Source organism: Paenibacillus sp. FSL M7-0420, assembly GCF_038002345.1.
Lineage (GTDB): Bacteria > Bacillota > Bacilli > Paenibacillales > Paenibacillaceae > Paenibacillus_AQ.
In genome coordinates, this window is the sequence record NZ_JBBOCJ010000001.1 from 3,228,994 (window position 1) to 3,459,679 (window position 230,686).

The following is a 230,686-nucleotide window of genomic DNA, read 5'->3' on the forward strand; positions in this document are numbered from 1 at the left end:
GTCAATCTCACCGAGCTGCCCTCGCTGCTGCAGGGGTATTTCGGCAAGCTTGCTGAATCGCAGAACGTGGAGTTTAACGTGACCCTGAACCCTGAGGTTCCGGATCTGTTCTTCACCGATGAGATGCGCCTGCATCAGATTCTGCGGAATCTGCTGTCCAATGCCTTCAAATTCACTGAGCAGGGCTCTGTGACCGTGGAGATTACCAAGCTGGCGGCATATTCAGATCAGAGTTACATAACAGCAGGGCCGGTGCTGGCCTTTGCTGTCCAGGATACCGGAATCGGCATCTCCGAAGAGAACCGTGAGCTGATCTTCGAGGCCTTCCGCCAGGTGGACGGAACGACTGCCCGCAAATTCGGGGGAACCGGTCTGGGCTTGTCCATCTCCCAGCAATTGGCTCAGCTACTGGGCGGGCATATCAGCCTGGAGAGCGAAGAAGGGAAGGGCAGTACATTCACCTTGTATCTCCCATGCCGTGAACTGGACAGTGAAGAAGAACCGTTCCATCCGGCGGAGCTGGCACAGACTGCAGCCGGGTCGGAGCACTCCAGAACCGTTCATGATACAGGACAGCCAGGTAATAGCCGGGACTCCCTGTTCGAGAAAGAATACGCCATGTTGCAAGGCAGGACTGTGCTGATTGTGGATGATGATATGCGTAATATTTATGCCTTGCAGAAGGGTCTGGAGCCTTATGGAATGATCATCATGACCGCTCAGACGGGTTATGAATGTCTTCAAGTGGTTAGAGAGCAGCCGGAGGTGGATATCGTACTCCTGGATATTATGATGCCGGTTCTGGACGGTTATGACACGCTATCTATTATCCGTGAGGAGATGCATCTCACCGACCTCCCGATCATTGCAATCTCTGCCAAGACGATGAAGGAAGACCGTGAGCGTTGCCTGGCCGCCGGAGCCACTGATTTCATCAGCAAGCCGGTATTGATGCAGGACGTCATTACACGAATGTGCCGGTGGATGGCCGAGTGTGGTTAGAAATTGATTTTGCAGACTAAATAGCCTTAGAAGAGACCGTTTATTGGCTTTTCTAAGGCTATTTTAACCGAAGTTATTTATGAATATTTTTCTTCACGAGATAGGTAAACTAATAAGGCAATACTAAAGAAGGCAAGCAGTGCAAGAGAAGGAAGTGATATGAAGCCGAAAATATTTAAGTACTCCTCATTACACGCAGACTTCCCAATAATGCATTGTGACGGTATACTGCTCAACTTTTGCTTTGCTATATGATAGATTGAGATGATTACACCTGTCGATGATACAGCTATACTAAAGATTCTATACTGATGAGGTTTATATTTATAGTTAAGTCCGAGTGAAAACATTACTGATATCATCAGTACAATCTGAATCCAGCATAAGATACCAGGCTTAAACCCCATTACAGTTATAAAGTAAATAATGCTGATTACACTGATTATAGAGATCGTTTTGGCTAGATAATAACCTTCTGTTTTGATTAGCTTCATTTTCGGTTGTTCCTTTCATACAATGAGTTAGCCAATGAAAGCTATTTAGTTCAAATGTGCGATTTTTTCACTGAGATCATCTGCTTTTACTATAGTACCATTGACTATAAATGAAGGGGTTCCATATACTCCATTGGCAGCAGAGATTTTAAAATCTTCTTTAACACTTAAAAGATAAGTATGATTTTCTAAATCCGCTTCAAATTTCTTCTGATCAATTACGCTTAGATTTTCTCTTACGAACTTTTTTAAAAATTTTTCAGTAGCCCACACGGTTTTTTCCTTTCCTTGATGGATATATAATTTTTCTTTGAAATTCCAGAATTTACTGGGTTCTAGTTGGAAAATTGTCTCTGCAGCCATTGCGGCCTCAATAGAATCAGGACCTAAAAAAGGGAAGTTTATTACAAAAAATTGCACCTTGCCTGTATCAATAAACTCTTGTTTAAACTTTGGAAAGCTTTCAGCATCCCATTTTTTGCAAGAAGGACATTTGTAATCAACGAATTCTATGACCTTCACTGAAGCGTTGGGATCACCCATTGAAGGCTGCTTATCGAGTTTGAAATCTCCTGGGCTTAATGTGATTTGTCCCAATGCGTCCATTAAGGATGGAATTTTTTCAAGTTCACTTCTTTGTGAGCTTTTTGCGGCTCCCATAACAGAAAATGAGACAGCTAACATAACAATAACAGTAACTAGCAACGTATTTTTTTTCAAATAAAATCCTCCTATTAATATATTTGCAATATTTTATGTTTCATCCTGTCTAATAGCTGTAATGAGGAAGCAATTTCTTCATATATAACTGGGTTGTCATTTATACAATTTTCATTAGACGTGAGGAAATCTGTAATTTTGTTGAATTCAGCCATATGAAAACTATACAGTCCCATCATATTCTTTAGGTGTTCATTTCTTGAATGAATCAGGCTATTATTAATCCCATCGATAAGTTCCTCTGCACTAATTCGTATTGTTTTCATTCTCGTAAGTACGATCATGAGATACAAAGCCATTTCCAGATACATAAGATCAACTTGGGGAAAAAATGTGGTTGATTCCTTAATTAAAGTGATGATCTTTTTTAAATTAATGATATCAGCGCGTTTGCAGTAGAGCTGGCCCAGTAATATAAGAGATCTTGAAGTGAAGTTATTATCTGTTAGTGATACTCTTAAAAGTTCTTGTTCTGCTTCATATTCATCCGGTGCTTGTTGATATTTGAGAAGTGCTCTAGCGTGATAATAATGCCATTTAAGATTATCCGGTTCTTCATTCAGCATTAATTTAATCAGATTCATGTTTCGTTCAGTTTTTCTCTTATTGAGATAAACGTCCTGCTCATAACCGTCATGAAAAATTGTGAGAGAAAGACCAATATCAAAAATAATATCGAAATGGTTTGATTTAAGTTCTTCATGTACTCTGCCAATGTAGTGAAAATCAAAATTCTTATTCAAAATTCTTTGCGTATGAGTATATCGGTTGCCGTTTAGATCAAGAATGGATGGACTGAGACAATAGCATTGGTCCTCTATCATTTCTGTCAACCTAAGAATATTCTTTAGATTATTCAGACTCTCCGGTGGCATGTACTCATCAGCATCGAGAAAAAATACCCATGTATACGTCGCTAGATTTAAAGCGTAGTTGCGAATATCTGAAAAATCGTTAGTCCATTCTTTATTATAGATACGGATATCCTTAAAATTGGAGCTAATTATTTCCAAGGTCTTATCCGTTGATCCTGTATCAATTACTAAAATCTCGTTAGCATGATTGTAGATGCTATGAATACATCTTTGAATACATCGCTCTTCATTCTTCGTTAGTACACAAAAAGTAAGCTGGGGGGAAGGATTATTTTTAAAAGACGAAGGAAAGTCGCGAATGGATTCTGTCTTTTCATTGTTTTGCGGCTTGGGATTAATATATGTAATACACTCAATTGAATCTGCCATATCTTTGTCTAAGGAGAGAGGCTTTTCCTTATAAATATAGTGAAAAAAATCATCTAGCAGCATACTGTGCTCCTTTCATTCTACTAATTAAGATTTAATAAATTTCTAAGTTCTGTTTCAGATTGAACGCCTTCTTTTTTGGCAATTTCTTCACCATTTTCGTAGATTACTATTGTAGGTGTTAATGAGATATTTTGTTCTTTCAAAAAGGACAGATCTCTATTTTGGTTTATATCAAGATTAAGAGCATAGATTACATTTAAATTGTTTTTAAGCACTTTGTTAACTATGGGTTTGAAGGTTTGACAGGCTCGGCAGGAAGTAGCATAGATATAGATTGAGAAATTTTCATTTTCACTAATTTTCTTTTGATATTCTGAGAGTGTGATATTTGTATACAACGGTTTATCAGCTCCAATAGAGTGGAATATATTCAGTAATAAAAAAAATATTGCTGCTACTGAAACTGTTAAGAGAATAAACTTTTTGATCACACTAGAACCTCCTCACGGTTCTTTATTAACTCATTTTGATCAAGGTCAAAGATTTTATCAATATAAGGGATATCCTCAGGTTTATGAGTAATATATAATCTTGTAAGCTGTATATTTTGTAGATTATTATAGATTATACGGCACTTCTCCACATCAACATTACTCATAATTTCATCACAAATTAAAACTTCAGGTTTATTAAGAAGAGCACGTGCCAATGAGAGCCTTTGCTTTTGTCCTAATGAAAAATTGCTCCCGCTCTCTAATACAGTATAGCCAAGTTGCCCAGGCATCAGCTGAATTTCTTCCCAGATACAGGCAGTTTCACAAGCGATTATAAGCTCTTTTTCCGTAAAATCGGTACCCATACATAAATTCTCCTGTAAGCTTCCAGCAAAAAAGAAAGGGTTTTGTGACAGATAAATGATTTTCTGACGGACAGAATATATATCTAGTGTATTGATATCCGTTTGGTTTATCATTAATTTGCCTTCGTTTGAATCCAGAATGCGAACCAACAGTTTGGCCAATGTAGTTTTACCCGAACCACTCTGTCCAACAATTGCGATACAATCATTACGTGATATCACGAGAGACAAATTCTCCAGGACCTTTCTGTTGGTATAGGAGTAGGAAAGCTTATCAAAAATAATTGAATCAATTCTGTAGATGATTCCAGGGACGCTGTTTTTAGGGGTGGGATAATCCAAATATTCGTAATATCGGTTAATGGCAACATAAGATTTAATTATGTCAGGCTGAGCATTTACCAATCGTTCTACCGAAAGAATGAAGTAGCTGGCCAGTGCCGTAAAAGTCATTAATTGTCCAATGCTGGACTGATCATTAATAATCTGTTTGATGCCGGCCCATAACACAATCAAGCTAAAAAGTGATTGGATAGTTCGAGTGAGTGAAATGTTGATATTGGAAAGCAGGCTAAATAGAAAATTCCGCTTAAGAACTCCCTTAAATTTATTAATTAGATTCCGATGAACATAAGATTGTTTATTAAGCCCATGAATGGATTCCATGCCTTCAAGTACCTGGATCATATGACTGGTCAAATAAGACTGATCTTCTATACTTTTTTTGCTTGATTTATGCAATTGATTAAAGAACAAGCTGTTGATGCACAGATATATTAGTACTGGCGAGAGCGATATTATAAACAGCTGCTGATTTTCCTTAAACAAGATAAAAGAGGTTATACAGATAGTCATAAAGTCAATGACACTAAGTATTAAAGTGTTGCTGATCAAATTTCTAACATTAGAAATATCGTAAAAACGTGCCAAAGTATCTCCATTTTCTCTGCTATAAAAAAAATTCAAGGGAAAGTTTAGTATTTTTGTTAAAAACTGATTAGCTAAACGATCATCAATTTTTCTACTAAGCATGGAGATGAACATTCCTCTTAAAAATTCAAACAAACCCTTAGCGAGAATAATTAAAAAGAAAGTTCCTATGATCTGGTTCAATAAATCTTCATTTTTTTCAGGAACAACAAAATCAAATGCCGCCCGGTAAATATAGGAAAATACTACAGCAGATATAGCAGCAGCTAAAGCAAAAAAAGCAGAGAGAAGAAGGTATTTTAGGTTATGCTTGCAAATCCGATATATTTTATGACTCGCACTATTTTTTTTCTTTTGCATGGGTAAGATTAATGAATTGTTTGATAAAGGATTTGCCAGGATTATTACTCCAGTAAAGGTAGAAAAAAAATCATCGAAGCGCAATAGACATAGTTTTTCCTTTTGCGGGTCACTAACGATCAATTTATCGTTCTTTAGACCATAAAGAACGATATAGTGTTCAAGACCGGCAACGAATGTATGCGCAATGCACGGGTATACAACTTTTCGAAGTGAGTCTAAATTCAGTTGTTTTAATCGGACTAGTTTTGCCTCAAATCCGAGGTTTTGTAATGAAAGGATCATATTGCTTGACCTTGTTCCCGTTGTATCTGTTTTCAGTAAATCTCTAAGATATTGATAATTAAGATATTTATCATAGAAATTTAATAGGCTCATAATACATGCTGCGCCGCAATCTGAGGAGTCATGTTGTTTTGTATGAATATAAATATTTTTAAGCATCCTATGTTTCCCCCTAGAGATAAAGGCCCCGAAAGGGGCCTTTTATAACCAATACTTAAGAACAGCCTTGATAAAAGAGTACGCAAGGACTTGTACAACCTTGTGGGTAAATGAGGCACATAGACCATAAGTAAGCGCATTCCGCAGCGCTAAAGCCAGCACCATTTAAATCAAATTCTTCTGCATTAAGCTCTTCAAAAATATCTGAAATCGAGGTTTTATTCATTTTCTTTTCTCCTTTAGTATATTTTTTCCATGGAATATTGTCATAATAGTCCAACCCTACATAATGCGCAATATTTTTAATTAAAAGTAATATTAAGTAATATAAATGAATTTAATGTAACTATATAACTGTAAAGTAATCACATGGAGTATAAGAAAGTGTTTATAACGGTTATAAATATTGAGGTTTTTAGAGTGTGTAAATAATTTATATTGGTTTAGAATAATCTTGAAATATAGATTTTCGGGGCAGAACTTGACTTTTTCAAAAACCCATTGACGGGAATACAAGGTATGCTTTATGATGGGTTCATAAATGATCATTTATATGCAGTGGCGTGTTACCTTAACAGGGCATGAGCCAAGATTCGTACTCAATACTTTGAGTCCAGTCTTGGCTCTTTTTTGTGCAAAAAATCAGGCAATGGGCGGAAAGGAGGGGGAACTTGGCGAGGGACACTGAACAATTTCAGGTGCTGCGGGTGATTGGGAATAATGTCGTAATGGTAGAGGGCGGCAAGAAGAGCAAGGAATATGTAATTATCGGCAAGGGCATCGGGTTTGCGCTTAAGGATACGGGTGTTATTGATTCGGATGATCCCCGGATTGAGAAGCTGTTTCGGCTGGAGGACCGGGAGGAATGGAGTCAGTATCAGATTCTGCTGGAGGACATTGATCCCAAGGTCATGAGGATTACGGATGAGATTATCTCTGATATCGCCCGTGAGTTTCCCGGCAAGCTAAACGACAAGATCTATTTGGCGCTCCCCAGCCATATCCAATTCACCATTTTCCGCTTGCGCAGCGGGATGGACATTGTGAATCCATTCCTGGAGGAGACCCGGATGACATTCCCCAAGGAATTTGAGATCGCTTCCAAGGCGGCCGGGAAGATCAGCGAAGGCTTTGAAGTGCAGATTCCTGAGGACGAGGTCGGTTTCCTTACTTACCACGTCTATTCTGCAGTCAGCAATGTGCCGGTGGGCCAGCTTGTGAAGGCCTCCAACATTGTCAGTGAACTGATGGAGATGATCCGCAGTGAACGCAAGATCCGCTTTGAGCAGGGCAGTATGAATCATGTCCGGCTGATGGTTCACTTGAGATTCTCGATTGAACGGATTCTGCAGGGTTCGCTCATCGACAATCCTTTTGTGAAGCATATCAAGAAGGAATACAAGGATGAATACAAGCTCGCGCACAGGATGGGCAAAGTCATGCAGGGCAAGCTCAGTGTAGACGTACCCGAAGAAGAAATCTGCTTTCTGGCTATGCATCTGCACCGGCTGTTCCAGACGATAGAGAAGAATAAATAGCAGCAGCAAGGAGTGACTTTTATGTTTTCGAGATGGAAAGCTAAAAAAGAAGAGAAACCTACTGAGGCGGTAATCCGCCTGGAGATATACGCTCCGGTCAGCGGACAGTCCGTACCATTAACGGAAGTGCCGGACGAGACCTTTGCTGGCGGGCATATGGGCCAAGGTATTGCCATAGAACCTATAGAGGGACGTTTAACGGCCCCGTTTGACGGAAAAATTGCGCATGTGGTTAAAACGAATCACGCTCTAATCCTGGAGCATGCCTCTGGTCTGCAACTGCTGATGCACATCGGAATTGATACGGTCAGCTTACGGGGCGAAGGCTTCATCAGCCATATTGCCACCGGAGATGAAGTGCAGGCAGGGCAGACGCTGATCGAATTTGATCTGGAGGCAATCCGCGCTGCGGGTTATCGTATGATCACTCCGGTAATTGTAACGGGCAACGGGGAGGACACCCCGGAAGTGGATTGCCATTACGGCCAGGTTACGGCAGGAACAAGCAGTGTTCTTACAACAGCAGTAGCTTCACAGCCTTAGAACATACATGTACTTAAAATGAAACCAGGGGGATGATTTCATTATGTTGGCTTTTCTACAGAAGTTAGGGAAATCTCTGATGCTTCCAGTCGCAACTTTACCGGCTGCAGCTCTACTGCAGGGACTCGGCCTTCTCGATTACGAAAAGGATTTACATCTGGGTAGCACTATCGGCGGATTCTTGAACCAGTATGTCGCTCCATTCTTAAACGCAGGTTCGGGTGCGATTTTCGGCAACTTGGCACTGATCTTTGCCGTGGGGGTTGCAATAGGATTTGCCGGTGATGCTGTAGCTGCTTTATCGGCGCTTATTGCGTATATGGTTCTTACAAAAGTATTGTTGATCGTACCGGGAACCTTCAGTTTCATAGGCGACGATGTAGTGCTGGATATGGGCGTACTTGGGGGGATCTTTGCCGGTGCATGGGCCGCTTTCCTGTACAAAAAGTATCACAATATCAAATTGCCAGATTGGCTCGGCTTCTTCGCAGGCAAACGGTTTGTTCCTATTGTTACTGCAGCCTCGACAATGGTATTGGCAGTCTTCATTGGTATGGTCTGGAGCCCGATACAAGATGTTATCAGTGATTTCGGTAACTGGGTAGTAGGCTTGGGTGCCATTGGTGCCTTCGTATTCGGTACGGCGAACCGTCTGCTCGTTCCGATCGGCCTCCATCATGTTATCAATACCATTGCGTGGTTCCAGTTAGGTGACTTTACCAATGCAGCCGGCGAGGTAGTCCATGGTGACGTTTGGCGTTTCCTGGCCGGAGATAAAAGTGCAGGGATGTTCACCACCGGTTTCTTCCCGATTATGATGTTCGCTTTGCCTGGTGCGGCGCTTGCTTTCATTCATACCGCAAAACTGGAGAAGAAAAAGCTGGTAGCCTCCATCTTTATTGGATCTGCAATTGCCTCTATACTTACAGGGATTACCGAACCGCTGGAATTCTCATTTATGTTTTTGGCACCGCTACTGTACCTTGTCCATGCGTTATTGACCGGTGTGTCAATGGCTCTGATGTACATCCTGGATGTACGGCTCGGATTCAGCTTCTCTGCAGGTCTGATTGACTATCTGACTAACCTTAAGATTTCAACGAACGCATGGGTACTGTTTCCGGTAGGGTTGGCATTCTTCCTACTATATTATGTTTTATTCCGCTTTGTTATCATCAAGTTCAACCTCAAAACCCCTGGCCGCGAGGATGACAGCGAGGATGAGGTCATTGAACTGTCCAAAGGCGGGGCGACTGTGTCTGATTCTTCCAGAGCCGCCAAGATTCTGGAGAACATCGGCGGTCCTGCGAACATCCGCAGCATCGATGCCTGTATTACCCGCTTGCGTCTTAACGTAAATGATGACAAAGCGGTTAAGGACTCCGCGCTCAAGCAACTGGGTGCTTCCGGTGTCATGCGGCTTGGGCAGGGTGCCGTACAGATTGTGTTCGGACCGCAGTCCGAACAGCTGAAGGATGATATTAAGAAGCTGATGTAGCTTGAAGCTGGTCAGCACAGAAGAATAGCTTTTCCTGGCAGGCATCCTTCAGGGGATGTCTGTTTTTTTATGCGCAGACTATTGCAATATATACAATACCGAGTATAATACTTGGTATAAAGGAAAAAGGAGTCGGTACCTTTGTCAATAGATGATTATCTGGATTTGCTGAATTACGCCAAGGCAATTAACGATGAACAGTGGCAGGCTGATCTCCTGGAGCAATTGAATAACTATGAAATGCTTGCCGAAGAAAAAAAACAAGTGGATAGTGTGAGAGCGCTGTGGTCGCGGTTCGACGATATTAACTTATTGCTGATGCAATTATTCGATAAGCTGAGAGAGCAAGAGGATACAACGGATAGCGGTCTGTGGAGAGAACAGATGTGGGAGCTGAAGATGGAGCGGATTCACGTGGCTAAGCAGCTTCAAGCGCGGTATATCAAGATTAGATAGAGGATAGAGAAGAATTAATCGGAGATATGATTAGGTAGATATAGAGGTAATATAGTTTAACTAAAAAATGGCATGCAGTTAGTCTGCTCAGCCATGACATGCACAATAAAGGTGAATTTCGCAGATTCACTCTCAAGGGCTTGCCGTCGTAAACCTGGACTTACTTGGACATTTCCATTCCATTACGCATCATGGTCATACACATGGTCATCATTTCGTCGCACTGCTGCATTTGAGTCATCATCTTGTCCATATCCATGTTCATCATGCCCATTTCGGTCATGGTTTCCATGCACATCTTCATGTTCTTCATCTTCGACATCATGTCTTCCATACACATGTTCATCATCAATTCCATACATTTCTGTTCCATCATTAGCTCCACCTTTCAATTTATAATAGTTTACACCTAATAAACTACTATATTTTATTGGCAAGATCAACCTTTTAATGGATATACACCAGATATCAGTCCTACCGCGTGCGGGAGGGCTTTTTCTGTGCGTCAAAAAATCATTTTTTGACTGGTTCTGTTTAAACGCGGGACTGACGGGTTATAAATCTAAAAATCCGTTTGTTTTGCGAAAGGATGGGGTATAGGTGAGAAAAAGGCGAATGTCCGGACCTGTGATCCGGCGGTTATGGACGGCTGTCATCTGGCTGGGAGTAGCCGTAGCGCTGAGTGTATCAGCGGGCCAAGCGCAAGCTTCGCCAGCTGCGGGCAAAACGATAGAGGTCAATCTGGATGACAAACCATTAACTTTTGAGAAAGCTCCCTTGCTGGATAAAGGGACAACGCTGGTTCCGTTCCGTCCGCTGTTCGAGGCGATGGGTCTCACAGTAGGCTGGAATCCCGCGCAGCAGACAGTAACCGGTACGAAGGAAGGCCTGACCATAGTAATGAAGATAGGCAGTAAGACGGCTACCGTCAATGGCACCAGTGTTCAACTACTGCAAGCGCCAACAATTATAGACAGCTACACGATGGTCCCGCTCCGCTTCGTCGGGGAGTCCACTCAGGCACTGGTCGCATGGAACCCGTATAAGCCGCAGATTCTCGTCTATACCGATCCGTATCTGGCCGCCAATGGTCTGACCAAAGCAACGGCGAAGGCGGCGGTTGACAAGCAAATTGCCGAATTCAAAAAAGTATACGATGAGCAGATCGCCAGCCAGCCGCAACCGACCAAGCCGCCGGCACCAGGGACTGTGCCGAATGCTCCGGCCGGAGACGGCTCCTACAAGCCAGCCGCTTCGGACCAGGTGAATCTGAGCAATCTGCAGGGAACGTACTACGGCTTCAGCCCGGACTACGACGGGTATGAATGCGGCGGGATGTGCTGGAATATCCTCACCTTCCTGCCCGGTAATAAAGTGGTTGTTGATGCTCCAAAGCAAGGCGGACCGGAGACGATCAACTGCTCGCGTGACGGCTGCCAGACTTACACCATACAGAGTGGTAAGCTGAAGCTAAGTAACGGAGATACTTATGATATTGCGGTCAAATCCGGCAAGCTGCATATTGACGATGTTGAGCTTAGCCGGGTCAAGACGGTCAAGAACGGGCTGACCCTAAGCGGCACTTATGTTCACCGCGGCTTCCAGGGGCTGGCTGGGATCTCAGCCGGATCGACCTCCTGGACACGGACGCTGGTGCTGAACAGCAATGGAACCTTCACCAGCGATAACCTGATGCTGGGTACCGTCCAGGGCGGAGCACCCACAACAGGCGGGGCCGGCGGTTCAGACACCGGTTCATACAAGATAAGCGGGAATACCATCGTATTCGCTTTTGGTAACGGTAAGGTATCCAGTTCCCTATTCTTCCAGCATGATGACGGCAGCATCCAGGTTGGGGACGAGAATTACAGCAAGCAATAGTCAGGAATGGAATAGCAAGACGCAAACGGTCCCCGGGATTTTACCGGAGGACCGTTTTTTTGTGACAGATAAGCATTTATATGTTTTGGTGTCCCCGCAAAGTACCTGAGTCATCACCTACGCTAAAGCCCCACTTTGTGGGGTTATTTGGCGGATGTAGATGCATTAGGGCAGCGCCCGGAGTGGATGTATGCGGGTCAACCGGCCTGCCGTATAATTAGAAGATCAGAATTGCTGGAGAGAAATCTTGAGGCAAGATGATACAAATTAGCCCTAGCCTTCGTCTTACTTATAGCTGCAGCGGATAAGGAGGATTACCCTAATGAATATTCCGGAATCAGACCCATACAAATTAATCTTTTATGAGCATTACCCGAGTGTGCGTCGCAAGCTGGCGGCACTTGTGAGGGACGAGAGTGCTGCCGATGATCTGGCGCAGGAGGTTTTTATCAGACTCTACCGAAATCCGCCGGATGATCCGGCGGCGCTGGGGGCGTGGCTGCATAGAGTGCTTACGCGGATCGGATATGATTATCTGAACCAGCGGGTGAGAGAGCGGCGTCTGATCAACAAGCAGGAGCTGTTATATGATGCGGGGGCTTCTGCTCCTACAGGGGAAGAAGTAGTCCTCAGCAAGATGGATCAGGAAGATGTGCGGAGCTGGCTGGAGGATCTTCCTCAGCGGGACCGGCAGGCCCTGCTGCTTAAGTATTCGGGCTACAGCTACGCGGAGATCGCCGGGGAGCTGGGAGTGAAGCCGCCGGTAGTCGGAACCCTGTTAAGCCGGGCGACAGCCAAACTGAAACACCATGCGGTGAAATCCATTCCGCAAGAATAATGAGATCCGGGAGGAAAGAAACCATGAATAGAGCAAACGGGCAGATACAGCCACAGAACACAGATGCAGCCTGGGCGAAATTACAGGAGAAGCTGGAAGACGAGCCGGTCAATCCGGTGTGGGCTACATGGGGCAAGCAAGAGAGCACTCTAGAGGAACAGACTGCCAACGCTGATAGGTCAGATAGAACAGAACCGGCAGCAGATGAAGTGCTTCCGGCAGCTAAGGCGGAACATCTTGCAGCAGCGGAGTCCGTACAGAAGACAGGGCGGAAGACGAGCCGGCCTATGAGCCGCAGCCGCAAGTGGGCCGCAGCGGCAGCAGGCGTAGCGATTTTCGCAGCTGTTCTGGCCACTCCGGTAGGGAATACGGCCATGGCCGCCCTGCTGAACCAGTTCAAGATGCAGGAGGCAACCGTCGTCGAAGAAAGCGATCTGCGGGATATGTTCTATCAGGCGTCGGAAGACGGGAACTTCAGCCAAACGATGAATTCCTTCGGAGACATCTCATCCGTTAACGGGAGCATCAGCGGTGAAATTCCGGTTGGCAAAATTCAAGGTTTGCTGGGATATGAGCCTTTGAAGGGTGCGAACATTGCTGCTGCAAAGACAGCAGATGTATCACCAAGCCGGGATATTACTCTAACCCTGAAGGTGGATGAAGTGAATAAGGCACTGAAACGCCTGGGCTCGGACAATCTGCTGCCTACGTCTGTAGATGGCAAGCCGATTACGCTTCATATCCCCGAGCAAGTGTATTATGATCTGGGCACCGGTCAGCACTGGGGATCCTTATCACAGATGAATACACCTGTCGTTACCGTAGATCCTTCTGTGGATCTGGACGAAGCGATTGATGCGGTCGTGAACTTCCCGCTGATTCCAGATAATCTGAGAAGCAGCCTGCAGAAGAGCCGGATCTTGTCCGGTGATCTGCCGATGCCGCTGATCAAGGGCAGTCATGATGAACAGATTACGGTGGCCGGTACGCAGGTCATTCTTACTGAAATGAAGTTCAGTAACAGCAACAGCTACATGGCTGTCTGGGTGCAGAAGGGGCAGGTTCTGCAGCTTAGCGGCGGAGACCTCTATCCTGACCGCGAGCAGTTCCTCCAGAAAGTACAGGAGTTGATCACACAATGAGCAGTATCCCTGCGATTGATGCGAACGCCTTGACCAAAGCTTATCCGAATGGACGCGGCTGCCGGGATGTTACTTTGACTGTGGGGAAAGGGGAAGCCTTCGGCTTCCTCGGCCCCAACGGTGCCGGCAAGAGTACCTTTGTCAAAATGCTGGTCGGACTCATCTCGCCAACTGGCGGTCAGGCTTCCATTCTGGGCCATCCGCTCGGCTCTATCGAAGCCAAAATGAAGATTGGCTATCTGCCGGAGCTGTACCGCTACCAGGATTGGCTGACCGGTGAAGAGGTGGTCAGGCTTCATGCCAAGCTGTGCCGGATTCCGAAATCCGTCATGGATCAGAGAATTCCCCAGCTCCTGCAGGAGGTAGGCATCGGGCTGCGCGGAAGGGACCGGGTCAAGCATTATTCCAAGGGAATGCAGCAGCGGCTGGGTCTTGCGTGTGCGCTGGTGAATGATCCGGAGATTCTGTTCCTGGATGAACCCTCCTCAGCCCTTGATCCCATCGGGAGAATGGAAGTGCGGAAGATTCTGCAGCGGCTGAAGGAACGGGGAATTACTATTTTTCTCAACTCTCATTTACTTGAGGATGTTGAAGTGCTGTGCGACCGGATGGCTCTGCTGAGTAACGGAGCGGTCCTGCGGCACGGCAAAGTAGCGGAGATGCTGAACAAACGGACAAGCTGGCATTTCAAAGTAGGCGGATACACGCCTTTTTTGCTGTCCTGGCTTAATGAGCATACAGGGTTATCCATCCGGCAATCCGTGCCTGCGGCTGGGAAATCAGGCTATGACCCGGCTCAGGAGGAGGACTCAGATTCAAGCATCGTTTGGCTTGCGGCGGAGCTGGATCATGAGGAGCAGGCGGGCTGGCTGAACGGGCTGATGGTCCAGCAGGGGATGACGCTGTATCAGGTGATCCGCCAGACGGAGCGGCTGGAGGACTGGTTCATGGATGCGGTAGCCGGGCTAAGTCATAGGGGGGAGAAGGAATGAGAACCATAGTTGCAATGACCTGGAAGGAAATGCTTCGTAAAAAAGTGATGCTGCTAACCCTCCTGCTTACCCTGGTGTTCCTGATTGCCTTCTGGTTTGTGGCCGATACCGTAGGAACGAACGATCAAGGGACCGGAACGCTGGGAAATGGCAGCGGGTTGTTCATGCAGTACATGAACGGCGCTTTTATTCTGAGTCTGGGCTTCTTCTTCGGCGCGTTCGTTATTGCCTTTCTGGCGATTTTCAGTTCTTTCTCGGTGATTGCTGGTGAAGCGGAGCAGGGGGTCATGCAGGCTCTGTTACCCCGGCCGCTGCCGCGCTGGAAATGGTATTTTGGCCGCTGGCTGGGCTTCGTTACACTGGGAACGATCTATGCACTCATTCTGTTCACCGCAATCCTGCTGATTACAAATGCCCACGCGAATGTTCCCAGAGAAGCGGCCGTGCTGGCGAGGTCATTCCTCCTGTTTGCCTCTGTAGTTCCCTTGTTAATCTCCGTATCCATGCTGGGTTCGGGACTATTCTCGGCGCTTGGCAACGGTGTGTTCATGACGATGCTCTACGGGGCAGGATTTCTCGGCGGGATGGTGGATAAGCTTAGCGGATCGCTGAGTCTGGAGGAGGACGGACTGAAGGTGCTGAATAATCTGACCGGAATGATCTCGATGATTATGCCGGCAGATACCTTGCAGCGCCGAATGACTGTCGAGCTGTTCAGCTTGAAGGATATGAATGGTATGGTATCGATGGATAACGGGGCGCTTAGTCTGATGAATTTCAATTCATTTCCGTCTAATACCTTTGTCGCATACGCTGTAATCTACACTGTGGTTATCTTTGGGCTGGGGCTTTTGCGCTTTCAGCGTAAGGATCTGTAGGAATCGACCATGCTTACTATAAAATCAAACAAAGCAGCGCCCCGAAGGTTCCTGTTCAGGAGCTTCAAGGGCGCTGCTTCGCGTGCCGTGCGGGAATCATTTGGTCACGCCAATCTCGATCCAATCCGTAGACCAGTTACCGATCTCTCCAAGAATGGGAGCCAGTGCCGTACCTTTATCGGTTAACGAATACTCAATTCGTACGGGCATCTCAGGGTATACAGAACGCTGTATGATCCCTTCAGCCTCCATTTCCTTCAATCGGTCAGACAAGACCTTGCCGCTAAGATTGGACAAGCAATGCTCAATTTCCCCGAACCGCCGCGGACCATCCATCAGGACGAACACGATCAGGGCTACCCACCGCTTGCTAAGCACATCTACCGCTTTCTCGAACCGGGGGCACATTTCAAAATCATTCATAAGGATCACCTCAGCATTCATTATATCATAAACTTACAATAAGTAATTATAAATATTTAAATATATATTATAACTTGACGAAGTTATATTACAATGATAAACTAACTTACAAATAGTTACTACGTCAAAAGTTCAATATTAAAAATTAAATTAATACAATCAAAGAAGCGTATGCTATATGCTATCAAACTTTTAGGACGGTGCTCTTATGATCAACCCAGATATCCTATCTATACTACAGAACAAAATCAACCGGATTCCTATGGAAAACTCCACGAATATATTGGTCGGACCTATTACCCTGCCTGTCAATCTGGACGGGGAGACGATCACCTTCAAATGGTACAGCTGGCTGAATGTGACGGACGAAGAGCTTCAGCGCGCTGAAGGCAAGGAGGCTACCGAGCTGCTCATCAGCCGGTTGTCATCGATGAAGCTTGCGGATGGACAGCAGTCCAGTGTCCTGGTCTACGGAGATTTCGAGCATTCGGAGGAAGCGCTGATCCGGATGCACAGCATTTGCCATACCGGGGATATCTTCGGCAGCAAGCGCTGCGATTGCGGCTTCCAGCTGCACCAGTCGATGAAGATGATTGCGCAGCATGGTGCCGGGGCCCTCTTTTATCTGGCGAATCATGAAGGAAGAGGCATTGGCTTGTTCAGCAAAGCAATGGCATATCTTCTTCAGGAAGAAGGGTATGATACCGTAGAGGCCAATCTGGAGCTTGGGTTCGCCGATGATTCCAGAGATTACACAGATGCGATTAGTGTGCTTCAGCATTTGCGCAGCCATCCGGTGACTCTGATCACCAACAATCCGAAGAAGCTGGAAGCTCTCCGGGCAGCCGGAATGAACACAGTGAAGCGGGTGCCGCTATGGGGCGATGTATCGGTCTTCAATGAGAAGTACCTGCGGACCAAGGTGGCCCGTTCCGGACATCTGGAGGCTGTGCCGGGTGCGGAGTTTTTTGAGGGAAGAGTGGCTAAATAAGCAGGGCGGGCGTAGGTGGAAGGAAAGGGACGAGGAAATAGGTAGTACTTTTGTATTCATTCTATTATAATGGGGTACTGAACCCAATTCTTAGCTTAGTGAGGTAACCTATGAATGCTATTCAAGTGCAGGACTTGCGCAAGACCTTCAAAGTCCAAAAAAACCGCGAGGGCCTCAAAGGGGCCTTCGCTGATTTGTTTAAGCGGCAATATACCGAAGTAACGGCAGTGAAGGACATCTCGTTCAGCATTCCCGAAGGTGAGATCTGCGGATATATCGGGGAGAACGGGGCCGGGAAGTCCACAACGATCAAGATGCTTACCGGAATTCTTGTCCCTACCGCCGGCAGTCTGACTGTCGGCGGTTTCGTGCCGTACGAGGAGCGCGAGAAGTTCGTGCAGAATATCGGCGTTGTCTTCGGCCAGCGGAGCCAGCTCTGGTGGGATATCGGCGTGATTGAATCCTTCCAGCTGCTGCGCAAGGTGTACCAGGTGCCAGAGCAGGCGTTCAAAAAACGGCTGGATGAGCTGGTGGAACGCCTGGAGCTTCAGGATCTGCTGAACCGTCCGGTCCGTAAGCTGAGTCTGGGCCAGCGGATGCGCTGCGAGCTGGTGGCGGCACTGCTGCACAATCCGTCCATTCTGTTCCTGGATGAACCGACGATCGGGCTGGATATTGTCGTGAAGTCGGAGATCCGCGAATTCCTGAAGGATATGAACCGGGAGCATGGCACAACCATCCTGCTGACCACGCATGATCTGCAGGATATCGAAGCGCTCTGTTCGCGGGTCATTATGCTCGATGACGGGCGGATTATCTATGACGGAGGTCTGGATGACCTGAAGCAGCGCTGGGGAACCGGGCGTGAAGTGCAGTTCCAGTTCGGAACGGCCACGAAGCTGCAGCAGCTGATCGGCTGGACGGAAGGCATGCCGGTTACCTGGACCGCAGAGAATGAGCTGGCGGCCAAGGTCTGGATTCCGCTGGAGCTGAATGTATCGGATGTGCTGGGACGGGTCGTCGGACAGGCCGATATTACAGACATCAAAATCATCGAAACAAACACGGATGACATCGTCCGCAGTATTTATCAGTCAGGCTCGGCAGAGAAGCCGGAGGAGCGGATCGCCGCTCTCAGCGATGAGAAAGAGGTTATCCATGTCTGAGAAGCTGGCAACCGCAGTTCCCTCCTCCGGCGGTTCCCAGGGCGGTTCCGGGGAGAATGGGCGGAGGCTGCTGCTTGGCGCTTATTTTGATTTTATCCGTATCCGGTTCCTGACGATGCTTGCTTACCGGGTGAATTATTATTCGGGGATTCTGATCTACACACTCAATATCGGGGTGAACTATTTCACCTGGAGAGCGATCTATGGCGATGGTGAGTCGCTCGGCGGCTTTACCGGGGCGCAGATGACCACGTATGTGGCGGTGTCCTGGATGGCGCGGGCCTTCTATTTCAACAATCTGGACCGGGAGATCTCCACCGACATCCGTGACGGGAGCATCGCAATCCAGTTCATCCGTCCTTATAATTATGTGCTGGTCAAAATGATGCAGGGCCTCGGCGAAGGCCTGTTCCGCTTCATGATGCTGATGATCCCGGGCATGGTGATTGCCATTCTGCTGTTTCCGGTGCAGCTCCCTACGGAGCCTTCGGCTTGGGCCGGGTTCCTGGTCATGCTGTTCTTCAGCTTCCTGATCAGCTCGCAGATTAATATTATCACAGGCCTGTCTGCCTTCTTCGTGGAGAACAATGAGGGGATGATGCGCATGAAGCGTGTGGTCGTGGATCTGTTCTCGGGGCTGATTGTGCCGATTACCTTATTCCCGGACTGGTTATCCTCCGTGCTTAAGGTACTTCCCTTCCAAGCGATTACCTATCTGCCGGGTTCTGTATTTACAGGCCGCGTACAGGGGGTAGGCATCTGGAATGTGCTGGGTATCCAGGTCATCTGGTTCCTGATTCTGCTCATTCCGATTGTCTGGCTAAATCACGCAGCGCGCCAGCGGCTGTTCGTGCAGGGGGGTTAAGCTGAGCTATGTACTACCTGGGCTTATTGATTGAATATCTGAAGAATTATATGAAAACACGGTTAACCTACCGCGCGGATTTCTGGGTGGAGGTCATTTCCGACCTGCTGTTCCAGGCGACGAACTTTATCTTCATCCTGGTCATCTTCATGCATACCGACAGCCTGGGCGGCTGGAATCAGAACGAAGTGGTGTTCGTCTACGGCTTCTTCATGGTGCCGTTCGGCGTATTCAGCTGCTTCGTCAATATGTGGGGCTTCAGTGAACGGTATATTGTCAAAGGCGAAATGGACCGCATTTTGACCCGTCCGGCGCATAACCTGTTCCAGATCTTCCTGGAGAACGTGGACCCGCCGTCCCTGTTCGGCTCCTTCATCGGACTTATTGTCATGGCGATCAGCGGCAGCAATCTGGGCTTGCCGTTTGAATGGTGGACCCTGCCGATGCTGATCCTTCTGACCCTCAGCGCCGTAGCCATTTATACGGGGATCTATACGACATTGACATCGCTGTCGTTCTATTCGGATGCTCCGACAGGCATTCTGCCGCTGATGTATAACATCCAGACGTACGGACGTTATCCGGTAACGATCTACAACCGGGCAATTCAGGTACTGCTTACCTGGATTATCCCGTTTGCTTTTGTCGGGATCTATCCGGCAGCCTTATTCCTGCACCGCGATGAGATGCGGACGATGGCGCTGCTGACCCCGCTGGTCGGCGCGGTCTTCCTCAGCATCGGTCTGATGGCCTGGAGCTTCGGCGTCAAGCGGTACAAAGGCGCCGGTTCTTAAGACGCTTAAATGAAATAGTTATACAGTGAGGGTTGTCCCGCAGCGTGAGTATTGGCTGTCGGGGCAGCCCTCTTTGTCAATAAAATAACAGCAACCGCTATCCGCAGGATGTTCGCTTTCAAGTGAAACGTACTATCCATATGCTCGGAAAATGCTACTTATCTAAAAGTTGAAAGCGCATAATAAGAGAAGAGAGGTACAGCATTCTAATGGGGAAAGAAGGATGGGGCAGGATGGAGAAATATATAGTTGGCATTGATCTGGGCGGAACCAATATTAAGGCAGGTCTGTTCGATGAGGATTTCACGGCGGTAGAGGAAATTTCACTACCCACAGAAGCGCAGGAGGGGCCCGCACATGTGCTGGAGCGGATCAGGCTTGCTGTTGCGCAGCTATGTGCAGGAAGCGGGATTTACGAGTCACAGATTGCCTGTATGGGCATGGGAATCCCCGGCCTGCTCGACCCGGAGGAGGGACTGTCGGTCTTCTCACCGAATTTTCCCGGCTGGGAGCAGGTCCATGTGGTCAATGAAATGAAGCCTTACTACGGCTTCGAGGTCTACATAGATAATGATGTGCGGGTTAATCTTTACGGGGAATGGCACCATGGTGCCGGACAAGGATACAAGCATCTGATTCTGCTCACACTCGGCACCGGTCTCGGCTCCGGGATGGTTCATGACGGCAATGTGCTGTATGGGACAACCTTCAGCGCTGGTGAAATCGGACATATGAATATGTACCGGCAGGGACGTCCCTGCCGGTGCGGAAGCTCTGGGTGCCTGGGGCGGTATGTGTCTGCGGTGGGGATGGTGAATACCTTCAAGGAGAAGCTGGAGGCAGGAAGGGTCAGCCTGATTCAGACCTGGACCGGGCAGACCCGCAAGCAGATCACGGCGCAGATGATCTCGGAGGCTTATGATCTCGGAGACCCCTTGGCCATTGAGGTCATGCATGAGACGGGGGAGCTGCTGGGATTCGGGCTGGCGAATGTGATTAATCTGCTGAACCCGGAGCTGGTTATTATCGGGGGCGGCATGTCCGCAGCAGGAGACCGTCTCCTGAATAGTGTCCGCGATACTGTAAATGCCCATGCGCTGAAGCTGTCCGCAAGCCGGTGCCGGATTGTTCAGGCTGAACTGGGCAGCCGTGCAGGTACGCTGGGTGCTGCTGTATATGCTTATCAGAAAAAGAAGCATACACAACCAGCTCATTCTAATTGAGCGGAAATTCGCGATCTACTGGCCGCACCCGCCTGATGCAAAACTATTGATTTCCAATAATTCACCATATGTCCATATAAAAGCTCGGAATCGACATGAATCGTCAAATTAACCCAATGAATACAGTGACTTGCAGGAGATATACTGATAACAACGCAGGTTACTGGAATATATATCCTTCTCTTCTATAGAAGCAGCATGGATGATCCGGTTCTTCAACAACTGCGAATTATAATCACGGGCAAATTGAATGAACCGTTAGCAGGTTGCTGAAGGTATTCATGCGTTCGATAAGGAGCCGTTCATGTTATGAATCTCGTCATTGGGGGAAATGGCAGTCTGGGCCATTCCATCACACAAGAATTACTGTCACGGGGAAGACTGGTGAAGGCTACCTACCACCGTTCCAGTCAGGCTTTACGCAGGCTGAAGGGCCCGCTGTTGACCCTGGCGGCAGTAGATGTAAGGAATGAGAAGGTGCTTGCTGAAGCACTGAATGGGGTGACAAACGTCTATTTCTGTCTTAATGTGCCGTATCAGGATTGGTACTCTGTCATGCCAGAGGCACTGGAGCGGGTAACCCGCCAGCTTAAGACTGGCCAGACCCTGGTATTTCCGGGCAATATCTACGGTTACGGCAAGCTCCAATATCTTCCGGCGGATGAACGCCATCCGAAGGAGGCACGAACCCGCAAGGGGAAGCTGCGGAATCAACTGGAGGAGCTGATTAAGACGGAGGCTGAACGGCGGGGCTTCCGTTACGTGATTCCGCGATATCCGAATTGTTACGGTCCGAATGTCACGAACCGATTATTCGGACCGATCTTCAGCGGAGCCCTCCAAGCCAGAACGATTAAGTGGCCGGTGAAGCTGGACGTTCCGCATGATCTGGTCTATATCCGCGATGCGGCCAGAGCGGCCGTGCTGCTGGCGGAGAGCGGTGAGCAGGGGGAGTGGCATGTGTCCGGCTCCGGAGCGATTGAGGGGCGGCAATTTCTGATGAATATCCACCATGCGGCTGGCAGTCCGGGAAAGTGCTGTGCGGTGCCTGGCTGGGCAGTCGGATTAGCCGGTGTGTTCAATAAGGAAGCAAGCGAATTCCATGAGCTTCTATACGAATTCGAGTATCCGCTTCTGCTGAATGATCATAAATTCATGATGCGGTTCCCCGAATACAATCCGACATCGTATAAAAAGGCCATTAGGGAAACCATAGAATGGTTCCGTGAAGAGCTGGGTTAGCGGAGTAAGCCAAGGGAAATGAGCAGCAGTGCTTTTTAATGACAAGCTTGCAGAATTGTACGCCGTCCCGGGTAGCATGATATGCTATAGGCAGTAATACACGGGAGGTAATATGATGACACGTGACATACAACATATGCCTTATGGCTATGAACCGCCAGCCAGTGAGCGCAAGGGAACGCTCATTTTCTATGATTCGTTCGAGCATATATCGGATATGGAGCTGCTCAAGGCGGCGGAGACGGCAGTGGAGCGCAAGTTCACGAAGCTGGTGCTCTACCCGCTGCATGAAGAAACCGTCCGGCGGATGACGAAGGAGCCGGTGAAGGCTTGGTATAAGCGGGATGACCGGCTGCATGCGTGGAAAAAAGAGCAGGGACAGTCCTTCATCACCGTAGAGAGTCTCGAGGGTAAGCGAAAGAAGTACACTCCGCTGGATTCGGCGCTGCGTCATATCAGCGACATTTACCCCGCGCCGTATTTTCTCTATCTGACTCCAGATATGGCGAATCTGTTCGCCTCCTTCTCCTCCTTCGAGGAGTGGATTGTCAAGCTGCGTCTGCTGCTCTCCGAAGCGCCGGCTGAGGTCCATCCACGACTGGAGAAGTTCCGTCACCGCTGGGATGTGGCAGGCAGGGAACGCTGAACGGGTTACACCTTAGTCCGCCTCATTCCGGCAGGCGCAGGCCAGCCAAGCCTTGACAGTAGTGTTCTACTGCTGCAAGGACTGGCTGGCCTGTTCTGTGACAAGGGGTAGAGGGATGCAGCAGGAAGGGAATCCCGGATTATTTGTGAAGCCCGGCTTGCTTGCGTCTGTAAGTGTACATTCTCCACTGATAATGAATGAAGCAGCCGATGCAGAAGCCGAGTATGGCAACCGTTGCTGCGATTCCGACCATCATGGTGAAGATATATCCGGCGATCGTCCATCCGGCCAGAAAGCTGACCAGTCCGCCTGCCAGACAGAAGACGGCAATCTTCTGGTTGAATTGCTGCTGCTCCGGGTCTTCAAGCACATAGGCGGAGCGCGGCTTCGTCAGCAGCGGGCTGCATAGCCTGATGACGGGATTATATCCGAAGATTAGACCTGATAATCCGGCCGCAAGCGGGAGAGCGAGAATCCAGTGGAGACCTGTGAGCAAGGCCAGTAATACAGAGATGACAATGAAGGCCTGATTGAGCTTCACTAGCGGGCGGGGAATTCCCTGCATTGCAGGCTTTTGACTCATTGTAATCACACCTTTCATATTGGAATAATTAATTTTAATTCGATTATAGCGGCAGAACAGATGGGTGGCAATCCTTAAGTCTTATGACTCAACAGTGAATATTAAAATTTAAAATTATTATCCATTGACAGGAGGCGTTTTTTTGTGGTTTTATTATGTAGACCAATTGTTATAATGGTTGGATCGTCAAGATAAGGAAGTGTAGAGCTTGTCGAACAAGCCTAATGCACGCGAAGCCATTGTGGATACGGCTTCCAGGTTGTTTTTTACACAGGGGTACCATGCTACCGGACTGAATCAGATCATTAAAGACAGCGAATCGCCCAAGGGTTCCTTGTATTATTATTTTCCCCACGGCAAAGAGGAGCTGGCCCTGACCTGCATTAACCGGACTAGTGAAGAGGTAGCCCGTTTATTGCGCCATTATATGGAGAGTGAAGCGGTGCCGGCTCAGGCTGTGCAGAATTTCATCATGTCTATGGCAAATGAGGCGGAGAAATCCTCTTTTGAAGGACTGGTTCCGTTCAGCTTCTGGGTAGCCGTGGAGACCTCCTGTGTCAGCCATGAGCTGCGCACTGCTTGCCAGTGTGTCTTCAGGGATTGGCAGGATATTATTGCGAAGCGTCTGATCCGGGAGGGGGTACAGGAGGAATCGGCAGAGTGCAAAGCTTCGGTGGTGGTCTCCTTGTTCGAGGGGGCGCTGCTGCAGGCGTTGACCTGCAGAAATATTCAACCGCTGGAAGCAGCAGCAGAGTGCATTCCGGCAATACTGGCTTAACCGTAATACGCAAGACCATAGAGAGATATACACAGATACCAGGAGGATACGAGAGTGAATGCAACTATGACTGACAAGGGTTCAAGTAAGCCCCGGCAATTCAAGACTTTACCCATTCTGATCTCCCTGCTGATTGCCGGCTTCATCGGCATGTTCAGTGAGACCGCCCTAAATGTAGCTTTAAGTGATCTTATGAATGTTCTGCAAATTACACCATCGACGGCGCAGTGGCTGACTACCGCCTATCTGCTGACGCTGGGTATTCTGGTTCCGATCTCAGGGATGCTTCTGCAGTGGTTCACCACAAGACAGTTGTTCGTCGCTGCCCTATGCTTCTCTATTCTGGGCACGTTCCTTGCGGCGATGTCGCCGAATTTCGAGTTTCTGCTCACTGCGAGAGTGGTGCAGGCGATGGGAACCGCGCTGCTTCTGCCGCTGATGTTCAATACGATTCTAATCATCATTCCCGCTGAGAAAAGAGGGGCGGCGATGGGACTTATCGGCTTGGTAATCATGGTAGCTCCGGCAATTGGACCTACGATTGCCGGTCTGCTGATTGAGAGCCTGAGCTGGCACTGGATCTTCTGGCTGTCCCTGCCGTTCCTGGTAATGGCTCTAATTAGCGGAATCCTCTTCATGCAGAACGTCACGGAAGTGACGAAGCCTAAGATTGATGTCCTGTCCATTATTCTGTCCTCCTTCGGCTTCGGCGGTATTGTCTACGGCTTCAGCAGCGCCGGTGAAGCGGAAGGCTGGGGAAGTCCGAAGGTTATTATCGCCATCGTGATCGGTGCGATTGCCCTTATTCTGTTCTGTATCCGCCAGTTGACGATGAAGCAGCCGATGATTGATCTGCGCGCCTTCAAGTTCCCGATGTTCGTGGTAGGGGTACTGATGGTCTTCATCTGTATGATGGTCATTCTCTCCTCGATGCTGATTCTTCCGATGTATCTGCAGCAGGGACAAGGGTATTCAGCCTTCAAGGCAGGATTACTGCTGCTGCCGGGCGGAATCATCAACGGGCTGATGTCGCCGGTCATGGGACGTCTGTTCGACAAATACGGTCCGAAATGGCTGGTTATCCCCGGACTGGTGCTCGTCGCTGTCTCCTTGTGGTTCTTCTCGGGGATTACAGCTACTTCAACCGTAGTCTTCGTGATCGTGCTTCATAGTGTGCTTATGATCGGAATCTCCATGATTATGATGCCTGCCCAGACGAATGGTATCAATCAGCTTCCGCTGGAATACTACCCGCATGGTACTGCCATTATGAATACACTTCAGCAGGTGGCGGGTGCGATTGGTACAGCACTGGCGGTAAGCATCATGACCTCCGGCTCCAAAAGCTACATGCAGACCGTCACTAACCCGGCTGATCCGCTGAACATCGGCGCTGCCTTCACTCATGGGGTGCAGAATGCCTTCATCTTCGGGATGGTCATGGCTATTATAGGTCTGGTGATTGCGTTCTTCCTTAAGCGTGTCATCGTTTCGCACAAGACTCAGGCTTCTATGCATTAATTAATCTGCTATTGACTAAGAACCTCTCCTTGCTAAAATGGGCAGCCATTTGGCGGGAGAGGTTTATTTGTGTTTGCTAATGTATGGAGGCGGATGTGAGGCGGCTGGACTTCGTTTGGTTAATACTGTATATTAAGCATAGATTAACGATGTATAGGTGAAACAAACAGGAGGAAATGCCGATGAAGGTCAGCAAAGAAATGCTGAAGGGGAGCACGGGGACGATGATCCTCACTCTGCTGCTGGACAGGCCGCTGTACGGGTACGAGCTGATTAAAGAGCTGGAGCAGCGCTCGCAGGGAGTTTTTGCCCTGAAGGAGGGTACGCTCTACCCGATTCTCCATGCGATGGAGAGCGAACGCTGGGTGGAAGCGTATTGGATGGAGGTAGACGGACGCAGACGCAAGTATTACCGGCTATTGGATGAAGGCAAGCACAAGCTTCAGGAGAAGAAGGCGGAATGGGCGCTGTTCAAGGGTGCCATGGATACCGTTCTGGGGGAGGGCAGCGGCTGATGGAGCAGAGTAAGAAGGAACTGGAGCGTTATCTGGATACAGTATGCGCAGAGGTTAGAGCCAAAGGGATGCACAGTGAAATCCGGGACGAGCTTAGCGGACACTTCACAGACCTGGTGTCGGAGCGGCTGGAGCTTGGTGCTTCCGAAGAAGAGGCGCAGCGGTATGCGATCGCGCAAATGGGAGACCCGCAGGCCATCGGCCGGAATCTGCACCAGATTCACAAGCCCAGGATTCCTTGGTCACTGCTGGCGGGTGTTATTCTGTTGTCGGCGGTAAGTCTGCTGGGGATGGGATCTATTGAAGCAGGAGGTTACTTGGAACGCTATCACTTGGTGCCTATGCAGCGCCAACTGATATTTATTATTCTCGGGGTGTGCCTTATGACAGGATTATACTTTATTAACTTTAAGAGGATGCAAAAAGCATCAGGGAGTATATATATCGCTGCGCTAATGACTGTCGCAGTCAGCATTTTGCTGGTTCCTGATATGAACAGTGGGACCAGGCGCTATGTTGGGGTTGCGGGATTTTATTTTGACCTTATTGGTTATAGTCCTTATGTGTTTATCATTGCGCTGGCAGGGATATGGACCCGTCCAGGTTTCCTGCGAAGCTATAACGTTCGGATCAGAGAGTTATTGAAGCTCTTGCTCCTGCTGTTGCCTGCGGTAATTTATGCTTCAGTTTCTTCCTTTCCAGAGTTAATCTTATATTTGGTTGTTTCTCTGATCATGTATATCTGGATCTCCCGGCGCTGGGTGACAGGCATATTAATTTCCGCTGTATCCTTATTTTCAGGAGGAATCTATGTTTGGAATGATCACATTCTTCGGGAACGGCTGATTGGAGCAATTAATTTTAATTTAAGACCGGACACAACTGGTTATATGAATCGTGAAATTATAGATGCTATCCAATCAGCAGGCTGGAGAGGACAGGGGTTTGGCTATTTGGGAGATGCCCTTCCTTATCCTTATACGGATTTGTTTCCGGCGTATCTCATTCAATGCTTCGGTTGGACGGGTGGTCTTCTGCTCCTTGCTTTAACCTGCTGGTTTGTTCTCAAAATGATCTCCTATGCCCGCGCGGTAAGCGATACCTATGGGCGGATGCTGATTATTGGCATGGCACTGATGATCTCCATCCGTTTAGTGTACGGCCTCTCCATTCTCAGCGGTAGAATGCCGCTTACATCCATACCGTTTCCTTTCCTAAGCTACGGGCAGCATGTCCTAATTGAATTCGCCGCTGTCGGATTGCTAATGGGGGTATACCGGCGGAAGGATATGCTCCCTGCGGCACAAGTTCCGTCTGGACTATAGACGGCCTCTGCGGCTACAAGTATACTGGAAGGGTAAAATATGGGATACTGCGAGAGGAGGGGATTGACAAGTGAAGAAGCTGCACATGGCAGGCAGAAGGCTGGCTCTCATCTCATGTGCGCTGATCTTGGGCGGAACGATGCTGCTTGCACCCAAAGCCGGAGCAAGATTTACGGCAATACCACAGATTCAGAATACCTCAGCAGTTCCGGCACAGAGTCCAGTTGTAAAGAAAAACAATCTCCCCGGCGGTTTTGTCTATCTGGATGAGGTTATTCCCTCGGCGCAATATGAGATCCGTTACTATAGCGAGAATAATTTTACCGGCACCAGGGTGGACGGATATAAGGCACCGCTGGCGATCTTCTCGCGGACTGCCGCTGCTGCGCTGAAGAAGGTTAGCGAAGATCTGGAACAGAAGGGTTATATCCTGAGAATCTATGACGCTTACCGTCCGCAGCAAGCCGTTAATCACTTCGTGCGCTGGTCACAAGATGCCGGTGATCTGAAGATGAAGGCGCAGTATTATCCGAAGCTGGACAAGCGGAATCTGTTCAAGCTGGGCTTCATCGCCAAGAAATCCGGGCATTCCCGGGGCAGCACGATCGACCTGACGCTGGCTCAGAAGAGTACAGGCAAGCTGGTGGATATGGGCAGTCCTTATGATTTTTTCGGCGAAATCTCTTACTATAATACGAATCTCATCAGCAGCACCCAACATGCGAACCGGAAGATTCTGAAGGATGCGATGACGAAGCAGGGCTTCAAGCCGTACGCCAAGGAATGGTGGCATTTCACACTGATCAAGGAGCCTTACCCGAAGCAATATTTCAACTTCAAAGTCGAGTAGGGCTGTTCCAAAGCTGTATAGAACGGTTAATGAATAATGCAAGGTTAATCTCTGAAGCATGCGTGCATAATATTCGAATATAGGAAAGGTGGGATCGATTTGATCAAAAGAATCGCAGCCGTATTCCTTAGTGTAATGTTATTTGCAGCAGGAGCAGGTGTATTGACCAGTGATAACGTGAGTGCCGCCGGAAGCTTGAGGATTATCGTGAACGGTCAGGAATTGCAGACAGGTGAAGCATCGGCCTATACCAACGGACCGGATGTCATGATTCCACTGCGTGAGACGGCACAAGCCCTCAAATATAAGGTCACCTTCAGTGGGGCTACCGGAACGTTCCTGCTGGAACGGTTCCAGGAGAGCGTTCAGTTCAGATTATCCGGTAAGGAGCTTGTGCTGGACGGCAAGAACAAAGTACCGTTTACAGGCGGCTTTGAGTTAAAACAAAAAAGAGCGTACGCGCCGCTATCTTTTTTTGCAGCGATCGGGTTAGTTACCTCTTATAATCCGGAAACAGCTCAGGTTGACGTATACACACCGGAGGTAATGGCAACTGCCATAGCAGGTCTGCTGGCAACCGGTAACTATCCGGCGCTGAAGGAGCGGTATTACGCCAAGGAAGCAGAACCCGCTGCTCTTCCGGTTCTCCAGCAGAGCTGGGATGGGATTAACTCGCTGGCGGGCAGTTACCACGGAGTGAAATCGACCACCAGCACACAGCAGGATGGAGTAATCACGATTGTGAGCGTATTGTCCTTCACCAAAGCGGAGGCTGTACTGACTCTGGAATTTGGCGCTTCAGGCAAGCTCACCAACCTAACTCTAATGCCGGTCCAGGCAGCCAGCGAAGTATTGGCCAGCCCGGGCCAATCCTAAATTCGCATAAGACATAACTTCACTCCCGAGGGAGAATTCCACGGCTTAAGTATAGCTGTAGGAATTCTCCCTTTAACTTTCTGTTGACAGAATGCCGGAAAGAGAGTAATTTTAAATTCGAATTAAACAATGTTTAAATCGTTGATTAGATCAATGATTAAGATTCTGTGACAGAGGAGGGCGACAAGCTGCATTATGGTTAAATTGGGCAACAAAGCTGATTCTTCAGATAAAGATACGAAGCAACTTATCCTCGATGCCACGGTTGCGCTGATCCGTGAGGACGGATTCCACTGCATTACCCTGCGCAGTATCGCGGCGAGAGCTGAGACTAATCTGGCCCTGGTGAACTACCACTATGGCTCCAAGGAGAAGCTGTTCGGCGATGCTGTGAAGCAGCTTATGGCTACCTTTGACGATGCTTTCAAGGTGCTGGAGGATACATCTTTACCGCCAAAAGAGCGCTTGAAGCTGTTCTTCACGCGGTACATTGCCAATCTCAGCCGATATCCCGGTATGGCCCGGCAGATGCTTGACCAACGGCATCATATTATGGGCTCGCATGATGAATATGCGAAATATTCCAAGCTGATGCGGATTGAACGGATTCTGGATGCTCTCGGGGAGATTACCGGCGAACCGGACCGCGATAAGCTCATGATGATGAACATGCAGATCTACGGGGCGATTGTCTTCCCGGTCATTATGGTCAGCAGTTTGCCGAAGGAACGGGAGGATCTCCAGCAGATCTTCAAGCTGGCCCCGCTGGAGGAGCAGATTGACGGATTGTTTGAGCAGTATTTTCACAAGTATAACTAATTATGAATAGAGAAAAGAGTGGACAAGAGAATGTCAAAACCTATGAATCCAAATAGCACCGCCGCCGCAGAGGCGCCGTTCTCGCTGAGAGCTATACTTCCATCGTTGCTGGCGATTATTGTCGGCATGATCATGGTTATTCTGGACAGCACCGCAGTCAATGTGGCCGTTCCGAATCTGGTGCAATATTTCGATACGGACCTGAAGACTGTTCAATGGGCGATTACCGGCTACACGCTTGCGCTCGCTGCTGTAATTCCACTGGCAGGCTATATGACCGACCGGTTCGGGTCCAAGCAGGTATTCCTAACGACCATCGCCATGTTCGTGCTTGGCTCTGTGTTATGCTCTGTAGCTCAGACTTCGGGACAGCTTGTCTTGTTCCGCGTCATTCAAGGTCTTGGCGGCGGCATGGTCGCTCCGATCGGGATGGCGATGGTCTTCAGACTCGCTCCGGCAGAGCGCAGAGGCTCGATCATGGGGATGCTCGGTATTCCAATGCTGCTGGCTCCGGCCCTTGGCCCGATCCTCGCAGGCTATCTGGTGGAGTATGTGAGCTGGCACTGGATTTTCCTGATTAACCTGCCTATCGGTATCGTGGGTATTATTCTTGGTCTTAAATACTTGCCGGTGACCGAGAAAAAGGGAAGAGCCCACCTCGATATCCTCGGAATCCTTCTGGCCCCGATTGCATTCTCCATGCTGGCCTATGGCGTTAATCAAGGCGGCGGCGAGAGCTGGACCTCCACCGGAGCGCTTGTCGGATTATCGGTCGGCGGCGTTGCACTGGTGCTGTTTGTCATTGTAGAACTGCTGCAGAAGCACCCGTTGCTGGAGCTGCGCGTCTTCCGTTCCTCGGACTTCACGCGCGGGATTATTCTGTCCTGGGTCACACAGGCCGCGTTGTTCGGCTCCATGCTGTTCGTTCCGCTGTACCTCCAGCAGATCCGCAATTACACGCCGCTGGAGACCGGGCTGATCCTGCTCCCGCAGGCGCTGGCTTCCGGGATAGGGATGCCGCTGGGCGGCCGATTGTTCGACCGGATCGGTGCGCGTCCGCTAGTATTCGTAGGTCTCAGTATTATATCGACTGCCCTGTTCCTGCTCTCCGGAGTTACAGTAGACACCAGTCTTCCTGTTATTATGCTGTCTCTGGTTATGATGGGCCTTGGCATGGGGCTGTCGATGATGCCACTCAATACCCATGTCCTGAACTCTGCGCCGCGTGAATGGGTGAACCGGGTTACCCCGCTTACCGCCGCTGCCCAGCAGGTAGTGGTGTCGTTCGCTGTTGCCGGCATGACCGGGTACCTGACCAGCCAGATTGCGGTGCATATGGGTGCGATGACGGCCGGAAGCAATCCGCTTGCCGCTGCCGTACAGGGCTTCGGGGATGTCTTCTTCCTCTCGGGCTGCATCGCCGTGGCCGGAGTGGTCCTCAGTCTGATCCTGCGCCGTCCGAAGACAGCAGGCGCTGCACCTTCTCCTGAAGAACAGCAGACAGATGCCGCGATGATGATGGGGCATTAATCGGTTGTAGCTGTTATAGGCGACACACAAAGAACGTCCCTGACTGCCGGTTGGCAGGGGGCGTTTTTTGTTGTTCCCGATGAATGATGCGGGGCGGATGTAGGGGAAAACTGAATGCATGGGCGGGGGAGCGGCGCGTGAGCCGAATGTAATCGAAAAACCGATTACAATTGGACCGGGAGCGGCGCGTAGACCGAATGTAATCGAAAAACCGATTACATTTAGACTGGGGGCGGCGCGTGAGCCGAATGTAATCGGAAAACCGATTACAATTAGACCGGGAGCGGCGCGTGAGCCAAATGTAATCGAAAAACCGATTACAATTGGACCGGGAGCGGCGCGTGAGGGTACGTGAGAGTAGCTTTAGCCAGAAGGGAGGAGCGGATGAGCGTCTAAGGCAATTGTCCCGCATCCACTCGATCTGTCAGAAGAAGCTATAAATGCGCCCGCCGCTTCTTCAGCATCCTTGCCGGAGGAACCATATGCAGCTTGCCCAGCAGCTCGGAGGCCAGAATGCCCAGCAGGACAAGGGCGGCACCGGTGTAGCCCTGGAGCGAAAGCTGTTCGTGTACGAACAAGTAGCCGAAGAAGGCAGCGAATACCGGCTCAAGGGCGAAGATCAGACCGGTGCGGGTCGGTGAGGTGTACTTCTGGGCCACAGGCTGCAGGATGAACCCGCAGGCGCTGCAAAAGATCCCCAGAGCCAGAATCGCGATCCAGCCCGGAAGGGTGGACGGGAGCGAAGGCGTCTCGAAGATAGCCGATAGAATCAGGGCATAGCCCCCGGCGAAGCCGAGCTGCAGAATGCCGATATTCAGCGAATCGCAGGTCTTGACCGCCCGGCCCGTCACTAGAATCTGCACCGCATAGAAAACAGCGGACAGAATGCAGAGGAGATCGCCAGGCCGGATCTGAAGCGAGCCGTTCAGCGTAAGCAGCCCGATGCCGCTGATGGCGAGAACAGCTCCGAAGATCTGCGGGGGTGCGACTTTTTTTCGAAATACCAGAACCTCCAGCATCGGAACGAACACAACAGTCAGAGCAACCAGAAATCCGGCATTAGAGGTGGTGGTCGTCTTCAGCCCGAAGGTGATGCAGGTGAATACGCCAAGCAGCAGGAAGCCGAGCAAGGCTCCGTATTTCAAGGTTCTGGCATCGACACTGCGCAGCCGTCTGCGGAACAGCAGCCCCGCCAGGATGAACGCAAGCCCGAAGCGCAGTGCGATCAGATTGAATTCTCCCATTGTACCCAGTCCCAGCTTCATGAACAGGTAGGAGGAGCCCCAGAATAAGGTTACTACAATGAGCATCAGCTCGGCCTTTAGCGGCTTCATTCTTTCATCATCCTTCTTTATTTCAAGTGAGTATAGTATAATACGCTCGAATACATAAGGTAACTGAATGTTTATCATAAGATACATGAGTAATTCTCATGCTAAGCGAGGAGACTGGAGATGAGCCTGATCAAGTATGAAGTGTTCCTGAAAGTGGTGGAGCTGGGCAGCCTGACGCGGGCCGCAGAGGTGCTGGGGTTCACCCAATCCGGCATCAGCCACACGCTGAGCAGCCTGGAGCATGAATTCGGCTTCCCGCTGCTCGTGCGCAGCCGTTCGGGGGTGAAGCTCACGGTGAATGGGGAGCAGGTGATGCAGCCCATCCGGGAGATCCTCAACTGGAATGAGCAGCTCAAGCAGCAGGTGGCGGATATTCACGGTCTGGAGACAGGGACAATTACGATAGGTACCTTCACGAGTGTCTCTGTCCATTGGCTGCCGGATATGATCAAGCAGTTCCGTGAGGAATATCCTTACATTGAGTTCAAGCTGATGGAGGGCGGATATCTGGAGATTGAGCAGTGGATTGAGGCTGGGGTGGTTGATTGCGGCTTCCTCTCATTGCCGACAAGGGAGCGGTTCGAAGTCATTCCGCTTAAGCAGGACCGGATGCTGGCGATTCTCCCGCTGGACCATCCGCTGAGCAAGGCCCCTCATATGCCGCTTGCCCAGATCGCCTATGAGGACTTCATTATTCCGAAGCCCGGCTCGGATTATGATGTGCAGCGTGTGCTGGAGAAGGCCGGAATTAAGCCGAACATCAAGTTCTCGGCCGGGGACGATTACGCCATTATTGCCATGGTGGAAAAAGGCCTGGGCATCAGCATCCTCCCGGAGCTGGTCACCGGGTTCCAGCATGAGCGTGTAGCTATGCTTGAGCTGGAGGAGCGGAGCTTCCGTTCCCTTGGCATCGCGGTCAACTCCATGAAATATGCTTCACCTGCCACGCGGCGGTTCTTGCAGCATGTGCAGCACTGGTCGTCTAGCCAAGGAGCCGTTTAACTTGGTAAAAAGCGTAAAAAAGGCATGTTTTCTAAAATATAAGAAATTATATGTTTCACACGATAACTTATCCTTCTATTTCTCGCTGAAACGGTACCGTCCTTTAAAAGGACGGCAAAGCCGTTTCCACTTGTTTTGAAAACATGCCTTTTTACCAATGGTCATCCGCGCATCACCCGCTTAATTTGCGCCCTTCATTGTCGAGAAACAACAGCTCGTAGTATTTTTTGGGCCGCCCCTTACTGTTGTCTCTTTTTTCAAATACTGTTTGTACTTGTTTGCTTTCTTCAATTTTGTTAAGGATTCGGTTTGCACCTTTGACGGTCATGGACAGGCACTCTGCAACATCCTCAGAGGATAATTTATTGGTTCGCATGATTTCTGCGTAGGACATGATTTTCTGCAAATTGATGTTGTTGATTCCGATGGTTTTGGCTAACGCGAGGATGTCCGGGTCCCCCTGTTCGGAGAACTGGATGACATTCATGCTCCGCATGGGGCCGGCAACCTTCTGATTCTCGTCTATAAAAAAGCTGCTGCTGCCTGTATAGGCTTCCGCCTGTCTGTGAGCCTTGGTGGCGTTGACGTTCGCTTGAAAATATTCATGCCCCGAGCCCCAGCCGATCTTTACCTTGCCCTGTATACGCTCCTCCAGATACTCCAGCAGGGAACAGTTATGAGCGTTAGAGGTGATTCTCATGAAATTGCCGAAGGTGGTGTACAGTCTGACATAGCCATCTGAGATTTGGGCCGTGTCTGCCAGATTCACGCTGCGCAGAAACCTGCCGACAAGGACTTTCAGCTCTTGAAGCTGCTCTTCAGATGCCGGCTCAGCCAATTGAACCGATAAACATGCTACCACTGCCCGCTGGTTCTTAAGCTTGAGGATGGTAATCTCGTTGATGATCTCGCTGATGGTCTCTTTAACGCTCTCCAAAGTGGGCCGGATTAAGATATATTTGACGCCGTGCTTTTGGAGTTCCGGAACAAAGTGGCCGAAGGCCGTGATGGACAGATCTATTTTCTTGTCTTCCCACAGACTGATATGGTTCTCCAGCATGGTCTCCACCCGTTCGGACAGATCTCCGCTATCAACGGGCTTTCCCTCATGAGTCAGGTATTGCTGGAATTCGCTGAAGGATTCGATGATATATGCATAATCCACATAGATCCGGGAGATATCAAGTCCAGGTTCTGTAACCAGCAGCCGGAAAAGCTCCCTGTACAGCAGGTTCTCATCATCCTGCAAAATGTGAACAGGGACTTTATCATCCAGGCATTCCTTATTGATGGATTCGTAAAGCATCCTGCCGCTGATCACAAATCCATCCACCGCATCTAAGTTTTTAAGATAGATGTCAGTTGTTTCCTGGAAACTGCTGATGGTAAGAAAACGGAACTGGCATAAGGGCCGCATTTCTTCTTCAATGGTGCGGAAATAATCCATATGGGTCTCAGGCGTGATAATACCCAGTTTGATTGTCATAATAGATTCCTTTCATAAAACAGTTCAATCAAAAGAGTTATATCACAATAAAAGTGATATTACAATGTTCCGACAGCCCCTGAAATAATGTTCTTAAAATGTCTTAATATCTCTTGACAGCGAATGAAAATGCCAGTACGATAAAAGTGTTCTTAAAAAGTCCTAAAATATAAAGGAGGAATGCCCGCGCTGTTCTTACGTTCATTTAATTTATGCTTTGGGAGATGTTCATTTGTGATTGAAAAAGCTGGAGACTTAATGAGTATGGCCCAGCAGTTGCAGGACAAAATGGTCACGTACAGGCATCATCTTCATGCGATTCCGGAGCTTGATCTAAGTTTGCCCAGGACAACGGCCTACGTGAAAGAGGCGCTGGAGTCTATGGGACTTAAGCCCGCTCCCGTAGGGGAATCTGGTCTAACCGTTACCATTGGCGGACAGCAAGGCGGGAAGGTGGTGCTGATCCGTGCGGATATGGACGCTTTGCCCATTTCAGAGGAAACAGAGCTTGCTTACGCGTCGTTGAACGGGAACATGCACGCCTGCGGCCATGATATGCATACCTCCATGCTGCTGGGAGCCGCAGAGATCCTGAAGGCGGGCGAAGCGCAGCTTCGCGGGACGGTCAAGCTTATGTTTCAGCCTGGTGAAGAGACGCTGCATGGGGCCAAAATGATGCTTGAAAGCGGGATTCTCGACAATCCCAAGGTGGACGCCGCCATGATGCTTCACGTATTGACCGGAATGCCGCTGCCTCTCGGACAATTTGTAGTACCTGAGGAAGGCGGAGCGATTTCAGCTTCCTCGGATTGGTTCGAAATCATCATCCGGGGGAGGGGCTCACATGGCGCTATGCCCGAGGCCGCAGTGGACCCCTTAAATGTAGCGGCTCATCTTCATCTGGCGCTGCAGGGTATTCTTAGCCGGGAAGTTTCACCTATTGATAATGCAGTGCTTACCATTGGGGTGATGGAAGGCGGAACTACGAACAACGTGATTCCCGATACGGCCAGATTGAAAGGAAGCGTGCGCACATTTGACGCAGCATTGCGGGAGAAAGTGGAAGCCCGCATCCGCGCAATTACCGCAGGTATTGGAGAAACTTTTCAGGCAAAAATGGAAGTGATCTATACGCGGGGTTGTCCTGAGGTGAAAACGGATGGCGGACTTAATGAGCAAATGAGGGCTTCGATTGCAAATACCTTTGGCGACGGCTCCTATATCGGTATAACTGAGCTGGTACCCGGCGGGAAATTAATGGGCTCGGAAGACTTCGCCTTTGTCTCACAGGCGGTGCCAAGTACCACAGTGTTTCTTAACGCAGGCAATATCGAAGATGGGTATAGTTACCCTGTACACCATCCAAAGACGATGTTCGCGGATGAGGTGCTTCATAGAGGGGCTGCGGCTTATGCAGCTTTTGCCAGAGACTGGCTTGAAAGTAACAGATAAGCTCTAAACCAAACTTAGGAGGAATTACAATGACAGAGAGACGTATGATTGGACCGACCAAATTTGAAGAGTACTCGGAGAAATACAAGGAATTCCTGTTAATGACCCGCCGTGACGGAATCCTTGAAGTGCGTCTTCACACCGACGGAGGATCGTACACGCACAATTGGGAAGCTCATACCGCCTGGTCTCATGCCTGGTCAGATATTGGCCGTGACCCTGAGAACGAAGTTATGATTATTACGGGAACCGGGGATAAATGGCTGATTGGCGACCCTGAGGTCTGGAATACGAAATTCATGGATTGGCCGAAGCAAAAGAAGCTCGAACAGTATCATGAATCGCTGAGACTGCTTGAAAATCTGATTTTCTGCATTGACATTCCGACGATCGGGGCGGTTAACGGGCCAGGAACGCACTGTGAACTCGCAACGCTCTGTGATATTACCATTTGTACGGAAGACGCGGACTTTTTCGATCCGCATTATCTGGGAGGCACGCCTCCGGGAGATGGAATGCTGCTCACACTGCAGAGCATGATCGGGTTCAAAAAAGCAGCCTACTACGCCTACACCGGCAAGAATATCAATGGTCAGACCGCATTGGACCTGGGTATCGTCAGTGAAGTGCTGCCCCGCGAAAAGCTTCTTCCGCGCGCTTGGGAGCTCGCGGAGATGATCATGCAGGCACCGCGTTCAACGAGACATCTGTCTCACTCCATCATCTCCCGGCCATGGAAGCAGGCTCTGGTCGCCGATCAGGGATTCCAGCTGGCCCACCAGATGTACGACATGGCCATTGATGAAGAAGGAGCGCTGGAGCGGCTGAAGAAAATGCAGGGACGCCTGATGGGCAATGATGTTCAATAGAAAGATGACGGGACCTACCCGGCTCGAAGAGTATTCTGAGAAGTACAAGGACTTATTCCTCATGACCCGCCGCGGCGGCATCCTCGAAGTACGTATGCACACTGACGGGGGACCTTTACATTTCGACTGGCCGGTCCAAGCGGCATATGGTCAGGTATGGTCAGATATTGGCCGTGATCCTGAGAATGAGGTCATGATCCTTACAGGGACAGGAGAGCTGTGGCAGACAGGCAATCCTGAAGTCTGGACCACTAAATTCATGGATTGGCCGAACCGCCGGAAGCTGGAGATGTATCATGAATCGCTCCGAATGATTGAAAATATGGTTCATTGCCTGGATATCCCCACGATTGGGGCGATCAATGGCACAGGCGCGCACTGGCAATTGGGAACGCTTTGTGATATTACCCTTTGTGCTGAGGACACCGTGTTCTTCGATGCCCATTATCTGGGCGGTGTTCCGCCTGGAGACGGAATCGTCCTGGCACTTCAAAGGATATTGGGAACCAAGAAAGCGGCATACTATGCATACACGGGGATGAACATTACTGCAGAGGAGGCACTAGACCTCGGTCTGGTCAGTGAGGTATTGCCTCGTGAACAGCTCTTTCCACGGGCGTGGGAGCTGGCAGAGATGATTATGCAGGCCCCCCGCTCTACGAGGCATCTTACGCATTCGATTGTGGCGCATCCGTGGAAACAAGCTTTGGCAGAGAATCAGGGGCTTCAGCTTACTCACCAATTGGTTGATATGGCGATTGATGAAGAGGGAATTCACGAGCGGCTGATGAAGCTTAAGGATCGTTTTCAGAGGAAAGACAACTGAGAAGGGATAAGGGTGCTATGAGATCGTTGACTGAGCTATTTAAGATTGGCAGCGGACCGTCGAGCTCCCACACCATGGGGCCGGAGAAGGCGGCCGGAATCTTCAAAGCAGAAAATGAAGACGCAGACCAGTTCAAGGCACTGATCTATGGTTCCCTTGCCAAAACAGGTAAAGGCCATATGACGGACAAGGCTATTATCCGGGCACTCTATCCCGTCCGGACGGAGGTTCAATTTGTTCCACAGCCTGACTTTGATCTGCCTCATCCCAATACCATGGACTTGTTTGCTTACCAAGACGGTCAGCAAACAGCCTCCATGCGTGTTGCCAGTATCGGCGGCGGGGAGATCGTGATTGATGGGCGGGAGGAGACGCGGGGACCTGATGTCTACCCGGAGAACAGCTTTGCCGAGATCAGTGCCTATTGTAAAGCGAATCATATTCAGCTAAGCGATTACGTCGAGCAGCGTGAAGGCATACAGATCTGGGATTTCCTCCAAGGCATCTGGGAAGCGATGAAGCGTTCGATCGACGAGGGGCTATCCGTCACAGGTATTCTGGAAGGCGGGCTTAATGTCGAACGCAAGGCGAAATATCTGTATCATCAGGGGACTGTGGATGAGAGCCCGGAGACGCGTGAGAACCGGATCGTCAGCGCGTACGCTTTTGCCGTCAACGAACAGAATGCGGCTGCCGGTACAGTCGTAACGGCTCCAACCTGCGGGGCCTGCGGTGTTGTACCCGCCTCGCTCCGTTATATGCAGGAGAAGCTGCAGGTCCCGGACGAACAGATTCTCCGGGCGCTGGCGGTCGGCGGGCTCATCGGTAATCTGGTCAAGCAGAACGCCTCGATCAGCGGCGCTCAGTGCGGCTGCCAGGCGGAGGTGGGCACGGCTTGCTCTATGGCTGCGGCTGCACTCGCCGAACTGTCGGGTATGGAGATCGACCAGATTGAGTATGCGGCGGAGGTGGCCATGGAGCACCACTTGGGGTTAACCTGTGATCCGATTAACGGACTGGTTCAGATCCCTTGTATTGAGCGGAATGCTGTGGGTGCGATGCGGGCGATCAATGCGCTGAGTCTGGCGAAGTTCTTGTCCGGTTCCCGTAAAATATCCTTTGATCTGGTTGTACAGACCATGTATGAGACAGGCCTGGACATGAACAGCAGGTACCGCGAAACTTCAGAGGGCGGGCTCGCTAAGTTCTACAACATGGGCAGTTAAATGAAAATGATATCGCTATAGATGAGGAACGTCCCTGGCTGCCGGTTGGCAGAGGGGGCGTTTTTAATTGTGGTTATGTAAGCCAGATCTGGCCGCCCGCCAAGAAGGGATTTGACTTAAGCGCGGCCTGAATGAGAAAATGTATGCGTGTACATCGAGTAGTCTATTCAGTGAGGAGGCACCAAATGAAACAGCTACGCATTGGAATGATAGGTTATAAATTCATGGGCAAGGCCCACAGCAACGCTTACCGCAGTCTGCCGATGTTCTTCCCCAAGGCAGTTAAGCCGCAAATGTCGGTCATCTGCGGACGCAATGAGGAAGCGGTTACAGAGGCTGCAGCACAGCTTGGCTGGTCGGAGAGTGTGACCGACTGGAAAGAGCTGATTGCCCGCAGCGATATTGATCTGGTCGATATTAATGCGCCAAGTAATGCCCATAAAGAGATTGCACTTGCGGCTGCGGCCGCAGGCAAGCATATCTTCTGCGAGAAGCCGCTGGCGCTGAATCTGGAGGATTCCCGCGAGATGCTGGAGGCTGCTGAAAAGGCGGGAATTGCGCATATGATTGGCTTCAACTACCGTTTCTCCCCGGCGGTGCGGCTGGCGAAGCGTCTGATTGATAGCGGCCGCCTGGGCACCATCTATCATTTCCGCGCATGGTTCCTGCAGGACTGGATTCTCGATCCGGAATTTCCGCTGGTCTGGCGGCTCCAGAAGGAGGTTGCCGGATCGGGATCGCATGGTGATCTGGGGGCGCATCTGATTGACCTGGCCCATTTCCTCGTAGGGGATGTGGAGGAGGTTATCGGGATGAGCGAGACCTTCGTCAAGGAGCGGCCACTGGCTACGGAGATGACTGGTCTGAGTGCCAAGGCAGGCAAGGATGCGCCGCGCGGTCCGGTAACCGTAGACGATGCAACGCTGTTCCTGGCCCGCTTCAGCAGCGGTGCGCTGGGCAGCTTCGAGGCGACACGCTTCGCAGCTGGACACCGCTCGACCAATTCCTTCGAGATCAATGGCAGCCTGGGCAGTGTGAAGTTCGACTTTGAACGGATGAACGAGCTGGAAGTCTACCTGACCTCGGACGACGAGGATGTGCAGGGCTTCCGCCGCGTACTTGCCACCGATCCGGCGCATGACTATGCAGACGCCTGGTGGCCGCCGGGCCACACCATCGGATTCGAGCATACCTTCATTCATGAGATGCTGGAGCTGTCGAATGCCATTGAGGAAGGCCGTCAGCCGGAGCCGAACTTCAACGACGGCGTGAAATGCCAGGCGGTGCTTGAAGCGGTCGAGCGTTCGATTGAGCAGCGGCGCTGGGTTCCGATATCAGAGATGTAAGGGAAGACAGGGAAACACCGCCGGCCGCTTGATGGCCTGCGGTGTTTTTTGGGCTGTGGCCCGGACAGGCCGGGAAGGCGTATGAGCCAAATGTATGCGGAAAACCGAATACATTTACTACGGTGGGAGGCGCGTGGACCAAATGTAGTCGAAAAACAGGCATGACAAGACAGAGGCCTTGTCACCCCCAGGAATGAAAATAAGTGGGTGGCATCCGTCGCAACCATTCTAAATGAGGCTGTAGTCGTCAACACTACATATACAAATCAAAGGGCGGAAACGGTTACTGGGATACACCCCGTGCGAAAAACTGTTCTATTGCGCTTTTCGAGCATCGCCTATTGTAGCCCCCAAAAGTACGTGTATTAAATTACACTCACTCGAGCGCATGATTTGTAAGCTGACGATGGAGGATGATTGGAATGGATGCTGTACGTATGTGTTGCGCCGGTCTAGACGTGCACCAGGAAACCGTTGTGGCCTGCGTGTTGAAAGGACCGATCGAACAGAAACCACAATGTCACCTGAAAACCTTTGGGACGACAACCCGAGAATTGCTAGGCCTGCAAGATTGGCTGAATGAACACGGCTGTCGGGAAGTGGTGATGGAGAGTACCGGCGTGTTTTGGAAACCGGTATGGAATATCTTAGAGGGCAGTTGTGATCTGGTCTTGGCCAACGCCCAGCGGGTAAAGAATATGCCGGGTCGAAAAAGTGACATGCAAGATGCGCGCTGGTTAGCGCAATTGCACCGTTGCGGGCTCATTGAAGGCAGTATGGTGCCAGAACAGGACATCCGGGATTTGCGAGACTTGACCCGTTACCGGAGTAAGATGGTGCAGGCGGTGACGGCGGAGAAAAACCGTATTCACAAAATCCTGCAGGATGCTAACATCAAGCTGACCACCTTTATGTCCGATCTATATGGGGTTTCGGGCCGGGGCCTGCTCCAGAAGATCATGGACGGCGAGGTCGTAGACGAAATGGCCGTTAAAAGCCTGGTCAAAACCCGTTTAAAAAAGAAAGTTCCGCAGTTGCTAGACGCGCTCAATGGCAAGTTGCGCCGTCATCATCGGGAGATGATTCGAGACCATTGGGACCACTTGGTCTATTTGGAGAAAAGGATCACGGAGCTGGAAGCGCGAATCGAGGCGAAGGCAGAACCGTACCTGGAGGTGATTGAACAAATTGACTCCATTCCAGGAATTGAGCGGACGTCTGCCGTGACCATCTTTGCCGAAGTGGGGCCGCATGTCGCGGAAATGTTCCCGAGTGATGCGCAGTTTGCTTCATGGGCGGGGGTGTGTCCAGGGAACAACGAAAGCGCGGGAAAGCGAAGAAAGTCAAAAACGATGCAAGGGAACAAGCATCTGAAAGGGGCCTTGTGTCAGGCGGCTTGGGCGAACTCTCGGTCCTCGAACCGGATCGGCCAATTCTTTCGACGAATACGTAAGAGACGAGGCGATAAAAAAGCAAACGTCGCCACCGCGCATTTGCTGATTCGAATCCTCCATGCCCTGATGCGGGAGAAGAGGTCCTACCAAGAAATAGACGTCTCACTAGGCGATGAGACGTCCAAGAAAAACCGGTTGGATCGGTACGTGCAATATATCCAGCAGTTAGGATATAGCGTGCAACTAAATCCTACCCCATAGTCTCCCCTTTTTCAAAAAAAACGAAACGTTTTTTTAGGGCGGTGGGTCTTTTTTTGTCAAAATCCAGTCTGCGGTGCATTGTCCGGTACTTTTATTTTCGTATTAAACCGACCACATTTGGACTGTACACGCCACATAGGCTGGATGGTCAGCAGTAGCGCTCCATTCTTTCACCCTTGTTTCCGTGCCTGGGAAGGGGTTAGACCCTTGTATTGCTTGTACAGCTTGGTGAAGTAATTCGGATTGTCACAGCCGACCCGGCCTGAGATCTCGGTAATGCTAAGGTCTGTTTCCAGCAACAGCCGCTGCGCCTCATCCATTCTGCAGAAATTCACATAATCGATGAACGTCCGCCCGGTCAGCCTTTTGAAGGTTTTGCAGAAATGAAAAGGGTTCAGATTCACAAACCTGGCGGCAGCCTCAATCGACATCTTCTGATCTGTGTGGTTCTCCAGGTGTTCCAGCAGCGGCTTGAAGCGTTCGCGGTGGATGCCGCCCCGTTCCCCCTGCTCCCGCTCGCTGCGCTGACGGGCCGGGAAGGCCCGGGACATCAGGGTGAAGAACAGGTGCAGCTGATTCTTCACCACGAGCTGGAAAGCCGGCTGCTTCGCCTCCACTTCGGCAATCACCCGCTCCAGCAAATGATAATACGCGGCGCATTCAGGCTGCTGGGCCGCAGGCATAACCGGGAATTGATTCAGATTATTGAGGTATGGGGCTACGAATTGCTCATGCTGGGAATCTTGGTTCCGGTCCTTGAACAGCGAGGCATGGAACACAATTGAGACATACGACAGGTCACCGCTGCACAGGCTATAGCCGACATGAAGCCCGCCGGACGGCACCATAAGGACATCCCCCGGACCGGCCTCATAAGGCTTGCTATCCACATGGAAAATAGCTTGGCCTTCGCGCATAATAATGATCTCGAAATGCTCATGCCAGTGCAGAAACAGGATGTTCTGTTCAGGCGACACCTCCCGGCAGGTGTTGAAGAACAGACGGAACGGATACGTTTTCTCTTCCAGCCTTGGATATTCCTTGAGTTCCTTCGGATAGTTCATGCTTGGTTCAACTCCCGCAAGATTCAGCTAGTTTAGCACAAGATAAGTAGAGATTTTGCCCAAAATGAGCGATATACTAGGAATGTTGCATTAACTATAAACCAATATTGGAGTGGCATACAAGATGCAGGATACATTAAGAATCGGAACACTGGTTGGAGGCGGGGATGCGCTCAGAGTCATTCCGCAGATTATTGGACATGGATTCGAATCCTTCAGCTTAACCTTCTGGCAGACTACAGGGACTACTGATTTGGCAGAAACAGCGGCACAGGTGCGTGAACTGGCTGAGGAGCATGATTTCACAATTTCTTCAGTCGGCATATTCGGGAATCCGCTTACAGGGACAGGCGATAATTCAGATACGGTAGCCAGCTGGGAACGGCTGATTGACCATGCCCATTTGTTCGGTACCGATCTGGTCTCCGGCTTCACCGGACGTCTGCCCGGCGTATCTATAGATGAGTCGATTCCGAAGTTCGCTGAGGTGTTCGGTGAGCTGTCGAAGCGGGCGGCGGAGCGCGGAGTCAAGATCGCTTTTGAGAATTGCTCGATGGATGGGAATTGGCGGGCAGGGGACTGGAATATTGCGCATAACCCAACAGCCTGGGAGAAAATGTTCAACGCGGTCAATGCCGATAATCTCGGCCTGGAATGGGAGCCCTGCCACCAGATGGTGCAGCTGATTGACCCGATCCCGCAGCTGCGCAAATGGACGGACAAGATCTTCCATGTCCACGGCAAGGACGCAACCATCGCCTGGGATATTATCAAGGAATACGGAATCCACGGGCCAAAGCCTTATGTGTGGCACCGGACGCCGGGCTTCGGGGATACGAACTGGACCGATGTGATCTCGATTCTTCGTCAGGCCGGGTATAAGGGAACGATCGATATTGAAGGCTGGCATGACCCTGTCTATCGTGATGATCTGGAGATGACCGGTCAGGTCCATGCACTGAATTATCTCAAAACCTGCCGGGGCGGCAGCTTCATCCCGAACCCGGTATAACAGGAGGAACGAGCTATGACAGCAGGACATCGTGTGGTTGTGGCGGGCTGCGGGGCTATGGCTAATGAATGGATCACCTATGCACTGAAGCATGCTGATGGAATAGAGATTGTAGCACTCGTGGATATCCGGCGGGAGTCCGCTCAGGCCATGGCAGAAAGGCACGGGCTTACTTGCCCGGTATTTACTGAAGTGGAGCAGGCAATTGCGGATACAGCAGCTAATCTGGTATTTGATGTGACGGTACCGGCCAGCCATTACAGTATTGCCAGCAGCGCGCTTGAGGCCGGATGTCATGTATTCGCGGAAAAGCCGCTGGCGGAGACGATGGAGCAGTGCAATTCGATCGTCAGCATCGCTGAACGTACCGGCAGGAGCCATGCGGTGATGCAGAACCGCCGGTATGATCCGCGCATCCGTTCTTTGCGGGAGCTGATCACTTCAGGGGTTATAGGGCGGACAGGCTCTATCAGCGCGAACTTCTTCCTGGCTCCGCATTTCGGCGGCTTCCGGGATGCGATGGACAGCCCGCTGCTGCTGGATATGGCAATCCATACCTTCGATCAGGCCCGCTATATCAGCGGCGCTAATCCGGTAAGTGTGTACTGCCAGGAGTTCAATCCGCCGGGATCGTGGTATGCAGGGAATGCGGCGGCGGTCTGTATTTTTGAAATGTCGGACGGCTCCGTGTTCTGCTATCAAGGCTCCTGGTGTGCGGAAGGCGTGCCTACGTCCTGGGAAGCTTCTTGGCGGGTTCAAGGTGAAAAGGGCGCTGCTATCTGGGATGGCCAGGTTCTGCCTTATGCCGAGGTGATTAGTGCCGGGAGTGAACACTCCGGCCAGTTCCTCCATGAATTCGAGCGGATCGAAGCGCCGGAGGTACAGATGGAGGAGACCTTCCATCAGGGCTGTCTCGATGAAATGTTCCGTTCGCTTGCCGAAGGCCGTCCGGCCGAGACGGATTGCCGCGATAACCGCTACAGCATGGCCATGGTGCTGGGCGCTCTGGAGAGTGCGCGGACTGGCCGCAAGCTTAGTATTGCCGAATTCATAGAGGGCGCTAAGCTGGCAGGGAGTAAGGCGTAGGAGATTTTAGCAGGGGAAGCAAAATGGAATGCAAAAAGGCATGGGGAAAGCCCCATGCCTTTTCTTTTACCGCCGTCTTCTCAATTCTGGTTATTTATCTGTCCCCAGTAACAAGTTCACAACCGTATCTAGCTGCTGCTCCAAAGAATAAGGGTCCTCCATGACAAATTCATCATGATAATTATCCCCGTATAAGAAGACTTTTCCATTCTTCACGGCAGGTACACTTTTCCATATATCACTTTCCATTGCCTGGTTTGTAATCTCAGCATCGCCATTATAGACAAAGATATAATCACCTAAGTATTCAGGAAGCACCTCAAGCGAGATTGATTCGAACCCCTCTTTCATATGTAAGGCACTTTCTGTTGGAGGCAGCTGCAGCATTTCGTAGATAGTGGAGGAACCATAATTTCCGCCCGTTGCCGCTAACACATAAACCGTTTTTTCGGCAAACTGTACGATGGATACCGTCTCGCCTTCTTTAATGACGTTAGAGACCTTTAACCTTGCTTCAACAACCTTCTGTTCGTATTCCGCAATCCATTCCTCTGCCTGCTGTTCTTTTCCGAATATTGAGGCTACTCTTCTGAATTTATCAAGCGGTCCGGCCGTTGACAGCTCTTCCCAATAAGGCAGAAAAACAGTGGTGCCGATCTTCTCATATTGGTCAACATAATCTTCGATGGAACCGATAATGAGGTCTGGCTCCAGCATGGTCAATTTCTCCAGATTCATCGGGAATTCTCCCAGATCTTCGATTCTTTCGAGTGTTTCTTGTGGAATCTCCGCCTTGTCCATCCAGCCTTCGTCGAGCATAAACGTTCTTGCCCCGACGGGGACAATGCCCAGTTTCAATAAATGGCCCATATATTGGTCTGCCGCCACTTTTACCGGCTCTGCGGGTACTTCAATATCTCCTCTTGGCGTGGATACGATCCGTGTCTTCGGACTTTCTTCAGAGGCAGCCGGAGTTGCTTGATTTACGTTAGTGTTCCCGCTGCTTGAATCCTTTGCTGCTGTGTTCGTCCCGTTGGAGCAAGCACTGAGCAGCAGGGAGCCGCACAGCAGGATAGCAGCCATGGCCACAGATCTCGTTGGTTTAAACATATGTATTTCCCCTTTGTCCGTATTATGATAATGATTATCATTATTAATATACAGATCCGCACTATATTCAGAAATAGAGGATGTGGGGAAGTTTAATGGACTTTCAGCAACTTTGTGCTGCTCCAGCTCTCTATTTCTATGATGAGCAGGGGCTACACCTTTTCGTTTTTTATAAATCCTGCTGAAATAATACACGTCTTGATACCCGATGCTGGCTGCAATCTCCCCGACAGAAGCATTAGTTGTCATTAGAAGCTCTGATGCAAGGTCAAGCCGGTAGCGGATTAAGTAATCAATCGGACTGATGCCTGTATGCTCCTTAAATAAGGATGACAAGTGATAAGCACTGAAATTGAATACTTCGGCAAGTGAATCTAAGGTAATAGGTTCCGCATAATACTCCTGGATATAAGTGATTACCTGGACTGCAACAGAGGTTGTTCTGACCTCGGTCTTATGCTCTTGCAGGCGCAATTCCTTTAACGTCAGATGAACGAACTGGTAAAAAAGTGCTTTTACCTGAAGTCGCTCTTCCGGCTTGTCCCATTTCTGATGCATCTGCTGAATTCTGTTATACAGTAAAAGCGGTGCCTCAGGGCTAAAGCAATACTGCGATTGAAAAGGATTCGCTTCATGGAGCAAGGCTTTGTAGTAAATGATGTAGTAAATAAATTTATCGTTAACCGAAACGATGCTTAGGGCCGCCCCTTTGCCGCTATGTAAAAGTTGAAAGCCTGTGCAAGCAAATTCAGCCTGGTCTACCTGAACTTGTGCGCTTCCTTGTACCGACAGTAAGAATATATTGGCGGGTATTATGAACGCAGGAAGAGCTTTGCCTTGTGCTAACTCCATCTGCCGGATATCCACCAGCCTAATTGCAGCCTGATCCCAAAGTAATAATTGATTGCTGTTGTGCATGATGCGTTATTCCCCTCCGTTATCTGTCTGCTTCTCATTTTAAATGATAACCATTATCAATGACAGTCTGAATAATAATCGTGAAATTGAAAGTCACATAAATCCATATTATCCTCACATGGATGCATTCCAGATCTGTGCAATGAAGACTAGAGTAAATAACAGATAGTGGATGTAACGAACAAGGGGTGATCTTAATGGATGAGCGGTTAAGAGTTGTGATTGGGAGCGGCGGAAGTCGGCATAACCAGGGTTGGCTGCATACGGAGGAGTCGGAGCTTAATCTTTTGAATGAAGAGGAGTGGGCCAACAGGTTCAAGAAAAGCTGAGGGTTTATCTACCGTTCCAGGCGCTTCGACCACCGCAATACAGAGGGAAGGTTAGGCTTTGTCTCGCTGATAGTGGATGCCGTTAAGGTGTGAAAATAACATCCGCCGCCAGCAAAAAGGCTGATCTCCCCAGCACAATGCGCTGCATCGAGATCAGCCTGTACTCCAATCGGCCAGCCCGGGCTAGAAGCCCCGGTACTGCGGTTCTTCCTTTTCCAGCTCGGTTACGCGTCCTTCCACCTGCGTGACAATCTGCTGGGTCTGCTCGGCCGCTTGGGTGAACAGGGTCTTGGCTTCCTCGTTTTGAGTCTCCATGGCGAATTGCTCCAGGCTGGCCTGGGCGCTTTTTAGCGATGCTACGCACGTCTTGACTTGTGAGGCGACAGTCATCGGTATACCCTCCTCCATATCATAGAAATGGATCATCATCCACGGATTCTAGTATCTGCATTCCCGCAGCTCATATTCTGGAAAATCACTCCAGCCTCACGAGAGCATAATCAGCTGACACGAATTTTTTTGGTTAATTCACCCCTGGTTTGACAAATACTGAAGCAGAATGTCTGACGACACAGAGCATGAAATATCACATTACAGGGGGTTATTCGAATGCCTGAAGCGCTGGAAGTTGTCCTGCGGACCTTATTCGCTGTGGTCGTAATGTTTTTTCTTACCAAGATACTCGGCAAACGGCAGGTTTCGCAGCTGTCTTTTTTTGAATACATTACGGGAATTACGGTGGGGAGCTTGGCGGCGTATATCTCGCTGGATACGGATAAGACCTGGCATCTGGGCCTGATTGCCTTAGGCGTCTGGGTTGCCTGTTCGCTGGGCATCGAATATCTGCAAATTAAGAGCAAGAAGGCCCGGGATTTCATTGACTTCAAATCGACGGTGCTGATTAAGGACGGCAAGATTCTGGAGAATAATATGAAAAAAGAGCGTCTGAGCGTCGACGAGCTGCTGGAGGAATTGCGCAAAAAGGATGTCTTCAAGGTGGCCGATGTGGAATTTGCGATTATGGAATCGGATGGTGCGATTAACGTGCTTTTGACCAAGGAGAATCAGCCCTTCACCCCGAAGGATCTGGGGATAAAGGTTGCACCGGAGAAGGAGACGCTCGCTGTGATTATGGATGGTGAGATTCTGGACGAGCCTCTGGATACGCTGAATCTGTCCCGGAAGTGGCTGCAGACCGAGCTGGAAAAGCTGAATCTGACCGTGAAGGAGGTTTTCCTCGGGCAGGTAGACTCTTACGGTGAGCTTACCGTGGATCTCTACGCTGACAATGTCAAGGTGCCGCAGCCGCAGGATAAACCTCAGCTGTATGCGCTGCTGAAGAAATGTGAAGCCGATCTGGAACTGTTCGGCCTGTCCACCAAGAACAAAGCAGCGAAGCAAATGTACGAAAATTGTTCAGAGCAATTGCAGGCGCTGCTGCAGAAGCTGAAGCCTTTTATCCAGAACTGACAGCATGGGCAGTTTCACAAGCAGGAGCCGGTGATCCGGCTTCTTTGTGGCATGTCCGGGCATAAATCCAGGAACGAACTGGAATACTAAGGCAGATTCCCCATTACCGGAAGGAGGCAACCAGATTGCCTGAACAGGATATGCTGGAGCTAATCAAGGAGCAGCTGACAGACTGCAGCGATGCGGTCTACCAGTCTATTAATGTCTACGGGCATTCCTGTATGCTGATCTATATTCCTTCCATCGTGGATACACTTAGCCTGCAGGAATTTGTCGCCACGCCCCTGAAGGCAGAAGCCAATGCGGAGCCGCACTGGCCGGATTTCATGGAGCGTCTGGATCACGGTTCTGCATTCGCGATTCCTTATATCAAGGCCTATCATCCCGGCCGGGTAGTGGAGCTGATCGTCAGCGGGAATCCCGTACTCAGCATCGCAGGCTTGCCGTATGTGTATTATTTTGAGATTGCCCACTATCAGAAAAGGGCGGTGTCCGAATCACAGAACGAGCTGGTGGTCATCGGGCCGCAGGAAGCTTTTATTGAGGATATTCAGACGAATCTGTCGCTGCTGCGCCACAAGATCAAGCATGCGGATCTGAAGACCAAGCATTTCGCTATCGGCAAATATACCAAGACCGATGTATATCTGGTCTATCTCGAAGGGCTCTGCAAGCCGGAAATCCTGGCGGAAATGGAACAGAAGCTGGGCAGTCTCGATGTAGACGGGATTCTGGGCATCAGCTATCTGGCGGAGCATATGTCCCGGGGGCAATTCTCCCCTTTTCCGCTCTATCAATATACGGAACGCCCTGACTCTGTCGCCGCCTCGCTCATGGAAGGCAGAGTCGGCATTCTGCAGGACGGCACACCGTCCGCTCTGTTGGCGCCGGTTACTTTTTTTGCGCTGCTGCAATCCTCCGAGGATTATTACCAGAGCTTTTATGCAGGCAGCTGGATCCGGCTGGTCCGCCTCTTTTTCTCGCTGATCTCAATGATACTGCCGTCATTATATGTCGCCATTACAACCTTTCACTCACAGATCATTCCCTCTGATCTGCTGATAACGATAGCTGCGGCCCGCGAGAATATCCCGTTCACTGCCCTGACGGAGGCGCTGATTATGGAGCTTACGTTCGAAGCTCTGCGTGAAGCCGGGACCCGTATTCCGAAGCCAGTGGGTCAGACCGTCTCCATTATCGGAGGTATCGTTATCGGACAGGCGGCGGTCCAGGCGGGAATTGTCTCGGCACCGATGGTCATTGTAGTATCCATTACGGGGATCGCTTCTTACATCATTCCGCATCTGGAGCTTGGACTGACCTTCAGGCTGCTGCGCTTTGTGCTGCTCATTCTGGGCGGAACCCTGGGACTGATCGGCGTCTTTATTGCGGTATTTATGATCTATGGGCATTTGGCCCATCTCCGGTCCTTCGGCTCACCCTACCTGCAGCCGCTGGCGCCGCTTGTTTTGGAAGACTGGAGAGATACCCTGTTTCGCGTCCCCTCCCAGTATATGAATAAGCGGAGCAGCTCTTTTACCGACAGCAAAAATAAAAGGAGGCAGAAGCCATGAGAGCCGTCAAGCTTGGCATGGCACTGCTGCTGCTCTTCAATCTGACCGGCTGCTGGTCCAAAACGGAGCTTGATAAATTGACCTTTATCTATGGAATATTCATTGACAAAGGGAAGGAGCCGGGTACCGTTGAAGTCACAATCAGTTCGCCGCTGCCGAACCGGCTGATGTCAGGGGCCCAGGGAGGGAGCGGCGCGTCTGACGGCAAGGCTTATTCGATGATCACCAAGACAGCACAGACTATACCGGAAGCAGTAATCCTGATTCAGAAGGATCTGTCCCGAAAGATTGAGATTTCCCATATCAAGATTGTGGTCGTGGGGAAGGAGTACGCAAGGGAAGGCATTGGGGAAATGCTTGAATGGTTCAAAAGGCAACCGGAGATCCCCCTGGGAACCTTCATCATGGCTGCACCCGGCAAAGCCAGCGAGATTCCCAAATTGTCTCCGATCTTCGAACAGTTACCGGATCAGGTACTCAGCAACATTGCCCAAGAAAACCTCCTGTTCAGCACTACGATCAGAGACTGCATGCTCTCGGAGGCCTCGCATATGGGGTATGCCATGGATTATTTATCTTTTGGACTAAAGAGCGACAACACTGAGAAGAAGGAGGAGTACTGGGTTGGGGTCGGCGGTGTAATGCTGTTCCAGGAGATGAAGATGAGAGGTCTGATGAATGTCAGTGAGGGCAGAGCCTTGGCCTGGGCTGCGGGGAATCTCGCCGGACACATCGCGTTTCCGGTATATTCGATAGACTGGGATGATGACGGCACAGGAGCTGCAAATGCCATCTTCCTCAGGAACACCGCAGCTTCCTCAGTAAGCATGACCCCCGAAGGTCCGTTGTTTCATGTGAAAATAAAAGGACATGCCAGCATCACCTACTTCAAGGATTCGGAGCACCGCGATGCGAACAAGCTCAGCTCCCTGCTTCTGAGCAAGCTTGAACAGAAGGTGGCCGGAGAAATCACAGCCGCCCTAGACCGTATTCGGCAGGAGGGTGTGGATGTGCTGCAATTGGGTATGCTGGTGGAATGGAATGATCCGGCAGAGTGGAGAAAGCTGCGTGAGCGCTGGAAAGACTACTATACCTCGGAAGCCCGGATTAAGGTGACAGCGAAATTCGTTATCGAGGATTTCGGTTCAGAAAAATAAGGGGAAGAAAAACAGTATGCAGACAACGAAATGGCAAATCACCAGGTTCTCTATCGTATATCTGGGCTCCCAGAGCACTATGTTTCTGGTTCCCGGCCTCATTGAATCCTCCGGCTATCAGGGGTGGATCGGAATTCTGGCCGGCTATGCCCTGGCGCTGATTCCGCTGTTCTTCACCGTTCAGATCGGGAAGCTGAAGGCCGGGGCAGGCTGGGTGGTTAGCGGCGAGGAAATTACGGGGAAATGGGTGCACCGGATGATAGTTCTCCTCCTCTTATGCTGGTGTGTCTACTATGCTTCGTATGATATCGAGAATTTTGTCCTGTTCTTCGGATCTAACTATCTGCGCGGAACACCGCCGTTGCTTATCCAGCTTCTTATAGGACTGGTCATTATGTACACGGCTCATCTCGGAGTCACCTCTATAGTGTATATGTCTGACGGCATATCGCTTATTTTCGTAGCTTCGACGATGCTGAGCATCTATCTGTTCATCCAGCATGCCAATTACGCCATTCTCCCGGCTTTTCTCCATTACCATGATCCGTTTATCGCGTTCAAGGACTCGTTAACCGTCATGTCCTGGCTGGGGGAATGGGTGGTGTTCCTGTTTGTTGCCCCGGAGCTCAAAATCAGCAAGAGCACCATGAAAAAGCTGGCCCTTGCAGGCATGTGCGTGATGCTGACGATTCTGCTGGGCTGGGTGATGACCTTGCTGAATTTCGGAGCCTATCTGGGCAAAGAGCTGGCGTTCCCCTATCTGCAGCTCGTCCGCAGCTCGTCCAACAACGAGCTTCTGGGCAATTCGGATCCCCTGCTGATCGGCATCTGGTCCGCTTCTATGTTCATTCACAGTTCATTTCTGATCTATGTAGCGAGTAAATGTGCTGCCTATCTTACCGGCCAGAGAGCGAAGAAGCTGCTGATTCCCGGCCTGACAGTCTGCTCTGTGACGATTGCCTATCTCTATTCCAGAAATCTGGCCCGGTATGATCACGACTATTACTCCTTCAATACGGCCCTTGTGTGGCTGATTGTAGAGTTTATTCCGATGTACTATTTCTTTGTGTTAATGCTCCGGAAGAAGCGGCAGCCGCAGGCATAAGCCAGGGCTGCAATTTCCGCTATTATATTATGTAGGCGCTTTCTGGTATGATTAGTTTATATGTACATACCTTTTTCTGGAATAGGATGGTGTTATTATTCATGAATCTTCAAGAAGCAACCGCTCTAATTGAAGCGATCCGAAGTAATCTGGCACAAGTTATTGTCGGCAAAGAGAGCGGCGTGAACCTGCTGCTGACCGCCTTGCTGGCGAATGGCCATGTGCTGCTGGAGGATGTTCCCGGCACCGGAAAGACACTGCTCGCCAAAACACTGGCCCGCTCCCTGGACTGCACGTTCAAGCGGATTCAGTTCACGCCCGACCTGCTGCCGTCCGACTTAAGCGGTATCAATTACTATAATCAGAAGACCGGCGAATTTCAATTCCGCCCCGGTCCGGTGTTTGCCAGCATTCTGCTTGCGGATGAGATCAACCGGGCTACGCCGCGCACCCAGTCCAGCCTGCTGGAGTGTATGGAGGAGCGGCAGATTACGATTGACGGCGTGACGCATGAGCTGGAGCGGCCGTTCCTGGTCATTGCTACCCAGAATCCGGTGGACAGCCAGGGGACCTTTCCGCTGCCGGAAGCGCAGCTGGACCGGTTCCTCATGCGGATTACCAGCGGGTATCCGACATTTGAGGAAGGGGTACATATCCTCCAGAGATTCCGCCAGAATAACCCGCTGGAGGATACCGCTGCGGTGGCTACGGCCCGGCAGATTCAGGACATTCAACGTCTGGCTGCGGAGGTTACTGTCAGTGACGAGCTGCTCGCTTATATGATGCGCGTGGTTGAGGCTACCCGTACCTCTCCGGCGGTCCGGCTGGGAGCAAGCCCCAGGGCAGCTTTCGCCTTGCTGCGCGCTTCGCAGGGATACGCACTGATCCAGGGCAGAAGCTACTGTATCCCGGATGATATCAAAGAGGTTGCGGTTCCTGTGCTGGCGCACCGGCTGATTCTTCAGCGCGGCCCCGGAGTCCGTGAAGGCCAGTCGGCAGAGGTAGTGCTTCAGGTACTGCGTGAAATTGAGGTGCCGGCTGAACCTGCTGTCCTGTCCAGAGGCGGAAGGGTGGAGTGATCCATGTCGCTGCCGTGGTTCATTGCAAGCACCTTCATCCTGCTGGTCCTGATCTCGCTGGTCTATGACCGGAATGCGCTGAAGAAGGTCAGCTATACCCGTTACTTCTCTGCCAAAGCGGTGTACGCCGGTGAGCAGGTAGAGATGGTTGAGGAAATCATGAACAAGAAGCTGCTGCCGCTGCCGTGGCTGCGGCTGGAATCCAGCATAGCTAAGGGGCTTGAATTCGGTAACCAGGAGAATCTGGGCATCAGCAGCGGAGAGATTTCCCAGAATCATGTCAGCCTGTTCTTCCTGAGGTCTTTCCGCCAGATCAAACGGCGGCATCATATCACTTGCAGGGAGCGGGGGCTGTTCGTCCTGGAGACGGCAACCATGACTACCGGCGATCTGTTCGGACTGAGCCGCAGCGCCAAGACCTTCCCGCTTCATCTGGAGCTGCTGGTCTACCCCGGATTGCTGCGTTTCCATGACCTTCCGTTGCCGGTTCACAGCTGGCTTGGAGAGCTGCCGGTCAAGCGCTGGATTGTCGAAGATCCGTTCCTGACCGCCGGTACAAGAGAATACAGCGCCGGGGATTCTCTGGCGAGCATTAACTGGAAGGCGACAGCCCGTACGGGAAGTATGCAGGTGCATCAAAAGGATTACACCGCCGATTCCCGGCTGGTCATCTGCCTGAACGTGGAGACGAGCGAGTCCATGTGGAGAACGGTTACCGATGTGCAGCGAATAGAGCTGGGAATCCGCTATGCGGCAACTGTAGCCGAGTATGCGATCAGCCACGGTATTGAGGTCCGGCTGCTCAGCAATGGAAGACTGGAGGGGAGCGGGGCGAGAGATTCGGTGGACACCTGGTCCATTGTTCATACCGAGGAGTTCCTTGGCCTGCTGGCCAGACTGAATCTGGACCGGACCGTGCCGATGAGCAGGCTGATGGAGATTGAAGCGGACAAGGGTGAGGCAGATAAGGATTATCTGATCATTACCTGTCACCGGGGGGCAGAGCTGCAGCTGGCAGCTTCAGGCTTAAGCTTCCTCGGAAACGGTGTAGAGTGGCTGGATATTCCTTCTGAAGGGGGCGGTGAGCTATGACTTCCCGAATCCCGGATGCCTTCAAAGAAAATTACGCCATATGGATGGCAGCCTTCATCGAATGGCTGCTGCTGCTCCCGGTATGGCTGGTGCTCCAGACTTATTTCCAGCCGGAGGCCGAGGCGCTGCGCTGGATCTATCTGCTGCCGGTACTGGCCGCAGCCGGTGTGCTGCTGCGGGAGAAGTGCAACCGCCGCTGGAAGCAGCTGCTCGCGGCGCTGGTTCTCGGAGCTATATCAGCGGCGTTAACCGGTACGCTGACACTTATGGGTCTTCCGCTGGCAGCCGGAGCGGCAGTGTCTGCCTTCCTTGGCATGACAGCAGCCACACGGGTGAACCGGCTGTGGCTGTATATCAGCGGGATCATGCTGTATTTTGTCGCTTCGATTGCCTTCTCGCGCATCCCCGGTCTCCAGCCGAGTGCACCGGTGCTCACCTGGAGCGGCAGCTTGTGCCTGATCCTGGCACTGCTCGCTACGAACAGCACCCACCTGCGTTATAGCTCCTTGAACGGAGGTGCAGGAAATCTGCCTCAAGGACTGCGGCGGCATAACCGGATGTTCGTAATCGGCTTCATTATCCTGGCAGCACTGCTTGCAGCGGGGGGCGGTAGGGCGGTTGGGATGCTGCTGTGGAATATGACACGGGCATTCTTTGCCTGGCTCAGCCGGTTATCCTCCGGTTCCGAGGAGGCACCGCCAGCAGAAGCTCTGCCTGAGGCCATCCCTCCCATGCCGGCAGCGGAGCCGGGGGAGCCTGGCTTGTTGTCGATGATTTTAAATATAGGCTTCTATATTCTTGGTGCGGCAGCCATTCTTGCCCTGATGTATTTTATTCTGCGTTGGTTGTACAGAAATACAGGAGGTATCCTGCGCAGAGCGATGGACAGGCTGCTGTCCCTGCTGCGCAGAGACACACCTGCGGCTGCGGGGTATCAGGATGAGGAGACCAGCCTGTTCAACTGGGAGCAGACGGTCCAGGATTTCCGGCAATACGTGCGTTCCAAGCTGACACCAGCCAGCCGCCGGGACCGCTGGGAGGGGATGGACGGCAGCCGCGAGCGCATCCGCTGGCTCTACCGGCACTGGCTGCGGGCCAGACATGCGGAAGGGTATGAGGTGAAGCCCTACCTGACCCCGCAGGAGACAGCCGCCGATGTAGCCGCCTGGTCGCAAGGCCAGAAGCGCTCAAGCAAACACTCTGGCGGAGATGCCTCTGCCAATGACCGGCTGCTCGGCCTGTATAACAAGGCCCGCTATACGGAGGAGGAGCTGATTGAACTTACTGCCGCTGAGGCGGCAGCGCTTAAGGAGCAGTTGAAGCTGTAGCAGCTTCATTACGTTCAGCGAATATTGGGAAGGAGCAGCAGCTGTGACTACTTATCTGCGCGCTAATTCCGTAGCCTGAATGTGATCGTACAGCGTATCCAGTGGACAGGGTCAGAACAGCAGACGCAGCAGCATCAGTGTCACAATACCGGTCAATACGGTAGCCAGCAGGCTGCGGGTCTTGACGGCTACCCAGAAGGTGGGGAGGGCGGCGATTAGCTCCACATTGGTGGACAGGGCTGCGAACCTGCCGCCGGTTACGAGCAGCTCTTGGGCAACCAGTGCAGCCATGACAGCAATCGGCACATAGCTTAGCCAGCGCATGCCCCATTCCGGGATAGCGATCCGGCTCAGCAGCATCAGCGGAAGGACACGCGGAATGAAGGTGACGAGGGCGGCTCCGAGAATGATTACAGCAATATCGAGTCTTATTTCCATTGTTCCATCACGACTCCAATCGTTGAGGCTACCAGCGCAGCAGCTATGACGCCCATGCTGGGCGACCACAGCACAGAGACGAGTACGGCAACAACAACAGCCGCTAAGCCGACAGTGATATCCAGTCTATACTTGCGCCGTCCCATAATGGTCAGGACCAGCAGCCCGATGAACATAGCCGGCAAGGCGAAATCCAGTCCCCACTTCTCGGGGCTGGATATCCATTGGCCGAGAATAGCGCCGGCGATATTGGCCAGGAACCAGTTCAGATAAGCGGTAATATTCAGGCCGTGCATCCATCTCTCGCTGATCTGCTTCCTTGCGGCGCTCTTCTGAATGGCTACGCCGAAGGTCTCATCTGTGAGCAGTGAGCCGATCAGCAGGTTGCGCAGCGGGGTCAGGTGGCGGAAGTAAGGCGACAATGCTGCGCTTAACAGCAGATGCCGCAGGTTAACCAGCAGAATCGTAATGACAATACCGGAGGCGCTGCTCCCGGCGGCAATCATGCCAGCGGCAATGAACTGGGCCGAACCGGCGTACAGGATGATGGAGATCATGGCGATTTCGGCAAGGGTCAGCCCCGCTGTTTTCTCCACAACGCCTGCGGCGAACCCGATGCTTAAGTATCCGAGCAGAGTGGGGAGGCAGTCCTTGACCCCTTGCCAGAACGTTTCGCTGCACTCCGGCACACTTGGGCTATCTGTAACCAGGCTGCCGCCGGATAGCGGCTCCTGATGGATGGATTCTGGCTTCATAGGCATGCTCCTTCTGGGTCATGGAATAACGGCTGGTATCAGACCTTAACGAGCCAGCGCCCCATTTCCGCAGCAGTCCTTCGGATGCTGTAGGCGCTGGAACGCTAGCAACTGCATTTAGTACAATGGAATGCTGTAAAAAAGGCTTCGAAATAGAATCTATTGTATTCTGTACAATGGAATGTTGAAAAAAGGCCGTTTTTCACTTAAAACACAACATTCTACGGTATGAAATACAATAGAATCTCATTTTACGGTCAGCAATGCGGTTTCTATTGCAGGAAATACAATATGCTACTTGAATGTAAGAGTAGAAGTCGGCAACGGGCGCCGTATCAGCCTAAGTTCGCGCCCCGATTAGAGTGCATAAGTAGGCTTAATTGCAATCTGTACAACTAAATCGCCCTATATGCCGCTGAATCTCTATTTAGAATACAGTTAGAAGAGGAAAGCCTTCCGTGTCACTGTTTTTAGTTGCACAGAATACACTTATCTCTAAAGGGTACGCTATGAACAGAAATACATTGTATTAATATCTAATAATTCATAGCGAATTGCAAGGGAATATTAGCTGTAACTGTAAAAAGGGTTCCGCCGTCCGCAGAGCGATCTGCGGCAGCGGAACCCTTTTGGATTCATGGTTATTTCAAGACCAGTACGCCAAATCCTTCCATCGTATAGCTGCCCGACAGGGTCTGGCCGCTTAAGAGATCCGTCTTGGCTGTCTTAAGCACAATCTGTGCCGGTTCTTCGCTGTAGTTGAGCAGGAAGGCGACACCGGAAGAGGCGTCTTCCCCCGTGGCACGAATCTGAAGTTCAACCTCTGGCGGCAGCTCCGCCCAATCGGCGGCTGGCGAGACCAGTCCCAGGCTGCCAAGCATCTGCAGCACAGCAGGCTCATTGAACACGGCGCCGTAATACCATACTTCGCCTTTGCCCCGGGTGTTGCGGGTTACCGCCGGCTTGCCGGCATAGTAGTCGGTCGCATAGGTTGCCATGACCTCCACACTGTCCTCTTCCACATGCAGGATATCATTGAAGGCATCTGCACCGGTCAGCGCCTCAGGTTCATGATTCCAGCGGATGGAGGTAGGCTTGCGTGTTCCTTTGACCAGCGTGAATTCTTCCACGGTTACCCCGCACATCTCCTGTGCCGCTCCGGGAAAAGGCCGCATGTAGCATTGTCCGGTAATATCCTTGTAGCCTGTGCGGCAGCCGAAGACCAGCTTTCCGCCTTGTTGCACATACTGGTCCAGCAGGGCCGCCGTATCATCGGTCATAATCGCCGGATGCGGGTAGACCAGCACTTCATAACGGGCAAGCTCTGCAAGGGTTGTATGGCTGCGCAGGTACAGAACGTCATTCGGAATATGCTTCCGCTGCAGAGCCTTGAACCATTCCTTGTTGCTCTGCCACATGAACGGGCCATGCCAGACATCATATTCCCCGTCCCACTCATTGTCATAATCACGCACGATAGCAACGCTCGCCTGAGTCCGGCTGCCGATGAACTGCTGCCCGATGCTTGCCAGCTCGCGGCCGATCTGCTCCGCTTCTCTTACCCGCCGGTTAGGCTGGTTATGGTAGTCGTTCAAGCCATGCCAATAGATCTCATTGCCCATGGTGGCGGTCCGCCAGCGGAAATAGAGCAGCATATCAGCGCCGTGGGCGACCGACTGGTAGGTCCACAGCCGCATCTGTCCCGGCTTCGGTGAAGGCATGTCCAGCCGGTTGACCCAGCCCCCCGGACCGGATTGCTGCTCCATGACACAGAAATTGCTGCTGACCGAACGTACTGCTGACAGGGACAGTCCCCAGCCGCGGTCAAGCATCGGGTTCACCTCAGACGGATCGAAACCGATGGTGGAGAACTGCGGATACGAGTCATAGCTGAAGAAATCCAGCAGCTCGTCATTCAGCTCATGGCTGTCCAGATGTCCGAACAGCCCGTTCGTGGTAACCCACTGGTTAGGGGCCAATTCCCGAAGGATATCTGCCTGGATTTTGGCGAAATGGATGGTGTTATCAGAGATGAAGCGCTTCTCATCCAGAGCCTGGTGCGGATTCGGCTGATTCGGTGAAGGAGTAGGCCGGGTGAGGCAGACCTGTGACCAGCTCGTATAGGTCTGATTCCAGAACACCGTGCCCCAAGCCTGATTAAGCTTGTCCAAGGTGACATACTTCTCCTGCAGCCAGAGGCGGAAGGCCTGATGATCACTCTCCGAGTAGAATACATTGATCTCACAGTTCAGCTCGTTGTCAATCTGCCAGCCGACAACACCCGGATGATTGCCGTAATGTTCAGCAAGCTTCGTTACAATCCGGGCACAGAGCTCACGGTATTTGGGACTGCTGTAGTTGTAATGGCGGCGCATGCCGTGCTGTAGCGTCACACCTTCATAAGTAACATTCAAGGCCTCAGGATACTTCTCTGTAAGCCAGGCAGGCGGAGTAGCCGTAGGCGTTCCCAGAATAACCTTCAGCCCGTAGCTGTGTGCCATGTCGACCGCACGGTCAAACAGATCGTATTGAAACACGCCTTCCTCCGGTTCAAAAATGGACCAGGCGAACTCAGCCAGACGAACAATGGTGAATCCGGTTTCAACCATACGCCGGTAATCGTCAGCCCACATGGATTCAGGCCAGTGCTCGGGATAATAGCAGACGCCCAGTTCAAATCGTTCTGCTGCAACAGGTTTCTTCATCTTAACCTCCAAGTGTAAAAATATGCTTTAATTAAGCTACCAATCTATTGTATTATCAGCAGTGTATCCACTTATATAACAGAATATTGCTATAATATCATTATATTGCGTGCTTGATTCAGCGCAGGGCAGGAGGAGATTCACATGAGAAAACACTGGGTTCTGCCGCAGCCTGCTTATGCCCACTATGTATGTTATCCGGAGATGCTGGGGCATTACAGCGACTTCCCGGAGCATGCAGAGCGCAGAAGCGAGGGGTTCCTGAACAGCTATAATCTCCACATGGTTTTCGGGGGAGAAGGGTATGTATTTCAGGGAGGGGAGCGGATATCCATGAGGCGGGGCAGCGGCTTTCTTTTTCCCAGAGGGGCTTATCAGCAGTACGGTTCTGATCCCGGCGCCGCCTGGGATGTGCGCTGGATGCACTTCGCCACGGCGATGCCTCTGCCTATGCTGGAGGAGGCGGATCAGTCACGCGGCTACTTCTTCACCTTCGATCCCGGTACCGGTTATGAAGCGCTCTTCGAGGAAATGTACCGGCTCAGTGCAGGCTATGAGACCCGGAGTGAACCGCGCCTCTCCACACTGCTCTATGAGATTCTGGTTACGCTGATGCAGAACTCCGAGCCGCTCCACGGCTCCGTTCCGCTGGAGATCCGGCATTCCATCCGGCTTACCGCCGACAGGATCTATAGTGAATGTGAGCGGCCCTGGACGCTGGAGTCTATGGCCAGACTTGCCGGTTATAGCAGCTACCATTTTCTCCGCCTGTTCCGCAGCATTATGGGCAAGACGCCGAACCGTTATTTGAGCGATTGCCGGATGGCCCGGGCGAAGCTGCTGCTGGCTTCAACCAAGCTGTCCGTTGCGCAAATTGCGCTGCAGAGCGGCTTTCAACAATCCAGCTATTTCATCAAGGTGTTCAGACAGCTCGAAGGGATGCCGCCGAACCAATACAGACGTTCCTTCAACTCGTAGAATCAAGCCTTTTTAGGACCAAGTATTAAGAAAGTTTGTTACATTTATGGCAGAGTTCACGCCGCGATAGCCTTGGTTAGGTGACAGAAAGTTACAAATGGATACAAAGGGTTACAAAGTGGATACAAATTCCACGCGCCAAGCAACTATACTATTGCTAGTAAATACATCTGGAGGGAAATAAATGAGAAAGTATAGAGTTACATATGCTGCATTGCTGGTGAGTTCACTTGTTGCCGGCCAGGTGGCTGGCAGTATCAGTGCGCCTGCTGCACATGCAGCCCCGGCGGCGAAGGCCCCCGCAGTATCCGCTCCGGCGGCATTCAAGTTCAATTCCGTTCCCATGGGTGCCGGAGTGACCGCAGTACTGGAGAATATCAACATATGGAGCCAGTCCAGCGGAAACATATTGTCATACACACTTAAATATACGAATTCCGGCAATTCAAGCGCGAGTCTGATGCATTATTTCTCACGTGTGGTCACTCCGGGAGGATCAGTGCTTCCGGGTAATCCCTTAGGTGCGGACGCCCTGAAGAAGAAGGTCGGCGCCAAAGAAAGCCTTAGCGTGACCTATTATGTAAATGTGGGACAAACCTCCTCCTTGCAGGGGATCAAAATCTCGATGCTGGTCTGGGATGCCAAGACGAAGGGGTATCTGAAGCAGACGGGATCTTTTGGAGTGCCCGCTAATTATTCAACTACGGCTGCAGTTGGAACAAGCCTAAGTACAGTCATGAACGACATTCCCGTCGCGGCCAGTGCAGACTCCCTCCAGCTCTACAAATACAGCGGCAAGGTCTATGCCAAAGTAGGGGTCAGTCTGACCAACAAGGGCAATAAAGTCCTCAGTGATCCGGGCTATTCGGCGTATCTGGTATCTGCGAGCGGCACCTCCTTCGAGCTGGCGCTGAGCGGTACCCAGGCGGATTACAAGATTCAGCCGCAGGAGAAACGGAGCATATATTATATTACGGAAATCCCGGCCTATCTCAAAACAGATAATATGAAGCTGCAATTCACGCAGAGGGACGAGACCACGAAGCTGGAGCTGGCTAAATCTTCTTATAAGCTGCCCGCAGCAAGCTCGCCTAATCTGGTAGTGGGCAGCGGGGTAGTCAAAAAGATTGTAGTCAATAACAACACGGTAGACACGCTGCTCCGCAATGCCAATGTGTACGCACAGGATGCAGATGCGGTATGGACGTTCCAGATGCAGCTTAAGAATACCGGCAACAAGGCGGTAACCCTGCCAAGCTACGACCTGGCGGTCAAATCGGTGAAGGGCAAGGTTTTTCCGGTGAATGCCAAAGGTGTAAGCGGAGTAACCCTCAAGCCGCTAGAGACCAAAATTGTACCGCTTACGGTTCGCGTACCGCTTGAAGTCGATCAATCCGGATTGCAGCTTATGATGATCGAATCCGTAGGCGCAGAGAGCTCAAGTATGCCTGAACCGAGCGGAACCGGCGAGACAACCGGAAATACCGGGAATACCGGAACGCCGTCCACTTCGCCTCCTGCAACACCGACTGCCAAAATGGTTTTCCCGGTAGCCTATTTCGTCATTCCTTATGCCCTGCGTACGGAGGTAACGACCGGCCAGGAGTATATGACCACGAATTCATACGGTTCGTTCTCGTACAGTATAGAGTCTCTGCAGCGTTATCCTTGGAGAGATGATGATATCGTAGCTGCCAGACTGAGAATCACCAATACCCAGAACGTGTCTCTTACGCTGCCTGAGCTGAAGGGAACCATTAAGCTGGATAAAGAAAACCTGCCCGTGACTACAGAGCTGTATATGGACAATAAGGATTCTTCTGTCCTTGCGCCAGGGAAGTCGGCGGATCTGTATGTACTCGGCAAAATCGCCTATACCTCAGAGTTTCAGAATATGCGGATTGCCCTGAACGGCACACAGAATTCAGAGACCGTTCCGTTCCTGGATGTCAGCGTCAACAACTCGATTAACAGTATTCCGACCATCGAGAAGGGCAAGAGCTACACCATTAGCGGCAAAGGCAAAACGGCCAGTGTACAGGAGAACCGGACAACGATCTATCAAGGGGAGAGCCACAATCTGGTGTACACAGAGCTCTATCTGAGCAGTGAGGAGAAAAGACAGAGCAAAATGGCCCGTCTCCAGGCTTACTATAAGACCAAGGACGGCCAGTATTTCGAAGCGGGCACCAGCCAGTCGGAGAACAGCGCGTCTCCGGATGCCAAGCAGCTCGTGGTCCTGTGGGCCAAGGTGCCTAAGGCTACGGACCTCGCGGATGTCTCACTCTACCTCGGTTCCGGTATCAAAGAGGGTAAGCTGATCGAGGCCAAGGAAGAAGCCACCGGATTCGTCAATGTGGCAGCACTTCAGCTGAATCCGCAGGCTAACGTACCGAAGAATACGCTGGAATCAACGGCATTATATCCTTATACGATTTCTGTTATCACCTCTGAAGGCAAGCGGATGAAGTCTTCGGATACCCTGGACATTACTATGAACTACAGCCTGAGGAAGGATAATCTATATGATGCAGGCGTTCTTGAGCATAAGCTGATTCTGCAGATTACCGATCCGTTCGGCATCGCTACCGAGAAGGTCCTTACACTGGGCACAGACCTGATTGAAGGGACGAACAACCAGTATTCCTTCTCCCTCAGCAGACCTGTGTATAAGACGATGGACGGCGGCGCTTATAAGTTAGCCTTCTATGATGAGTTCCAGGGCGAACGGCTAATGCTGGGCAGCCAAGCCTTTGGGGTCACTAATGTGGTTCCGAACAAGACAGAGGAATAATCTTCATCCGCTCAACTAAACCATTCTTATATTTAAAAAAAGGAGCAGCTTCCATGTTGCGTGTTGAAGATATTACGCATTCGTACAAAAGCGGTAATGAATGGACCTCCGTTCTTCATAAAATCAATTTTGCCGTCAAAAAAGGAGAAATGGTTGCCCTGCTGGGCAGTTCAGGTTCCGGGAAGTCCACGCTTCTCAACCTGATGGCCGGCTTGATGAAGCCCACGGAAGGTCATATCTACATTGCTGATCAGGACATTGTGAAGATGGGCGAGAATAAGCTGGCCGAGTTCCGCCGCAAGAATATCGGATTTATCTTTCAGGCCTATGAGCTGATTACCAGCCTGACGGTCCGCGAGAACGTGGAGCTGCCGCTGGTCTTCCAGTCAGTCTCTCCCAGGGCCCGCAAGGCCAAGGCGCTGGCGCTGCTGGAGCAGGTGGGAATTCCCGACAAGGCGGATCTCTTCCCCTCGCAGCTCTCCGGAGGCCAGCAGCAGCGGGTCAGTATCGCCCGGTCGCTGATCACAGAGCCGTCGGTCATCTTCGCCGATGAACCGACGGGGAATCTGGATTCCAAGACCGAGGAGGAGATTATCAGCATTCTGCTGAACCTGAACCGGACGATGAAGACGACTTTTATTGTCGTTACTCATGAATACAAGGTGGCTGAACAAATGCAGCGGATTTTCACGCTGAAGGACGGCTTCCTGGTCACTGAATCGCAGACAAAACCGCAAGCAGAGACAGAACCGCAGATAGAACCCCCGATAGAACCGCAGCTTGAGCTGCAAAAAGAAGTACAGGTTGAAGAGCAAATCGCTGAGGAAGCTGAACCGCAGACCATGGTAGAGGTTGAAGAACAATTAGCTGCAGGAGCTGAACAGGAAGCTGTAGAGCCAGTACCGCAGACAGCAGGAGCGGATGAAGATCCGCCAGCTGAGGAACCTGAACACCAGACCGCTGAGGAAGCTGATCCTGCAGAGGGAGGGAAGCCGTGAAGATCAGAGACATTTCACGGATGGCCTGGGAACAGGTCAAACGGCGCAAGGTGGTTACAGGTCTATGTATGACCGGGATATCCATCGGCTGCGCAGCAATTATCGTGGCTTTGAGCGTAGGCCAATCTGCACAGGTCTATGTAACGGACCAAGTTAATGCCAACTTCAAAATGGATGAGATTACAGTCTCGCCCGGCGGAGGACTTCCAACGAACGGGAAGAGCGGAGGCGGGGGCGGCGGATCGGGTGAGGTGAATGAGAACCTCGACCCCGGCAAGCTGACCGATCAGAAGCTGAAGATCATCCAGGGGCTGAATCATGTGAAGGCGGCTTCGCCTTTTCATCAAGCAGGATATCTGCAGATGGTAACCATAGACAACAAGATCTCCGATGTTCAGGTCGTTGTCGCCGATTTACAGAAGCTGACGGCGTACGACCACAAGTTCAAGCAGGGAGGGGCGAATGGCCAGCTCGGATCCATTGTGCTCAATCACGGGGCTACACTGGGCCTGATTGACCTGGAGACCCGGCAGAAGCTGTTCGATCAGATGAGTGCGGATCCGTTCAACCAGGAGCTGTACCAGCAATATGACAAAATGGCCACTGTGCCTACTGAATTGTACCGCAAGCAGGTTCAGATTCAGGCGCAGGACTACAGCTCTACATCCCCGGTGTTCAAGCTTAGCTCACCCCTGCAGATCTCCGGAATTCTGGCGCTTCCCAAGGGGATGGATGAACTGCGGTCATCCTATGAGAAGATTATGTATGTGTCTCCCGAGACCGCACAGCAGCTCTCCAAGGAGCTTGCGTTCGATAATTCCACCACCAGTGTGCTAACTCTCCCGCCGGAGGGCAGCTACAACTCGATTACGGTCAAGGTGGACGATGTGGCGAACATCAAGCCGGTGGAGCAGATGATTCAGAAGCTGTCCCTGAACGCTCAAGACAATCTGTTCCAGCAGGAGATGCTGAAGGAGCAATTTGATATGATCAAAATGGCGGCTCTCGGCATCGGGGTATTCATCCTGATCATCGCTTCCATCTCCATCATAGTGGCCATGACCATGTCCACCCATCAGCGGCGTCGCCAGATCGGGATTATGAAGGTCCTGGGGGCTAACATGGGGCAGATCCGTAACATGTTCATTACCGAAGCTGCGCTTCTGGGGCTGCTCGGGGGCATGCTGGGTGTTGCATTCTCCTATCTCATTGTGATGGGGCTCAACAAGCTGGTAGGCAGTGCAGGGGACGGGATGAATTTCTTCATTCCGGCGATGAATCTGCCGGTCGGCATCTCCTTTGCCATTATGACGGGTGTACTGTCGGGGATCTATCCGGCGATCAGTGCCTCCAGAACCGATGCATTAACCGCTATTAAACGAGACTAACCCTAAGCTAGAAAGGAAGCCGAAACGATGAAGAGGACTCTAAAGAAGAGCCTGAAATGGATCATAATCTTAGGTATCATCGGAACTGCCGGTTATTTCGGATATACCAAATTCTTCAAGGCTGATGAGACCGCTGATCTGCCGCCTGAACCGATGCAGGTGATCAGCTTCCCGGTAACGGAAGAGACGTTAACCAGCTCCGTACAGATCAAAGGCAGATCGCAATACCAGAAGGAGACGCTGGTCTATGCCCCCTTTGCCTCCAAGGTTACGTCCTGGAAGGTGGAGAACGGGGCCCAGGTGAAGAAGGGCCAGGTGCTCTTCACTCTGGATCAGAGCACACTCCGAAATGAGATTGCCACGGCGGAGGCAGCCGCCCGCAAGGCGAAGCTGGAGGGGGAGCTGAATGCTTTTGTCGCGCAGCAGGAGGATGATTCCTCGGCCCCGGCGGGTACGGAAGCGGAACGGCTGAAGGCCCTGGCTGCCCTGGAGACCGCTCGTCTGAGCGATGAGCTGAACCAGGTGAACGCCGAGATTCAAGCCAAAGAGCTTACGGAGAAGAAGGCGAAGCTGGGCACTGCGGTATACCATGCTCCGGAGAACGGCATCTTCCTCTTCGACAGCAGTACGGAACGGCCGCAGACCGTCACCGACAATCAGTACATCGGCAAGATTGTGGACACGAACAAAGTAGAGTTCATAGCACAGGTCGGGGAGCAGGATATCTTCCGCATCAAAAAGGGCATGAAGGTGAAGGTGAAGATGACCGCCGTAAAAGATCTGGTCCTGGACGGGGAGGTAACCGGAGTGGCCAAATTCGCCACAACGACCACCGGACAGAACACAGCCGGCCAGCTTCCGCAATTCGAGGTGGTGATCTCCATGCAGCCGGACGAGCATTTGATGGGCGGCCTTAGCCTGAGCGGAGACGTCGAGACCTCGCGCAAAGAGAAGGCTGTTGTCGTATCCAATATCGCAGTTATCCGTGAAGGGGATCTGGCCTTCGTGATGGTGGACAAAGGAAACGGCCAATACGAACGCAAAGAGATCAAGACCGGAATGGAGACGACCGATAAAACAGAGGTGCTCTCGGGACTTAAGGCAGGAGACACCGTAGTTCTGCAATAGATAGCAGTAGTTAGCAGTAGTTGACAGCAGTTGAAAGCCCCAGACCCGGGTAATAACCGGATTTGGGGCTTTTCTGCGGATTGTAGCCTGAGTGGAGGGCGGCAGATGGATTTTGTCCACTTGTTGCTGAACGATTGGACCATTATTTCTTCTGCATAAACGGTTTACGCCAAGTCTGGATGTCGCTGTTCAGGCCAGTAAGATCAGGCAAGGGCACTGCTTCGTCCGTTAATTGATACTTGGCTTTCAATGCCAGAATACGGTAGACACTCTCGTCAATCCGTGCTTCGGAGATGCTGCCGTTCTTGACGCTGTCCAGCAATGCGGCGCGTACGGCTTGTTCGTTCTTGTATTCATGGGCGACCAGCAGGATATCGCTCCCGGCCAAGACGGATTCTACTGCCGCAGCTGGAAGGCTATAATTCTTAATGATTGCGCCCATGGTCATGTCATCCGTAATGACTACCCCTTCGTATCCCATCAATCCGCGGAGCTGCTGGCCGATAATCACATGGGACAGGGAGGCGGGCTTGTCCGGGTCGAGCTTCGGATATAGAATATGGGCCACCATTACAGCATCGGCCTTCTCCCGGATCGCTGCCTGGAATGGGAGCCATTCCAGTTCTGCCAGTTGGGCCTCTGTCTTGTTGATGACCGGCAGCTCCAGATGTGAGTCTACTGAGGTATCGCCATGGCCCGGATAATGCTTGACCACGGGAATGACGCCTTCACGCTCGAGCCCCTGCATCTCGGCAATACCGAGCCGGGTGACCAGCTCTGCGCTGCTGCCGAAGGAACGGTTACCAATCACCGGATTATCCGGGTTGCTGTTGATGTCCAGCACCGGCGCGAAGTCCATATTGAAGCCGGAGGATTTCACCGCCCGGGCAAGCAGTTCGCCCATTGTTCCGGCAGCAGCGGCATCATCTCCGCTGCCGACAGCAGCATTCGATGGGAAGGTGGCGTAGTCATCAGGCAGACGGCTAACCTTGCCGCCTTCCTGATCGACACTCATGAACAGCGGTGCGGGATTCCCTGCATTGCTCTGCTTCAGGGCGTTGGTCAGCTGCACCAGCTCCTTAAGGCTGCCGACATTATTAGAATACAGAATGATTCCGCCGACCTTATCTTCGGCAATCATCTTGCGTGCTTCAGCACCTGCCGCCTTGCCTTGGATGCCGACCAGCAGCATCTGCCCGATCTTCTCCTCCAGAGTCATTCCGGCGAGCTTCCGGGAGACCGGGTCAGGAGTGGCTGAAGCCTCTGATGACGGTGTCACTGGGGCTTCGGTTGCCACAGGCACTGGCGTCTGTGCGGCAGCCGGAGAGGCTGACACCGCTGCCGGAGGAGAGCCTTCGCTTGCCTGTTGTGCGGCATTCCCATTCCCCTCACAGCCGCTTGCCAGCAGCAGGCAGGCGGAGGCGGCAAGCAGGAGGAGAGCGCGGCGGGGTGGAGTATTGTTTATTTTTTGACGGCTGAACCATTTCATAGGGGGAATCTTCCTTTCGATTGCGGTTTGGCGGATAGGGATGATAGAATGAACAAGACATTACATATGACCTGCTTCAAGCATAATCAATACTATAGGATGAGGTGACCTGTCAATGAAAGAGCAATTAATGAACACGCTTAATGAACAAATGAATTTCGAATTCTATTCTGCTCATGTCTATCTTGCGATGGCTGCGTATTGTTCCGGTGAGAGCCTGGACGGATTCGCCAACTTCTTTCTGGTGCAGGCTGAAGAAGAACGGTTCCATGCCATGAAGATCTACAAATTCCTGAATGACCGGGACTACCGGGCCACCCTTGCGGCGATGCCTGAACCGAACAATGAGTATAGCTCCATGCTGGATGCGTTCGAGCATGCCTTCGCCCATGAGCAGCAGAATACGAAGAAATTCTATCATCTGGCGGATTTGGCCCTGGATGAACGGGAGCACGCGACCATCTATTTCCTGAAATGGTTCATTGACGAGCAGGTGGAAGAAGAGGCACTCTTCAGCAACATTATCGCCAAGCTCAAACGGATCGAAACCGACAGCAATGCCTTCTATATGCTGGATGCAGAATTTGCAGGACGTTCATTTACACCGCCAGCGGAGTAGAGGACAGCTAGAGTAACCAATCATACGCAAGCTTAGCGGCATTCTCCTGAAGAGGGGAAGCCGCTTGTTTGTGTGCGCCGACCTTGGGTCTCCATATACTTAGACTACGTTTTGCGAGAAAAGTTACACGGCCTGTCAGCAGCAGATAGGCTGCAATGTTGAACAAGGGCAAAGAATGTAGGGAGCCGCAACTTACTTCCGGGTTGCCAACTCTATTTAGCGGGGTTAACTCTTACGCTGTCCGGCAACACTGTTTCTCTAGACCCACCCGTAAGTCAGCGTGTAGTATGGAACAATACTAATCTTTGGAGGTCCTTTTTCTTGGAAAATTACAGCGATATCAAACAAAGTGAAAAAGGAGCATGGCTAAGTCTTTTAGCATACATACTCTTATCTGCCGTCAAATTATTCATAGGAACGGTGTCAGGCTCTCAGGCACTCCTGGCTGACGGGCTGAATAACAGCACCGACATTATTGCTTCCCTGGCCATTCTGACCGGACTTCGGATTTCCCGCAGACCCCCGGATTCGAACCATGGCTATGGTCATTTCAGAGCAGAGACAGTTGCCGCACTGGTTGCCTCTTTTATCATGATTGCTGTAGGCTTCCAAGTGCTCTATCAGGGTGTGAACAAATTCATTCAGCCAGCGCTGGAGACCCCTGATCTGATTGCCGCATGGACGGCAGCTGCCTGTGCTGTGGTTATGATCGCAGTCTACCGTTACAACATCAGGCTTGCCCGTAACCTGAACAGCAATGCCATGCATGCAGTGGCGCAGGATAACCGTTCGGATGCACTGGTCAGTATGGGGGCCTTCGTCGGGATTATCGGCTCACAGTTCGGCATTCCCTGGCTAGATCCGCTCACAGCCACGATTGTCGGATTGCTGATCTGCAAGACGGCCTGGGATATTTTCCGCAAAGCTACACATGACCTCACCGACGGCTTCGATGCCGGTAAGCTTGAGCTGATGAAGCAGACGGTCGCGGAGATTGATGGCGTGGAGTCGATTAAGGATATCAAGGCCCGTATTCACGGCAATAATGTATTGGTGGATACCACAGTGCTGGTGGATTCCAATCTGAATGTGGTGCAGAGTCACGATATTACGGAGGAGATCGAAGATCAGCTTAAGGACCGTCATCAGGTCTCTACCGTACTTGTCCATATCGAACCGATGTGATCAACAGGTGTACAACAAGAATAGATTACATGAATTGCCTCGCTCTCGGTGGGGCATTTTTTTGTGTTAGATAAGGCGCACTAAAGAAATTAATGAAAAGCAAAAAGAAGCGGAGGGGAAATTTGGAACTGTAGGAGCGATAGCGATGCTTTGTCACCGGATTTCTACCACGAATAGTGGTTTAAATCAAGAAACCTGGGGACAACAGCGGCCGGAAGTCCAAATGTTCACCGCAGCGACGACCAAGCTTCGAGTTCAAACCTTGAGTACGTCTTATATAGATTGGGGAAAAACATTCTTCGCCCTGGACCGGACTTGCCTGCATTCCATTAACATGTATATAATATCAATATGTTATTAACAAACGAATCTATTCACCGATTCAAGACAAGGAGAATATCCATGCCAAATCAACCGGTCAAAGGTTCTAACGGCTTAAGCGAGGAGCAATTCCTGCAGAATTATAATGCGGGCAGCTACGAACGTCCGTCTGTCACCGTCGATATGCTGATTTTCACCGTGATGGAACAGGAGCAGAATAACTACCGCAAGCTGGCGGATAAGTCCTTGCAGCTCTTGCTGATTCAGCGCGGGGAGCATCCTTTTCTGGGACAATGGGCCTTGCCGGGAGGGTTCGTGGGGATCAGTGAGAGCGTAGAAGAAGCTGCCCGCCGGGAGCTGTACAGCGAGACTAATATCGATAATATCTACATGGAGCAGCTGTATACCTGGGGCGATGTGGACCGTGATCCGCGGATGCGGGTAATCAGCTGCTCCTACATGGCGCTCGTGGACCGCAAGGCTCTGGACGTACAGGCAGGGGATGATGCAGCCGCAGCTGCCTGGTTCGACGTTTCGTACCACATTCTGGAGACCCGCCGCGAGGTGCTGGAGCAGGACGTCCGCCAGGAGACACTGGTGGAGATTATACTGGAGAGTGAGCAGGAGAAGCTAAGCGGGGTGGTCAAGCTTACCGAGACGATTCAAGGGCATGTCCGGCAGGTCAGCCGTGAGATCGTGCGCAGCACAGGGTTTTCTTTTGACCATCTGCTCATGGTGCAGTATGCCATCGAACGTCTGCGCGGCAAGGCGGAATATACCGATATTATCTTCAATCTCATGCCGCCGTTGTTCACCTTGTCCGAGCTGCAGCGTGTGTATGAGATTATCCTCGGCAAAGAGCTGCTCGCCGCCGCCTTCCGCCGCAAAATCGCAGAGCGGGTCATTGAGACGGATCAGAGCACCCGGGATGCCGGACACCGTCCCTCGAAGCTGTACCGGTATAACCGGGAATGGAATTTATTTTGAGAACGCCCTTCTGTCCGGAAACTCCTCCTTGGCCTTGTGATGTTCTTAATAGAACTTTCATAGGGAAAAGCAGACAATTAGTTATATTTTGACTATTTGATTTATGGCAAAGGACAGGGTGAGCCTATGATTAGCTGGAAGGATTCGTATGATATCGGAGTAGAAAAGATTGATTGTCAGCACAGACAGCTGCTGGTGAAGCTGAATGATTTTTTTGAAGCCTGCAGCAACCAGCAGGGCAAAGAAAAAATCGAAGAAACGCTGAAGTTCCTCAAGGACTATACCGTGGAGCATTTCGGCAGTGAAGAGCAGCTGATGAAGGATATCAGCTTCCCGGAGCTGTCGGAACACCAGAAGACGCACGCTGAGTTCGTGCAGACGGTGCTGGAACTGGAGGAGACGATCAAGACCAAGGGCGTATCCGTGTTATCCACAATCAAGCTGAACCGGACGCTGACAGACTGGCTGATCAATCATATTCACAAATGCGACAAGCTAATCGGTGAATGCATCGCGGCCAAGGGCAACCGGGCGGTCTAACTGAATGATCGGGAACAAGGAGATGCTGTAAGGCATTTCTTTTTTTATATTAGCTGCTTGGATATGAATCCTATTGTGTGTTGATAGTATCATAGTATTCAGTTTGTTTAAGGGGGAGGATCATCATGGATTGCCTGGGGTGCAGAATTGCGAACGGGCTTGAGCCTGACCTGAATATCGTCTATGAGAATGAATATATCACCTGTGTACTCGATATCGATCCCTTCAATGAAGGCCATACCCTGATTCTGCCGAAAAAGCACTATTGGGACGTCGATGAGATGGATGCGAAGACTGCAGATACTGTCATGGAGGCTTCACAGAAGCTCTCCGCGCTGCTCAAATATCTGTACCAGCCGGACGGGATCAGAATCATTGCCGACGGCGGTAAATTCAATGATCTGACCCACTATCATATGCATGTGCTTCCCCGGTATGAGGGGGACGGGCTACTGTGGGGAGAACCGCTGCACCCGGACGGAGCCGGGGAACGGCTGGGCGAGACGAGACGGAGAATGGTAGAAGCGTTAGTAGAGAGAGAACCTATGCTGAAAAAAGCGATGGACACACTAGAGTTTCTAAGTCAGGACGCGGCAGCGCGAATGGCTTATGATGCCCGCATGAAGGCGCTGAGCGATGAGCATTCCAGTATTGAAAGTGCTGAAGAAAAGGGTAGAGCGGAGTCAAGCAGAGAAATAGCTATCAGGCTTCTGGATCGCGGCATAGACCTGCAAACCATTTCCGAAGCCACCGGCTTATCGGTTGAAGACATTAAGGGACTGAGACAATAAGCAAAAGCGAAGGGTCTAATTCAGCTGGTTGCACACAGTTACACACTACTAACTACGTATCACTAATTTAAGCATTCCATGGACGGCAGCCGCAGGGCTGTCTTTCTTTTTTTGTCCAAGGGGAACTCAGGTTTATCACAGGTTGGCAGCACAGTTTATACCTGGTGAATACTTTGTGTTATGATTTGAAGTAGATAGGATAGAAACTTACTTTAAGGGAGTGGAATGAAGTGAAAAACATGCGGATGCTGGCCGGGGCTGCGGTCATGGTGCTGGTGCTTGGACTGGTGAATGTCTACATTGGATGGCATCTGTCCGTATTGCTCCAGGCATGGCTGCCGGGGATGAATACTGCTGCGTACTGGACTATCTTTCTTGTCATTTCCTTCTCTTACATGATTGGCCGGGTGCCGCTGCCGCAGGCGCTGAGACCGGTAGGCAGGTTGTTCAAAGTGATCGGCTCTTATTATCTGGCCTGTATGGAGTTCGCCGTGATCATGCTGCCGCTGACCGATCTGTTCTATGGTGTGCTGGCGCTCGCAGGCGCGAATCTCTCCGCATTCGTAACGGAAGCAGGGACTACACTGCTGGTATTGCTCGCAATCTTCCTGATCTGGGGATCACGCAATGCCTGGAGTACTGTGGTGCGGACCCACCGGCTTAAGGTGGACAAATCCATCGGAACCAGCGTTCCGCTGACGGTAGCTGTAGCCTCCGACCTGCATCTGGGCAACATTGTCGGCAACCGCCATCTGCGCAGAATGGTCAGGGAGATGAACGCGATGAACCCGGATATCATTCTGCTGGCCGGGGATGTGCTGGATGACAGTATTGAACCTTTTCTCCGCAATGGGATGGAGCAGCAGCTGAAGCAGCTGAAGGCACGTTATGGGGTCTACGCCGTGCTGGGGAATCACGAATACTATGGCGGATCGATTGCGCAGTATACGCAGGTTATGCGGAGTGTTGGGATTCAGGTGTTACAGGATGAAGTGGTGGAGACTTCAGGAGTTTACGTGGTCGGGCGCAAAGACAAGACGGCTGAAGCTATGGAGGCCGGTGGACGGCTCAGCGTGGAGGCTCTGCTGGAGGGTCTTGACCGCAGCAAGCCGATTCTAATGATGGATCATCAGCCGACAGGCTTCGGGATCGCTTCGCAGGCTGGAGTGGATGTGCTGCTGTCGGGACATACCCACCGGGGGCAAATTGCACCGAATCACTGGATTACCCGGCGCCTGTTCGAACTGGATTGGGGCTATCTGCTCAAAAACAAGCTGCATGTCATCGTCTCGTCCGGCTATGGAACCTGGGGACCGCCGATCCGGCTGGCCAGCCGCTCGGAGCTGATTAAGCTGGAACTTGTGCTGGATGGCAGCATGAGCTATGGTGAAGACAAGGTGTCAGCTGCGGCTAAGCCTGTTCTAATTTAACGGAACCCGTCATCCGGCTGTATCGAACCCTCTACCTTCCTTAGGAAGGATAGGGGGTTTTTGTTTGGCAACGGGGGGAGTGGATTCATTTCCTTTGACAATCCTGACGGAATCAGCTAATCTATCTATAGAAATAGTTAAGCTATTAACTAAATGGAGTTGACTACTGCCAATGGATGATTTAAAAAGTTATGTGCTTGAGCTGCCGCTTGAAAATGAGGTTTTCTTCGCCTTGGTGGGAGCGACAGCCGGCACTGTGGCCGTCTCCGAGAAATACTGGCAGGCGCAGGGGCTGAACGGGGCAAGAATCCGCGTACTGGTTGAGATTGCGAAGGATGGAGGGTCGATCCTGCCTTCGCTGCTTGCTGAGCGAATCGCGGTAACCAAAGCCAATATCAGCCTGCTGCTGACTCCGCTGGAGAAGGACGGCTATATTACGCGGGCGGCTCATGCACAGGATGGCCGTAAGACAGTTATTTCGCTGACTGAAGCAGGTAAGCGTCTGCTACTGGAACAGCTGCCGGGGAACCGGAAAGCAGTTGCGGCGGTAATGAACCGGCTGGATGAGCCAGAGCTACACCTGTTGCTGGAGCTGCTGAACAAGCTGAGCAGAGGATAGAGGGTCTGGAATGTTCCGCTTGCCGGGAGGCTGCCCGCAGACAGAGATTATATATAGCGGCTGGAATATGACGGCGGGGATGTGAAGAGATCTTATTTCAATAAGGAAAGGATGTTATCGCCTATGACGACAATAATGATTACGGGAGCCAACGGGCAATTGGGAAGTCTGATTCTGGAGAATCTGCGCAGCCGCATCCCTGTAGGGCAGATTGTTGCCGGGGTCCGTAAGGTGGAGCAAGCTGCTCTATTCCGGGAGCAGAGAATTGAAGCCCGCAAGGTGGATTACGACTTGCTGGAATCCCTGGAGGAAGCGTTCCACGGGATTTCCCGGCTGCTGCTGATTTCCAGTTCGCATACGGATGATGATGTACGTCTCGCCCAGCATAAGCGGGTGATTGATGCAGCGAAGCAAAGCGGGGTCCGGCATCTGCTTTATACGGGTTTTGCTTTTCCGCAGCAGAGTGCTGATCGGAGTAAGCCCGGCAATGTGCACACAATGACGGAGCAGGCGATTATAGAGTCCGGGCTGGAATATACCTTTTTACGCAATGCCCTTTATATTGATTTCGTAGGGGTGCTGGGGCTGAAGGAAGCGCTCTCCAGCGGAGAGCTGGTGACGGCGCCGGGCGGATGGAAGTTCAACTCGGTTGGCCGCCGGGACCTTGCTTTGGCTGCTGCTGCTGCACTTGTCGAAGAGGGCGCAGGCAACCGGATCTATGAATTGACCGCTACGCACACCTGGGATTTCGCAGATCTGGCCGAAGTTCTGACAGAGGTTGCCGGTAAGCCGGTGGTGCACCGTCAGGATGAGGGAATTCAGCACTGGATCTATGCTTTTATGAGCCAGCTGGATACGGCTTCCACCTCCGGCGACCTGGAGCAGCTTATGGGCAGACCGGTCACCCCGCTGAGGGACAGCATTCTGCCTTTTATAGTATGATGACATGATCAGGCAAGCCGGAGGGAGCGTATGTAATTTGAAAAAGATACTGGTAGCCGACGACGATGTTCATATCCGCACGCTGCTGCGGCATGTTCTTACCAGAGAAGGATATCAAGCGATAGAAGCCGGAGACGGGCTGGAAGCGGCGGCACGCATGAAGGAGCAGACAGTCGATCTGGCGGTGGTGGATGTGATGATGCCGCATATGGACGGATTGGAGCTGTGTGCATACATAAGGGAGAACTATGATATTCCCGTCATTCTGCTGACGGCCCGTCAGCAGCTCAGCGATAAGGAGCAGGGGTATCTGCACGGGACGGATGATTATGTGACCAAGCCTTTTGAACCGGAGGAGCTGATCTTTCGCATCAAGGCCTTGTTCCGCCGTTATTCCATCGCCTCAGATGATCGGATTCGCCTGAATTCGCTGGTGATCGACCGTAAGAATTACGAGATCAGTGACGGGACGGAGGTGCTGCTGCTGCCGGTGAAGGAGTTCGAGCTGCTGGCCCAGCTGGCCCAATATCCGGGACGCCTGTTCACGCGTGGTGAGCTGATTGAGCTGGTCTGGGGAGCGGACTACGAAGGGGATGAGCGCACGGTGGATGTGCATATCAAGCGCCTGCGTCAGCGGTTCAGCGAATACCAGAATGATTTTATCATCCGCACGGTCCGGGGAATTGGCTACAAAGTGGAAATGGTGAACTCATGAGGTCGCTCTATGTACGAATGAGTATTATCTTCTGCTCGGTGATTATGATCAGCAGTGTGCTGGGATTTCTGGTCTCCAACCTGTATTACCAGTCCCAAATCAAGCCGAAGAATGACGCCAAGCTGACCCGGATGGCCATAGGTTTGCAGCAATTCATCGAGGACCACCCGGATGCGGTGGAAGAGTATCTCCTGAGCACAGCTTCTTTGGGGTATAAGATGTATCTGGTCAATGCCGAAGGAGAGGAACGCTTCTACGGCCTGCCTTTCCGCAAAAATGACCTCAAGGACGAGGCGCTGCGCAAGGTGCTGGACGGGGAGATCTACCATGGGGTGGGGAATTTCCCCGGCCAGCTGTTCGTGACAGGGTTCTTCGATAACCAGCTCAGCAATTCCATTGGCGTGCCGGTCCATATTAACGGGGATACCTATGCCTTGTTCATGCGTCCGGATGCTCAGGTGCAGTTCGGGGAGCTGCGGATCTTTTTCGGCGTGCTGATCGTGGTTATTATTCTGCTGAGTCTGGGGTTTGTGCTGATCAGCGCATTGCATGTGGTGAAACCGATCACCCGGCTGACCGAGGCCACGCTCCTAATCTCCAAGGGCCGCTACGACATTAAGCTGTACACCGCACGCCGCGACGAGATCGGCCAACTGGCTTCCCACTTCATGACGATGAGCCGCGAGCTGGAACGTACGAACCGGGCAAGACAGGAGTTTGTCGCCAATGTCTCGCATGAGATTGAGTCGCCGCTAACCTCTATTCAGGGCTTCGCCCATGCGTTACAGGATGGCACCCTGCCTGAAGCCCAGCGCCAAGAGTATCTGTCAATTATCGGCGATGAGAGCCGGCGGTTATCTATGCTCAGCATGCAGCTGCTCACCTTGTCCTCGCTGGATTATGACGAGCATGCCCTGCAGAAAAGAAGCTTTGATCTGCGCGCCCAGCTGCGCCAGGTGATTCAGATTATGGAATGGCATCTTACGGAGAAGGAGCTGGCGGTGCGGCTGCATGCCGGAGACATCACGCTTACGGGCGATTCCAATCTGCTCTATCAGGTATGGATGAATCTGGTGACGAATGCGGTCAAATACACCCCGGCGGGCGGGACCCTCAGTATCGCAGCCCATGTGGAGGGCCAGCAATGTATTGTAACAGTGACCGACAACGGGGCGGGCATTCCGGCGGAGCAGCTGCCGATGATCTTCGACCGGTTCTACAAGGTGGACCAGTCGCGCTCCCGTGAGCCAGGCAGCAGCGGGCTGGGGCTGGCCATCGCCCAAAAGATCGTTCAGGCGCATAACGGAACCATCGAGGTAACCAGCACAGTAGGGGAAGGAACTACGTTCACTGTCACTCTGCCCTGCCACCCTGCCGCTATATAGGTTGAACTAATATTTAGAGTTAAAGGAAAAGTGGCGGAGGGGAATTATGGAACTGTAGGAGCGGAAGCGACCGCCTATGTATTTGAATTTCTACCGCGAAGAGCGGTTCAATTAGGAAATTCAAATTGGGCAGCGGCCGGAAGTCCAAAACTTCTCTGGAGTCACGGCATTCCCAAAACATAATACCGTTTAGTTCAATCTATATAGTGTAATTCTTTATTCATACTCCGTTCATCTTCACTCTCTAAACTGTGGATATACAGATTAGAAGGAGTGGTTATATGTTCTTGGCAATTCGGGAGATGAGGCACTCCAAAGCACGCTACAGTCTCATTATGGTGATTATGCTGCTGGTCTCGTTCCTGGTGCTGTTCGTCACCGGCCTGGCTAGAGGTCTTGCTTATGCCAATATTTCGGCGCTGAAAAATATGCCCGCCAATTACTTCGCCGTGCAGAGCGATGCGGATCATACCTTCAGGCGTTCACAGTTAACGGATACGGAGCTTGCGGCTGCCCGGTCAGTAGCCGGAGAGGCGAACGCGACTCCGCTGGGGGTACAGACCAGTACAATTACAGCTGCCGGTGCGGATGTTAAGGCGGATATTACTTTTTTTGCCGTAGATATGACGGGCATGCTAGCTCCTGAAGTAACGGAAGGCGCCGGATTCACCAATGAGGTTCAAGGCAGCGCGGTTGCAGACTCCAAGCTGGAACAGTCCGGTGTTACCATTGGCAGTACGATCCGTGATCAGGCTTCCGGCATGAGCTGGACGGTTACCGGCTTCGTGAAGGACAGCTCCTACAGCCATACTCCGGTGGTCTATATCAATCAGCTGGACTGGCAGTCGATGAAGCAAGTAACGGTTCAGGGAGGCGGCGGTTCAGGCAATGCCAATGCCCCATACAATGTTATGGCGCTGGATGTAACGGCGGCTCAAGCTGCGCAGATTGCGGATCAGCAGCAGTCCATAGAGGTAATTACACAAAAGCAGGCGATCGCCAGTGTTCCCGGTTATTCCGCCGAGCAGAATTCGCTGCTGATGATGATTGTGTTCCTGTTCGTGATTGCTGCGGTAGTTCTTGCTGTATTCTTCTATGTCATTACGATCCAGAAGACCAGCCAATTCGGTATCCTGAAGGCGATGGGGACCAAGATGTCCTATCTGGCCTGGAGTGTAGTCGGTCAAGTAATGCTGCTGTCTGTCGCCAGTCTGGTGCTGGGCATTCTGCTTACGCTGGGGATGAATATGGGCCTGCCCGATTCGATGCCGTTTGAGCTGGACGGACAGACGATGGCGATGACCAGTCTGCTGTTCATAGGGATGTCCCTGCTGGGCTCGTTAATTTCGGTAGCAAGAGTAGCTAAGGTGGATGCCTTGGAAGCGATAGGGAGGACTGGAGCATGAGTGCGAAATTAGTGATGAAGCAGGTAACCAAGACTTACGGGGATGGGGACGGGGCGATGACCGTACTGAACCATCTGGACCTTACGGTGAACGAAGGCGAATTCATAGCAGTACTGGGGCCATCCGGCTCCGGGAAAAGCACGTTTCTCTCCGCAGCCGGTGCGCTGCTTACGCCCACCAGCGGAGAGATCCTCCTCGACGGCGAACCGCTGCGTGACAAGGACAAGAGGGCACTGACGGAGCTAAGGCTGAAAAAAATCGGCTTCATGTTCCAAAGTGCGCAGCTGCTGCCGTTCCTGAAGGTAGAGGAGCAGTTGCTTTATGTAGCGAAGCTGGCTAAGCTCAGCCCGAAGGAAGCGAAGGTGCGTGCTGCCTATCTGCTGAAGCGTCTGGAGATCTGGGAGCGCCGCAATCATTATCCCGAACAGCTGTCCGGGGGCGAGAAGCAGCGGGTGGCGATTGCCCGGGCATGGATGAACAAGCCGGCCATTCTGTTCGCAGACGAGCCTACAGCCAGCCTGGATTACAGCCGTGGCCGGGAAGTGGTACGGATGATAGCCGACGAGGTGCGGAGCGAAGGCAAGGCTGCTGTAATGGTTACTCATGACGAACGGATGCTGGACTGGTGCGACCGGGTGCTGCATCTGGAGGACGGCGTGCTGGTTGAAGCTTAGGGGGAGAGATGACCCTGGCACTCTAAGCCCCACAAGCCTAGCTTATTCACCTTCGCGGTACTAATTGTATTCGTTCCCGCATACATTCGGTCTATATGCCTGCTTGCGAGCACAATGTATGCTGTTTTCCACATACATTTGCTCCATGCCTGCTTGTGCACCGAATGTAAACTGTTTTCCACATACATTCTCCATATGCCGATGGCGTAAAGTAAGTTGTGTACCACAATTTGGAGCCTAGCCAGGCAACAAAAAAGTAGGGTATCCTCGGGTTTACCACAACACCAAGAAGGAGCCCTACTCGATGACTATTGTACCCGAACATATGCTAAATAATCTATTTGAAAAACTTGTTAAAGACTTCATGAAAGAGAATATGGAATCGCTCCTGCGTGCCGAAATCCAAGGGTTTATGGCGAGTGAAGAAGCCGGTGCCAGCAATAGCCGTAACGGATACTATACACGGGATCTGCACACGAGATACGGCCATATTGAGGATCTTCAGGTTCCCCGGGACCGCCAGGGTCTCTTTCAAACTCAGATGTTTGAACCGTACCAGCGGCGGGAGGGCTGGCTGGAGGAGGCGGTGATCCAGATGTATAAATCCGGCATGGGTACCCGGGACGTGGCCCGATTTATTGAAAGCATGTTCGGCAGCCATTACTCGCCCACCACCATCAGTAACATCACCGCTACGGTGCTGGAGGACATTCACCAGTGGCAGAAACGTCCGCTGAGCAAGCGCTACTCTGTGATTTACCTGGATGGGCTGTACGTGAAGCTGAAACGGGGCACGGTCCGGGGTGAAGTCGTCTATTTTGCCATGGGAATCGACGAAGAAGGTCAGCGTCAAATCCTGGGGTTCTACGTGGGGGGTCAAGAGAGCTCGAATGGCTGGCGGGAGGTGCTCAAAGATCTGTACGCACGCGGGGCCCAGGAAGTGCTGCTGGGTGTATTTGATGGACTGCCGGGGCTAGATGCGGCCTTTAAAGAAACCTACCCGCAGGCGGATGTGCAGCATTGTGTGGTGCACAAAGTACGAGCCACGTTACCCAAAATCCGGGTGGAGCACAAAACCGATGTAATTAAAGCCCTGAAGACCGTGTATGATGCACCGGATGAGGTCGTGGCCCGGGCGAACTTTGACACGGTGAAAGCGAAGTGGAATGCGTTATACCCGAAGGAAATGCGGTCTTGGGAGGAGCAGCTTTCTACGTTACTGACGTTCTACAAGTACCCGGAACCGATGCGTAAAGCGATTTACACGTCCAATCCCATTGAGCGAATGAACAAGGAAATCCGCAAACGTCTGAAGCCGATGAACAGTCTGACCAACATGGATGCGGCAGAAAAAATCGTGTATCTGGAGATGTTAGGCTACAACGAAAGGTTTGGGCAGCGAGTGACCCCTGGCTTTGGGGTGGACACGGTGAAAAAGAAGCTCAGCCAGCTCTATGAAGCCCGCTACCCTTCGTTGCCGACAGCCGAAGAAGAGTAACTAAGGAATCCAGTTTCTGGGGGGCGGGGTTCCCCCTCCCCCCAGAAACACTACACCCCCAACCCGTAACCCCGGGGAGGTACTTCTACTCATTTACACAAACTGCTTGACGCTACCCATATGCCTGCTTGTGCACCGAATGTATGCTGTTTTTCACATACATTTGCTCCATATGCCTGCTTGTGCACCGAATGTATGCTGTTTTCCGCATACATTCGGTCTATATGCCTGCTTGCGAGCATAATGTATGCTGTTTTCCACATATATTCGTCCTTGTGGCTTCGCAGTTGAACAAAAACCTGAACCTTGGTCATACCCCTGTCAAGTAGACAGATGAAAAAAGCTAAGCAGCCAGCGCGTGTCGATACTCAATCGGCGCGCGCTGTTTCAGTTTCGCCTGAAAACGTTGGTAATTGTAAAAGTAGATATACTCCTCAACGGCTTGATGAATCTCTGCTTCTGACTTACACTGGTGAAGGTACAACTTTTCTGTCTTCAGATGCGAAAAGAAGGATTCGATGCAGGCGTTATCCAGGCAGGTTGCTTTGCGAGAGTGGCTGCCCTTGACGCTGAATGCCTCTAATCGTGTGTTGTACGCCTGAGACGTGTACTGAAAGCCTTGGTCCGAATGGAGCACGGCCTCAGACACGTCTCTTTTCCGTGTCCACTGTTCAACCGTATCCAAGACGAGGTTTACGTCGTTTCGCTCCGAGATCTGCCAAGCTACAATTTCATTGTTGAAGAGGTCCTGAATCGCAGACAGATAATAAAAACGGGTGCCGTCTGAGATATACGTAATGTCCGTTACTAGCTTCTGCTGAGGTGCTGTCGCATGAAACTTACGCTTTAATCGGTTCGGGTAGACCACGGAAGGAGTAGAGCCCGCACGACGCCTTTTCTTGCGAATGACAGACTGGATCGATAGCTCTTTCATGAGCCGCCATACCTTCTTGTGGTTGACGAGGTAGCCTGCCTCCCGCAGGGCTGCCTGCATTCGAGGGTACCCGAAATAGGGATGAACCAGGTGAATCGCCACCATATGCTCTTTCATGGCGTGCTCTTGCTCATGGGCATCCATTCGTCGAACCTCTGCACCTCGCCACTTGTAGTAATTTGCCCGCGATACCTCTGCAATGGCTAATAGGCGGGTGATGCCATGTTGGTCACGTAGTTCTTCAATTACGGCGTATTTGTCATGCAGTCCAAGCTTCCCTCCCTTTACAGATTTGGATACCGCTTTTTTAAGTAGTCCACCTGTGCCTTTAAGTAATCTCGTTCTTCTTCTATACTGGCAAATGTAGAACGTGGACGTCCTTTTAAAGGGCTTGTTGCCCCTTTTGGTGTATGGAGTGGCTCCCCATTCCGATATTTCTTTACCCATACTTTAAGCTGGGTACAGTTCACAATCCCCAACCTGTCGGAGACGACCTTATAGCTCTCCCCTCCTGTAAAATAGGCTTGAATAGCCTCTTTCTTGAATGCCTCCGTGTACGATTGAAACACTTGTCCCTTTTTGGCCATACCAAAATCCCCTCCCAGTTCACTCATTTCCTCATGTTAACACATGAGGTTTTTTCGAGTGTCTACTTAAAGGGGATAATACCACCTCGTTTTCTGAGGTTCAGGTTTTTGTTATTCAAGCTTCAGGCCTACACGCCCGAATAGGCCATGAAGCCGCCATCTACCGGCACGGTGATGCCGGTAATGAAGCCTGACATTTGTTCGTCTGCCAGCCAGAGCAAGGTGCCGAGCAGATCCTCCGGTGTGCCGAAGCGGCGCATCGGGGTCTGGGAGATGATTTTGAGCGAACGTTCGGTCAGTTCACCGTTCGGGTCCTTCAGCAGCTGTTCATTCTGTGCGGTGACGAAGAAGCCGGGGGCGATGGCATTTACCCGTATGCCGGATTCAGCAAGATGCACCGCAAGCCACTGGGTGAAGTTGTTGATGCCTGCCTTGGCCGCGCTGTAAGCCGGTACCTTGGTAAGTGGCGATGCGGCGCTCATGGAGGAGATGTTGATCACCGCTGATCCGGGGCGTCCGAGCATCTGCTTGGCGAAGATTTGAGTTGGAATTAATGTTCCGGTCAGATTGAGGTCAAGGACCGTGCGGAAGCCGCTCACGGAGAGATCGAAGAAGGAGACGACATCGGGATTCTCCAGGTCTCCCGGTTCTAAGGTCTCCTTGGTGGTAATCGCCGAAGGCTGATTGCCACCGGCCCCATTGATTAACAAGTCGCACGGACCCCACTGCTTGGAGATCTCATCCGCTGCCTGCCGGACACTCCCGGCATCCATAACATCGCAGGCCAGGGCCAGGGATTGGCCGCCGCCGGAAGTGATCTGTGCAGCCAGAGCCGCCCCCTTCGCCTCCGTACGGTTCAGGATAGCTACCTTCATGCCTTGACGGGCCAGCTCCAGCGCCATAGCGCTGCAGAGGGCTCCGGCTCCTCCGGTAATTACAGCGGTCTTGCCTGCCAGTGCAGGCTGTAATGCCAACTCGGACATAGTGATCCAACCCTTCTTGGTGAAAGTATGATCTTGCGTCAGGTTATATCAGTCTGCGGATCTTTGCTTATAATATTGCGGATATTTCTCGATCAGCATCTCCTGGTCGGCAATCGTCAGGGCCATATGCTCCTGCATAATCTGATCCCCATGCTGAATATTATGCTGCTCAATGGCTTTATATAGACCATAATGCTGCCGGTACAGATGCTCCCAGTTGTGATCCGCCGTGAGCTTGAGCATCCGGCTGCGGTTCAGGTGAACCTTGATCTGCTGGATGACCTCCCAAGTATTCTTTTTATTGCAGCCCATGAAAATCACATGATGGAACTCTTCATCCAGCATGAACATTTCTTTATAGTCCTGATCCTCGATGCAGAGCTTCTGCTTGTCCAGATTAGCCTTCAGATCGATAAGATTCCTGGCCTGGAAGGTGCTGCACGCTTCGCGGATGACCGCCCGCTCCAGATGCTCGCGCATGAAGCGGGCTTCTTCCACGAGCTCGGAATCAATCAGGGAGACCACCGTTCCCCGCTGGGGGTATACGGCAAGCAGGCCCTCCTGGGCCAGACGGACAAAGGCTTCCCGGACCGGAGTGCGGCTGACGTTGAACTTCAGCGAAATCTCCTTCTCCGAAATCCCGGTTCCGGGCGGCAGCTCCAGCAGCAGAATCTGATTCTTCAGTGAACGGTACACGATGTCCCTTGTGGAGAGTGCTTGTGTACCGATAGTGTATTCCATCGTGTAACCCTCCTGTTATCGATTAATGTAAGCACTACCATACTACCATACAAGTATGGTAGTATGGTAGTGCGAATGGGCATAAGCTCCTGCTGTCCGCTTAAGGACGGTATCCGTGGCCCACCAATATCACAGACGAGAGGCTGGAGAACAATATGAGTACCTCATCTTTTATTCATGACGACTGGCTGCTGTTAAGTCCAAGTGCACAGAGATTGTATCACGATTATGCCGCCGCAATGCCGATTTACGATTTCCACAGTCATCTGAATCCGCAGGAGATCAGCAGTAACCGCAGGTTCCGCAATATCACTGATCTGGCCTTATCCGGGGATCATTACAAGTGGCGGGCGCTCCGCTGGCTGGGCGTTGACGAACAGCTAATTACCGGGAATGCGCCGGACAAGGACAAATTCATGGTCTGGGCGCGATCCCTGCCTGAGATGGTGGGCAATCCGCTCTACCACTGGACCCACCTGGAGTTGAAGCGCTACTTCGGGATCGACGAGCTGCTCTCCGGGGAGACTGCGGACAGTGTGTGGGAACGCTGCAATGAGCAGCTTCAGGGAGATGAACTGACTACGCAGGGAATTCTCAAAAAGCTCAATGTCAATGTAGTCTGCACAACCGATGATCCTATTGATTCACTGGAGCATCACATCCAGATTAAGAAGGATCATGCGCTTGAGACGGTGGTTGCTCCGACCTTCAGACCGGACCGGGTGCTGAATATCCGTGATGAAGGGTTCACCGGATACGTGAGCCTGCTTGGTGAGGCGAGCGGTCTTGAAATCCACGATTACTCCGGGTTCCTCGAGGCTGTGACAGCGCGGATTGATTATTTCCATCAGCATGGCTGCCGGCTGTCGGATCAGGCCTTCGGCGAGCTGCCGCATGCCCAGTCTACAGAGCATGAAGCGGCCTACATCTTTGCCCGGGCCTTCAAAGGGGAGGAGATCAGCCCGCAGGAGGAACAGAAATTCCAGAGCCATACGCTGATCAAATTAGGCCGGCTCTATCATGAGCGGGGCTGGAGCATGCAGCTGCATATCGGAGCGCTGCGCAACAACAACGCACGGATGTTTAGTAGAATCGGCAAGGACAGCGGCTTCGATTCAATTCTGGATTTCAATATGGCCCGCAGTCTCAACGCGCTGCTGAATGAGCTGGATGCCAGCGGACAGCTGCCGAAGACTATCGTCTACACACTGAACCCTTCGCAATATGAGATGATCGCCACCACGATCGGCAACTTCCAGGGGGACGGCATCAAGGGCAAGGTGCAGATGGGCTCCGGCTGGTGGTTCCATGATCAGAAGGAGGGCATGCTGCAGCAGTTGAAGGCGCTCTCCAGCATCGGGCTGATCAGTCCTTTTGTCGGCATGCTGACCGACTCCAGAAGCTTCCTGTCCTTCACGCGTCATGAATACTTCCGGCGCATTCTCTGTAACCTGTTCGGCACGTGGATGGAAGAGGGGGACCTGCCGCGAGATTATGCCTTGATCGGCCGGACAATTGAGAATATATGCTACAACAATGCGGATGCGTATTTCGGGATCAAGTAGAGCGCAGGAGCGCGGCATACCATCCATCGATTGACACAGCGTTAAAAAATCAGCAGGTCTCTTAGAGAGGCGTGCTGATTTTTTAATTGCTAAGGAATTATGTCTTTCAAGGCACAACAGCAGCATGAAAATGAGCAGCGTGCCTAAAAACACAACGTCGTCTGTCCATTTGATTAACATATTTTTACATAAAGCGAACGCAATTGGACTCGGAGCGCCGCGTAGGCCGAATGTAATCGAAAAACCGATTACAATTGGACTGTGGGCTCCACGTAAGCCGAATGTAATCGAAAAACCGATTACAATTGGACTGGCAGCGCCGCGTAGGCCGAATGTAATCGAAAAACCGATTACAATTGGACTCTGGGCGCCGTGTAGGCCGAATGTAATCGAAAAACCGATTACAATTGGACTCTGGGCTCCGCGTAAGCCAAATGTAATCGAAAAACCGATCACAATTGGATTGGGAGCGCCGCGTAGGCCGAATGTAATCGAAAAACCGATTACAATTGGACTCGGAGCGCCGCGTAGGCCGAATGTAATCGAAAAACCGATTACGATTGGACTCGGAGCGCCGCGTAGGCCGAATGTAATCGAAAAACCGATCACAATTGGCCGCTACTGCGGAATACGGACCAAATGTATGTGAAAAACAGCATACATTGTGTTCGCGCGAAGGTAAGCTTATTCACTCGCAGGATGACTACTTTCTGATACTTCCGGTGCATTCTACCGCGTACTGCTCCGGTAAGCAGACGGGGATACGCCGGTGGACTTCTTGAACACCTTGGAGAAGTGGGCCAGCTCCATGCCGACCTGCTCGGCGATACTGGAGATGCTGAAATCGGTGTAGGAGAGCTGCCTCTTCGCGAGCTCCATCCGTTTCAGCTGGACGTACTGCATCGGCGGAACGCCGATGAATTTCTTGAAGTAGGGAATGAAATAGTTCGGGTGCAGATGGACCCGCTCTGCCAGCTCCTCGACCGTCAGCGGCCGCATTAACCGTTGATCGATGTAGCCCAGCACATTCGCCAGCTTGCCCTGGTCGCTCGTATGCGTCAGATCGTCAAGGAAATTGCTGTAGCCTCCCGATTCCAGACAGAGGGACAGCAGCGTAAGCAGCGCGGCCTGCGTCCGAAGGGTAGCGAGGAAGCCGGTATCCTGGAACCATTCAATCATCTCCGCGAACATCGTCCGGGTGGCCTCCGGATCAGGCACATCACAGATATACAGCTTATTCGCCGAATGAAACAGCGGCCATTCCCCAATCTGCGCATCGAAGTGGCAATAGTAGCGTGTATAAGGATCATCACGTGAAGTATCCGTGGTCTGGGTAGAGCCTGCGGGCATAATCATCAGCTGTCCGGGTCTCGGATAGTACGCCACTCCGTTGATAATCACCTTGCCTTCGCCGGAATCAATATAATACAGCCGGTTGAAGGCAGGGGTCTCATTCGTCCGGTTCCATCCCGGATATCTGCTGGTTAATTGGGCATGGGTAACGGTAACCGTCAGGTTGTGCAGCAGGCGTCCGGTCAAATTACCATTGCCTTTCGCAGTCATATTCATATCAGGGCTCCTTCAAATAAGGCTATAAAGCTATTATAACGCTTCCATTTATCCAATACATCTTATTATTATACAAATATACCTTAATTACAGTCATGGCCTCCACCGGCAAATAGGGTTATCCTCATAACATAAACTGTTTCAGGAAGGGAATGGGAGATGGATAAGGTACGTTATGGAATTATTGGCGTAGGGGGTATGGGGCGGACCCATGCACAGAGTCTGCTGAGTGATATTAAGGGGGCCGAGCTAACGGCCGTATGCGACATCAGCCCTGAGCGGCTGGAATGGGCAGAGGAGCATTTGCCGGATCATGTACAGCGCTTTCTGTCGCCGGAGGAGCTGTTCAAGTCCGGGATCATTGATGCGGTGATGATTGCCACCCCGCATTATGATCATCCGCCGCTGGCGATTGAAGCGCTGGGCTACGGGCTGCATGTTCTGATCGAGAAGCCTGCCGGTGTCTATACGAAGGCAGTACAGGAGATGAATGACGCCGCAGCGAAGTCTGACCGCAAATTCGGCATTATGTATAACCAGCGGACGAATCCGCTCTATCAGAAGCTGAGAGAATTGATTCAGTCCGGGGAGCTGGGAGAGATCCGGCGCACGAACTGGATTATCACCAATTGGTACCGCTCTCAGAGCTACTACGATTCCGGCGGCTGGCGGGCGACCTGGGGCGGGGAAGGCGGCGGAGTGCTGCTGAACCAGGACCCGCACCAGCTTGATCTCTGGCAGTGGACTACCGGAATGATGCCTAAGCGGGTACGCGCTTTTTGCCAGTTCGGGAAGTACCGGAATATTGAGGTTGAGGATGATGTGACCGCTTATGTGGAGTATGAGAATGGCGCAACCGGGCTGTTCATCACGACTACAGGGGAAGCGCCGGGGACGAACCGGTTCGAGATTACAGGAGACAACGGTAAAATCGTCGTCGAAGACGGCACGCTGACCTTCTTCCGCCTTCGCACCCCGGAGCCGAAGTTTAATGCGGAATATACCGGAGGGTTCGGAGCACCGGAGTGCTGGAAATGCGAGATTCCGGTGGAAGCCGGAAATGGAGAACAGCATAAGGGGATTCTGCGCAACTTCACCAATGCCATTCTGCAGGATGAGCCGCTGCTGGCTCCGGGGGAAGAGGGCATTCACGGTCTGACCCTGTCCAATGCCATGTATCTGTCCGCATGGACCGACAACTGGGTGGACCTGCCGATCGACAGCGAGCTGTTCTATGAGAAGCTGATGGAGCAGGTGGAGAATTCGACTTTTCAGAAAGCGCCGGTCAGCCAGAAAGCCCTGGATGTATCGGGCACCCACTAGACGAACCTTACTCTCTTACGCAACTCAAACTTATCTAGGAGTGGATGAATACAATGAACCGTTCAACGATTGCCGCCCAAATGTATACCCTGCGTGAATATACCCGGACGCCGGAGGACTTGAGAGAGAGCCTGCGGAAGGTGAGCAGCATGGGGTACCAGGCTGTGCAAATCTCCGGGATCGGTCCCATGGACCCTAAGCTGGTGAAGGAATATGCGGATGAATTTAATCTGAAAATATGTGCGACACACGTTCCCTGGGACCGGCTGGTGAATGATCTGGATGCGCTCGCTGCCGAGCATAAGCTGTGGGACTGCAAATACATCGGCCTTGGCTCGCTGCCTGCGGAATATCAGACTAGCCAGGAGGGCTACCGCACCTTCGCCAAGCTGGCTTCCGGCATTGCACGGACACTTAAGGAAGAGTATGGCCTGCAATTCGTTTATCATAATCATGATTTTGAATTTGAACGTTTTGACGGTCTGACGGGTATGGATGTGCTGCTGCAGGACAGTGATCCGGAGGTCTTCGGGTTCGAGCTGGATCTGTACTGGGTTCAGGCGGGGGGCGGAGATCCTGTAGAGTGGATTCACAAGGTGGAAGGCAGAATGCAGGCTGTGCATTTCAAGGATATGACTATTCTGAACCGTAAGGCTGTGTTTGCCGAGATCGGCGAAGGCAATATGAACTATGGAGCGATTATTGATGCCTGCCGCAAGACGGGGGTGGAATGGCATATCGTGGAGCAGGATGTGTGCCAGCGTGATCCGTTCGAGAGCCTGGAGATCAGCCTCCGGTATCTGCATTCCAGATTGGAGGTGCAAGCATGAGCCGCAAGGATGGAATGATGTATGCTCCGGTACATGAGGCGAAGCCTGTGGTGGGGCCGGGTGAATTCGTAATCGCTGCGCTGGCACTGGATCATGGACATATTTACGGGATGTGCAACGGGCTGGTGGAGGCGGGAGCCGAGCTGAAGTGGGTATACGATCCTGACCCCGAGAAGGTAAAAGCATTCCTGAACAAGTATCCCGGCGTCAGAGCCGCGCGTTCTGCTGAAGAGATTCTTGAAGATCCTGAGGTCCAGCTCGTTGCAGCGGCGGCCGTTCCTTCGGAGCGCGGTCCGCTCGGTCTGCGGGTGATGGCACATGGGAAGGATTATTTCACGGACAAATCTCCGTTCACTTCTCTGGACCAGCTCGCGGCAGCACGCCTTCAGGTGGAGCAGACGGGGCGGAAATACATGACATACTACAGTGAGAGACTGCATGTAGAGAGCGCTGTCTATGCCGGTCAGCTGGTGCAGCAGGGGGCGATTGGCCGTGTGCTTCAGGTCATGGGACTGGGTCCGCACCGGTTAAATGCACCCAGCCGGCCGGAATGGTTCTTCCAGCGTGACAAATACGGCGGCATTCTCTGTGACATCGGCAGTCACCAGATTGAACAGTTCCTCTTCTATGCAGGCTGCCGCGATGCCAAGGTACTGCATAGTAAGGTCGCCAACTATAACAATCCTGCATACCCGGAGCTGGAGGATTACGGGGATGCTACGCTGGTTGGGGACAACGGGGCTACGCAGTATTTTCGCGTGGACTGGTTCACACCGTCAGGACTCGGAACCTGGGGCGACGGACGGACGATTATTCTCGGCACGGAAGGCTATATCGAACTGCGCAAATACAGCGATATCGGCCGCTCCAGCACACCGGACCATGTCTACTGGGTGGACGGTGAGGGAGAGCATTATGAGCATGTGGCCGGGAAGATCGGCTTCCCGTTCTTCGGTGAGCTGATTCTGGACTGCCTGGAACGGACGGAGAAGGCGATGACCCAGGAGCATGCATTCAAGGCGGCTGAGCTGTGTCTGGAGGCGCAGCGGCAAGCGGTGAATCTGACACCCGATACGCTCAAATAGTTGCAGGACAGCTATCAGAAGATCGGAAGGTGGATAAGATGAATATCAACGGAGCAGCGATTATCGGCTGCGGGGCGATTGCCCCGCTGCATGCCAGAGCTATTGCTTCGATCGAGAATGTGCGGCTGGTAGCCGTGGTGGACAGTGACCCTGTTCAGGCGGCGCAGTCCGCTCAGGATTACGAATGTGAAGGCCTGACGGATTACAGGGAGCTGCTGGAGCGTGCAGATATCGGCATCGTCCATCTCTGCACGCCGCATCATCTGCACGCCGGAATGGCAGTGGAACTGCTGAAGGCAGGCAAGCATGTGTTAACCGAGAAGCCCATGGCGCTGGATGTGCCTTCGGCCCGCTTGATGCAGGAGGCGGCGGAGCAGGCTCCGGGACAGCTGGGTGTAGTATTCCAGAACCGCTATAATGAACCTTCGGTGCGCATCAGGGAGGTGATCGATTCCGGCAGCCTGGGTAACCTCCTCTGCATGAAGGGCTTGGTAACATGGACCCGGACTGAGGAGTACTACACGAACAGTCCATGGAGAGGCCACTGGGCTACGGAAGGCGGAGGGGTATTGATCAATCAGGCTATCCATACCCTGGATCTGCTGCAATGGTTCGGCGGTGACATCGCTTCCGTGAAAGGCAGTGTAAGCACCGATGTGCTGAACAATGTTATTGAGGTCGAGGACAGTGCACATGCGTGTATCGACTTCAAAAACAAGGCGCGCGGGCTCTTCTACGGAACCAATGCATATCAGGCCAATTCACCGGTGGAGCTGGAGCTGGTCTTCGAGCAAGGGACCCTGCAGCAGCGCCGGGACAGCCTGTATCTGTGGAAGGATGGTCAGGAGACGCTGCTCTGTGAGCCGCAGAGCATCAGCAGCGGCGGGAAATCCTACTGGGGCACCGGGCATTCACGGTTAATTCATGACTTCTACGCCCACATCCGTGAAGGCCGCAGGTTCTGGATTGACGGTGCTGAGGGCATCAAAGCGCTCACGCTGATTGCAGAGATCTACAAGTCCTCGGGGAGCCGGAATCTGGTCCCTCAGGTCTAGCGTACATCATCCGGCTGATGCCGGAATAGGCTGTCTCTTATGCAGAGCTCTGCTTAAGGGATGGCCTCATTTGTGTTATCCGTTACAGCTTAATAGCAAGCCAGCAGGCTTCAATGGTCTGCTGAATCTGCTGCTCATTCAGCGGATATTTTCCGTCCAAGTAGCCTTTGATGACAGCAATTAATATCCCGTAGATCAGCTGATAGCACAGACAAACATTCATTTCCCGGATGATTCCCTGCCGCTGTCCTTCTTCAATGATGGAGAATATCTCTAAGGTTGAGGGAGCCGGCGTGTTCCGCAAGTCCTCGGAAATATAGGGCGAGGAGCAATAGTTCTCTGTGAAATCAACCTCTTTGGGGTATTGAAGCGAATAGTTAGCCGTATTCTTCAGAAGGCTCTTCACACGCTCATAGATGGTTAAGCCGGGGTCATAGCCGTTCATGACGAACTCATTTTTATGTATGCGGACTTTATGGTACAACTCATTGACCAGCTGCTCCTTGTTCTCGAAATAATGGTAGAATGTGCTGGAGCCTACATTGGCCCTCTTGAATATTTTGGCGAAAGTAACAGATTGTAAGCCTTCTTCAGTAATTAAATCAAGGGTTGCCTGAAGAATATCATCTCGTTTACCCATCATTACACCTCACTAGCGGAAAAATCATTCTATAAAATAGTACATCCCCTGCAAGGAAATGTCAATTATCAGAATGTCTATTCCGCTGCAAAGTGGAAAAAAGATAGAATTTGTGGTGAAATAGACAATAAAAGAACTATATTTTTGTCTAAATTAGGAAAAATGGAATTTTCGTTCTGAATTTATTTGAAGTTTGATTTTCTTCCTTTTAGAATATCAATAGAATAAATATTCTATTTCTTAAGCATATAAATGGATTGCTAATACAAGCAATCCAATTGACTTTTAGACCATTAGGCTTTATCTTAGTACAGGGTTTACCTAGAGTCAGCAGAAGAGAGACAGGGAGTGGGAGTATGGCTATGGAACAGGCAATGTTTGCCGGAGGCTGCTTCTGGTGCATGGTTACGCCGTTCGAAGAGCTTCCCGGAATTCACGGGATTGTATCGGGATACGCCGGAGGAACGGTAGAGAACCCTACTTATGAGCAGGTGAAGACCGGTACAACCGGTCACTACGAGGTGGTTCAGATCACTTATGACCCTGAATTATTCCCTTACGAGCAGCTGCTTGCGCTATTCTGGCCGCAGATTGACCCGACGGATGACGGCGGACAGTTTCAGGACCGGGGTACGCAGTACCGCACGGCGGTATTCTATTATACGGAAGAGCAGCGGCTGGCTGCACTGGCTTCCCGGGAGCAGGTGGCGGTCAGCGGCAGATTCGAGCTTCCGGTGGTGACGGAGATTCTGCCTGCGCCGGTATTCTATCCGGCAGAAGACTATCATCAGGACTATCATAAGAAGAATCCGAAGCATTATAAAGAGGACCGTGAGCAATCCGGACGGGATACCTTTATTTCGCAGCACTGGGAATAGTGAATACGAGATGGAAGCCTACAAAAGCCTTTAATGACCAGGCGTCTGGGAATTAAGGGCTTTTTGCTATTTTTGCAGCACCGTGCGGGTTAAGCTATAGATAATTATGCCTAAAACCAAAATATGGGAACCTGAATCCGAAATTCCGTGCCTACTCAATTGCCGATTGTGCAACTATAATCATATTTGTAAACGGATACAAGCATTGGTAATTCTGGTTCTGATGCAGGCGGGAATAGGGGGGAGGTAGCAGGGTACGGGTACAGAGGATAGAATAAGCGGCTTGGCGAAATACAGAATGCTCTACAGCTCCTGCAGTTGAAGGGAAGTACTGCAATGCCAATATAATTCAGGAGGAATCTAAGAATGTCCAAAAAATGGTTAATGACGATGCTTGCGTTCGTGCTTCTGCTCTCTTGCCTGCCTTTGTTCAATTCCAAAGCAGCCGCAGCTGATTATACCCAAGGTGTAGATCTGTCGGGAACCTCAGCTACCATCTGGTTCAAATCTACAGTCAGTACCAGCTGGACCGATGTGCATTACAAGGTGAACTCGGGAACCCAGCTAAACTACCGAATGACTTATAACAACAGTAAATCGCGTTATGAGCAGGTGGTTACAGGCGTCGCCAGCGGCACAGCACTCTCGTACTTCTTCACCTACAACAATGGGACTCCGGCTTATGATACCGGCTGGTTCAACTACACTGCGGGAACCGCGCCCACTGCAGCGCCGACTACTCCGCCTTCCGGGTCTTCCGGTTCCATCTATTCTATCGCTGCCTCTTCTATTCCGACACCGCCGGGAGGCTCCGTGTCTGTCAAAGTCATGAACGGAACGGGAGGCGCTTACCCTGATAACCAGGTCTATTGGGGCGTCATCGGTATCAATCCGGCTAACGGAAAATGGAGTTATCTGGATCTTAGCGGCAATCTCATTCCGATCTCGAATGCGCTGAATAATGCTTCCGGCCATCTGACCAAGAACGGGGTCAACTATGCCAATATTTATCATACGGTTAGCCAGACCAGCTGGGTGACGCTGCCCAAAATCACCTCCGGCCGCATGTTCCTAAGTGTTGGCACGCCGTTGTATATTAAGACCTATGATGACGGCTTTGCCGGACCGGATATTGATAATCCGACCGATCCTAACCGTAATCTCTATTTCGACTTCGTTGAATTCACGGTGGATGCTACAGGCTACCATGGCAATACGACCCGTGTCGATGCATTCGGCTTCCCGGTCCAGCACCGGCTGGTAGGCTTGTCCGGCGGCTATGACAAGACGGTAGGCGAGCTGGAATCAGAGACGCGCGCTGGAATCTTCAGCAAATACCAGAATGAAGTGCCGTCCGCCTTCAAATCGCTGGGTACCGATCAGGCGCCTTACCGGATCATCGCTCCTGTCCATGGTTCGTTCAAAGCCGGCGGGGCCAACGGCAATTATTTCGCAGGCTATGTCAGCTATAGCACCCAGGATATTCTCCGTAACGATGGCTCGCTTATCGATGCTGCCACCGGCGCTGCGATTAACCGCCATGTCTACACCACTAGTAACTGGAACAATGTAGCTAACTATTACAATGCGGCTCCCGCCAACTTTTATGCAAAATTCTGGCATGACCACAGCATCAGCGGGCTGGCTTACGGCTTCCCGTATGACGATGTCAACGGCCAGGCGTCTTACCTGGAAGTCGGTGACCCCAAAGGCCTGATTATCCGCGTGGGCTGGTAAGCACGTAAGCCACAGGTAAAGGAAAACTACGATTTTACAATAGAGGCGCCCCGTAAGCCAGATAATGGCTGAATGGGTGCCTTCTTGTGTGTGCAGTGATTATCGGCGCGGAGAAGCCTGTGGAAAATAAACAGGAAGCAAGGTATGATGGATAGCAATTACACACGAAGGGAGCATCCGGAAGAGATGAAGGACAGCTTGAAGCACATCTTATTTGATCTGGACGGCACACTAACCGATCCCAAGGAAGGTATTACCAAAAGCGTGGAGTATGCGCTCAACCAATTCAGCATTGAGGTGGAGCATCCTGACTTGCTGATTCCGTACATAGGTCCGCCGCTATATGATTCTTTTATCGAAATTCAGGGCTTTACGGCGGAGGCAGCGGCACAGGCTGTAGAGTTCTACCGGGAGCGTTACCGGACGTTGGGGATGTTCGAGAACCATGTGATTCCAGGCATTCCAGACCTGCTGGAGAGCTTGAGGAGTAAGGGATTCGAGCTGTATGTGGCGACCTCCAAGCCTATTGTGTTCGCTGAGCAGATCCTCCGGCATTACGAACTGGACGGGTTCTTCAAGTATGCGGCCGGCAGCAACCTGGATGGCACAAGATCGAAGAAGCGCGAGGTCATTCAGCATGTGCTGGAGGAGAATAATCTTCTTGCTTCGCATTCGCTGATGATCGGGGACCGGGAGCATGACATCATCGGGGCCAAAGCCTGCGGTGTAGCCTCTGTGGGCGTGTTATTCGGCTATGGTTCAGAGGAGGAGTTATCGGCGGCCGGTGCGGATTATATTGCGCATACGGTGGAAGAAGTAGAGGATATTATTCAGCGGTTGCAGCGGAATGAGCTCGGTGGGTAAGGCCCACGGGCTGAGGGATTAAGGGAGTTAAAGTTAAAGGAATTAAGCGGTCAAGCGGGAAGCGGATTTTAAGTTTTTTTCTGCGAAGTATTGACTTCTGGCGAAGACCGTGCGTATTATGTAACCAGCAACACCATAACCAAGGCAATGACCAGAGACAGGATATCCCGTGAGGACTGACCAGAGAGAGAAGTGCAAGGTGAGAGCTTCTTACAGAGACCAGCCGGATGTTACCCCTCTATAGCCGTGACACTGAACCCTCCTGCTGTTAGCGAGGCTGTAAATGTCACCGCCCCATCCCCGTTAACGGATGCCATGAGGATTGTACTGATCACGTTTCCGCCGAACAGCCGGGGGTGAAGTGACGTATAGTCGAATTAGGGTGGAACCACGAGCTTAGACGCACTCGTCCCTTTCCGGGATGAGATGCGTTTTTTTGTGTTCACATATACGATTATACACTGAAGAAATGGAGGCCATAATCATGGAGATTCAAGTGCAGCTGCCGGATGGAGCAAATAGGAGGTATTCGCGTAACACCACAATTGCGCAGATTGCGGAGTCGATTAGCGTAAGTCTAAGGAAGAATGCAGTAGCTGGCAAAATCGATGGCAGACTCGTTGACCTTGATTGTCCGGTTGAAGGGGACAGCCTCGTGGAGATCGTGTCAGCGGACAGCAGCGACGGGCTGATGATTCACAGACACAGCACAGCCCATGTGATGGCCCAGGCGATCAAACGGATCTATGGAGAACGGAACGTGAAGCTGGGCATTGGTCCAGTGATCGAGGACGGCTTCTATTACGATATAGATATTGAACAACCCCTGTCCAGCGAGGATCTTGCTGCGATTGAGCGGGAGATGGGGAAGATCATCAAGGAGAACCTGCCGATCCGGCGCCGGGTGGTCAGCCGGGCGGAAGCGGTGCAGTACTTTGAACAGTCGGAAGAGCCGCTGAAGCTGGAACTGATCCGGGATCTGCCGGAGGACGCGGTCATCAGCCTGTATGAGCAAGGCGAATTCACGGACCTGTGCCGGGGGCCGCATCTGCCCTCCACTGGCCGGATTAAGGCGTTCAAGCTGCTAAGTGTAGCAGGTGCCTACTGGCGCGGAGATGCTGACAATCAGGTGCTCCAACGGATATATGGCACAGCCTTCCTGAGCGCTGCGGCACTTGAAGAGCATCTGCATCTGCTGGAGGAAGCGAAGAAACGGGATCACCGCAAGCTGGGCAAGGAGCTGGGCTTGTTCATGTTCTCCGAGGAAGCGCCGGGCATGCCGTTCTACCTGGCCAAAGGGATGCTGATACGCACAGCGCTGGAGGATTTCTCCCGCAGGCTGCAGCGCGCGGACGGGTATGAGGAGGTCCGCTCGCCGCTGATGATGAACTGCCGTCTGTGGGAGCAATCCGGACACTGGGATCATTACAAGGACGAGATGTATTTCACTAAGGTGGATGAGACAGATTTTGCGCTGAAGCCGATGAACTGTCCCGGACATATGCTGATCTACAAGAACAGCCTCCGTTCCTACCGGGATCTGCCGATCCGCATTGCGGAATACGGCCAGGTTCACCGCCATGAATCCTCCGGCGCGCTGAACGGGATGATGCGGGTCCGGACTTTTTGCCAGGATGATGCCCATTTGTTCGTGCTGCCGGAGCAGATTGAATCCGAGATCTCGCGGGTGCTGGAGCTGATCGATCAGTTCTATTCTATCTTCGGATTCGAGTACAAGGTCGAGCTGTCTACACGCCCGGAGGACTATATGGGGTCCGAAGAGCTCTGGGATCAGGCGGAGGAGTCGCTTGCGCGGGTGCTGAAGAATAACGGAATCGAGTACCGGGTGAATGAAGGAGATGGCGCTTTTTACGGGCCGAAGATCGATTTCCATGTCCTCGATGCCCTGAAGCGGAGCTGGCAATGCGGTACGATTCAACTGGATTTCCAGATGCCTGAGAAGTTCGACCTGACTTACATTGGCGAAGATAACAACAAGCATCGTCCGGTTGTCATTCATCGTGCCGTGTTCGGCTCCATTGACCGGTTCATGGGTATTCTTACAGAGCACTATAGCGGGGCGTTCCCGCTGTGGCTGTCTCCGGTGCAGGTCAAGCTGCTGCCAGTCTCTGTGGTTCATGATGAGTATGCCGAGCAGGTCAGAAGACAGCTGGCGGCAGCCGGACTGCGGGTGGAGGTGGATTCCCGGAATGAGAAGCTGGGCTACAGAATCCGTGAAGCGCAGCTGGAGAAAATCCCTTATATGCTGGTGCTGGGAGATCAGGAGCAGAATGACGGAACAATCTCGGTACGAAGCCGTGCGGAGAACGCACTGTCCACGCTGAGGGCGCAGGAATTCATTCAGCAATTGACTGCCAGGATTGACAGATGGGAATAAATCGCTTCATATATAACAGGTGAAAAGCTAACAGGTAAAAAGATATAGGGGGAAATCAGTTGACAGCAATAGAAACAGGGCAGCTTGCAGGTAGCGTAATCCGGCTTGTGCCTTTGACGGCAGAGCATAAGCCTGAGCTTAAGAAGCTGCTGCACAATCCGCTGATCTGGGAGTACACCTGGAGACGGATCAGCTCAGAGGAACAGGCAGGACAACTGGTGGATACGGCTCTGGCGAATCAGGCGGCAGGCAAGGATATGCCTTATGTGATGGTGGAGCAGGCATCCGGCCGGATCGTAGGGACTACGCGGTTGATGCATCTGGACGGTACGCATCGCAATGCAGAGACCGGCTGCACCTGGATCTCACCGGACTATTGGAGAACTGCGGTGAATACGGAGTCGAAGCTGCTTTTGCTGCAACATGCCTTCGAGGTGCTGGGGCTGATCCGGGTGGACTTCTCCATTGTCAGTCACAACCTGCGCTCCCAGCGGGCCATTGAGCGGATTGGAGCGGTCCGGGAGGGCGTCCTGCGCAAGCATCGTATTACCGCTGACGGGGCTGTTATGGACAATGTGCTGTACAGCATTATCGATGAGGAATGGCCTGCGGTGAAGAAGAATCTGCAATATCTGGTGAATGAGAAATATAAATAGCGGTTGATATGGTGTGTTGTAAAGTAGTGCTTTAACATAGAGGGGTCCCTGCGCGGGCTCCTCTATTTATTTTGCAAATAGCCATATCTATGAAACATTGATATAATAGAATGACATGAGAATAGAAACATACATTCCCATTATCTCGGGGTTCTGAGCATGAACAAACCGTCTATATTTGTATGTTCCGGCCCAACCTTCACCCTGCGGTGCGGATTTGGGTTTATGTTATGTTGTAGGGAAATTATGAAGTGATGGCGAGGTTGGCTAGAGGATGAACTGGAATGATTTCGGAGAACGGAACAAGCGGCTGAATCCCTTATGGAGTCTGGGCGCAGGCATGAATCTGGGTGAGCTGCAGCCGTATAAGGAAATGATTGCGCTTAGTGTGCTGCTGCAGGTCTATTATCTGGAGCTGGAATCGAATGAACAGCGGGCCAGGGAGGATCTGGTGGATCTGGCCTGGAGCTCGCTGGAGCGATTCGGCATAGAGAAGCTCGGCAGCCCGGAATCGGTCGAGCGGCTGGTGGACGGACTGCTGTGGAGCGGCAGCGGCGGAGATTTCGAGGCCCATTATTATGATGACCATACCCGGCAGATCGGGGTCCAGAAATACAAGTATTTCACTGTGGACGAGGATGCTACGCGTATCAGCTGGGAGGAGAACGGGACGACCATTTACCGGCTCTCCGAGTATGCGATGGAGCTGATCTTCATGAGCCACGAGATTATCGATGAGTTCCAGGTCAGCATCAAGCTGCTGGAGATTCAGATGCATATCAAGCATGGACGGGTTACCCGGGCGATGCAGGATGTGAATGAGCTGATCTCCCGCGTGCGCAAAATGACCCAGCAGCAGCAGGAATACCGTAATGCCCTGCGCCGTAATCCGAAGCATATCTTCAGCGAATACGGCACTCAGCGGCACGAGCGGCTGGAGGAGATCCATCAGCAGTTTGACGAGGAACGCAAGCATTTCGATAATATCCACCGCTCGCTGGCCCGGCTGGCCAATGATGAGAAGGATGTCATTGATTTCAATGAACTGCGTCAGCTCTCCGAGCGGGTGGAGCTGTCCCGGCGGGTGCATGACGAGCTGGCCGAGGTCGTGCTGAGCATCTTCGAAGCGGAGACGAATCTGCGGCTGAACTTCCCGGAATTATTCTGGGGAGCAGCGGGCTTTAACTTCCGCACCCATGTGTGGGAGGAATGGGTGAAGCCCGAAGGTCTGCGGGACGGGGATAGCCTGGAGACGCTGATCAGCGGGCTGTTCTCGCCCAGCCAGGATTTCATCTATCCGCTGGCCTGGGCCTGGGAAGAGCAGGAGGTTGGCTTCCTGCCGGAGGATACGCCGGATGTGACGGAGGAAGCCGGGGAAGAAGAGGACATCCATTATGTGCCCAGAGATATTCCCTGGACCGAGGTATGTGAACTGTGGCTGCCCGTCATTGCCGGAGTGGCTGCGCAGGGCAGCTTCACCTTCACTGCGGAGGCATTCACGGAGCAGGAGCAGCGGCGCTGGGCGGATTGTCCGGATGCCGTGGATTTGTGGGTGCAATTTTTCCATACCGTAATTACTGTCGAGGAGCAGGAAGCGGAAGGCCATGGCGTCGCGGACGAGTGCCAGAAGCTGCTTCAGCGGCTGATGCTGGACCACCCGGAGCTTGCGGTGTTGCGCGGCTTAAGGCTGCGGACTACCATCTCTTCGCAGCAGCAGGGCAGCATCCGTATCCCTGGTCTTGAGATCAGCCCTTATACCATTACTATAGTAGAGAAGTGAGATGATTCGGATATGAGTTATTCCTTAGAGCAAGTTCAGCAGGCTTCCCGGCTGTTCTTCGACCTGCTTCGGCGCAAGGTGATTCCGCTGGATGATCCCGCTGCCGCCGAATGTCTGCAGGATACCGCCGCCTATGATGCCCTGCAATATGTAGCCAAAGAAGCCGGCTGCCGGATTATGAATTCCGGTCACCGCCTGCACCTGCTCGTGAGTCCGATCGGCTCCGGGTTCGCCAGCAACTTCACTCAGCTGCGTAATAAATATTCACGGATTGAGCGTAAGACGCATCTACATATCATTAACGTTATTATCCTTGTCTTCCTGGCGGAGATGGATCAGGATGAGCAGCACTTCAAGCCGGGACAGGACAGCATGTCTTACATACAACTGTCGGATCAGGTATCCGAGTTGTTCCAAGGCTGGATTGGCATGGATGAAGACGGCAGCTTCAGCAAGCAGTGGCGGCTGGATATCCAGGCGATGCACAGAGTGTGGACCAGCCTCTATATGCAGACCCGCAGCCAGGAGGAGGGCGATTCGCTGACCCGCGGTGCAGGCTCCCGGATTGGCCTCATTCACGAAGGAATGAAGCTGCTGGAGGAGGAGCATCTGGTGTTCATTTCCGAGCATGAGAAGCGGATCTTCCCCCGGGAAGAGCTGTACGAGCGGATGCGTTATCTCTACCATGATGTGGACCGGTACAAAGAGCTGAAGGCTCTGATTGGCCGCACACTGAGCGAACAGGAGGGTGAAGCCTATGCCGCGCATTGAGCGAATCCGCATCGCCGGACTGAAATACGAGAAGATGCTGAAGAAATATGAGGATATGATCCTCGATCTGTGTAATGAAGAAGGCCCGGCCAATACCCTGATTACGCTGATGAACGGCGGGGGGAAGGGCGTGCTGCTGCAGTCGATTTTCCAGTTGCTGATGCCTAGAGCCGCCTGGGGTAAGGATAATGAGAACCAGGTCGAGGCCTTCTTCCATAATCACAAAAAACAGCTGAAGCCCTACACCTTCCACGTGGCCATCGAATGGCGGCTCGACGATAAGGAGCGGACGGAGTATGTCACCACCGGGATCGCGATGACAGCCCAGCATTCCATGGACCAGCTTGAGATCAAAGTGGATTATCTGCTATACGCGCTGCTGAAATATGAGGAGACGGCTGAGCTTACACTCTCCACCCTGCCTTTGTACGATCATGAGCTGAATACGCCCGCGAGCTTCGAAGCGATTCAGCAGTTTGTGCGGGAACGGCGGGGTGAGATTAATGTCTACGGCAGCAGCAGCTCCGATCTGAAGAAATACTATGCCTACCTGGCTGACCATGATATCCATATTGATGAATGGCGCAATATGCGCAGAATCAACGGGGAAGAGGGCGGCATCAAGGGCTATTTCCAGAAAAATGACGCTTTCACCAATCATAATCTCTTCGAGCGGCTGATTATTCCAGAGATCGGTTCCAGTCTGGGAGGGAGCCTGCGCGAGGATGAAGGCTCGCTTCAGCGGATGTTCGTGGACACCGCTACGGTTGCACAGCGGCTGCCGATGCTGGAGCAGCGGGAGCGCGCTTTTGCCGAGTTCACCTCTCTTGCGGCTCCTCTGTATGAAGCGGTGAAGCTCGGAACGGAGGCGGACCTCAGCTTCCGGGAGACAGAGAGGCTGGGAGCGCAGCTCTATACCGTTATTCATGATGAACTGAAGCAAGCGGAAGACAAGCGCCGCATAACGGGGGATGAGCTGGCCGGACATTATCTGGAAGCGAAGACGCTCAGATTCGAGAGCGATAATCTGAAGTACCTGCGGCTGAAGGAAGACCATGACGGCAAGCAGGAGCACTTCAGAGTGGTCTCTGATAATCAGACACGGGCCAAGCAACGTCTGGAAGAATCCAAGCAGCGGGAGAAGTCGCTGGAGGTCGCCCATTATCTGGCCCGGCGCAAGCTGCAGCTCCGCCAGATGGAGCAGTGGCAGAAGGAGATTGAAGCCATCGAAGGGTCGCTTGCGATTAAGGAGCGCCAAGAGGTGATTCAAAGCGCCAAGCAGGAGCTGCGGGCACAGTGGGAGCAGGTCTACCGGCTATGGCAGGCGAAGAGCCTGTTCTACAGCGGACAGCAGCATTCCCATGCAGCGGAAGAACAGATTCTGCGCAAGGGGAGGGAGGAATTGCTGCTGGAGCTTGGCAGACTGGACGGGAAGCTCCAGGAATTAACAGCCATGATCCGTCAGTATACAGAGGATCTGGGTGTGTTCGCTTCCCGCCACGGACAGGAAGCCGCCCACTCACCGGCAGCCGCCCTACAGCGGACGCTGATTGCGGCCAGGGGGCTGACTGAGCAGATTGAGGCTTTGAACGAACAGCGTAAGACCGCTGAAGACCAGAAGCTGCTCCTGCATACGCAGCATACCCGGCTGACTGAGAAGCTGCTGGGGGCCGAGGCTCAGGCTGAGGAGCTGACCGGACGCATCGAAGCGCAGATGAACAAGGAATCACAGCTCTGGTCACAGCTCGTAGTGCTGCTGGAGATGTATGACGAGCATCAGCGCTTAGGCGCGACAGCTCTATTCGAAGCGAAGCCTCTAATCCAGGAGCGGTTCATTCGCAGTCTGGAGGATACCGAGCAGCAGACGAAGCGGCTGCGGCGGGATTATTATCAGCAGCTGCTGGATGTTGAGCTACAGCAGGAAGCCTACTGGCTGCCTAACCATGATATTGTAACGGTGAAGGATACGCTGGATGCCCTCAAGATTAGTTCTATGACTGGCACCATGTATCTGAACGATCAGCCTTATCTGGTCCGCGAGGAGGAGCTGGAACGCCATCCGCTGCTTCCTTACGGCCTGATTGTCACGAAGCGTGAAGCGGCTAAGCTGCAGCCGGAGCTGCTTAAGGAGCTTCTGCTTAAGGCTCCGGTCCCGGTCTTCGTGCGTGAGGAGATGGCGGAGGGCGGTAGAGACGCCTTCCTGCTGCTGGCCCATCAAGGGCCGCAAATGGTCTTGCAGCCGGATCATTTTCAGGAGTGGAAGCGGGGGATGGCCTCCAGACTCCGTGAGCAGGAGGAGGAGCTTCAGGCGGAGGAAGCGTATCTTGCCAAGCTGAGAAGCGCCCGGCAGGAATATGAACGCCTGCATCAAGGCGAGCATACCGCAAGTCTGCGGAGCAGACAGAAGAGTGCGGAGACCCTGCTGCAGCAGCTTCGCAGCCAGCTGAATGAAATGAACGCAGAACAGGTACGCTATGAGGAGGTTCTGGCTGGAATTTCCAGAGACCTGTCAGCCTGTGAAGCGGAGAAGTCCGAGCAGGAGACCCGGGCGGCGGCACTGCGGGAGTGGAGTGAGCGGAGCCGGAAGTACGAGCAGAGCTATACAGACAAGCAAAAATCTGTGGAGCAGAAGAATAATCTCAGCAAAGAGATTACGGTTAAGGACCAGCAGCTCGCCCGGCTGAAGGCGGAGATGGACAGCCTCGCCTTGCAACGTGAGAAATGGATCGGGGATGCACGTTATTCCGTATTCCCGCGGCTGCAGAATTGGTTCCCGGACATAGAGTTCCCCGGAGAAGCTGCGGGTGCGAAGGTTCAGGATGTGAATGCTGAGGCGGATCAAGCAGCTGCCGATGAAGTGCTGAATGAGACGGTGCAGGACAAGCTGCTGCAGGTGCTCAGTACGGTCGAGAGTCTTCAGCAGTCGCTAAGCCAGAACGAGCTGGAGATCCGCACCAGAACAGCCCAGATCAAGGCGGCCAGAGAACAGCTGGCTGAGCTGGAAGCTGCGGTGCAGCAGGTAGATGCCGGATGGCCGTCTGCCCCTGAGCCGCAGGAGTCACCGGATATGATTCAGTCCGCCAGAGTCCGCCAGAAGAGTGACACGATGATCTTGGACGAGGACTATCAGCAGCTCCGTGATTCCTTTATCCGCTGTCAGACCGAGCTTGACAGCCTGCGCAAGGAGCTGGGCAAGTCCGAGAAGGCGATCAAGGAGAAGCATGAGCGGACGGTAGAGCTGTGGCATGAGCCTCTGGAACAGAAGGAGGAAGAGATCAGTCTGCGGGTCCGGGAGAATGAGCATCTGCTGAATACCAGTAAGCAGATGCTGGCTTCCATGGATCAATGGCTGCTCGTTCTCGGCAATCAGAGCCGGATCATGGATACTCATGTCGAGCACCGTGTGCCTCTTCGGGAGGTGCCGGAAGAATTGCAGCTGAGTGTACGGGAGAGCTGCGAGACGCTGGTGGAGGACTGGCTGCAGCGCAGCAAGGAGAGCCGCAGCCAGCGGGCAGATATCTCCCGCAAGGTGAAGGAAGAGAAGACTGACCTAAGCGGCAAGGTAGCCAAGTCCGGCTGGAATGCAGAGCTTGAGACTAAGATTCAGGAACGCCTGAACAATGTTCACTGGGATGATTTCGCTATCGCCTTACAGGTGCTGGATTCGATGCTTCAGAGCTCACGCGATCAGATGGAGAGCATCCGCAGCGATAAAGAGGATATGGAGCTGTCCCGCAAGCTGTGGGTAGGCCGTGCAGCCAAGCGTGTGGTGCAGATCGTTGATATTCTGAAGCGGATGGAACGCCGGATGATCATTCACAATGAGAACGGCCATGCCTTCCCGCTGGTTAAGCTGAATTACAAGAATATTAACGTTCCACGGACGACCGATGACATCGAACCGCTGGTCAGCGAGTACTTCAACCGCTGCATCAGCAGCCTGCTTGAGCGGTTCCCGAAGATGGAGCAGGTTCCGGCTTCAGCTGTCAGAGAGCTGATTAACGATGGACGCATGGTGTACGCGGCGCTGCAGAACCGCTTCCCGGTGTTGCAGGTGTATAAGCCGGTGACGGAGAATTACTTCCTGTATGCCGCTCCCGAGGACTATCATTATTCCGATTGGGAGGTTATCAACCGCGGCGCGCTGGATGAGGCGGTAGGCAGCGGCGGACAACGCCAGTCTGTTCAATTGCTGGTGGCGATGATGATCATGACCCACAAGCGTGTTAACCGGGAAAATAAAGGCTGGACGGTCTTCCTGTACGATAACCCGTTCGGTGAGATGGTCTCGAATAACGTGCTTGACCCGGTCTTCGAGATTTCGAAGGCGCTGAAGTTCCAGTGGCTGATCGTCACGCCGCCGGAGCTGGTCAAGAATGATGTCAGCATCCGCTTCGGCGTGTACTGGCAGCTGTATTTTGGCGGAGATAAAGGGGATGCCCTGGATTCGACCCTGATCAAAGGCGGCCGCAAGCTGATCCCGGCTTCATTATTCTAGAAATAGAAGCATCACTGGGTAACCCTACAAATCATAGAGACAGGTGGTAGTGTGATTATGATGAATCTAAAGTCAACAACGAAATTAGCTAACGGTGTAGAAATGCCATGGTTCGGGCTGGGCGTATTCAAGGTACAAGAGGGCCAGGAGGTTATTGATTCGGTCAAAGCAGCCATCAAGGCCGGTTATAGAAGTATTGATACCGCATCCGTATATGGAAATGAAGAAGGGGTCGGACAGGCTATCCGTGAATCGGGAGTGGCACGTGAGGAGCTGTTCATCACCACCAAGGTATGGAATACAGAGCAGGGCTATGATTCTACGCTGGCTGCATTTGACCAGAGCTTAAGCAAGCTGGGACTGGATTATGCCGATCTGTATCTGGTACACTGGCCGATCCGGGCCAAATACAAAGATACCTGGCGTGCCCTTGAGAAGCTGTATGCAGACGGTAAAGTCCGGGCCATCGGGGTATCCAACTTCCAGATCGATCATCTGGAGGATCTGCTGGCAGACGCCACCGTGAAGCCGATGGTCAACCAGGTGGAGCTGCATCCGCTGCTTAACCAGCAAGAGCTCCGCGAATATTGCAAGGCGCAGGGCATTCAGATTGAAGCCTGGGCCCCGCTGGCCCAAGGTCATCTGCTGGACAATGAGGTACTTGCTGATATTGCAGCCCGACACCACAAAACACTGCCGCAGGTGATCCTGCGCTGGGATCTGCAGAACGGAATCGTGACGATTCCGAAGTCGGTCAAGGCGGAGCGGATTATTGCGAATGCCGATATTTTTGACTTCGAGCTGTCAGAAGAGGAGATCAGCCGGATCAACGGCCTGAACCGCGATCAGCGCTTCGGCTCTCACCCGGACCGGTTTAATAACGAGTAAGCCCGGCAGACTCTTTTGAATAATTACTAGATTCGGACATACACATAAGAGAGATGGAACTATACGTCCATCCCGTGCGTAACCGATATAGTAATAGAAGAGATTTGAGAAGCCGGAGGGGATTTCATGAAGCGTGCAAGAATACTGCAAACAGTGCTGACCGGTATGCTGATCATTATGCTGCTGCCGTTCATTCCGGGGAAGGCGGAGGCGGCAGTACCGGCTCATTCGGAAGCCTTCTATGTGAATGACTACGCGAACGTGATTGATGAGAAGACCGAGAATTACATGGTCAACTATGGGGTGAAGCTCTATCAGGAGACCGGGGCGCAGGTAGTGCTGGTTACGGTGAATTCGACGAACGGCGTATCTATGGAGAAATATGCGACCTCGCTGTTCAATTCATGGGGAGTCGGCTCTGCGGACAAGAATAACGGACTTCTGCTGCTGCTCTCCATTAAGGACGATGATTACTGGGCCGTTCCCGGCAAGGGACTGGAGACTGAGCTGAACAGTGGTGTGATCTCGAAGATTCTCTCGGCATCGCTGGAGCCGGACTTCGCTGCCAAAAAGTATAGCGCCGGTGCCCATAAAACCTATGGCTCCTTGATTCAGAAGCTCGGCGGAAGCTACTCGGAAACGCTAGGCACCCGAAGCTATGTGTCGGACAATGCCGGAATCTTCCCGCAAGTTACCAAGGATTATCTGAATCAGTCGAGTAACCGTTACGCGGCTACCACCGGGAGCGGAATCTATGTGGTAACTGTTAAGAATACTGGCGGCAAGAGCCTGCAGGATTACACCTATGCGAAGTTCGCCGGTGTTGCTGCCGGACCCAGAGATGTGATGCTGGTACTGGATATCGGCGGAGATAACTATCATGTGCTACAGGGCAAGTCGATCGATAGAGTGCTGACGAATGAGCGGATCAGCGGGATTCTGAATACGGTGCTGGAGCCTAAATTCGCGGCAAAAGATTACGCTGGCGGCGTGGTGGGGACGGCGAATGCCTTCTACAGCTTTTTCCTGGCCCGGGCAGATGCTGCTTCGGGACAAGCCGCAGGCAGCTCCACATCCGCAGCAGCCTCTACTGTCAGCAAAGCCCCTGTGACAGCGAAGGAACCTGTGAAGCTGGTGCCTGTCTCCAGATCGAAGGGGATGATGATTCTCGGGATTTTCCTGGTTCTTGTCGCGCTAATCAGTCTCGCGGCTGCCGCGCGCAACCGTTATGTTGCCCGTTACGGGATACGGATAAATCCGCATAACCCGCGCAATATCCGGCGTTATGGCGCTTGGACCGGCCAGCCCGGTTATGGCTACAGCCAGAGAAGAAGATACCGGCGGCCGCACCATCACTCTTCCTCGGGGAGCAGCTCATCCAGCTCCAGCAGTTTCTGGGGCAGTAACTCGGGGGGCGGAGGTTCTTCGAGCGGTGGCGGAGCGGGGCGGTATTCCTCGCGTGACGATGACGATGATGACCGGAATCGTGGCGGTGGCGGATACTCGGGCGGCGGTGGAGCCGGCCGTTATTCCTCCAACGATGACGACGATGATAGCAACTCTGGCGGAGGCGGCAGTGCTAGCAGCGGTGGCGGTGTAGGCAGACACGGTTAATCCGGGTCGCTCAGCCGCTAAGCTGTGCTAGAGTTAGCGTGAAGCCGTGCAGGAATGCACGGCTTTTTTTCAAAAGCACAGTCCAGCTGGAAAGGAATGATTGACTTTATGAGTACATCTATCACGGTCCGCCGGATGAAGTCCGAGGATATTACATGGATACATGAAGGGCTGGCCCCGCATGATGTCAGCAAACCGGTAGCGTATATTGAACAGTGTTGGAAGGAGAACGAAGGGGAGAAGCGGCTTACGCTGGTAGCCCTTCGTGGGAAAGAGTTTGCAGGCTGGGGACATATCGTGTATACGTCACACTATCCTTATTTTGCAGAGAATCATATTCCAGAGATTCAGAATCTTGATGTGATTTCTACCCTGCGGAAATCCGGTATTGGCAGTGTGCTGATGGACGCTCTCGAAGCAGAAGCATTCGCCAGATTTGACACGGTTGGCATTGGTTTCGGATTGTATGACAGCTATGGTACGGCCCAAAGGCTGTACATCAAGCGGGGCTATGTCCCGGATGGCCGGGGACTCATGTATGACAACCTGCCCGCTGTTCCAGGAAGTCAGGTGCGGGTGGATGATGATCTGACATTATATTTGACAAAATCAAGGTAGAGCACGAATTGCCATTGTTACAGCGGCAGTCAGGGACGTTAATGTCCGGGCTGCCGCTGTTAGTTTTTTTTAGATTTCAGCATCATAGCGTACCATAAATTCAGGAACTAATTCAGGATTTGTCATAAGCGCCACCGATTCATTCTCTAATTCCTCTGCCAGCTCATCGTCGGTCATGGATACAAAGAAGGTAATGTCCTCTTTGGTTTGATTATATTTTGTGAATACATCGTCCTTGGTTTCATTAACAACCTTGGCAATGATGTTGACCATTTCATCTTTATATTGGTATACATTATCCTCAGCATATAAAAAACGGCTGATATGATTAAAATGCGAATGCTCACCATATTGAAATTCGGAAATTCCCCATTTGTAATAAAGCTCTGTTTCAGCATCATCACATAAGCCTTCACTTGTCATATCGGCAATATGTCTGGCAAGGGATTGCTCTGTATTGACCGCAAGGAACAGAGTGACAAAGTCGCTATCTGTACCGACTGCGCAGACATATACCTTCTCTTGTGCTACTTCCGCCAATATAGCTTCAAGGTCAGCCACAAACCCCTCGCGAATCCGTTGTTCAAATTCAGTTAGAAAAGCGTTCATTATAACCCTCCTTATATTATGATTTAGTATAACTTCACTTATAGAATAGTGGCGTTACGTATAGGAATGCAAGCAGCTGCCTTTATCTCCGGTTTGCCTCTGTCAGCGCATTCTCCCTGATTGTATTCAACTCCTCCACACTGAACAATCCGGCCCGGTACAGATTAACGAACTCGTCCGACACACTCTGGTCAAAAATAATCATATCATCCGTATTCACCGTGACTGTGACGCCATAATCATAGAGCTTGCGGATGGGATGTGACCCATAATCAGGCACCCGGGAGAGTAGAACATTGCTGGTGGGGCAGATATTCAGTTGGATGTGATGGTCGGCCAGCCAGTTCATGATCTCTGGAGAACCTGCGGCTGCGATGCCATGCTGAACCTGATCGAGCTCCAGTTCCTCTACCGCTTTTTTTACCAGATCAGATGTACCAAATTCCCCTACATGCGCTTTGAGAATCAGCCCTTTCGCCTTCGCTATGCGGAACGCCTGCTTAAACCCCGGAACAGCAGACTCATCGCCAAAAATATCGAGTGATCTAAAGTAGTTATACTCCAGATATTGTTCGAGCCTCTCAATGGTTTCTTGGATTGGTGTATGAGTAAGAAAGGCAAGCTCCGGCACAAAATGAATCTCCGGCGCAACCCGCTGATGGATGCCCTGAATGGTATGGATCAGTGTTGCTATAGAGCCGTCAAACCACTCTTCTTCTCCCATCGTCACACTCATATGCAGCAATTGAACACCGTCGGTCTTCGCTTGGACAAAAGCGGCCTCAATCCGCTTCTCATACCCGATTCGTCCAGGCAGCAAAGGCTTGATATAGCGGGTATTCCAGCAGTTCATCTCCCCAAGATTCTTAAATGTTGGACATTCCGGTATAGCCGTATCGCACCAAGCTGTGATGTAACGTTTGTTGCCACCCCGGGTGATATGGTTGTGCAGATCGCCTTTGGGTATTTGCCGCATCAACTCCCGATTGTTCTGCTCCAAGGCTGTGATGAATTGCTGTTTCATGCCGCTGTCCTCCTATGTTTTAATTGGGCCGGCCTGCGCTTATATGAACTAGTTTACAGTTTCTGGACAGAGTTAAACAAACTGAAACTTTTAAATCAGAGATTTCGTCTATCATGGAAGTTGTGAGTTTATAGACTTAACCATTATCAGTATGTTAGGGAGGATTTCAGAAGTGAGCTCTTTACCACAACGTTCTACTGTCCGCAAGAAGAAGACACCGGCGCGCAAGCGCAAGAAAAGAGGTTTCTTCCGCACACTCTTCAGGGTGTTCATGGTCTGTTTCATTCTGGTTATAGCAGCCGGAGGCTGGCTCTATTTCGCACCGTCGGCCCAGAATACACGCTTCCTGATCGCAGATACGCTGATTACAACTCAACACCGGCACTGGGCCAAATATATTATCGGCGAAGAGGAACTGAAGCACCGCGTCAGTGATTATACCAAGCGCTTCGAGGAGATGGGCGACGAGGTTGATACCCATGAGATCAAGCCTGAGCCTGTAAAGGAAGCCGAACATACACCGCTCGTCCAGATTGAAGAAGTCACGGGCAGCGGCTATAGCGGCTATGTCATGATTGTGAACGATCCCAAGAAGGTGCGCCTGGGTGTGCCGGGCAAAATCGGCTCCGGGGAGAAGGTATCCAGCATGGTGGCACGGACAGGGGCTATCGCCGGGGTGAACGGCGGCGGCTTCGCCGATCCGAACTGGAAGGGCAATGGCTTCAAGCCGATCGGCCTGGTGATCTCGCAAGGGAAGCTGTTCTACAATGGACTGGGCGGCAAGAAATCCACTCAGATTGTCGGCATCGATAAAGAAGGCAAAATGGTCGCCGGAAACTATACCTTGGATCAGCTCAGCAAGATGGGGGTGCAGGAGGCGGTTTCTTTTCAGCCACGGATTATTGTGAACGGTAAAGGCCAGATTAAGAATGCCGCCGAAGGCTGGGGCATCGCGCCAAGAACAGCAATGGGCCAACGGGCGGACGGTGCGCTCCTCTTCGTAGTGATTGACGGACGGCAGCCGGGCTACAGCATCGGGGCGAACCTGTATGATGTGCAGCAGATTATGCTGAAGCATGGGGCGGTCATTGCGGCCAATCTGGACGGGGGATCTTCGACGGTGCTGGTGAAGGACAACGAGATTGTCAACAAGCCCTCTTCGCAGTATGGGGAGCGTTACTTGCCGACGGCATTCCTGGTATTCGATGACCCCGAGAACGCGAAGATCAAGAATATCTGGGAAGGGCTGGACCCGGCCAAGATCGACGCAGGCAAGAAGCGCACTCAGTAGCATCCACAGGTTCCCTGCTTCATAATCTATAGTAGATCAGACGCGGCAGGTGTGCTAGGATAACAAGTAAATTCTTATTTTGCTGAACCTGCCAGGTGAAGTCCTTGATCGGAGGGGGAAAAGGTTTGACTTTGCAGCAGCTCCGCTACGCGATTGAGATTGCGAACAGCGGCTCTATGAATGAAGCGGCCAAACGGCTATTTGTGTCGCAGCCCAGCCTCTCGAATGCTATCAAGGAACTGGAGAACGAGCTGGGCATCACGATTTTTGAACGGAATAACCGGGGAATCAGCATCTCGGCGGAAGGCATGGAATTCCTGGGCTATGCCCGGCAGATTATTGAGCAGACCGAATTCATGGAGAACCGCTATACCGGCAAGAAGCGCAGCCCGATCTATTTCTCGGTATCTACACAGCATTATGCGTTTGTTACGGATGCTTTTGTGAAGCTGATGAAGGAGAGCAAGGTGCAGGAATACAATTTCAGCCTGAGAGAGACGCAGACCTATGAGATCATCGAGGATGTGCGTACCCTGCGCAGCGACATCGGGATTCTGTATATCAATGAGAGCAATTACAAGATTATGAACAAGCTGTTCAGTGACGGGAACCTGAAGTTCACTCCGCTGTTCAATACGAATCCGCATGTCTATGTGCGGGCAGGGCATGTATTGGCTGGTAAAGAGTGGATCACGGCGGAGGACATTCATCCGTATCCTTATATTACTTTTGAGCAGGGGGATAATAATTCGCTGCATTTCTCGGAGGAGATGCTTAGCTTCACACAGATTGAGAAGAATATTAAGGTGACCGACCGGGCCACGCTGACTCATTTGCTGCTTGGCAGTGATTCGTATACCGTAGGGACTGGGATTATGGCCTCTAAGCTGGATGATGCGGGGCTGATTACGATTCCTTTTGACAGCAAGGAAGTGTTCTCTGTAGGCTGGATCGCCCACAAGGACCGCAAACCGAGTGAGATTATGTCTACATATATCGATATTCTGAATGATCTGGTGTCGGGTAATGCTTTCGAGCTTGAATCTTTCTTACTATAAGAGCAGGAGGGACGTATGAGCAGTCCAGTGATCGGATCGACAAGAAACACACCGCCCTTCCGCTACGACATTGTCGGGAGCTTCCTGCGTACAGAGGAGATCAAGAATGCACGCAGCCTGCATATGGAAGGTGAACTAACCGCAGGACAGTTGGTGGAGATTGAGAATATAGAGATTGGCAAGCTGCTTCAACAGGAGAAGGCGCTTGGACTGAAGGCTGTGACCGATGGCGAATTCCGCCGCTCCTGGTGGCATCTGGACTTCTTCCTGGGGATTGAGGGTACTGGAAAGATCACTCTTGGCGGTACTCCCGGCACTTCCAAGGAGCAGACTAACCGGGCGGAGAGCTTCAGGATAACCGGTAAAATCGCCTTCGGAGACCATCCTATGGTCGAGGAATTCCGCACGTTGCAGCAGATGGCCGGAGAGACGCTGGCCAAAATGACGATTCCTTCACCCTCTTTGTTCCATTTCGTGCAGGAGTATAACGGAAACGAGATTTATTCCGATACTGAAACGCTGTATGGAGATATCATTCAGGTGTACCGGACGGCAATTCAGGCCTTCTATGATGCGGGTTGCCGCTACCTGCAGCTGGACGATACCACCTGGGGCACGCTGTGCAGCGGCAGACATCGTGCTCATCTGCGCAGCAGGGGCGTTGACCCGGATCAGCTTGCTCAAGACTACGTCCGGCTGATCAACGAGAGCATTGCCGGCCGCCCGGCGGACATGACTATTGCCCTGCATGTATGCCGGGGCAATCTCCGCTCCACCTGGTTCGCCGCCGGAGGGTACGGGCCGGTCGCCGAGGAGCTGTTCTCGAATACGAACGTGGACGCGTTCTTCCTCGAATACGACAATGAACGCTCCGGCGACTTCGAGCCGCTGCGCTTCATCCGGGACCAATTCGTTGTACTGGGACTGGTGACTACGAAGCATGGCGGCCTGGAGAGTAAGGAGCAGCTCATTGCGCGTATCGAAGAAGCTGCACAGTACGTAGACATCAACAAGCTGTGCCTAAGCACACAATGCGGCTTCGCCTCTTCGGAGGAAGGCAATATTTTGACGGAGGAAGAGCAGTGGGATAAGCTGCGGCTGGTGATTGAGACGGCGAATGAGGTTTGGGTGTAGCGCTCAATGGATCGGGATTAATTGGTGTGAATTGGGGAGGATTGCCTGGTGTGGCGATCCTCCTTTTTGCGGGGGGCGCTAGGCAACGGGCTGTGGCGGATCATAGGTGGATTTCCTCCACTTGCTGATGAAGGAATGGACTTTGCCGGGACAACAGTTGGATAAAGGACACTTAATTTCTTCCACATTCCGCAGTAGCGGCATATCCCGATGCAGTAGTTGTTGTTTTTCCACTTGTTCACCTTAAAGGATTAGAAATCACGAAATTAGGATACATTATTCCACTTGTTTCGGAGCAGCGAAGGCTCAAGTGTTCTTGTGCTTGCTGTGATAGCCTTTTTCTTTAACCATTCTATACCAACCGTAGAGATTCCCTCCACAGTATAATGTTGGGAGAAGTTTGAATGCTGAAACTAGATCTTTGGAGGGAATATGATGGTTGTTGAACTAAGGCCTGTAACGGCCGAGAACTGGTATGATTGCACATTGCTGAAGTTGAAGCCAGAACAACAAAGCGTTTTTCCTGCTCCGGTGGTTAATTGGATTGCTGAGGCAAAATTTGTGCAGGAGTTTGAACTTCTGGCTATTTATTCAGGAGCTGTGGTGGTAGGATTTATTGTTTTTTGTACAACTCCCGATGAGGAAGGTAACTGCTGGATACCTGCCCTTATGATTGATGAACATCATCAAGGACAGGGGTATGCCAGACAAGCCATGGTGAAATTAATACAGCATATGCGAAATGAAGGGTGTAGCCGATTAATGATCGGGCATAGACCCGACAACCGGATTGCCGGAATGTTGTATGAATCGCTTGGATTCCAAAAGGTCAGTGAAGAGTTATACGACGGTGAGGTTGTACGTTGTCTGGAGCTTAATCAATGCATTTGACCACAAATAGCCCTCCTGCAAAGAGGGCTAATCGTTTGGCCATAGGAGCCGGGACATTCGATTCTATTAGTCGCATAGCCCTAAACCGTAATTTTTTTGCTATTTTCGCTATTCCTGTTACATACTGTTGAGAGCTTTTTCTATTTTCACTCCGAACTCTGTTTCGTTTAGCTTGGGTGTTAGAGTCTTTGAATCTGCGAGGGCGTAATACAGAACTAAATATTTTCCAGATTGGTAGACAATTGGTGCGTGGGAACTAAGAAGCTGAATACTTTCTTCAAAGTGCTTTATTCCACTTTCTCGTTTCTCCTCCGATCCGAAAGCGTAAACTTTTATTATTTCCTCATTACTCAGTTTATAGCTAACAGGTTTAATACCCTCAAGAATTTGGTCGTCAGGTGATTCAATTTTTGAATGTTTTTTTCAAGGGACATTATTGCTTCATTCACGTTAGAATATTCTTGTTGAGAAGAACAAGCAATAAGAAATAAAAAGCTAATGAAGGTGAAGAATAGATTTTTTTTCATGAATAACCCTCCTTTTTTGTTCAGGACACAGATAAGAAGAGACGAGACCCACCTAATGCAGAAGTTACTAACAAAATTGAGCTTGCCATGTATTCCTTATGATTTTATCAAAAATAGCGAAGAAAAGAATGGCATGGGCTTAGGGTGATGAATTTTCTGGAGTTCTGTCTTTGGTTCCAGAGGCTCAAGCGAAATCCTTGACAGCTATTAACGGTTATTTTAAAACTTATTGACACATTCTCCCTCCCGCAGTATTATTGCAAATAATAACGTACAACAACACAAGCGATGAAGAGAAGAGTAAGCAGGCGGCAGCGTTCACAGAGAGCTCCAGAGTGGTGAAAGGGAGCAGCGAAGCGCCTGATCTGAAAAAAGTCTCCGAGCTGCATAGGGAATTGGGCACAAGTGTCCAAGGATGGTATGCCGGGTTCTCCCGTTACAGAGATAGGGTATAAGCGTCATGGCCGTACCCGAAGAGGCGGATGAGGCAACTTGTCCGTGAACAGAGGTGGTACCACGAAGCTTATCCAAGCTCCCGTCCTCAAGATATTAATCTTGAGGACGGGAGCTTTTTTGCTTTTCAGGTAATTCACAATAAACTTAGAGGTGATTGAGATGCATTGGGCAGAAAAAATTGCAAACCAGTTAATCGCGGAGCATCCGCAGCGGCAGACGTATGTATGTGCATCCGGGATCAGTCCGTCCGGATCAGTTCATATCGGGAATTTCCGCGAGGCGGTGACGACTGCATTTGTGGCGAAGGCGCTGCGGCGGGCGGGGAAGAAGGTGCGGTTTATTTTCTCGTGGGATGACTTTGACCGGTTCCGTAAAGTTCCGGCCCATATCGATCCCGGCTTCTCTCAGTATATTGGGCTTCCTTATTCGCAGGTGCCGTGTCCGTATGGCTGTCATGCTTCGTATTCGGCACATTTCGAGTCGGAATTCGAGCAGGCGCTCCAGGTATTCGGGATTGAGCCGGAGTTCATCTATCAGAGCCGGGAATACCAGTCAGGCCGTTATAATCCGCAAATTTTGCACGCCCTGCGCCGCCGGGGAGAGATCTACGATATCCTGATTTCGTTCAAGACAGGTGAGAGTTCGGCGGATGAGCGGGCGGCTTTTTATCCGATCCATTTATATTGCGGGCAGTGCGGAAAAGACTCGACTACGATTCTGAATTTCGACGATCTGGAGGAGAGTGTGGCCTACCGCTGCGGATGTGGTCATTGCGATACCGTACATATTCCTCAGGCGGACAACATCAAGCTGCACTGGAAAATCGACTGGCCGATGCGCTGGCAGCTGGAGCAGGTGGTGTTTGAGCCGGGCGGCCGGGACCATTCGTCGGAGACGGGGAGCTACAATGTGGCTGCGGTAATCGCAGAGCGGATCTTCGGGTATTCACCCCCGGTGTACGAGCCATATGAATTCATCAGCATCAAAGGCAGCTTCGCTAAAATGTCCAGCTCCTCCGGGCACAATTACACTCCAGATGATCTGCTCCGAGTCTATGCCCCTGAGAACATACTGTTCCTGTTCGCCAAATACCAGCCGAATGCCGCCTTCCATATCGGGCTGGATGAGGATGTGCTGCGCAATTATGCGGAGTTCGAGCGGTATGCTGCGGGAGCACGGGCAGGCACGTTAACGGGTGATCTTGGGGGTGCACTGGAGCTGTCTCTGCTAAGCGACTCCCTGGTGAGTGCTGGAAGCACCATTAGTTTCGGCCAGGTAGCCAGTCTGCTTCCCTTAATCAACTTCGACAGGGACAAGCTCCAGGAGATGTTCACTAGAAATGGTGAGGAGATTAATGAACTCCGGCTGCAGAAGGTGGCGGACCGTGCGGAGTACTGGATCAGGAACTGGATGCCGCATAAGCTGGTGACAATTCAGACCTCGCCCAACTATGCGTATTATCATTCCCTTACCGGAGTGGAGCTGAGATGGCTGCGAAGCCTGTGCAGTTTGCTGCGGAGCAGGGAGCTGGACGAGACGCAGCTCATGACGGAGATCTATGCCATCTGCCATCACGAAGATAAGAAAACGATGCGGACCCAGCAAAAAAGACTGTTCACCATCATCTATCAGTTAGTCCTTGGTGCGGAGCAAGGCCCGCGTCTGCCCTGGCTAATCCAGGCAGCTGGAACAGAGCAGATGCTGAATTTGCTGGATTTGTGAAGGTGTGTGGACGGCCCTTTACGGGATCGATTGAACAGAGGTATAATGTACAGGACTGTTTTACATCAAATGTTGGAAAGCGAGCGGTAACGATATGGGTCGTAAATGGAATAATATTAAGGAAAAGAAAGCATCCAAGGATGCTAATACAAGTAAGGTCTATGCCAAGTTCGGGGTAGAAATCTATGTTGCAGCGAAGAAGGGCGAGCCTGATCCGGAATCCAACCGGGCGCTGAAGGTCGTTCTGGAGCGGGCCAAGACCTACAATGTACCGAAGGCGATTATTGACCGTGCCCTGGAGAAAGCCAAGGGCAGCGGCGATGAGACCTACGTTGAGCTGCGCTATGAAGGCTTCGGTCCAAGCGGCTCGATGATTGTAGTCGATGCACTGACGAATAACGTCAACCGCACGGCTCCGCTGGTCCGTTCAACGTTCAGCAAGAACGGCGGCAACATGGGCGTCAGCGGATCGGTTACGTATATGTTCGATCCGACAGCGGTAATCGGGGTGGAAGGCAAATCTGCGGATGAGGTGATGGAGCTGCTGATTGAAGCAGACCTGGATGTCCGCGATGTGCTGGAAGAGGACGAGGCGGTCATCGTGTATGCTGAGCCGGACCAGTTCCATGCGGTACAGGAAGCCTTCCGCGGCGCGGGGATCACGGAATTCACTGTAGCCGAGTTGACGCTGCTTCCGCAGAACTATGTAGCTATTCCTGAAGATGCGCAGGCACAGTTCGAGAAGCTGATCGATGCGCTTGAAGAATTGGACGATGTGCAGCAGGTCTACCACAACGTGGATTCGGAAGAATAGAATAGTCGTCTATGGAATAAGCGGACAAGCCTGCAAACCGGCTTGCCCGCTTGTTCTTTTTTCTGGTGCAGAAGAGAGAGGGGCAGGTCTGTGGGGGGATTTCGACTGGTTAGTGTCGTCCATGTATTTATGATTAAGGACGGGCAAGTCCTGCTGCTCAGGCGCGCGAATACGGGACATCATGACGGGGAGTATGGCTTGCCTGCCGGGAAGCTGGATGGCGGCGAGCCGCTTCATGCCGCCGCCATCCGCGAGGTCCGGGAAGAATGCGGTGCGGTTATAGCTCCCGCCGATCTTACCCTGATCGGAACGATGCACCTGCGTACCTCCGGGGATGAGCGGGTGGATTTCTTTTTCAAGTCGGACCGGTGGACCGGAGAGATCCGCAACATGGAGCCGGACAAATGCGACGAAGTATGCTGGTTCCCGGTGGATACGCTGCCGGAGAATATCATCCCGTTCGTACAGGAGGCCTGGAATACATTCAGGGACGGCGTCTGGTATGCTGCTCACGGATGGAATTAGATTAGAGTAGCAGGGGGAATGGCGCGTAATGGAAGACTGGACACTCAGTATGGTTCTTATATTGGTGGGTTGCGGATTTCTGGCCGGATTAATTGATTCTGTAGTGGGCGGCGGCGGACTGATCGCGATTCCGGCCCTGTTGTCGGCGGGTATACCGCTACACCTGCTGCTTGGCAGCAGCAAATTGGCCGGATCGATGTGCTCGCTGACCAGCACCGCCTCGTTCGTGCGTTCCGGCAAAATCAATTTCAAGCTGGTCCGCACCCTCATCCCGTTATCCGTCATTGGCGCGATGGCCGGAACGCTGACTGTCCGTCAGGTGCCTTCCGAGTTCCTGAAGCCGCTGGTGATCGTGATGCTGATCGTCATTACGATCTATACCTTGTTCAAAAAAGCCTGGGGAGATGTCTCTACCTTCTCTGCCAGCAATGGTAAATTACGTCTGGCGGGAAGCATGGCAGCGCTCATAATCGGCTTCTACGACGGGTTCTTCGGCCCGGGAACGGGGTCGTTTCTGATTTTCGCTTTTCTGATGATGGGGTTTGAATTTGTTACCGCCGCAGGCAACGCCAAAATCCTGAATTTCGCCAGCAACATCACAAGCCTTCTTACATTCATTGCTCTGGGCTCTGTCAGTTACACCCACGGGCTGATTCTGGGGATTCCGATGGTGATCGGAGCCATTGTCGGCTCCCGGATGGCTATCCGCAAAGGAGCGGCGTATATCCGGCCGTTATTCGTTACAGTCACTGTCATATTGATCGGCAAGCAAATATGGGATACGATGCATTAAGCACAACTAATGGAGTGGATGAGATGGAGATCAAGCTTATACATAAGGAAGAAGCATGGAAGCTTAGGCATGAAGTGATGTGGCCTGAGCGTGAGCCGGATTACATTAAGCTTGCGGATGATGACCAGGGCAAGCATTACGGACTGTATCTTGAGGATCGTCTGGTATCGGTGTTATCCCTGTTCGTCAACGGCACAGAAGCACAATTCCGCAAGTTCGCCACCCTGGAGCTGGAGCAGGGCCAGGGCTACGGCAGCAAGCTGCTGAAGACGGTTCTTGTGGAAGCGGAGCAGGCGGGGGTGCGGCGGATTTTCTGTAATGCCAGAACCTACAAGGCAGGCTTCTATAAGAAATTCGGCATGCAGCGAACGGATGAAGTGTTCAGCAAAGGCGGCAAGGATTACGTGGTCATGGAGAAGTTCTTCGGACCTGCCATGGATGCGAAGGGGGAGCTTAAGGGATGACCAAGAAGTTATATTATGATTCGGCTTATATAAAAGAATGGAGCACTACCGTTACTGCGGCGATAGAGCGTGAAGACGGGATATATATGACGCTGGCGGAGACAGCCTTCTACCCGCTCGGCGGCGGCCAGCCCTGTGATACGGGAACCATCGGAGGGATTGCTGTACTGGATGTGGTGCTGGAGGATCAGGAGGTGCTGCATAAGGTAGCGCAGCTTCCCGGACAGACTGAAGTTGAATGCTTAATCGACTGGACACGGAGATTCGACCATATGCAGCAGCATAGCGGCCAGCATCTGTTATCCGCCGTATTCCTGAAGTTATATCAGGCGGCGACCGTCAGCTTCCACCTGGGGAGTGAGTATGCCACGATTGATCTTGATCTGCAGGAACTGTCAGCGGAGCAGCTGGCGGAGGCTGAACAGGAGGTGAACCGCAAGATCTACCAGAATCTAGCGATTACCAGCTACTTTGTGACCGCAGAGGAAATGGCCAAGCTGCCGCTGGTGAAGCTTCCTAAGGTAACGGAGGACATCCGGATTGTCGAGATTGAAGGTGTGGAGCACAATGCCTGCGGGGGAACCCATGTCGCTTCGACCGGGGCGATTGGGATGATTAAGCTGCTGAGGTCCGAGAAGCAGAAGGGCCATGTGCGGGTTACCTTCCTGTGCGGGGGGCGGGCACTTGCCGCCTTCAACGATCATGTTCAGATCATCAGCCAGTTGTCCGTCAAGTTCAATACCGGCAAGGAAGAGATTATGGACCGGATCGGCAAATGGGAGCAGGAGCAGAAGCTGCTGGTAACGGAGCTGGCTGCCGTGAAGGAGCAGAATGACAGCTATCTGGCCCGGGACCTGCTCGCTTCTATGGAAGAGGGCAGCGGGGTGCTCACCCATATTTCGGATGATAGACCGCTTAAGGATCTGCAGAGTCTGGCTGCGAAGCTGACGGCGCTGACCGACCTTCCGGTGCTGCTGCTGAGTGCGGCGGAGAATAAGGCGGTGCTCGCGAATAGCGGATCTGCGGATTTCTCATGCGGTGCCTTCTTCAAGGCTCATCTGGGCAAATACCAGGGCAAGGGCGGGGGCAGCGACAAGCTGGCTCAGGCTGGATTCCCTTCCTGGGAAGACGCACTGGCATTTTACAATTTTGCTAAAGGGCAATTCTGATTGTCATCGAGAATTCAGGGGAGCCGCTATCTCACAGGCATGGAGGAGATATAATGAATGGGCTCATTGAACTGACACCAGATGTCTATCCTGCGGTTTATGATTTCTACAAGGTGAAGCTGCACCGCCTTCCCGCCTTATCCGTCCTGCTGGAGCACTATCCCGGGCGGGTATTTGCTGATCATTTGGAAGCGCCGACACTGGCTGTGGTATGGGCTACGGGGAGATGGATGTATGCTGCCGGAGATATCAGTACTGAGATCAACCGGCTGAAGATGATGGGCTTTTTGCAGACGGTAGTCGTACCTGATTGCCGGCAGAGACAAGAGAAAGGGTTCGAGATCTATGCGGAAGATAGTGATTCATGGACGGAACTATTGACGCTTGAGATTGACGGCCTGAGCGTTGATAGACATATGGAGTCGGTCTATGAGTTCAATATCGAACGATTCATTCAGCTGACAAACAGGTGTGCTGCTATCCCCTTGGAGGGAGATCTATCTGTCGCCTACGAGGATATTCCTGTGCTCACCCAACCGGAGCATAACAGGTCTGCAAGACAGGACAGGTTCATTGGGCTGACAGCCACTGGTGCTGTAGTGAAGGTCAGGGATGAAGTGGTCTCCATTTGTAAAAATAACGGCTTCAGCGTGAATAACAGGTACTTCATTGATGTAGATACTCATGCAGAATCGGAGCGCGGTAAGGGCTATGCTACACTCGCCGCCGCATCGTTAATTAGTCACTATCTCGATCAGGGAATGCTTCCTTTATGGGAAACAACGCATGAGAATACGGCTTCACATAAGCTCGCGTTAAGGCTCGGTTTCGAGCCGGTGGAGAGTTATCCGGTATTTGCTTTTGTCATGGAAGGATAGTACCTATTAACGTTAAGGAGTGGTATTGATGAAGAGGTTAGCAATCCTTACAGTCGGTAAAACGCATAGCGGGAAGACTACATTTGCCAGAGAATTAGAGCGGTGCTTACCTGAATCAGCCGTTATTGACCGGGATGATCTGGCTGAATTCATCAATACCCGGTACGAAAGTCTGCTGCCCAAGCAGGGGACGAATACGCTCAAGGACGCTCTGACCCGAACGTTAGTGGATTATGCCGTTCATGAGACGGAGCAGCACATTATCATGTGTAACAATTACTTCAATAGGGAAGGCCGACTGCGAATGCTGGATTGGTTTCACCAGAAGGGACTGGTTAGTGTGCTGGTATATTTCAATCTGCCCGATGAGCTGCTGTATTCGCGTATAGCGAGTAGTGAACGGAGCACAGCTATCCTTAGAAAATCAAAGAGCTTCGATGTAGTGCTGACCCGGCAAATCGCGGATGTACAGAAGGGGCAGGCTGAGCCGCCAACGGAGAGGGAGTCGGAGTATCTGTTTGTAATCAACGACAGCGAGGAAGTACCCGGCACGATTCAGAAGATCGTCCAGATCGCAGGCGGGAAGTCCATATGAATGTTCGTTCAGGCCTACCAACTGGACCTGACCGCCCAAACCCTTCATAATAAGAAGAGTTGTGAACGGTTCCACACAAACTCATAAACGGAGGTTCATAGAATGAAATACCGCGAACTGGGAAACACAGGTCTGTCTGTCAGTGAGGTCAGCTTTGGCACTTGGGCGATTGGCGGGGATTGGGGCAGCAGCAAGGATGAAGACGGGCTGAGAGGCTTGCAGGCGGCGATGGAGCAGGGCGTGAATTTCTTCGATACGGCAGATGTCTATGGCGGAGGCCATGCGGAGGAGCTGCTCGCCAAGGCGACCCGGGGCAAGCAGGATGAGATACATATTGCCACGAAGTTCTGCCGCGCCGGTGATATCCATGACCCGGAGAATTACTCCGCACGCCGGATTAGCGAATACTGTGAGCAGAGCCTGCGGCGTTTGGAGCGGGAAGCGATTGATCTGTATCAGATCCATTGTCCGCCGATGGAGATTCTGCGTGATGGCAGTGTATTCGCGGCGCTGGACCAGTTGAAGGCTGAGGGTAAAATCCGTCACTACGGCGTCAGCGTAGAAACTATCCAGGAGGGCTTGCTCTGCCTGGAGTATCCGGGCGTAGCAGCACTCCAAGTGATCTTCAATCTGTTCCGCCAGCAACCTGCACAGGAGCTGTTGCCGCAGGCTGCGGCCAAGGGGGCAGGAATCCTGGTGCGCCTGCCGCTGGCCAGCGGTCTGCTGACCGGCAAGTTTACGGCATCCAGTACCTTCCAAGAGAACGACCACCGCAGGTTCAACGCGAACGGGGAGCAGTTCAATGTGGGCGAGACTTTTGCGGGGCTGCCTTTTGTTAAAGGAGTGGAGCTGGCGCAGAAGCTGGAGTGGATCACTGAAGGACGCGGCAATATGGCACGGGCCTCCATGCGCTGGATTCTGGACCATCCGGCAGTCAGCTGTGTGATTCCGGGCTTCAAGAATGAGGCTCAGGTGAATGATAATCTGGCCACGCTGGATGTACCTTCCTTCAGCCCAGGGGATATGGAGCGCCTGGCTGCCTTTTACCAGTCAGAAGTGGTTCCGCATATCCGTGGAGAGGTGTAGCGGTACTGTATGAATATAACTGTCGGACTGCTCGCCCATGTAGATGCCGGGAAGACGACCTTCGCCGAGCAGCTACTCTACCATACCGAAGCCATCCGCAGCAGGGGGCGTGTGGACCATCAGGATACGTTCCTCGATACCCATGAGATTGAAAAAGCACGCGGGATCACCGTCTTCGCCGATCAGGCGGAGTTCACCTATAAGGATGCCCGCTATTTCCTGCTGGATACGCCGGGCCATGTCGATTTCTCCCCGGAGATGGAGCGTTGTCTGCAAGTGCTGGACTATGCAGTGGTAATTCTCAGCGCGGTGGAGGGCGTAGAGAGCCACACCGAGACGCTCTGGCAGCTGCTGCGCCAGCACCGGATTCCCACCTTGTTCTTCATTAACAAAACCGACCGTGCAGGCAGCGACCCTGAACGTGTCCTGGAAGAAATCCGGGAGCTCCTTAGCGGCGATGCCCTGCTTCTGCCGGAGCAGCCGGAAGCGGCGTGGACCGAGGAGATGAAATCGTTCCTTGCCGAACGCGAGGATGCGCTGCTGGAACCTTATCTTGAAGGCATGCTGACGGACAGCGATTGCCGTAGTGCGCTAAGATCTATGGTGAAGCGCGGAGAGATTTTTCCGTGTATGCAGGGCTCTGCATTGCTGGACCAGGGCGTGGGTGAATTTCTGGAGGTTCTGGATGCGCTCACGTTCACGGAGTACGATCATCGGCTGCCTTTTGCCGGGAGGGTCTATAAGATCCGCCACGATGCCAGAGGGACCCGCATCACCTACATCAAAGCCCTTCAAGGCGTGCTGAAGAACCGCGAGTTCCTGACGTATGGACCCGAAGCAGAACAAGTATCCGAACGGGTTACCGGAATCCGCAAGTACAACGGTACTGCTTATAGCGCTGCTGACTGGGCTGCCGCCGGGGAGCTATTCGCCGTTGTCGGCTTAAGCTCCGTGCTTCCGGGTGCGGGAGTGGGCGCACTTCAGGACGCGCAGGGCAGCGGACTTATTCCCACCTTGAAATCCAAGGTGCTCTTCAAGCCGCCCGTGCACCTGAAGGAGCTGACACATGCTTTCGGACAACTGGGCGCGGAAGATCCGTCACTGAACGTAAGCTGGGATGAAGAGCTCCAGGAGCTGCATATTCATGTAATGGGCGGGATACAGCTTGAGATTCTGGAGCAGATTGTGGCGGAACGGTTTCAGCTTAAGATCTCTTTTGGCGCGCCGGAGATTCTCTATAAGGAGACTATTGCCGGTACGGTCTATGGCTGCGGGCATTTCGAGCCGCTGGGCCACTACGCCGAGGTTCATCTGATGCTTGAGGGCGGGGAACGGGGGAGCGGGATTACCTTCATTAACCGCTGCCACCCCGATGATCTGGCGGCGGGCTATCAGCATCAGATTGAGCAGCATCTGCTGGAGAGCGGCCATCACGGCCTATTGACGGGTTCCCCGCTGACGGATCTGAAGATCACCCTGCTTACGGGAAGGGCGCATAATAAGCATACGAGCGGCGGCGACTTCCGGGAAGCGGCTTACCGCGCGTTGCGCCAGGGGCTGGAGCAGGCAGAGAATCTGCTGCTGGAGCCGGTCTACGACCTGAAGATCCGGATAGATCCGGACGATGTGGGAAAGGTTATGAGTGATATCCAGCAGGCCGGCGGCCGCTTCAATCCCCCGGATATTACGCCGTCCAAGGCCGTAATCACGGGCACGGTTCCGGCCGCAAGCTTCATGAATTACGGGGTGAGACTGGCTGCGATGACACAGGGCAAGGGATCGATGTCGCTCAGAGTGGCCGGATATGAGCCCTGCCACCAGACCGGGGCGGTGGTGGAGCAACGGAATTATAATAAGAATGCGGACCCGGCCTACTCCTCGGCGTCTATTTTTTGCGCCAAGGGTGAGGGTTATGCTGTGCCCTGGGAAGAGGCCGGAGCGCATATGCATATTCAAGCAGCAAGCAGGAACGGGTACATGGTTCTTAAGAGAGCAGTGCCGTTTCAGCGTAACATCGAAGGAAAGGTGCAGATTGACAATGACTAATGTGATAGATAAGGTAGCCTGGATCTATGTTGTGGATGGCAAGGTACTGGGCGCGCGTTCCAAAGGCAAGGACACCTATTATTTCCCCGGCGGCAAGCGGGAGCCCGGTGAGAGTGATGCCGAGACCCTGGTCCGCGAGATTGAGGAGGAGCTGTCCGTTCAGATCTTGCCGGAGACGATTGCAGAGTTCGGAAGCTTCGAAGCCCCGGCACATGGCAAAGCGGAAGGTATCCTGGTACGGATGACCTGCCTGACCGCAGAGTTCACGGGCGAGCTTACCCCGGCTTCAGAGATCGAGGAATTGGCCTGGTTAACCTATAAGGATATTGACCGGGTATCGGCGGTCAGCGTCATCATCATGGACAAGCTGCGGGAGATGAGTCTCATCTCTTAAGAGTCAGGCGTGCACTCATCTGTCCGAAAAGTCTATGCAAGCCCGTTTTGAGCCGGAACCCGGCCTGGAACGGGCTTGTTGTCTCTTTAACAGGGCGATGCAGGCGGCGGGGCGAGCACACTTTTATCGAATAGGACATATGTCCTTTTCCAATCCGGCGAACTGGCTTTTAATAAGTACAGAGAAGCAAAAAGAGGAGAGAGATAGATGAGAGGGATCATATTCGCATTTTTGGCCGGAGCCTGCATTACACTTCAGGGGGTAGCCAATGCCAGAATCAGCCAGGATATCGGCACGTGGCAGGCGGCAACCATTACCCAGCTTACCGGATTCATCATGGCGTTAGCGATAGCACTGGTGGTACGTGACGGCAAAAAGCACGGCTTCCGCAAGGTGCATCCGTTATACATCAGCGGCGGCGGTCTGGCTGCCTTCGTGATTTTCAGTGAGGTGACGGCCATTCAGAACATCGGGGTTACACTTACGATCTCGGCGCTGCTGATTGCCCAGCTCTGCCTGACCTTTATCATTGATATCAGGGGCTGGTTCGGAGTCGTCCGGCAGAAGATGAAGCTACCGCAGTTTATCGGCATCGGGATGATGATTCTCGGGGTAGTTGTACTGAAGTTCTAAACGAAGGGGACAAGAGATATGTTAACAGGGTTAGTACTTGCACTGATCGCGGGGGCGCTGGTCAGTTTACAGAATATTTTCAACGCCAAGGTTAATGAGCACACGGGCTCCTGGTCAACTACTACACTGGTGCTGGGCATGGGCTTCGCCGCTTCCCTCGTCATGGGGCTGATTATGGAAGGGAAGAACATGTTCACGCTGCAGCACATGCAGCCCTGGTACTGGTTAAGCGGAATGATCGGCGTGGGGGTCGTGATCTGTCTGGTCCAGGCCACCAGAATCCTTGGCGCCACCTATGCCATCTCGATTGTACTAACTGCCCAGCTCGGCTTCGCCTTGCTCTGGGATTCACTGGGCTGGCTAGGGTTGGCGAAGGTTCCGTTCTCGTTCAACCAGCTGATCGGCGTGCTTATTATCGTAGGCGGGATATTGGTGTTCAAGCTGGGCGGCACAAGCAATGCCAAAGAGCCCGCCGGGACCCCGGGTTCCGGCAAGCCCCAGGGAGCGCTGCATACGGATTAACGAAAGCATTTGCAGTACAGAAAAGAGCGTGCACCGCAGGAATGCGGATGGCACGCTTTTTTCTGTGTGTGGAAAACCGATACAATAGTGGTTGCGGGGGCGCGTGAGCCGAATGTGTGCGGAAAACCGAATACATTCGAGAGCTGCTACTGCTGCGCGGGGCATCAACTAGCCAAAGGTAGGGAATCAGGTGCAGAAGTGCACCTGAATTCGCTAGATACAGTCGAAAGCGGCAAATCAGGTGCAGAAGTGCACCTGAAATCGCCAGACGCACCCATAAGCGGCAAATGAAGTGCAGAAGTACACCCGAATTCGCCAGACGCACCCATAAGCGGCAAATGAGGTGCAGAAGTGCACCTGAATTCCCAGGAGGCAGCCATACAAGGTTGTGTGCACCTCACAGAACTGGCGAACGGAGAAGCCGGGCTCTGCCGGCTACTCTTATCCCTGCCCGAGTGAAGCGACCCTGCTGCCCGCCAGTGCGTGCTGCCAGCGCTGATAGGTCTCCCAAGCCCGCCCGTTATCCAGCAGAGGCTTACAGGTATAGACGCCTTCCTCAATAGAATTCACACGCCCAGCGGCATGCAGTCTGGCAGCGGCGTTCAGCAGCGTCTGGTTGTAGTAGGCCATGTGCCCGCCGCCTTGCAGGACCTCCTCTGCTATACGGAGCTGCCGCAGAGCTGTCCACTCCTGCTCCTCAGGCAGTGTCACCTCCAGGCCAAGCGCCTCGGGGTCAATGATATCCAGCTCCGCCGCTCCATCCTGAATCCGGTATACGCGGTTCGGCCGGTCAATGTACAGATCCTCCGAGCCTTCCACACCCTGCACCACCAGCCCCCGCTGATAGCCGAGCTTCACAATGAGCCGGGAGATCCGGTCGAATACCGTATTATGGAATATCCCGAATACAATAAACGGTGAGCAGGAATAGTCAATCAGCTTCTCCGCCGTATTGAGAATCGTCCGCATGCCAATGTCCTCCCGGAGTCCGCGAAGCTCCCCCAGCGGCGGGCACCACTGCTCCGACTTCACGAACAGAACCCCGCTGGCTTCAGCGGCATGAACCGCGTCGCAGCGGCTCAGTCCGGCTACATCCACTCCGCTGGCCTGGATCATATCCTGTAGCGTAATGCCCCATTTGGGCGGTAAGCCCGCTGAACCATGCAGGGTAACCGGCAGACCTGCGGCTGACAGCAGAAAAGCCGTAGGGAAGGTGGCAATGAAGGAATGAACCCTGCCGTCATACGGACCGGCGCAGTCGATTCCCTGGTGAACAGGCTCACGGAAAGCGTATTTACGGCAGACTGCCACAAAAGCCTCCAGCTCCTCCAGGCTCTCCAGCTTCATGCGCTCTGCAATCAGGAACGCGCCGATCTGCACCGGCGAAGCAGCCTGGGTGAGTATGGCTTCCGCCGCATATTCAGCTTCCCCGTAGCTTAAATCCTTCGCACCGCGTTTGCCGCGGGCAACTTCCTTGAGAATATTAATCATATGGTGTTCTCCTTAAGTTTGATCCTGCAGCATCTGGTAGACCTTGACGATGGAGGTTGCTACATCGACGATCCGTTTGCGTTCATTCATCGCCTGCTTGCGCAGCAGGTCATAGGCTTCCGATTCGCTGATATTCTTGGCCTTGGACAGAATGCCCTTGGCCATATCAATCCATTTGCGTTCTTCAATCCGGGAGAGCAGCTGCTCCCGTTCCTTCAACCATTGCTTGCGCTCGAAGCATTGCCTGGCACTGAAATGCAGCGTCCAGTGAATCTCCGGCGGCTTCATGGCAGGGGACAGAATGCCGTCCACCATAATATCGTCGCCGCAGGCAGAGACGGAGAGGTTAGCGGTATGCGGGGTACACCACCAGATTACCGGCGCGATCCTTTGCCGCACCAGCAGGGATCTCCAGTGGCTGATATCCGTCACCGGAAGATTGAGGATGAAGGCATCGGCGTCGCCGATGAACGGAGCGGCCTGCTCCGGTGATGCTGCGGTTCCTACTACATAGCCGCAAGAGCTTAGGATGTGGTCAGGGCCTCCAGAGGAGCGCGCTTCTGCGGGATTCTCTGTTCCGGCAGGTTCTATAACCAACAGGGAATGCATGGGGGACGACGCTCCTTTTGCCTAAGAATAGAGACATCTTGTATGATTGCTGGCAATCCAATTACAGGATAGAATATGTTATATTATATAACACGAATTCAGCATTCTTGTCGATAAATTAAATTAATTAAATTTTATATGTCATAATTATTGACGTATCGTAGACGGCTGTAGTATAGTCGTTTTAACAAATTCAACAATTCACGAATACAACGATGTATTCGGCTGAAGCGGCAATGGCGCCTGCTCTCACTAATATCGCTTACGGGAAATGTATCTTTTCCGGGCGGAGTGAAGCGGGCTATTTCTGTTGTGCACCTGGAGAGGAGAGAGATACAGATGACAGTGAAGCGTAAAAAACTGATAGTAGTCGGCAATGGGATGGCAGGGGTCAGAGCCATAGAGCATCTGCTCAAATTGGCGCCGGAGGCGTACGAGATTACAATTATTGGCGCAGAGCCTTATCCCAATTATAACCGCATCATGCTGTCTTCCGTACTGGCAGGCGGGGCAAGCCTGGATGAAATCATAATTAATGATCTCGAATGGTACCGCAGCTTCAATATTACCTTATATACGGGACACACAGTGACTTCTATTGATACTGCTGCACGTACAGTTTATACGGATAAAGGAGTTACCGCCGTGTATGACGAGCTGATTCTGGCGACCGGCTCCAATCCCTTCATGCTGCCGATCCCCGGAACAGAGAAGGAGGGCGTCATTGCCTTCCGTGACATCAAGGATACTCAAATCATGCAGGACGTCTCACAAAAATACAGCAAGGCGCTCGTCATCGGCGGCGGTCTGCTCGGACTGGAGGCAGCCAGAGGGCTGCTGCATCTGGGGATGGATGTCTCGGTGGTTCACATTCACGAGTATATTATGGAGCGTCAGCTGGACGAGGCGGCATCCCGGATGCTGCGGGGAGAGCTGGAGGCTCAAGGCATGAAGTTCCTGCTGAAGAAGCAGTCGGAAGCTATTCTCGGCAAAAAGAGAGTCAAAGGCCTGCTGTTCGCAGACGGCGAGATGGCGGAGGCCGATCTGATCGTGATGGCGGTCGGGATCAAGCCGAATGTTATGCTTGCCCGCAGCAGCGGGATTGAGGTGAACCGGGGCATCGTGGTGAACGATTATATGGAGACCAGCCTGCCCGGTATTTACGCCGTCGGGGAATGTGCAGAGCATCGCGGCATTGCCTACGGCCTGGTAGCCCCGCTGTATGAGCAAGGCGCTGTGCTGGCCAAAAGACTGGCAGGTGCTCCCACAGAGGGCTACGCCGGTTCAGTCACCTCGACCAAGCTGAAGGTATCTGGTGTAGATGTCTTCTCAGCGGGACAATACAACGAGCAGCCCGGAACGAAGGCGCTCCGGTTCCAGGATGAGACGGAGGGGATCTACAAGAAGCTGGTCATCCAGGAGGATAAGCTGATCGGCGCTGTCCTGTTCGGCGATACGAATGACGGCGCGCAGCTCTTCTCGATGATCAAGAAGGGCGAGAATATTAAGGGGCGCGAGAAAGAGCTGCTGCTCGGCCTGGAGGCCGATGCGCTGGCTTCGCCCAAGGGCAACCGGCTGGAGGGGATGCCGGATGACGAGATCATCTGCGGCTGCAACGGAGTCACGAAGGGAACCATTGCCGAAGCGATTACCGCCGGCGGCTGCACCAGTGTCGGCCAGATCAAAGCCTGCACCAAAGCCTCCGCCTCCTGCGGCGGCTGCAAGCCATTGGTAGAGGGGCTGCTCCAGCTCTATGCCGGAGAGGCGGCCGTTACGGTCAAGGAGGGAATCTGCGGCTGCACGACGCTCGGGCGGGATGAGATTGTCGCCGAGATCAAGCGGATGAAGCTGACCACGGTGAAGGAAGTCATGCATGTATTGTCCTGGAACACCGAGGAAGGCTGCCCGAAATGCCGCCCTTCGCTGAATTATTACCTGGGTATGCTCTGGCCGGAGGAATACGTGGATGAGAATGAATCCAGATATACAAATGAGCGCTACCATGCCAATATCCAGAAGGACGGGACTTATTCAGTGGTGCCGAGAATCTACGGCGGTGTCACTTCTCCTGCGGAGCTGATCAAGATAGCGGAGGTCGCGGTGAAATACGATGTGCCGCTGGTCAAGTTCACCGGCGGGCAGCGCCTGGATCTGCTGGGCGTGAAGAAGGAGGATCTGCCGAAGATGTGGGAGGAGCTGGATATGCCCTCCGGCCATGCCTACGGCAAGACGCTGCGCACTGTGAAGACCTGCGTAGGCTCCACCTTCTGCCGCTTTGGGACCCAGGATGCGCTGGGGATGGGAATTCGGCTGGAGAAGGCTTTTGAACGGCTGAATGCTCCGGGGAAGGTGAAACTGGCTGTATCCGGGTGTCCGCGCAACTGTGCGGAAGCGACAATCAAGGACTTCGGGGTGGTGGCGATTGACGGCGGCTGGGAGCTGCATGTCGGCGGCAACGGCGGCGTTCATGTCCGGGCGACCGATCTGCTCTGCGTAGTGAAGACCGATGATGAGGTGCTGGAATGGGCAAGTGCGTTCCTGCAATACTACCGCGAGCAAGCCGGATGGAATGAGCGGACCGCACAGTGGATTGAGCGCGTGGGCCTGGACAGTATCAAGCAGGCGCTGGAATCCCCGGAGGAACGGGCGGCGCTGGTGGAGAGGATTCAGAAGACGCTTAGCCTGACTACCGATCCATGGAAGCAGATTGTGAATACCCCGGAGCTGCGCAAGAATTTTGAAGCGATCTCGTTACCCGAGACGGTCTAAGGAGGAACCGAAATGACAATGACTAAGCTGCTAATCGGCAACCTGAATGATGTGGATATCAAAGGATCACGAAAATTACGGGTAGGCGATACCGAGATTGCCTTGTTCCGGCTAAGCAGCGGAGAGGTGCTGGCGGTGGAGAACCGTTGTCCGCACAAGGGCGGCCTGCTCTCGGAGGGCATGGTCTGCGGCTCCAAGGTGCACTGCCCGCTCCATGACTGGCGGATCGAGCTGCATACAGGCGAGGTGCAGGCCCCCGATACGGGACATGTGACCACCTATGAGGTGGAAGTCGATCACGCCACAGGCAGCTTGTACTTAACGATCTGATTCATTCATCCATGGACACGTATAAAGGGGGATTCATAAATGGACTATGTCAAACCAGGCGAAGTGCTGGGCTCCATGATTGAAGCGGGAAAAACCAAAGCAGAACTGGGCATCATGCAGCTCATTGTCCGCGGCAGTCTCGGCGGTGCCATTCTGGCATGCGCTACCACACTGGCCTTCACCGCAGCGGCACAGACCAAGATCCCTATGGCGGGCGCGATTCTTTTTCCGGTAGGCTTCGTGATGATTATACTACTCGGGCTGGAGCTGGTTACCGGCAGCTTCGCCTTGATTCCACTGGCTGTGCTGGAGAAGAAGACCACCATCGGGCGCATGCTGGGGAACTATTTCTGGGTCATACTCGGACATTTGATCGGATGTGCCGTCTATGCCGCATTATACGGGCTGACGATTACGAGGATGGGTACCGATCTGTCGAACCCAATGTTGCAGACACTAATTACAGCAAGTGAAGGGAAGACGACGGCTTATCAGAGCCTGGGGGCAGAGGGACTCGTGCTGGCCTTCATCAAGGCGATGCTCTGCAACTGGATGGTTACGCTGGGTGCGGTGATGGCGATGACCTCGAAATCCACCTCCGGCAAAATCCTCGCCATGTGGCTCCCCATCCTGACTTTCTTCGGACAGGGCTTCGAGCACACGGTTGTCAATTTCTTCGTCATTCCGGCGGGGATGATGCTTGGAGCGAATGTGACTATGGCGGACTGGTGGATCTGGAACGGCATTCCGGTGCTGCTCGGCAACTTCGCGGGCGGGCTGTTGTTCACGGGCCTGCTATTCTACTTATCGCAAAAAGGCAGCAGGTCGCAAAAAGGCAGCAAACCCGGAGCAACTGCGGCAGCAGAGCTTCCGGGACGCGGAGAGGCGGGGCTCCCGGGCACACCTGCCCTGGAGAAAAGCGTATGAAGCAGGGCAGCATATCTATTGTAGGCGCAGGTCCGGGTGATCCCGAGCTGATTACATTGAAGGCGCTGAGGCGCATTCAATGTGCCGATGTGATTCTGTACGACCGGCTGGTGAATGAGGAGCTGCTGGACTATGCCCGGGTCGATGCTGTACGCATCTACTGCGGCAAAGCGCCGGGTCTGCATTCGATGCCGCAGGAGACGACAGAGCGGCTGATGATTCGCCATGCCGCAGCCGGAAGCCACGTGGTCCGGCTAAAGGGCGGCGACCCGTTCGTGTTCGGCAGGGGCGGGGAGGAAGCGTTGTCCGCTGCCGCTGCCGGTATTCCTTATGAGGTGATTCCGGGAATCACCTCGGCGGTGGGCGCAGCCGCTTCTGCGGGCATTCCGCTGACCCATCGCGGTGTGGCGGCCTCCTTCGCCATCGTGACCGGCAGCCGCTGCCAGACCCAGGATTCGCCGCTGCGTTGGGATGCGCTGGCCCACGGTGTGGATACGCTTGTGATCTATATGGGCGTAAGCAAGCTGGGGGAGATCTGCAAGGAGCTGCTGGTACACGGCAAAGATCCGCAGACCCCGATTGCACTAATTGAGAACGGAACAACGGTGCGCGAACGGATCGTGACCGGCACGCTTGGCAATATCGACAAGGTCGCCGCCGCGATGAAGATCAGCAATCCGGCCATGATCATTATCGGTGAGGTGGTCCAGGTCAGAGCGGAGCTGCTGAATCTGGAGGAAACTGTACGCTCGCAGATCGGGTGAAGCAGAATAGGGCAGGCGCCCACATCTCCGGGCCGCAGGCCGGGTTATGGCAGCGCCTGTTTCTGTGTTATATTCAGGGAGGAGAGTACATCGCTGCTGCGGCATGCTGCGCTGGAAGTCACTTTTCACATTCTTAGTGACTGCTGTCACACGGGTCTGCGCAGATTAGGGACTATACTTGTCGCCTACAGTTACAGCATGCCGGGCAGATGGCCCTGAAAGGAGAAATTACAGATGCAGATTGAGCTTAATGTAATGACCCGCGAACGGCTGGAGCAGAGTCTGGCCGGGAAGCCCGGGCAATTCAAAATGTTCTATGATACGGAGGACTGCGGCTGTAATGGCGTGCTAGTGATCCGGGTAGTCAGCGAGCCTTCGCCGACCGATATTGTGTTTCAGACCGAGCCGTTCACCTTCCTGTGTGACCGCCAGCAGGAATTGCTGTTCGATGACGTAATGCGGCTCGAAGCCGAGGCCGGGTATCCGGCCTACAAGCTGACGAGTGATTCCACCTTGTTCGGGAGCAATATAAGGGTGCAGGATGCGCGGGGCTGAAAGAATAAAGGTAGCATAAGTAAGGAGGCCATCTGCCCGCAGAGTGACGGGGGATGGCCTTTATTTAAGGGAAAACCGAGCATATCGGGGATGGCGGAGACTCGTGAGCTGATTGTAATCGAAAAACCGATTACAATTGGACTGGGGACGCCGTGTAGGCCGAATGTAATCGAAAAACCGATTACAATTTGACTAGGCGCGCTGCGTAGGCCAAATGTAATCGAAAAACCGATTACAATTGGACTGGGGACGCCGTGTAGGCCAAATGTAATCGAAAAACCGATTACAATTGAAATGGGGACGCCGCAGCATCCAGTCCTGATGCGGCCCAAAGGTTGCAAATGAGGGTGCTATTTCGCAATAGTGACCCTCATTTCGCTTTAGGTCCTCAGCTTAATAAGCAGTCCATCCGCCGTCTGCGGTAATGACTGCTCCATTCACAAAGCCTGCTTCCTCTGAAGCCAGGAACAAGGCGAGCTGTGCGATTTCTGCGGGCTGGCCCATCCGTGGATTAAGCGCCATGCCCGGCTGTGTACGTTCCATGCCAAATGGATGGATATGGGTCATGGTTGAACCAATATTGGTCTCCACACCGCCCGGCGCAATCGCATTGCAGCGGATTCCCTTGGCAGCATACATGAATCCGGTGTTCTTGGTAAAGCCGATAACCGCATGCTTCGAGGCTGTATAAGCCGCACCGGCACGGGCACCGAACAGACCGCCTACCGAGGCAACGTTAATGATAACACCCTGTTGTTTTTCCAGGAAAATAGGCAGTACCTTGCGCGTAGCACGCATCACTGAAGTTGTATTGACGGAGAGAATCCGCTCCCAGCTCTCATCCTCAATATCACCCGCCGGTTCAAAGTTATCCATGATCCCCGCATTATTCACCAGAATATCTACCGTGCCGTAGGTGCTGACTGTACTGTCGATCAGATTCTGGATATCAGACTCATCTGCAACATTTGCTTGTACCGCCAGGGCTTCCCCGCCGCGAGCTTTAATGTCACCGGACACCGTCTCCGCAGCCTCCAAATGAATATCCGCCACTACGACCTTGGCTCCTTCCTTCGCATACAGGACGGCAATCGCCTTCCCCATCCCGGATGCCGCCCCGGTCACTACAGCTACTTTGTTGTGAAGTCTCATATATGTACCTCCGTGTATAGTTATTTTTCTCTGGTCTAGTATCTTTTGCTTCATAGTGTTTTATGCGCCCGGTTGACGCTATCCTTCGCGAAGGCTTAACATTGGGCTATACAACAGGGAAGAGGATGGAGCCTATGATTACGGCCGGACTAGATATCGGAACTACATCCATCTCCGGGCTGCTCTATGATCTGGAGAAACGTACGATTCTATATACTATTACGGAAGCACAAGCGGGCCTGCCTATCAGCCTGAATCAGGAATGGGAGCGGCTGCAGGACCCGGAATTGATTGTGAAGCAGGTGGAACATATACTTGAACGTCTGCTGGCGCAGCAGCCGGAAGTAACGGGAATTGGCTTAACCGGGCAGATGCATGGCATTGTCTATTTGGATACAAGCGGGAGGGCAACAGGTCCGCTGTATACCTGGCAGGATGGACGGGCGGGACAGCTCACCGGAGGGATGGACAGTCCTACCTATGCGCAGCAGTTCAGTGATCTTACCGGGTACACTGTAGCTCCCGGCTATGGACTCGCCACCCATTACTATAATGTGTCCGGGCAGCTTGTCCCTGAGCGAGCAGTCAGCTTCTGCACAATTGCGGACTATATTGCGATGAGGCTGGTGAACAGTGAAGTGCCGCTGATTGATGCAACGCAGGCAGCGGGGATCGGGGGCTTCAGTCTGGGGACAGGGGATTTCGATAGAACCGCGATTGGTATGGCCGGCATCGACCCTTCGTTATTGCCGCAGGTCGTCCCCTCCGGGACGGCAATCGGCAGCACGGTACAAGGCATTCCCGTATACACTTCGCTTGGGGATAATCAGGCCAGCTTCCTGGGCAGCGTGCCGCAGCCCGGAGAATCCCTGCTGCTGAACATCGGCACAGGAAGCCAGCTCTCGGCCTGGTTGCCTGACTGCGCCAAAGCTCCTTCCGCGATGGAGGTACGCCCGTTCCCTGGCGGCGGGGTGCTGATGGTTGGAGCCGCCCTGAGCGGCGGCAAGTCGTATGCCCTGCTGGAGGGATTCTTCCGGCAGCTGATCACCGCATACACCGGAGAAGCGCCGACAGATCTCTATTCCCTGATGTCCAGGCTGCTCAGTGAAGAGGTGCCGGGAAGCGCCAGCACAAGACTTACGGTGAATACGCAGTTTCTGGGGACAAGAACAGACCCGGAGAAGCGCGGCAGTGTGGAGGGAATCACGCTGGAGAATTTTACTCCCGGCAGGCTGGCCCATGCTTTTCTGCAAGGAATGGTAGATGAACTGCGCGGTTTCCTGGCAGAGCTGGAACAGCAGGGCGCGGGTACATTCAGCCGCCTTATAGGCTCAGGCAATGCGCTGCGGAGTAATCCGGTCCTGTGCGCCAAGGCCGAAGCAGCCTTCGGACTAACGCTTGAGCTTGGTGAACATGCTGAAGAAGCGGCGGTAGGGGCGGCGCTCTGTGCCGCTGTCGGCAGCGGGGAGATCGCAAGCTTCAGTGAAGCAGGTGCTTATCTTAGCAGAGCCCGGCTGAGCTAACGGGAAGGGGGCTGTCCCAAAAAGTGACCAATGGGCTTGTTAAACCAAGGATGAACAGGGAATATTGTGATATCCAACATTGACAAAATAAATTATTTATGCTATAATTTACATATTAATAGTTTGTGTATATAATAAGGTTCTCCTGGCCAGGGGAATCTTATTTTTGTATGGAGGAACCACCAATGAAGCAGAACAAGTCCAGCATGACTGCCTTAGTGGCCGCTTTTGGCCGAGCCTATCACAGTATGTATGACAATCCCAAGATCTTTAATGATGATGTGGCGCACAAGCTGATATCTCCGCAGGAGTTCGCGGATATCCGCAAGAATATGGTGCAGGGGATTACTTTCTTCAATCCCGAGATCGCGGAGAGGTACCCGGATGATCCTGAAGCCATCTTGAGATGGATTGTCCAGGTCCAATTATCCCCCACACCGCTGGCACGAGCTGCCTACTGTGAGGCTATTGTGCTGCATGAGCTGAGTCTCGGGCTGGAGCAGTATGTGATTCTTGGTGCGGGGCTGGACAGCTTTGCCTACCGTTATCCTAACCTCATGGAGCGGCTTGCGATTTTTGAAGTCGATGCTCCTGCTACCCAGGCATCCAAGCAGCAGAGGCTCAGGGATGCACAGCTTGAGATTCCGGGGAATCTTCATCTCGTGCCCATGGACTTCACAGGCGAATTCTCGTATTCAGGCCTTTATAAGCAGGGGTTCGATCCTGACGCTAAGACGTTGTTCAGCTTGCTGGGGGTATCCTACTACCTCACCAAGGAGGAGAATGCACGCCTGATTACGGAGCTACTAGCAGGGGTTCCTTCAGGAAGCTCTATCATTCTGGATTATGCGGACGAGTATCTAATGGAAGAGCAGGGCGTATCCGGCCGGGTGGCCAAAATGGTGCAAATGGCTGCCGCCAGCGGCGAGCCGATGCAATCCTGGTTCAGTTATGCGGAGATGGAGGAGCTTCTGGCCGAGGCGGGGCTGCTGGTCTATGAGCACCTGTCTCCGGCAGAGATCAACGAGAGGTTTTTCAGCGGCCGGAGTGATGCTTTAAGCGCTTTTGAGACGATTCATTATGTTCATGCGGTTAAGCGGTAGCTTCTTCTCCATAAATAAAAGCCTCAACCGCCGCTACCGCGATATTCCGGTCGGGATGGGAATTGTCGATCTGCACCACCTGTACAGACGGGAGCGGCCAGGCTACGGTGCGGGGGCCTAGCGAAGCGCTGAAGCTCTCCCAGTGGGCGAACTTCCAGGCGTCGAGCGCGGAATGTCTGCCTTCAAGCCGTTCACGGAACGTGGCTGCATCCGCAAGTCCTACCAGGACTACCTTGACCTCAACTTCATTCAGTGTGCGCCCGATGCGCGCCAGCTCGCGGTCGATCCACTCCGGATCGGCCGCTTCTTTGGTAAAGGGACCCACCACGTAGATGTCGCTGGACAGACCGATATTATCTAGCGCTGCATCCATAGTAATGCGGTAGCCGAGGTCGCGGCATAGTCTTTTATACTCATCGGAATCCCTGTCGTCAGGATCAAGCCCGTGCATAGTCATAATAGCGGTTGCTGCCGGACGCAGCAGAATATCCATATCGAACACTGCCGCCGGACGCCGGGCTGCAACAGCCTTGGCTAAGGTGGTTTTGCCCGCCCCTCCGGGTCCGAGGAAAAATACCAGCTTGTTCATCTGTCTCACTCCTTATCCTGCTTGCAAATCCCAGTATAGCAGGCGAATCGTTCAGCGGGAAGGAGCCAACCGGAGGGGGGGCCTAGCCATTGCTAGTGTGTGACAGCAATTAGCAGGCAATGATATGATAGATTAACTGTACATTGAAGAAGGAAACGAAACAGATAGAGGGTAAAAGGAGGACAACGATATGATTACCATCCGTCCCATTGAGCGCAGGGATAATGCGGCCATTGAGGGGATTATCCGGGAGTGCCTGATTGAATTCGGCGGCAACCGCGAAGGTTTGGCTTGGGCAGATGACAGCCTGCAAGACTTATATACCTATTATAATAGCGCGGCGAACCGGGCTTACTGGATAGTGGAAGAGGACGGGCAGGTGCTGGGCGGCTGCGGGATTGCGGCATTCGACGAAGCGCAGCAGATCTGTGAATTGCAGAAAATGTACCTGTCCGCAGCCATCCGTGGCCAAGGCGTTGCAGCAGAACTGCTGGATACGGCGCTTGCCTTCGCAAAGCAGCATTACCGTAAGTGTTACCTGGAGACGCTGCTGTCGATGCAGGCCGCTGGCCGTTTCTATGTCAAGCACGGGTTCAGCCCGATGGATGGCCCGCTGGCCGGTTCCGAGCATTATGCCTGCGATGCATGGTATATCCGGGACTTACATAACTGATTACTGCGGAAATATGGGCACATGAAGAATTCACTTCTATAAACTTAATGGAAAATAAATCCGATAATAAAGGGATATGTATATCATTAATGGGTATATTTTGAATCCTGATATTGTACATTGGAATCCATTCTGGAGAAGGAAGCAGGGATCATAGTGTCTTCCACAAAGCTAGTATTTAACGAAGATGAAGTCAGGCGCCTGCAGTCGAAGATCGGCCAGGTGAGTCAGGACACTAATCGGCTATATCTTCAATTGAAGGGCCAGTCCAGCAGCTGGGGCGGTATTCCGATGGGCGATCATCTGGTCAAGGCCCAGGTCCTGATCAATGAATTAACCGTTGAAGCGGAGAAGTTAGAAGATATTATCCGGGTCGCCCTGAGAGGCGTCTCGGAATTGCAGGAAGAGAATAAGCGGGAGGCGGACAAGCTGACGGGGCAATTTAATCTTTTGCTCGCGGCCTTCGGAAGCTTGGGGCTGCAACCAGCCGCCGGACGGTTCTCCATCCCCGAATTTGTGCAGCGAAGTGCGACGAACCTCATCACTTCGATTGCTGCTCTATCGGGAAAAGATGAGCTGAGCAGGGACCCGGTGGTGCAGCAGCTCAGGAAGGTCATTCAGACCTCCGGCCTGCTGACCGTAGAGAGTATCGCTGCACAAAGTAAGCTGAACGATATCTTCGCAGCGCGCAATGAGATCGCTAAGGCCCAGATGGCCTTCAAAGTGTATCAGGCGTTCGGCAATCAAGCCCAGATGGAGACAGTTCATGCAAAGGCCGAAGAAGCCCGGCAGAAGCTGGCCTCTCTAGGCGTAGCCAAGATCTACTATGAAACCGGTAAGGATCTAAGCGTCCACTACAGACAACCAGCAGTCACCGCCTGTGAGTATGATCCGTCAATTACGGCGGAGAAGGTTCCATTACTACATAACCAAGAATATTTACTGCTGCTGCGGCTGGCGATGGAGAAGACCGCCGCCGGAGCGTATGCGCGGAGTCAGCTTGCGGCGAAGCGGCAGGAAATTCAGATCGCAGCGGCTCTTAAGCAGGTTCAAGAGCAGATCGAAGCAGAGCGGCGGTTGAACGGGCCGCCGCTTACCCTGCCGGACGGCACGCCAATTACCGCAGACAACAAGGAAAATGAGACCACCTGGGACTTTTATCAGACGAAAGTCTATGTGCCAAATGAATATCTCACCCCGATGTACACCAGCTATCTGGGGTGGCTGGATAACACGTACGGCCTCACGAAATGGGAGAGCAAGGTCCGTCAGTCGGGAGATGTGGTGCTGGCTTTTACCGAAGGATTGGTGAAAGAGGTCGTCATGGGCGTGGCGGATACGGCAACCTTTGCTTTCAAATTAGTGGTGGACCCGGTCAAGACCACCACAGACATGAAGAATCAGGCGAAATATCTGATTGACCATCCTGAAGTGCTGGTGGAAGCGGCGAAGATGGCGTTTCATCAGTTTGACGAGGGCACCCCGGAAGAGAAGGCGAAAATGCTGGGCTCGGTCGCTTCCATCCTCGTTCCTGGATTCCAGGTCACCAAAGCAGGTAAAGTTGGGAAAGTGCTAGGCGAGGTAGAAGACGTTGTCAGCCAAGCGGCGAAGGATGCCCTGCAAGGGATTAAGCAAAAGCTTCCGAATCTGGGTCCGGTAGTGCAGACGCCGGAAGGTTTAATTTTCAAGATAGGGGAGATTCCAGATACTCCAGCCTTGCCAAAGACGCCGGTGCAGCAGCGGTATATGGATGGGTTGGAGGGTGGAGGGAGAAATGTTGAACTTAACGATCCTATAAAAATTAAAACTAATAAAGGGATGGAAGTCGAATTTATAAATTCTTCAGGAAATACCCTTAAGTATGTTGAACAGAATCCCAAAAATATTCCGAATGCCATCGAAAGTGCGAAAAATAGTTTTAATGCAGGAAAAGCAGTTGAAGGTAAGGTAGGAAACTTTGTTCAACAAAAGACTGAAGTTACCGGGTTTGGAGTAGAAGTAAAAAACTTGACTCTGGATAAGAGGGCGACTGATATAGATATCGCTACAAATACACATTTTATTGAAGTCAAAAAATCAGTGAGTGCTATTAAGACAGCTCAAATAGACAGATTAACAAATCCTAATAATATTGATTTTTTCAACCGTGAATTCAAAAATGTTATCTTGTATATTGATGAGCCCATGAAAAATTTAAATAAATTTGATATGGAAAAAATAGAATTTGCCAAGAGTCAAGGCGTAACTATTGTAAATTCATTAGAAGAACTAGGGAGAGTGCTTGAGTAATGGGGACATCAGCATATTTTTTAGACCAAGCAAATAACCATACAAAATTAACAAAGCTTATTGAAGATATTAAAAACATCTGTATAGAAAAAGAATATTATATGAGCCCTGTTTCATACGATCCTCAAAGTGAACATGAAGGAAAACATGCTTCTTTAGAAGTTGCATTAGTTAAACGATCAGATGAAGAGGAGACACCTCCAAATGATGTTTTAATAGATTTATATGAAGAGTCGCATAAATACCAATATCATTGCTTTTCTTGGTATGATGAGCAAATTACTCTTTTTAATGTTGCAGTTATTGATGAAGTATATAACAATGAACAAATAATTTTGGGCTTGTCGAGTGAAATTTTAAAGCATTATCCAGATCTCAAATTATGGATAGAAGAAGATTGGTTCTACACCTTGGGTGACATAGAAAAAATATCAAGAGGACCCTATGATAATGAATGGTGCTATAAGAATCCGATAGATTTGTAAAATAAATTACGGGAATATCTTGAATGCAGAAAAAATACTATGCTAAACAGAGGAAATGCACTACTGGGATGCTAGAGTATTACATTTAGCTTAGCAGCACAAAAGTTATCAATATGTTTCATTAAGGAGAATGGATATTTCCTCGATAGAACTACATTTGAATCTTAATTTTAATGAAAACCTTGAGTGGCTACGTGCCTTTCAAGGTTTTCTGTCGATTATTTTTGCGGTGCGGGAATAAATCGGAGCTCAACCCAGATGAAGGCTGTTCATGCACAGGCCGAAGAAGCCCGGCAGAAGCTGGCTTCTCTAGGCGTAGCCGAGATCTACTATGAAGCCGGCAAGGATCTGAGCGCCCATTATAAGCAACCAGCGGTTACCGCCTGTGAATATGATCCGTCAATTACGGCGGACAAGGTTCCATTACTACATAACCAAGAATATTTACTGCTGCTGCGGCTGGCGATGGAGAAGACCGCCGCCGGAGCGTATGCGCGGAGTCAGCTTGCGGCGAAGCGGCAGGAGATCGAGATGGCGTATCGTCAGTTTGACGAGGGCACCCCGGAAGAGAAGGCGAAAATGCTGGGCTCGGTCGCTTCCATCCTCGTTCCTGGATTCCAGGTCACCAAAGCAGGTAAAGTTGGGAAAGTGCTGGGCGAGGTAGAAGACGCCGTCAGCCAAGCGGCGAAGGATGCCCTGCAAGGGATTAAGCAAAAGCTTCCCAATCTGGGTCCGGTGGTACAGACGCCGGAAGGGTTTGTTTTCAAGATAGGGGAGATTCCTGATACTCCAGCCTTGCCGAAGACGCCGGTGCAGCAGCGGTATATGGATTGGTTGGAGGGTCAGGGCGGTAGGGTTGAGGGGACGGATAATTCTAATAGTATTGTTAAAATAGTTAAGGACGGAAATAAAACAAATTATAAGAATCCTGCTGGGAATGAGCTATCGTGGACTGATCAGCATCCTAAAAGTATTAATAATGATATTGATGCTAAGTTAAACAGTTCAGACCCGGGTAAGGCTACCGAGGCTAAAGTAGCTTCTTTTGTAAGAGAAAATAAGGAAGTCACAGGGTTTGGACAGCAAGTTAAAAAGGCAGATAATAGTTTAGCTGGTGATTTAGATGTTGTTACTAAAGATGAGATTATTGAAGTTAAAAAATCAATAAAGGCAATAACAGATGTAGAACAGTTTGATAAATATATAAACCCAAATAACGGTAGTTATTTCAATCCCGGTCAGAAGAAAGTTATTTTGTATATTGACAAACCATTGACAAACTTACATCCAAATGATTTGAAAAAATTACAGGAGATTAAATCTAAGGGCGTTACTATTGTTAATTCCCTGGATGAACTTAAGGAGGCGTTAAAATAAAATGGGTACTTCGGCAGTTATTTTGACACTAAAAGAAGAATATTCACCTGAGAAATTGTTATCAGATACAATAGTCTCAGTATTCCATGCTAATGCAACTCTATATTTTCATAATAATAAAAATTATTCGGATAATGGGGAATTTTCGTATACTACACTGAACATTAATAACAATTCATTTGCAGAGAAAAGTGAACAATCATTTATTTTTTCAGTTCACGCTATTAACAGTCCAAGTATTGATTTTTACTATCATGAAGATTTGGAACTGGATTCTAATTTATCATTATGTCAAGTTGGTCATATTGAAGATATTTATGGTGTTCAAAAATTAATTTTTAATTTTATTTATGAATACCTCAGATTGAATCCTGACAATTACTTTTGGGTTACAGATTATGATTGGGTTTATAGCTGGGGGGACATGAAAAAAATGAAATCTTTACCGTATGATCCGGATTGGTGTTATATAGATCCAAGGTTGATTGATTTACCTTGAAATATTCTGCCACCTAGTACTTTCCCAGATGGCTTGGGGTTTGGAGGGTAAATATAACAAGACGCTTTTAAGTTCCATAGTACAGGTCAATTATGGTCAGAATCTGCCATAGTTGATCTTTTTTTATTCTTGGCTAATCTCAATGATCAGTTTCATAGAATCACCTATCTTTTCCGTAGAAATAGCTCTTAAAGTGTTCGCTGCATTAAATCTATAATGAGTGTGTATTGCAGCGAGGGGAGGGCGGGATAGGGATCTCAACAGTTGTAATCGCTATCATTGTAAGGCTATGAATAAAACTGTGTGTCGTTCCACATCAGATTAAGGAGGAATAGAATGCGCAACAAGTATGTTACATGGTCGCTTGTAGTTACGCTGCTTATCTCAACGCTATTCATGGCGGCTGGACCGCTTACCCGTTCGTCGGCAGCGGGCGGACCGAATCTTGCACTTAACAAAATCATTACCGCCAGCGGGCAATCCCAGAATTATGCGCCGGATAACGTTAAGGACAGCAATCAGAATACGTATTGGGAGAGCGCAAATGATGCTTTTCCAGGGTGGATTCAGGTCGATCTGGGTGCGCTCACCAGTATTGACCAGCTTGTATTGAAGTTACCAGTCAACTGGGAGGCGCGGACGCAGACACTGGCGGTACAGGGCAGTACGAACGGCTCTACCTTCACGGATATCGTCGCTTCAGCCGCATATGTCTTCAATCCTGCGGTGGCGAACAACAGTGCCACGGTGAACTTCACCGCTGCCAGCACGCGTTATGTCCGTCTGTTGTTCAGTGCGAATACTGCTTGGCCTGCGGGCCAATTGTCCGAGCTTGAAATCTACGGTGCCAGCAGCCCAACTTCTGCACCTACAGCGGGGCCTACTGCATCGCCTGTGCCAGCGGGCACCTATGAAGCAGAGGCTGCCGCATTATCCGGCGGGGCGAAAATGAACACAGATCATGCGGGATACTCTGGCACGGGATTCGTAGACGGTTATCTAACCCAAGGTCCGGCCACCACCTTCACGGTAAATGTGCCTGCGGCGGGTACACGGAATGTTACGCTGAAGTATGCCAATGCAAGCGGAAGCGACAAGACGATCAGCATCTACGTGAACGGAGTTAAGCAGCGCCAGACCACCTTGCCGAACCTGGCGAACTGGGACACCTGGAGCACGAAGGCTGAAGCCCTCCCGTTGAATGCTGGCAGTAATAGCATTGCTTACAAATACGATGCAGGGGATACGGGCAATGTCAATTTGGATCTAATTACGGTAGCAGCTGCAATCATCTCCACGCCCGCACCTTCACCTACAGTAGCTCCAACAACTGCCCCTACACCAACGCCGGTAACTACCCCGGCCCCTACAGCTACGGTGGCACCAACTTCCGCACCAACACCAGCACCGACAGCAACACCGGTGACTACACCAACGGTGTCCCCTGGAGGGAACATCGCCATTGGTAAGGCGATCAGTGCATCCTCCAACACACAGAATTTCATTGCCGGTAATGCCAACGATAACAACACGGCTACTTACTGGGAAGGCAGCGGGAATCCCAGCACCCTTACGCTTGACCTTGGAGCCAATCATAATATCACTTCGATTGTGCTGAAGCTGAATCCGGCGGCCGAATGGGCAACCCGGACGCAGAATATTCAAGTCCTGGGACACAATCAGAATTCAACAACCTTCAGCAATCTGGTTGCCGCCCAGAACTATACCTTCAATCTGGCATCAGGCAACACGGTGACTATCCCCGTGACAGCAACCGTTAAGCGGCTTCAGCTTGCTATCGCCGCCAACTCCGGTGCGCCCGGAGGACAAATTGCCGAATTCCAGGTATACGGTACACCGGCAACGAACCCGGATCTGACGATCACCGGCATGAGCTGGACACCTGCTTCTCCGGTGGAGACCAGCGCAGTGACCCTGAATACTGTGGTGAAGAACAGCGGTACAGCCGCAGCCGCAGCGACGACTGTCAATTTCTATCTGAACAACGAGCTGGCGGGTTCGGCACCGGTAGCGGCTTTGGCAGCAGGAGCTTCGGCATCCGTCTCCTACAATGCAGGGACGCTAACAGCCGGAACTTATCCGCTTAGTGCTAAGGTAGATGAGGCGGGCCAGATTATTGAGCAGAACGAAAGCAACAACAGCTATACGAATGCTTCGCCGCTGGTGGTTGCGCCTGTCTCCAGCTCCGACCTGACCGGAACGACCTCCTGGTCACCAGGAACACCGGCTGCGGGGAGTAACGTGGCCTTCACCGTCAGTCTCAAAAATCAGGGCAATCTTGCTTCCGCAGGCGGGGCCCATGGTATAACTGTAGCCTTGAAGAATGCCGCAGGCTCTACCGTGCAGACCTTCACAGGCTCCTACACCGGCGTAATTGCAGCCGGGGCTACGGTCCAAGTGTCTCTCCCCGGCACCTGGAGTGCAGTGAACGGCAATTATACGGTCACTACAACCATTGCCGCAGATGCCAATGAGGTAACAACCAAGCAGGCAAACAACGTGAACACTGTGAACCTGGTTGTATACGCTCTGCGCGGAGCAAGTGTACCCTACAGCCGGTATGACACGCAGGATGCGACCCGCGGCGGTTCAGCGGCGCTGAAATCGGCACCGAATTTCGATCAGATGCTAACCGCTTCGGAGGCTTCGGGCCAGAGCTATGTAGCCCTGCCGTCTAACGGAGCTTATGCACAGTGGACAGTGAGAGCGGGGCAAGGCGGTGCCGGAGTCACGATGAGATTCACGATGCCGGATTCGGCAGACGGAATGGGTCTTACCGGTGCGCTTGACGTATACGTGAATGGAACCAAGGCCAAAACCATCCCGTTAACCTCCTATTACTCCTGGCAGTACTTCTCCGGCGACCAGCCTGGTGATGCACCAAGTGCCGGACGCCCGTTGTTCCGCTTCGATGAAGTTCACTGGAAGATGGATACACCACTTCAGCCTGGTGACACGATCCGTATTCAGAAGAACAACGGAGACAGCCTTGAATACGGGGTGGATTTCCTGGAGATTGAACCTGTACCGGCAGCCATTGCCCGTCCGGCCAACTCAGTGTCGGTCACCGATTACGGCGCAGTGGCAGGAGACGGACAGGACGATCTTGCCGCCTTCAACAGTGCGGTTACAGCCGCCGTCACCAGCGGAAAATCTCTCTATATTCCGGCTGGAACTTTTAATCTGAGCAGCATGTGGGTCATTGGCTCGGTCAGCAATATGATCAACAACTTCACGGTCACCGGTGCAGGCTACTGGCACACCAATCTGCAATTTACGAATCCCAATGCAGCTGGCGGGGGCATCTCCTTCCGTGTTCAAGGCAAGCTGGATTTCAGCAACGTCTATATGAACTCGAATCTGAGATCCCGGTACAACCAGAATGCTATCTATAAAGGCCTGATGGATAACTTCGGCAACAATTCGGTCATCCATGACGTATGGATTGAGCATTTTGAGTGCGGTATGTGGGTGGGGGATTATGCGCGGACGCCGGCGATTTTTGCGAACAATCTGCTTGTCGAGAACAGCCGTATCCGTAACAATCTGGCGGACGGCATTAACTACTCCCAGGGAACCAGCAACTCTACCGTCCGCAATACCAATGTGCGCAATAACGGGGACGATGGTCTGGCCGTGTGGCCGAGCAACACCTTTGGTGCACCGGATGGTGTGAATAACACGTTCTCATACAATACGATTGAGAATAACTGGCGTGCTGGCGCTATCGGCATCTTCGGGGGCAGTGGTCACAAGGCGGATCACAACTACATCATCGACACGGTGGGCGGCTCCGGTATCCGGCTGAATACGACCTTTCCGGGAGCGCATTTCAACAACAACACAGGGATGATTTTCTCGGATACGACGATTATTAACAGCGGCACCAGCCGTGACCTGTATGACGGGGAACGCGGCGCGATTGATCTCGAAGCTTCGAGTGATCCGATCAAGAATGTAACCTTCACCAACATCGACATCATCAACACCCAGCGGGATGCGATCCAGTTCGGGTACGGTGGCGGCTTCTCGGGTATCGTATTCAACAACATTAACATCAACGGCACAGGTCTCGATGGAGTGACAACTTCCAGGTTCTCCGGCGCCCATAAGGGAGCGGCAATCTACACGTATACCGGCAACGGCTCGGCGACCTTCAACAACCTGACGACCAGCAATATTGCATATCCAAGTCTGTATTATATTCAGAGCGGGTTTGGGCTGTTGATTCAGTAGCCTTGAGATAGACAGGGAGGGGCCTAAGCGGCTCCTCTTTTTTTGGTTTTAGCCAGTTGAGTGCGTGAAACGTGCGAAATCAGGACCACCCGTCCAACGGAGGGTCCTGATTTTTGTTTCTTAGAAGATCCCTGTTGAGTTGGTGGTCTTCCTTTGAGTGGTCTGTTCTTCCCAACAAGATTAAGGACATTAAGATATGTATTTATTAAAATGAGTGCTTACTAAAATTATTTCCCCATTCCAAATAAATAAAAAATTCTAATGTACCATTATTCCCTGTAACTTGACTATTGGTAATAGCAATTATCTCATAGTCTTCGATAAAGTGATTACATAAATCGGTTAATATATCACGGATGGTATCGATACTGTCGAATTCCCCGCTTCTGCGTATATCAGAAGATGCTACTTCAAACAGAGGTTTAATTAAAGCAATTACAGTTCCGCAATCCCCTATGATTTCTCTACATAATGGCAGGGCATATTTTAATGAAAGGTATGACAAGTCTAAGGTGATTACTTCTGGAGAAGGGAATAACGAAAGCAGAACTTTGTCAGCAAGATTGGTTTTTTCCATATTCACTATTTTTTTATCGAATAGTAGTTTCCCTGCTATTTGACCGCACCCTACATCAACAGCATAAACAAGCTTTGCTCCATTTTGTATCAGGCAATCAGTAAACCCGCCAGTAGAAGCTCCGCAATCCATTACCACTTTTCCATTTACATCAATTCCAAAATCACGTAATGCGCCTGCTAATTTTAAGCCTCCTTTATTTACATACTTTCTTTGATAATACCTTTTAATTCTTACTGTTCCATCTACAGGAACTTTGTCGTTAACACTTAGTATTAATTCATCGTTAACCAAAACTCGACCTAATATTATCCATTTTTTTGCCTCTTTCAAGCTATCAAACCAATTTTCTGAAATTAATTTATCAATGACAATACAACTTTTTTTATTTTTCTTCATTTAGAAAACTCCAATTTTAGATAGAATAAGTGCCTTGGTAAAAATGATTGCGCATAATTATCATTTAAATGTTCAAAAGCATAAAATTATTTATTCATTTGTAAATATTAAATTAATAATTTATGATTTTCTTTTAATATTGTAATTAATACCATAGGAAAAAACATGAGTCAATAGATAAAAATGTAACAATAAAAATCCGATATTTGTTTAAAATTTGTATTTAATTTTAAATAATTTCAATATTATTACAAATTAGTCGCTTTACAGATGGAAAATGCTGTGATAAGATGCAAATTAATTAGAAGGGAAGTGGTTTTATGTAATTGTAAAATGTAAACTTAAATGTTCATTTGTTTATTTGTTGGGGCGCAATTGAAGAAAACAATTTATTAAGTGAAAACACTAATTCCAAAAAACAAGGTGTGATGAAGCTGCAATTACTACGATATTGTCTGGACCCGATAAAAATCATGATAAAGTTTTGTAAAGCTCATGCCATACTCAAAATAATTTTGTTAATGGTGTCAGCGATTTTGGCTCCGTTAAGCTTTTTGCTAACAGAAGATCTAATCGACAGTGTATCTGAATTATACAAAGGCAATGCGGGTTACACCCACGTGGGTCTGAACCTGGTGCTACTACTTATCACTATTTTGACAATCTCCCTTTGTACGTCGATGGAGGGTTACCTCAATATAAATTTTGATAGATTATTATTGAAAAACTGGACACCGGTCGTATTGAACAAGTATAAGCAGCTCAAATACAGTTGTTTTGAAGATCAAGAAACGCAGGATATTATTTTTCAAATGAGTGACCATCCTAGTGAAAGTATCAAAAACAGTTTTCTTAATATCACGCAGATAGGCAGTTCTCTGCTTTCACTGGTACTACTAAATCTGGTATTTGCAAAGGTTTCTGTCTGGTTGTCAGTACTTTGTTTTTTATTCACGGTTCCCATGCTTTTTCTAAACTATAGAGCTATGACTATCCTCGACAGCCTTTTCTACAAACAATCTGCCGAAGATCGGAAGTTGGGATATTTGTTAGGGTTGTTGACTACTAAATCTTCCCTTTCTGAACTCAAATTATTTTGTGCGGTAGAATATATCGTTAATCAATGGGGAGGGATCAGAAGTAAAGTTTATAAAGAGAGGGTGGGCGCCAATGTAAAATCTCAAAAACTTATCTTTATCAATACTTTATGTGTTATGGCTTGGACGGTGCTAATTATTATTACCTTAGTAAATTATATGTACAACGGACTCATTACTTTAGGGCTTTTTGTAGCTTTAATGGGCTCTCTCAATTCGATTATCAGTATATCTGAGCAGGTCTCCTGGGAATATTCCGAATACTCCCGAAATGTATTGAAGACAAAGTACTATAAGCGTTTTATGTCTTTGCCTGAAAGTGAAGAGAGCGCTGATTTCAAAAAAGAGAGGTGTTTCAATAATCCTGAAATTTGTTTTAATGATGTCTACTTTTCATATCCCCAATCTCAAAAACCGATTCTGCAAGGTGTGTCTCTGACGATAAGACATAATGAGAGAATTGCAATTGTCGGTAAAAATGGTGCTGGAAAGTCTACGCTAATTAAGCTGTTGTGCGGGCTTTATCAACCTGATAGGGGGGAGATCACCATTAATGGTATAGCGCTTTCAAACTTGAGTCAGCATGAGATTTCTGCTCTTTTCAGCGTCGTCTTCCAGGATTTTATGAAATACAGTTTAACTGTACGGGAGAATATAGCCTTAGGGAATATTACAAAAATCCATAACGATGCAGCTATAGATAAGGCCTTGGGACAGGCTGAAACAATGGGATTCCTTAAGCTTTCTGGGAAAGGACTGAACACGCCTTTAGGGAAGCTGGAGGATGACGGCATAGACCTATCTGGAGGCGAGTGGCAGCGGATTACTCTAGCCAGAGCACTTTTCGCGGATTCTTCATTTATCATACTAGATGAGCCAACAGCGTCTTTGGATCCGGTTGCAGAAAGTGAACTTTATCAATCTCTTTCTTTAGTTATAAAAGAAAAAGGTTCGATCATGATCTCACATCGCTTGGCAAGTGCCAAATTGGCAGACAAAATCTTTGTTATAGATGATGGGCGGATCTGCGAAGAAGGCAACCATGATGAGTTAATCGCCAAACAGGGAATTTATGCTGAAATGTTCAGAGCTCAGGCGAAATGGTATGACATGGATAGAACCTCTTTGAGAGTGGGCTACTAATATGTTAAAGCAGCTGGCTAAAATATTTAGAATAGCAATGGACTCTTCGCCCGGATCGCTTTTGATTATTATAATTAGTTCGGCAGCCGGTTTCTTATATCCCGCTGTCTCAACCAGGATTTTGTCATCGATCTTTCATGAGTTTAGCAACACGGCTTTGTTAAATCTGCATAAAATTTATTTTTTCATGGTGCTATTTATAGCGATTTATATCCTGAAAACCATCCTTCAGAGTATCGCTGGGTTATTTGTGTCTATTGGGATTTACGAGAAACTGGGATATCAGCTTAATATTTATATAGGCGAAAAGTGTACGAAGCTTCCTTTTATCAGCATGGAAACACCTGAGATATTAAATAAGTTAAATAGAGCAAAAGATTGTGTAACGAGAGCGGTAATTCCGCAATTAATTATGATTACAATCAGCGTATTCTCCAGTTTCATCTCGGTGCTTCTTGTAATCACTCTGTTAGCATCCTATAGCTTATGGTTTATTCCAATCTCCTTGCTTAGCGTGCTTCCTTATTTAATAGCCAGAATTATCCGGGGTAAAGAATTTTACTATTTGAAATGGTTTCAGGCCCCCAAGCAGAGATCCCTGGATTATTTCTGGAGTCTGTTCAATAATAAGCAGGCTGTAAAAGAAATGCGGGTTAACGGCAGCGGTGATTACTTGGCTGAGAAGTGGACTTATTATCGTGATGCTGTGTTGAGTCAAGAGTGGAATTTCAGAAGGAAAGATAGTCTGACTTTACTGGTGTGCGATTTTCTCAGGGCACTTGGATACTTGACCAGCATATTTTTTGCCTACAGACTTGTTATCCATCATGAGATAACAATCGGACTGTTCGGTGCGTGTATTGCTGCTTTTGCAATAGTGCAAGACCAGACAAGATCTTTCCTGGTGGAATTAGGCCGTTTTAAAGAACACTTGTTGTTCTCGAAAGACTATCTTGATTTCTTGGAATTGGAGGAAGAGGTTGAGGGCATAGCACAAATAAAAGGAGATTTTAATCAAATTATTATGGACAATGTTTCTTTTCTATACCCGAATAGTACAGATTATGCTCTGAAAAATGTGAGCCTACAAATACACAAAGGAGAAAAGCTGGCAATAGTCGGAAAAAACGGGAGCGGGAAAACCACCCTGGCAAAATTAATCATGGGGATGTATTCATCCAGCAGCGGCAGCATTTATTACAATGGAACGGATCTGAAGGCTATCAATAAAACAAGTTATTATTCCCTCATTTCTTCTATATGGCAGGATTTTGTTACCTACAAACTTACCATCAGAGAGAATATTGCGATTAGTAAGACTCAAAAAATGGATAGCGATGAGGCTATTTTAAATGTTGTGAACATGATGGGGATGGAGAAGCTTGTCAGAGAAAACGGATTGGATACCCCTATCGGAAGTGAATTTGGCGGGATTGAGTTATCGGGTGGAGACAATCAGCGGCTTGGATTGGCCAGAACGATGTTCCGGGATAGTTCAATGGTTGTTCTGGACGAACCAACTTCTGCTATGGACCCGACATTCGAATCGGAAGTGCTGGAGAAATTCCTGGAAATTTCAGAGAAGAAAACATCCTTGGTTATTTCTCATAGACTGGGGCTATGCAGAGTGGTGGACAGGATTATCGTCATGAATAATGGTGAAATTGTGGGAATCGGGACTCATAAAGAACTGCTTGAGAACAATGCTGAATACATAAAACTCTATACAGCTCAAGAACAGTGGTATCACTAGTCCACCCGATAGTTTTAAAAACTGATTTTAAATTAAATGAAGCGGGAGTGGAAATATGGTATTAAGTGAGCATATTCTCAGTGTATTGCGGGCTAAAAACGTACCTAGTCATGTTCAAATTGAATTAACCAAAAGATGCAACTGGAGATGCAAGTTTTGTTATGCCGAGTGTGATGAAGACGATGGATTAGATACTGCAACATTGTTCACTTTGTTGGACGATTTAAAAAGAATAGGCACGATTGAAATTAATTTTACTGGTGGAGAACCTTTATTAAAGAGAAGATGTATAGAAATATTTGAAAGGGCTAAATCAATAGGGTTTGGCCTGTCCCTTAATACCAATGGTTCACTAATAAATGAAAAAAACTATAGACAATTCTCTGAGCTGTTTTCGAGAATTGAGATAAGTTTGCACTCTGGAATCGAAAGCGAACATGATCAAATCGTACAGAGAACTGGAGCATGGAAAAAGACAGTTCATGCAATTAAATTGTTGACAGAAGCAAACGTGAAAGTGTTGATGAAATGTGTACTCACTCAAGAAACCCTTAACTCATTGAATTCATTAAACTTGTTATCCAAATCGCTTGGAGTCGAACTAGTAGTTGATTATAACATTACTTCAACATACAGCGGGAATACAAAACCTTTGCAATATAAATTAACAAATGAACAGATTTCCAAGTTAATAGAAACGGACAAATCAGTGGTTTATAAAGTATCTGATGATTATATAGAAGAAAATTATAAAAAAAGAAAACTTTCTGATGGCATCTGCCGGGCTGGAAGAACATCAGCTTTTATTGATGCTGAAGGAAATGTATTTCCATGTATTATTTTTAAAGATACAAGTGTGCCGGAAAACAGCGGTGGTTACACCGAGAACATTAGAACAAAACCGTTTGAAAACATTTGGAGGGACAATTCCTTATTTCATGAGATCCGTACTTTATCTGCGGCTGATTTTGATAAATGTTTAAGTTGTGAAATAGATAATGATTAGAGGAGGAAAGTAAATGAACTCTAAAATCTTACCAATGAAGTATCCAATTATAACTTCTTGGCAATGGCAAGCTAATTTATTTTCAAATGATCAGAGACGAATCGCACGACAAAACCTTTGTTGACTTTTATCAATATCCTATATTAGAGGTTTGCCCATGGATTTATAATCAACATCTAAAACGAGAAACCATTTTGTTTTTTTAAAAAGATATTTGTGAGTTTTTTATCGAGTGTATCGATCTTAATAATTATATTTATGGCGTGTTTGAACAATCCTATTTCGGCCGCTCAGAATTTTTTCCTCACGATACTTTTATATATGGTTACAATATGGAAAAGAAAGTATTTTACATAGCTGATTTTTCTATTAAAGAGAAATACTCTTATACAGAGGTATCATTTTCACAAATTGAAAAAGTATATTTAGCCATTGAGGAAAAAGATGATTGGCTTTTAGATAAAGGGGGACTGCAGCTTCTTAGTTTTAATGCTAAAGGCATATTTGATTTTAAACCCTCGTTGGTAATAGAATTCTTGGATGAGTTCTTACAGTCTAAAAATAGCTTTGAAAAAAGTTGTTTTTATATAAACAATCCTAATAAAAGTGTATTTGGATTAGAGGTTTAAAGCAGTGTAAAATATATTAATTTAGACGAGTGAGAAAGAAATTATTCTTACTGAGGAGATTACAGTGTATTACGGCTCAAGATAAAGCTCTGCTGGTCAGGGAGCATGAAGACCACAACCTTTGATTTGATCCTTTGATTATGGACTTTTTTACATGGAATATAATTATTGATCTTCGATAAATTACGACAGCGTAATATCTGCCCTTCATGTTATTCTATTACTAATACATAATAGCTATACAAAGGGGAAACATTGATGAAAAGGTTGCTTTATATCATTTTGGCAGTAGGTTTAATGATGAGTGTAACGCTCACTGGAGGGGCAGGTACTTCATCTGCTGCACAAGCTAATAAGGTATTGCGTATCGGTCTGGGAAGTCTTCCTGATCAGCTTGATCCGGCAGCAGCTGCGGATGACAGCACAGTGACGGTTCTCAAAGGGTTATTTGAAGGACTGGTCCGGTTGAATGCGGCTGGTCAAGCCGTTCCGGCAATAGCAAAATCATGGACCCTCTCGAAGGATGGCAGAACGTATACCTTTGCGCTTCGCGGGGATGCGAAATGGAGCAACGGGCAGCAGGTGCTGGCCTCGGACTTCGAGTATGCCTGGAAGCGGGCGCTGGCTCCGGAAGCCAAGAATGTCTACGCTTTTAATATGTACATGATTAATAATGCGCAGAACTACAACGAGGGACTTCTGAAGGATACCTCCAAAATCGGCGTAAAGGCGTTGAATAACACCACACTACAGGTCACATTAAAGGAGAAAACCTCCTATTTCATCCAACTGCTCGCAGAGAGCATCTATTTTCCGGTGTACGCTAAGACTGCGAAGGCCAACAACCAATGGGCAACAGACCTTAAGTCTATGGTAACCAATGGTCCCTTCAAGCTCAAGACTTGGAAGAGTAATGAGATTTCTATAGTTAAAAACCCTTCTTATTATGTGGCCCAAGAAATTAAGCTGCCGGAGGTACGTCTGCTGCTGCCTGAGAATCCGACAGTCGCTTATATGGACAAGAAGGTTGACTGGGTTGGAGGCGGAGGGGTGGAATCAGTGGATTATACATCTTTAGATAGCGCATCTTACCGCGACCTGCATGAAGGACCGTATGCTTCCACCTATTTTTATCAATTCAATCTGACTAAGCCGCCGTTTGACAATCTGAAGATCCGTCAGGCATTGGCGATGGCGATTGACCGTGAAGCCTTGCGTTACGGCAATCCGGCGTTTGGATTTGTGCCGCCAAGTATTCATGGGACCCAGTTGAATTTCCGCACAGAGATGTCGGACAAGATGTACTTTCATGAGGATGTGGCGGCGGCCAAGCAATTACTGAAGGAAGGCATGAGAGAAGCGGGACTCACCAAGTTCCCCAGCTTCACTATTATCGTGAATGAATATATCAATCATGACGTTATCGCAAGTAAAGTGATTAAGGACTGGAAAAAGAACTTAGGCATTGAAGCAAGTGTAGAAATCCAAAGCTTCGAGGAACTGTTGGATAATCGTATACATCAAAACTATGCTATAGCAAGAGCGGGATGGAGCGCTGATTTCAATGATCCGGCCTCGATGCTGGAGCTGTTCAGTTCACAGAATGTCTCCAATGATACAGGGTGGAGTAATACAGCGTATGACCGTTATATGCAGCAAGCCCGGCAGGCGGCCGACCCCGGCACGCGTATGCAGATCTATGCCAAGGCCGAACAGCTGCTCATGGATCAAATGGCAGTTATTCCGCTGTTTTACACTGTGACTGATTATTTGAGTCATCCTAATATCAAGAATGTATATGTTGACTATGACGGGTCCATAGCTTTCACAAGAGGCTCGTGGCGGTGAAAAGCGTTTAGAAAATAAGGATCAGGAGGCCATGAGCAGATTGCTGCTTGTGGCTTCTTTCTTTTCCCCTAAGCTCTTCACCAATCGTTCAAAATCAAGCCGTGTCCGTACAGACAACAGCGCATATCTATGCTAATATACATTATGAATGAATTATAAAATATTCATTCATGATTTACTCAGGTATCAAGTGGAGTCACTATTTTGTATTCTATTCTGGAGGGACAAACATGAAGAAGGTCATCGCAATCATCGGCAATCAGCAAAAGAACAATACGTACAGAGCGGTCCGTGAGTTTGAAGCACAGCTCCGAACCTACGGGGAGATTGAGTTTGAGTACATTTTCCTCAAGGACTATAGGTTGGAGTTCTGCCGGGGCTGTAAAACCTGTTTCAGTAAGGGCGAAGAATATTGTCCGCTCAAAGATGACCGGGATGTGCTGATCGGAAAGCTGGAGCATGCAGACGGTGTGATTATGGCGACTCCCAATTATGCGTTCCATGTCTCGGCATCGATGAAGAATCTGCTGGACCGGCTGGCGTATGTGTTCCATCGGCCCCAGTTCTTCGGCAAGACCTATACGTCGATCGTCAATCAGGGGATTCACGGCGGGAATGCGATTGTCAAATATCTTAGCAGCATGGGAGAGAATCTGGGTTTCCAGGTTACCACAGGGTGTGTGCTTAGTACGATGGAGCCAGTGACCACAGCAGCCGCGCAGAAAAATGCAGTGAGAATCCGCAAGTCTGCGGCCCGCTTCTACAAAGGACTGATGCGTCCGGCCCCGCCGACTCCGACATTGTTCCGCTTGCTGATGTTCCGGCTGTCCCGGACCAGTATTCACCATATGCTGGATGAGCGGTCGAAGGATTTCCGGCATTACCAGACTAACGGCTGGTTTGAAGCGGCATATTATTATCCGGTCTCGCTGGGTCCTGTCAAGAGCTTGGCCGGACATCTGTTCGACAGAATCGGTAAAAGAATGGCTAAACGCGCTTAATGATGAATGAACACAAATGTATTCATTCACGACGAGGAGGGTTAAGAGTGGGGTTGAGAGGAGGGTTGAGAGGAGGGTTAAGAGGAGGGTCAACATGAAAAAGAAATGGAAACGCAACCTGCTGCTGTGCCTAACCGCGATTCTCGTGGGACTAATCGGTTCAGGCGCGGCCTTGCTCTATACAGAGAAAGAGCGCCGTGAAGCGCGGGATGTTGAGATTGATCAAGTGAACTTCAACAAGCTGCATGCAGGTGAGTATACAGGTGAATATGCTGGCGGAATGTATAAATGGAGGGCGAATAAGGTGCTGGTTACCGTCACGGCGCACAAAGTTACAGCGATCCAGCTCCTGGACCATGCGGAGAATCAGCCTGCGGCGTCTGCAGATGAATTATTTGACAGAGTGATCCAGGCTCAATCGCTTCAGGTAGACAGCATCAGCGGTGCCACGCTTACAAGCAAAGCCTACCTCAAGGCCATAGAGAATGCCCTTCACAAGGGCGTTGAAAAGTAACAAATATTTTGCAATACTAGCTATACCAATGAGATCCTTATACGAAACAGAACCCAAAGGAGCAATGCATATGCATACCGATTCATTATCCGCCATCGCGGCGGGATACCGCCATTCCGTTCTGCTCTTGCCGGACGGAACCGTGCGGGCTTGCGGCGAAAATACATACGGGCAATGCGAGGTAAGCGGCTGGCGTGATATGGTTGCGGTTGCAGCAGGCAATGCTCATACAGGGAATTCGCATACAGTAGGCCTAAGGCCGGACGGAACGGTGATCGCGGCCGGCTGGAATAAGCATGATCAATGCAACGTGGGCGATTGGCACGATATCGTTGCGGTTGCGGCAGGCTGGCGGCGTACGGTCGGGCTGAAGGCAGACGGAACAGTGGTTGCGGCAGGGAGAAACAACGAAGGTCAATGTGAGGTCAGTGGCTGGTCGGATATCGTTGCGGTTACCGCAGGAGACTGGCACACTGTTGGTCTCAAGGCCGATGGTACGGCTATTACGGCGGGGAACAACCGCTATGGGCAGCGGAATGTGGATGGCTGGCAGGAGCTGACGATGATCGCGGCAGGTTATCTTCATACCACTGGACTTAGAGCAGACGGTACAGTAGTAGTTACAGGTCTGAACAAGCGCGGACAAGGTGAAGTAGGCGGCTGGCGCAAGATTAAAGCCATCGCGGCTGGCAGCCATCATACGGTAGGCCTTCAATTGGACGGCACAGTGACGGCTGCAGGCTGGAATGATTACGGGCAATGTGAGGTGAGCAGCTGGACGGATATTGTTGCCATTGCGGCAGGCTGCACCCATACGCTCGGTCTTAAGAAGGATGGCACAGTGGTTGCGGCGGGGAGTAATGCGTACGGGCAATGTGATACAGCGCTGCTGAATGGACTGTCATCTTAATACAATCTTAATGCCACAGCCGAATCCGTAATACTATGCTCATTATGCACATGCTATACTAACGCTACAGTGTACAATGGCTGGTCTATAGATGGGCTTAGAGGGAAGGAAACCTTCAGATGATAGGGGAAAATACAGCGAAGAAGCGGCGGGGCAGGCTGAGGATATTCTTCGGATATGTGCCGGGGGCAGGAAAGACCCGGGCGATGCTGGAGGCCGCCCATGCGGAGCAGAAGAACGGCCAGCAGGTGCTGGCGGGCTACATTGAAGCCCATGACAGAGCAGATAATGCGGAGCTTATTAATGGACTGGAGCTGATGCCGCCGCTGGACATTCCTGTAAACGGGACCATCGTGCCGGAATTTGATCTGGACCAGGCGATCCGCAGGAGGCCGGACCTGATTCTGCTGGATGAACTGGCCCACATCAATGCTCCGGGCGTACGCCACAAGCGGCGGGTTCAGGATGTAGAGGAGCTGCTGCGCGCGGGAATAGATGTCTACACTACGGTTAGTATAGAACAGCTGGAAAGTATGACCGATGTTGTAGCATCCATGACCGGAATGGCTGAGCCCGCGCGTATTCCCGACAGTGTGTTCGAACGTGCGGACCAGGTCGAGTTCATTGATATCAGTCCGGACATTTGGCTGGAGCGTCTGCATGAGGGGCGAATCTATTCCACGGAGCAGCTCCGGCAGGAGGCCGGTGATCTGTACACTCCCCAGAAGCTGAGCGCTTTGCGGGAATTGGCTCTACGGTACAGGGCGGATCAAATCAAACGTTATGAGGGCAGGTTAGGGGAACGGGCAGTGGAAGCCAGCTTGTACAGCAGAGAGCATATCCTTGTCTGTCTGTCGTCGGCAATATCCAATAAGAAGGTCATCCGCACTGCGGCAAGAATGGCCGAAGACCTACAGGGGGAATTCACTGCTCTCTACGTGGAGACCTCAAGAACGAAAGAGTTAACGGTGAGGAACAAGTCGGAGCTGCGGGAGAATCTGCGTCTGGCCGAACAGCTTGGTGCGCAGGTTGCCACGGTATACGGGGAGGATGTGCCGGGGCAGATCGCCGAATATGCCCGAACCAGCCGGGTCTCCAAAATCATCCTTGGCCGGTCGCAGAATCGCAGCCATTGGCCAATCGCTTCGAATTTCGTAGATAAACTGACGGCTGCTGCCCCGAATATCGACGTCTATATCATCCCGGATCAAGAGTCTGCCTTGCAATCCAAAATCCCGCAGTATGCCAGACCTCCGTTGCTCTCGCTGGCTGATACAGGCAAAACCCTGGGGATTCTGCTGGTCTGCACGATCATCGGGCTGTGGTTCAAGGTTCTCGGCTTCAGTGAAGCGAACATTATCACTGTCTATATTCTGGGTGTTCTGCTCGATGCGATGGTTACAAAAGGACGGCTGTACAGCGCGGTGACGTCGATTTTGAGCGTGCTGGTCTTTAACTATTTTTTCACTGAGCCTTATTTCTCGCTTCAGGCCTATGATTCCGGGTATCCGGTGACCTTCCTCGTAATGCTGGCGGCCTCGTTCATCACCAGTACGTTAACGCTGCGGGTGAAGGAGCAGGCCAGAGAATCAGCGCAAAAAGCCTACCGCACCGAGGTGCTCCTGGAGACCAGCCGGAAGCTCCAGCAGGCCAAAGATACGCCCGCCATCCTGAGCGAGACCGCGCTGCAAATGCTCAAGCTGCTGGACCGGAGCATCATCATCTATGAGGTGGAGGGCGATGGACTCTCGGAGCCGCTCCTGTACGGCAAGGATGGGAGTACGATTGTCGCTCAAAGAGATACGCTGGAAGCGGAGCGCGAGGTAGCGGAATGGGTGCTGCGGAACAATAAACGGGCCGGAGCGTCTACCGATACCTTCTCGGCAGCCCATTGCCTGTATCATGCGGTGCGGAGCGGCGATACGGTGTTTGCGGTGGCGGGAATTGTGATGCAGCAGGAAGAACCGCTGGAGGTGTTCGAGTCAAGTCTGATGATCGCCATGCTTGGTGAATGCGCCCTCGCTCTGGAGAAAGACAAGCTGAACGAGCTGCAAAAGGAAAGCTCCCTGCAAATCCGGCAGGAGCAGCTGCGCGCCAATCTGCTGCGCGGCATCTCGCATGATCTGCGCACGCCGCTTACCAGTATTTCCGGCAATGCGGGAATTCTAATCGGCAACTCGGCGGTGCTGAGCGAGGAGCAGAAGCAGGAGCTGTACAGCGATATCTATGACGATTCCATCTGGCTGATCAATCTGGTGGAGAATCTGCTGTCGATTACCCGGATTGATAATGGCGCGCTTCATTTGAACTTTCAGGCGGAGCTGCTGGAGGAAGTGATCGCGGAAGCGCTGCTGCATGTGAACCGCAACAAGGAGGATCATGTGATCCGGGTGGTGCTGGAAGATGAGCTGCTCATGGCAAGGATGGATTCCCGGCTGATCATTCAGGTGATCATCAACCTGGTAGATAATGCGATTAAGTATAGCGGGTCGGGTTCTCATATTACCCTATCCGCCAGACAGGAAAAGGGGCTTGTTGTGGTCGAGGTTGCGGACGACGGACCGGGAATAGCCGCAGAAGCGAAGGCCAAGGTATTCGAGATGTTCTATACGGCGGATAACGTGCGGGGAGACGGCAGGCGCGGTCTGGGTCTGGGTCTTGCGCTCTGCAAATCAATTATTCATGCCCATGGCGGGCATATTGAAGTACAAGATCATGCACCGCAGGGAACGGTCTTCCGCTTCACCCTGCTGGCAGAGGAGGTGAATGTCCATGAATAAACCCATGATTCTGGTTGTCGAAGATGACAAGCCGATCCGCAAGCTGATTACCACTACGCTGGAGACTCAGGGCTATAAATACCATACCGCAGAGACGGGGGAGGCTTCCATCCTGGAGGCTGTATCCAGTCAGCCGGATCTTATGATCCTGGACCTCGGTCTGCCCGATATGGACGGTGTGGATATTATCCGAAAGGTCCGGGCGTGGTCGAACCTTCCGATCATCGTGGTCAGTGCCCGCAGTGAGGACCGCGACAAGATTGAAGCGCTGGATGCCGGAGCCGATGATTATCTGACCAAGCCCTTCAGCGTGGAGGAGCTGCTCGCCCGGCTGCGGGTCAGTCTGCGGCGAATCCGGGGGGACAGCGAGAAGCTGATGAAGGATTCGCCCTTTTTTGCGAACGGAAATCTGCGGATTGACTATGCGGCGGGCTGTGTCTGGCTGGAGGGTGACGAGATCCACCTGACGCCGATTGAGTATAAGCTGCTGTGTCTGCTGGCGAAGAATGTGGGCAAGGTCCTGACCCATAATTATATCCTGCATGAAATCTGGGGCAGTCCTTCGTACGACATTCCGGCGCTCCGTGTATTCATGGCTACGCTCCGCAAGAAGATTGAGCGCAGCCCTTCCCAGCCCAAGGTGATCCAGACCCATATCGGTGTGGGCTACCGGATGCTGCAGGCGGGGGACGACAGCCGAGTGATTTGAACCGGCTTGCGGAAGAAGCCGCATCGCGTGTTTCATAGTGTTCCTAACCATGCCTGTGCGGGCATGGTTTTTTTGACGTTCCGGCGGATGGTGCAAGCGCGGCTGGAGCGGCGTTCCGGCGGTATTTTAACGTAATCTTAATCTGTAGAACCAAACCCTAATCCTGAACTAATGGCGGGAGTGGTACGCTGAATTCTGAAGTTAACCTACTGGAGAGAAGGCTTGGAGATGGATGTGTGGATGAGAAATATTGGATGGGTGACGGTGCTGACGGGGCTGCTGGTGCTGATCAAGCGGCATTATGACCGGATCTATCTGCTGCAAGACTGCATCTATGAGAATAGCGGGGTGTACGCTGCGGCATACCAGTTTGCCTGCGGGGCTTCGGCCCGTGAGGTCAGTGAGCTGCTTGTGACCAGCTTCGAGTTCGATCGTCAGGAGACGGAAGTGATCCTTGCCTGGGCGCTCCCGCACCGGATGGAGGCGGACGGAGGCTATGGTGCTTTTATCGGGGCGGTCAACAGAGTGCTGGGCGAAGAGATTTACCGCCTCTCTTGAAGTCTTAATGCAATCTTAATGCGCCTGAGGAAACCCTTACCCTGAACTAATGGGAGAAATGATACGCTAGACCGGAAGTTACAAGAGAGAGATTACCTTAAGGTGAGGAGTGGCAAAGACGATGATGGATGTGTATATGACGGCAATGCTGGCAGCGATATTCACGGTATTCTATGCGTTTGTACAATGGTGCAGCCGTGTGACCGATGAGCAAGGGGGGACGGAGTAATGGCAGTTGTCCTCGCAGCTACTGCGCTGCTGTTTCTGTATTTGGGCTATGCTTTGATTCATCCTGAAAAATTCTAAGGTGGGGGCTGTTCAAGCTGACTGAGAATCTAAGTTATGGATCATCCGTGCCTGCGGAGAACATTTGGACTTCCGGCCGCTGTTGTCTCCAAATTTCTTGGTTTGTATCGCTAATTGCGGATGAAATCCGGAGACAAAGGCGGTCGCTACTGCTCCTACAGTTCCAAATTTCCCCTCCGGCACTCTATCCATAAAGATCAATTCCAAATTCAGCTTGTACAGGAAGGGATAGGGCAGAAGAAAAACAAAGACTTAAATTGATAGTTATATTAAAAGGAGGGCCATCCGTGGGGATTGTGCAGATTGTAGTCGTCATCTTAATACTCGTACTGCTGGTGAAGCCGGTGGGCACTTATCTATATCATGTATTCTCAAATGAACCGAACCGGACAGACCGGGTGTTCGGCGCAGCGGAGAAGGGGATTTATCGTCTGATCGGGCTGAAGCAGCGGGGCGGGATGTCCTGGAAGAAATATGCGCTCAGCTTCATTGTAACGAACATTGTATTGGTGGTATTCAGTTATCTCTTTCTGCGGCTGCAAAAGGGGCTTCCGCTCAACCCGAACGGGATCGGCAATATGGAAGAGACGCTCACCTTCAATACGGTAATCAGCTTCATGACCAATACGAACCTCCAGCATTACAGCGGGGAGAGCGGCGTGTCCTACTTCTCACAGATGGCGGTCATGACGATGCTGATGTTCACCTCGGCCGCCAGCGGCTTTTCGGTCGCGGTTGCTTTTGTCAGAGGGATTACGGGACGCAGCTCGGTGGGGAACTTCTTCGAGGACTTCGTCAAAGCGCATATCCGGATCTTCATTCCACTGGCACTGCTTGTAACACTGGCGCTTGTAGCGCTTCATGTGCCGCAGACTCTGAAACCTACGCTGGAAGTCACCACGCTTGAAGGGCAGACCCAGCAGATTGCTATCGGTCCGGTGGCCTCCCTGGAGTCCATTAAGCATATCGGGACGAACGGCGGGGGCTTCTTCGGAGCTAACTCTGCCCATCCTTTTGAGAATCCGGGTCCGCTGAGCAATGTGCTGGAGATCCTCTCCATGTGGCTGCTGCCCGCGTCTCTGCCGTATATGTACGGGAAGTTCGCCGGGAACAAGCGGCAGGGCTGGATGATTTTTGGCGCGATGATGACGCTGTTCGTGGTATTGCTGGGATTGAATTACGCTGCGGAAAGGGCGGGCAACCCGGCGATTAACGCCATGGGGATAGATGCTTCACAGGGCAGTATGGAGGGAAAAGAGGTCCGGTTCGGCATCGCACAGTCGGCGCTGTTCACCACTGTTACAACGGCGGCCACCACCGGCAGTGTGAACAATATGCATGATACGCTGACGCCGCTCGGCAGTATTACCCCGCTGACCCTGATGATGCTGAATAATGTATTCGGCGGCAAAGGGGTCGGGCTGATCAATATGCTCATGTATGCGATCCTCGGCGTGTTCCTCTGCGGGCTGATGGTGGGCCGGACGCCGGAGTTCCTGGGCCGCAAGATTGAAGCGCGGGAGATGAAGCTGATCGCCATCGCAATTCTGATTCATCCGCTGATTATTCTGGTGCCGACGGCGGCTGCTTTTCTGACGGAGCTCGGTAAAGGAAGTATCAGTAACCCCGGCTTCCACGGGATGACCCAGGTGCTGTATGAATACGTATCGTCTGCGGCCAATAACGGCTCGGGCTTCGAAGGGCTGGCGGATAATACCTCCTTCTGGAATATCACCACCGGTGTGGTCATGCTGCTGGGCCGGTATGTCTCAATGATCGCCATGCTGGCGGTTGCCGGTTCCCTGCTGCGCAAGAAGCCGGTGCCGGAGACCATTGGAACCTTCCGCACGGATAACGGGCTGTTCACTGGTATTCTGATCGGTACGGTGCTGATTATCGGCGCGCTGACCTTCCTGCCGGTGATTGTCCTCGGTCCGATTGCAGAATATTTGACTTTACGGTAGGGAGAGGGAGAGAAGAGAATGAGTACTGTACACAGAAAGAAGCTGCTGACGGGTCCCATCCTGCTAAGTGCTGCCAAGGATAGTCTGGTGAAGCTGAACCCGGTAACGCTAATGAAGAATCCGGTCATGTTCGTCGTGGAGGTCGGGACGGTTATCGTCTTGCTTATGGTGCTGGCGCCCGCGTATTTCCATGCGGAGCATGCGGTAGGCTTCAATATAACCGTGTTCTTCATCCTGCTGTTCACTGTGCTGTTCGCTAACTTCGCGGAAGCGCTGGCGGAGGGCCGGGGCAAGGCACAAGCCGATTCGCTCAAAAAAACCAAGCAGGACATCACCGCCAATAAGCTGGCGGGATCAGGGGTCAAGCAGGTACCTGCCTCTGAGCTGCGCAAAGGCGATATCGTAGTCGTCAGCCAGGGCGAACTGATTCCCGGCGACGGGGAAGTAACCGAAGGGCTGGCTTCTGTAGACGAATCGGCCATCACCGGAGAGTCGGCCCCGGTCATTAAGGAAGCCGGAGGCGACTTCGGCTCCGTGACCGGCGGTACCCGCGTAGTCAGCGACCAGATCAAGGTGCGGATCACCAGTGATCCGGGGGAATCGTTCCTGGACCGGATGATCTCGCTGGTCGAAGGGGCGAAGCGCCAGAAGACACCGAATGAGATTGCCCTGAACACGCTGCTGATCAGCCTCACGATTATTTTCCTGATTGTCGTCGTTACCCTGCGTCCCATCGCGGATTATATCGGGGTGAAGCTGGAGATACCGGTCATGATCGCGCTGCTCGTCTGCCTGATTCCGACCACCATCGGCGGGCTGCTGTCGGCCATCGGGATAGCGGGCATGGACCGGGTGACGCAGTTCAACGTCCTGGCGATGTCCGGGAAGGCAGTGGAAGCTGCCGGGGACATCAACACGATGATTCTGGATAAGACGGGGACGATTACCTTCGGCAACCGGATGGCCAGTGAGTTCGTAGCAGTGGGCGAAGCATCAGTAGCCGAGCTTGCCGCCTGGGCGGCGGTCAGCTCGCTGAAGGATGAGACGCCCGAAGGACGCTCTGTCCTGGAGCTGGCGAAGAAGCTGGAGCTTCATTATGAGAGCAGCCTCGCGGACGGCGGGGAGTTCATTGAGTTCAAGGCGGAGAGCCGGATGAGCGGGATAGATCTCCGGGATGGACGCTCTGTGCGCAAGGGAGCGGTGGATTCCGTGAAGAAGTGGGTGCTGTCCCGGGGCGGCACCGTGCCGTCTGATCTGGACAGCAACTCGGATGCTATTGCCCGGCTGGGCGGCACTCCGCTTGCAGTTGCTGTAGATAACCGGATCTACGGGCTGATCTACCTGAAGGATACGGTTAAGCCAGGGATGAAGGAGCGCTTCGACGAGCTGCGCAGCATGGGAATCAAGACGATTATGTGTACCGGGGATAACCCGCTGACCGCAGCCACGATTGCCCGTGAAGCCGGGGTTGATGATTTCATTGCCGAGAGTACCCCGGAGGATAAGATTGCGGTGATCCGCCGGGAGCAGAACGAGGGTAAGCTGGTCGCCATGACCGGGGATGGAACGAACGATGCTCCCGCGCTGGCCCAGGCCGATGTGGGGCTGGCGATGAACAGCGGGACAACCGCTGCCAAGGAAGCGGCCAATATGGTGGATCTGGATTCTGATCCGTCCAAGATCATCGAGGTTGTAGCCATCGGGAAGCAGCTTCTTATGACGCGCGGGGCGCTGACCACGTTCAGCATCGCTAACGATATTGCCAAGTATTTTGCGATCATTCCGGCGATGTTCACGCTCGCTATTCCTGAGATGGAAGCCCTGAACATCATGGGGCTGGGGTCCCCAAGCTCGGCGATAATCTCGGCGCTGATCTTCAATGCCATCATCATCCCGCTGCTGATTCCGCTCGCGATGCGGGGGGTCTCCTATAAGCCGATGAGTTCTACCAGGCTGCTGACGCGCAACATTGTCATCTATGGTCTGGGCGGGGTCGCTGTTCCATTCGCCGGCATCAAGCTGATTGATATGCTAGTCAGTATATGGATCTAGGGGTCCGGCTGACGATTGACTATATAAGGAGGGCGTAATCATCATGGCACAATCTACTCATGAGACAACCGGAGAGCAGGTCTCCGCTTCACCAGCAGCTTTTGTCTTCACTACAGTGAGGTTAAGCATAGTATTCATTATTCTCTGCGGAATGATCTATCCGCTGGCTTCCACCGCGCTGGCCCAGGTGCTGCTGCCTGCCCAGGCGAACGGCAGCCTGCTGAAGGATGCTTCCGGGAAGGTCGTCGGTTCTGCGCTGATCGGGCAGAGCTTCACGAATCAGGCAATGTTCCAGAGCCGTGTATCCAGTATCGGGTACAAGGCCGAAGCCTCAGGCTCGAATAACTATGGCCCATCGAATCCTGAACTGCTTCAGCGCACGAAGGATTCGATTACCCAGTGGAAGCTGGACAATCCCGGCGTCCCTGTAAGTCAGCTCCCTGTGGATCTGATAACGAATTCAGGCTCGGGTCTTGATCCGCATATTTCACCGGCTGCGGCGCTCGTGCAGGTTCCCCGGATCGGCAAGCTGACCGGCATTCCGGCAGATACCCTTGAAGCACTGGTGAAGGAGCATACCGAAGGGCGTGATCTGGGGCTTTTCGGAGAGAAACGGGTGAATGTGCTGAAGCTGAATCTGGCGCTGACGGAGATAGCGAAATAAGCTGACTCTGCACAGACTGCTTCCTCCAGATGTGAGTTGTGAGAATAGAAGGAAGGTGAGTCCGTGGCGCCCTATAAACGCAAGTCTCCTGAGGAGATTCTATATTCTATCTACCAGCTCCAGCGGGGGCGGCTGAAGATCATCATCGGCTCGGTCAGCGGCTCCGGCAAAACCTATCATATGCTGGAGGAAGGCAAGCTGCTGAAGCACCAGGGGATCGATGTCGTGATCAGTGCGGTCTCCACTATGGGCCGGGCGGAGACGGTTCAGCAGCTTGGCGATCTGGAGCGCGTGCCCAGTATTCACTGGCTGAAGGACGGCAAGGAGGAGAAGGATCTGCCGCTTGAAGCGCTGGTGGAGCGCAATCCTGAGGTGCTGCTGGTCGATGGTCTGGCCCACCGCAACCGCGAAGAGGCACGGTTCATGACAAGGCTTGCGGACATCCGTTATCTGATGGATCAGGGCATCAGCGTAATTACGACTATTAATGTCTATGAGCTGGCCGGTGTGGGCGAGCAAATCTATGAAATGACCGGCATCCGTGCGGAGTGCACCGTGCCACTCAATACACTGGAACTCGCCGATGAGGTACGGCTGATCGATGTGTCCCCGGAGACCATTCTCAAGCGGCTGGAGGAGGGAGTGCTTGGTGAAGGCGCGCATCCGGCACTATCCCTCAGGGGCAACCTTGGCGTACTCCGTGAGGTGTCACTGCGGCTGATGGCGGAAGGGGTAAATGATTCTCTCGAAAAGCACCGCGAGGCCGAGGGACTGATCGGCCCTTCGGGTGCAACAGAGCGGATTCTGGTATCCGCGCAGTATCATTGGAACGGCTCCCTCTATATTAGAAGAGGACAGCAGATTGCCAAACGGTTGAACGGAGACCTGCTTATCGTTACCTTCCTCCTGCGCGGCCATCCGTTGACCAAAGATCAGCAGGTATTCAAGCGCTCCATCCGCAAGCTGACCGAGCGGATTCAGGCCCGGTTCGAGGAGGTGGAGCTGATACGTCTGCGGATGCTGCCCGCCATGCTTGTGCGCTACGCCATTCAAAACAATGTCACCCGAATTGTGATGGGGCATTCGCAGAAAAGCCGCTGGCAGGAGAAGTGGCAGGGCTCCATAGCCAGCCGTGTCCTGCGGCGGACGCGGAATATCGATGTGTTCCTGATGGCTGACCGTGCCGAGCAGGAGGGGGAACGGGTTCTGCCGGTCCGTTCCGCAGTGAAGATGGCGGCAGAACCGTTCCACCGGCTGACCGGCCGGGAGCTGGAGAAGCGGATCGAGGATATCCGCCGGGGCACCTTCAAGGTGTACATCGGCGCAGCCCCGGGCGTAGGCAAAACCTACAAGATGCTCCAGGAAGGTAATCTGCTGCTGGGCAAGGGCATCGATGTGGTCATCGGGCTGCTGGAGACCCATGGGCGAGAGGAAACTGGCAAACAGGTGGGCAAGTTAACGATGATTCCTAGAGCGCGGATTGCCTACCAGTCCACCGAGCTTACGGAGATGGATACAGCGGCGATTATCGCCCGCCATCCCGAGGTGGTGCTGGTGGATGAGCTGGCCCACACGAATGTTCCGGGAAGCGTGACCCGCAAGCGTTATGAGGATGTTATGAAGCTGCTGGAGAACGGGATCTCTGTCATTACCACGGTCAATGTGCAGCATCTGGAGAGCCTGAACGATGCGGTGGAGCAGTTAACTGGTGTGCGTGTGCGTGAGACGGTGCCGGATGCCATCCTGCGGATGGCGAGTGAGGTGGAGCTGATTGATGTGACTCCGCAGATGCTGCAGCAGCGGATGCGGGAAGGGAAGATCTATGCGCAGGAGAAGGTCAATCAGGCACTGGAGTCCTTCTTCAAGATCGGCAATCTGATCGCGCTGCGGGAGCTGGCGCTCCGCGAGATCGCCGATGATGTGGATGAACGGCTGGAGGCCTGGGAGCGTGAGCCTGCCTTGCGCGGGCCCTGGAGCAGACGGGAGGTTATCTTCGTCTGTGTAGACACAGGTCCGCAGGCTGAACGGCTGGTCCGCCGCGGCTTCCGCATTGCACACCGCCTGAAGGCGGAGTGGCATGTTCACTACGTGCACTGTACCCGCATGAAGACGGCGGAGGAGCAGAAGCGGCTGGATACGCTGAAGGCTCTGACCGAGCGGCTGGGCGGGGTAATGGACATTACGGAGGCGGGAAGCCGCAAGCATCTCTATAAGCATTTGCTCCAGCGGATGAATGACATGCAGACTACACAGCTGATCATCGGCCAGTCCCGCAGACCGTTCCTGCGCAGCCTGTTCTCTACCAGCTTTGTTCAATATCTGCTGCGGCATGCCCGGCATATGGATATGCTGATCGTGGCCGTTCATACGCAGATGATGGAATGAACCTGTCTGCATGCAGTCCTGCGGCCCTGTGCGGCTAATGTACAATTTGCACGGGTTTGTTCAGTAATTGACATCCCCGGCACCATTGGCAATTGCGTGAATGAGGTCCCGCCGCTAACATAATGAACAGATGTTTATTTGAATACAACTGTTTGAAGCGGAGAGGGGATTCGAGATGCGAATATTAGTGATGGGTGCAGGGGTAATAGGCAGTTATTTGGCACATGTGCTGGTACGGGGCGGGAATGAGGTCACCATACTGGCCAGAACGAAGCGGGCGGGCCAATTGAAGAAGGACGGACTGGTCCTCCGGCATTATTTTCAGCGCAAAACGACTGTAGATCAGGTGAAGGTGATATCCGAGCTGCGGAGGGATGATGTCTATGATCTGATCTTCGTAGTGATGAAATACAATGACTTCCCGGCGGTGCTGCCGGCGCTGGCAGACAACGGAAGTAAAAATATTGTGCTTGTCGGCAATAACGGGGATACCGGCGGGATGCAGCAGTTCTTCAAGGGGAATAGCCGGATTCCGCAGAATATTGCGTTTGGCTTCCAGATTAACGGGGGGACCCGTGAGGAAGACGGGCGTGTCATCGTTGTAAGCGGTGGCGGCAAGATGGTGCTGGGCAGTCTGGAGGGTGAGGTTCCGTTCAAGACGGAGCTTGCGGAGGCCTTCCGTCAGACGAAGTATAAGCTGGATTATTCGCAGGATATTAACGCCTGGCTCCTGAGTCACATTGTTTCAATTATCCCGGTGATGTCGGTCATTTATCTCTATGATTTTGATTTGGCACATGCAAGCAGAGACTCCGCCCGCTGGAAACAGGCAGTTGCCCTAATGGATGAAGGGTTCCGCGTGCTCTCCACGCTGGGCTTACCCGTTAACCCGGCCTCCCTGGTTAACGGAGCGAAGAAGCACCCGGCACTGCTTGCCCAAGGGTTGAGATGGTTACAAAAGCTACCCTTCATGAAGCTGATCGATGGCTCATTCAGCGAGATTGCAGCGCTCTATCAAGCCTTTGAGCCTCTGATGCAGCAAGCCCGTCTGTCCACACCGGCGTGGGATGATTTCAAGCAGCAAACGATGAGGAAATATGCGCTGGAGCAGGGTTAGGATGAACGCATGAACGGAGTAAAGATGAACATATGAACATTTGAACAGATATACTCCTCCAAAAGAACAGCTCAGGAATCTCCGCTAAGGCGGAGTTTGCTGGGCTGTTTTTGCTCCTGCGAGTAGGTGAAGGCACAATGTATGCGGAAAACCGATACAATGTGCTCGTGAGATGGCAGATGGCCAGATGTAATCGAAAAACCGATTACATTGCGCTGGTTAGAGGGCGGATGGCCAAATGTAATCGGAAAACCGATTACAATGTGCTCGCGAGAGGACAGATGACTGGATGTAATCGAAAAACTGATTACATTGCGCTGGTGAGAGGACAGATGGGTAAGGCTGTTTTTTCCCAGGAGCCCATTCACTTTCAGCATAAAAAAATCATTAACACCATATACATAATGTTCCAATTAATTTATGAAGTCTTGTGATTTAACCCTCAGTTGACAGAATTCTCCCATCTTCTTTAAGTGGGGGATGAATGGAAACGGTCTAATCTACATGGATTCTAACCGTCTAAGATGCTATAATAAAAGTATTCAGTCGTATCTTGGAAAGGTCAGTGAATCAATGAAATTAGACTCGAATAACCATTCAGTGTTCTCCCTTCACTTCCACCTTATTCTAGTCATCAAGTATCGTAGGAAAGTCATTACAGATCCAATATCCGAACGTCTGAAAGAGATATTTGCATACATTCAGCCTACTTACAATGTGACTTTGCAGGAATGGAATCATGACAGGGATCACGTTCATGTCCTAATGAAAACGCATCCTAATACCGACATTTCTAAATTTCTCAACGCTTATAAGAGTGCATCATCTAGGCTGATCAAGAAGGAGTTTCCTACCCTCCGAAAATCACTTTGGAAAGAGGCTTTTTGGTCACGCTCCTATTGCTTGCTTACAACGGGTGAAGCGCCAATAGACGTCATTCAAAAATACATCGAAAACCAAGGTGTGAAAGGGTGATCGCCATTGCTGAAAGCCTACAAATACCGTATCTATCCAAGCCATGGGCAACAACACTACTTCGCTAAAGTGTTCGGATGCGTTCGCTTCATCTACAACAGAATGCTTGCAGATAAAATTGAACATTACAAGCAAACGGAAACGATGCTGAGGAATACACCTGCACAATACAAAAAGGAATTCGACTGGCTGAAAGAAGTCGATAGCCTTGCCTTAGCGAATACACAACTAAATTTAGACAAGGCGTATAAGAATTTTTTACGGGATAAGAAAACGGGATTTCCTAAATTCAAGAGCAAGAAGACGAATAATCATAGCTTCACAACGAATAACCAAAAGGGAACAGTGGCTATAGAAGATGGATATCTCAAGATTCCAAAGCTAAAAACTGGCATCAAAATCAAGCTGCACCGACCATTCGTGGGGCTGATCAAATCATGTACGATTTCAAAAACACCAACTGGAAAGTATTATGCTTCCGTATTGGTTGAAACGGATATCGTCCAGTTGCCCAACATGCATACGAAGATTGGCGTTGATCTTGGGCTGAAAGACTTTGCTATTACTTCAAATGGCGAAATCATATCCAATCCTAAATACTTGCGTACGTCTGAAAAGCGATTAGCGAAGCTGCAAAAGGATGTATCGCGGAAGAAGAAGGGGAGCCATAACCGTCAAAAGGCTAGGCTGAAAGTTGCCAAGCACCATGAAAAAATAGCGAATCAGCGTAAAGACTTCTTGCATAAAACGTCTGCCAAAATGATAAACGAAAACCAAGTCATCGTGATGGAAGACTTACGTGTAAAGAATATGATGCAGAATCACAAACTTGCAAAAGCGATTAGCGAGGTATCTTGGAGTATGTTCCGTTCCATGCTTGAATATAAGGCTCAATGGTATGGCAGAGAACTGATTATTGCCCCTAAGCACTATGCAAGCAGTCAGCTTTGCTCCTGTTGCGGTTATAAGAACGCAGAGGTGAAGAATCTCGCCTTGCGAGAGTGGACTTGTCCAGAATGTAACGTGCATCATAATCGCGATGTAAACGCTGCTCAAAACCTACTGAAACTAGCCATGTGATATTGCAATGATTGGGCTAGGGACTAGCCTTTGAGCTTGGGTAAACTTGGAGCAGTAGCTTCATTGACCAAGAAGCCGCCACCTCTTAGGTGGATGGTAGTTCACCGTGCTAAAGAGATATGCTTATTACCATGTGGCTACAAATACAACAGAAGGAGTGGACTACCTATGACTATCATCGATACTATTCAAACGCGAAGAACGATTAAGGCCTTCCGGCCAGACCCGATTAAAAAGGAGGAGCTTAATACTTGGCTGGAGGCTGCCAGCTATGCTCCGAACCACCGGATGAATGAGCCGTGGGAGCTGCTGTTCATTGGGCCGCAGACCCGGGCAGCGCTGAACCATAAGACTGATTTTGGCGGTGCTCCTGTGTTGATTGGAGTCTTATCCAAGCCTGCCGCTTCGACAATGGAGCGCGAAGAGAACATCATGGCTGTGTCCTGCTATATCCAGAATTTCATGCTGGCAGCCCATGAGGCCGGCGCAGGTGTGTTCTGGTCGTCGCTCGGTGGTACGGCCAAGGGCCGTGAGGTGCTAGGCGTTCCTGAGGAGCAGGATGTCATTGGAGTGCTTGCCGTAGGCTATCCCTCGGAAGTACCTGCTGCCAAGCAGAGAACGCCAATAACGGATAAAATCACATATTTACCCTAAACAGGCGAACGGATGCAACGACTGATGAGATGAAGGTGAACGGAATGTGGAAGCTCAGGGGCTTCATGAAGCCATACGCGCTCTGGAGCGTGCTTGCCCCGCTGTTAATGGTAGTTGAAGTAGTGATGGACCTGCTGCAGCCTGCACTTATGGCCAGCATTGTAGATAAAGGCCTGATGAAGAATGATTTATCGCATATCCTCTCCACAGGCGGCATTATGATTGGAATCGCTGTCATCGGGATGACCGGCGGTGTGGGCTGTGCGATATGTGCAAGTATTGCCTCACAGAATTTCGGGAATGATCTGCGGATTAAGCTCTTTGAGCATATCCAGACCTTCTCCAACCGCAATTTGGACCGGCTGAAGACCGGCTCGCTGATCACCCGGCTGACTAACGATGTGGTGCAGCTCCAGACCTTCGTGCAGATGATTCTGCGGAGCTTCGTGCGGTCACCGCTGCTGCTGATCGGCAGTCTGATCATGGCGGTGCGGATCAGCCCGTCCCTGGCGTTGATCCTGCTCGCTGCGGTTCCGCTGCTGTTCATCCTGCTGTTTGTGCTGATCCGGCTTTCTTTTCCGCTATTTGCCCGGATGCAGGAGAAGCTGGATGGGGTGAGCAATGTGCTGCAGGAGAATCTCACCGGCATTCGTGTAATCAAGGCCTTCGTCCGTGGAGACCATGAGCAGAAGCGGTTTAATACAGCCAATACAGGCTATACCGACACCGGAATCCGGGCGATCCGCCTGATGGCGCTGAATATGCCGCTTATGATGCTGATTCTGAATGCCAGCATTATTGCCGTGCTCTGGTTCGGAGGCATACAGAACTGGAACGGGGCGCTGCCCGTTGGTGAACTAATTGCCTTCATTAACTATGTTACTCAATTGCTCATGTCGATGATGATGCTGAGCACGATGCTTGCCTTCGTATCACGGGCCAAGGTGTCGGGAGACCGAGTGAACGAAGTGTTCGCCGCCACAAGTGAAATTACCGAAGCGCCTGCGGCGGATCAAGCAGCCATTACGCTCGGACGGATTGAATTCAGCAAGGTCTCCTTCGCCTATAACCGCGGGGATGAGAATCTTGTGCTGGAGGATATCAGCTTTGCAGCCAGCCCCGGGGAGACGATCGCTATTCTGGGGGCAACTGGAGCAGGAAAGTCTACCCTGGTTAGTCTGATTCCAAGATTCTATGAGGTCTTGTCCGGTGCCGTTCTGATCGACGGAACAGACATCCGTGAGATTAGCCTGGAGCATCTGCGGAGCCGGATCGGCTTCGTAATGCAGCAGTCCCTGCTGTTCAGCGGCAGTATCAGGGATAATATCCGTTACGGACGGCCGGAAGCAACAGATGAAGAAGTGAAGCAGGCGGCTGTGGCCGCAGAAGCACATGGATTCATTACAGCTATGCCGCAAGGCTACGACACGCAGCTCGGACAACGCGGGGTGAACCTGTCAGGCGGACAAAAGCAGCGTCTGTCCATTGCACGTGCGCTGTTAATTAAGCCGGCCATTCTGATTCTGGATGACAGCACCAGCGCTCTGGATGCGGTTACCGAAGCAAGCATCCGCCTGCTGCTGAAGACGGAGCTTCAGGACTCTACTGTCGTTATGATTGCCCAGCGGGTGTCTTCCATTATAGATGCCGACCGGATCTTGATTCTGGAGAACGGCCGGATCGCCGCACAGGGTACGCATACCGAGCTGATGGCAGGCAGCGAGATCTACCGGGACATCCGTCACTCCCAGCTGAAGGAAGAGGAGGAGCCCTATGTCCAGTCAACGTAAAAGGGAGCAGGCTCCCGGCGGACCTGGAGCGTTAGGCGGCGGGCCTCCCGGCCGTGTTGGCGTAACCCCCAAGGTACGTCCGAAGAATAGCAAGGCAACCATCCTCCGCATCTGGTCCTATCTGAACCGTCAGCGGACAGGGCTGATTATGGTCTATGTATTCACGATGCTGAATGCTGTTCTCGCCCTGATCGGTCCCTACCTGCTAGGAAAAGCTATTGATACCGCGATCCTCCCGCAGGATTATAGTCTGCTGGTCCGGTTCTGTCTCCTTCTGGGCGGCATTTATCTGCTGGGCAGCGCCGTCTCTTGGGTTCAGGCTTATGTGATGACCTCCGTCTCGCAGCGCACGGTGTATGAGTTACGGCGGGACCTGTTCGCCAAATACCAGGAGCTGCCGGTCAGCTTCTTCGATACCCATGCTAACGGTGAGCTAATGAGCCGTGCAACTAATGACATCGACAACGTCTCGAACTCGCTGAATCAGAGTGTAACCCAGCTGCTGAACAGTCTGATTACACTTAGCGGCTCATTGGTCATTATGCTGATGCTGAATGTGCCGTTGACTGGAGTTGCTCTGGTAACCATTCCGCTGGTCGTACTGGCGAGCCGCCGGATTACCGGCTTAAGCCGGATCTACTTCAAGGATCAGCAGCAGCATCTGGGTGAGCTGAACGGCTTCATTGAAGAAGCGGTCAGCGGCCAAAAGGTGATCAAGCAATACCGCAGAGAACAGGCGGAGGTCGCCAGATTCCGAGGAATAAGCGGGGAGCTTAACAAAGCTAGCATTAAGGCGCAGATCGTATCAGGCCTGGTAGGACCAGTAATGAACCTGATTAACAATCTGAACTTTGCGCTGATTGCCGGCATTGGCGGCTGGATGGCTTATCATGGGCTGGTTACCGTGGGGGTCATCGTCAGTATGCTGAACTATGCCAAGCAGTTCGGCCGGCCCATCTCCGACCTTGCGAACCAGTATAACCTGATCCAATCGGCAATTGCCGGTGCCGAGCGCGTATTTGAAGTGATGGATATGCCTTCTGAGTACAGCGGGGAGCAGCCTCAGGAACTGGAGCGGATACGCGGGGAAGTTGTTTTCCGGGATGTAGTGTTCGGCTATCAGCCGGGCGAGCCTATTCTGAACGGGGTAAGCTTCACCGCACAGCCGGGTGAGACTATCGCCCTGGTCGGGCCGACCGGAGCGGGGAAGACGACTATTGTCAACCTGCTGACGCGCTTCTATGAAGTGAGCGGCGGTGAGCTGCTGATCGACGGCAGGGATATCCGGGAGCTGGGTAAAAACGGTCTGCGCCGCCAGCTCGGCATGGTGCTGCAGGACGCTCATGTCTTCTCGGGAACCATCCGCGAGAATATCCGGTTCGGCCGCCTGGAGGCCACAGACCGTGAGGTGGAGGAAGCCGCTAATCTCGCCAACGTCAGCGGCTTCATTGCGCGGATGCCGCAGGGGTATGATACATTGCTGGGTACGGACGGGACGACCTTGAGCCACGGCCAGCGCCAACTGCTGACGATTGCCCGGGCCATCCTGGCCGATCCGGCCATCCTCATTCTGGATGAGGCAACGAGCAGTGTGGATACCCGGACAGAGATGCATATCCAGCAGGCCATGCGGACACTGATGAAGGGCCGCACCAGCTTCGTAATCGCCCACCGGCTCAGCACCATTCAGGATGCTGACCGGATTCTGGTCATCCAGGGCGGGCAGATCGCCGAGCAGGGAAGCCACAGCCAGCTCCTTGCGCTGCAAGGGATATATTCCGAGCTGTATAACAGCCAGTTCAAGCAGGCTTTTGAAGCCGGGTAAGCAAGGCACGCCGATTAAGGTACGATGATTAAATAGCAGACAGCGATCCTCCGTTTAATAGAGAATCGCTGTTTTGCGTTTTGGCTTCAGCCGCTATTAGTCTGAGGGAATTCCTGCACAGAATGCAACAATGTTCATAATCCAGCACCGTGCTGATGGAAATCCTGCACTAATTACAACAATGTGTGTTCCTCAGCCGTGAATCGCAGCGAATTCCTGCACTAATTACAACAATGTTCATTATCTGAGCTCAAAACGGACAGAGTTCCTGCAAAAATTGCAACATTTGTGTTCAGTGGGGCTACTTTCTCTTTCGGATTTTTGATAAGTGGCAAACTTTCTCTTTGAGTATGTTTGAGGTTCAATCTAAGTAGCACTTTTAGCTCAAACAGCGGAGCGGGCGGAACGATTGTGGAAAAGCGGAGCGTTCGCCTTTGTGTCCGGATTTTCACCGATTAGGTAAAAATAATAAAAATCTGGACACAACAGCGATTGTAACAACGTTCCGTTTGCGCAGCGTTCATCCGAGCTAAGACGTACATCGTACTCTAAACCAAGGGCCTTCCAAGTAACACCAACATGCTTTTCAGAACACAATATCTACCCATCTTTTCAGCCAATTTCACCCCAGGACACATAAAGGACATAACACTCGACTATGCTGAGAGGTATAAACGGGTTGAAAGCAGGGAGTACATTGAACAAAAAGCTATTGCTTGTCGAAGACGAGCTGCGTATCCGTGAGCTGGTGTCGGATTACTTCATACAGGACGGCTGGGAGGTGCGCGAAGCCGATAATGGGCAGGACGCGCTCCTGTGGTTCGATTCGCTGATGCCGGATTTGCTGATTCTGGATATTATGATGCCCAAAATGGACGGATTTCAGGTATGCCGGGAGATCCGCAAGAAATCGGCGACCCCGATCATTCTGCTGACCGCCAAATCCGCTGATGACGACAAAATACACGGCTTCGAGCTGGGCGCCGATGATTATGTAACTAAGCCGTTCAGTCCAAAGGTGCTGGTGGCCCGGGCTGCCGCGCTGATGAAACGGGTCGAAGGCGCACACCAGCCAGAATCCGGTGTAGTGAGATTTGGCTCGGCCATTTTCAATACGATGGCGCACCGTCTAGAAGTGGAAGGCGCCGATGTCGAGCTTACCCCGAAGGAGTATGATCTCCTGTGGCTGCTGATCCGCAACAAGGGCCATGTGGTCTCGCGGGATACCATCCTCAGCCGGGTGTGGGGAATTGAATTCGAGGGGGACTCCCGGGTCGTGGACAGCCACATCAAGAAACTGCGCAGCAAGCTGGGGTATGAATCCCGCCACATCCGCACGGTCATTGGAACCGGCTACAGATTCGAGGACGAGGAATGAAAAGATGGGGTATTACCTTCAAGCTGTTCGTGATGACCGTAATCTTCTTCGTCTGTTTCTACGGGATGGTAATCCTCAGCCAGTTCCTGCTGTTCGACCGCTTCTACCAGACGCAGAAGGAGTCCCGTGTGGAGAAGCATCTCAAGAGCTTCGGGACAAGCTACACCAAAGAAGCCTGGGGCAGAACCCGGACTTCCCGCGAGCTGGTCCGGTTCATGCTGCGCAACAAGACACAGATGGTCATTCTGAAGCTGGACGGCCGGATGAAGTCGGAAGATCCGTTCCGCATGAAGCTGATTGACGATAAAGGCCAGACTCAGGTGATCCCTATGTCCCTGTTCATGAATCAGTTCGGGGATATGCTCCGGTCGGCCCATTTGAAAGAGAATGACCGGGTTACCATCCAGGGAGAGCTTGTCACTGGCGAGAATGACCTCGGCAATCAGTTTTTCCCGCTCATGATTACCAAACAGGGGTTCCAGCCGGTAGGCGAGGAGGCGGAGCTGGGCAACACAAGCATTACCGGGACGATTACGGAGCTGGTCCTGCCGGATCTGAAAATATGGAACCCGCGCCAGGGCATCCTGTTCGAGGCCGTAGAGGACTGGTTCCCGTTAAATACGGGGCAGCTGGAGAGCCTGGGCAAACTGAACATGATCAAGGAAGAGTGGACGGCTCCCTGGAGCGGTATCCGCAATTCCGTGATGATTCTGCCCGTGAAGCAGGCAAGCGGGGAGATTGAGCTGTTGTTCTCAGTGACCTCGCTGCAGGATGTTAAGGATTCCAATGAAGCGCTGCGCTGGTTCTTTTTATACTTAGGGCTTGGCGGGTTCGTGCTGATTCTGGTCCTCTCGCTGTTCTATTCCAAGATGGTGACCCGGCCCTTGATCAAGCTCAATAATACGGCCAAACGGATGGTAGCGCTCGATTTCACCGGCCATGCCTCCATCCGCCAGAAGGATGAGCTGGGCAACCTGTCCAGAAGCATGTTCACCTTGTCCCAAAGTCTGGATACTGCACTGGGCGAGCTTCGGGAGACGAATCAGCAGCTGGTGGAGGAGATGGAGCAGAAGAAGAAGCTGGAGCAGATGCAGCAGGACTTTTTTGCCAGTGCCTCCCATGAGCTGAAGACGCCGCTTAGCATCATCAAGGGCTTCGCCGAGGGTCTGGAGGATGGGGTGAGCGCCGGCAAGCAGGATCATTACATCAAGGTCATTATCGAAGAGGCTGACAAGATGGAGTTCCTGGTAAAAGATATGCTGGACCTGGCCCGGCTGGAGTCCGGCACGATCAAGCTGCGCAAAAGCTCATTCATGCTGAGCGAAATGACCGAAAAGGTGACCGGTAAACTGGTGCATTCCCTCCAGACTAAGCAGCTGGATGTGGTCATTATTCCGGCGAATGAATTGCCTGTATATGCGGATGCTACATGGATTGAACAGGTGCTCAGCAATCTGCTGACCAACGCGATCCGTCATGCCGAAGAGAGCAGTACCATAACCGTTACATTGGAGAGTCAGCCTAAGAAGCTTCTGTTCACCATACACAATAAAGGGGAGAGAATCCCCGAGGATCAGCTGGCGCATATCTGGGAGCGCTTCTACCGGATCGAGGCTTCACGCAGCCGTCTGACGGGAGGAACCGGACTCGGATTATCCATTGCGAAGCAAATTTTAGATATGCATGGCTGCCGGTATGCAGTGATGAACACCACGGACGGCGTCTGTTTTAGTATAAGCTTTGAAGGCTGAGCCGCCCCAATTACCAATTTGTCTGGAAAGGAGTGAACAGCAATGAAATGGAGCTGGCTGCCTTCAATGTGCACACTGGGGAACCTGGGCTTCGGATCAATTTCCCTGCTATTCACGATTGAGGAACGTTATGATCTTGCTTTATTAATGATACTGCTGGCTGCAATATGCGATGTTATGGACGGACTGCTCGCCCGGATGCTCCATTGCACCAGTGATTTCGGCAAACAACTGGACTCTTTGGCGGATATTATTTCGTTTGGTATCGCTCCCGTCTTTCTTATTCTGTTATACCGTCTGGAGAATGTGCAGTGGGTCGGACCTGTGGCTGCGGTCGCATTCCTGATCTGCGGGGCGCTGCGGCTGGCCAGATTCAATATCTCGGCTCCTTCCAAGGGCTTCGTGGGCATGCCGATTACGGCAGCCGGATTGCTTCTGTCGATGACCACACTTATAGGTGAGCGGCTGAAGCCGGAAATGGTCATTTTAATTATGGGACTGTTGTCCATACTGATGATAAGCAGGGTTCCATTCCCTTCGTTCAAAAAATTCGTTAACAGGAAGTGATTGTTCATGCCATGGGTCATCGAGATGATCTCACAATACGGTTATATAGCTATATTCGCGCTGCTGGCGCTGGGGCTTGTCGGACTTCCCGTTCCCGATGAGCTGCTGACGCTGTTCGTTGGCTATCTATCCTCTACCATGGTGCTGGATTTCTCGCTTTCGGTTCTGGTCTGTTTCATAGGCTCGATTACAGGCATGCTGATCAGCTATACCATCGGTCTCAGAGTGGGGCAGCCTGTCGTGGACCGGTACGGGAAATGGGTAGGCCTGACGCCCAAACGGTTCGCCTATGTCAAACGCTGGTTTTTCCGGTTCGGCAACTGGACGATCTTCATCGCTTATTTTGTTCCGGGCATCCGGCATGTGACCAGCTACATCTCGGGCATCAGCGCCATGTCCTTCCGAAAATATTTAATGGTCACCCTGGCCGGTGCCTTTATCTGGTCACTCCTGTTTGTCTCGATTGGCTATCTGATCGGTTCGAGGCTAACCTTTGCTTGAGTTAAGTAATAATCTTTTATAATCAAACAGGAACTTACAGCGGCTGAACGTTCTGTTATATACTGCAAGTAGTATTTATGGCTATGAAGCTAGGAATTATAGCGTTTCTGAGGAGGTATGACTGTAATGTCCGAATTACAAGAGATAGTTATTGAAGAATATGTGCCGGAGAGGCACGCTGCTTCCATTGCCGAGATGTGGAACAGAAGTGCAGAGAGCTGGGGCGGAGACGGAGCGTACCGGACAGAGGAAAGCGTGCTGCGGGAACACGAGAACAGCCCGATGCTCAAGTTATTCCTGGCGGTAAGCGGCTCAGAGGTCATCGGATACTGCAGCTTCTCCCATTATAAAGAAGATACCGGGGCGCTCTATATCGCTCTGCTCAACGTGAGACCAGATTATCATGGACGCAAGGTAGGCAAGGCGCTGGTAAGGCGTTCGATCGAAGAGACAATTAAGCTGGGCTGGCCGCGGCTGGATCTTTATACTTGGCCCGGTAATGTCAAGGCAGTGCCTACTTACAAGAAAAGCGGGTTCTTCTGGGAAAACCGGGATGACACCACTCACCTGATGAACTTCATTCCCTCGGTGCTTCAGACCGGAGCGGTGAAGTCTTATTTCGAAAAGATAGACTGGTATAATGACAGCATCCGCGAGATCAAGGTGGAGCCTGACGGTCATGGGGAAAACGGCTTTGACTATTTTACATATGAATGGCTGAAGGACGGCTTGTCTCTGAAAATGGAATATGAGCGGACCGGCCGTGGCCTGCGCCTCATTGAGACGGAGGATTACCGGATACAGGTAACGATTCCTGCGCAGCATGAGCTGCCGTTCGGAGCGGAATACCCCGTCGTATATGAAGCTGTTAATAAAAGCGGGAAGCCCCTGTCGCTCCAGATTAGCGGTAAAAGCAATGCGCAAATCCGCATGGAGCTGGACGCTGCTCAGACAATTGAATCCCAGGCGCGGATCGAAGGCCGCTTCTTCATCCATCCGGTGAAGGAGGAGCAGGATCTCTATCAGACCCACCCTGTGGTGGAGGCTGAACTGCTCATTAACGGTCTTCCTGCCGTATTCAAGCTGGGCATTAAACCGAAGTTCCCGGTCAAGGTGAAGCTCCAGGTACCGGACAGAACGCTTTTCGCGGGCGAAGAGGTAGAGCTGGATGTAACGGTAGAGAATGAGTACAGCACAGACACCGTGTTCAGCTTTGAGCTGCCCGAGGATGAGATTCTGTCGTTCAGTCAAAAGCGTTACACCGTAGAGGTTCCGGCAAAGAGCCGGAGAACCGTCACCGCAGCGGCCCGGCTGCTCGGGTATGGCATTTGGCACCATACGGTGAGTATCCGCAGTGCAGAAGAAGGAGCCGATTCAGCTATACTGGAACAGGAGCTGAGCCTGGTCTTCTCCGGAGCAGAGACGGCCTTCGGCGGTCCGACCGACAAGGACTGGATCATCAGCAATGGCCGCTATTCGGCCGTTCTAAACAAAACAAACCACTGGCTTACTTTTTTCCAGAACCGTAAATATCTGATGAACCTGCCTTATCCTAAGCTGGGCTTGCCTTATACGAATGAATTCAAGAAATTCACGGCGCTGGATGTGAAGATCTCCAGGGATCAAGAGGCTATCGTGCTTGAGGCCACTTATGAGGCCGGCATCAGAGAAGGCTTGCTACTGACAATGGTTGTGAAGCTGTTCGGCAACGGGATTGTCTCCCGTTATTTCCGAATCGACAATCCGCAGGCTACCGTTCAGGAGGAAGAGCTGTTCCTGAAGGATAGCTTCCGCTTCGGTCTGAATGGCGGCGTCATCCCTTACCGCGGCAAATATATAGATCTGAGCACAGGGCCTGAAGCCTCCGGCATGGATTACTGGGAAGCGAAGGATTTCACGGAGAACTGGATGTTCGCTGACGATGAAGGCTTCTCCAGAGGGATTAGCTGGCCGTCAGAGCTTAAGCTGATTCAGGACTCGTGGATGCATGCCGTAGAGCATTCTCTGGGGCGGATTCCCGCCGGCGGGCGTAAGGAGACGCCGCCGCTGCGGATCGCGCTGGGCACCTGGGACCATTGGCAGGATTTCCGGGCCTATGCGCTGCAAAGCGGCAACAAGAACGCTGATGAACTGGCCGCTACAGAACAGCTGGAACTGAGCTTGAATAACGGGAATCCGTTTATAAGCGGAGAGGCTATGCTTTTACTTAAGGACCAGAAGAAGAGCTATCTGGCGGGTGAGATTCGGCTCTCTTCCGATGCAGGCAGCATGGCGGAAGCGCGGCTATCAGTACATGAGGAAGCGAAGCTCAGAGAAGCGGCTCTGCCGCTGACTGTGCCAGCAGGAGCAGCCCCGGATGTGCTGACCCTGCATCTGGATATGGACAGTTATGTGCAGGATCAATCCTTCCTGGTCTTGCCGGTCGCGGATGAACCTGTCCGGCAGGAGAGACTTGTAGCAGAAGGAGCACAGGTACTGGCTGTGGACAACGGCATTCTGCGGATACAGGCCAGCCCTGACTTCGCGCCGGGATTGTTCTCGCTTGCCCATCAGGGCGAGGAATGGCTTGAATCTTCTTTTCCGCAGCCGGTTGCGAAATCCTGGTGGAATCCTTGGGTGGGTGGTATCGTAACCAGTGTGGAAGAAATCGCCTTACGCAGCTTCATGGAGGAGCCGTTAACGGCTGATTTCGCGGAGTTGACCGATAACAAGGGAAACCGCTGGTCGGGGATACGGATGAGCGTAACCATTCAGAAGAATGATAAATACAAAGGACTCGTACTGCATCAGTATTTCATGCTGCTGCCGGGCGTTCCGGTGCTTGCTTCTACAGTACATGTGGAGCAGAACACAGGCGGTCCGCTATGCCCGTTGCAGCTGGAGACTTCAACCTTCTATCAGGCTGCTTCTGACATCAAGGACGGTAGAGGGTACCTCAAGAACAGCAGAGGTGAACAACTGGTATATAAGGCAGGCAAAGTACAGTCAGGAGCTAAAAGTTCTAACGGTCTTCTGCAACTGGGTTCTGAGGAGCGGAAGCAACGCTTGACGTTAATTGCAGCACCTGAGCATTCCTCTCCCTCGCTTATGGTGAATGCAGATGCAATATTGTCATATACGGAGGAATACCTGCATCTGCAGGATGGCAAGGAGCAATTCAGCAAGCCGCAATTCTATCTGATCTCAGATCTCCAGGTACCTGATCAGGCTTATGGCGATCTGCTGTCGATCCGGTTCAAGAAGTGAGTCAGAGAAAGGAAGCTTCTATGAAAATCATTGACGCACATGTGCACTATTCCAATATTGCAGCCTTCCACGAAACGGCGCAGACCTTGGCTCATATCGATTATACCGGCAAGGGACTCCTGGAGGAGTTCCGCCGCAGCGGTGTAATTGCCGGAGTCGGTATGGGAGTGACTGAGACGGTTGCCGGAGCTTTTCCCGATTCCGCTGCCCTCAATCCTATGCTGCTTGACCTGAGCGAGACCCTGCCGGACAATCTGTTCACCTGCGTGGGCATTAACCCGCTCACCCTTCATCTGGAGGGACAGCTTGAAGCACTGGAGCAATCATTGCAGCGGACGGATGTCGTTGGCATCAAGCTGTATGCCGGGTATTACCACTTCAATGTGGGGGATGAAATTTATGATCCGGTCTACAAGCTGGCTGCCGCTTACGGACTCCCGGTGGTCATTCATGGCGGATTGACTTACGCAGACCAGGGATTGCTGAAGTATTCCCATCCGCTGTCCATGGAAGAGACCTTCCTGAAGCACCGGGAGATTACTTTCATGCTCTGCCACCTGGGCGATCCTTGGGTGATGGACACCGCAGCCCTGCTGGAGAAGAACCCTAACCTCTACACGGATTTGTCCGGCTGGATTGTCGGCGATCAGGCCAAGGTGGACCGGCTGCTGACCGAGCAGACCTATACCGATCATTTCCGCCGGGCGCTGGTGTTCGCCGAGAAATACGACCGGCTGGTCTTCGGCACCGACTGGCCGCTGGTCCCTCTGGATGCTTATATTACTTTCGTGAAGCACCTGGTGCCGGAGGCTTATCATGAAGACGTCTTTTATAACAACGCACTCCGCGTGTTCCCTAAGCTTGCGGAGCGGATCAGAGAACTGAATCTATAGTGAGATGGGCTGCAGACTTCCCCCGGAATGGTATTCCGGGGGTTTTTAGTTTGTTGCGCGGGTAAGCGGGGCGGGTTACTACTTCTGATGGACGACCTGTGGTAAGCTGTGAGTAGCGTGTTAAAGTCTGAGCATGAACATCGAGTTGATATTGGGGGCTGACACTGGGCAGGTACTACACCCGTTACCGACTTCTACTCTTAAATTTAAGTAGCTGATTGTATTTCCTGCATTAGAAAAGGCATAGCTGACCGTAAAATGAGATTCTATTGTATTTCATACAGTGGAATGTTGAGTTTTGGGTGAAAAATGGCCTTTTTACAATATTCTATTGCACTGAATACAATAGATGCTATTTTAAAGTCTTTTTTAAAGCATTCTAATGTATAAAATGCAGTTACTATCATTCAAGTGCCCAGCATCCGAATGACTACTGTGCAAATAAGAAGCTGGCTCGTAAAGGTCCGGTAATGGTCTTTTTACATTCACAGAGGGAGAGGTATCATGCCATACATACAGGTACATGATCTTGAAATGTTCTATGAACAGATGGGCACCGGAGAACCGGTGATCTTCCTGCACAGTCATTATTCCCGCAGCATGCTGGCCTTTAGCAGCCAGGTTCTGGACTTCCAGAACCAATACAGTTGTTGCTTCCCGGATCTGAGAGGGCATGGAAGGACCAGATGCCGGAATCTGGACTGGTCTACTCCCCAAATTGCTGAGGATGTAGCCGGATTCATGGATAGGATGGATATTGAACGGGCACATCTTATTGGATACAGTATGGGAGCAGGCGTAGGGCTGTACCTGGCGGTGAATCATCCGGGACGGATTGCTACGCTTACTACGATTGGAACCAGCGGATTCTGTGAACCGGCTGGAGCCGGAGAATACGAGCCTGAACAGCTGCTGGTGAATCAGCAGCAAGCCTTCATTAATCAGATGATCGAGAGGCATCAGGAGGCCCATCAGGGGAATTGGCAATACTATCTGCGGCAAACGGTGCAGGACTGGATCAGGTACCCGGATCTCACGGAGGAACAATTGACCAGTATAACCTGCCCGGCACTGCTCATTACAGGTGAGCATGACCCGTTCGCGGGAGAGGATAGAACGGTGAAGCTCGCTTCCCTCCTTACGGATGCAAGGACACTGATCGTTCAGGGAGCGGGTCACCGCCCGCATATGCTAAGGGAACAGCCCATCCTGGTGAACGATACGATTCTTGAATTCCTTGCATAAAACCCTATCCACTAACACAAGGAGATATACACATCCAGAAAGGGCGTACAGATGAAGAAAGTCATCGTAATCGGAGCAGGGATTCTTGGGGCATCGGCTGCCTACCAGCTGTCAGTGATGGGGGCAGAGGTGCTGATTATAGACCGTCAAGACCCTGGACAAGCTACGGATGCAGCGGCAGGCATTATCTGTCCCTGGCTGTCGCAGCGGCGCAATCAGGCCTGGTACCGGCTGGCGAAGGCGGGGGCACGGTTCTACCCTGAGCTGATTCAGCAGCTGGAGCAAGGCGGAGAAGCGAACACCGGTTATGCCCGGGTTGGAGCGCTTAGTATACATACGGATGAGAGCAAGCTCGACAGAATAGAAGAGCGGGCACGGATGCGACTGGCGGATGCCCCGGAGATCGGAGTCATCACGCGGCTTAACGCTCAGGAGACCCGTGAACGGTTCCCGCTGCTGGCGGAAGGATACGCCTCGGTTCATATCAGCGGTGCTGCCAGGGTAGATGGCCGCGCCTTGCGGGACGCTCTGCTTCATTCTGCACAGCAGCAGGGCGCGGTCCTGGTTACTGATGACGCTGCGCTTGCTTTTGAACCGGGCCGGGTAACCGGAATCAACGCAGGGGGACACTATTATCCGGCGGATGAAGTGATTATCTGTGCAGGCGCATGGGCGAACCCGCTGCTCCGGCCGCTGGGCATGGACTTCAAGGTGAGCTACCAGAAGGGGCAAATCATGCATTTGCAGGTATCTGACCACAAGGATACGGAAGTCTGGCCGGTGGTGATCCCGCCAAGCGATCAGTACCTGCTCGCTTTTGCCCGGCAGCAGATTGTGATCGGAGCTACTCATGAGAATGACATAGAAGGATATAATACAAGAGTGACCGCCGGAGGGCTGCAGGAGATTCTAACTAAAGGACTGGAAGTGGCGCCTGGACTGGCGGATGGTACCTATAGTGAAGTGAGAGTCGGCTTCCGTCCGTTCACTCCGGGATTTCTGCCGGTCCTAGGGGCTGTCCCCGGGTGGAGCGGAGTCCTTGCGGCCAATGGTCTGGGGGCTTCTGGACTTACAATGGGGCCGTATATCGGTTATCAGCTGGCGAAGCTGGCACTCGGCAGGGAGTCTGATCTGGAGCTGGACGATTATAGCCTTCAGAGAGCCATAGCGGGCGGATGATTACGAATACATTTCCTTCATTGGAACATTATGATTTAATTCGGCTTGCCGGATGAATTTTTGTTTGACAGAAGTGAAGGTCTGATCCATAATACAATCCATACTAAACATATATGATTTATAGGAAGGGTGGATCACACGTGATTAATTTAAAAGCTTCTATGAGAAAAACAGCAGGGCTGGGCACACTTGCGGTACTATTCGTATCGCTGCTTGCCGGCTGCTCCGGGTCTGCCAATCCTGCGGATTCCAGTAATGGGGCTCAGGCCAGTACGGCTCCAGCCGCAACGGAAAGTGCAAGCACAGCAGAGCCTGCAACTGGAGGCACCTTCGTGTATGGCCGCCCGGCTTCCGTAACGTCGTTTGATCTGCATAACCAGATTACATCGAATAACGCATTTGCGATTGATAAAGTGTTTGAGTCACTGGTTGCTTTTGACAGCAAGGGTGAAATTACGGATCAGCTCGCAGCCTCGCATACGATCAGCGAAGACGGCTTAACTTATACGTTCGTGCTGCGCGATGGCCTGAAGTTCTCGAACGGCACGCCGGTGACGGCAGAGGATGCGGTATTCTCCCTCCAGCGGCATCTGAAGGTTGGCGGTCCACTGGCCATCTCGGCCAAGGTTGATACGGTGAAGGCACAGGATGAGAAGACACTGGTAATCACGCTGAAAGAACCCTATACTCCGTTCATCTCGGAGTTGTCGAACTTCTCGAACGGGCTCATCCCGAATAACTTCGGCGGAGTGACCGAAGAGGAATTCTTCAAGAAGCCGGTAGGCACCGGGCCGTTCGTGATTGAGACCTGGGACCCGGCAGGTGATGTCACCTTCACCAAGAATACCAACTACTGGAAGGAAGGCCAGCCTTATATCGACAAGCTTGTCTATAAGCTGATCCAGGACGACAGCCAAGCCATCAACCAGCTTAAGGCGGGAGCAGTGAATGCAGTTGAAGCCCTGTCGCTACAGAATGCGGGTGAGATTAAGGATGGTGCAGACACAACAGTGGTAACGAACGGCAGCTGGGTGACAGAGCAGCTCTTCTTCAATACACTGGATAAGCATTTCTCCGATGTGCATGTCCGCCGGGCACTGGCACTGGCGCTTGACCGTGAGGGACTGACCAAGGCCCTGACCTTCGGCTATGCGCAGACGGCGACTTCGCTGCTGCCGTCAACGATCCCTTACAATGCCAATGACAAGATCAAGGCACTGAGCTTCGATCCGGCGGCTGCCAAGGCAGAGCTGGCCAAATCGGCCTTCCCTGACGGATTCTCCACCAAGCTGCTGGTGGCTTCGGGCAACAGCACCCGGGCCCAGGAAGCCCAGATTATCCAGGCAGCCGGCCAGGCAATCGGGATCAAGATTGAGATTGAATCGGTGGAGCTGGCCACCTTCCGTGAACGCTTCTTCGCTTATGATTTCGCGGCGATGCTGAACAGCGGTCAGGCGGATTCCCCGGAAGCGAACTCGATTCTGGCGTTCCAGACCGACCCGGAAGGCTTCAGCAAATCGTATTGGACGCATTACACGAATGAGAAGGTAACCAAGCTGCTATATGAAGGCCAGAAGACAGCAGACGGTGAAGGACGGGCTACCATCTACACCGAGCTTTTACAGACGCTTGCCGATGAAGTTCCTTACATCCCGCTGTACTATCCTGATATCCTGATCGGCGCCCGTTCTTCAGTTGACGGACTTGTGGTTCTGCCTAACGGCAGCATCCGTCTGGAAGATGTCCGACTATCTAAATGATGAAATCCAGGCTAACCCTGAGGGGTGCAGCTGGAAACAACGGTTCTTACAAGTGGCTGGCCCTAGCCCTTGTAAGAGCCTTACTTGTTATCCTCTGCGTAATGACGGCGGTCTTTTTCCTGATTCGAATAGTACCCGGCGACCCCGCCAAAATGATTCTCGGTGAATACAGCACACCTGAAGCGCTTAAGAATATGCACCACACGCTGGGACTGGATCTCTCCTTATGGGATCAGTTCACCCGGTTCGTGAAGCTGCTGTTCACTCAGGGAGATACCGGAAACTCTATTATCGCGGGCACCTCGTCCAGAGAGCTGATTGCAGAGCGTGCTCCGGTCACCTTGTTGCTGATTGTAATTGCCTCGGGGCTTGCGATGATTACAGCACTGCTGCTGGCAACGGTTGCTGCCACCAACAAGGACAAGCTGCTAGACCATCTCATCCGCATTATTCCAGCAATCACCCTGGGGATGCCGGTCTTCTGGGTTGGCATTCTGTTCATTCTGTTCTTTAGCGTGCGGCTGGGCTGGTTCCCCGTAGGTGGAATCGGCGAGGGCTGGTCGGGTACGCTCCATAGTCTGGTGCTTCCGGCGGTCACGATTGCTTTTTCACAGATTCCTACGCTGGTCCGCTCGTTGCGTGCGCAAATGCTGGAGGTGCTCGAATCCGAATTCGTTGTCACTCTCCGGGCAGCAGGAATTCCGTCCAGGGTGATCCTGTTCAAGCATGTGCTGCGCAATTCGGCATTGCCGACCCTAATGCTGCTTGGAGTGAATGTGTCCTACCTGATCGGGGGAACGCTCGTTGTGGAGCAGGTTTTTGGTATCAAGGGCATCGGCAGCCTGCTGTTCACCTCCATCTCAAACAGGGATTTTCCGGTGATTCAGGGGATTGCGCTCTATTGTGCGCTGGCTGTTGTGATCATCAGTCTGCTGATCGAAATCATCTCCGGGTGGCTTGATCCCAGAACGAAGGGGAAATCATGAATACTACACAGATAGACTCAACCTTACCGGACCTCGGGAAGCCCGCAAGCGGACTCCGAAGAGTACTTCACACCCCGTCCTTGCTGATCGGGATCATTATGTTCGCTATACTTATACTGCTCGCCATATTCGTCCCTTACTTAAGTCCCTACAATCCGACGGAGCAGAATCTGAGCGCCTTCCTGCAGCCACCCTCCGCAGCCCATTGGCTGGGTACTGACCAGCTTGGCCGGGATTTATTCACCAGACTGGTCTATGCCGCCCGGACGGATCTGACGATCATGGTGCTGGCTGAGATTATTCCGTTCTGCACGGGCGTCATGCTGGGCATGATCTCGGGGTACTATGGCAAATGGACCGATAGAATTATATCGCTGATCACAGACACTTTTATTGCCTTCCCGTTCTATCTGATTGTCATTATCGTGGCCTTCGCCAGCGGGGCAGGGGAGCGCGGAATCTATATTACCTTTATTCTCGTAGGCTGGATTGTATTCGCCCGTGTGGTCAGAGGACTCAGCGCATCCTTCCGGAAGCAGGAATGGATTGCCTCGGCGCAGACGCTTGGTCTGCCCGGAACCCGCATCCTTCTGCGCCATCTTCTGCCGAATGTATTACCGCAAGCCGTTGTCGTGCTGATGACCGATATGATCGGACTCCTGGTAGCCATCGTTACGCTGGGTTATCTGGGTATCGGTATTGCCCCGCCTACGCCTGATTGGGGAACGATGATTGCAGACGGACAGCCCTTCATTACCACAGCCTGGTGGCTGTCGGCGGTTCCCGGCTTCGCAGTCGTGTATACGGGAATTGCATTGTCTCTCCTGGGAGACGGACTGGCCGATATCTGGAGGAGAAAAGGATGACAACACAACCTGTACTTGAACTTGAAGCGTTGACACTCGCGGCTCTCTCCAAAGAAATCCTGGTGAACAGCGTCAGCTTCTCCCTTGAACGCGGCGAAAGCCTCGGTCTGGTAGGCGAATCCGGCTCCGGCAAATCGCTGACGCTGCGGGCCATTCTCGGCCTGCTTCCGCGCGGTGTGGAGCAGACCGGCGGAGCGGTCCGCAGCAAGGTAAGCAGTGCCATGGTGTTCCAGGACCCCAGAGGAGCATTGGACCCGCTCTGTCTGGTAGTGAAGCAGCTGACCGAGGTTGTCTATTACAGACAAAGAACCAGTCTGAAGGCTGCGCGGCGCATTGCCCTGGAGCTGCTTGAACGGCTCGGTCTGCCAGCTTCGCTGAAGACAAAAGACCGCTACCCGGGCCAGCTCTCCGGCGGCCAGTGCCAGCGTGTGGTCATTGCTCTGGCGCTGGCCTGCAAGCCGGGCATTCTGCTCTGCGATGAGCCGACTACGGCGCTGGATGTGACGGTTCAGCGCCAGATTATAGATACGATTACAAGTCTGCAGCAGGAGCTGGGCTTCGCTATGGTCTTCGTGACCCACAACCTGGCGATTGCCGCCAATCTCTGCTCCAGACTGGTTGTAATGAAGCAGGGCCGGATCATTGAGCAAGGCGAGACACATAGCCTGCTGCGTCATCCGGCTGAGGCTTATACACAGATGCTAATGGATTCGGTGCTCCCTCTGCCGGAGCTGGAAGGAGGCGGGATCTCATGGAAGTAGCACTACAGGTGCAGGATGTAACTGTCCGTTATGGCGGGTTCACCGCCCTTGATCAGATCCGGCTGGAGCTTGCGCAGCATACCACGCTGGGGCTTGTCGGTGAGTCCGGCTCAGGGAAGTCTACGCTGGCCCGGGTCATTGCCGGACTGATCACTCCAGATGAAGGACAGCTTCTGCTGGGTGCGGAGCTCTTAGGCAGGAAGCGGAGCAAGGCACAGCATAAGCAGATTCAGATGATTTTCCAGAACCCGGATTCTTCGCTGAATCCCCGGCATACCGTCAGGCAGATTCTGGCGGAAGCCTTGTTGTTCCACCGGATTGTAGAGCGTTCGCAGGTGGAGCGCAGAAGTAAGGAGCTGCTTAGCCGGGTGCAGCTGGATGCCAAGTCGCTGGACAGATATCCGTATGAATTCTCCGGCGGCCAGCGCCAGCGGATCGCCATTGCCCGCGCGCTTAGCGTGGAGCCTACCCTGCTGATCGCCGATGAGCCCACCAGCGCACTGGATGTCTCAGTGCAGCGCAGCGTGCTGGAGCTATTCCATACGCTGCAAGCCGAGCTTAATCTTACGATGCTGTTCATCTCCCATGATCTGGGAGTCATTCATGCCGTCAGCGATACCGTCGCTGTGATGCGTCAGGGCCAGCTGGTCGAGGTGAATTCGAAGGATGAATTCTTCGTCCGGCCGGGACATGAATACAGCCGTGAGCTATTGTCTGCGGTTCCCAAGATGCCGCAATATTGAACATTCAACACATCAGGAGGATTATATGAACCGTCAAAATACAGGATTCGTACCACTCACGCTATCTGAGCTGGATACATTAACACAGCAGCTGTCCCGGCTATTCGGGACCCAGCATCCTCCGGTAATCATTCCGGGGGAGGCGATTCTAGGCATTGAGGCGGTTGCGGCAGGAATTGCTGCGCCGGGACGTACGATTCTGAACATAGTGACCGGACCTTACGGCAGCTTGTTCGGCGAGTGGCTTACGCGCGGCGGGGCCACCGTTAAGGAAGTGAAGGTTCCCTTCGACCAGGTGGTTACGGTAGAGGAGGTGGCCGCAGCGATTGAGCTGCATCAGCCGGTTGCGATTTCTTTGGTGCAGGCAGAGGTAGTTACAGGCGGCTCGAACCCTGCGGAGGAGATCTTCAAGCTGGCCCGGAGGCATGACCTGATTACCGTAACGGATTCCGTGTCTGCTGTCGGGGGAGAGGCGCTTTCTGTGGATCAGTGGGCTGTGGATTTCGCTGTAATGGGTGCGCAAAAAGCGCTCGCCGGTCCTAACGGAATCAGCGCGGTCAGTATTTCTCCCCGCGGCTGGGCCTTCCTGGAGTCGAACGAACGGGCTCCGCGCAATTCCATTCTGTCCTTGCTCGATCTGCAGCCGTCCCCGGATGGAGCAGCGCAGCGTAGAGTCCCGCCGAACATCCCGGTCCTGGAAGCCAGAGCCCTGATTGAAGCCCTGGAGGCTGTTGCCGAGGAGGGCCTGTCCCAGGTCATCAAGCGGCATGAACGGGCAGCGGCCTCTGCTGTCGCCGGGATCTCGGAGCTTGGGCTTGCACCTTGGCAGAAGGACAGCAGACATTACTCTACACTGACTACCACTGTTCGGATTGACGAGCAGCCGCTGCTGCTGATTAAGCAGCCTGTCGGTATCGTAGCTCCCGGGGACGGGGAATTATTCGGTCAATTGCTGCGGGTCAATCATTTCGGAACGAATGCCAGCCGCGAGAGTGTCGAAGCGGCGGTGCAGACGCTAGCCAGACTGCTGAAGCTGGAAGCTGAACCGGCAGTGCAGGCCGTCCGCCAGGTCTGGGGGGAAGCGGAATGATCCTTAAGCAGCCGCAATTTCAGGCATACACTGGAATCCATATTGCAGGTATCCAGGGGAAACGCTTCGATATCGAGATTACGAACGGGCGGTTCACCGCCGTGGCAGAAGCGGGTCCGCAACCTGAACAGGCAGAAGGCTCCCGGCAGCAGCAGCTATGGATCAGTCCGGGCATTCTGGATCTGCACACCCATCTGGCCTGGACCGACTTCGACCATGAGGATCAGCTCCGCCGGGACCCCCGAGAGATTGAGGTGATGCAGGCGGAGGCCTTCGCCGCTACCTTGCGGACGGGGGTAACAACAGCCCGCGACGCCGGCGGTATTCTGCCTGCCACGATCCGGCATCTCGTGAAGTATTACCAGCAGCCGCTGCGCGTGGAGACCAGCAGTGAAATGCTGGGAGCCGCCGATGCCAAGGGGATCAAGCATCTGGAGAAGCGCCTGACGGATATCTACGCGACCGGGGCAGGCTGGGTCAAAATCATGGCAACCGGCGGTCTTGGCGCACCTACCGAGCAGGTTACGGAGCCGAACTTCTCCGGGGAGGATTTCGCCTTCATCGTCCGTCATGCCCATGCGAACGGGAAGAAGGTATTGGTGCATACCTGGGGCGGGGTGACGATTGACTGGTCCATTCAGGCCGGTGTGGAATCTATTGAGCACGGGATGTTCATGACCTGGGATCAGGCCGGGAGACTGGCCGAATCCGGCGTAGCTTACGTGCCGACCACTTCCATCTACCGGATCGCCGCCGATCCGAAGGGAGTGCTCGCGCTAAGTCCGCTCATCTGTGAACGCGCAGCCCGGGCCGCCGATGCTCACGCCGTCGCGCTTGGTTATGCCAGAGAGGCAGGGGTGCGGCTGGGCTTAGGCACCGATTACGCTACGCCTGCGCTGCATGGCTACAACCTGCAGGAATTCGACACCCTGCTGGACTATGGACTGAGCCGCGCGGAAGCGTGGCGGTCGGCTACAGAAGACGCGGCGGGGATTCTCGGAAGCGGCCATGAGCTGGGCCGGATTGCGGAAGGCTATATTGCCGATGCCGTAATCTACGCCGCCGATCCGTATCAGGCCAAAAATGCGGATCAACTGCGCACAAGCATTGTTACGGTCATTACCGGCGCGCAGGAAGAGGATTTGCTGTAACGGATGTGCAAAGAGGCTGTCCTTTCTGATGAAGGACAGCCTTCTTGCGTTCTGATGGCCCTAGGCTGAATGTATGCGAAAAACCGATAACATTGGGGGGCAACTTAGGCGTGTGGTCCAAATGTAATCGAAAAACCGACTACATTAGGGCGCAACGTAGGCGTGTGGCCGAATGTAATCGAAAAACCGACTACATTAGGGCGCTACGCTGGCATGTGGCCGAATGGAATCGAAAAACCGACTACATTAGGGCGCAGCATAGGCGTGTGGCCCAATGTAATCGAAAAACCGATCACAATGGAGCGCTGGAGGGCACGTGAGCTAAGTCTAATCGAAAAACCGATCACATTGTGCCCCGCTGAGCCTCCCAGCTTTTCACCCGCCAGCATCATTCAGTTCAAATTGTAACCATTCACAGCTCCGTATACTGCTTAACCACCTGATCCAGGTAAGCCTCTACCTCAGGTGTCTTCTTATTCCCGGCAGCGTCGAGCAGCGGCACCAGCTTGGACAGAATGTTCAGCACCTTATTGTCGCCTGGCCCCTCCATCAGAACCTGTTCGTAGGCTTTGCGCAGCTCAGGGTCCAGTTCCATAGTGTCATAATCGTAGGCAGGTGTATTGTCCGAGCCGAGCAGCACTAAGGGAACGGTATAGGACATTTCATTGCGGATGGCCGCTGTCCGGTTCGACTTCGGGTAGTCCTGGACATAATCACTCATAATGGCCGCTCTGCCGATCAGCTCATCCCAAGTGATCACGATACCTGCGTCGAAGGTCGACGGCATGTTGCTCTCCGTGGCCATGATATCAATATAAGCGGCGATATCCTTGCTGATATAGGGCTTGAATACCTTGAATCCTTCATAATGCATAACTGCATAATACATACCTTCGCTGGTCTCCAGCTTATAGCCTTTATCCCAGACCTCTTCAATGAGCTTGCGGACGGCAGGCTGCTTCACCCGCTTCAGGATCTCCGTATAGGTCATATCGTTGTTAATTTGGGCATCGAACAGAGCCTTTTGCACAGAATCACTATAGAGCTTTTCGGAGAACCGTTCTAACCCGGCCTTCTGGGCATTCTCCAGTTGAAGGGTCATGACCGTGCCGTACCAGGAGCCAACTTTGGAGATATGGTTCATAAGATATTTGCGTGCTTGAGCCTGGCTGGCGGGATTGCTTACATATTTGCGGAACTGGTTATAGACCGCCTGGGCATCCGCTGTGGATGCCGCAGCCACCGGCTGTGCACCTGCAAACACTGTGCCGCCTGCCAGAGTCAGCGCTGTACCGAGCAGCACCGCTCTTGCTGTTTTTTTTAGAGAATGTGGAATAGTTCTCATCATGTACCTCCTGCGGGATAAAATGCTTGCTATGATGCGCTATCTTATCTATTTAGACAGACCCGGAATGAATGAATCGGGCGGCTCTTATGAAATAACGCTTGACTTGGAACGCATTTCATAACCTATAGTTCAGTGGAAGACTAGACAAAGGGGAGAAGAGGATATGAATCAGACCAGCAGCAAGATTATTTTCATAGATATTGACGGAACGCTTCTCATGGAGAATGGAATAGTCCCGGAATCGGCAGTGCAGGCATGCCAGCAGGCACGGAAGAACGGGCATTTGCTGTACCTGTGCACCGGACGCTCCAAGGCTGAAATCTATGATTATATCTGGGAGATCGGGTTCGACGGGTTGATTGGAGCGGCCGGCGGATATGTGGAGAGCCGTGGCGAAATGCTTTATCATAAAAAAGTGACCCCGGAGGATGCGAAGCATTTGATCGATTATTTTAACGCGAACGGGGTCGATTTCATTCTGGAATCCAATACGGCGCTTCACGGCAGCCGCCATTTACAGCCTCATCTGGAACGCAGAATCTATGGCGACTTGCTGAATGACCCCGAGGCGCAGGAGAGAAAACGGCTGTCGCCCCATCCCTATATCGCAACACTTACTTATGGGGACGAGGAATTATATCTGGATGATGTCAACAAAGTATGCTTCTTGGAGAGCAGTCTGCCCTTTGATCAGATTCAGGAGGAATTGCAGGACCGGTTCACGGCGATTCAGTGCTCCATCCCGATCTTCGGAGAGAACAGCGGGGAGCTAATGATGCCTGGCGTTCATAAAGCTTCCGCTATTGCCGATGTCCTGCATCATTTGAATATCCCGCTTGAGAACAGTATGGCGATTGGAGACGGGCTGAATGATATGGAGATGCTGGAATATGTCCAGGTGGGGGTTGCCATGGGCAATGCCCGCGAGCCGCTCAAAGCAATTGCTGATGACATCACCGATTCAATTGAGAACGATGGACTGTATAACTGCTTCCTGAAGTACGGACTGATCTGAATGCGGGTTGATCTCCGGAAAGACTCGTGTTAAAATGCACTTAATTAAGCGATGGGAGTTGAAGAGTATCGTGCGGACATTTCTTGCGTAATGTGACCAATAAACAAGCGTTATTTGCGGCGCGCAATTTATGGTTGATATGCAGGAAGGGTCTGCCTCTTTTCACTCTGGTCCAAATATCCTTATTCAAGTCCGCCTGGAGATAAGTGTCCGGGTATGGGATTTGCTGTGTTTATTTGAGCTGCTGGAGGAGAACCTTCTTGCAGCTTTTATTTTTGTAAATACAGGAGGATACGTGTATGTCTTTGATTAATGTGAGCAACCTGACTTTTGCCTATGAGGGCACTTACGAACATATTTTTGAGAATGTGAGCTTTCAGCTGGATACAGATTGGAAACTGGGCTTCACCGGACGCAACGGCCGCGGCAAAACCACCTTCCTGAACCTGCTGCTCGGCAAATATGAATACAGCGGGACGATATCCGCACAGGTGGGCTTCGAGTATTTCCCGTTTGCGGTGGCTGACCCTGCGGCTCTGACCGTGGATGTCATGCAGGAGATTGACCCGGAGATGGAGCACTGGAAGCTGATGCGAGAGCTGTCGCTGCTGCGGGTGTCCGAGGATACGCTGTACCGGCCGTTTGAATCCCTGTCGAACGGGGAGCAGACGAAGGTGCTGCTGGCGGCTCTGTTCGCGCGCGAGAACCAGTTCCTGCTCATTGACGAACCGACGAACCATCTGGATGCGAAGGGCCGGAAGCTGGTCAGTGACTATCTGCGTACGAAGAGCGGGTATATTCTGGTGTCGCATGACCGTGCTTTTCTCGATAACTGTGTGGACCATATCTTGTCGATTAACAAGACCAATATTGAGATCCAGAAGGGCAATTTCAGCAGCTGGTGGGAGAACAAGTCCAGACAGGATCAGTTCGAGCTGGCGGAGGATGAGAAGCTGCGGAAGGACATCAAGCGCTTGTCGGACTCTGCCAAAAGAACAGGCGGCTGGGCGCATGAAGTCGAGAAATCCAAGAATGGCACCCGAAGCTCCGGCAACAAATTGGATAAGGGCTATGTCGGCCACAAGGCCGCCAAGATGATGAAGCGTTCCAAGTCGATTCAGCAGCGGCAGGAATCCGCCATCGCCGAGAAGTCGAAGCTGCTGCGGAACTTGGAGAGCGCAGACAGTCTGAAGATCGCACAGCTTCCTTATCATAAGCAGCAATTGGTGGAGCTGGAGGATCTCTCGATCCGCTATGGGGATACAACAGTATGCTCCGGCGTTAGCTTCGCTCTGGAACAGGGGGACCGGATATCCCTCTCCGGCAGCAACGGCTCAGGTAAATCAAGTATTCTGAAGCTGATCTGCGGCGAGGACATAAGCTATACCGGTCACTTCCTGCGGGACAGCCAGCTGGCTATCTCTTATGTGTCTCAGGACACCTCGCACCTCCAGGGCAGCCTGAACGATTATGCCAGAGAACGGGGAATCGACGAGAGCCTGTTCAAGGCCATCCTGCGGAAGCTTGATTTCACGCGGCTGCAATTCGAGAAGGAGTTGTCCACATACAGCGGCGGGCAGAAGAAAAAGGTGCTGATTGCCGCCAGCCTCAGCGAGCAGGTACATCTGCACATCTGGGATGAACCGCTCAACTTCATCGATGTCATCTCCCGGATGCAGATCGAGGAGCTGCTGCTGGAATATACGCCGACCATCCTGTTCGTGGAGCATGACCGTGAATTCTGCGCGAATATCGCAACGAAGCAGGTTCTGCTAGACTAAGCTCAAGAGAAATCCGTAATACAAACTATATTCAGGAAAGCAGGGAACAAGTGAATGGAATATACAAAAATGGGCAATACCGGCCTTGATGTCTCCAGACTGTGTCTGGGTTGTATGAGCTTTGGCGATGCCAAGCGCTGGGTGCATCCGTGGGTGCTGGATGAAGAGCAGAGCCGGACGATGATCCGTGCCGCACTGGACCTGGGCATTAATTTCTTTGATACGGCCAATGTCTATTCTGACGGCACGAGTGAAGAAATGCTCGGACGGGCTTTGAAGGACATGACTGCCAGGGATGAGGTGGTGATTGCCACCAAAGTATTCTTCCCTATGCGAACCGGACCGAACGGCGGGGGCTTGTCCCGCAAGGCGATTATGAGCGAGATCGACCACAGCCTGAAGCGGCTGGGCACCGATTATGTCGATCTGTACCAGATTCACCGCTGGGATTATACTACGCCGATTGAAGAAACAATGGAAGCCCTGCATGATGTGGTGAAGGCGGGAAAAGCCCGCTACATTGGCGCTTCCGCCATGTATGCCTGGCAGTTCCAGAAGGCGCTGCATGTTGCTGACAAGAACGGCTGGACCCGGTTCGTCTCCATGCAGAATCATCTGAATCTCATCTACCGTGAAGAGGAACGTGAAATGCTGCCGCTCTGTAAGGAAGAGGGCATCGCGGTCATCCCCTACAGCCCGCTGGCTTCCGGCCGGTTGACCCGGGACTGGGCGGAATCTACGCTGCGCTCGGAAACGGATCAGGTACAGAGATCCAAATATGATGCTACAGCCGATAAGGACCGTCTGATTGTTGAGCAAGTAGCTGCCATTGCAGCAGAGCGCGGAGTTCCACGCATCCATGTTGCACTGGCCTGGCTGCTGCAGAAACAGCCGGTAACTGCGCCGATTATCGGGGCGACGAAGCTGTCGCATATTACCGATGCGGTAGGGGCGCTATCTCTTCAGCTGACAGCTGAAGAAATTGCTCGGCTGGAAGAGCATTACGTCCCGCATGCCATCGTTGGAGCGCTTTAAAAGTTTCCATTCAGCAGACAACGGAATCAGTTTCATCCCTTGAGCGCGTGCCGGTATCATCCGGCATGCGCTTTTTGCTGCATAGCCACTTCTGCCATATCCGCCTGTATCCCTCAAATACGCCTCAGCTGGTAAGCGCTTCACAAGATCAAATCAGAACGATAGATATCCAACCGCTGTTATATAGGCGGGGGAGGCAGTTCCTTTTATGATAGAAGTATCAAGGGGGGGAGACAATTGTACAACAAATTCTACAAATACCGCTGGCAATATCTGATGATCCTGCCCGGAGTAGTCCTGCTGTTTCTGTTCAGCTATATCCCCATGGCCGGTATTCAGGTCGCCTTCAAGGATTTTCAGATTGGTACCTCGATCTGGGACAGCACCTGGGCGGGCTTGGATAACTTCACGTTCCTGGAAGACCCGCAGTTCCTGACCGTGGTCCAGAATACGCTGTACATTTCGGTGCTGAAGTTCATCTGCGGCTTCCCGGCCCCGATTCTGCTGGCGCTCCTGATCAACGAAGTGACCCGGCCGGCATTCAAGCGTTTCGTCCAATCGGTCAGCTATCTGCCGCATTTCTTCTCCTGGATCGTTGTTGCTTATATTCTGCAATCCTTCCTTACGCTGGATGGCGGGCTGGTCAATCAGTTTATCGGGCAGGCGGGGGGAGATCCGGTATTCTTCCTGGGTTCGACGGAGTGGTTCCGTCCAATCATTGTCTTCAGCGGCTTATGGAAAGAAACCGGCTGGAACACCATTCTCTATCTGGCAGCCATTACAACCATTGATCCGCAGCTGTATGAATCGGCGAAGGTGGAAGGTGCAGGCAAGCTGGCACAGATCCGCCATATCACCCTTCCCGGAATTATGCCAACCATCTCCATTGTGCTGATTCTGAGTATTCCGAGCTTAATTACAGTGGGAATGGATCAGATTTATCCGCTCATGAACTCTGCCAATCATAGTGTTGCCGATGTGCTGGATACGTATATCCTCCGCAACGGCTTACAGCAGGGGTACTTCGGGATGGCGACGGCAGTAGGTTTATTGTCTTCGCTCATCAGCCTGATCCTGGTCGTCTCAACCAATCAGCTATCCAGAAAACTAAACGGGGAAGGACTGTGGTGAAGGCACATGAAAGCAAGCCGAGGTGAAAAAATAGCAGAATACATCATTATTGTACTGCTATCCCTGTTATGCGTATCGGTGCTGTATCCGTTCCTCTACATGCTGGCGATATCGCTGAATGACGGTGCAGATGCAGCCAAAGGCGGGGTCTATCTCTGGCCGCGCAGCTTCACACTGATTAATTACGAGATTGTGCTCGGCAACGAGACCATCAGGCATTCCTATCTCATTACAGTGGGCAGAACGGTAATTGGCACGGTTGGCGGGCTGCTGGTCACCCTGCTGGTGGCCTTTGGCCTCTCCTACCGGGGATTGCCGCTGCGCGGCACGATTCTCAGCTACATTCTGCTGACAATGCTGTTCAGCGGCGGACTCGTCCCCTTTTACATCCAGCTCAATAGTCTTGGCCTGATTAATACGTTCTGGGTATATATTCTGCCGGGATTGTTCTCCGTCTGGAATATGTTCGTCATGCTGAAGTTCATTCAGGGCATCCCGGAAGCGCTCGTTGAGTCGGCGGAGCTGGATGGGGCCGGACCGGTCCGTATTCTATGGCAAATCATCGTGCCGTTATCGAAGCCAATGCTCGCTGCGCTGGGGCTGTTCACCGCAGTGGGCCACTGGAATGACTGGTTCGCCGGGGCCTTCTTCGTCACGAAACAGAATTTGATTCCTGTGCAGACCTTCCTGCAGCAGCTGCTGTCGGCACAGGATCTGTCGGCCGTGCTCGGCTCCAACAACAATCAGGAGGCACTGGCCCGCAGCTCGCAGCTACAGAATATTACGCTGATGTCGATCAAAATGTCTGTCGTGATGGTCAGTGCACTTCCGATTCTCTGTGTGTATCCGTTCCTGCAGAAATATTTCGTCAAAGGTGTTCTCCTGGGGTCAGTGAAGGGCTGATCTCTAAGTTAATGGCTATAGAACCATTTCACTGTACAATAACCATATAGGGGGAGTATTCTAGTGACAATCAAACAAGCCCGGCTTACAGCTCTGGCCATGACGGCGCTGCTGACTATCGTCAGCGGGTGTTCCGGTTCCAATTCCGGCGGAGGAAATACGAAGGCAAGCAACAGCGGTACAGGAAATAAGAGTGCAACTACCCAAGGGGCAAGCGGTTCTACCAGCTTCAACCTCTGGCTTGGCTGGACGGCAACCATCAATAATGACAGCCTGGTGCAGAAGTATTGGCGGGAAGAGGAGCCGGGGGTGGATGTCAAGCTGGAGGCCACACAGGGCGATGCGATGACAGCGCTTAACCTGAAGATCAATACCGGCGGGTTCGAGGATGCGGCGATCTTCAGCCGGAACGAGACGGTGAAAAGCGCCATGCGGCGCTCCAAGCAGGTGCTGCCAGTGGAGCAATATTTCGACATGCCGGATAAATATCCGGGACTCGCGGCAATCCCGAAGCCGTATCTGGAGCTAATGAAGGACGAGGACGGCCATATCTGGTCGATTCCGACCTGGTTTGACCAGAACCCGGAGGCGCCTTGGCCAGGCTGGGCATCGCAGGGCTGGTTCGTCAGAACGGATGTGCTGGAGAAGACGGGCATGACTAGAGCCGATCTGTCCACACTGGATGGGGTTGAGGCCTTCCTGAAGAAAGCCGCTGAACAGAAAGACGCCTCCGGCAAAACACTGCTACCCATGTCCTTCCTTATGGACACTAATGATTCGCTCGGGTGGAGTGACGAGAATGCGGTGCTGACCGCATTTGGTGTCAGTACCGGCGGCAATGGCATTCAGAAGCAAGGGGATGAATTTCTCTTCGCTTATGATAATCCTAATTATAAGGCCGCTTATCAATGGATGAACAAGCTGTACCGGGAGAAGCTGATTGATCCGGAAGTAGTAACCAATAAGGGAGAGCAGTATATAGAGAAGAACAAATCCGGCCGGGTTGCATTGAATGCAGGCAGCTTCTGGAATATCAACGCTACAGCCTGGGAGACGCTGGATGGCCCTACGGAGCCAGGCTGGTTCTATGAAGTCATTCCTTTTCCGAAGGTTGCAGGGGTAGAGAAGCTGGGCATCAACCAGGTCACGAACCCGAATCCGGGGTATGATGTCTATATCAGCCAGAAGACCAAGAATCTTGAGGCGATTCTGAAATTCCTGGATTACAGCCTGCAGCCGAAGGCAGAACAGCAGCAGGTAATGAGCGAGGGGCCAGCAGGAAAGTACTGGGACTGGGTGGACCAGCCGCTGGGCAAGTGGAAATTTACAGATGAGACGTACAAGACCGCACGCAATTCCGGCGATGCCGCCCAGAAATCCAAAGTCACACCGGAGCTCTACATGACCTCTTCCTACAGTAATAAGTGGTATCCGTGGTGGAACACAGAAGACGGCGGCAAGGCAGGCGCAGCCAAGACGATTCAGTTCACCGAAGCCATCGGGAAGATGGGGACCATCCGTGTAGCAGAGCCTTATGATCTGATCGAGGTTAAGCAGGGCGGGGTATGGGAGAAATACTCCCTGGAGCTGGAGAATATCCGCAAGGAATACCGGGCTAAGCTGCTGATGGCGGGGGATGATGCCAAGTTCGAGGCGGAGTGGAACGGGTTCCAGGAAGCGCTGGAGAAACGCGGACATTGGAGTGAAGTCAAGGCCGAGTGGCTAAGCAGATATGAGGAAGAAATGAATGCAGGCAGCCAGAAATAAAATAAACCGGAGCGCCCTTCACCTGTGAGGGGGGCTCCCTTTATAGTTCGTGGGAGGGCCATATGATCAAACAGAGCATAGAGAAAGCAATTATTCGTATGACCCGGTCCATGAACCTGAGAGGCAAAATTGTCCTGTTCTACGGCCTGATTGTATTCCTTCCGACGGTCCTGCTTGCAGCGGGAGCAGGCTACCTGATGCTGCAGACCGTCCGGGCCAATTATATTCTGACCATCAGGGAAGCGGTACGCCAGAGTGCGCAGAGCATTGAGTTCCGCAAGCAGAGCTATGACCTTCTAGCCACTAGGACAGCGACAGATGGTGAATTGATCTCAAGAATAACGCGGGATTATAAGGATATCACAGAACAGCTTGGCACCGTCAATTACGTGGACAGATCCTTCCTGTTTACCAGCAAATACCTTCCGGGTATCGAGAACTTCCGCATCTACCATACCAATGATACGCTGGTGCAGGATGGCGGCCTATTGTGGAAGCCAGAGGGGCGGATGCTGTCCGGACAGCGTGAGCAAGACTGGTATGCAGAGCGGCTATCTTCTCCGGATAATCTGGTATGGACCAATGCCAAGGATGACAGGAACAAGCTTGTCGTATCCCACAAAATCCTAGACAGCAACGGGGAGGTACACGGGCTGGTCTATCTGCTGCTGGATTATAAAAGCGTGTTCGCGGAATCCTTCGACCATCCCTTTGACGGCGCCGGGGAAATGTATATCGTCGACGGCAGTGAACGCATCATCGCCTCCTCAGAACCGTCCGAGATTGCTACTTCGTTATCCTCCTCCTCGTTAAGTGAATACTGGGGCAGCGCTGACGGAACAACCCGGACGAACAACGGAACGGTACTGATTACACAGGAGATCAAATCCGGCTGGCGGGTTGGCGCACTCGTGCATCTGGACCGCCTGGAGGAGCAGTCCAGACGGATTCTGTATTATATCGCAGCGGGAATTGCGTTCTTCCTGCTGCTGTCAATTTTCCTGATCATGGTTGTCCTGAAGAATATCATCTGGCGGATCCGCAAGCTGGGGAACCGGATGACAGATATATCCGAAGGATACTTCGAAGTAAAGGTGAAGAACCGTGACAAGGATGAGCTGGGGGAGCTGGAGGTACTGTTTAACTCCATGTCCGGGCGGCTCGGGAAGCTGGTTGAAGAGCATACGGAAGCGCTGCTTAAGGAGCGTGAGCAATCCTTCCGGGCGCTGCAGGCACAAATTAATCCGCATTTCATCTATAATTCCCTCAGCCTGATCCGCTGGCGGGCGCTGGATCTGCAGGACGAGCTGCAAATCCGCACGATAGATGCACTGACGACCTTTTACCGGCTGGCACTGGGCAATCAGGTCAATGTTACCCGGCTGCGCGATGAGCTGGAGCATGTGAAGGCGTATATAGATATCCAGCAGCTCCGCTACCCAGGCCAAGTGTCGGTGGAATGGGAGGTGGAACCAGAGATCCTTAATCTCTATACCATCAAGCTGATCCTCCAGCCGATTGTAGAGAACTGTTATCTGCATGGCGTCATTACGGCCAGGGAGCATGCCTTTATTCAGATTACGGCTGAACGCAGAGGGGATGAGGTGCGCATCCAGGTGTTTGATAACGGGCAGGGGATTGGCCGGGAGAAGCTCGAAGAGATACGCGCCGGTACCTACAGGGGCAGCAGGAACGGGTTCGGCATGAACAATATCAGGGACCGTCTGGCGCTATATTTCGGCACCCAAGGCCGCCTTGAAATCGACAGCGTAGAAGACGAATGGACGGCGGTAACCATCCACATTCCGGTCTGCATAGAACGTCCCGAGCTGAAGAGGAAGGAGGGGTAACATGCGTGCATTGATTGTTGACGATGAGCCTATGCAGATTCAAGGTCTGCTCAAGCATGTCCGCTGGGAGGCGCTTGGCTACAGGCCGCCGCTGACCGCCCGTTCCGGGATGGAAGCGCTCGCGGTATTGCAGGAGAACAAGGTGGATGTGCTCATTACCGATGTGGCGATGCCCGGGATGACCGGAATCGAGCTGCTCGCCAGAATCCAGGCTGATTATCCGCAGCAGTCCATGCAGACGGTAATCATCAGCGGCTTCGATGAATTTGAATTTGTGCAGGAGGCGATTCAGCTTGGGGCTAAGGCCTATGTGCTGAAGCCGGTCAAGACGCAGGAGCTGGAACAGAAGCTGGAGGCTCTCCGGGCAGCAGCTGAGAAGAAACAACGGCTGGAGCAGGAAACAGCCCTGCTCAGAGAGAAGGTTACAGAGAGCCGGGAAGTGCTGTTGGAGCGCTTCATTAAAGATCTGACCGGAGGCTGGATTCACAGTGATGAGCTGCTGGATTCATGGCGGCGTCTGCTGGATCTTCCGGCAGGCGAGTGGCAGGCGACATTGTTCCTGTTCGACTGTGACAGTCTGTACCTGCATCATAGCCATGATGCCAAGGAGCAGATTCTGCTGGGTGAAGCATTGCAGAATGCGGTGAAGCTTGGGCTGGACGGGTTCTCCGGCGCTTATATCGGGAAAGCGGGAGCAGGCGAGACTGCGGTGCTGGTGCTGGAAGCGGTTCCGCAGGTGCGGGCCAGGCTGGAGAAGCAGTTAAGGTTCATTCAGGAAGTGCTTCAGGAGCAATATGATGCTTCCGTTACGGTCGGGGTCAGCAGAGAGGCCTGCGGCTGGACGGAAATTCCGCTCCTGTATAAAGAGGTGCGGCATATGATTGCTGATGCACGGCTGGCCGGATACGGGCAGATTGTCTATTGTGACCGGCATCTGATGAACGAATACCAAGACTTCCGGCTGCGTGAGGAGTATATTCCGGAGATCGTCAGGCTGCTGGAGCTTGGGGAGAATAGCAAGGCGTCGGCTTATGCAAGCCATGCTTTTGAGATGATGCTGGCCGGAGAGCCTATCTCCTTCTCTTACGTGCAGGCGTTCGGCATGGGACTGCTCAGCGAGCTGGCACGCAAGCTTAAGCGGAATCAGGATACGGATACCGAAACGAACATTCTGATGTGGCAGCGCTTAATTGACTGCACTGGAGTGGAGGAAGTGCGGAAGACCGTTCTGGAATATCTCGTCTATTATACACAGCATAAGCAGAAGGAGCAGACTGCACAGCAGCATCATCTGATCCGGCAGGTCCGGCAGCATCTGGCCGATCATCTGCAGGAGAATCTGACGGTGAAGCAGCTGGCTGAGCTGTATCATCTGAATTCAAGTTATTTAAGTGTGCTGTTCAAAAAAGAAACCGGCCAGACGATCTCCGAATATGTCCAGGAAACGCGGATGAATAAGGCCAAGGAGCTGCTCCGCGATCCTGGCATTAAGGTCTACGAAGTGGCGGAGCAGGTAGGTTTTCAGACGGCGGCCTATTTCACCTTCCTCTTCAAGAAGACCACCGGTACCACCCCGCAAGAGTATAGAGATTACCATTATTAGGAGTGATAATTGTGCTGTCAAAGATCAGCCTTGAAGGCGAATGGAAGCTGCAGCTGGAAGAGAAGGGTAAGGGACTGGTATTACCTTTTACCGATGCAATCATGCTGCCGGGAACTACGTCCCATGCCCGTAAAGGGCCGAAGAACAACGAAATTCTCGCAGGTGCACTAACGGATGAATATCTGTTCGAAGGACCGGTCTGGTACTCCAGAGAGGTTGTGATTCCAGAAGAGCTGGCGGGTAAGTGCTGCTGCTTATATCTGGAACGCACCCGGTTAACCACCCTCTGGGTGGACGGCGATGAGATCGGCAGCCGTGACAGCTTGAACACTGCGCATGTATATGAGCTGCCGGAGCTGCAGCCCGGGAGTCATACGCTTACGATCCGGGTGAACAACACCGGCTATCCGACCAAAGGCGGGCATATGACCTCGCCGGACACCCAGACCAACTGGAACGGGATTACCGGCCGGATGGAGCTGCAGTTCTATGGGGAAGCCCGGATTAGCAGCATCCGGCTGAAGTCTGATCTGTCTGCACGTTCGGTGCGGATCTCGGCAACGCTGGAGAGCATGCAAGGTGCCACACTCGCGGTATCTGCCAATAGCTTCAATAGTGAGACAACACATTCCGTAGAGGAAGAGGAATATGTCATCGCACCGGGTCCGTTCACTATAGATTATGTTCTTGGTCCCGAGGCGCTGCTGTGGAGTGAATTCGCTCCCAATCTGTATACCGTCAGCCTTGTGCTCAAGGGCAGCGATGGAATTCCCGTTGACCGGCAGGAGGTGATCTTTGGGCTCAAGTCATTCCGGGCCGAAGGCGATAAGTTCACCATTAACGGCGAGCAGACCTTCCTGCGCGGCAAGCATGACGGCCTGATCTTCCCACTCACTGGTTATGCTCCGACCGATGTGGAGGAATGGGTACGAATTCTGGGGATCTCCAAGTCTTATGGGATCAATCATTACCGCTTCCACACCTGCTGCCCGCCGGAAGCTGCGTTCACCGCTGCGGATCTGCTCGGAATCTATATGCAGCCGGAGCTGCCGTTCTGGGGCACGATTACAGTAGAGACAGATGAAGGGCATAATCAGGCGGAGCAGGACTATCTGATCAGCGAAGGATATGCCATCCTGCGGGAGTTCGGCAATCATCCTTCCTTCGTCATGATGTCGCTAGGCAATGAGTTATGGGGCAGCAAGGAGCGGATTGACTCATTCCTGAAGGACTACAAGGCATTCGATGACCGGCCGTTATACACCCAAGGCTCCAATAACCATCAATGGGTGCCGGAGGTGCTGGAGCATGACGATTTCTTCAGCGGTGTGCGCTTCACGCGCGACCGGCTGTTCAGAGGCTCCTATGCGATGTGCGATGCTCCGCTCGGCCATGTCCAGACCTCGCTGCCAAGTACAATGAAGGATTATGACGACCAGATTGTTCCGCCGGATTTCCTGAATGGAGAGGGTGAGGCTGCGGCAACAGGCGGTGAAATTCAGATCCAGTACGGTACCGAAGCCAAGACCGTGCAGGCTGGCGGTGAATCCGGTGAATGGATTCCCCGGGTACCCGTGGTTTCGCATGAGATTGGACAATATGCTACGTTTCCTAATTTCGCGGAGTTTGAGAAATATACAGGCCCGCTCAAAGCGGAGAATTTCATCCTCTTCCGAGAACGGCTGGAGAGTAAGGGGCTTGGCCATCTGGCCGATGCCTATTTCAGAAGCTCGGGACAGCTCGCTGTCGCTTGTTACAAGGAAGAACTAGAGGCTGCCTTCCGTTCCCGCCGGCTTGCGGGGTTCCAGCTTCTGGATCTCCAGGACTTTAGCGGCCAGGGTACAGCACTCGTAGGTGTTCTGGATGCCTTCATGGATTCCAAGGGGCTAATTAGCCCGGAAGAGTGGCGGACCTTCTGTAATGATGCCGTGCTGCTGGCAAGATTCCCCAAGTATAACTACGGCGCTGGAGAGACCTTCGAGGCCCATGTGGAGCTGAGCTGCTTCCGCAGCGGCATGCCGGAAACCATCGAGCTGCACTGGGAGCTTGCGGTAGAAGGGGGAGCTCGGACAACGGGCTCAGCCGGAGCCTTTATTCCTGCCGGAACCCATTACATTGACATATGCGATCTGGCGGTTGAGCTTCCGGCGGTTGACCGGATGAGCCGTGCGGAGCTTGCGCTCCGGGTCCAAGGAACGGATATCCGTAAGAGCTACGACTTGTGGATATATCCTGAGCAGAGTGATAACCCGCTTGAAGTTGAAGGCATCCATGTGTTCACAGAGCTGTCTGAGGAGGGAGTCTCCCTGCTGGAGCAAGGCGGTAACGTGCTGCTGATGCCGGAGCCGGAATCGGTTCAGAACGGAATCGAAGGCTACTATTGTACGGATTTCTGGTGCTACCCGATGTTCCGCTCGATCTCGGAGAGCATGAACCGGCCGGTTCCAATTGGTACGATGGGCCTGTTGATCGATAACCGGCATCCGGTACTGCGCGATTTCCCGAGTGAAGTCCATTCCACCTATCCGTGGTGGACCATCGTTGAGCATTCCAAATCGCTTATCATGGACGAGGCGGACCGCAGCTGGAATCCCATCGTGCAGACGATCGATAATTTCGAGCGTAATCATAAGCTAAGTTTCCTCACGGAGTGCCGGGTGGGCAACGGTAACTTGCTGCTGTGTGCACTGGATGCCGCTAAGGTGAGCGGAACCCCTGAAGGCAGACAATTCCTGACCAGCATAGCGAATTATATGAATTCTGCTGATTTCCAGCCACAGTACCAGGCAACGGTTGAAGAGCTTCAGACTTTGATTCGTTAAAATGACCTAATAGAGCTGCCCCCTACCGTGAAGCGGTGGCTTGGGGCGGCTCTTTATTTTAGATATTTCGCCAGAATCCATAGGCTTCGCGCAATAAATTGTAGGCCGGAACGATAGTAACTGCATTTTGTACAATGGAATGCTGTAAAAAAGGCCCTTTTTCGCCCAAAACCCAACATTCTACTGTATGAAATACAATAGAATCTCAATTTACGGTCAGCTATGCGTTTTCTATTGCAGAAAATACAATCAGCTACTTCAATTTAGGTGCAGTCTCCCGAATATACTCCATGAATCTTCTGGCTGCGGGGGACAGATAATGGTCCCGGCGCCATTGCAGGCCCACCTCCCATTCCCAGCCCGGTTCCTGGATGGGAATCCAGACCAGACCGTCAAGCATCAATCCCAGCGTCTGCGGAAGCACAGAGACGCCGAGTCCGGCTTTGATGAACCCTGCCACAGTAATCAGATCCTCAGCATAATAGGTAGAGGCCAGCTCGAAATTAGTATTTTGGAAGAGGGAGGTGATGGTGTGCTTGAGTCCGCAATTTGTCTTCAGTCCTACAAACGGCTCACCCGACAGCTCGAACAGACTCAGCGAGGAACGCGAGGCGAACCGGTGGGAACTGGAGACCACAATATAAATTGGTAATCTGCGAATCACCACCCATTCCTTATTCTCCGCCGTAGTCTCTCTGGACGTAATCAGCATATCCGAGGTCCCGTTATCCAGCGCTTCGTCGATATCTCCGTGATTCCCCTGATACAGATCAAACTGCACCTTCGGATGGTCTAACTGATAATCTCTGATAAGCGATGGAATCAGGTCCACGCCAAGAATATTCAGATAAGACAGATGAACGGTTCCACTCTCCGCATTGGACGACTCCTCAATCTCCCGCACTCCATTCCCGATATTGCGCAGCGCTTCTTCGACTCGTGAACTGAACATAACCCCATAGCGGTTGAGCTGGACATTGCGCCCCTTACGCTCGAATAAAGGAACCCCCAGCTCACTCTCCAGTTTGGAAATCGCATGGCTCAGGGCAGGCTGCGTAATTCGCAACGCTTTGGACGCAGAGGTCATATGCTCAAGCCGGGCTACGGTCAGAAAGTACTCCAATTGTGTAAGCTCCATGCAGACAGCCTCCTTTATATATTAATATTACTAATGAATTTAATGAAAATAATAAATTAGACGCACAATTTAATCAAGCTTAAGATACATATATACCTTGAGCGGCTGGAACTTCCAGCTGGACTGAGGAATTTCAAATGAAATGAGGCTGCAGCAATGACTATAGCTTATGCAAACCCAATGACAGAATACGAAGGTAAAAAAATTCTGGTCACAGGCGGTACCAAGGGAATGGGGGAAGCGATCGTAAACAGATTCAAGGCGGCTGGAGCTACCGTGATGACAACCGCCCGCACCGTCCCGGAAGATTTGGCAGATTCGGGATGGTTCGTCCAGGCAGATCTGTCCAAGCAAGAAGGCGTGGAGAAAGTAATTACGGCAGTCAACGAACGTTTCGGCAGCATCGATATTGTAGTGAATAACATCGGAGGCAGCGCTACCCCTGCCGGAGGATTCCTGGCCGCAAGCGATGAACACTGGATGGATGCGCTGAACTTGAACCTGCTGGCAGCCGTCCGGCTGGACCGGGGGCTGATTCCTCTGATGCTGAAGCAGGGCAAGGGTGTAATTATCCATATCTCTTCGATTCAAAGAGTGCTGCCGCTGATCGAATCGACCATCCCCTATGCAGCCGCCAAAGCTGCGTTAAGCAATTACAGCAAAAGCCTGTCTAAGGAGTTCTCTCCCCAGGGTATCCGGGTAAACCGCGTAGCCCCGGGCTTCATTCAAACTACAGCAGCCGAAGCCTTCTTGAATAATATTGCGGAGGTGACAGGCAGTGTGGAAAGTGCGCTGCAGTCGGTAATGGACGCTCTGGGCGGCATACCCATCGGACGCCCCGGCTTCCCTGAGGAGGTGGGCGAGCTGGTGGCCTTCCTCGCTTCCGACCGCGCAGCCTCCATCACGGGTGCCGAGTACGTGATTGACGGGGGAACCGTACCTACGGTGTAAGGTGAAGCGTAACCCTCACCGATAATTGTTGCTTAAGTGATCCTCTCCCTAATAGAACAGTCGGTTCAGCCATTTATTGGCTGTACAGCTGTTCTTTTTGTATTGTTCGGTTATTGTTTTTTACGAAAAGCAAAAAGAAGCGGAGGGGAAATTTGGAACTGGAGGAGCGAATGCGACCGCCTTTGTGTTTGGATTTCTACCGCGAGAAGCGGTTATATTCAGGAAATCCAAACACAACAGCGGCCGGAAGTCCAAATGTTCACCGCAGCGACGACCAAGCTTTAAGTTGTAATAATTCTTTATCTTTTCTTTAGATTTGGTTTAGACTGGATTAAGAATGGCAGGCTATAGTTACAAAGAGCGCGGCTTGCATGACAAGATAGAGGGGGATTCACCATGTATACCATTCTCATAGCCGATGACGAATCGGAGATTGTTGAGCTTCTGCAGCTGTATCTGGAGAAGGAATATAACATTTTGACGGCAGAGAACGGAATCGAAGCCTTGAAGCTGATGCAGAATAACAAGATTGACCTGGCGATACTGGATATTATGATGCCGGGGATGGACGGGCTGCAGCTGCTGAAGCGGATTCGGGAGCACGAGCATTTCCCTGTACTGTTCCTGTCCGCCAAGAGCCAGTATCATGACAAAATCCTGGGTCTGGAGCTTGGTGCGGATGATTACATCGCTAAGCCTTTTAATCCATTGGAGATTGTGGCGCGTGCCGGGGCCATGCTGCGGCGGGTACATCAGTTCGATGCCAAGGCAGCGGAGGAGGAGAAGCCGAATGAGCAGATCGTGCTCGGCAGGCTGACACTGGACCGGAGCACCTGTCAGGTTGAGGTGGCCGGGGAGGCCGTCGCTCTGACTTCTACCGAATACAAAATCCTGGAGCTGCTGATGCAGCAGCCGGGCCGTGTGTTTACACGCAAGAAGATATATGAGACTGTCTGGGAAGATTTCTACGTCTACGAGGACAACAGCATTATGGTGCACATCAGCAACATCCGCGACAAGATCGAACGAGATTCCAAGAGACCGGAATACCTGAAGACGATCAGGGGATTGGGGTACAAAATTGAAGCACCCGTGGAAAAGTAGAGATAACCGCCCGCTGCAGACGTCGCTGACCATCGACTTCCTGCTGTTCAACTGCATGCTGCTGATGCTGGTGTTAGTGGTCTACCTGTTCGTACAAAAGGATATCGCCCAAGTCATCCGGGACCGGATGACGCCAGATCCCAATCTGTCCGTGGAGGCCGGGACGTACCGGGAGGAGCTGGGCCAGGGGCCGGAGAGTGAGCGTCTGCTGAAGAGCGGAGGCTGGCTGGAGCTGCTGGATTCCGGCAAGCGGGTGATTCAGGTCATTGGTGAGAAGCAGGATGATATTCAAGCTTATGAAGAGGACATGCTGTATCTGGGACTGGAGAACCGCAGCGACCAGCCCTTTTACTATTCCATCACGAGTGTTACGGAGCAAGACAGCGGGGCAGCCTGGATGTTGCTTAAGATTCCCCGCGATGTAATTAATATCTCCATTAACAACGAGTTTCTGGTCTCCTATCTGAATCATTCGGTGTTCTTTTATGTATTCCTGGTCAGCGGGTTGATTCTGCTGCTGATTTTTGTCTACAGCTATTGGGTCTCCAGACGGATCAAGAAGCCGCTGCGGGTGCTGAATCTAGGCTTGAACCGTATGATGGAAGGGCATTACAACACCCGGATCGCCCTCTATGCGGAGACGGAGTTCCTGCGGATTGGCCACAGCTTCAACTATATGGCTGATGTGATCGAGAAGACCACCGAGGAGAAGCGCCTGGCTGAGAAAAGCAAGCAGCGGCTGATGGTCGATCTGTCGCATGACCTGAAGACCCCGATTACCAGCATCCAGGGGTATGCGCAGGCCCTTATCGAAGGACGCGTGACCGACCCGGAGCGGCAGACGAAATATTTGAATTACATCTACACCAAGTCCGTGCAGGTCACCAAGCTCATTACGCATATGCTGGATCTGCTTAAGCTGGACTCACCCGATTTCATCCTGCGCATAGAGCGCCTTGAACTGGGCGACCATCTGCGGGAGATTATTGCTGACACCTACGGCGAGATTGAGCAAAAAGACTTCGAGCTTCACCTGCAGGTGCCCGAAGAAGAGGTCTATGCCCGTTATGATCCCGAGCTGTTCGCCAGTGTCATCAACAACCTGATCGGCAATGCGCTGGCCTACAATCCCGAAGGGACGCGCATCCGGGTATCTGTGATTCCCGAGGACACGCAGATCAGGATCGAAATTGCGGACAATGGAGTCGGCATTCCGAGGGAGCTGTGGTCTACAATCTTTGACCCCTTTGTGCGGGGAGATGAAGCGCGGACTACGGCCAGCGGAGGAACCGGACTGGGCTTGTCCATCGCCAAGAAGAATGTGGAGAAGATGGAGGGCACGCTGCTGCTGGAGAGCAGGGAAGGGGAGCTGACGGTGTTTGTGATCCGTATCCCGAAATAGAGGAAATAATTAACTTCTTGTCGAATGTACTGATCTGGAAGATTCCGGCACCTTGCCGGGACACCTAACTTACATCGGGGGAAGGAATTAGAACATCTATGAAAAAACTTGCATTACTGCTCACCACTCTGCTGCTTACGCTCGGACTGGTCTATCCGGGAGGCGCCGGACAGGCAGCGGCCGCAGCCGCACCGGTGTACACGGAGATTGCTACGTTTGTCGAAGGTAACCTGCTTATTTCGCCAGTTAAATCTGTACTTGTGAACGGCTCTGCCTACGTACCGGTTAAGCTGGCCGGGCAGATTCCCGGTTTCACTGTGGCGGCAGATACTACTGGCGTAACGCTCACAGGCAGCAAAGGAAGTACCAAGCTGAACAAGGATAACTCCATCTTGTATAAGAACACCAACTACGTGGCCTTCAAAACCCTGCTGAAGCTCGGAGCGATCGACGGCAAATATGCCTCCAGCGCCATAGCGTTGTTCGTCTGGAGCACAGAGGATGGCAAAAATAAGAGCAACAGTATGCTCTACGCCATCAGCAAGCTGCCAGGTACCATGGGCATTGTGCTAGGCAAAAAGGTGTATTTATATGGGCACCCAGGAAGCCATTGGGTGAAAAGTGTACAGTACGTTGATGACAACAACCAGAACTTTGTGATGCAAAATGAAGCCGGAGCCGAGTGGGTCCTGGACTTGAACGATTTTGTGGACAATACCATGTATTATAGTGAGAATATCGATTATCTGAAGTATTACTATAATGGACAAACGGTGTGGACCCGGAACGCCAAGATTAGTGATAGTCCGTTCAAGAACTTTGAGAAAGCAACCATCGCCAATTTCCGCTCCAATCCTGTAAACGGGAATTTAGAGATGATCATCCGCCGGGCCAACGGGCAGGAGATTCCGGTGGAGATTGATCCAACTGCGGGTGATTATGGTGATTACGTCGAAGACATCTTATATTTCAAGAATCCGCAAACCACCTTCAAGATCAGCGATAAAATGTGGTCTGCCATCCGTGAAGAGCGGGCGGTCAGCGGCATGACGATCACAGAGCTTCTGCTCTCCTGGGGAGACCCGGACGAGGTTTATGACGGGTATGTAGTGTACGGCAACCAATATGTCTATTTCATCAATGATAAGGTCTTCTCTATAGTTAATTTGTAATTCAGCGTGGAAAAGCGGCTTCCCGTCAGCGGGCCTGCACAAGGAATTCACAGAATTCCTTATGCAGGCTCTTTTTCTGTTGCTTGGACAGGTTAGCAGGTGTAACTGTTCCAGTTTTGAGCTTCAGTGATTTCATGTATAATGAATGAACTGGAACCAGCTATTCTTTTACACTCTAGGAGGACATTATGCAGCTCATTCAACCCGAGGCCATTCAGACTCGAATCGACAATTTCGTCTCTGAGGATCTATATATCCATCTTGAACTTACTAACGGAGCTTACGCCAGCCATTTCGACAGCTCTCGTGCTCCGGGCTCGGTGTTCATCAGCAATGCCGAGATCCGTTACACCCACGGCTCCATCTCAGGGACAGGACCTTACCGGGTCGGCCTGAAGACGGAGCAAGGCTGGATTTACGCCGAAGGACTTACCCATGTGGATGAGCACGATACGGAGCGGCTAATTCTGGCCGGGCATGACAGTCAGGGCAAGCTGATTGTGGCGTTGCAGCTTAGCCGGAGCCCTTTTTAATGATACTGGAGGAGTAAGCAGACATGAATAATAAATCTATGGACCATGCAAGAATCCTGGTGGTACTTCCCCATCCTGACGATGAAGCCTACTTCATATCCGGGACACTGGCGATGTATATCGCAGCAGGTGCAGAGGTGACCTATGCCTGCCTGACACTGGGAGAGATGGGCCGTAACATGGGCGTTCCGCTGATTGCAAACCGCACGACCCTGCCGGCCATCCGCCAAGCTGAGCTCGAAGCTTCCTGTAAGGCCATTGGGATTCAAGACCTCAGGATGCTGGGCTTCCATGACAAAATGATTGAGTTCGAAGACCCGGCGCTTCTGGATCAGCGGATTGCATCGCTCGTGAAGGAGCTTGCGCCGTCGCTGGTTATTACGTTCTACGCCGGATATAGCGTGCACCCGGATCATGATGCCACCGGTGCTGCGGTGATCCGTACCATTGCCCGGCTGCCCGCAGCGGAACGTCCGGTTGTACATAGTGTGGCTTTCTCGAATAATCATCAGCAGCGGATTGGAGCAGCCGATGTAGTCATCGATGTCACGCCTTTTATCACTGTCAAAATCAACTCCATTCTGGCGCACCGCACCCAGTTCCAGGCAGATAAAGTGCTTGGCGGCCTTAAACCCGCCGATCCGGCAATCTGCGGCAAGTACGGTACGGAACGCTTCTGGACCTATCCGTTCCCGGAATGCAAGGAACAGCCGGAGGAAGCGGCATTGTGCTGTAAGTGAACAATTATAATGTATACTATTGAGCGGATTGGAGATATTCAGATGACAGAACAACGGGTATACATCCGGTTCCCCGAGGCGGGAGATGCCGCAGAACTGACGGAGATGTATTTGCGTAACCGTAAATTTTTTGAAGAGCATTCGCCTGACATTGGTGAGGAATTCTATACCGTAGAGTATCAGCGCGAGCGGATTGCACAATATGAAGAGGATCGGGCAGCGGACGAGCGCTACGACTTCCTGGTCATTCACAAGGCAGACCGGCGGATCATCGGCAGTGTCAGTCTGTCTTTTGTGGTGCGGGGACCGCTGCAGAGCTGTATGATCGGGTACAGCCTGGACAAGGATTATAATGGTAAAGGCTATATGACGGAGGCGGTGCAGCAGGTCGTGCGCTATGCCTTCGAGGAGCTGAAATTCCACCGGATTACGGGGGAAGCCTCACCGGATAATCCCGGCTCCATCCGTGTGCTGGAGCATGCAGGCTTCCACAAGGAAGGCATTGCCCGGCTGAACGTGAAGATCTGCGGGGTGTGGAAGGACCATCAGATTCTCGCGATTATCAACCCGGCCGATATTAGTTAACGGAGTTAACACACGGATTATTATATAGATTGAACAAAAAAATTAAGTTAAAGGAAAAGTGGCGGAGGGGAATTTTGGAACTGGAGGAGCGGTAGCGTCCGCCTTTGTCTGCGGATTTCAACCGTTAAAAACGGGATGAATTAAGAAATCTGCAGACAACAGCGGCCGGAGGTCCAAAACTTCTCTGGAGTCACGGCTAATCCTAAAACCTGAAAATCAATAGTTCAATTTATTAGCTTAAATATTAACATTGTGGAGGATCACCAATGAGCCAGCGTTTACGAATTACCCGTTCCATGCAGGAAGAGAATGCAGAGCAGGCGCTAACCCTAGAGGAATGCAAGCAATACTTTGCCGATAAATCCGGCTTCAGCTATTCACAGGTCTACACTGTACAGGGTGCGGAGAGTGCGATGTCGATCGAGGGGGATTTTTTCATGTGGAGTCATGAGGGCGCGGAGTACCCGTTCCGGCTGTATATGGGCGATCTGTACGTGGCCTTGTCCATGGAGGCGATTGTGCCTGTGATTCTTGAGATTGCCACGGACCTGCGGGCCGATGTGGTGGAGGGGTAGGGAACCAGAATGAATACATATCAGAACAGAATATGAGAGCTTCACACTCTGCTGACCCGCTTTATGGAGAATGGACCGTTTACCGGATTGCAGGTGGGGATCGTTAGTAATAATGAGAGCTCAGATCAGATCCGTCTTCCAGAGGCTTCCTAGCGGTCATCAAGACTGTGATGGGAGCCTTTGGTTAGTGATCGCCGCCGGGACATGAACACCAGGCACAGGGCAATCCCGGTAAGGACGATCCCCAGAAAGCGGAATCCGCTGAAGCTGAACCGGTCGCCCATGATGATTCCAATCAGCAGGGAGGACAGGATCGTCCCGAAGTATCTGGACGTACTGAATAAGCCGGAGGCTACCCCGATGATCTCTTTCGGCGAGTTGTTGAACAAGGCGGCTTGCATGGCGACATTGTTCAGTCCGTTGCTGATTCCGAAGGCAGCCAGGGCCAGAATAATACCCATTACAGGCGATGCCGGATTCAGCATCACGATCCACACCGCCCCGACGGTCATGAGGATGGCCGAGACTGCCTGAGCAGGCCGGGGACCTGAGGCGTTGATCCATCTTCCGGCGATTGGAGACACGGCGAGCGAGCATAGACCCAGGCTTAACATCAGTAGCCCCGTGTGGAATTCACTGACCTGACGAACGAGCTGCAAATAAGAAGGAAGACCGAAGAAGACGGAATAGAATAACAGATTAACCAGCATAAATTCAATATTGACCCGGATCAGCCCCGGATACCTGGCGAAGGTACGCAGAGGAATGAAGGGCATCGCTGCTCTTAACTCATGTCTTACGAAGACCGCAAGCAGGATGAGCCCGGACAGGCCGATGATAACATTGAATAGGGAGACATGACCGGAGGACTTGGCGGACAGCAATTGCGCAAGCACAGCCACCAGCCCCGTGGCGAACAGCAGAATGCCTGGCACATCTATCCGGTTCATCCATTGCCGCAGGGACGGCTTGGGTAATGCGGCTGTGGACGGCTTGTCTTGCGGGATGGTCCTCCAGGCTAACAGGAAGCTCGCCGTTACGAACGGCAGGTTGATGTAGAAGATGGAAGACCAGCCCCACACATGGATCAAGACCCCGCCGATGAACGGTCCTGCCGCTGCCGCTCCCGATGTAAACATGGACAGCACGGACAGAGCGGAAGCCTGCTTGTCTGTAATATTCACCCGGATGATCGCCATCCCGACCGCGACTACCATACTGGTTCCAATGGCTTGGACAATCCGCAGAACGATGAGTCCCCCGAAGCCCGCAGACCAAGGCGCGAGCAGGGAGGCTGCAAAGACGATCACCAGTCCGGCCAGGAAAATCCTCCTGCGGCCGAAGATGTCGCTGGCTCTGCCCATGACAGGCTGAGCAATAGCGCTGCCAATATAGAATGAAAAAATAATCCAGGAGACAACGGTGAACTCAAGCTTGAATGCTTGCTGCAGCCTGGGAATCGCCACAGCCACCATCGAAGAGTTAAGCGGGTTAAGCATCATTCCCAGCCCAACGGATATCATTAACCACCAGCTGCGTGCATTCATTGTTATTCCCCCTCAAGTACTGTACAGTTATCGTACAGGATAAGAGTTATTTACTCCAACGCATTTCATGTTATGATTTCATAGACTTGAAGGAATGAATGGAGGCGGGATATGGAGCTTCTTCAATTGCAGTATTTTATCGCGGTTGCCCGCCTGGAGCATATGACCGAGGCCGCACACAAGCTGCATGTTACCCAATCCTCCCTGAGCAAGACCATTCAACGGCTGGAGGAGGATCTCGGAGTTTCATTGTTCGACCGGAGCGGGAGGAAGCTGCGGTTAAACGAGCCGGGACGCAGATTTCTTCAGCGTGCAGAGAAGGCGCTGTTTGAATTGGAGCAGGGGAAGCAGGAGCTTAAGGACCTGTTCAGCCTGGAGTCCGGCACCCTTGAGTTAGCGGTAACCACCGCAAGTACATTGCCCGCTATCCTCCGGGCGTTTCGCCTCAAGCAGCCGGACATCCATTTTCACGTGCAAATGCTGTCTATGCAGGAGATGATTACTCTTCTACAGAGAGGAGAAGTTGATTTCTGCTTGTCCTCTCCTCCGGTAAGAGGGAAGGATATTGAATGTCAGGTGGTCTGTAACGATCACATTTACCTTGCCGTTCCAGCCGCTCACCCTCTGGCAAACCACAAGAGCCTCGCCTTGATAGAGCTTAAGAATGAGCGGTTTGTCGGTGTCAAACAAGGCTACGGGATTCGTGATCTGGTGGATTCCGTCTGCCAAGCTTCAGGCTTCATGCCACGCTATGTGTATGAGGGAGACGAACCGGCCCGCTTAATTGATTTGGTGGAAGCCGGGATCGGCCTGGCCTTCATACCGGGTACGGCGAGGAATACGCACGATCATATCCGTCTGATTCCGCTGGAGGACCACGGGCTGGTCAGGGAAATCGCCTTGTTATGGCATAAGGACCGCTATATTTCACAGGCGGGCCTGATTTTCCGTGAGGTTGTTACCGAGTATTTCGCTACGCTATAATGTCACCGGGAGGAATGAACCTATGAACCGTACACAGCTTACAGAACATTCACGCATACTGGTGGTGTTCCCGCATCCTGACGATGAAGCCTTTGCTGCCGCAGGCACACTGGCACAGTATATAGAGCGAGGCGCCGAAGTGACCTATGCCTGCCTGACGCTGGGGGAGATGGGGCGTAATATGGGGATTCCTCCGTTCGCGAACCGGGTTACGCTGCCAGAGATCCGCAGGGAGGAGCTTCGTGCTTCCTGCCAAGCTATTGGGATACAGGACTTAAGGATGCTGGGCTTCCATGATAAAATGATTGAGTTCGACGACCCGCGCCTGCTGGAGGATACGATGCTGTCCTTACTCCGCGAGCTGACTCCGTCCCTCGTGATCACGTTCTATCCCGGCTACAGTGTGCATCCTGACCACGATGCTACCGGAGCTGCTGTCATTCGCGCGGTCCGGCAGCTGCCGCCTGCGGAGCGGCCGGTTGTTCACTGCGTCGCCTTCGCCATCGGCCATGAGGAGCACATCGGTCTCCCGGATGTGCATGTCGATGTCACCGCATACCTGGACAAGAAGATGGCCTCTATCCAGGCACACCGTTCCCAATATCAGGCGGCGGAGCTGGTCGGTAACCAGGAGCTGACGGCGGAGGATATTCAGCTCCGCTTCGGGCAGGAAGCCTTCTGGACCTACCCCATGAACACACAACACTAAGAGAAAGCGGGAATACCTTATGAATCTTACGAATCAAAAAGATAGAATGCTTGCAGGATTACCCTATAAAGCGTGGCTGGACGGATTAACCGAAGAGCGGACAGCCGCCAGGCTGCTGGTTCACCAGCTCAATTCACTTTCTCCAGATGCTCATGAGGAGAGGGACGGGCTGATCCGCAGGCTTTTGGGCAAGACGGGGGAGCTTGTGCATATTGAGACTCCCTTCCGCTGCGATTATGGATCGAATATCACTGTAGGGAATAATTTCTATGCCAATTTCAACTGTACGATTCTCGATGTAGGCAAGGTGGTCATCGGCGAGAATGTCATGTTCGCTCCGAATGTATCGCTTTACACAGCGGGCCATCCCATCCATCCCGATTCCCGGAATTCAGGCTATGAATACGGGATTGCCATCACCATCGGCAACAATGTGTGGATCGGCGGGAATGTCATTGTGAATCCGGGTGTAACCATCGGGAACAACGTAGTCATCGGGGCAGGCAGTGTGGTGACCAAGGATATCCCCGATAATGTGATCGCCGTAGGCAGCCCGTGCAGAATTGTCCGTGAGATCACGGAGGAGGACCGGAAATATTATTACAAGGATAGAGAGTTTGACGTCACGGACTACGTGTAGAATCGCTGCTATACCGTCCTTAAGGGACAGAATTCGTTCTAAATAAGCACATAAGTAGCCCTCAGCGGTCCATGCACCCCGACCACCAGCTTCATTTCAATATCTGCGGAATTGGAGGGACCGGAGATGAAATTAATCGATGAACCCACCGGTTCTCCCGCCTGAATTCTACGGTTAAACACTGCGGCGGCATCCGTGGAGCGAAGCACCAGCTTCTCACGTTCAATCACCGCAATATAATGGGCGGGGAGGAAATGGAGCGACCGTCCCTGATCGGGGCGGCTCTCCACCACAACCGTTCCAGATTCCGCAAGTGCGCAGTCGGCGAAGACAATGGCTGTATTCGCCGATTCAGCACGCCTGATATTCTCCGCCCGTCCCGCCGCTTCCTCCCATACGGCAGCATCCGGGAATGCCAGCCCGTACTCCCTGAACCGGGGATCACCGGAAGTCATCACATTCCCGCCGCCATTTGCCTCTAACAGATCATCTAACGTTCTCTGCAGCAGCTCCCGCGTCGTCTCAATCACCTGAGTGTGGATGAAGAAGCATTGCTCCTTAAGCATCTCGACAAGGTCTTCCTGGGTAAGCGGGCCGTAGCTATCGGGAATGAACTCCTGGATCGCCGGACGCTGAACCTCTGACTTCCGTGCCCGGCCCAGCTTGGCGGCAATGGTATTCAGAAAAGCCTCCTTATTCGTATTCATATTACTCTGCCCCTCCTTTGCGCTTCTCCAGCCACACCCGGAAGCTGTCCTGCGGCTTGACGGGCTGCTTCAGGTCGCGCGAATGAATCCACCCCTGAATAATTGCCGTCCCCCGTACAATACGTCCGTGCTTGCTCATGATCCGGCTGGCGGAATGAGCTAGTCTGAGGGTTTTGCCGAACAGGGCAGGGGAGGAGAGCAGCTTGGCGGCTGCCTTCATCTGGAATCGGTCAGCAGCGCCGGTTCTCTTCTGCTTCACTATGTTCTGACGGTGCATAATGAGCTGCTCATGCAGCGGGATTTTTACTGGGCAGACATCGGTACACGCCCCGCAGAGGCTGGAGGCATACGGCAGCTCCTTATAATCGTCATAACCGCCAAGCAGCGGGGTTATGACTGCCCCAATTGGACCCGGATAGATGGAACCGTAAGCATGGCCGCCGATATGGCGGTAGACCGGACAGACATTCAGGCAGGCACCGCAGCGGATACATTGCAAGGCCTCGTTAAACTCACTTCCCAGAATATCGGAACGGCCGTTATCAACGACCACCAGATGGAATTCCTCCGGCCCGTCGGTCTCACCCGCCGCTGACGGTCCCATGACGGTGATATAGCTGGTCAGCTTCTGGCCGACAGCACTGCGGCAGAGCAGATTATCCAGAATCTCCATTTCTTCAAGTGTGGGTACAATGCGCTCCATGCCCATAACTGCGATATGCGTCTTGGGGATCGCAGCGGTGAGATCTCCGTTCCCTTCATTCGTGACGAGATTAATTGCGCCCAGATTGGCGATGGCGAAATTACAGCCCGTAATCCCGACCTCCGCATCCAGGAACTTCTGGCGCAGGATGGTGCGGGCGAAACCGGCCAGCTTCTCCGGCGTCTCGTCGCCGGTATATCCGAGCTTCTCTGCGAAGACGCGTCTGATCTGCTCCCGGTCTTTATGCAGTGCAGGGGCTACGATATGGGAGGGAGGGTCCCAGTCATCCATTTGCAGAATGTACTCTCCCAGATCGGTCTCAATCAGCTCGCAACCGGCTTCAAGCAGCACACGGTTCAGTTCAATCTCCTCAGTAACCATGGACTTGGATTTGACGATTCGCGTCGCCTGCTTGCGTACAATAACATCCCGTATATAACTGCTGGCCTCTTCCTTGGTTGCGGCAAAATAGATATGTCCGCCTTGCCGCTCAATATTATCCGCAAGCTGCTCCAGATAAAAATCCAGATTCGCCAGCGTATGCTGACGGATAAGCTGGCCGGCCGACCGCCACTTCTCCCAATCTCCTAATGCGGTAGCCGCGGTCAGCCGCCTAGTCTTAAGGCTGTCCTGTGCCGCCCCCACGGCACTGCGCATGAAGGAATCCCCAAGGCCCTCCGAGGTCCGCTCGCTGAAGTTACGTGAATCCGTTTGCAGGCTCAAGTCAGTTCCCCCCTTTGCGTATGCTGGTTCAGCACCTCTGCAATATGCATCACCCGTACCGGCTCACCCTTGCGGGACAGACGCCCGCCGATGTTCATCAGGCAGCCCATATCTGCACTGATCAGGATATCCGCTCCGGTATCCAGCACACAGCCGCATTTCTCTTCGGCCATCTGCCCGGAGATTTCAGGCATCTTCACTGCAAAAGTTCCGCCGAATCCGCAGCAGTTGTCGCTGTTCTTAAGCGGCTCAAGCTTCAGTCCCTTCACCTGCTCCAGCAGCTGGAAGGGAGTCTCCTTCTCACCCAGCAGCCTCGTCATATGGCAGGAGCGGTGGTAGGTGGCCGTACCTTCGAGCGTGGCACCGACATCAGTGACACCCAGCACTTTTACAATGAACTGGGTGAGTTCATACGATTTTTCTTTTAGCGCAACCGCTTTCAATTCCCAGTCCGGGTCACCGCTGAAGATCTTCGGATATTCATGAAACATAGCGATGCAGGAACCGGACGGACCTACAACATAATCCGAAGCCTCGAAGGCCAGCATCATGTTCTGCATAGCAAGCTTAGATTCCTGCAAGTAACCGCTGTTGTACGTAGGCTGGCCGCAGCAGACCTGTGAAGCGGGGTAATCAATCTCGCACCCGAGCCGCTCTAGCACCTCCACCATGGCAATACCGGCGTTCGGAGCCATAAGATCTACCAGACAAGTGGAAAAAATACTGACTCGCACTCCCATCCCTCCCATCAATGAAAACTTATACTCACAGCTTAACTCAACAAGTCAATGAAAAACAACACAAAAACAAATAAAAAATGTGAAACTTATTGACAATAAATATTGATAGCGTTTACACTATGGGTGGGTAATTGGAGAAATGGAATAATCTACAATGGGATAATCTACCTTGAGGGGGATGAACAGTGACCAAGCATTTGATGTATATCAACGGCCAATTTACGGAATCCGAAGGCAAAGAGTGGATGGAAGTGACCAATCCGGCAACCGATGAAGTCATCTCACAGGTTCCTAAGGCAACCAGAAATGATGTTATACGTGCCATTGATGCAGCGGAGCAGGCCCAGGCAGCGTGGGAGGAGACTCCGGCGGTAGAGCGCGGCAAGTATTTGCATGCGATTGCTGACGGCATTCGGGCAGAGGCGGACAGCATCGCCAGGCTGATCTCGGAGGAAGTCGGCAAGACCCTGGAATTATCCACCGTAGAGGTTCATTTCACTGCGGATTATTTGGATTATATGGCGGAGTGGGCACGGCGTTATGAGGGGGAGATCGTACAGAGCGACCGTGATAATGAGCATATTTTTGTATTCAAAAGAGCGATTGGCGTTACCACGGGCATTCTGCCCTGGAACTTCCCGTTCTTCCTGATCGCGAGGAAAATGGCCCCGGCGCTCATCACCGGCAACACGATTGTCGTGAAGCCCAGCGCGGAATCTCCAAACAATGCCATGGCGTTCAGCCGGATCGTGGATCAGGCCGGATTGCCTAAGGGGGTATTCAACCTTATTACTGGCAGAGGTGCGGAAGTGGGCAACGAGCTGTCCAGTAATGCCAAGGTAGGCATGGTTAGTCTTACAGGCAGCGTACCGGCAGGGCAGAAGGTTATGGAGGCGGCGGCTGAGAATATCATCAAGGTCAGCTTGGAGCTGGGCGGCAAAGCGCCTGCTATCGTCATGAAAGATGCCGACCTGGAGCTGGCTGTTCAGGCGATTGTGGCTTCCCGGGTCATTAATACAGGCCAGGTCTGCAACTGTGCGGAGCGTGTCTATGTCCATGAAGATATCAAGGAGGAGTTCACCACTCGGCTGGTTGAAGCGATGAAGGCCGTGAAGTACGGAGACCCGCTTAAGGACACGGACATCCAGATGGGACCGCTCATCAACAAGGCCGCGCAGGATTCGGTACAGCAGAAGGTGGACCGGGCCGTTCAGGAAGGAGCCAAGATTGCCCTGGGCGGTAAAAAGGTAGAAGGAACCGGCAGCTTCTTCGAGCCGACAGTGATCACAGATGCTACGAATGAGATGGAGATTG

The 230,686-nt window shown here is 52.0% G+C and carries 201 protein-coding genes and 2 pseudogenes (2 of these 203 running past the window's edge); 166 read left to right on the forward strand and 37 right to left on the reverse strand.

Features of this window, described 5'->3' with window-relative positions:
* Positions 1-1,002 carry the final stretch of a CHASE3 domain-containing protein gene (locus tag MKX51_RS13690; RefSeq protein ID WP_340992740.1) on the forward strand. Its footprint begins 1,743 nt before the window's first position, so the window shows 1,002 of its 2,745 coding nt (coding positions 1,744-2,745); its start codon lies off the left edge, out of view; its stop codon occupies positions 1,000-1,002.
* A gap of 77 nt (positions 1,003-1,079) precedes the next feature.
* Here the strand turns inward: MKX51_RS13690 and MKX51_RS33190 are convergent, their stop codons facing one another.
* From MKX51_RS33190 to MKX51_RS13715, 6 genes are read right to left on the reverse strand one after another with little or no spacing between them, the layout of a single operon-like run.
* Entirely contained in the window at positions 1,080-1,496 is a 417-nt protein-coding gene (locus MKX51_RS33190) for a disulfide bond formation protein B (protein ID WP_445322004.1), read from the reverse strand.
* 45 nt (positions 1,497-1,541) lie between these two features.
* On the reverse strand, positions 1,542-2,216 hold the full coding sequence (locus MKX51_RS13695; RefSeq protein ID WP_340992741.1) for a thioredoxin domain-containing protein: 675 nt from the start codon (positions 2,214-2,216) through the stop codon (positions 1,542-1,544).
* Positions 2,217-2,230: 14 nt separating this feature from the next.
* Positions 2,231-3,523: a glycosyltransferase gene (locus MKX51_RS13700; protein WP_340992742.1), complete on the reverse strand. Its 1,293-nt coding sequence runs from the start codon at positions 3,521-3,523 to the stop codon at positions 2,231-2,233.
* 20 nt (positions 3,524-3,543) lie between these two features.
* Positions 3,544-3,954, reverse strand: a complete 411-nt coding sequence (locus MKX51_RS13705; RefSeq protein WP_340992743.1) for a thioredoxin family protein — start codon at positions 3,952-3,954, stop codon at positions 3,544-3,546.
* Entirely contained in the window at positions 3,951-6,056 is a 2,106-nt protein-coding gene (locus tag MKX51_RS13710) for a peptidase domain-containing ABC transporter (protein ID WP_340992744.1), read from the reverse strand. Before MKX51_RS13710 ends, MKX51_RS13705 begins: the two co-directional genes overlap by 4 nt.
* Before the next feature lie 55 nt (positions 6,057-6,111).
* Complete coding sequence (locus MKX51_RS13715) at positions 6,112-6,282, reverse strand: hypothetical protein (RefSeq protein WP_340992745.1); 171 nt, start codon at positions 6,280-6,282, stop codon at positions 6,112-6,114.
* 445 nt (positions 6,283-6,727) lie between these two features.
* On the opposite strand from MKX51_RS13715, the gene MKX51_RS13720 reads away from it, so the two are divergent.
* From MKX51_RS13720 to MKX51_RS13735, 4 genes are all read left to right on the forward strand, one after another.
* Positions 6,728-7,594 carry a PRD domain-containing protein gene (locus tag MKX51_RS13720; RefSeq protein WP_340753842.1) on the forward strand — a complete coding sequence of 289 codons (867 nt, stop codon included), beginning with the start codon at positions 6,728-6,730 and terminating at the stop codon, positions 7,592-7,594.
* 21 nt (positions 7,595-7,615) lie between these two features.
* Positions 7,616-8,137, forward strand: coding sequence for a PTS sugar transporter subunit IIA (locus tag MKX51_RS13725; RefSeq protein WP_340992746.1), 522 nt, complete (start codon positions 7,616-7,618; stop codon positions 8,135-8,137).
* 43 nt (positions 8,138-8,180) lie between these two features.
* Positions 8,181-9,635 carry a PTS transporter subunit EIIC gene (locus MKX51_RS13730; protein ID WP_340992747.1) on the forward strand — a complete coding sequence of 485 codons (1,455 nt, stop codon included), beginning with the start codon at positions 8,181-8,183 and terminating at the stop codon, positions 9,633-9,635.
* Between the two features lie 141 nt (positions 9,636-9,776).
* Positions 9,777-10,091 carry a hypothetical protein gene (locus MKX51_RS13735; protein WP_340941060.1) on the forward strand — a complete coding sequence of 105 codons (315 nt, stop codon included), beginning with the start codon at positions 9,777-9,779 and terminating at the stop codon, positions 10,089-10,091.
* Positions 10,092-10,251: 160 nt separating this feature from the next.
* Here MKX51_RS13735 and MKX51_RS13740 read toward each other — a convergent pair whose 3' ends face one another.
* Complete coding sequence (locus MKX51_RS13740; protein ID WP_445322005.1) at positions 10,252-10,467, reverse strand: hypothetical protein; 216 nt, start codon at positions 10,465-10,467, stop codon at positions 10,252-10,254.
* A 224-nt stretch (positions 10,468-10,691) separates the two neighbouring features.
* Here MKX51_RS13740 and MKX51_RS13745 point away from each other — a divergent pair, with 224 nt between their 5' ends.
* From MKX51_RS13745 to MKX51_RS13765, 5 genes are all read left to right on the forward strand, one after another.
* On the forward strand, positions 10,692-11,972 hold the full coding sequence (locus tag MKX51_RS13745) for a stalk domain-containing protein (protein WP_340992748.1): 1,281 nt from the start codon (positions 10,692-10,694) through the stop codon (positions 11,970-11,972).
* 322 nt (positions 11,973-12,294) lie between these two features.
* Positions 12,295-12,810 carry a sigma-70 family RNA polymerase sigma factor gene (locus MKX51_RS13750; RefSeq protein WP_340992749.1) on the forward strand — a complete coding sequence of 172 codons (516 nt, stop codon included), beginning with the start codon at positions 12,295-12,297 and terminating at the stop codon, positions 12,808-12,810.
* A 23-nt stretch (positions 12,811-12,833) separates the two neighbouring features.
* The gene (locus tag MKX51_RS13755) at positions 12,834-13,952 is read left to right on the forward strand and encodes a hypothetical protein (RefSeq protein ID WP_340992751.1); all 1,119 of its coding nucleotides are present in this window, start codon (positions 12,834-12,836) and stop codon (positions 13,950-13,952) included.
* A complete protein-coding gene (locus MKX51_RS13760; RefSeq protein WP_340992752.1) occupies positions 13,949-14,944 on the forward strand; it encodes an ABC transporter ATP-binding protein in 996 nt (331 codons plus the stop codon). The genes MKX51_RS13755 and MKX51_RS13760 overlap by 4 nt, the downstream gene beginning before the upstream one ends.
* A complete protein-coding gene (locus MKX51_RS13765) occupies positions 14,941-15,822 on the forward strand; it encodes an ABC transporter permease (protein ID WP_340992753.1) in 882 nt (293 codons plus the stop codon). The genes MKX51_RS13760 and MKX51_RS13765 overlap by 4 nt, the downstream gene beginning before the upstream one ends.
* A gap of 96 nt (positions 15,823-15,918) precedes the next feature.
* Here the strand turns inward: MKX51_RS13765 and MKX51_RS13770 are convergent, their stop codons facing one another.
* On the reverse strand, positions 15,919-16,245 hold the full coding sequence (locus tag MKX51_RS13770; protein ID WP_340941052.1) for a winged helix-turn-helix transcriptional regulator: 327 nt from the start codon (positions 16,243-16,245) through the stop codon (positions 15,919-15,921).
* Between the two features lie 208 nt (positions 16,246-16,453).
* Between MKX51_RS13770 and MKX51_RS13775 the strand changes: the two genes are divergently transcribed.
* The 7 genes from MKX51_RS13775 (at position 16,454) to MKX51_RS13805 (ending at position 23,172) form a co-directional block, all read left to right on the forward strand.
* Positions 16,454-17,236 (forward strand): GTP cyclohydrolase II, encoded by a 783-nt coding sequence (locus MKX51_RS13775; protein WP_340941051.1) that lies wholly within the window; start codon positions 16,454-16,456, stop codon positions 17,234-17,236.
* Between the two features lie 110 nt (positions 17,237-17,346).
* A complete protein-coding gene (locus MKX51_RS13780) occupies positions 17,347-18,402 on the forward strand; it encodes an ABC transporter ATP-binding protein (protein WP_340992754.1) in 1,056 nt (351 codons plus the stop codon).
* 70 nt (positions 18,403-18,472) lie between these two features.
* Positions 18,473-19,267 (forward strand): ABC transporter permease, encoded by a 795-nt coding sequence (locus tag MKX51_RS13785; protein ID WP_036730060.1) that lies wholly within the window; start codon positions 18,473-18,475, stop codon positions 19,265-19,267.
* 8 nt (positions 19,268-19,275) lie between these two features.
* Positions 19,276-20,061 carry an ABC transporter permease gene (locus MKX51_RS13790; protein WP_340992755.1) on the forward strand — a complete coding sequence of 262 codons (786 nt, stop codon included), beginning with the start codon at positions 19,276-19,278 and terminating at the stop codon, positions 20,059-20,061.
* A 233-nt stretch (positions 20,062-20,294) separates the two neighbouring features.
* Entirely contained in the window at positions 20,295-21,284 is a 990-nt protein-coding gene (locus tag MKX51_RS13795) for an ROK family protein (protein WP_340992756.1), read from the forward strand.
* 309 nt (positions 21,285-21,593) lie between these two features.
* Positions 21,594-22,526, forward strand: a complete 933-nt coding sequence (locus MKX51_RS13800; RefSeq protein WP_340992757.1) for an NAD-dependent epimerase/dehydratase family protein — start codon at positions 21,594-21,596, stop codon at positions 22,524-22,526.
* A 115-nt stretch (positions 22,527-22,641) separates the two neighbouring features.
* Positions 22,642-23,172, forward strand: coding sequence for a hypothetical protein (locus MKX51_RS13805; protein WP_209870284.1), 531 nt, complete (start codon positions 22,642-22,644; stop codon positions 23,170-23,172).
* A gap of 139 nt (positions 23,173-23,311) precedes the next feature.
* On the opposite strand, the gene MKX51_RS13810 is transcribed toward MKX51_RS13805, so the two are convergent.
* Positions 23,312-23,755 carry a DUF4395 domain-containing protein gene (locus tag MKX51_RS13810; RefSeq protein ID WP_340941042.1) on the reverse strand — a complete coding sequence of 148 codons (444 nt, stop codon included), beginning with the start codon at positions 23,753-23,755 and terminating at the stop codon, positions 23,312-23,314.
* A gap of 208 nt (positions 23,756-23,963) precedes the next feature.
* Here MKX51_RS13810 and MKX51_RS13815 point away from each other — a divergent pair, with 208 nt between their 5' ends.
* From MKX51_RS13815 to MKX51_RS13855, 9 genes are all read left to right on the forward strand, one after another.
* The gene (locus MKX51_RS13815) at positions 23,964-24,533 is read left to right on the forward strand and encodes a TetR/AcrR family transcriptional regulator (RefSeq protein ID WP_340941041.1); all 570 of its coding nucleotides are present in this window, start codon (positions 23,964-23,966) and stop codon (positions 24,531-24,533) included.
* Positions 24,534-24,599: 66 nt separating this feature from the next.
* Positions 24,600-26,054 carry a DHA2 family efflux MFS transporter permease subunit gene (locus tag MKX51_RS13820; protein ID WP_340944552.1) on the forward strand — a complete coding sequence of 485 codons (1,455 nt, stop codon included), beginning with the start codon at positions 24,600-24,602 and terminating at the stop codon, positions 26,052-26,054.
* A gap of 182 nt (positions 26,055-26,236) precedes the next feature.
* On the forward strand, positions 26,237-26,569 hold the full coding sequence (locus MKX51_RS13825; RefSeq protein WP_036694109.1) for a PadR family transcriptional regulator: 333 nt from the start codon (positions 26,237-26,239) through the stop codon (positions 26,567-26,569).
* Between the two features lie 68 nt (positions 26,570-26,637).
* Positions 26,638-27,894, forward strand: a complete 1,257-nt coding sequence (locus MKX51_RS13830) for an FtsW/RodA/SpoVE family cell cycle protein (RefSeq protein ID WP_340992758.1) — start codon at positions 26,638-26,640, stop codon at positions 27,892-27,894.
* Positions 27,895-27,964: 70 nt separating this feature from the next.
* Positions 27,965-28,744 (forward strand): M15 family metallopeptidase, encoded by a 780-nt coding sequence (locus tag MKX51_RS13835; RefSeq protein ID WP_340992759.1) that lies wholly within the window; start codon positions 27,965-27,967, stop codon positions 28,742-28,744.
* A 99-nt stretch (positions 28,745-28,843) separates the two neighbouring features.
* Positions 28,844-29,620, forward strand: coding sequence for a stalk domain-containing protein (locus MKX51_RS13840; RefSeq protein ID WP_340992760.1), 777 nt, complete (start codon positions 28,844-28,846; stop codon positions 29,618-29,620).
* A gap of 195 nt (positions 29,621-29,815) precedes the next feature.
* A complete protein-coding gene (locus tag MKX51_RS13845; RefSeq protein WP_340992761.1) occupies positions 29,816-30,439 on the forward strand; it encodes a TetR/AcrR family transcriptional regulator in 624 nt (207 codons plus the stop codon).
* Between the two features lie 42 nt (positions 30,440-30,481).
* Complete coding sequence (locus MKX51_RS13850; protein WP_340992762.1) at positions 30,482-31,969, forward strand: DHA2 family efflux MFS transporter permease subunit; 1,488 nt, start codon at positions 30,482-30,484, stop codon at positions 31,967-31,969.
* Positions 31,970-32,087: 118 nt separating this feature from the next.
* A complete protein-coding gene (locus tag MKX51_RS13855) occupies positions 32,088-32,324 on the forward strand; it encodes a hypothetical protein (protein ID WP_340992763.1) in 237 nt (78 codons plus the stop codon).
* A gap of 79 nt (positions 32,325-32,403) precedes the next feature.
* Here the strand turns inward: MKX51_RS13855 and MKX51_RS13860 are convergent, their stop codons facing one another.
* Positions 32,404-33,303, reverse strand: coding sequence for a DMT family transporter (locus MKX51_RS13860; protein ID WP_340992764.1), 900 nt, complete (start codon positions 33,301-33,303; stop codon positions 32,404-32,406).
* 120 nt (positions 33,304-33,423) lie between these two features.
* Between MKX51_RS13860 and MKX51_RS13865 the strand changes: the two genes are divergently transcribed.
* On the forward strand, positions 33,424-34,305 hold the full coding sequence (locus MKX51_RS13865; RefSeq protein ID WP_340941028.1) for a LysR family transcriptional regulator: 882 nt from the start codon (positions 33,424-33,426) through the stop codon (positions 34,303-34,305).
* A 172-nt stretch (positions 34,306-34,477) separates the two neighbouring features.
* Here MKX51_RS13865 and MKX51_RS13870 read toward each other — a convergent pair whose 3' ends face one another.
* Positions 34,478-35,791, reverse strand: a complete 1,314-nt coding sequence (locus MKX51_RS13870; protein WP_340992765.1) for a transcriptional regulator — start codon at positions 35,789-35,791, stop codon at positions 34,478-34,480.
* 234 nt (positions 35,792-36,025) lie between these two features.
* Here MKX51_RS13870 and MKX51_RS13875 point away from each other — a divergent pair, with 234 nt between their 5' ends.
* From MKX51_RS13875 to MKX51_RS13900, 6 genes are all read left to right on the forward strand, one after another.
* Positions 36,026-37,243 (forward strand): M20 metallopeptidase family protein, encoded by a 1,218-nt coding sequence (locus tag MKX51_RS13875; protein WP_340992766.1) that lies wholly within the window; start codon positions 36,026-36,028, stop codon positions 37,241-37,243.
* A 29-nt stretch (positions 37,244-37,272) separates the two neighbouring features.
* On the forward strand, positions 37,273-38,112 hold the full coding sequence (locus MKX51_RS13880) for an enoyl-CoA hydratase/isomerase family protein (RefSeq protein ID WP_076077911.1): 840 nt from the start codon (positions 37,273-37,275) through the stop codon (positions 38,110-38,112).
* Positions 38,099-38,938 carry an enoyl-CoA hydratase/isomerase family protein gene (locus MKX51_RS13885; RefSeq protein WP_340992767.1) on the forward strand — a complete coding sequence of 280 codons (840 nt, stop codon included), beginning with the start codon at positions 38,099-38,101 and terminating at the stop codon, positions 38,936-38,938. The genes MKX51_RS13880 and MKX51_RS13885 overlap by 14 nt, the downstream gene beginning before the upstream one ends.
* 17 nt (positions 38,939-38,955) lie before the next feature.
* Positions 38,956-40,164: an L-serine ammonia-lyase gene (locus MKX51_RS13890; RefSeq protein ID WP_340992768.1), complete on the forward strand. Its 1,209-nt coding sequence runs from the start codon at positions 38,956-38,958 to the stop codon at positions 40,162-40,164.
* A 185-nt stretch (positions 40,165-40,349) separates the two neighbouring features.
* Complete coding sequence (locus MKX51_RS13895) at positions 40,350-41,510, forward strand: Gfo/Idh/MocA family protein (RefSeq protein ID WP_340992769.1); 1,161 nt, start codon at positions 40,350-40,352, stop codon at positions 41,508-41,510.
* Positions 41,511-41,932: 422 nt separating this feature from the next.
* Entirely contained in the window at positions 41,933-43,165 is a 1,233-nt protein-coding gene (locus MKX51_RS13900; RefSeq protein ID WP_340990933.1) for an IS110 family transposase, read from the forward strand.
* 170 nt (positions 43,166-43,335) lie between these two features.
* On the opposite strand, the gene MKX51_RS13905 is transcribed toward MKX51_RS13900, so the two are convergent.
* Positions 43,336-44,229 (reverse strand): helix-turn-helix domain-containing protein, encoded by an 894-nt coding sequence (locus MKX51_RS13905; RefSeq protein ID WP_340941021.1) that lies wholly within the window; start codon positions 44,227-44,229, stop codon positions 43,336-43,338.
* A 124-nt stretch (positions 44,230-44,353) separates the two neighbouring features.
* Between MKX51_RS13905 and MKX51_RS13910 the strand changes: the two genes are divergently transcribed.
* Positions 44,354-45,241 (forward strand): sugar phosphate isomerase/epimerase family protein, encoded by an 888-nt coding sequence (locus tag MKX51_RS13910; RefSeq protein ID WP_340992770.1) that lies wholly within the window; start codon positions 44,354-44,356, stop codon positions 45,239-45,241.
* Positions 45,242-45,256: 15 nt separating this feature from the next.
* Positions 45,257-46,327 carry a Gfo/Idh/MocA family protein gene (locus tag MKX51_RS13915; RefSeq protein ID WP_340992771.1) on the forward strand — a complete coding sequence of 357 codons (1,071 nt, stop codon included), beginning with the start codon at positions 45,257-45,259 and terminating at the stop codon, positions 46,325-46,327.
* 90 nt (positions 46,328-46,417) lie between these two features.
* Here MKX51_RS13915 and MKX51_RS13920 read toward each other — a convergent pair whose 3' ends face one another.
* Positions 46,418-48,355, reverse strand: coding sequence for an AraC family transcriptional regulator (locus tag MKX51_RS13920; RefSeq protein WP_340992772.1), 1,938 nt, complete (start codon positions 48,353-48,355; stop codon positions 46,418-46,420).
* Positions 48,356-48,552: 197 nt separating this feature from the next.
* Between MKX51_RS13920 and MKX51_RS33195 the strand changes: the two genes are divergently transcribed.
* Complete coding sequence (locus MKX51_RS33195; RefSeq protein WP_445322006.1) at positions 48,553-48,684, forward strand: hypothetical protein; 132 nt, start codon at positions 48,553-48,555, stop codon at positions 48,682-48,684.
* A pseudogene (locus MKX51_RS33200) lies at positions 48,685-48,777 on the forward strand (class I SAM-dependent methyltransferase); the annotation flags it as partial. It abuts the gene before it with no gap.
* Between the two features lie 90 nt (positions 48,778-48,867).
* Here MKX51_RS33200 and MKX51_RS13930 read toward each other — a convergent pair.
* Entirely contained in the window at positions 48,868-49,074 is a 207-nt protein-coding gene (locus MKX51_RS13930; RefSeq protein WP_340941015.1) for a DUF1657 domain-containing protein, read from the reverse strand.
* A gap of 219 nt (positions 49,075-49,293) precedes the next feature.
* Here MKX51_RS13930 and MKX51_RS13935 point away from each other — a divergent pair, with 219 nt between their 5' ends.
* From MKX51_RS13935 to MKX51_RS13965, 7 genes are all read left to right on the forward strand, one after another.
* Positions 49,294-50,154, forward strand: coding sequence for a DUF421 domain-containing protein (locus MKX51_RS13935; protein ID WP_340992773.1), 861 nt, complete (start codon positions 49,294-49,296; stop codon positions 50,152-50,154).
* Between the two features lie 140 nt (positions 50,155-50,294).
* Complete coding sequence (locus tag MKX51_RS13940; protein WP_445322067.1) at positions 50,295-51,728, forward strand: spore germination protein; 1,434 nt, start codon at positions 50,295-50,297, stop codon at positions 51,726-51,728.
* Positions 51,725-52,885 carry a Ger(x)C family spore germination protein gene (locus MKX51_RS13945; RefSeq protein WP_339256453.1) on the forward strand — a complete coding sequence of 387 codons (1,161 nt, stop codon included), beginning with the start codon at positions 51,725-51,727 and terminating at the stop codon, positions 52,883-52,885. Before MKX51_RS13940 ends, MKX51_RS13945 begins: the two co-directional genes overlap by 4 nt.
* 16 nt (positions 52,886-52,901) lie before the next feature.
* A complete protein-coding gene (locus tag MKX51_RS13950; protein WP_340992775.1) occupies positions 52,902-53,990 on the forward strand; it encodes a GerAB/ArcD/ProY family transporter in 1,089 nt (362 codons plus the stop codon).
* Positions 53,991-54,091: 101 nt separating this feature from the next.
* Positions 54,092-55,069: an AAA family ATPase gene (locus MKX51_RS13955; protein ID WP_340992776.1), complete on the forward strand. Its 978-nt coding sequence runs from the start codon at positions 54,092-54,094 to the stop codon at positions 55,067-55,069.
* Positions 55,070-55,072: 3 nt separating this feature from the next.
* Complete coding sequence (locus MKX51_RS13960; RefSeq protein WP_339256459.1) at positions 55,073-56,161, forward strand: DUF58 domain-containing protein; 1,089 nt, start codon at positions 55,073-55,075, stop codon at positions 56,159-56,161.
* On the forward strand, positions 56,158-57,489 hold the full coding sequence (locus tag MKX51_RS13965; protein ID WP_340992777.1) for a hypothetical protein: 1,332 nt from the start codon (positions 56,158-56,160) through the stop codon (positions 57,487-57,489). The genes MKX51_RS13960 and MKX51_RS13965 overlap by 4 nt, the downstream gene beginning before the upstream one ends.
* Before the next feature lie 111 nt (positions 57,490-57,600).
* Here the strand turns inward: MKX51_RS13965 and MKX51_RS13970 are convergent, their stop codons facing one another.
* The 3 genes from MKX51_RS13970 to MKX51_RS13980 all read right to left on the reverse strand — a co-directional run bounded on the left by MKX51_RS13970 (position 57,601) and on the right by MKX51_RS13980 (position 61,387).
* The gene (locus MKX51_RS13970) at positions 57,601-57,927 is read right to left on the reverse strand and encodes an AzlD domain-containing protein (protein WP_340992778.1); all 327 of its coding nucleotides are present in this window, start codon (positions 57,925-57,927) and stop codon (positions 57,601-57,603) included.
* Positions 57,918-58,682, reverse strand: coding sequence for an AzlC family ABC transporter permease (locus tag MKX51_RS13975; protein WP_340992779.1), 765 nt, complete (start codon positions 58,680-58,682; stop codon positions 57,918-57,920). The genes MKX51_RS13970 and MKX51_RS13975 overlap by 10 nt, the downstream gene beginning before the upstream one ends.
* Before the next feature lie 641 nt (positions 58,683-59,323).
* Positions 59,324-61,387: a beta-galactosidase gene (locus MKX51_RS13980; RefSeq protein ID WP_340992780.1), complete on the reverse strand. Its 2,064-nt coding sequence runs from the start codon at positions 61,385-61,387 to the stop codon at positions 59,324-59,326.
* Positions 61,388-61,531: 144 nt separating this feature from the next.
* Between MKX51_RS13980 and MKX51_RS13985 the strand changes: the two genes are divergently transcribed.
* The 5 genes and pseudogenes from MKX51_RS13985 to MKX51_RS14005 all read left to right on the forward strand — a co-directional run bounded on the left by MKX51_RS13985 (position 61,532) and on the right by MKX51_RS14005 (position 68,673).
* Positions 61,532-62,365 carry a helix-turn-helix transcriptional regulator gene (locus MKX51_RS13985; protein WP_340941001.1) on the forward strand — a complete coding sequence of 278 codons (834 nt, stop codon included), beginning with the start codon at positions 61,532-61,534 and terminating at the stop codon, positions 62,363-62,365.
* Positions 62,366-62,549: 184 nt separating this feature from the next.
* Positions 62,550-65,159, forward strand: coding sequence for a hypothetical protein (locus tag MKX51_RS13990; protein WP_340992781.1), 2,610 nt, complete (start codon positions 62,550-62,552; stop codon positions 65,157-65,159).
* A 53-nt stretch (positions 65,160-65,212) separates the two neighbouring features.
* Positions 65,213-65,908: pseudogene (locus tag MKX51_RS13995) on the forward strand (ABC transporter ATP-binding protein); the annotation flags it as partial.
* 245 nt (positions 65,909-66,153) lie between these two features.
* Positions 66,154-67,545 carry an ABC transporter permease gene (locus tag MKX51_RS14000; RefSeq protein ID WP_340992782.1) on the forward strand — a complete coding sequence of 464 codons (1,392 nt, stop codon included), beginning with the start codon at positions 66,154-66,156 and terminating at the stop codon, positions 67,543-67,545.
* A gap of 27 nt (positions 67,546-67,572) precedes the next feature.
* Positions 67,573-68,673: an efflux RND transporter periplasmic adaptor subunit gene (locus MKX51_RS14005; protein WP_340992783.1), complete on the forward strand. Its 1,101-nt coding sequence runs from the start codon at positions 67,573-67,575 to the stop codon at positions 68,671-68,673.
* 142 nt (positions 68,674-68,815) lie between these two features.
* On the opposite strand, the gene nagZ is transcribed toward MKX51_RS14005, so the two are convergent.
* Complete coding sequence (gene nagZ, locus MKX51_RS14010; RefSeq protein WP_340992784.1) at positions 68,816-70,162, reverse strand: beta-N-acetylhexosaminidase; 1,347 nt, start codon at positions 70,160-70,162, stop codon at positions 68,816-68,818.
* 115 nt (positions 70,163-70,277) lie between these two features.
* Here nagZ and MKX51_RS14015 point away from each other — a divergent pair, with 115 nt between their 5' ends.
* The 13 genes from MKX51_RS14015 to MKX51_RS14075 all read left to right on the forward strand — a co-directional run bounded on the left by MKX51_RS14015 (position 70,278) and on the right by MKX51_RS14075 (position 83,274).
* Positions 70,278-70,781: a ferritin gene (locus MKX51_RS14015; RefSeq protein ID WP_036728710.1), complete on the forward strand. Its 504-nt coding sequence runs from the start codon at positions 70,278-70,280 to the stop codon at positions 70,779-70,781.
* Between the two features lie 321 nt (positions 70,782-71,102).
* A complete protein-coding gene (locus MKX51_RS14020) occupies positions 71,103-71,966 on the forward strand; it encodes a cation diffusion facilitator family transporter (RefSeq protein WP_340940993.1) in 864 nt (287 codons plus the stop codon).
* Positions 71,967-72,368: 402 nt separating this feature from the next.
* Positions 72,369-73,274, forward strand: a complete 906-nt coding sequence (locus MKX51_RS14025) for an NUDIX hydrolase (protein ID WP_340992785.1) — start codon at positions 72,369-72,371, stop codon at positions 73,272-73,274.
* A gap of 126 nt (positions 73,275-73,400) precedes the next feature.
* Positions 73,401-73,814, forward strand: a complete 414-nt coding sequence (locus tag MKX51_RS14030) for a bacteriohemerythrin (RefSeq protein WP_340940989.1) — start codon at positions 73,401-73,403, stop codon at positions 73,812-73,814.
* A 125-nt stretch (positions 73,815-73,939) separates the two neighbouring features.
* A complete protein-coding gene (locus tag MKX51_RS14035) occupies positions 73,940-74,605 on the forward strand; it encodes an HIT domain-containing protein (RefSeq protein WP_340992786.1) in 666 nt (221 codons plus the stop codon).
* A gap of 239 nt (positions 74,606-74,844) precedes the next feature.
* Positions 74,845-76,035 (forward strand): metallophosphoesterase, encoded by a 1,191-nt coding sequence (locus MKX51_RS14040; protein WP_340995609.1) that lies wholly within the window; start codon positions 74,845-74,847, stop codon positions 76,033-76,035.
* Between the two features lie 172 nt (positions 76,036-76,207).
* Positions 76,208-76,654, forward strand: a complete 447-nt coding sequence (locus MKX51_RS14045) for a MarR family winged helix-turn-helix transcriptional regulator (protein ID WP_340992787.1) — start codon at positions 76,208-76,210, stop codon at positions 76,652-76,654.
* A gap of 123 nt (positions 76,655-76,777) precedes the next feature.
* A complete protein-coding gene (locus MKX51_RS14050; protein ID WP_340992788.1) occupies positions 76,778-77,596 on the forward strand; it encodes an NAD(P)H-binding protein in 819 nt (272 codons plus the stop codon).
* Positions 77,597-77,633: 37 nt separating this feature from the next.
* The gene (locus tag MKX51_RS14055; RefSeq protein WP_339256491.1) at positions 77,634-78,311 is read left to right on the forward strand and encodes a response regulator transcription factor; all 678 of its coding nucleotides are present in this window, start codon (positions 77,634-77,636) and stop codon (positions 78,309-78,311) included.
* Positions 78,312-78,328: 17 nt separating this feature from the next.
* Entirely contained in the window at positions 78,329-79,696 is a 1,368-nt protein-coding gene (locus MKX51_RS14060) for a sensor histidine kinase (RefSeq protein WP_340992789.1), read from the forward strand.
* A gap of 281 nt (positions 79,697-79,977) precedes the next feature.
* Entirely contained in the window at positions 79,978-81,102 is a 1,125-nt protein-coding gene (locus tag MKX51_RS14065; protein ID WP_340992790.1) for an ABC transporter permease, read from the forward strand.
* Entirely contained in the window at positions 81,099-81,776 is a 678-nt protein-coding gene (locus MKX51_RS14070) for an ABC transporter ATP-binding protein (RefSeq protein WP_340940982.1), read from the forward strand. Before MKX51_RS14065 ends, MKX51_RS14070 begins: the two co-directional genes overlap by 4 nt.
* Before the next feature lie 304 nt (positions 81,777-82,080).
* A complete protein-coding gene (locus MKX51_RS14075; RefSeq protein WP_076086938.1) occupies positions 82,081-83,274 on the forward strand; it encodes an IS256 family transposase in 1,194 nt (397 codons plus the stop codon).
* A 343-nt stretch (positions 83,275-83,617) separates the two neighbouring features.
* Here the strand turns inward: MKX51_RS14075 and MKX51_RS14080 are convergent, their stop codons facing one another.
* The 4 genes from MKX51_RS14080 to MKX51_RS14090 all read right to left on the reverse strand — a co-directional run bounded on the left by MKX51_RS14080 (position 83,618) and on the right by MKX51_RS14090 (position 86,519).
* Entirely contained in the window at positions 83,618-84,571 is a 954-nt protein-coding gene (locus tag MKX51_RS14080; protein WP_445322057.1) for an IS3 family transposase, read from the reverse strand.
* On the reverse strand, positions 84,493-84,795 hold the full coding sequence (locus tag MKX51_RS33205; RefSeq protein WP_445321984.1) for a transposase: 303 nt from the start codon (positions 84,793-84,795) through the stop codon (positions 84,493-84,495). Before MKX51_RS33205 ends, MKX51_RS14080 begins: the two co-directional genes overlap by 79 nt.
* Positions 84,796-84,923: 128 nt before the next feature.
* Positions 84,924-85,778, reverse strand: coding sequence for an SDR family oxidoreductase (locus MKX51_RS14085; RefSeq protein ID WP_340992791.1), 855 nt, complete (start codon positions 85,776-85,778; stop codon positions 84,924-84,926).
* 48 nt (positions 85,779-85,826) lie between these two features.
* Positions 85,827-86,519, reverse strand: a complete 693-nt coding sequence (locus MKX51_RS14090) for a GntR family transcriptional regulator (protein WP_340992792.1) — start codon at positions 86,517-86,519, stop codon at positions 85,827-85,829.
* A 155-nt stretch (positions 86,520-86,674) separates the two neighbouring features.
* Here MKX51_RS14090 and uxaC point away from each other — a divergent pair, with 155 nt between their 5' ends.
* Positions 86,675-88,084, forward strand: a complete 1,410-nt coding sequence (gene uxaC, locus MKX51_RS14095; protein WP_340992793.1) for a glucuronate isomerase — start codon at positions 86,675-86,677, stop codon at positions 88,082-88,084.
* Between the two features lie 729 nt (positions 88,085-88,813).
* Here uxaC and MKX51_RS14100 read toward each other — a convergent pair.
* Positions 88,814-89,653, reverse strand: coding sequence for an AraC family transcriptional regulator (locus tag MKX51_RS14100; protein ID WP_339256504.1), 840 nt, complete (start codon positions 89,651-89,653; stop codon positions 88,814-88,816).
* Between the two features lie 159 nt (positions 89,654-89,812).
* On the opposite strand from MKX51_RS14100, the gene MKX51_RS14105 reads away from it, so the two are divergent.
* The 4 genes from MKX51_RS14105 to MKX51_RS14120 are packed head-to-tail and all read left to right on the forward strand — an operon-like array spanning position 89,813 to position 93,946.
* Complete coding sequence (locus tag MKX51_RS14105) at positions 89,813-90,976, forward strand: Gfo/Idh/MocA family protein (RefSeq protein WP_340992794.1); 1,164 nt, start codon at positions 89,813-89,815, stop codon at positions 90,974-90,976.
* Between the two features lie 53 nt (positions 90,977-91,029).
* The gene (locus tag MKX51_RS14110; RefSeq protein ID WP_339256508.1) at positions 91,030-91,806 is read left to right on the forward strand and encodes a sugar phosphate isomerase/epimerase family protein; all 777 of its coding nucleotides are present in this window, start codon (positions 91,030-91,032) and stop codon (positions 91,804-91,806) included.
* Positions 91,803-92,891: a Gfo/Idh/MocA family protein gene (locus tag MKX51_RS14115; RefSeq protein WP_340992795.1), complete on the forward strand. Its 1,089-nt coding sequence runs from the start codon at positions 91,803-91,805 to the stop codon at positions 92,889-92,891. Before MKX51_RS14110 ends, MKX51_RS14115 begins: the two co-directional genes overlap by 4 nt.
* A 38-nt stretch (positions 92,892-92,929) precedes the next feature.
* Positions 92,930-93,946 (forward strand): Gfo/Idh/MocA family protein, encoded by a 1,017-nt coding sequence (locus MKX51_RS14120; protein WP_340992796.1) that lies wholly within the window; start codon positions 92,930-92,932, stop codon positions 93,944-93,946.
* An 82-nt stretch (positions 93,947-94,028) separates the two neighbouring features.
* Here the strand turns inward: MKX51_RS14120 and MKX51_RS14125 are convergent, their stop codons facing one another.
* On the reverse strand, positions 94,029-94,589 hold the full coding sequence (locus MKX51_RS14125) for a TetR/AcrR family transcriptional regulator (RefSeq protein WP_339256514.1): 561 nt from the start codon (positions 94,587-94,589) through the stop codon (positions 94,029-94,031).
* A 359-nt stretch (positions 94,590-94,948) separates the two neighbouring features.
* On the opposite strand from MKX51_RS14125, the gene msrA reads away from it, so the two are divergent.
* The 11 genes from msrA to MKX51_RS14180 all read left to right on the forward strand — a co-directional run bounded on the left by msrA (position 94,949) and on the right by MKX51_RS14180 (position 111,288).
* Entirely contained in the window at positions 94,949-95,464 is a 516-nt protein-coding gene (gene msrA, locus MKX51_RS14130; RefSeq protein ID WP_340995610.1) for a peptide-methionine (S)-S-oxide reductase MsrA, read from the forward strand.
* 366 nt (positions 95,465-95,830) lie between these two features.
* A complete protein-coding gene (locus tag MKX51_RS14135; protein WP_339256518.1) occupies positions 95,831-97,201 on the forward strand; it encodes a glycoside hydrolase family 64 protein in 1,371 nt (456 codons plus the stop codon).
* A gap of 144 nt (positions 97,202-97,345) precedes the next feature.
* Entirely contained in the window at positions 97,346-98,065 is a 720-nt protein-coding gene (locus MKX51_RS14140; protein WP_340992797.1) for an HAD family hydrolase, read from the forward strand.
* Between the two features lie 484 nt (positions 98,066-98,549).
* Positions 98,550-100,463, forward strand: coding sequence for a threonine--tRNA ligase (gene thrS / locus MKX51_RS14145; protein ID WP_340992798.1), 1,914 nt, complete (start codon positions 98,550-98,552; stop codon positions 100,461-100,463).
* A 59-nt stretch (positions 100,464-100,522) separates the two neighbouring features.
* On the forward strand, positions 100,523-101,119 hold the full coding sequence (locus tag MKX51_RS14150) for a GNAT family N-acetyltransferase (RefSeq protein WP_340992799.1): 597 nt from the start codon (positions 100,523-100,525) through the stop codon (positions 101,117-101,119).
* Between the two features lie 274 nt (positions 101,120-101,393).
* Entirely contained in the window at positions 101,394-102,899 is a 1,506-nt protein-coding gene (locus tag MKX51_RS14155) for a hypothetical protein (protein WP_340992800.1), read from the forward strand.
* A 12-nt stretch (positions 102,900-102,911) separates the two neighbouring features.
* Positions 102,912-103,670: a DUF6063 family protein gene (locus MKX51_RS14160; RefSeq protein ID WP_340992801.1), complete on the forward strand. Its 759-nt coding sequence runs from the start codon at positions 102,912-102,914 to the stop codon at positions 103,668-103,670.
* A complete protein-coding gene (locus tag MKX51_RS14165; RefSeq protein WP_340992802.1) occupies positions 103,657-108,168 on the forward strand; it encodes a hypothetical protein in 4,512 nt (1,503 codons plus the stop codon). The genes MKX51_RS14160 and MKX51_RS14165 overlap by 14 nt, the downstream gene beginning before the upstream one ends.
* 57 nt (positions 108,169-108,225) lie before the next feature.
* Entirely contained in the window at positions 108,226-109,056 is an 831-nt protein-coding gene (locus MKX51_RS14170; protein ID WP_445322007.1) for an aldo/keto reductase, read from the forward strand.
* Positions 109,057-109,182: 126 nt separating this feature from the next.
* Positions 109,183-110,670: a TPM domain-containing protein gene (locus tag MKX51_RS14175; protein WP_340992803.1), complete on the forward strand. Its 1,488-nt coding sequence runs from the start codon at positions 109,183-109,185 to the stop codon at positions 110,668-110,670.
* A gap of 108 nt (positions 110,671-110,778) precedes the next feature.
* On the forward strand, positions 110,779-111,288 hold the full coding sequence (locus tag MKX51_RS14180; protein ID WP_340992804.1) for a GNAT family N-acetyltransferase: 510 nt from the start codon (positions 110,779-110,781) through the stop codon (positions 111,286-111,288).
* Between the two features lie 69 nt (positions 111,289-111,357).
* On the opposite strand, the gene MKX51_RS14185 is transcribed toward MKX51_RS14180, so the two are convergent.
* Positions 111,358-111,897 (reverse strand): DUF4303 domain-containing protein, encoded by a 540-nt coding sequence (locus MKX51_RS14185; RefSeq protein ID WP_340992805.1) that lies wholly within the window; start codon positions 111,895-111,897, stop codon positions 111,358-111,360.
* Between the two features lie 82 nt (positions 111,898-111,979).
* Entirely contained in the window at positions 111,980-112,921 is a 942-nt protein-coding gene (locus tag MKX51_RS14190) for a hypothetical protein (protein ID WP_340992806.1), read from the reverse strand.
* 151 nt (positions 112,922-113,072) lie between these two features.
* Between MKX51_RS14190 and MKX51_RS14195 the strand changes: the two genes are divergently transcribed.
* The 17 genes from MKX51_RS14195 to MKX51_RS14275 all read left to right on the forward strand — a co-directional run bounded on the left by MKX51_RS14195 (position 113,073) and on the right by MKX51_RS14275 (position 129,919).
* A complete protein-coding gene (locus tag MKX51_RS14195; RefSeq protein WP_340992807.1) occupies positions 113,073-114,212 on the forward strand; it encodes a phosphodiester glycosidase family protein in 1,140 nt (379 codons plus the stop codon).
* Positions 114,213-114,337: 125 nt separating this feature from the next.
* The gene (locus tag MKX51_RS14200; protein WP_340992808.1) at positions 114,338-115,270 is read left to right on the forward strand and encodes a LysR family transcriptional regulator; all 933 of its coding nucleotides are present in this window, start codon (positions 114,338-114,340) and stop codon (positions 115,268-115,270) included.
* A 15-nt stretch (positions 115,271-115,285) separates the two neighbouring features.
* The gene (locus tag MKX51_RS14205) at positions 115,286-116,404 is read left to right on the forward strand and encodes a 5-methyltetrahydropteroyltriglutamate--homocysteine S-methyltransferase (protein WP_340992809.1); all 1,119 of its coding nucleotides are present in this window, start codon (positions 115,286-115,288) and stop codon (positions 116,402-116,404) included.
* 432 nt (positions 116,405-116,836) lie between these two features.
* A complete protein-coding gene (locus MKX51_RS14210) occupies positions 116,837-117,295 on the forward strand; it encodes a GNAT family N-acetyltransferase (protein WP_340992810.1) in 459 nt (152 codons plus the stop codon).
* A gap of 1,142 nt (positions 117,296-118,437) precedes the next feature.
* On the forward strand, positions 118,438-120,000 hold the full coding sequence (lysS, locus tag MKX51_RS14215; RefSeq protein WP_340992811.1) for a lysine--tRNA ligase: 1,563 nt from the start codon (positions 118,438-118,440) through the stop codon (positions 119,998-120,000).
* A 94-nt stretch (positions 120,001-120,094) separates the two neighbouring features.
* The gene (locus MKX51_RS14220; RefSeq protein ID WP_036728630.1) at positions 120,095-120,814 is read left to right on the forward strand and encodes a YebC/PmpR family DNA-binding transcriptional regulator; all 720 of its coding nucleotides are present in this window, start codon (positions 120,095-120,097) and stop codon (positions 120,812-120,814) included.
* A 90-nt stretch (positions 120,815-120,904) separates the two neighbouring features.
* Positions 120,905-121,339 (forward strand): NUDIX hydrolase, encoded by a 435-nt coding sequence (locus tag MKX51_RS14225; RefSeq protein ID WP_340992812.1) that lies wholly within the window; start codon positions 120,905-120,907, stop codon positions 121,337-121,339.
* A gap of 28 nt (positions 121,340-121,367) precedes the next feature.
* Positions 121,368-122,132, forward strand: a complete 765-nt coding sequence (locus MKX51_RS14230) for a TSUP family transporter (protein WP_340992813.1) — start codon at positions 121,368-121,370, stop codon at positions 122,130-122,132.
* Between the two features lie 23 nt (positions 122,133-122,155).
* Entirely contained in the window at positions 122,156-122,596 is a 441-nt protein-coding gene (locus MKX51_RS14235) for a GNAT family N-acetyltransferase (RefSeq protein WP_340992814.1), read from the forward strand.
* Positions 122,593-123,765, forward strand: a complete 1,173-nt coding sequence (locus MKX51_RS14240; protein WP_340992815.1) for an alanyl-tRNA editing protein — start codon at positions 122,593-122,595, stop codon at positions 123,763-123,765. The genes MKX51_RS14235 and MKX51_RS14240 overlap by 4 nt, the downstream gene beginning before the upstream one ends.
* 53 nt (positions 123,766-123,818) lie before the next feature.
* The gene (locus tag MKX51_RS14245) at positions 123,819-124,643 is read left to right on the forward strand and encodes a GNAT family N-acetyltransferase (protein ID WP_340992816.1); all 825 of its coding nucleotides are present in this window, start codon (positions 123,819-123,821) and stop codon (positions 124,641-124,643) included.
* A 28-nt stretch (positions 124,644-124,671) separates the two neighbouring features.
* A complete protein-coding gene (locus MKX51_RS14250) occupies positions 124,672-125,238 on the forward strand; it encodes an AAA family ATPase (RefSeq protein ID WP_340992817.1) in 567 nt (188 codons plus the stop codon).
* A gap of 102 nt (positions 125,239-125,340) precedes the next feature.
* Entirely contained in the window at positions 125,341-126,324 is a 984-nt protein-coding gene (locus MKX51_RS14255; RefSeq protein WP_340992818.1) for an aldo/keto reductase, read from the forward strand.
* Between the two features lie 9 nt (positions 126,325-126,333).
* Positions 126,334-128,370: a translation factor GTPase family protein gene (locus MKX51_RS14260; protein WP_340992819.1), complete on the forward strand. Its 2,037-nt coding sequence runs from the start codon at positions 126,334-126,336 to the stop codon at positions 128,368-128,370.
* Entirely contained in the window at positions 128,363-128,764 is a 402-nt protein-coding gene (locus MKX51_RS14265; RefSeq protein WP_340992820.1) for an NUDIX hydrolase, read from the forward strand. The genes MKX51_RS14260 and MKX51_RS14265 overlap by 8 nt, the downstream gene beginning before the upstream one ends.
* Before the next feature lie 207 nt (positions 128,765-128,971).
* The gene (locus MKX51_RS14270) at positions 128,972-129,397 is read left to right on the forward strand and encodes a DMT family transporter (RefSeq protein ID WP_036693966.1); all 426 of its coding nucleotides are present in this window, start codon (positions 128,972-128,974) and stop codon (positions 129,395-129,397) included.
* An 18-nt stretch (positions 129,398-129,415) separates the two neighbouring features.
* Positions 129,416-129,919, forward strand: a complete 504-nt coding sequence (locus MKX51_RS14275) for a DMT family transporter (protein WP_340940935.1) — start codon at positions 129,416-129,418, stop codon at positions 129,917-129,919.
* A 441-nt stretch (positions 129,920-130,360) separates the two neighbouring features.
* Here the strand turns inward: MKX51_RS14275 and MKX51_RS14280 are convergent, their stop codons facing one another.
* Positions 130,361-131,410 carry an anthranilate phosphoribosyltransferase gene (locus MKX51_RS14280; protein WP_340992822.1) on the reverse strand — a complete coding sequence of 350 codons (1,050 nt, stop codon included), beginning with the start codon at positions 131,408-131,410 and terminating at the stop codon, positions 130,361-130,363.
* 12 nt (positions 131,411-131,422) lie between these two features.
* Positions 131,423-132,019 (reverse strand): ANTAR domain-containing response regulator, encoded by a 597-nt coding sequence (locus MKX51_RS14285; RefSeq protein WP_209990328.1) that lies wholly within the window; start codon positions 132,017-132,019, stop codon positions 131,423-131,425.
* A 339-nt stretch (positions 132,020-132,358) separates the two neighbouring features.
* Between MKX51_RS14285 and nirB the strand changes: the two genes are divergently transcribed.
* From nirB to MKX51_RS14310, 5 genes are all read left to right on the forward strand, one after another.
* Complete coding sequence (gene nirB, locus MKX51_RS14290; RefSeq protein ID WP_340992823.1) at positions 132,359-134,788, forward strand: nitrite reductase large subunit NirB; 2,430 nt, start codon at positions 132,359-132,361, stop codon at positions 134,786-134,788.
* An 18-nt stretch (positions 134,789-134,806) separates the two neighbouring features.
* Positions 134,807-135,118, forward strand: coding sequence for a nitrite reductase small subunit NirD (gene nirD, locus MKX51_RS14295; protein ID WP_340944547.1), 312 nt, complete (start codon positions 134,807-134,809; stop codon positions 135,116-135,118).
* Positions 135,119-135,157: 39 nt separating this feature from the next.
* Positions 135,158-136,045, forward strand: coding sequence for a formate/nitrite transporter family protein (locus tag MKX51_RS14300; RefSeq protein WP_340992824.1), 888 nt, complete (start codon positions 135,158-135,160; stop codon positions 136,043-136,045).
* Positions 136,042-136,809 (forward strand): uroporphyrinogen-III C-methyltransferase, encoded by a 768-nt coding sequence (gene cobA, locus MKX51_RS14305; protein WP_340992825.1) that lies wholly within the window; start codon positions 136,042-136,044, stop codon positions 136,807-136,809. The genes MKX51_RS14300 and cobA overlap by 4 nt, the downstream gene beginning before the upstream one ends.
* Before the next feature lie 234 nt (positions 136,810-137,043).
* Complete coding sequence (locus tag MKX51_RS14310; RefSeq protein ID WP_340992826.1) at positions 137,044-137,364, forward strand: iron-sulfur cluster biosynthesis family protein; 321 nt, start codon at positions 137,044-137,046, stop codon at positions 137,362-137,364.
* Positions 137,365-137,757: 393 nt separating this feature from the next.
* On the opposite strand, the gene MKX51_RS14315 is transcribed toward MKX51_RS14310, so the two are convergent.
* Positions 137,758-138,516 carry an SDR family oxidoreductase gene (locus MKX51_RS14315; protein WP_340992827.1) on the reverse strand — a complete coding sequence of 253 codons (759 nt, stop codon included), beginning with the start codon at positions 138,514-138,516 and terminating at the stop codon, positions 137,758-137,760.
* Between the two features lie 134 nt (positions 138,517-138,650).
* On the opposite strand from MKX51_RS14315, the gene MKX51_RS14320 reads away from it, so the two are divergent.
* Positions 138,651-140,039, forward strand: coding sequence for a sedoheptulokinase (locus MKX51_RS14320; RefSeq protein WP_340992828.1), 1,389 nt, complete (start codon positions 138,651-138,653; stop codon positions 140,037-140,039).
* Positions 140,040-140,224: 185 nt separating this feature from the next.
* Entirely contained in the window at positions 140,225-141,142 is a 918-nt protein-coding gene (locus MKX51_RS14325) for a class I SAM-dependent methyltransferase (RefSeq protein ID WP_340992829.1), read from the forward strand.
* Here the strand turns inward: MKX51_RS14325 and MKX51_RS14330 are convergent.
* Positions 141,132-141,731, reverse strand: coding sequence for a hypothetical protein (locus MKX51_RS14330; protein ID WP_340992830.1), 600 nt, complete (start codon positions 141,729-141,731; stop codon positions 141,132-141,134). The two genes, MKX51_RS14325 and MKX51_RS14330, sit on opposite strands and share 11 nt — an antisense overlap.
* 190 nt (positions 141,732-141,921) lie before the next feature.
* Between MKX51_RS14330 and MKX51_RS14335 the strand changes: the two genes are divergently transcribed.
* From MKX51_RS14335 to MKX51_RS14360, 6 genes are all read left to right on the forward strand, one after another.
* On the forward strand, positions 141,922-142,404 hold the full coding sequence (locus MKX51_RS14335; protein ID WP_340992831.1) for a GNAT family N-acetyltransferase: 483 nt from the start codon (positions 141,922-141,924) through the stop codon (positions 142,402-142,404).
* A 291-nt stretch (positions 142,405-142,695) separates the two neighbouring features.
* Positions 142,696-144,693 carry a hypothetical protein gene (locus tag MKX51_RS14340; protein WP_340992832.1) on the forward strand — a complete coding sequence of 666 codons (1,998 nt, stop codon included), beginning with the start codon at positions 142,696-142,698 and terminating at the stop codon, positions 144,691-144,693.
* On the forward strand, positions 144,693-145,178 hold the full coding sequence (locus tag MKX51_RS14345; protein WP_340992833.1) for a hypothetical protein: 486 nt from the start codon (positions 144,693-144,695) through the stop codon (positions 145,176-145,178). The genes MKX51_RS14340 and MKX51_RS14345 overlap by 1 nt, the downstream gene beginning before the upstream one ends.
* 258 nt (positions 145,179-145,436) lie before the next feature.
* On the forward strand, positions 145,437-146,555 hold the full coding sequence (locus tag MKX51_RS14350) for a hypothetical protein (RefSeq protein WP_340992834.1): 1,119 nt from the start codon (positions 145,437-145,439) through the stop codon (positions 146,553-146,555).
* 1 nt (position 146,556) lies between these two features.
* Positions 146,557-147,054: a hypothetical protein gene (locus MKX51_RS14355; protein WP_340992835.1), complete on the forward strand. Its 498-nt coding sequence runs from the start codon at positions 146,557-146,559 to the stop codon at positions 147,052-147,054.
* A gap of 336 nt (positions 147,055-147,390) precedes the next feature.
* Positions 147,391-151,311: a discoidin domain-containing protein gene (locus tag MKX51_RS14360; protein ID WP_340992836.1), complete on the forward strand. Its 3,921-nt coding sequence runs from the start codon at positions 147,391-147,393 to the stop codon at positions 151,309-151,311.
* 205 nt (positions 151,312-151,516) lie between these two features.
* On the opposite strand, the gene MKX51_RS14365 is transcribed toward MKX51_RS14360, so the two are convergent.
* Positions 151,517-152,287, reverse strand: a complete 771-nt coding sequence (locus MKX51_RS14365; protein ID WP_340992837.1) for an SAM-dependent methyltransferase — start codon at positions 152,285-152,287, stop codon at positions 151,517-151,519.
* Positions 152,288-152,715: 428 nt separating this feature from the next.
* On the opposite strand from MKX51_RS14365, the gene MKX51_RS14370 reads away from it, so the two are divergent.
* The 37 genes from MKX51_RS14370 to MKX51_RS14545 all read left to right on the forward strand — a co-directional run bounded on the left by MKX51_RS14370 (position 152,716) and on the right by MKX51_RS14545 (position 199,164).
* Entirely contained in the window at positions 152,716-154,527 is a 1,812-nt protein-coding gene (locus tag MKX51_RS14370; RefSeq protein WP_340992838.1) for an ABC transporter ATP-binding protein, read from the forward strand.
* Position 154,528: 1 nt separating this feature from the next.
* On the forward strand, positions 154,529-156,280 hold the full coding sequence (locus tag MKX51_RS14375) for an ABC transporter ATP-binding protein (protein WP_340992839.1): 1,752 nt from the start codon (positions 154,529-154,531) through the stop codon (positions 156,278-156,280).
* Between the two features lie 55 nt (positions 156,281-156,335).
* A complete protein-coding gene (locus MKX51_RS14380; RefSeq protein WP_340992840.1) occupies positions 156,336-157,286 on the forward strand; it encodes a radical SAM protein in 951 nt (316 codons plus the stop codon).
* Positions 157,287-157,618: 332 nt separating this feature from the next.
* The gene (locus MKX51_RS14385) at positions 157,619-157,915 is read left to right on the forward strand and encodes a hypothetical protein (protein ID WP_340992841.1); all 297 of its coding nucleotides are present in this window, start codon (positions 157,619-157,621) and stop codon (positions 157,913-157,915) included.
* A gap of 258 nt (positions 157,916-158,173) precedes the next feature.
* Positions 158,174-159,763, forward strand: a complete 1,590-nt coding sequence (locus MKX51_RS14390; protein WP_340992842.1) for a peptide ABC transporter substrate-binding protein — start codon at positions 158,174-158,176, stop codon at positions 159,761-159,763.
* 230 nt (positions 159,764-159,993) lie between these two features.
* On the forward strand, positions 159,994-160,764 hold the full coding sequence (locus tag MKX51_RS14395) for a flavodoxin family protein (RefSeq protein ID WP_340992843.1): 771 nt from the start codon (positions 159,994-159,996) through the stop codon (positions 160,762-160,764).
* Between the two features lie 94 nt (positions 160,765-160,858).
* A complete protein-coding gene (locus MKX51_RS14400) occupies positions 160,859-161,278 on the forward strand; it encodes an FMN-binding protein (protein WP_340992844.1) in 420 nt (139 codons plus the stop codon).
* A 70-nt stretch (positions 161,279-161,348) separates the two neighbouring features.
* Positions 161,349-162,188: an RCC1 domain-containing protein gene (locus MKX51_RS14405; protein WP_340992845.1), complete on the forward strand. Its 840-nt coding sequence runs from the start codon at positions 161,349-161,351 to the stop codon at positions 162,186-162,188.
* A gap of 119 nt (positions 162,189-162,307) precedes the next feature.
* A complete protein-coding gene (locus tag MKX51_RS14410; RefSeq protein ID WP_340992846.1) occupies positions 162,308-164,968 on the forward strand; it encodes a sensor histidine kinase KdpD in 2,661 nt (886 codons plus the stop codon).
* A complete protein-coding gene (locus MKX51_RS14415) occupies positions 164,961-165,677 on the forward strand; it encodes a response regulator transcription factor (protein ID WP_339256611.1) in 717 nt (238 codons plus the stop codon). Before MKX51_RS14410 ends, MKX51_RS14415 begins: the two co-directional genes overlap by 8 nt.
* A 240-nt stretch (positions 165,678-165,917) precedes the next feature.
* Positions 165,918-166,235, forward strand: coding sequence for a hypothetical protein (locus MKX51_RS14420; protein ID WP_340940893.1), 318 nt, complete (start codon positions 165,918-165,920; stop codon positions 166,233-166,235).
* Positions 166,236-166,463: 228 nt separating this feature from the next.
* On the forward strand, positions 166,464-166,541 hold the full coding sequence (locus tag MKX51_RS33210; RefSeq protein WP_076154139.1) for a potassium-transporting ATPase subunit F: 78 nt from the start codon (positions 166,464-166,466) through the stop codon (positions 166,539-166,541).
* Positions 166,542-166,828: 287 nt separating this feature from the next.
* Positions 166,829-168,505 carry a potassium-transporting ATPase subunit KdpA gene (gene kdpA / locus MKX51_RS14425; protein ID WP_340992847.1) on the forward strand — a complete coding sequence of 559 codons (1,677 nt, stop codon included), beginning with the start codon at positions 166,829-166,831 and terminating at the stop codon, positions 168,503-168,505.
* An 18-nt stretch (positions 168,506-168,523) separates the two neighbouring features.
* On the forward strand, positions 168,524-170,557 hold the full coding sequence (gene kdpB, locus MKX51_RS14430) for a potassium-transporting ATPase subunit KdpB (protein WP_340992848.1): 2,034 nt from the start codon (positions 168,524-168,526) through the stop codon (positions 170,555-170,557).
* Between the two features lie 43 nt (positions 170,558-170,600).
* A complete protein-coding gene (kdpC, locus tag MKX51_RS14435; protein ID WP_340992849.1) occupies positions 170,601-171,221 on the forward strand; it encodes a potassium-transporting ATPase subunit KdpC in 621 nt (206 codons plus the stop codon).
* Positions 171,222-171,284: 63 nt separating this feature from the next.
* A complete protein-coding gene (locus MKX51_RS14440) occupies positions 171,285-173,606 on the forward strand; it encodes a universal stress protein (protein ID WP_340992850.1) in 2,322 nt (773 codons plus the stop codon).
* Positions 173,607-173,781: 175 nt separating this feature from the next.
* Positions 173,782-174,723, forward strand: a complete 942-nt coding sequence (locus tag MKX51_RS14445; RefSeq protein WP_340992851.1) for a ketopantoate reductase family protein — start codon at positions 173,782-173,784, stop codon at positions 174,721-174,723.
* A 573-nt stretch (positions 174,724-175,296) separates the two neighbouring features.
* Complete coding sequence (tnpA, locus tag MKX51_RS14450; protein WP_076154137.1) at positions 175,297-175,698, forward strand: IS200/IS605 family transposase; 402 nt, start codon at positions 175,297-175,299, stop codon at positions 175,696-175,698.
* A gap of 6 nt (positions 175,699-175,704) precedes the next feature.
* Complete coding sequence (gene tnpB, locus MKX51_RS14455; protein WP_340992852.1) at positions 175,705-176,778, forward strand: IS200/IS605 family element RNA-guided endonuclease TnpB; 1,074 nt, start codon at positions 175,705-175,707, stop codon at positions 176,776-176,778.
* Between the two features lie 168 nt (positions 176,779-176,946).
* Positions 176,947-177,432 (forward strand): nitroreductase family protein, encoded by a 486-nt coding sequence (locus tag MKX51_RS14460; RefSeq protein WP_340992853.1) that lies wholly within the window; start codon positions 176,947-176,949, stop codon positions 177,430-177,432.
* Between the two features lie 44 nt (positions 177,433-177,476).
* Positions 177,477-179,222: an ABC transporter ATP-binding protein gene (locus MKX51_RS14465; protein WP_340992854.1), complete on the forward strand. Its 1,746-nt coding sequence runs from the start codon at positions 177,477-177,479 to the stop codon at positions 179,220-179,222.
* Complete coding sequence (locus MKX51_RS14470; RefSeq protein WP_340992855.1) at positions 179,206-181,047, forward strand: ABC transporter ATP-binding protein; 1,842 nt, start codon at positions 179,206-179,208, stop codon at positions 181,045-181,047. Before MKX51_RS14465 ends, MKX51_RS14470 begins: the two co-directional genes overlap by 17 nt.
* A gap of 697 nt (positions 181,048-181,744) precedes the next feature.
* Positions 181,745-182,425 (forward strand): response regulator transcription factor, encoded by a 681-nt coding sequence (locus MKX51_RS14475; RefSeq protein ID WP_340992856.1) that lies wholly within the window; start codon positions 181,745-181,747, stop codon positions 182,423-182,425.
* Entirely contained in the window at positions 182,422-184,176 is a 1,755-nt protein-coding gene (locus tag MKX51_RS14480) for a sensor histidine kinase (RefSeq protein ID WP_340940877.1), read from the forward strand. Before MKX51_RS14475 ends, MKX51_RS14480 begins: the two co-directional genes overlap by 4 nt.
* A 42-nt stretch (positions 184,177-184,218) precedes the next feature.
* Positions 184,219-184,743 carry a CDP-diacylglycerol--serine O-phosphatidyltransferase gene (gene pssA, locus MKX51_RS14485; protein ID WP_340940875.1) on the forward strand — a complete coding sequence of 175 codons (525 nt, stop codon included), beginning with the start codon at positions 184,219-184,221 and terminating at the stop codon, positions 184,741-184,743.
* 6 nt (positions 184,744-184,749) lie between these two features.
* Entirely contained in the window at positions 184,750-185,244 is a 495-nt protein-coding gene (locus tag MKX51_RS14490; RefSeq protein WP_036728489.1) for a DedA family protein, read from the forward strand.
* A gap of 126 nt (positions 185,245-185,370) precedes the next feature.
* Entirely contained in the window at positions 185,371-188,490 is a 3,120-nt protein-coding gene (locus tag MKX51_RS14495; protein ID WP_340992857.1) for a GNAT family N-acetyltransferase, read from the forward strand.
* A 20-nt stretch (positions 188,491-188,510) separates the two neighbouring features.
* Positions 188,511-189,383 carry an amidohydrolase family protein gene (locus MKX51_RS14500; protein ID WP_340992858.1) on the forward strand — a complete coding sequence of 291 codons (873 nt, stop codon included), beginning with the start codon at positions 188,511-188,513 and terminating at the stop codon, positions 189,381-189,383.
* A gap of 504 nt (positions 189,384-189,887) precedes the next feature.
* Positions 189,888-190,628, forward strand: coding sequence for an alpha/beta fold hydrolase (locus MKX51_RS14505; RefSeq protein ID WP_340992859.1), 741 nt, complete (start codon positions 189,888-189,890; stop codon positions 190,626-190,628).
* Between the two features lie 51 nt (positions 190,629-190,679).
* Positions 190,680-191,807: an NAD(P)/FAD-dependent oxidoreductase gene (locus tag MKX51_RS14510; protein WP_340992860.1), complete on the forward strand. Its 1,128-nt coding sequence runs from the start codon at positions 190,680-190,682 to the stop codon at positions 191,805-191,807.
* Between the two features lie 140 nt (positions 191,808-191,947).
* Positions 191,948-193,567: an ABC transporter substrate-binding protein gene (locus MKX51_RS14515; protein ID WP_340992861.1), complete on the forward strand. Its 1,620-nt coding sequence runs from the start codon at positions 191,948-191,950 to the stop codon at positions 193,565-193,567.
* On the forward strand, positions 193,564-194,553 hold the full coding sequence (locus MKX51_RS14520; RefSeq protein WP_340940864.1) for an ABC transporter permease: 990 nt from the start codon (positions 193,564-193,566) through the stop codon (positions 194,551-194,553). The genes MKX51_RS14515 and MKX51_RS14520 overlap by 4 nt, the downstream gene beginning before the upstream one ends.
* Positions 194,550-195,419 (forward strand): ABC transporter permease, encoded by an 870-nt coding sequence (locus MKX51_RS14525; protein ID WP_340992862.1) that lies wholly within the window; start codon positions 194,550-194,552, stop codon positions 195,417-195,419. Before MKX51_RS14520 ends, MKX51_RS14525 begins: the two co-directional genes overlap by 4 nt.
* On the forward strand, positions 195,416-196,180 hold the full coding sequence (locus tag MKX51_RS14530) for an ABC transporter ATP-binding protein (protein WP_340992863.1): 765 nt from the start codon (positions 195,416-195,418) through the stop codon (positions 196,178-196,180). The genes MKX51_RS14525 and MKX51_RS14530 overlap by 4 nt, the downstream gene beginning before the upstream one ends.
* Entirely contained in the window at positions 196,171-196,923 is a 753-nt protein-coding gene (locus MKX51_RS14535; protein WP_340992864.1) for an ABC transporter ATP-binding protein, read from the forward strand. The genes MKX51_RS14530 and MKX51_RS14535 overlap by 10 nt, the downstream gene beginning before the upstream one ends.
* 25 nt (positions 196,924-196,948) lie before the next feature.
* Complete coding sequence (locus MKX51_RS14540) at positions 196,949-198,013, forward strand: pyridoxal-phosphate-dependent aminotransferase family protein (RefSeq protein WP_340992865.1); 1,065 nt, start codon at positions 196,949-196,951, stop codon at positions 198,011-198,013.
* Positions 198,010-199,164 carry an amidohydrolase family protein gene (locus MKX51_RS14545; protein ID WP_340992866.1) on the forward strand — a complete coding sequence of 385 codons (1,155 nt, stop codon included), beginning with the start codon at positions 198,010-198,012 and terminating at the stop codon, positions 199,162-199,164. The genes MKX51_RS14540 and MKX51_RS14545 overlap by 4 nt, the downstream gene beginning before the upstream one ends.
* Before the next feature lie 412 nt (positions 199,165-199,576).
* Here the strand turns inward: MKX51_RS14545 and MKX51_RS14550 are convergent, their stop codons facing one another.
* Complete coding sequence (locus MKX51_RS14550; protein WP_340992867.1) at positions 199,577-200,509, reverse strand: hypothetical protein; 933 nt, start codon at positions 200,507-200,509, stop codon at positions 199,577-199,579.
* A 166-nt stretch (positions 200,510-200,675) separates the two neighbouring features.
* Here MKX51_RS14550 and MKX51_RS14555 point away from each other — a divergent pair, with 166 nt between their 5' ends.
* The 9 genes from MKX51_RS14555 (at position 200,676) to MKX51_RS14595 (ending at position 214,419) form a co-directional block, all read left to right on the forward strand.
* Positions 200,676-201,527 carry an HAD family hydrolase gene (locus MKX51_RS14555; RefSeq protein WP_340992868.1) on the forward strand — a complete coding sequence of 284 codons (852 nt, stop codon included), beginning with the start codon at positions 200,676-200,678 and terminating at the stop codon, positions 201,525-201,527.
* A gap of 299 nt (positions 201,528-201,826) precedes the next feature.
* Positions 201,827-203,308 carry an Lsa family ABC-F type ribosomal protection protein gene (locus tag MKX51_RS14560; protein ID WP_340992869.1) on the forward strand — a complete coding sequence of 494 codons (1,482 nt, stop codon included), beginning with the start codon at positions 201,827-201,829 and terminating at the stop codon, positions 203,306-203,308.
* A 54-nt stretch (positions 203,309-203,362) separates the two neighbouring features.
* Positions 203,363-204,343: an aldo/keto reductase gene (locus MKX51_RS14565; RefSeq protein ID WP_340992870.1), complete on the forward strand. Its 981-nt coding sequence runs from the start codon at positions 203,363-203,365 to the stop codon at positions 204,341-204,343.
* Between the two features lie 237 nt (positions 204,344-204,580).
* Positions 204,581-205,474 carry an ABC transporter permease gene (locus tag MKX51_RS14570; RefSeq protein WP_340940844.1) on the forward strand — a complete coding sequence of 298 codons (894 nt, stop codon included), beginning with the start codon at positions 204,581-204,583 and terminating at the stop codon, positions 205,472-205,474.
* Between the two features lie 6 nt (positions 205,475-205,480).
* Positions 205,481-206,377, forward strand: coding sequence for a carbohydrate ABC transporter permease (locus tag MKX51_RS14575; protein WP_340940843.1), 897 nt, complete (start codon positions 205,481-205,483; stop codon positions 206,375-206,377).
* Between the two features lie 63 nt (positions 206,378-206,440).
* Positions 206,441-208,144, forward strand: coding sequence for a hypothetical protein (locus tag MKX51_RS14580; protein WP_340992871.1), 1,704 nt, complete (start codon positions 206,441-206,443; stop codon positions 208,142-208,144).
* Positions 208,145-208,206: 62 nt separating this feature from the next.
* The gene (locus MKX51_RS14585; RefSeq protein ID WP_340992872.1) at positions 208,207-209,994 is read left to right on the forward strand and encodes a sensor histidine kinase; all 1,788 of its coding nucleotides are present in this window, start codon (positions 208,207-208,209) and stop codon (positions 209,992-209,994) included.
* A 1-nt stretch (position 209,995) separates the two neighbouring features.
* Positions 209,996-211,597, forward strand: a complete 1,602-nt coding sequence (locus MKX51_RS14590) for a response regulator (RefSeq protein ID WP_340992873.1) — start codon at positions 209,996-209,998, stop codon at positions 211,595-211,597.
* An 11-nt stretch (positions 211,598-211,608) separates the two neighbouring features.
* Positions 211,609-214,419: a glycoside hydrolase family 2 TIM barrel-domain containing protein gene (locus MKX51_RS14595; RefSeq protein ID WP_340992874.1), complete on the forward strand. Its 2,811-nt coding sequence runs from the start codon at positions 211,609-211,611 to the stop codon at positions 214,417-214,419.
* Positions 214,420-214,672: 253 nt separating this feature from the next.
* Here the strand turns inward: MKX51_RS14595 and MKX51_RS14600 are convergent, their stop codons facing one another.
* Positions 214,673-215,557, reverse strand: a complete 885-nt coding sequence (locus MKX51_RS14600) for a LysR family transcriptional regulator (RefSeq protein ID WP_340992875.1) — start codon at positions 215,555-215,557, stop codon at positions 214,673-214,675.
* A 156-nt stretch (positions 215,558-215,713) separates the two neighbouring features.
* Between MKX51_RS14600 and MKX51_RS14605 the strand changes: the two genes are divergently transcribed.
* From MKX51_RS14605 to MKX51_RS14640, 8 genes are all read left to right on the forward strand, one after another.
* Positions 215,714-216,508 (forward strand): SDR family oxidoreductase, encoded by a 795-nt coding sequence (locus MKX51_RS14605; RefSeq protein ID WP_340992876.1) that lies wholly within the window; start codon positions 215,714-215,716, stop codon positions 216,506-216,508.
* Positions 216,509-216,904: 396 nt separating this feature from the next.
* Positions 216,905-217,612 (forward strand): response regulator transcription factor, encoded by a 708-nt coding sequence (locus MKX51_RS14610; protein ID WP_340940828.1) that lies wholly within the window; start codon positions 216,905-216,907, stop codon positions 217,610-217,612.
* Positions 217,590-219,014, forward strand: coding sequence for a sensor histidine kinase (locus MKX51_RS14615; protein WP_340992877.1), 1,425 nt, complete (start codon positions 217,590-217,592; stop codon positions 219,012-219,014). The genes MKX51_RS14610 and MKX51_RS14615 overlap by 23 nt, the downstream gene beginning before the upstream one ends.
* 98 nt (positions 219,015-219,112) lie before the next feature.
* The gene (locus MKX51_RS14620; RefSeq protein WP_340992878.1) at positions 219,113-220,186 is read left to right on the forward strand and encodes a hypothetical protein; all 1,074 of its coding nucleotides are present in this window, start codon (positions 219,113-219,115) and stop codon (positions 220,184-220,186) included.
* A 188-nt stretch (positions 220,187-220,374) separates the two neighbouring features.
* Positions 220,375-220,719: a YojF family protein gene (locus MKX51_RS14625; RefSeq protein WP_340992879.1), complete on the forward strand. Its 345-nt coding sequence runs from the start codon at positions 220,375-220,377 to the stop codon at positions 220,717-220,719.
* Positions 220,720-220,742: 23 nt separating this feature from the next.
* A complete protein-coding gene (gene bshB2, locus MKX51_RS14630; RefSeq protein WP_340992880.1) occupies positions 220,743-221,459 on the forward strand; it encodes a bacillithiol biosynthesis deacetylase BshB2 in 717 nt (238 codons plus the stop codon).
* Positions 221,460-221,501: 42 nt separating this feature from the next.
* A complete protein-coding gene (locus tag MKX51_RS14635; protein ID WP_340992881.1) occupies positions 221,502-222,044 on the forward strand; it encodes a GNAT family N-acetyltransferase in 543 nt (180 codons plus the stop codon).
* A gap of 266 nt (positions 222,045-222,310) precedes the next feature.
* Positions 222,311-222,619, forward strand: coding sequence for a hypothetical protein (locus MKX51_RS14640; protein ID WP_340992882.1), 309 nt, complete (start codon positions 222,311-222,313; stop codon positions 222,617-222,619).
* Positions 222,620-222,768: 149 nt separating this feature from the next.
* Here the strand turns inward: MKX51_RS14640 and MKX51_RS14645 are convergent, their stop codons facing one another.
* Positions 222,769-224,166, reverse strand: a complete 1,398-nt coding sequence (locus tag MKX51_RS14645) for an MFS transporter (RefSeq protein ID WP_340992883.1) — start codon at positions 224,164-224,166, stop codon at positions 222,769-222,771.
* 111 nt (positions 224,167-224,277) lie between these two features.
* Here MKX51_RS14645 and MKX51_RS14650 point away from each other — a divergent pair, with 111 nt between their 5' ends.
* Genes MKX51_RS14650 through MKX51_RS14660 form a run of 3 tightly spaced genes read left to right on the forward strand, consistent with a single transcriptional unit; the run spans position 224,278 to position 226,499 of the window.
* Positions 224,278-225,150, forward strand: a complete 873-nt coding sequence (locus tag MKX51_RS14650; protein WP_340992884.1) for a LysR family transcriptional regulator — start codon at positions 224,278-224,280, stop codon at positions 225,148-225,150.
* A gap of 22 nt (positions 225,151-225,172) precedes the next feature.
* Positions 225,173-225,859 carry a bacillithiol biosynthesis deacetylase BshB2 gene (gene bshB2 / locus MKX51_RS14655; RefSeq protein WP_340992885.1) on the forward strand — a complete coding sequence of 229 codons (687 nt, stop codon included), beginning with the start codon at positions 225,173-225,175 and terminating at the stop codon, positions 225,857-225,859.
* A gap of 19 nt (positions 225,860-225,878) precedes the next feature.
* Complete coding sequence (locus tag MKX51_RS14660) at positions 225,879-226,499, forward strand: sugar O-acetyltransferase (RefSeq protein WP_340992886.1); 621 nt, start codon at positions 225,879-225,881, stop codon at positions 226,497-226,499.
* Between the two features lie 38 nt (positions 226,500-226,537).
* On the opposite strand, the gene MKX51_RS14665 is transcribed toward MKX51_RS14660, so the two are convergent.
* The 3 genes from MKX51_RS14665 to MKX51_RS14675 are packed head-to-tail and all read right to left on the reverse strand — an operon-like array spanning position 226,538 to position 229,366.
* The gene (locus MKX51_RS14665; RefSeq protein ID WP_340992887.1) at positions 226,538-227,206 is read right to left on the reverse strand and encodes a LutC/YkgG family protein; all 669 of its coding nucleotides are present in this window, start codon (positions 227,204-227,206) and stop codon (positions 226,538-226,540) included.
* Position 227,207: 1 nt separating this feature from the next.
* Positions 227,208-228,632 carry a LutB/LldF family L-lactate oxidation iron-sulfur protein gene (locus MKX51_RS14670; protein ID WP_340992888.1) on the reverse strand — a complete coding sequence of 475 codons (1,425 nt, stop codon included), beginning with the start codon at positions 228,630-228,632 and terminating at the stop codon, positions 227,208-227,210.
* A complete protein-coding gene (locus MKX51_RS14675) occupies positions 228,629-229,366 on the reverse strand; it encodes a (Fe-S)-binding protein (protein ID WP_340992889.1) in 738 nt (245 codons plus the stop codon). The genes MKX51_RS14670 and MKX51_RS14675 overlap by 4 nt, the downstream gene beginning before the upstream one ends.
* A gap of 191 nt (positions 229,367-229,557) precedes the next feature.
* Here MKX51_RS14675 and aldA point away from each other — a divergent pair, with 191 nt between their 5' ends.
* Positions 229,558-230,686: the 5' portion of an aldehyde dehydrogenase gene (gene aldA, locus MKX51_RS14680; protein ID WP_340992890.1), read on the forward strand. 317 nt of this gene lie beyond the right edge of the window; 1,129 of the gene's 1,446 nt are visible here — the first part of the coding sequence; the start codon lies at positions 229,558-229,560; its stop codon lies off the right edge, out of view.

Coding starts and splice junctions, on each gene's coding strand:
- MKX51_RS33190 (WP_445322004.1), bottom strand. CDS start 1,496: ATGAAGCTAATCAAAACAGAAGGTTATTATCTAGCCAAAACGATCTCT.
- MKX51_RS13700 (WP_340992742.1), bottom strand. CDS start 3,523: ATGCTGCTAGATGATTTTTTTCACTATATTTATAAGGAAAAGCCTCTC.
- MKX51_RS13710 (WP_340992744.1), bottom strand. CDS start 6,056: ATGCTTAAAAATATTTATATTCATACAAAACAACATGACTCCTCAGAT.
- MKX51_RS13715 (WP_340992745.1), bottom strand. CDS start 6,282: ATGAATAAAACCTCGATTTCAGATATTTTTGAAGAGCTTAATGCAGAA.
- MKX51_RS13725 (WP_340992746.1), top strand. CDS start 7,616: ATGTTTTCGAGATGGAAAGCTAAAAAAGAAGAGAAACCTACTGAGGCG.
- MKX51_RS13730 (WP_340992747.1), top strand. CDS start 8,181: ATGTTGGCTTTTCTACAGAAGTTAGGGAAATCTCTGATGCTTCCAGTC.
- MKX51_RS13740 (WP_445322005.1), bottom strand. CDS start 10,467: ATGATGGAACAGAAATGTATGGAATTGATGATGAACATGTGTATGGAA.
- MKX51_RS13750 (WP_340992749.1), top strand. CDS start 12,295: ATGAATATTCCGGAATCAGACCCATACAAATTAATCTTTTATGAGCAT.
- MKX51_RS13755 (WP_340992751.1), top strand. CDS start 12,834: ATGAATAGAGCAAACGGGCAGATACAGCCACAGAACACAGATGCAGCC.
- MKX51_RS13760 (WP_340992752.1), top strand. CDS start 13,949: ATGAGCAGTATCCCTGCGATTGATGCGAACGCCTTGACCAAAGCTTAT.
- MKX51_RS13765 (WP_340992753.1), top strand. CDS start 14,941: ATGAGAACCATAGTTGCAATGACCTGGAAGGAAATGCTTCGTAAAAAA.
- MKX51_RS13770 (WP_340941052.1), bottom strand. CDS start 16,245: ATGAATGATTTTGAAATGTGCCCCCGGTTCGAGAAAGCGGTAGATGTG.
- MKX51_RS13775 (WP_340941051.1), top strand. CDS start 16,454: ATGATCAACCCAGATATCCTATCTATACTACAGAACAAAATCAACCGG.
- MKX51_RS13780 (WP_340992754.1), top strand. CDS start 17,347: ATGAATGCTATTCAAGTGCAGGACTTGCGCAAGACCTTCAAAGTCCAA.
- MKX51_RS13790 (WP_340992755.1), top strand. CDS start 19,276: ATGTACTACCTGGGCTTATTGATTGAATATCTGAAGAATTATATGAAA.
- MKX51_RS13795 (WP_340992756.1), top strand. CDS start 20,295: ATGGAGAAATATATAGTTGGCATTGATCTGGGCGGAACCAATATTAAG.
- MKX51_RS13800 (WP_340992757.1), top strand. CDS start 21,594: ATGAATCTCGTCATTGGGGGAAATGGCAGTCTGGGCCATTCCATCACA.
- MKX51_RS13805 (WP_209870284.1), top strand. CDS start 22,642: ATGACACGTGACATACAACATATGCCTTATGGCTATGAACCGCCAGCC.
- MKX51_RS13810 (WP_340941042.1), bottom strand. CDS start 23,755: ATGAGTCAAAAGCCTGCAATGCAGGGAATTCCCCGCCCGCTAGTGAAG.
- MKX51_RS13820 (WP_340944552.1), top strand. CDS start 24,600: ATGACTGACAAGGGTTCAAGTAAGCCCCGGCAATTCAAGACTTTACCC.
- MKX51_RS13825 (WP_036694109.1), top strand. CDS start 26,237: ATGAAGGTCAGCAAAGAAATGCTGAAGGGGAGCACGGGGACGATGATC.
- MKX51_RS13830 (WP_340992758.1), top strand. CDS start 26,638: ATGCACAGTGAAATCCGGGACGAGCTTAGCGGACACTTCACAGACCTG.
- MKX51_RS13845 (WP_340992761.1), top strand. CDS start 29,816: ATGGTTAAATTGGGCAACAAAGCTGATTCTTCAGATAAAGATACGAAG.
- MKX51_RS13850 (WP_340992762.1), top strand. CDS start 30,482: ATGAATCCAAATAGCACCGCCGCCGCAGAGGCGCCGTTCTCGCTGAGA.
- MKX51_RS13855 (WP_340992763.1), top strand. CDS start 32,088: ATGGGCGGGGGAGCGGCGCGTGAGCCGAATGTAATCGAAAAACCGATT.
- MKX51_RS13860 (WP_340992764.1), bottom strand. CDS start 33,303: ATGAAGCCGCTAAAGGCCGAGCTGATGCTCATTGTAGTAACCTTATTC.
- MKX51_RS13865 (WP_340941028.1), top strand. CDS start 33,424: ATGAGCCTGATCAAGTATGAAGTGTTCCTGAAAGTGGTGGAGCTGGGC.
- MKX51_RS13870 (WP_340992765.1), bottom strand. CDS start 35,791: ATGACAATCAAACTGGGTATTATCACGCCTGAGACCCATATGGATTAT.
- MKX51_RS13880 (WP_076077911.1), top strand. CDS start 37,273: ATGACAGAGAGACGTATGATTGGACCGACCAAATTTGAAGAGTACTCG.
- MKX51_RS13885 (WP_340992767.1), top strand. CDS start 38,099: ATGATGTTCAATAGAAAGATGACGGGACCTACCCGGCTCGAAGAGTAT.
- MKX51_RS13890 (WP_340992768.1), top strand. CDS start 38,956: ATGAGATCGTTGACTGAGCTATTTAAGATTGGCAGCGGACCGTCGAGC.
- MKX51_RS13895 (WP_340992769.1), top strand. CDS start 40,350: ATGAAACAGCTACGCATTGGAATGATAGGTTATAAATTCATGGGCAAG.
- MKX51_RS13900 (WP_340990933.1), top strand. CDS start 41,933: ATGGATGCTGTACGTATGTGTTGCGCCGGTCTAGACGTGCACCAGGAA.
- MKX51_RS13905 (WP_340941021.1), bottom strand. CDS start 44,229: ATGAACTATCCGAAGGAACTCAAGGAATATCCAAGGCTGGAAGAGAAA.
- MKX51_RS13910 (WP_340992770.1), top strand. CDS start 44,354: ATGCAGGATACATTAAGAATCGGAACACTGGTTGGAGGCGGGGATGCG.
- MKX51_RS13915 (WP_340992771.1), top strand. CDS start 45,257: ATGACAGCAGGACATCGTGTGGTTGTGGCGGGCTGCGGGGCTATGGCT.
- MKX51_RS13920 (WP_340992772.1), bottom strand. CDS start 48,355: ATGCACAACAGCAATCAATTATTACTTTGGGATCAGGCTGCAATTAGG.
- MKX51_RS33195 (WP_445322006.1), top strand. CDS start 48,553: ATGGATGAGCGGTTAAGAGTTGTGATTGGGAGCGGCGGAAGTCGGCAT.
- MKX51_RS13930 (WP_340941015.1), bottom strand. CDS start 49,074: ATGACTGTCGCCTCACAAGTCAAGACGTGCGTAGCATCGCTAAAAAGC.
- MKX51_RS13935 (WP_340992773.1), top strand. CDS start 49,294: ATGCCTGAAGCGCTGGAAGTTGTCCTGCGGACCTTATTCGCTGTGGTC.
- MKX51_RS13940 (WP_445322067.1), top strand. CDS start 50,295: ATGCTGGAGCTAATCAAGGAGCAGCTGACAGACTGCAGCGATGCGGTC.
- MKX51_RS13945 (WP_339256453.1), top strand. CDS start 51,725: ATGAGAGCCGTCAAGCTTGGCATGGCACTGCTGCTGCTCTTCAATCTG.
- MKX51_RS13950 (WP_340992775.1), top strand. CDS start 52,902: ATGCAGACAACGAAATGGCAAATCACCAGGTTCTCTATCGTATATCTG.
- MKX51_RS13955 (WP_340992776.1), top strand. CDS start 54,092: ATGAATCTTCAAGAAGCAACCGCTCTAATTGAAGCGATCCGAAGTAAT.
- MKX51_RS13960 (WP_339256459.1), top strand. CDS start 55,073: ATGTCGCTGCCGTGGTTCATTGCAAGCACCTTCATCCTGCTGGTCCTG.
- MKX51_RS13965 (WP_340992777.1), top strand. CDS start 56,158: ATGACTTCCCGAATCCCGGATGCCTTCAAAGAAAATTACGCCATATGG.
- MKX51_RS13970 (WP_340992778.1), bottom strand. CDS start 57,927: ATGGAAATAAGACTCGATATTGCTGTAATCATTCTCGGAGCCGCCCTC.
- MKX51_RS13975 (WP_340992779.1), bottom strand. CDS start 58,682: ATGAAGCCAGAATCCATCCATCAGGAGCCGCTATCCGGCGGCAGCCTG.
- MKX51_RS13980 (WP_340992780.1), bottom strand. CDS start 61,387: ATGAAGAAACCTGTTGCAGCAGAACGATTTGAACTGGGCGTCTGCTAT.
- MKX51_RS13985 (WP_340941001.1), top strand. CDS start 61,532: ATGAGAAAACACTGGGTTCTGCCGCAGCCTGCTTATGCCCACTATGTA.
- MKX51_RS13990 (WP_340992781.1), top strand. CDS start 62,550: ATGAGAAAGTATAGAGTTACATATGCTGCATTGCTGGTGAGTTCACTT.
- MKX51_RS14005 (WP_340992783.1), top strand. CDS start 67,573: ATGAAGAGGACTCTAAAGAAGAGCCTGAAATGGATCATAATCTTAGGT.
- nagZ (WP_340992784.1), bottom strand. CDS start 70,162: ATGAAATGGTTCAGCCGTCAAAAAATAAACAATACTCCACCCCGCCGC.
- MKX51_RS14015 (WP_036728710.1), top strand. CDS start 70,278: ATGAAAGAGCAATTAATGAACACGCTTAATGAACAAATGAATTTCGAA.
- MKX51_RS14025 (WP_340992785.1), top strand. CDS start 72,369: ATGCCAAATCAACCGGTCAAAGGTTCTAACGGCTTAAGCGAGGAGCAA.
- MKX51_RS14030 (WP_340940989.1), top strand. CDS start 73,401: ATGATTAGCTGGAAGGATTCGTATGATATCGGAGTAGAAAAGATTGAT.
- MKX51_RS14035 (WP_340992786.1), top strand. CDS start 73,940: ATGGATTGCCTGGGGTGCAGAATTGCGAACGGGCTTGAGCCTGACCTG.
- MKX51_RS14040 (WP_340995609.1), top strand. CDS start 74,845: ATGCGGATGCTGGCCGGGGCTGCGGTCATGGTGCTGGTGCTTGGACTG.
- MKX51_RS14045 (WP_340992787.1), top strand. CDS start 76,208: ATGGATGATTTAAAAAGTTATGTGCTTGAGCTGCCGCTTGAAAATGAG.
- MKX51_RS14050 (WP_340992788.1), top strand. CDS start 76,778: ATGACGACAATAATGATTACGGGAGCCAACGGGCAATTGGGAAGTCTG.
- MKX51_RS14060 (WP_340992789.1), top strand. CDS start 78,329: ATGAGTATTATCTTCTGCTCGGTGATTATGATCAGCAGTGTGCTGGGA.
- MKX51_RS14065 (WP_340992790.1), top strand. CDS start 79,978: ATGTTCTTGGCAATTCGGGAGATGAGGCACTCCAAAGCACGCTACAGT.
- MKX51_RS14070 (WP_340940982.1), top strand. CDS start 81,099: ATGAGTGCGAAATTAGTGATGAAGCAGGTAACCAAGACTTACGGGGAT.
- MKX51_RS14075 (WP_076086938.1), top strand. CDS start 82,081: ATGACTATTGTACCCGAACATATGCTAAATAATCTATTTGAAAAACTT.
- MKX51_RS33205 (WP_445321984.1), bottom strand. CDS start 84,795: ATGGCCAAAAAGGGACAAGTGTTTCAATCGTACACGGAGGCATTCAAG.
- MKX51_RS14085 (WP_340992791.1), bottom strand. CDS start 85,778: ATGTCCGAGTTGGCATTACAGCCTGCACTGGCAGGCAAGACCGCTGTA.
- MKX51_RS14090 (WP_340992792.1), bottom strand. CDS start 86,519: ATGGAATACACTATCGGTACACAAGCACTCTCCACAAGGGACATCGTG.
- uxaC (WP_340992793.1), top strand. CDS start 86,675: ATGAGTACCTCATCTTTTATTCATGACGACTGGCTGCTGTTAAGTCCA.
- MKX51_RS14100 (WP_339256504.1), bottom strand. CDS start 89,653: ATGAATATGACTGCGAAAGGCAATGGTAATTTGACCGGACGCCTGCTG.
- MKX51_RS14105 (WP_340992794.1), top strand. CDS start 89,813: ATGGATAAGGTACGTTATGGAATTATTGGCGTAGGGGGTATGGGGCGG.
- MKX51_RS14110 (WP_339256508.1), top strand. CDS start 91,030: ATGAACCGTTCAACGATTGCCGCCCAAATGTATACCCTGCGTGAATAT.
- MKX51_RS14115 (WP_340992795.1), top strand. CDS start 91,803: ATGAGCCGCAAGGATGGAATGATGTATGCTCCGGTACATGAGGCGAAG.
- MKX51_RS14120 (WP_340992796.1), top strand. CDS start 92,930: ATGAATATCAACGGAGCAGCGATTATCGGCTGCGGGGCGATTGCCCCG.
- MKX51_RS14125 (WP_339256514.1), bottom strand. CDS start 94,589: ATGATGGGTAAACGAGATGATATTCTTCAGGCAACCCTTGATTTAATT.
- msrA (WP_340995610.1), top strand. CDS start 94,949: ATGGAACAGGCAATGTTTGCCGGAGGCTGCTTCTGGTGCATGGTTACG.
- MKX51_RS14135 (WP_339256518.1), top strand. CDS start 95,831: ATGTCCAAAAAATGGTTAATGACGATGCTTGCGTTCGTGCTTCTGCTC.
- MKX51_RS14140 (WP_340992797.1), top strand. CDS start 97,346: ATGATGGATAGCAATTACACACGAAGGGAGCATCCGGAAGAGATGAAG.
- thrS (WP_340992798.1), top strand. CDS start 98,550: ATGGAGATTCAAGTGCAGCTGCCGGATGGAGCAAATAGGAGGTATTCG.
- MKX51_RS14155 (WP_340992800.1), top strand. CDS start 101,394: ATGAACTGGAATGATTTCGGAGAACGGAACAAGCGGCTGAATCCCTTA.
- MKX51_RS14160 (WP_340992801.1), top strand. CDS start 102,912: ATGAGTTATTCCTTAGAGCAAGTTCAGCAGGCTTCCCGGCTGTTCTTC.
- MKX51_RS14165 (WP_340992802.1), top strand. CDS start 103,657: ATGCCGCGCATTGAGCGAATCCGCATCGCCGGACTGAAATACGAGAAG.
- MKX51_RS14170 (WP_445322007.1), top strand. CDS start 108,226: ATGATGAATCTAAAGTCAACAACGAAATTAGCTAACGGTGTAGAAATG.
- MKX51_RS14175 (WP_340992803.1), top strand. CDS start 109,183: ATGAAGCGTGCAAGAATACTGCAAACAGTGCTGACCGGTATGCTGATC.
- MKX51_RS14180 (WP_340992804.1), top strand. CDS start 110,779: ATGAGTACATCTATCACGGTCCGCCGGATGAAGTCCGAGGATATTACA.
- MKX51_RS14185 (WP_340992805.1), bottom strand. CDS start 111,897: ATGAACGCTTTTCTAACTGAATTTGAACAACGGATTCGCGAGGGGTTT.
- MKX51_RS14190 (WP_340992806.1), bottom strand. CDS start 112,921: ATGAAACAGCAATTCATCACAGCCTTGGAGCAGAACAATCGGGAGTTG.
- MKX51_RS14195 (WP_340992807.1), top strand. CDS start 113,073: ATGTTAGGGAGGATTTCAGAAGTGAGCTCTTTACCACAACGTTCTACT.
- MKX51_RS14205 (WP_340992809.1), top strand. CDS start 115,286: ATGAGCAGTCCAGTGATCGGATCGACAAGAAACACACCGCCCTTCCGC.
- MKX51_RS14210 (WP_340992810.1), top strand. CDS start 116,837: ATGATGGTTGTTGAACTAAGGCCTGTAACGGCCGAGAACTGGTATGAT.
- lysS (WP_340992811.1), top strand. CDS start 118,438: ATGCATTGGGCAGAAAAAATTGCAAACCAGTTAATCGCGGAGCATCCG.
- MKX51_RS14220 (WP_036728630.1), top strand. CDS start 120,095: ATGGGTCGTAAATGGAATAATATTAAGGAAAAGAAAGCATCCAAGGAT.
- MKX51_RS14230 (WP_340992813.1), top strand. CDS start 121,368: ATGGAAGACTGGACACTCAGTATGGTTCTTATATTGGTGGGTTGCGGA.
- MKX51_RS14235 (WP_340992814.1), top strand. CDS start 122,156: ATGGAGATCAAGCTTATACATAAGGAAGAAGCATGGAAGCTTAGGCAT.
- MKX51_RS14240 (WP_340992815.1), top strand. CDS start 122,593: ATGACCAAGAAGTTATATTATGATTCGGCTTATATAAAAGAATGGAGC.
- MKX51_RS14245 (WP_340992816.1), top strand. CDS start 123,819: ATGAATGGGCTCATTGAACTGACACCAGATGTCTATCCTGCGGTTTAT.
- MKX51_RS14250 (WP_340992817.1), top strand. CDS start 124,672: ATGAAGAGGTTAGCAATCCTTACAGTCGGTAAAACGCATAGCGGGAAG.
- MKX51_RS14255 (WP_340992818.1), top strand. CDS start 125,341: ATGAAATACCGCGAACTGGGAAACACAGGTCTGTCTGTCAGTGAGGTC.
- MKX51_RS14260 (WP_340992819.1), top strand. CDS start 126,334: ATGAATATAACTGTCGGACTGCTCGCCCATGTAGATGCCGGGAAGACG.
- MKX51_RS14265 (WP_340992820.1), top strand. CDS start 128,363: ATGACTAATGTGATAGATAAGGTAGCCTGGATCTATGTTGTGGATGGC.
- MKX51_RS14270 (WP_036693966.1), top strand. CDS start 128,972: ATGAGAGGGATCATATTCGCATTTTTGGCCGGAGCCTGCATTACACTT.
- MKX51_RS14275 (WP_340940935.1), top strand. CDS start 129,416: ATGTTAACAGGGTTAGTACTTGCACTGATCGCGGGGGCGCTGGTCAGT.
- MKX51_RS14280 (WP_340992822.1), bottom strand. CDS start 131,410: ATGATTAATATTCTCAAGGAAGTTGCCCGCGGCAAACGCGGTGCGAAG.
- MKX51_RS14285 (WP_209990328.1), bottom strand. CDS start 132,019: ATGCATTCCCTGTTGGTTATAGAACCTGCCGGAACAGAGAATCCCGCA.
- nirB (WP_340992823.1), top strand. CDS start 132,359: ATGACAGTGAAGCGTAAAAAACTGATAGTAGTCGGCAATGGGATGGCA.
- nirD (WP_340944547.1), top strand. CDS start 134,807: ATGACTAAGCTGCTAATCGGCAACCTGAATGATGTGGATATCAAAGGA.
- MKX51_RS14300 (WP_340992824.1), top strand. CDS start 135,158: ATGGACTATGTCAAACCAGGCGAAGTGCTGGGCTCCATGATTGAAGCG.
- cobA (WP_340992825.1), top strand. CDS start 136,042: ATGAAGCAGGGCAGCATATCTATTGTAGGCGCAGGTCCGGGTGATCCC.
- MKX51_RS14310 (WP_340992826.1), top strand. CDS start 137,044: ATGCAGATTGAGCTTAATGTAATGACCCGCGAACGGCTGGAGCAGAGT.
- MKX51_RS14315 (WP_340992827.1), bottom strand. CDS start 138,516: ATGAGACTTCACAACAAAGTAGCTGTAGTGACCGGGGCGGCATCCGGG.
- MKX51_RS14320 (WP_340992828.1), top strand. CDS start 138,651: ATGATTACGGCCGGACTAGATATCGGAACTACATCCATCTCCGGGCTG.
- MKX51_RS14325 (WP_340992829.1), top strand. CDS start 140,225: ATGAAGCAGAACAAGTCCAGCATGACTGCCTTAGTGGCCGCTTTTGGC.
- MKX51_RS14330 (WP_340992830.1), bottom strand. CDS start 141,731: ATGAACAAGCTGGTATTTTTCCTCGGACCCGGAGGGGCGGGCAAAACC.
- MKX51_RS14335 (WP_340992831.1), top strand. CDS start 141,922: ATGATTACCATCCGTCCCATTGAGCGCAGGGATAATGCGGCCATTGAG.
- MKX51_RS14340 (WP_340992832.1), top strand. CDS start 142,696: ATGGGCGATCATCTGGTCAAGGCCCAGGTCCTGATCAATGAATTAACC.
- MKX51_RS14345 (WP_340992833.1), top strand. CDS start 144,693: ATGGGGACATCAGCATATTTTTTAGACCAAGCAAATAACCATACAAAA.
- MKX51_RS14350 (WP_340992834.1), top strand. CDS start 145,437: ATGAAGGCTGTTCATGCACAGGCCGAAGAAGCCCGGCAGAAGCTGGCT.
- MKX51_RS14355 (WP_340992835.1), top strand. CDS start 146,557: ATGGGTACTTCGGCAGTTATTTTGACACTAAAAGAAGAATATTCACCT.
- MKX51_RS14360 (WP_340992836.1), top strand. CDS start 147,391: ATGCGCAACAAGTATGTTACATGGTCGCTTGTAGTTACGCTGCTTATC.
- MKX51_RS14365 (WP_340992837.1), bottom strand. CDS start 152,287: ATGAAGAAAAATAAAAAAAGTTGTATTGTCATTGATAAATTAATTTCA.
- MKX51_RS14370 (WP_340992838.1), top strand. CDS start 152,716: ATGAAGCTGCAATTACTACGATATTGTCTGGACCCGATAAAAATCATG.
- MKX51_RS14375 (WP_340992839.1), top strand. CDS start 154,529: ATGTTAAAGCAGCTGGCTAAAATATTTAGAATAGCAATGGACTCTTCG.
- MKX51_RS14380 (WP_340992840.1), top strand. CDS start 156,336: ATGGTATTAAGTGAGCATATTCTCAGTGTATTGCGGGCTAAAAACGTA.
- MKX51_RS14385 (WP_340992841.1), top strand. CDS start 157,619: ATGGAAAAGAAAGTATTTTACATAGCTGATTTTTCTATTAAAGAGAAA.
- MKX51_RS14390 (WP_340992842.1), top strand. CDS start 158,174: ATGAAAAGGTTGCTTTATATCATTTTGGCAGTAGGTTTAATGATGAGT.
- MKX51_RS14395 (WP_340992843.1), top strand. CDS start 159,994: ATGAAGAAGGTCATCGCAATCATCGGCAATCAGCAAAAGAACAATACG.
- MKX51_RS14400 (WP_340992844.1), top strand. CDS start 160,859: ATGAAAAAGAAATGGAAACGCAACCTGCTGCTGTGCCTAACCGCGATT.
- MKX51_RS14405 (WP_340992845.1), top strand. CDS start 161,349: ATGCATACCGATTCATTATCCGCCATCGCGGCGGGATACCGCCATTCC.
- MKX51_RS14410 (WP_340992846.1), top strand. CDS start 162,308: ATGATAGGGGAAAATACAGCGAAGAAGCGGCGGGGCAGGCTGAGGATA.
- MKX51_RS14415 (WP_339256611.1), top strand. CDS start 164,961: ATGAATAAACCCATGATTCTGGTTGTCGAAGATGACAAGCCGATCCGC.
- MKX51_RS14420 (WP_340940893.1), top strand. CDS start 165,918: ATGAGAAATATTGGATGGGTGACGGTGCTGACGGGGCTGCTGGTGCTG.
- MKX51_RS33210 (WP_076154139.1), top strand. CDS start 166,464: ATGGCAGTTGTCCTCGCAGCTACTGCGCTGCTGTTTCTGTATTTGGGC.
- kdpB (WP_340992848.1), top strand. CDS start 168,524: ATGAGTACTGTACACAGAAAGAAGCTGCTGACGGGTCCCATCCTGCTA.
- kdpC (WP_340992849.1), top strand. CDS start 170,601: ATGGCACAATCTACTCATGAGACAACCGGAGAGCAGGTCTCCGCTTCA.
- MKX51_RS14445 (WP_340992851.1), top strand. CDS start 173,782: ATGCGAATATTAGTGATGGGTGCAGGGGTAATAGGCAGTTATTTGGCA.
- tnpA (WP_076154137.1), top strand. CDS start 175,297: ATGAAATTAGACTCGAATAACCATTCAGTGTTCTCCCTTCACTTCCAC.
- MKX51_RS14460 (WP_340992853.1), top strand. CDS start 176,947: ATGACTATCATCGATACTATTCAAACGCGAAGAACGATTAAGGCCTTC.
- MKX51_RS14465 (WP_340992854.1), top strand. CDS start 177,477: ATGTGGAAGCTCAGGGGCTTCATGAAGCCATACGCGCTCTGGAGCGTG.
- MKX51_RS14470 (WP_340992855.1), top strand. CDS start 179,206: ATGTCCAGTCAACGTAAAAGGGAGCAGGCTCCCGGCGGACCTGGAGCG.
- MKX51_RS14480 (WP_340940877.1), top strand. CDS start 182,422: ATGAAAAGATGGGGTATTACCTTCAAGCTGTTCGTGATGACCGTAATC.
- pssA (WP_340940875.1), top strand. CDS start 184,219: ATGAAATGGAGCTGGCTGCCTTCAATGTGCACACTGGGGAACCTGGGC.
- MKX51_RS14490 (WP_036728489.1), top strand. CDS start 184,750: ATGCCATGGGTCATCGAGATGATCTCACAATACGGTTATATAGCTATA.
- MKX51_RS14495 (WP_340992857.1), top strand. CDS start 185,371: ATGTCCGAATTACAAGAGATAGTTATTGAAGAATATGTGCCGGAGAGG.
- MKX51_RS14500 (WP_340992858.1), top strand. CDS start 188,511: ATGAAAATCATTGACGCACATGTGCACTATTCCAATATTGCAGCCTTC.
- MKX51_RS14505 (WP_340992859.1), top strand. CDS start 189,888: ATGCCATACATACAGGTACATGATCTTGAAATGTTCTATGAACAGATG.
- MKX51_RS14510 (WP_340992860.1), top strand. CDS start 190,680: ATGAAGAAAGTCATCGTAATCGGAGCAGGGATTCTTGGGGCATCGGCT.
- MKX51_RS14520 (WP_340940864.1), top strand. CDS start 193,564: ATGATGAAATCCAGGCTAACCCTGAGGGGTGCAGCTGGAAACAACGGT.
- MKX51_RS14525 (WP_340992862.1), top strand. CDS start 194,550: ATGAATACTACACAGATAGACTCAACCTTACCGGACCTCGGGAAGCCC.
- MKX51_RS14530 (WP_340992863.1), top strand. CDS start 195,416: ATGACAACACAACCTGTACTTGAACTTGAAGCGTTGACACTCGCGGCT.
- MKX51_RS14535 (WP_340992864.1), top strand. CDS start 196,171: ATGGAAGTAGCACTACAGGTGCAGGATGTAACTGTCCGTTATGGCGGG.
- MKX51_RS14540 (WP_340992865.1), top strand. CDS start 196,949: ATGAACCGTCAAAATACAGGATTCGTACCACTCACGCTATCTGAGCTG.
- MKX51_RS14545 (WP_340992866.1), top strand. CDS start 198,010: ATGATCCTTAAGCAGCCGCAATTTCAGGCATACACTGGAATCCATATT.
- MKX51_RS14550 (WP_340992867.1), bottom strand. CDS start 200,509: ATGAGAACTATTCCACATTCTCTAAAAAAAACAGCAAGAGCGGTGCTG.
- MKX51_RS14555 (WP_340992868.1), top strand. CDS start 200,676: ATGAATCAGACCAGCAGCAAGATTATTTTCATAGATATTGACGGAACG.
- MKX51_RS14560 (WP_340992869.1), top strand. CDS start 201,827: ATGTCTTTGATTAATGTGAGCAACCTGACTTTTGCCTATGAGGGCACT.
- MKX51_RS14565 (WP_340992870.1), top strand. CDS start 203,363: ATGGAATATACAAAAATGGGCAATACCGGCCTTGATGTCTCCAGACTG.
- MKX51_RS14575 (WP_340940843.1), top strand. CDS start 205,481: ATGAAAGCAAGCCGAGGTGAAAAAATAGCAGAATACATCATTATTGTA.
- MKX51_RS14585 (WP_340992872.1), top strand. CDS start 208,207: ATGATCAAACAGAGCATAGAGAAAGCAATTATTCGTATGACCCGGTCC.
- MKX51_RS14590 (WP_340992873.1), top strand. CDS start 209,996: ATGCGTGCATTGATTGTTGACGATGAGCCTATGCAGATTCAAGGTCTG.
- MKX51_RS14600 (WP_340992875.1), bottom strand. CDS start 215,557: ATGGAGCTTACACAATTGGAGTACTTTCTGACCGTAGCCCGGCTTGAG.
- MKX51_RS14605 (WP_340992876.1), top strand. CDS start 215,714: ATGACTATAGCTTATGCAAACCCAATGACAGAATACGAAGGTAAAAAA.
- MKX51_RS14610 (WP_340940828.1), top strand. CDS start 216,905: ATGTATACCATTCTCATAGCCGATGACGAATCGGAGATTGTTGAGCTT.
- MKX51_RS14620 (WP_340992878.1), top strand. CDS start 219,113: ATGAAAAAACTTGCATTACTGCTCACCACTCTGCTGCTTACGCTCGGA.
- MKX51_RS14625 (WP_340992879.1), top strand. CDS start 220,375: ATGCAGCTCATTCAACCCGAGGCCATTCAGACTCGAATCGACAATTTC.
- bshB2 (WP_340992880.1), top strand. CDS start 220,743: ATGAATAATAAATCTATGGACCATGCAAGAATCCTGGTGGTACTTCCC.
- MKX51_RS14635 (WP_340992881.1), top strand. CDS start 221,502: ATGACAGAACAACGGGTATACATCCGGTTCCCCGAGGCGGGAGATGCC.
- MKX51_RS14640 (WP_340992882.1), top strand. CDS start 222,311: ATGAGCCAGCGTTTACGAATTACCCGTTCCATGCAGGAAGAGAATGCA.
- MKX51_RS14645 (WP_340992883.1), bottom strand. CDS start 224,166: ATGAATGCACGCAGCTGGTGGTTAATGATATCCGTTGGGCTGGGAATG.
- MKX51_RS14650 (WP_340992884.1), top strand. CDS start 224,278: ATGGAGCTTCTTCAATTGCAGTATTTTATCGCGGTTGCCCGCCTGGAG.
- bshB2 (WP_340992885.1), top strand. CDS start 225,173: ATGAACCGTACACAGCTTACAGAACATTCACGCATACTGGTGGTGTTC.
- MKX51_RS14660 (WP_340992886.1), top strand. CDS start 225,879: ATGAATCTTACGAATCAAAAAGATAGAATGCTTGCAGGATTACCCTAT.
- MKX51_RS14665 (WP_340992887.1), bottom strand. CDS start 227,206: ATGAATACGAATAAGGAGGCTTTTCTGAATACCATTGCCGCCAAGCTG.